The organism is Trueperella bernardiae (assembly GCF_030246965.1).
Classification (GTDB): domain Bacteria; phylum Actinomycetota; class Actinomycetes; order Actinomycetales; family Actinomycetaceae; genus Trueperella; species Trueperella bernardiae.
The window spans coordinates 570,990-800,440 of sequence record NZ_CP127099.1; the positions used below are offsets into that span (position 1 = coordinate 570,990).

The following is a 229,451-nucleotide window of genomic DNA, read 5'->3' on the forward strand; positions in this document are numbered from 1 at the left end:
TCGCGCAGCGCGCGCTGGAGGTGGACCACGCCCAGATACTGGCCCGTGGGGGTCTCTGTGGGCGGGCGCACGATGAAGCACATGCTGGCGATCGCCGGGGCCAGGTCCTCCCGGCGGGCCGCGGCGAGCAGCATAGAGATCGGGGCGTCGGGGGAGAGAATCATCGGCTCGGTGGTCATGAGGCCACCGGCCGTGCGCTCCCCGTAGGACATGAGGCGGCGCACGTCCTGGGCCTCGTCGGGCTCCATCTTCGACAGGAGGATCTCCGCCTGCGCGGGCGGGAGCTCGTTGATGAGGTCGGCTGCGTCGTCCGGCTCCATCTCCTCCAAGACGTTGGCCGCGCGCTCCACCTCAAGCGCACTCATGACCGTCACCCGGTCCGCGTCCGACATCTCCTCCAGCACGTCCGCCAGCAGGTCATCGTGCATGTGGCGCGAGACCGCGATGATGCGATCATCCGGGAGGTCGGACAGGAGGTCGGCAATATCGGGGGCCTTCAGCTCGTTGATCTGGGCCAGTAGCGCCGTGGCGGCCTGGTTGGCCACGCGCGTGCGCAGGCCCGTGACCGACGTGACGGGCACGATCTTCGTGTTTCCGGCCTCCGGCCCGCCGCGCGCCATCCGCACGTACAATGAGGTGAGCCGCCATTCGCGGTTCCCCTCCTGCTCGATTGCCACGTCCTCCACGACGGCCCGCCCTGAGCCGTCGTTGAACTGGACCTCGCGGTCCAGAATCTCGCCGAGCACCATGGTCTCCGACGGGCGCTTCTCAAAGCGCCGGATGTTGAGCAGGCCGGTGGTGATGACCTGGCCATTGGCGATCGCCGTCACGCGCGTGAGCGGCATGAAGACGCGCCGCTTGCCGGTTACGTCCACCACCAGCCCCACCGCAGACGGCTGGCCGCGCAGGCGGAAAACCACGACCACGTCGTGTACCTTGCCCACCCGGTCACCGATCGGGTCGTAGACGGGTGTGCCTGCTAAGCGTCCAATAAAAACTCGTGTTCTGCTTCCTGACATCTGTGTCCTTTCCCGACGGTGCGGGCTGCTTACTGCTGGAGGTGGGCCATCCACGCCTCCACCGCGTCGGCCGTGCGCGGGATGTCCTCCGAGAGGCGGATCGCCCCGTCCTCCGTGACCAGGATGTCGTCCTCAATCCGCACACCGATCCCGCGGAATCGTTCGGGGACCTTGAGGTCATCCTCACGGAAGTACAGGCCCGGTTCGATCGTGAAGATCATCCCCGGCTCCAGGTAAGAATCCTGGTAGAGCTCGCGCTTGGCCTGCGCGCAGTCATGCACGTCGAGCCCCAGGTGGTGGGACGTGCCGTGCGGCATCCACCGGCGGTGATACTGGGCCTCGGGGGAGAGGGACTCCTCCGCCGACACCGGCAACATCCCCCACCGCTCCAGGTGCTTGGCGATAACCTCCATGGCGGCCGCGTGGATGTCCTTGAACTGCACCTTGTCTTGGGCCACCTCAAGCGCGCGCTCGCAGGCCTCCAGCACGGCGTCGTACACCTCACGCTGGGCCTCAGTGAACTTTCCGTCGATGGGCAGGGTGCGCGTGATGTCGGCCGTGTAGAGCGAATCGACCTCCGCGCCGGCGTCGATAAGGATGAGCTCCCCGTCGCGCAAGCGCCCGTCATTCGTGATCCAGTGCAGTGTGTTGGCGTGATTACCGGCCGCGGCGATCGTGTCGTATCCCAGGCCGTTGCCCTCCTCGCGGGCCTTGGCTTGGAAGGCGCCCTCGATCACGCGCTCGCCGCGCCAGTGATTGATCGCGCGCGGCATTGCGCGGATCATCTCCTCAAAGCCGGATTTGGTGACATCGATGGCCTTGCGGATCTCCGCCACCTCGTAGGCGTCCTTCGTCAGGCGGATCTCCGAGGCGGCCTCGGCCAGGCGCGCGTCCGCCTGCTCCGCGCCCTCGGTCAACCCGTTTTGCTGGCGCAACTCGGCCACGAGGGCCTCCACCGCCGGATCGGACTGCGGGACCACGCGGATCTGTACCGCGCCCAGGTCCTTCGAGATCGCGTCCTTCATCTCATCAATATGGGCCACCTTCAACCCCGTGGCCGTGGACATCTCCTGCGCGCTCAGCCGCGGCCCCACCCAGAACTCGCCATGGCGGGAATCGGCGTAGAACTCCTCCGAGGAGCGCGGGGCGCGCGGGTGGAAGTAGAGGACCGCCTCATGGCCGCCCTCCACCGGGTTGAGCACGAGCACCGCACCCGGCTCGTCCTCCCCGCCCAGGCCGGTGAGGTGAGAAAACGCCGAGTGGGCGCGGAAGCGGTAGTCCGTGTCATTCGAGCGGACCTTCAGATCGCCCGCCGGGAACACGAGTCGCTCGCCCGGAAATAGCTCCGAGAGCCGCTTGTGGCGCGACGGGGTGTAATCAGCGACCTCCATGCGGGCCGGACCGGCGGGCCGCGCGCCCCAATCCTGGCCGATGAACTCGCGAAACGCCTGGCTCTGGGGGCGCTGCGTGCGGTTGTGTGCCTTTTCTTCGTTGGTCTGTTCACTCATATTTCTAGTATCCCACGTGCATCCGACAAACTTGAACCGGGGTTGCTCTTAGCGTGAAGGAAATTTAGCGTGGAGCCATGATCGACTTGCACACCCATTCCGCGCGCTCAGACGGCACGCAGAGCCCCACCGAGCTCATGAATTCCGCCCGCGACGCCGGCCTGACCTGCGTGGGCCTCACCGACCACGACACGATCTCTGGCTGGGACGAAGCCGGCCGTGCCGTTGCGAGAACCGGCGTCAGCCTGGTGCGTGGCATGGAGGTCACCTCCCAGTTTCACGACGACGGCGGGCGGGTCAGCGTCCACATGCTCGCCTACCTCTTTGACCCCTCGGCCCCTAAGCTCTCAGCACACCGCCAGCAGCTGCAGGAAAGACGGGCGGATCGGGCCCGGCAGATTGTCGACCGCCTCGCCCAGGACTTCAACCTGACGTGGGACGCGGTGGCGGACGTGGCCGGCGAGGGCGCCGTTGTCGGAAGACCCCACATTGCCGACGCACTCATCGCAGCCGGGGTGGTGGCGAGCCGCGAGGAGGCGTTCGCGCAGCTCCTGCACCCGCGCGGGAAGTATTACGTGCCGAACTACTCGCCGGACGTCTTCGACGTCATTTCGTGGATCAACGCCGCCGGCGGCCGGGCCGTCTTCGCCCACCCGATGGCCGCCACGCGCGGCAAGACCGTGCCGCTCGAGGCCCTGGACGAGATGGCGGAGGCCGGACTTTTCGGCGTCGAGGTCGATCACCGGGATAACCCCCTCGAGCGGCGGGAGGAGCTGCGCCAGCGAGCGCGATCACTCGAGCTTTTCCAGTTTGGCTCCAGCGATTACCATGGAGCAGGAAAACCGAACCGCTTGGGTGAGCACACCACGGATTCGGACACGCTCGCCGCCCTGGAAGAGGGCGCTTTCCTGGAGGTTATACGCCCGTGAATTTTGATGGGGCGCTGTTCGCGTCCGCCTTCGCCACGCTGCTGGTGATTATTGACCCGCCTGGCAACGTACCCGTGTTCATGGCGCTCACGCGCACCCTGAACAAGGCGGGGCGGAAGAAAGTGGCATTCCAGGCGAACTTCATCGCCCTCGCCCTGTTGCTCCTGTTCGGCTTCTTCGGCTTCTTCCTCTTCGGCTACATGGGCATCTCGCCCGAGGCCCTGCAGATCTCGGGCGGCCTGCTCCTCCTTCTCGTGGCGCTCCAGCTGCTGACGGGCAAGGAGGAGGACCCGGGCTCGGCCGGCGGCACGATCGCGGTGGCCATGGTGCCGCTCGGCACCCCGCTACTGGCGGGCCCGGGTTCGATCGTGGCGTTCATGCTGCTCATGCGCGATTCGGCCGGCGATCCGTGGGCTCAAGCCACCGTGATTGGAGCGGCCGTGACGGTGCTACTGATTTCTTGGATCTCGATGCACTTCGCCGGGGCGATTATGCGCCTGCTCGGCGAGGCCGGCGTCATGCTACTCACCAGGCTCTCGGGCATGCTGCTGGCCGCGATCGCCACCCAGCTCATCATCGCTGGCGTGCTCGGCGTCATTCGGCCACTGACCAGCTAACGCGCGTAAAAGGAAGGTGTCCCTGCAAGAAAGCGGGGACACCTTCCTTTTACGCGCCTTATGCGCGAAGCTTGTGCTTAGGCCTCGGGCGCCTTACGCACCCGACGCCGGCGCGGCTTATCGGTACGCGGCTTATCCGTGCGAGGCTGCTCGGAGGACTCGGACGCCCCGGAGGAGACACGGGTGCGGGTGCGCTTGCGGCCCGAGCGGCCGGCCTCACCCCTACCACGGCCCCCGCGGCCCTTATTACCGCGGCCGCCACGCCCGCGACCGCGCGGGCCCCGGCCGGTCTCGCCCAGGTCCTCGATCTCCTCGGCGTCCAGGCCGGCGCGCGTGCGCTGGGAGCGCGGCAGGCGGCCGGTGACCTCGGGGTCGATGTCGAGGTCGGTGTAGAGGTGGTCGGACGTGTGGTACGTCTCCACAGGCTCGGGGTAGCCGAGGTTCAAGATCTTGTTGATGACCGACCAGCGCGGGGTGTCCTCCCAATCCACGAAGGTCACGGCCGTACCGGCCTGCCCGGCGCGGCCCGTGCGGCCAATCCGGTGCAGGTAGGTCTTCTCGTCCTCCGGGCACTGGTAGTTAATGACGTGGGTGACGTCGTCGACGTCGATACCGCGCGCCGCGACATCGGTGGCAACCAGCACGTCGATCTTGCCGTTGCGGAAGGCACGCATCGCCTGCTCGCGGGCGCCCTGGCCGAGGTCGCCGTGGAGGGCGCCGGTGGCAAAGCCGCGCGACTCGAGCTCGTCGGCAAGGCGCGCGGCGGCGCGCTTGGTCCGCGTGAAGATGATGGTCAGGCCACGCCCGCGGGCCTGAAGGATGCGGGCCAGAACCTCGCTCTTGTTCAGCGCGTGGCAGCGGTAGACGACCTGCTTGACCTGTTTGACGGTGGCCGAGTCGTCGTCGGGATTCTGTGCCCGAATATGGGTGGGCTTGGACATGTAGCGGCGGGCCATCGTGATGACCGGGCCGGGCATGGTAGCCGAGAACAGCATCGTGTGGCGGTTCGGCGGGGTGGAGGAAAGGATCGCCTCGACGTCCTCGAGGAAGCCCAGGTCGAGCATCTCGTCGGCTTCGTCGAGCACCACGGTATGAGCGTGGGAAAGATCGAGCGTGCGGTGCTTGCCCAGGTCGATGATGCGCCCGGGGGTGCCCACCACGATCTCCGCGCCGCGGGCGAGTTCCTTGACCTGCGGCTCGTAGGCCTTGCCGCCGTAGACCTCAACCACGCGCACGGAGCGCTTCGCGGCGATGTCGCGAAGGTCGCCCGCCACCTGCTTGGCCAGCTCGCGCGTGGGGACGACGACGAGGCCCTGCGGCTTGCCGGGCGCGCGCAGTTTCTCCCAGCCTTCCTCGCCCGGGCCGATGACCTTCTCCACCATCGGGATGCCGAAGCCGAGGGTCTTGCCCGTGCCTGTCTTGGCCTGGCCGATGATGTCCGAGCCCTTGAGCGCCACCGGGAGGGTCAGCGCCTGAATGGGGAAGGGGTGCGTAATGCCCTTCTCGGCCAGGGCCTCGACGATGTCATCCGAGACGCCGAAGTCGGCAAAGCTCTTCGTCTCTAGCTCGAGCTCAGAGCCGGAGGCCTGGATGTCAGCTTTTGGTTCGTTCGCCGGGCGCACGGATGCCCCGGAGGTATTCACAATTCCAGAATGCACAGTATTCACTTTCGACATGGGGGCGCCGTGTGCGCCCGGGCAGCCGATCGTGAAAATTCTTTTGAACAAACGTGACGACCGGTCAACCAAGATTGATTCTACCGCGTGGGGCGCGCCCGCCCGGTGAGGGGTGGCGCGCTACACATTAAAAGCCGAAGCCGACGCGGCGGGCTTCCGCCTCCTTGCACTGCACGTAACCGAGGGCGTCGGTGGGAACGACGACGTTGCCCTCCTTATCCGTAAACGAGAGGACGGCCCCGGCGGCGAGCGCCTGCTCCACGCGCTCGGAGACCTCGTGTGCGGTCAGGTCGACGTCGAGGCTCAGTTCGCGGGCGACGTTGCGGATGCCAATGCTGATTTCCATGATTCCTCCAAGGCTTGATCTGGCAGTATCGTACCCTGCCGGGGTGGGCGGGAAGATTTCGTGCGGCGCAATTCGGCTGTGGCCGAAAAAATTGTCGGAGGTGGTCGTTAAGCTCGTGAGCATGAACAAGACATGGGATGAGAACCAGGCCGCGGTGCTGGAATTGCGGGCGCCGTGCACGGCGTCGGTGATCGGTGCGCCCGGCACGGGGAAGAGCGCGCTCGTGGTGGAGCTGGCGGCGCGGATCATGCGGGAGGATCCGGGGGCGCGCGTGGCGCTGCTTTCACCAGATCGGCGGGCGGCCTCCGATCTGCGCAACAGGATCTCGGTGGAGCTGGGCTACCTGCCGGGGACGCTGCAGGTGCAGTCGCTCACGGCGTTCGCGTTCGGGATCGTCTCCACGTACGCCCAGTTCATGGGGCGGCGCGAACCCGAACTGATCTCGGGCCCGGCGCAGGATTCGCTCATTAAGGAGCGCTTCGAGCTTGCCCTTGAGCTGGGGGAGGCCGGGATAGACGAGGAGGTGGCGCAGCTGCCGGCCTACCGCGCTGAGTTCCGTGATCTGCTCACGCGCGCCGCGGAGCTGGAGCTGTCACCTGCCGATCTGGTGGACCTCGCCCGGCGTTATGATGAGCCGATTTGGGAGGCCGGTGCCACGGTGATCAAGGATTATGACCTGGCACTCGCCACCCAGTCCGCGCTGGGGCACGCCAACCCTGACCTGGTGGACCACGCGCGGGTCATCACCCAGGCCGCCGCGATGCTGCGCGGCTGGGAGGCGGCAACCCCCAGAGGGCAAGGCGGCCTCGACATCGCCAAGCCGCGCTGGGACTGGGCGATTGTGGATGACGTGCAGAACGCCACCCTCGCCCTGCGGACGCTCCTCCTTGCTCTGCAGGAGGACGGTACGTCGGTGGTGACGTTCGGCGATCCGGACGTGGCCGTCCAGGGTTTCCGCGGGGGCATTGCCCACCTCCCGGCGCTGCTGTGCAAGCCGGCGGCGGGCGGGGGAATCGGCGCGTCGCAGATGGTCCTCGGCACCGGCTATCGGTGCGATGGTCAGGTTCGCGTTCTCCTGGATAAGGTGATCAGCGGCATCCACACGGCGGGAGTGAGTGGCCATCGCCGGCACGCCAATGCGGCGGAGGATGGGTCCACCGTCCGGGCCCTCACCTTCCCTCACGGCGATGAGGAGCTTGCCTTCGTGGCCACGGAGCTTCGCCGGCGCCACCTTGAGGAGCAGGTGCCGTACGCGAATATGGCGGTGATCAGCAGGTCGACGTCGTCGCACGGCAGCATCCGCCGCACGCTCCTCTACTACGGTGTGCCGGTTCAGACCATCGTCAATGATCAGCCGCTGCGGGAACAGCGGGCAGTGGCATCGATCATCGAGCTACTGGAGATTGCGCTCTCTGATGGCCCGGTGGAGGGCGAACGGATCGAGGCGATGCTCACCGGCCTGCTCTTCGGCATCGATCCGCTGCGCCTGCGAGCCCTCATGAGGGAGATGCGCGGCTGGGAGCTGGCGGCCAAAGGGCGGCGCACGAAAGCCGAGCTTTGGCAGGACATCGTGGCGGGCGGAGAGGTGTCAGCCAAGATCCCGGAGTTCGCACGCGTTACGGAGGTACTGTCCTCCATCCGGCAGGCCGCAGCCGCCGGTGGCCTTGGAGAAGAGGTGCTCTGGGCGGCGTGGGACGGGGTCGGTGTCGCCGAATCCTGGCGCGAGCAGGCGAGGGCGGGAGGCCCAGCGGGCGACATCGCTGATCAGGATCTTGACTCGGTCATCTCCCTGTTCCGCATCGCCCAGCGCCAGGCGGATCGGGACGTCACAAACGCCACTATCCACGCGCTCCTTGAGCTGCTCGAGAACCAGGACCTGCCCGAAGACTCGATCGCGCGCATGGGCGGGGGTGCTGACGAGGTCGCGCTCGTGTCGCCGTCGGCCACGGTGGGACGCGAATGGGATGTCGTGGCGATCGTGGGCGTCAATGACGGCGCGTGGCCCAACACGCGCCTGCGCAACCCGCTGACAAAGGTGCCCAAGCTGGTCAACATCGTGGTCGGCTCCGCGATGGCAGGGCAGGACATCGAGCCGAGCCAGCTGGTCAGCGAGGTGATTGATGATGAGCTGCGCATGCTCGCCCAGGCGGTCAGTCGCGCGCGGCGCGAGGTGCTGATCACCGCCCAGGAAAACGACGAGGCGCGGCCATCCCGGTTCTTGACCTGGCTGTTTCCGGAGCTTGAGCGCGGGAAGGCAAGCCCGGCAACGCTCGATGAGGCGGGCCTCGTGGGCAAGTTGCGCCAGGCCTTGCGGAGCGGGGATGGGCATCTTGAACGGGAAGCCGCCGTTCTACTCGAGGAGCTCGCGGCGGCGGGCGTGCGCGGTGCCGACCGGTCGACATGGGTCGATGAGCTGGCACTCTCCACTGAGGAGCCGGTGATCGCGGGGGATTCGGCGCTGTCGCCGTCACGCGTGGAGGGCCTATTGAAATGCCCGCTGTCGGCCTTCCTCGATCGTTCGAATGCCACGTCGGAGGAGTCGGGAATCTCTGCCGAGATCGGGACTCTCATTCATGGGCTCGCCGAGGATTTCCCAGCCGGGCCGCGCGAGGCGATCGAACAGGCGTGTGCGGAGAGGATCTCCGCGATCGAGTTTCCGGACGGGCTCGAGGGGGTTCTGCTCCGCGACCGCGTGAACGCCATGGCGCGTAACCTTGGCGATTATCTCGAAAACAGCGCACCGTACGTCCTCCTGGAGCAGGAGGCGTGCGCCAGCCTCGACGGAAAAGACCACACGATCAATGTCAGCGCGCGCATCGATCGACTCGAGGCTGTCGGCTTTGGGGTGGGGGTGGTTGATTTCAAGACTGGCAAGCAGCCGATCACTGTGAAAGAGACCGGCAGCAACCCGCAGTTGCTGCTCTACCAGTGGCTCCTGAACGCCCACGGCATCAAGGGCTACGCCACGTCTGAGGGGGCGCGGCTCGTCTATGTAGGGACAGGCGAGGGCAAAGTAGTGGTACGCGAGCAGGGTCCGCTTGAGGCCGAGGACCTTGACCAGGTAGCCGAGATGATTCGGCAAGCGGACCTCGCCCAACGCGGCCCCGACTATGCCGCTCTACCCGGCTCACATTGCCGGAACTGCCGTTACGTTTCCTCGTGTCCGGCCATGGGGCCAGGAAGGATTTTCTCATGATCCCTTACGAAGACTTCGCCAAGACGCTCGCGTTTGCCCCCACCGCCGAGCAGGAGGCCGTGATCCGGAGCGAGGACCGCGCCATCGCCGTCATCGCGGGGGCCGGATCGGGCAAGACAGCCACGATGTCGCAGCGGATCGCCTGGCACGTGGTCAACGGGAACGTGCGCCCGGACGAGGTGCTGGGGCTCACCTTTACCACGAAGGCGGCAGGTGAGCTCGCCGAACGAGTCGAGAGCCAGTTGCGCGAGGCGGCGGCGAAGGGGCTCCTGCCCGGCCTCGTTGAACCTCAGGAAGAATCTGGTGAGGACGATCGGTCGGACGCGATTCATCGCGCCCTGGCGCGGCCGACCATCGCCACATATAACTCCTTCGCCTCTGAGATCGCCTCGGCGTATTCCATGCTCATCGGGGAGGACCCGCGCGCCCGGCTCATCACGGACGCGGAGCGCTTCCAGATCATGGGACGTATCGTCAACGGCATCGACATAGTCGACCCACGATACGCGGTCCTTCGGGCATCGGCGGTCTCGACCATCATTAGTCGCGCTCTGCACCTCGTCGATGAGATGGTGGGCAACGAAGTCGATGCAGGCGAGTTCCGCGCCTACCTCGAGCGCGAGCTGAGCGCTGTCTACCAGCTCCACGGCGTCACCGGCAAGCGCGGGACGGGCACGGAGGCCTCGCGCGCCGAACAGAGCAAGCTCACGGGGATGATCGCCGGGATGAACTATCGCGTGGCTCTCAGCTACCTCGTCGAGGAGTACGTGGCGTATAAGAGGGACAACTCCCTCATCGAGTTTGCCGATCAAATCGTTCGCGCCCGCAAGATCCTGTCCTCCGTCCCCGAGGTCCGCCAGGAGCTCAGCAAGCGCTACAAGCTCGTCTTGCTTGACGAATATCAGGACACGTCTGCGAGCCAGGCGGAGTTCATCGAGGCGGCGTTCACGGACTCGTGGTCGGTGTGTGCTGTGGGAGACCCGAATCAGGCCATCTACTCCTGGCGCGGCGCGTCCTCGGCAGCGCTGTCCGACTTCATGGACAGGTTCGGTGTGGCACGGAACCTCACCCTGTCCACGGCCTTCCGCAACGGGCGCAGGATCCTCGACGTGGCCAACGCCCTGACCGAGGGCAAGCTCAGCTACGCGAAGCTCACTGTCAAAACACTCCAGCCGCATGCAAAATCGCAAGATGGCCGGGTGGTCCACGTGCATCGCGCCTTCCGCTATGACTCTTACAGGGATATGGCCGACTACTTCAAGGAGGCCTTCGACCAGGCTCAAGCCGAGGCGGCAAGGGCGATCGGGGAAGGCCGAGATCCTGGACGGGCTCCCACCGCGGCGATCCTGTGCCGGGCCCGGTCCTACATGGATCACGCGATCGCGGCGCTGGAAGAAGCCGGCGTGCCCTATGAGATGGTGGGCGGCCAGATGCTGATCGAAAGGCAGGAGATCCGCCTCGTGCGGTGCGTTCTGGGCCTGAGCGTGAACCCGGCGCGCAACGATCTCCTCGTCCCACTTCTGACCTACTTCGCGATCGGTGCGAGGGACATCGCGGCGCTTTCGGCGCTCGCGGGCCGCCTTGCCCGAACCACTCGCCAAGAGTTGAGCGAGCAGGTGGGTGACGGGCTTGACGTCCCGACCAACCTGGTGGAGGCTTTGGCGGCGTTACCGGATGGCCCAGTGGCCGGAATGAGCGAGGAGGGCTACCGCCGCCTCGTTCACCTTGCTCGCCTGCTCGAGCGGGCGCGGAACAGCAGGCACTTGGCCATCCCGGAGGCGATTTCCGCCGCAATCGACCTGCTCGATCTGCGCGCCCATGCCAAGGCCCGCAGGACGGGCGGTGCCCCGGTGACCGCCGCATTCGCCAGCTTCATTGGCTTGGGTGCGGATTACGCGAAGAGCATTCCCGGTTCGCGTCTGGAGAGCTTCGTCGAGTGGGTGGACATGGTCGAGGCCCACGAGCGCTTGGGCGAGGACGAATCGGGTGGGGACGTCCCCGTTTTCGGCGAATGGGAGATCGAGCCAGAGTCGGGCGTCGTCCAACTGCTCACCGTCCACGCCGCAAAGGGGCTCGAGTGGGACCTCGTTGGCATTCCGGACATGAAGGTGGATGGCTTCGACGAAAAGACGAGCGAAAAGCTCTGGCAAGAATCGCGCGACGGGTTGCCCTACGCCCTGCGCCAGGATCGCGAACACCTGCCCGATCTGTCCATCGCTGACATCGTGGGCAAGAGCGGCGTGGTCACGCCGCTGAACAAGGTGGGCCTCCTTGAGGAGGTCCACGCCTACCGCCAAACGGCCTTTACCCAACACCATGTGGCTGAGAGCCGCCGTCTCGCCTACGTGGCAGTCACCCGCCCACGCAGCCTGCTCATCCTGTCCTCGTATGATCTCACCGGCCCGGAGCAGGCGGAGGCGGCCCTGAAGAAGCTCGCACGGAGTGTTGGCCATGAGGACGCGGCCGAGGCGCAGATGCCCCAAAACACGTTCATCACGGATGTCGAGCCGTTCACCGAGGCAGATCCGGACAACGATCCGGTGCTGACTGGGGTTGATCTCGAATTCATTGCGTTGGCAGCGACCCAGATAAGCGTGGTTCCGGACGCCAAGGTGTGGCCGGCGGACGTCGATCGTCGCCTCGAACGTGGGCCCGTTCCCGTCGTCACTGCCGATCGCGCCGTGGTCGAGCAGTGGAGGAGGGAAGCGGAGGTGATCATGGCGGAGCGGGAGGCGCCACCGCAAGCTCGGGGGCTCGCGCGCGACTACCTCACGGCGTCCGACGTCGTGGCGCTCGCCCAGGACCAGGACGCCTTCCTGGACGAGCAGTACCGACCGATCCCACGCCGCCCCTCACGCGCAGCACGCACCGGCGTGCTCGTCCACGCGGCCATCGCCCACTCTTTCGACGCCGCCTCTACGATGGACATCGACGCCGTGGCCGACCCGGACGAGATGCCGATCGATGTCGTGCCCCTGGACGATGAGCGGATCGCCGAGCTGATCGCGCGCTTCGGGGGCTCGCGCTACGCCTCGTGTCCGGCGCTCGCGATCGAGGAGGGGATCGACGTGCGGGTGGGGGACTACCCGGTGCGCTGCGTGATAGACGCGGTGCTTGACACCTCGGGCGTGCCCGGCCTGCCCCCGGTCACGATCGTCGATTGGAAGACGGGCCGCAGGCCCAGCGCCCAGCAGGTCGCCTCCCGCCAGTTCCAGCTCGGGCTCTACCGCCTGGCGTGGTCGCGCGCCACGGGAACCGCGATGGAGGATATCGCGGCGTGCTTCTACTACCTCGGCGATGATGACCCGGAGCGGCGTGAGCTTCACGCCGGCAACATGAGCGAGGAGCAGATCGCGGACTACCTCCGCACCCACCTGCCCCCGGCAGAACGGTCGGAGAGGAGGGGCTAGTCAAAGGAGCTGGTAGTGAAGCCGGCGCCGTCGGCCGCCTCTGCCTCCACCTCGGTGGCGCGACTGACGGCCCAGGTGGGCCCGGTGGCCAGCTCGGGGTCGGCCTCTACCTCGGCGGCGAGCTCGTCCATCATGGTGCGGGCCTCGTCTACGATCTGGTGCTGGCCGCTGCGCGAGCCGAAGAGCATCCAGCGTGCGAGTGCCAGCTCGGACAGGAGCACGGCGCGGTTGAAGAAGTGCTCGTCGACGGGCTGGCCGATCGCGTTCTCGTAGGAGGTGAGCACCGCCTCGAACAGCTCCTCGTCCAGGCCCGAGACGAGGGTGGAGAAGTCGAGCGCCGGGTCGCCCACGTGTGCCGAGCCAAATCCGAGCACGCAGGAGATTGAGCAGTCGGACCACATGAACTGGTCCGGGCCCACGTCCCCGTGCACTACCCGCGGCTCGAAGTCCCACAGGTCGGTGGCTTCGAGCGCGTTTTCCCACCGGCGGCGAAGCACGGGCGGGAGGGGCGAGGCGGCGTCGGCGTCGTGAAGGTCGGACAGGAGACGGCGCCGCGTGGTCTGCGCGTCGTAGGAGGGCAGGCCCGCCGATTCGACTGTCTCGCGGGGGAGGAGGTGGATGGCGGCGAGCGCGCGGCCGAGTTCGTGGGCGGCGTCGGTATCGAGCTCGTCGAAGTCGCGCTCGCGGCCCATGGGTGCGACGTAGACGACGGCGTGCCCGTCCTTGACCTGGGCGAAGCCCGCGGGGCGGACAACGTCGAAGGGGAGAAGACCCTGGCGGAGCGCCTCGAGCAGGGCGGGAGCGATGGCGGCCTCCGCCTCAATCATGGCGCCTGCCATGGGGTGGAGGGGGTGCTTGACGATCCAGCGCCGGCCGCGCGAGTCGATGACGCCGCCGAATTGGAAGTCGGAGGTGCGCGTGTACGGGCCGCGCACGCCGACCGCGTCGAGGCCGTCGATAGCGGCCACGGCCAACGCTGCGAGCTTGAAGGGGGTCTTATTCACCCCTCCACGGTAACGATTTTTAGCGCAACGCGCGTGGCGTACACGCCCTGACGGAACTGTCTGGCCCCACAGGCGCCCGTATATCACAGTCGCGAAATCCCGTGCGCAAGTTATCCACAGCTGTGGGAAAGATATTCACGACGCGCGGCGGCATCGTAGCGTGGCGTTGTGAAGACAAAGTGGGGAGCCGGGAACGCATGGCTCGATGCGCGCGTGCGCGAGATGGTGCGCGCCTCGCGTATTGATCCGCAGCTCCAGCCGGCAGAGCTTGAGGCCCTGATTGATGACGCGCTCGCCGAATACGAGGAGCTGACGGTCGCGGGTGTGGTGGAACCGGTGGCCGACGTGGTGGAGGTGCGCCGCCAGCTGCGCGACGATATCGGTGGATTCGGCCCGCTCCAATCCCTCATTGATGACCCGACGATCGAGGAGATCTGGATCAACGAACCGGGCCGTGTCTTCTTTGCACGCGACGGGGTGAGCCAGCTGTCCACGATCTTGCTCGAGGAGCGCCAGGTCAAGGACCTCGTAGAGAGGATGCTGCGCGCCTCGGGGCGCCGGCTCGACTTGTCCCAACCGTTCGTCGACGCCGCCCTCCACACCGGCGAGCGCCTCCACGTGGCGATTCCAGACATCACGCGCAAGCACTGGGCGGTCAACATCCGCAAGTACATCGTGCGCCCGCGCAGGTTGCGCGACCTGGCAGAGCTTGGGACGCTGACGGTTCAGGCGGCGGAGTTCCTGGATGCGGCGATTGACTGCGGGATGAACGTCATCGTCTCGGGAGCAACGCAGGCGGGCAAGACCACGTTCCTGCGCGCCCTGCTCGGCGCTATCCCTGCCCACCAGCGCGTCATCACGGCGGAGGAGGTCTTCGAGCTCAACCTCGCCCACCGCGACGTGGTGGCCCTACAGACCCGCCCGGCTAACATCGAAGACCGGGGCGAGATCACGCTGCGGCGGCTCGTACGCGAATCCTTGCGCATGAGGCCCGACCGGATCGTTATTGGCGAGGTGCGCCAGGCTGAGGCCTTCGACATGCTCATCGCCCTCAACTCCGGCATCCCCGGCGCCTGCACAATCCACGCCAACTCGGCGCGCGACGCCGTGGCCAAACTTAGCGTCCTGCCCCTGCTGGCGGGTGAAAACGTCACGTCGGACTTCGTCATCCCCACGGTTGCCCACACGATCGACCTCCTCGTCCACCTGCACCGCGACCGGGATGGCAAGCGCCGCGTGCGCGAGATCGTGGGCCTGACCGGGCGCACGGAAGGCAGCGTGATCGAGACGAGCGACCTGTTCGTGGACCGCGGCCTCGGGCTCGAACGCGGCGCGGGATACGTGGCCCGCCCGGAGATCTTCGACGAGCACGGCTACGACCTGCGCCAGCTGCTAGGAGGTGGACGATGGGCTTCGTTATAGGAATGGTCATGGGCCTTGGTGTCTTCCTCGCCGCCAGCGCTTTCCGCCAGCCGCGCCCCCTCACCGTGCCGGCGGGCCTGTGGCCGGCGCTGTGGCCCGCGCTCGCGGCCGGAGTGGGGAGCTTCCTGCTCGCCTCGGCGGTCTCGAGCTCGCTCGTCGTCTCGATTCCGATCGCGGTGATGTGTGCGGCCGTGCCCGGCGTGTGGCGGGGAGCGCGCGAGCGCCGGCGTCGTGAAGAGCTTCGGGAGGTCTGGCCAGAGGTGATCGACGACATCGTGGCGAGCGTGCGCGTGGGCCTGCCCGTGGGTGAATCGCTCGCGATGCTGGCCGTGCGCGGGCCGGAGATCATGCGCCCTCCGTTTACCCAATTTGCCCAGCACCTGCGCGCGGACGGTCGCCTCGACCCGGCCCTCGACGAGCTGAAGGAGGTGCTGGCGGACCCGATGACGGACCGGATCCTCGAGTCGCTGCGCCTCGCACACGATCTTGGCGGGCGCGACCTGTCCGCCGCCCTGGCCAGCCTGGCCTCGCTCGTGCGCGAGGAGAACCGCGCCCGTGGAGAGCTTCTAGCCCGCCAGTCGTGGACGGTCAACGGGGCGCGGCTGGCCGCCGTTGCGCCCTGGATCATGCTTCTTCTCTTTTCCACCCGCCCCGGCGCGATCGACGCGTTCACCACGCCCGTGGGCGTTTTCATCCTCGTGGCCGGCTTCGTGGCCACCGTGCTTGCCTACTGGCTCATGCTCAGGCTCGGCCGCCTGCCCGAGGAGGAACGGATCTTCGCGGGGGTGAGCCATGCTTAGCGCGTTCGCGGGTTCGGCCCTGGTGGCCGGCGTCCTCCTCGTGGGAATCGCGGTCTTGTACCGCCCCACCCAGCTGGCCGACCGGGTCCTTCCCTACGTCGCCACCCGCACCCGGCGCCCCTCCCGGCGCCGCGCCGCCATCGTTGCGAGCTTCCTCGACGCCGTCGGGTCAACCACCTCCTCGGTCGAGCGCCGCGTCAACATGCTCGGCGCTATGACCGTGGGGGACTTCCGGGTGCGTCAGTTCCAGTGGGCATCGGTAGGTTTCGCAGCCGGGTGCCTGCTCGCTTTCGCGCTCGTGGTCCGCGGCGTCCCGCTGGCCGCCGCGATCGTCGGAGTCGCCTGCTTCACGGCCGCCGGCGTGCTCGGGGCGGACTGGGCGCTGAGCCGCCAGGTCGACCAGCGCAGCCGCGCCTACACCGCCCAGCTGCCCGACGTGGTGGAGATCCTCGCGCTCGCAGTTGCCTCGGGCGAATCCATCCGGGTGGCGATCGAGCGCGTGTGTCTCATTGGCACGGGCGAGATGGTCGATGAGCTGCGGCGCACGATGAGTGAGGTCCACGCCGGCCAGTCCCTGCCGGCGGCGCTGACCGACATGGGCAACAGGTCCGCCAACCGCAACGTTGCCCGGTTCGCGGAGGCGATCGTCTCCTCCCTCGAGCAGGGCAGCGGCCTGGCTGGCTCCCTCCACTCCCAGGCGCGCGACGCCCGCGACGCCGCCCGGCGCGAGCTGCTCGAGGCCGGAGGCAAGGCCGAGATCGCGATGATGATCCCGGTGGTGTTCATCATCATGCCACTCACGGTGGTCTTCACCGTCTTCCCTGCCCTCTACGCCCTGAGTTTCACCTAAGTCCGCAACAACATAAGGAGCGCCCTATGAAGATTCGACACTTTGTTCGCCAGGCAGTGTGGCCCAGCGACCGCCGCGAGGAGGCGGGTGACGTGCCTGGCTGGGTGATGATCACCCTCATGACGGCAGCCCTCGTGGTCCTCATCTGGGCGGTGGCCGGCCCGGCGCTGACCGACCTGTTTAACAATGCGATCGAGCGCGTCCTCAACATCTGAGGCGGGCAACGCCACGGTCGGCTTCGTGGCCTCCGTGGGGCTGCTCCTCATGGTGGTCTACACCATCATCGCAGCGGGCCTTGGCTGGTACGTCCACGCCATCGCCACCGACGCGGCGATGGAAGGTGCACGCGTGGGGGCCGCGGCGAACTCGACCGAGGTGGCCGAAGCCCGCACCCGCGACCTCATCACCGGAGCGCTCAGTCCCGCCTACGCCGGCGGCATCGCCGCCACCGCGATGCCGGACGGGATCGAGGTGGTGGTGACGGCGCCGGTGCCCGGGGCCGGCTTCCTGGGAGAGCACGTGATCGAGGTGAGGGCCCATGTGGCGCGCGAATAAGCCCCGCGGCGAGGACGGCAACGCCATCGTCGAGTTCGTGGGCGTCATGGTGGTCATCGTGGTGCCCGCCCTCGCGCTTCTCACGGGCCTTGCCACGACGACGACCGTCCAGCTCGCCCTCGAGGATGCCGCCCGCCAGTCTGCGCGCGCCTACGTGCGGGCCGAATCGGTGTACTCGGGAGAGGCACGCGGGCGGGAAGCTGCGAGTAAGGCCTGGACGGACCGGGGGATGGACGAGCAACTCGACCTCAACTTCGCCTGCAGCGCGAGCCCGTGCCTCAGCCCCGGCGCCACCGTCACGGCCCGGGCCTCGGCCACGGTCACCGTGCCCATCGTCGGCGCGATCACGCTCACGGGCGAGCAGGCGATGGTGGTTGACCAGTACCGGGTGGTACGGCCATGACGTCCCGCAAACTCTGCCAGCCCCGCGAGCGCGCCGAAGACGGCAACCTCATCGTGCTCGGCCTGGGCGTGTGGGTGGTTGTCATCTCGCTCATCCTCATCCTGGCCTCGGTCATCCACGTCTACGGTGTGCGCCGCGACATGCTCAATGCCGCCGACTCCCTCGCCCTCGAGCTCGCCCAGGACATCTCGGATGCCACCTACTATTCGGGCCCCGCCCTCAGCCTCACGCCCGCCCCGCCGGCGTCCGGCGCGCTGACCGTGGACGGGCGCGAGGTGAGATTTCGAACGCGGGTGGCGGACGACGCCGTCGTTGTGGAGCTGACCGGGCGGGCGCGGATCCCGTTCATGCCGCAGTTTGCGAGCGCCGTGGACGAAGTCGAACTCACGGTCACCTCCACGGCTCGGCTGCGGCAAATGCCGTAGACTTGGCGCCGTGGCCATTGATTATCAGCAAGAACTCGACAGACTGCGCCGGACTTTTGACCAGATTGAGGCGGTCAGCGACGTGCCCGCGCTCAAGAACACGATCGCGGAGCTGACGGAGAAGTCCACGGCGCCCGACCTGTGGGACGATCCCGACGCCGCGCAGGCTGTTACTTCCAAACTCTCGCACGCCCAGTCGCGCCTGGAGCGCGTGGAGAAGATGGGGGAGCGGGTCGTGGACGCGGAGACCCTGTACGAGATGGCGGTGGAGGAATCCGAGTCGGACCTCGAATCGGGCAAGGAACTCTACGCTGAGCTTGAGGCCGAGATCGCGAAGATCTCCAAGGACCTGTCGGACATGGAGATCAAGACGTTGCTGAGCGGGGAGTATGACGATCGCGACGCGGTCATCACCATCCGCTCCGGTGCGGGCGGCGTGGACGCGGCGGACTTCGCCCAGATGCTGCAGCGCATGTACCTGCGCTGGGCCGAGCGTCACGGCTACAAGTCGAAGGTGATGGACACCTCGTATGCCGAAGAGGCGGGGATCAAGTCCACCACGTTCGAGGTCAACGCCCCCTACGCCTACGGCACGCTGTCGGTGGAGGCGGGAACGCACCGGCTGGTGCGCATTTCGCCGTTCGACAACCAGGGCAGGCGCCAGACCTCGTTCGCGGCGGTGGAGGTCATCCCGCTCATCGAGACCACCGATTCGATCGAGATCCCGGAATCGGAGCTCAGGGTGGACGTGTTCCGCTCCTCGGGCCCGGGCGGGCAGTCCGTGAACACCACGGATTCAGCCGTGCGCATGACCCACATTCCCACCGGTATCACGGTCTCGATGCAGGACGAAAAGTCGCAGATCCAAAACCGCGCCGCGGCCTTGCGCGTGCTCCAGTCCAAGCTGCTACAAAGGCGCCACGAGGAGGAGCAAGCGAAGAAGAAGGAGCTGGCGGGCGACGTCAAGGCCTCCTGGGGTGACCAAATGCGCTCCTACGTGCTGCACCCGTACCAGATGGTCAAAGACCTGCGCACGGGCCACGAGGTGGGCAACACAGACGCGGTGTTCGACGGCGACCTCGACGGCTTTATCGACGCCGGGATCCGCTGGCGCCAGGCGGGGGAGGCGGAGTAATCCTCGCCACGTCGGCGCGCCTTCCCGGGTCGCAAAAGCCCGGCTCCTAAGCTAGTGACGACCATGACTGCAAGGATTTGGCGCCATTTATGATCACATTTGAAAACGTCACGAAGGTTTATCAGCGAGGCGCGGCTCCCGCGCTCGACTCCGTTAGCCTCAACATCGACCGCGGCGAGTTCGTCTTCCTGGTCGGTGCCTCGGGCTCGGGAAAGTCGACGATGCTGGCTCTTATCCTGGCCGAGGAGCGCCCCACGGAGGGCAAAGTTCACGTGCTCGGCAAGGACCTGTCGGGAGTGTCCTCACGGCGGGTGCCGTTCCTGCGCCGCCAGATCGGCACGGTCTTCCAGGACTTTCGCCTGCTAAAGGATAAGAACGTGTTCGACAACGTGGCGCTCGCGATGCAGGTGATCGGCAAACCGCGCCACGCCATCCTTAAGGAGGTCCCGCAGGTTTTGGAGCTGGTGGGCCTGGATGGCAAGGAGAAGCGGCGCATGCACGAGTTGTCGGGTGGAGAGAAGCAGCGCGTGGCGATTGCGCGCGCGATGGTCAACCGCCCCGAGCTCCTGCTGGCCGACGAGCCGACCGGCAACCTTGACCACAAGACGGCGCTGGGCATCATGCGCCTCCTTGACCGCATTAACCGCCAGGGCACCACGGTGGTCATGGCCACCCACGATCAGGCGATCGTTAACCAGTTGCGCAAGCGCGTGATCGAGTTGGTTGACGGCGAGGTTGTGCGCGATCAGGATCGCGGCGTTTACGGGGGGAGCCAGGCATGAGGCTACGGTTTATCTTTTCTCAGGTTTTCAAGGGGCTGCGCGCGAACTTCGCCCTGTCGGCGTCGGTGACGCTTGTGACCTTCGTGTCCCTCCTCTTCGTCGGCTCGGCCGTGCTGCTGCAGGATCAGATCGAGTCCGCGAAGACCGCCTGGTATGACCGGGTGGAGGTCTCGGCCTTCCTGTGTGCTCCGGACCAGAACACGGCCCAGTGCGCGGGCGGCGAGGTCACGCAGGACCAGATCGACGCGATTAACGATTTCCTTCATTCGCCCGAGATGGCCGACTACGTGGACGAGGTCTACTTCGAGACGAAGGAAGAGGCCTACAAGAACTTCCGCGAGTACCTCAAGGACAGTGTGTGGGTGGACACGGTTGACCCTGAGCAGATGCAGGCGTCCTTCCGTGTCAAGCTCGTCGATCCGCAGGAGTACGACGTCGTCCGCGAGTCTCTCGAGGGGCGCCCCGGTGTCGACGCCGTCATCGACCAGCGCGAGCAGCTCGAGCCGCTGTTCAAGATGCTCAACCGTTTCACACTCATTGCCGGTTCGCTAGCGGGCGTCATGATCGTCACCGCGTTGCTTCTCATCCCGTCCACTATCCGCCTGTCGGCCATGTTCCGCCGCAACGAAACCGAGATTATGCGATTCGTTGGCGCCTCGAACAGTTTCATCCAGGCGCCCTTCGTGCTCGAGGGCATGCTGGCCTCGCTCGTGGGCTCGCTTGCCGCGGTGGCGGCGCTGTGGGCGGCAGTGGAGTACTTCATTCAGGATTGGTTCGCCGGCTCGTGGCTACGGATCATCACGGGCCACGATGTGCTACTCATCGCCCCGTGGCTCATCCTCGGCGCGATCGTGGTCTCCGGTTTCGCCTCGTTCTTGGCTCTGCGCCGCTACACTCGGGTCTAGGGAGGAAACATGCGTAAACTCGCCTCAGCTGTGGCCGCCGCCGCGCTGACCGCGTCAGCCCTGCTGGTCGTGCCCGCGTTCGGCGACGAGCGCAGCGACCTGGTGGACCAGCAGCAGGAGCAGAAGGCCGAAAAGGAGCGCCTGCAGTCCGAGCTGGAGGGCATCGACGTCAACCTTCAGGAGGCCTACCTCAAGCTGGAGGAGACCCGCGGGAAGATCCCGGCCGCGGAGGAGGCCGTGCAAACCGCCGAGGTCGAGCTCGCCGCCGCCGTGCGCGTGCTGGAAGCGAACTCCGCGCTACTGGATGCCGCCCAGGGGGAGCTTGCGCAGATCAAGGACCAGATCAAGGAAAACGAGGCGAACGCGGAGGCCACGCGCAAGTCGCTGGGGGAGCTGGCCCGCGCTACCTATCGTGGCGACACGATGCCCTCCACGATGGAGATGCTCGTCGGCTCTGCCACCGCCGAGGATTTCGCCAATGCGTACCGCGCGCAGTCAGCCGTGAGCCGCTCCCAGACGGCGTCGCTCGCGCAGTTCCAGCAGAAGGCCGCGCAGGAAAAGAATCGTGAGTCCCGCCAGAACGCGGTGGAGGACCAGATCGAGGAGCTGAAGGCCAAGTCCGAGGAGCTGGTTGATAGGCAGACCTCGAAGAAGGTCGAAGCTGATGCGCGCAAAGCCGAGCTCGTGGACCTGGAGTCGAGCCTGGTGGCTCAGTCGGCTGACTATGAGGAGAAGAAGTCCAACTACCAGGCCTCGCTCGCCACGCTCGAGACCCAGAGCGAGCAGACCGCCCAGCGCATCGCGCAGATCGACGCGGAGAATAAGCGTAAGCTTGAAGAAGAGCGCGCCAAGGCGCAGGCCCAGGCTCAGGGGAACGGTTCCTCGCAGCAGGCGCCGTCCGCCCCGAATAACTCCGGACAGGCTTCGGGTAGCTGGATCAAGCCACCGGTTCCCGCCCCCGTCTACGTCACCTCGCCGTTCGGCATGCGCGTCTACCCGTTCGGTGGCACGTGGATGCACAACGGCGTGGACCTGCGTTCCCGGTGTGGCGAGGCACAGACCGCGCCCGCCGACGGCGTCGTCTCGGCTGTCATCCCGGCCGCCGGTAACGGCACGCACGGCAACCAGATCTACATCAACCACGGCGTGGTGGGAGGCAACTCCTACGTGACGGTCACCAACCACCTCTCGGCGTTCAACGTCCGGGTGGGGCAGAGCGTGAACCAGGGCGACGTGATCGGGTGGACGGGTCAGACCGGCCTGGTCACCGCGTGCCACGTTCACTTCGAGGTGTGGAAGAACGGTACGGTTGTTGACCCGATGAACTTCGCATCCTTTACCCGCCGCTGGGCCTAATCTTGCGAACGCCCGTTTCTCGGCGTTAAGCTATATGGTCACGTCAAGGGAGGGATGAGCGATGCCAAAGGCCTGGAAGAAGGACAGCGGCAAGCTGACCCCTGCCCAAAAGGCGAAGGAGGCCGCGGACGCGAAGCAGGTGGTGGCGCGCAACAAGAAGGCCCACCACGACTATTTCATTGACAAGACCTACGAAGCCGGGCTTGTGCTCGCGGGCACGGAGGTCAAGGCGTTGCGCGCCGGGCGAGCCTCCCTCATGGAAGCGTGGATCGACTTCGATCGGCGCGGCGAGGCCTGGCTGGTCGGGGCAAATATCCCCGCGTGGTCGACGGGCGGTTGGACCAACCATGCGCCCACCCAGAAGCGCAAGCTCCTCCTGCACAAGGACGAGCTGCGTGCGCTCGCCGTTAAGGTCAAGGAAAAGGGCACCACGGTGGTGCCGCTCGAGCTGTACTTCATCCGTGGCCGCGCGAAGGTGGAGATCGGCCTCGCCCGCGGTAAGCAGGAGTGGGACAAGCGTGAGACGCTGCGCCGCAAGCAAGATCAGCGTGAGGCCGAGCGGGCCGTGTCGGAGGCGCGCAAGCGGGCGCGTTAGGCGTGAGCCCGGGAACGGCGTCGTGGGTGCCCGAGGAACTGGCGCTGATGGCGCACGCCCGCGAACGACGTCGTTGGGTCACCTTTCGGCAAGGCGTGGCACAAACGTGCAGGTTGGCTTTGCGGTAGTCGGCGGCCGGTGATCCATGATTGTCTTAGGGCATGAGTGCATGGCTGATTGATATGGACGGCGTCCTTGTTCATGAGGGGATCGCGCTGGACGGCGCGAAAGAGTTCCTGAACCGGCTCGAGGAGCGGGACATCCCGCACCTGATCTTGACGAACAATTCGATTTTCACCCCGCGTGACCTGTCGGCGCGGTTGGCGACGTCGGGCCTGCAGGTGCCCCCGGAACGGATCTGGACCTCGGCCCTGGCCACCGCGAAGTTCCTGGCGAATCAGACCGATAATCGGCGCGCGTTCGTGGTGGGCGAGGCGGGGCTGACCACGGCGCTGTACGAAGAGGGCTTCGTCATGACGTCGGTGGACCCGGAGTTCGTAGTGCTGGGGGAGACCCGCACGTACTCGTTCGAGATGATCACCACCGCGATCCGGCTCATCCAAAGGGGCGTGCGCTTCATCGCCACGAACCCCGACCCCACGGGCCCCTCCGCCGACGGCGACCTGCCCGCCACCGGCGCCGTTGCCGCGATGATCGAGAAGGCAACCGGGCGCAGCGCGTTCTTCGTGGGCAAACCGAACCCGATCATGCTGCGCAACGGCCTGAACAAGATCGGGGCGCACTCAGAGGAGACGTCGATCGTGGGCGACCGGATGGACACCGACATTCAGGCGGGCGTGGAGACGGGGCTGTGCACGCACCTTGTGCTCACCGGCTCCACCAAGCGGGAGGACATCATCAAGTTCCCCTATCGTCCCAACCACGTTCACGCGTCGATCAAGGATGTCATCGACTACATTTAGGGCGCGCCGAGCCGGGTGATGGGCACTGCTCCAGGCAGCGCCGGGGCGACGGCGGGCGCAGGCGCCGCCTAGCTTGCCCCGCCGACCCGGTAGCGCTCGGCGAGCGGGAAGTGGGCTGTGACCTGCTCGGCCGCCGGGTCGAGTGTGACCTTGCCGCCGTAGGGCACGATGAGCTGCGGGCGCGTGTGCCCGAACGGGACGTTGAGGCACACGAGCAGGTCCTTGCGGTAACGGCCCACCTGTGTCAGGAGATATTCGACGTAAGCGTCGTGGCGCGCCTCCAGCACGTCGGGGGTGGTGGGCGCGTCCCGGTCGTCGACCACGGGCCGGGCGAACATGAGGCCCGCCGCAGCCTCGAGGTAGCCGCGCTCGCCGAGTGCGCGGATCCAGTCGCCCACGATATCCGCGGGCGTCACCCGCTCGGAGTTTTCGAAGATGAGGATCGCGCCTTCGAGATCGTCCACCTCTGGCAGGCGGCCGGCGAGCCCGAGCTCGTCAATGACCTCCAGGCACCCGCCCCACGTGTGCCCGCGCACGGCGTCGTCGCTACCGATGAACTCGATCCGGCGGGCCGGGCCGCGCGGGGAATCCTCGATGAGGGCCTCGGGGCTGGACCAGTCGTAGCCGTGGTCCTGGGAATCGGTGGTGGTGGGCAGGACGGTGTCACCGCGGCCAAAAAGCGCGGCGCGCAGGGTGATGAGGTGCTCGGCGTCGACCAGCGTGCCTGGCCCGAAGTGCACCTGGGTGGCGCCGCCGTAATAGCCGCCCACGCCGTGCGACCATAGCCAGTTAAGGATGTTCGTGTTGTCCGAGTAGCCGAAGAACGGCTTGGGGTCGGCCTGGGCGAGCGCCGGGTCAAGGTGGCGGATGACGCGGATCTCGTCATTGCCGCCCACGGTGGTGAGGATCGCGCGGATGTCGGGGTCGGCGAACGCGGCATTGACGTCCGCGGCGCGCTCCTCCGGCGTCGCCCCCATTTTCCGCGTGGTGGGGTACTCCACGACGACGACGTCGAGCAGCCGCTCCACGCGCGCAACTGCCTGCGCGTGAATGTCCGGGAAGTAGGCCGGCGCCGCCCAGGCGGGGGAGAGCAGGGCGACCCTGTCGCCGGGTTCGATCGTGGTGGGCGTGGTAATCGTCATGGTGACAGTCTAGTGGTCCGGCTGGGTGCGGCGGGGTGTGAGCCGAGGTGGTTGAGCCGGGAGGGACAGGGGTAGACGCGGCGTCGGCGTCGTTGTAGAATGGGCGAACGCCTTCGGGCGTAGTTGGTTGACAACTGAATAAGGGGATGATCGGTTTCGACGGCGATGACTGCCGAAGGGAAGCGGGTAGAGGATGCAGAGTCATCTCTTTAACGACTCTCTGCAAACAATAACTGCCAACAAGCAGAAGTCCGACTTCGCCCTCGCTGCCTAAGCGCGAGCGCACTTAAGGAAGTCCGTCAGCCTCACGGTGCTTTCACGTGAGAATTCTGGCGTCGTTTTTGAAAGCCACTGGGTCGGCACTGGGTTACCGGGTGCTGGCCGACACTAGGTAACTATGCTCGTCAGCAACTTGTCTGCGTGAGTGCTGGAGCTGAAAACAACGCAAAGCAGACTGCACCCGGAGAAGTCTTGGGTTTTGCATCGTCGGACGGGAGTTCAATTCTCCCCATCTCCACATGGCACCCCGCCGGATCGTTGATCTGGCGGGGTTTTCGTTGCTGTGGTGCGGAAAAGTGCCCGTTTTGTTTTGTGGTCTTTTTGGTCTGGTATGGTGTTTTTTGGCCCCCTAGGGTGCAGATAGGGTTACTCTCTCCAACACAGCAAGGGTGCAGATGTGGCTAGATCAATCTTTGGTACAATCCAGAAAACCGCGTCGGGTCGATGGCGCGGACGGCTTTGCCAGCTCAATCCCGTCGACAGCGATCGCTTCGGGTTCTGCAGCGATGAGGTTCTGAATCTCTGCTTGTCGTGCAAGATAGGCTGCTGACTTTTGCGGCTCTTGCTGTTCTTGCTTTTTCTTACGTCGTCCGAAAAGGCCCATGTCTCTCCTGGTGGCTGAATTGAGTTGTCGTGTGTCAGGATCCGCATTCGCTACAGTTCACTTCCTTGTTCCGACCCGCTGTGGATCGCTTCGCGCGTTCTGTTGCGTTCAAGCTAAGCGGCGAAGGCGAACCTCGGGTGAATTCCTGTCGCAGGGCGCGATTATCTCCCATCGACTCCCGCGGCCTCCTCTAAAATGGCCAACGAAGGGGGTGCCTTGTTCTGGGTATTGATCGTATCGGCAGTCATTTTCGCTGCCTTCGGCCTGATCTTCGCCGGGCTCTTTCTACGTGCGCGCAGGTGGAAGCAGGTAGTCCTCCCGGTGATCCGCAACATCGAAGAGGTCTCTAGCGACGGTCAGAAGGTGTGGCGGCCTGTTTTCCGCATTGTCGACGACGACAAGGCACACGTCGCCAACGCGGATTTCCGACGACGGCCGAAGATCGAAGTCGGCGACGAGGTGGCGTTACGTTACAACCCGGCAAACCCGACGAAGGTCTCCGCGGCAAGCGTCGGCGGTTATGGTGTTGCTGCGCTGGTTTTCTTGATCGTCGCCGCGGTCGTAGGTATGCTGGCGTTCCTGATCTAGGTTGATTCGGTTGGTGATTTAGGCGCGCCACCCTGCCGAGGCGTCAACAACGTGCGGGCAAGCCCATCGAGGGCGATTTCCTAGAGTTCGTGGGCGGGCTTCTCCACCCGTGCGATGAACCTTCGGAGGTTGTCAGGGGTAGCGTTCTTGCCGTCCATTCAGCCGAAGGTGAGGCGCTGCGTGACCTTGATACCACAGTTGCCGAGGATGTGCCGCGCGATGCGGGAGATCGGGTTCGCCGGGTGGAGGCGCGCATACCAGGCGGGCGCGTGGCTGGTGGCGATCAGCGTTGTGCTACGCCCGGTGAGCAACCATTGTGAACGAGTTTCCCGAAAGATAGCGGTAGGCATTGCCTGGTGTCAGAACTCGATCGAACCAGCCTTTGAGCAGTGAGGGTTCGCCCGCCCACCAGACGGGAAATGCGAGTGCCGCTTGATCGCACCTTTGCAGGAGCTCCTGCCGCGTCTTAGTGCAGGCTTCTTCATGCATGCGTTGTCGGTAACCGAAACGAAGCGCCGGATCGAACTCTTCGGACGCCAGATCAATGACTTCGACCTCATGCCCTGCGCGGTGGGTTGCCTCCGCGCTCGACATCACCACCGGCGGGATCAGCAAGGTCATCGACAAGCTCGTCACGAAAGGTTACGTGGAGCGAGTGCCGGGTAGCGCCGACCGGCGCGTCAACGTCTTGTCAGTCACCGACCGGGGGCGCCGGGCTCACGATGAGGCGCGTCAGATCGTCGACGACGTCGTCCACCAGGTCCTCTCGTCCACATTCACTGCCGAGGAGCAGGAGAAGCTAGACACTGCGCTCACCCGGCTACTTGAAGTGTTACGGCAGTAGTATCCGAGCCTAACGCCCTGACGGAAGGGGTGTGAGCACGGACCAGTACCCCTGGCAGACTGTGAAAAATGGTGGCAGGAAACACACGGTTTCACTAGTGTGGGCGTGTACACACACTAGGCAAGATCTAAGCAAAGGAGCTTTGGACGCCTTATGCGTATGAAAAATCGTATTGCCGCAGCGGCTGTTCTCGCCTTAACGCTGAGTGTGGGGAGCATACCCGCCCTCGCTGACACCTCCCAGAAGGATCTCCCGGCGAGCGCGGACACCACGTTGCAAGCGTGGGCGTCGGAGAAGACGCAGTCGAACGTCGGCAAGCCTTACATCGGCACGTTGCACCCGACCAGCGGGGGAATATCCAGTCCCGACCAGCCCTACGGCCTGTTCGGTGAGGGCTTCGTCTCCGCCGACACCTCGGACTACACCGACGCGAAGATGGGCATGATCTCCTTCGACCTGAGCTCTCTCACCGCGGCACCGGAGGAGGCGACGCTCCAGCTGACGTACATTGGGCACGTCGTGAACAACCTGCAGGGTACGGAGCAGGCGCAGGTCGGCGTCGCGCTGGTTGACACCGACACCTGCACCAACGGCGCCGCCAGTTGCGACACCGGCGTGTCGACGTGGGCAACCCGCCCGGATTTCACTCTCACCACCGACGACGTCGCCTTCGCCGCCGACTTCCCGGTCGCCGCAGCCGACCGCTACACCTCGGACAGTATGACGATCGCGGCGGACAAGCGCAGGGCGGTGACGATCGACGTCACGGCGATGGTGCGCGCGGCTTATGAGGCCGGCGATCGTCAGCTGACCTTCGTGCTGGGGGAGACGAAGGGCATGGAGATGCGCTTCGCTTCCACCGAAGGCGTCAGCGCGCTGGGTGGGCTGACGGCGGCGGACGCGCCGACCCTGAGTGTCACTTCGGAGTTCGAGCCGGAGGCACCCGAGCCTCAGGCGCCCGAGGGCCCGCGCGCCTGGGATGAGCAGGTGGCGGCGATGGCCGGTGACGACGTCCTGTGGTACAGCCAGCCCGCGTCGGCAACCCCGATGGGCTCGGTCGGCACGGGCAACCCGCTCCGGGCGGGCGGCAAGGACGACCGCTGGCAACGCACCACCCTCCCGATCGGCAACGGTAAGGTCGGCGGAACGGTCTGGGGCGAGGTCGGCACCGAAAGGATCACCTTCAACGAGGAGACCCTGTGGACGGGTGGCCCCGCCGAGGGGCACACCTACACGGGCGGCAACGAGGTCAGCCGCGGACGCTACGGCGCGGCGCTACGCGAACTCAACCGTGAGCTCGACGGCGGTGCGGCAACTGTGGCCAACACCAACAGCCTGATCGGCGGATTCGACGCCGCCCTGCAGGGGTCCTTCCAGAACTGGGGCGACCTCACGATCACCTCGGACATCCCCGAGGACGCCCCGGTCTTCCTCTTCCAACGCTCCCTCGACCTGACGACTGGTGTGGCAAACGTCCACTTCCACTACGACGGCACCGACTACATGCGCGACTACTTCGTCTCCAACCCTGATGACGTGATGGTCGCCCACTTGACGTCTGTGGGCAAGGATGCGCTTAATTTCGACGTGGCCCTCCCGCTCAATAGCGGCTGGAGCAAGTCGGGCGCGCAGGTCGTGATCGACGGCGACACTCTTACCTCCTCGGGCGCTCTCGGCAACAATGGGCTACTCTACAACGCGAAGATCCGGGCCGTTGTTGAGGGCGAGGGTGCCACGGTCGCGGCGTCCGATGCAGGCGACGCGCTGACCATTGCCAACGCCAGCGAGGTCACGCTGTACTTGGCTGCCGGCACCGACTACCAGGCGAGCTACCCCGCGTACCGCACCGGCGAGACCGCACAGCAGCTCGACACGCGCCTGGCCGACGTCGTGAACGCGGCCGCCGCCAAGGGTTACGACGCCGTCCGGGCGGCTCACGTCGCTGACCACGAGGCGCTCTACGGGAAGGTCAAGCTGAACCTCGGCCAGGCGGCCACCTTCGGCGAGGGCGCCAAGCCTACCGACGAGCTCCTCAACGCCTACAAGCAGGGCACGGCGAGCGAGGCCGACCAGCGTACGCTCGAGACCCTGGTCTACAACTACGGGCGTTACCTCACGGTGGCCTCGTCGCGCGAGGACAGCCAGTTGCCCTCCAACCTGCAGGGCATCTGGTCCTCCACAGCCGATGACAACGCCCACGGCCGCACCCCCTGGGGCGCCGACTTCCACCTCAACGTCAACCTGCAAATGAACTATTGGCCCACATACTCCTCCAGCCTGGAGCAATCAGCCCTGCCGCTCATTGACTACGTGGAGGGCCTGGTGGAACCGGGCCGCGTGACGGCGCACGTGTACGCGGGCGCTCAGACGCAGGCCGGAACAAAGATCGGCGAGGGTGCCGGCTTTATGGCCCATACCGAGAACACGGCCTATGGCTGGACCACTCCGGGTGCGGCGTTCTCCTGGGGCTGGAGCCCGGCGGCGGTGCCGTGGATCCTGCAAAACGTCTACGAGTACTACGAGTACACGGGCGATGAGGCGATCCTCGCCGACCGCATCTATCCACTGCTGAAGGAAGAGGCCAACTTCTACGTCAACTACATGCTCAAGAAAGGCAACACTGACGCCGCCGACGGCGAAGCCCGCCTGACCACTGGCGTGGCCTACTCGCCGGAGCACGGACCGCTTGGCACCGATGGCAACACCTACGAAAGCTCGCTGGTGTGGCAGCTGTTGCAGGACGCCCAGGAGTCCGCGGCGGTGCTCGGCGTCGACTCTGACCTGGCGAGTGCGGACGGCCAGTGCTCGGTGGACAACTGGCGCAAGGACGATTCCGGCGCGTTTGTGGCGGACGCCAACCGCTCGTGGTCGTGTGCGCAGAGCCTACTCAAGCCGATTGAGGTGGGCGACGACGGGCAGATCAAGGAGTGGTTCTTCGAGGGCGGCCTCGGCAAGGACAAGGCCGGCAACGCGATCGCGGGCTACCAGGCGGGCCATCGCCACCTGTCCCACATGCTCGGGCTGTTCCCGGGCGACCTCATCACGGTCGATAACGCCACCTTCATGGACGCGGCGAAGACCTCGCTCAACCAGCGCGGCGACGACGCGACCGGCTGGGGCGTGGGCCAGCGCATCAACTCTTGGGCGCGCACCGGCGATGGTGACCGCGCCTACCTGCTCATTACCAAGCAGCTTAAGGGCGCGATGTATCCCAACCTGTTCGACGCGCACCCGCCGTTCCAGATTGACGGTAACTTCGGCAACACTTCGGGTATCAACGAGATGCTCGCTCAGTCGAACTCGACCTTCGAGGCGGATGGGGTGGCCTACCACAACTACATCCACCTGCTGCCGGCGCTGCCGAAGGCGTGGGCCGAAGGTAGCGTGTCGGGCCTGAAGGCTCGCGGCAACTTCGACCTCGACTTCTCCTGGACCGGGGGCAAGGTGACAACCGCGACGGTGACCTCCAACAACGGTGGCGATGCCGTGCTGTTCTTCGACGGGGCGGACCAGTTCAACTCCGTGGTGATTTACGGGCATTCGGGTTCGGGGGAGCGGCTGGCGCTGACCAAGATCGACGCCAACCACGTCTCCTTCCCTACCGAGGCGGGCCACATGTACGCGCTCTCTACGCAGGGCGTCACCGAGCCGGGGCCTGACCCCGAGCCGGGCCCTGGGCCGGTTCAGTGTGATGTGATGGATCGTCCGGCCGCCCCGTCGCGTGCGACGGGCGTGTTGGGCGATGCGACTGGCGATAAGCTGGCTGACCTGTGGTCGGTTGACGAGTCCGGCGCGATTCACTTCTACGCCAACGATGGTAAGGGTGGCTTCTACCATAAGGGTATTGTGGGGTGTGCTGAGCAGCCGATCACGGCACTGACGGCTATCCGGGATCTCGACGGCGACGCCCGCGCTGACCTCCTTGTCCGCTACGACAACGGGGACCTGTACTACTTCCACTCCGAGGGCGATGGGTTCCTGAGCAAGGGTGTGAAGGCCGGTCACGGTTGGAACGGGATGGACAACATTGTCTATGCCGGCAAGCTGGGCTCCTCGAGTGCGGATTATGTGGTGGCGCGTCATGTGGCAACCGGTGATCTGTACCGCTACCAGGTGGGACCGAACGGCCTGTTCGGTGGGACCAAGATTGGTCACGGCTGGTCGAATATGACCTCGATTCTGGCTCCGGGCCAGTTCGTGGGTAGCTCCTACAGCGATCTGGTGGCGATTGCGGCTGATGGTTCGATGTATGCCTACGCCGGTGCCGCCGACGGTGGTGTGTATGGTGCGGGCAAGATCGGTCACGGCTGGGATTCCTTCGTCCAGGCCACCATCCCCGGTGATGTGGATGGGGACGGCAGGCTTGACCTGGTCGGTATTCGCGAGGATGGGAAGATGTTTGCCTACAAGAACCAGGCCAATGGCTGGTGGGGCGCTGCCCGCCAGGTCGGTCATGGCTGGCAGGCGATGATCGCCATTAGCTAGACACGGTGGGTGGTAGCCTAGGCTGCCACCCACCGGCACGCCGGCCTATCAGTGCGGGCCCCGGAATCTCCGGGGCCGCACCCATGTCTGGCGGCCAGCCCGACACAACTCGTGAATATACCGGCTACCGATTCCTATACGCCCCTGGCACACCTCTGGTTCACGAGTTCCGCCGACCGCTATCTGTGGAGTGTGCCGATGGCTTCCCCAGCGTCGTTGTAGACCGACATCTCGTCGCCGTCCACGGTCGCACTCGACACGTCTGCGAGCCACGTGTCCACGCCCTCGCAGTACTTGAGCGTGGCGAATACCTCGGTGAACTGGATCTTATCCGCCGCCGCGCTCCAGTGGCCGCCCATGTCGTTGCAGCCGTCGCTACCGGAGAGGGTGCCGTCGTCAGCCAACTCGAGGTAGACGGCCTCGTTCTCGGCGTCCGTCCACGTGCCGACTGCCGAGGCGCCGCCTTGCGTCGAACAGCCCGCCATCAGCAGTGCCGCGCCGATGATGAATCCCAGCCTGCGTCCTCGCCTCATCGTGATCTCCTTCCGTCAAGCTACCCGAATACTACCCGCCGATTGTCTCACGCTTGAGTTCCCGGAGTGTTAGAGCCCCAGCACCGCCTTCGCGATGAGGAAGTAGACGATCAGGCCGCTGGCGTCCACGAACGTGGAGATGAACGGGTTGGAGAACACGGCCGGATCCACGCCCAGCTTTTTGGCGATCATGGGCATGACGCCGCCGATGCTCGCCGCGATCGTACAGATGCCAAGGAGCGTGAGCCCGATCGTGATGCCGATCGATACCCCGAAGATCGCGCCCGTGATGAGGGCCCCGAGCGTGCCGAGTAGCGCGCCGAGCGTGAGCCCTACGGAGAATTCGCGGCCGAGCACCCGCACCAGGTCCGAGTTGCCGACGTCGCCGAGCGCGATCGCGCGCGTCACCGTGGTGGCCGCCTGGTTGCCTGTGTTGCCGCCCGTGCCGATCAATAGCGGCACGAACAGGGCCAGGGCCGTGACTTGCGCGAGCGTTGCCTCGAAGAGGGAGAGCACGTGGACCGTGAGCGTGGCGCCGATCGCCAGGACGAGCAGCCACACGATGCGCGAACGCACGAGTGAACGCACCGGCGTGGAAAAATAGGGCCGCCCGAGGGGCTCCACACCGCCGGAGAGGGCCGTGTCTTCGGTCTCGGCGTGCTCGATGACGCGGCCGGCGTCGTCAACTGTGAGAATACCGAGCAGGCGCCCCTCCCGGTCAACGATCGGCATGGCGAGCAGGCGAAGCTCGATGCACAGGCGCGCGGTTTCCTCCGCGGAGGCGTAGGCGCTCGCGGGGTGGACGGTGGACATGAGGTCGCCGATCTTGTCCTCCGCCTTCGCGCCCAACAGCTGACGCAGGCCGACGACGCCGACCACGCGCCGCGCGTCGTCAACCACCGGGATCGTGTAGACCGTTTCGGCGTCTTCGAGGTGATTCTGGATCCGCGCGAGGGTCTCGCCTGCGGTGTATGTTTCGCGGGTGGAGACGACGTGCGGAGACATGCGCCGGCCGATCGAATCCTTCGGGTAGCCGAGCAGGTTGGTGGTGTGGCGGCGCTTCTCGCCGGAGAGGCCCTGGAGGAGGCGGGTGGAGAGGTTGGCGGGGAGCTCGTCGAGGAGGAGGGCGCGGTCGTCGGGGTCAAGGCCGTCGAAGATCTCCACGACTTCCTTGTTTTGCAATCCCTTGATGAGGTCGGACTGCTGGCGCGGTCTCAGGATGTCGAAGACGGCGGTCGCGCGATCCTTGGGCAGGAGCCGGTAGAAGATGGGCTGCTGGTCTTCGGGAAGGCGCTCGAGGATGTCGGCGGTCTGGGCGGGGCTGGCGGGGGAGATGTGTGCGATGACTTTGGCGAACTCGCCGGTGGAGAGCTCGGGCTGGATGGTCTCAAGGACGGTGGTGACATCAACGTGACGGGTCATGGTGATTCCTAACTGTGGGCCAACATTGGCTCAATTCACCACGCCCTCTGGTGCCATAAGCGCGCAATTTAGGCGCGCATGGGCAGGCGGCCGCCTGGCAGGGAGGGCGTGGTCTTCCATCGGTGACGAGAACTGTCACTGTTCACGGGTCCTCACCTCACTTTCAGCGGTCGGCAATAGGCGCCCTCCAGTGTAGTCACTATTGTGGCGCCTTGCTATCGCGCAGGTCGCACCTCACAGCGTTGGCTCACGACGCCGAAGCCCCAGTCGCGTCCGCGGTGCGGGCTTCGCTGTCAGCCATGAACGTCGAAACTTGTCGGAGGCCGCCCGTAGACTGGTGGGAAAGCTGATCAAGTGGAGGAATCATGGAATACAGGCGGATGGGCGAATCCGGACTGACGGTCTCGGTGCTCGGTTACGGAGCGAACAACCTGGGCCGGGCGGGGACGATGAGCGAGGACGCGAAGGGTGCGGCCGCCGTCGTGAACGCGGCACTGGACGCCGGGATCACGTATTTTGATTCGGCCAATGTCTATGGAAAGCGGACGGGTCTGTCCGAGGAGCTGCTGGGTAAGGCGCTTGGCACGCGGCGCGATGAGGCCGTGATCGCCACGAAGTTCGGCATGCGGCTGAAGGAAGATGTGCCGCACAGTGCGCGCGGCTCGCGCCGCTACATGCTCGCCCGGCTGGAGGATTCGCTGCGCCGGCTCGGTACCGACTACATCGACCTGTATTACTACCATTCGCCCGACTCGCTCACGCCCCTGGAAGAGACCGTGGACGCGCTGGAGGGGGCGGTGGACGCGGGTAAGATCCGTTACTACGCCGTGTCCAACATGGCCGGCTGGCAGACGGCGGCCACCGCGGAGCTCGCTAGCCGCGGCAAGCTCGTGGCCACCCAGAACCACTACAACCTCATAGACCGGCGCGCCGAGCAGGAGATCCTGCCCGCGGCCCGCTACTACGGCCTGGGCGTGGTGCCCTACTTCCCTCTGGCAGCCGGGCTGCTGACGGGCAAGTACACCGACAGCGCGCCCGAGGGTGGGCGGCTAAAGGCGGGCGACCCCAAGCTCGAGGCGGCTGACATGGACCAGCTGCGCCGCTTCCGCGGTTTTTGCGACGAGCGGGGGCTGGCCCAGGCCGACGTCGCTATTGCGTGGCTTGCTCACCAGGAGCCGGTGGCCTCCATCATCGCCGGGGCCACCAAGCCCGAGCAGATCGAGTCGAACGCGAAGGCCGTGAGCCTCACGCTGTCTGACGCGGACCTGGCGGCCCTCGACCAGATCTTCCCGCCGGCCACCAAGGTGGCGCTGTTTTAGGCCGAACGCGCAAAGGGCGCGGAAACGCGCCAGTTTGTGGTTCCTTTCATGGCGAGGAATGAGGGGAAGAGCGCGCCGGTGAACTATGATGAACGGTGGTGTGTGCCATGGGCACACGTGTAGCTATAAATGGACGTATCGTCCCTAACTCGAGTGGAGTACTGTGAAGCAGATCGTAGAGAACATCAGCGAGACCCGCGCCAAGCTGAGCGTGGAGGTCCCTGCCGAGGAATTTGACGCGGATTACGACAAGGCCGCCAAGGAGCTGTCCAAGCAGGTGTCGATCCCCGGCTTCCGTGCGGGTAAGGCGCCGCGCCGCGTGGTCGAGTCCAAGATTGGCCGCGGCTACATCATCGAGCAGGCCATCAACGACAACCTGGACAAGTACTACCAGGTCGCCGTCAAGGAGACCGGAATCGTCCCGATGTCGCGCCCCGAGGTGGAGATCAACGAGGTCCCGGAGATGAAGGGCAAGGATGACACGTCGGCCCTGAAGTTCACGGTTGAGGTGGACATCCGCCCGGAGATCTGGATGCCGAACCCGGCCGACTTCACGGTGGAGGTCCCGGCGGTTGAGGTCACGGACGCGGACGTGGAGGCCGAGCTCGAGGCCCTGCGCGAGCGCTTCGCTACCCTCACCACGGTCGACCGCCCGGCCGCTGAGGGCGACTACGTCAACATCGACCTCGTGGCCAAGATCGGCGAGGAGGAGGTGGACGACGTCGCTGGCGTGTCCTACCGCATCGGTGACGGCAACATGCTCGAGGGCCAGGACGCGGCGCTCACCGGCGCCACCGCCGACTCCACGGTCGAGTTCACCGCCAAGCTTGCTGGCGGCGACCACGAGGGCGAAGAGGCCGAGGTGACTATCACGGTTCACTCGGTCAAGGAGTCCGTGCTTCCCGACGCCGACGACGACTTCGCGCAGATTGCCTCCGAGTTTGACACGATCGCCGAGCTCAAGGATTCGTTGCGTGAGACCGCGCAGAAGACCAAGGCCGACTCCCAGCTTTCGGGCGCCTACCAGGCTCTGGTTGACCAGCTTATCGAGGCCTCCGACTTCCCACTGCCCGAGGGCACGATCGAGGAGGAGATCGCCAACCACCTGCGCAGCGAGGGTAAGGAGGAAGGCGACCCGCACGGCGAAGAGGTCCGCGGTGAGATCGAGGAGTCGCTGCGCTCCCAGCTCCTGCTCGACACGTACGCCCAGGCGTTCAAGGTCAATGTGGGCCAGGAAGAGCTGGTTGAGTTCCTGGTGACCCAGGCCCAGATGTACGGCATGGACCCGAACCAGTTCATCCAGGCCGCCGTCTCCACCGGCCAGCTCAACGCCTTCGCTGGCGAGCTCGCCCGTAACAAGGCGATCATGGCTGCCCTGCGCCTCGCCCAGGTCAAGGACGCGAACGGCAACGCGGTGGACGTGGACGCGATCCTTGGCGATCGCCCGGAGAACGAGGTGGTCCCCGAGTTCACTGCCAAGCCCGCCAAGAAGGCCCCGGCCAAGGCTGCGAAGGCCGAAAAGGCTGACAAGGCTGAGAAGAAGGCCAAGAAGGCGGAAGCTCCGGCGGCTGAGAACGCTGGCGCGTTCGATCCGGCCGAGCACAAGGTGGACGAGGTCCTGGCCTACGTTGAGGGCGCGGATGATGCCGAAAAGGCCCGCGTGCTCGAAGCCGAGAAGAACGGCAAGGCTCGCAAGACCCTCATCTCTAAGCTCGAGGCTTAAGCCAAACGTGGGGGCGGGAGCGGCGGTGGCTGCTCCCGCCCCTTCCTATGTGCCAACAGCGAAAAGTCGGTGCTTCGGGAATGGCCGGGCGCGGGGGAGTCGTTAGGATCGATTGAGAAAAACGCGCCGCCACGGGCGCGCAGTACTACATCCGCCCATGGGGCGAAGGAGGGGCGTCATGCCACAATCAGGTGGGGCAGGCCAAGGCCTAGCGCTTGGAGATTCGATTTTTAATCGGCTCCTAAAGGAAAGGATCATCTGGCTGGGTGATCAGGTGACGGACGAGCTTGCGAACATGATTTCCGCCCAGCTCCTGCTGCTGGCCGCCGAGGATCCGGATAAGGACATCTACCTCTACATCAACTCGCCGGGCGGCTCCGTCACGGCGGGCATGGCGATCTTTGACACGATGCAGTACATCAAGCCCGATGTGGCGACCGTGGGCATGGGCCTGGCGGCGTCGATGGGCCAGTTCCTGCTGACGGCGGGGGCGAAGGGCAAGCGCTACATCACCCCGCACACTCGCGTCCTCATGCACCAGCCGCTTGGCGGCGTGCAGGGCACGGCCACCGAGATCCGCATCAACGCTGACCTCATTCTCCAGATGAAGGAAGAGCTCTCGGCGCTGAACGCGAAGCACACCGGCAAGTCGGTGGAGCAGATCCTCGAGGATTCTGACCGGGATCGCTGGTTCACCGCCCAGGAGGCACTCGAGTACGGGTTCGTTGACCACATTATCGAAAGCTCGTCGGCCGTGGTTGGCGGCGGTGGCGTGGACCGCGGGGCCTCTACCGAGTCGGATAACTAAGGAGCGCATGATGCACGGACTTTCCCTTTCTTCCCAGCTCGCTGGGGGCACGGCACCGCAGATGCCGTCCAATCGCTATGTCCTGCCCAGCTTTGAGGAGCGCACGCCCTATGGATACAAGCGCCAGGACCCGTACGCGAAGCTGTTCGAGGATCGCATCATCTTCCTCGGCGTGCAGGTGGATGACGCCTCGGCTGACGATGTCATGGCCCAGCTCCTCGTCCTGGAGTCCCAGGATCCGGAGTCGCCGATCACGATGTACATCAATTCCCCGGGCGGCTCGTTCACGGCACTGACCGCGATCTACGACACGATGCAGTACGTCAAGCCCGAAATCCAGACGGTGTGCCTGGGCCAGGCGGCCTCCGCCGCAGCCGTTCTGCTGGCCGGCGGATCGCCGGGCCGCCGCCTCGCGCTGCCGAACGCCCGCGTGCTCATCCACGAGCCGGCGATGCAAGGCGCCCAGGGCCAGGCCTCGGACATCGCGATCATTGCCGAGGAGATGGACCGCATGAACCAGTGGCTGATCGATACCCTCGCCCGCCACACGGGCCAGGATGCGGCCACGATCGAGAAGGACATCTCACGCGACAAGATCCTCACGGCCGAGCAGGCTAAGGATTACGGCATCGTTGATCAGGTGCTGGTCTCCCGCAAGGTCACGCGCCAGGACGGCTAGGCGGGCCGATCGTTACGGACGGGGGTGGTGCACTGCGCCGCCCCCGTCAATTCATGGCGCGCCACACTGGAGATGTGGGCCTTTTTAGTGTGGAATTGAGGGGATAGAGGAAAGAGGTTGCACGATGACTCGTACCGCAGACGCGGCCGACATGCTCAAGTGTTCGTTTTGCCAAAAGAGCCAGCGCCAGGTCCGTAAGCTGATCACGGGCTCGGGCGTCTATATCTGCAACGAGTGCATTGAGCTGTGCAATGAGATCATCGCCGAGGAGTTCGGCAATTCGGAGGAGGACGCCCAGCAACAGGCGGACCTGCCCACCCCGCGCGAGATTTATGACTTCCTCAACGAGTACGTGATCGGCCAGGATGCGGCCAAGCGCACGCTTGCCGTCGCCGTCTACAACCATTACAAGCGCATCCGCTCCCTGTCCTCCGTGCCGGAGTCGAAGAAGGATGACCACGTCGAGATCGGCAAGTCCAACATTCTTCTTATTGGCCCCACGGGCACGGGCAAGACGTATCTGGCGCAGACTCTGGCGAAGATCCTCAACGTGCCCTTCGCGATTGCCGACGCCACGGCGTTGACCGAGGCGGGGTACGTGGGTGAGGACGTGGAGAACATCCTGCTCAAGCTCATCCAGGCCGCCGACGGCGACGTGGCGCGTGCCGAGCAGGGCATCATTTACATTGACGAGATCGATAAGATTTCGCGCAAGTCGGAAAACCCCTCGATCACCCGCGACGTGTCCGGGGAGGGCGTGCAGCAGGCGTTGCTGAAGATCATTGAGGGCACGGTGGCGGCGGTGCCGCCGCAGGGCGGGCGCAAGCACCCCCAGCAGGAGTTCATCGAGATCGACACGTCGAACGTACTGTTCATCGTGGCGGGCGCGTTCGCCGGTATGGAGGACATCGTCTCCTCGCGCACGGGCAAGCGCGGCATCGGCTTTGGCTCAGCGCTGCATGAGGCGGAGGAGGCCGGGGCGCTGCTGCGCCAGACCACGCCGGAGGACCTGCACAAGTTTGGCCTCATCCCCGAGCTTGTGGGCCGGCTTCCGGTGCTCGCCACGGTCAACGACCTGACGGTGGCCGACCTCGTCCAGATCCTCACCACCCCGCGCAACGCGCTGGTCAAGCAGTACCAGAAGATGTTCGAGCTCGACGGGGTCAAGCTCGAGTTTACGGACGACGCCGTGGCGAAGATCGCGGCCGAGGCGATCGAACGCGGAACGGGTGCGCGCGGCCTTCGCTCCATCATGGAGAACATCCTGCGCGAGCTCATGTTTGATATCCCTTCGCGCGACGACGTGGAGAAGGTCCTCATCGACTCCGACGTGGTGGACGGCACGGGGGAGGCCCTGGTGGTCACTAGCCGGAAGAACAGGACAGCGTAGGGCCTGGAGACGAAGGAGTAGCCATGGATATCCCGGAACAGCTGGGCGTCTACCGCAAGACGATCGACAACCTTGACGCCGCGCTCGTCCATATCCTCGCCGAACGGTTCCGGTGCACGCAGCAGGTGGGCCTGCTCAAGGCCGAGCACAACCTGCCGCCTTCGGACACGGAGCGGGAAAAGCGCCAAGTGGAGCGCCTGCGGCGACTGGCCGAGGAGGCGGACCTCGATCCGGTGTTCGCCGAGAAATTCCTCAAGTTCATCGTGGCCGAGGTCATCCGCCACCACGAGCGGATCGCGGCCGAAAAGAAGGATGCCTAAGAAACTTCCACGCTGCGAAATAGACGGCGGCGGGCTTGTCAGCCCGCCGCCGCTTCAGTTCCCTGGGGTTCTACTTGGTGTAGATCTCCGCGATCGCCGCGTCAAAATCGCGAATGACCGCGGTGCGCTTGACCTTGAGCGACGGGGTTAGGTAGCCGTTTTCCACCGTGAAGTCGCCGGGCAGGATCTTGAACTTGCGGATCGATTCGGCGCGCGAGACGTGTTCGTTCGTGCGCTTGACCGCGCGGTCGATCGCGGCGACAACCTGCGGGTCGTTGATCGCCTCGGTCACCGACATCGCCGGAAGGCCACGGTTGGACAGCCACTGCGGCAGCGCCTCGGCGTCGAGGGTGACGAGGGCGGCGATGAACGGCTTTTGGTCGCCGACCACCACCACCTGGGAGATGAGCGGGTGGGAACGCAGGCGGTCTTCCAGTTCAGCCGGGGCCACGTTTTTGCCCCCCGCGGTGACGATCAGCTCCTTCTTGCGCCCGGTCACCCACACGAACTCTTCCTCGTCCACGCGCCCGATGTCGCCCGTGCGGAACCAGCCGTCCTCCGTGAAGGCCGCGGCGGTGGCCTCAGGGTTGTTGTGGTAGCTCTTGAAGATGTGGTCGCCCTTGACGAGGATCTCCCCGTCTTCTGCCGCCTTAACGTAGCAGCCCGGGTAGGCCGGGCCCACTGAACCGAGGCGGGACTTGTTCACGCGGTTGACCGTGGTGGGGGCGGCCGTTTCGGACAGCCCGTAGCCCTCGAGCACCTGGATGCCGGCGCCCGTGAAGAAGGCCGCCAGCCGGTTGCCGAGCGGGGCGCCGCCGGAGATCGCGTACTTGACCTTACCGCCCATGATCTCGCGCAGCTTGGAGTAGACGAGCTTGTCGAAGAAACGCTGCTGGGCCTTGAGCTGGGCCGACGGGCCGTCCGGGGTCTCGAGTGCACGGGCGTAGGCGATTGCTACCTTCGCCGCGGTGCGGAACATCTTAAGCTTGACGCCCTTGCCCGCCTTCGCGTCTGCTGCGTTGTAGATCTTTTCAAAGACGCGCGGCACGGCGAGCACGTAGGTGGGCTTGAAAGACTGCATGTCCGCCACCAGGTTGCGCGTGTCCGGGCTGTAGCCGATCTCGGTGCCCGCGTAGAGCGCGAGCACGTTGATGAAGCGGGCGAAGACGTGCGCCATCGGAAGGAAGAGGAGGGTGCGGGAACCCTTGCGGGCCACGATGTCCATTAGGCCCTCGTCCACCGGGCCGTTGATGACCACGTGCAGAAGGTTGCGGTGGGTGAGCACCACACCCTTCGGCCGGCCCGTGGTGCCCGACGTGTAAATGATCGTCCACACATCATCGGCCGCCTGTGTGTCGATGCGGCGGTCGATCTCGTCGTCGTCGTGAAGAGAGCCCAGTGCGGAGATGCGGCCCTGGGCGTCGTCGGCCATGACAAAGATCTTCTCCAGTATGTCCCCGCCCAGCAGCGGGCTCATCATGGTCTCCATCGCCTGGTTCTCGACGACGGCGAACCGGCAGCCGGCGTCGTTAATGATCCACTCGGCCTGGTCGAGCACGGAGGTTTCGTAGATCGGCACGGCGTAGCCGCCCGCGAACTGGATCGCCAAATCAAACAGGGACCACTGGTCGGAGGTGTGCGACATGATTGCCACGCGATCGCCGGGCTTCAGGCCGAGGGCGATGAAGCCGCGCGCAAGGGCCCGAATCTCGTCGTAGAACTGCGACCAGGCCACCCCGATCCACTGGTTGCCCATCGTGGACTTGCGGTAGAAGGCCGTCTTCTTCGGCATCTCCAGTGCACGACGCCGAATCAGCGCGGGCACGGTCATCTGGTCCGTGACTTCCATCTTACCGGGGACGAACGACACGCCCTCTTCTTCGATGTATTCGCTCACCGAATCTCCTTCGTCTTGACGCTAAAGCTACGGTACCGTAACCGAAATACAAAGTGACGGATATCAGGCTTACCCAGCCATGATATCCGCCACTAGGGTCGTGTTAGGCGACAAATTCGAAGGAGGTCACCTCCGGTTCAGCCACGTCGGCCTCGATGATGGTCAGATCGCCTTTCACATGCGCGGCTGCGACCAGCTCGGCGCGCACCAGTTCCACCGACTCGGCCGTGCCCGCAGGGATCTGGAGCGTGACGGCGGCGAATGCCGTGCGCTGGGAAACCTTCTGCTCGGACTTAACCTTGCGCAGCGCGGCGAGCGCGGAACCTGCCAGGCCTACGAGCTCCGGATTGCCCTCGGCCGCGAGCGCCTCGGGTGTGGGCCAGGAGGCGCGATGGACAGAACCCTCGCGGTACCAGGACCACACCTCTTCCGTGGCGTAGGGCAGTACCGGGGCCAGCAGGCGCAGGAACGTGTCGACCGTCAAATTGAGCGCCACACGCGCCGAACGCACCCGGTTGGCCTGCTCGGCATCCGCGTAGGCGCCGTCGCGATCGTAGGCGCGATCCTTCACGAGCTCCAGGTAGTCATCGCAGAACGTCCAGAAGCAGGTCTCGGTCAGCTCCAGGGCCCGCGTGTGGTCGTAGGACTCGAGCGCGGCGGTGGCCCGCTCGACGACGCCGGAAACCATCGCCAGCATCGCGCGGTCGAGCGGCTCGATGACGGCGGAAAGGTCGAGGTCAACGGTGCCCTCGCCGCCCATGCCAAGCGCGAACTTCGAGGCATTGAGGACCTTCATTGCCAGGCGGCGGCCGATCTTCATCTGCTGCTCGTCGAACGCCGCGTCGGTGCCGAGGCGGGCGGAGGCCGCCCAGTAGCGCACCGCGTCCGAGCCGTGCGACTCCAGTAGGCCCATCGGGGTGACCACATTGCCCTTCGACTTCGACATCTTCTTCCGGTCCGGATCGAGGATCCAGCCCGAGATCGCCGCGTGCTTCCACGGCAGGCCGCCGAACTCAAGGTGGGCGCGCACCACCGTGGAAAACAGCCACGTGCGGATGATGTCCTGGCCCTGCGGGCGCAGGTCCATCGGGTAGACCTGGCTAAACAGCTTCTCGTCCGTCAGCCAGCCGCCCGCCACTTGCGGCGACATCGAGGAGGTGGCCCACGTGTCCATGATGTCCACCTCGCCCACGAAGCCGCCCGGCTCCCCGCGCTGGGACTCGTCGAATCCTGGGGGAGTGTCCGACGACGGGTCGACCGGGAGCATGTCCTCGGTGGGAAGCAGAACCGAATCATAGTCGACGTCGCCCGCCTCGCTTACCCGGTACCACACGGGAAGCGGCACGCCGAAGAAACGTTGGCGGGAAATTAGCCAGTCGGTGTTGAGGCCCTCCACCCAGTTGTTGTAGCGCACCTTCATGAAGTCGGGGTGGAAGTGCAGCTGCTCGCCGCGCTCGAGCAGGTTCTCGCGCAGCTCCTTGCCGTTCGCATCCTCGTAGGACCGGCCGCCGTTGCGGATATACCACTGGCGGGAGGGGACAATCTCTAGCGGTTTGTCGCCCTTCTCGAAGAAGTTCGTCATGCGGGTGGTGGGCTTGGGCTCGCCGATCATCTCGCCCGTCTCGGCAAGCTTCTCCACCAAAACTTTGCGGGCGGTGAATGTGGTGGCGCCCGCCATCGCCGCGAAGACCTCGCGGCCCTGGCCCGTGGTGATCCACCCCGGGGTCTCGCGCACGAGCCGCCCGTCCTTGCCGAGCACCGTGCGCATCGGCAGGCCCAGCTCGCGCCACCACTGCACGTCGGTCAGGTCGCCGAACGTACAGCACATGACGATGCCCGAACCCTTGTCAATCTCCGCCATCGGGTGGGGCAGGATCGGCACCTCCACACCGAAAACCGGGGTGGTCGCCGTCTTGCCAAACAAGTGCTGGTAGCGCTCGTCGTCGGGATGGGCGATGATGGCCACGCACGCGGGCAACAGCTCGGGGCGGGTGGTCTCGATCGTCACGTCCCCGTCCGGCGTATGGAACTGCAACGAATGGTAGGCGCCAGGGTACTCGCGCGCCTCCAGCTCTGCCTGGGCCACCGCGGTTTGGAACGTGACGTCCCACAGGCCCGGTGCCTGCGCCTGGTAGGCCTCCCCGCGCTGGACGTTGCGGATGAAGGCGGCCTGCGCCACCTTCTGGGCCTTCATGCCGATCGTCTGGTAGTTCTGCTTCCAATCCACCGACAGGCCCAGGTAACGCCACAGCGCCTCGAACTGCTTCTCGTCATCCTCGGTCAGCTTCCAGCACAGCTCAATGAAGTTGCGCCGCGAGATCGGCTTCTGGTCCGCGTACTTGATCGACTTGCCGTCCCCGCCGTCGTGCGGGGGCACGAAGCCCTCCTCGTACGGCAACGACGGATCGCAACGCACGCCGTAATAGTTCTGTACGCGGCGCTCGGTGGGCAGGCCGTTGTCGTCCCAGCCCATCGGGTAGAACACGTTCATGCCGCGCATGCGCTTGTAGCGGGCGAGCACGTCCGTGTGCGTGTAAGAAAAGACGTGACCCACGTGCAGCGAGCCCGATACCGTGGGCGGCGGGGTGTCGATCGAGTAGACCGCCTCCCGGGTGGTCTCCGTGTCAAAGGAGTACGTGCCCTCCTCGTCCCAGGCCTTGCCCCAACGGCTTTCGAGGCCGTCCAAGCTCGCCTTGGCCGGCACGTGGGCGGATGTGCGCAGTGTTTCAGTCATGTCCACATTCTTTCACGATCGACAAGGCCCGGTCACGTTCGGCGGTGTGAGGTTAGGCGGCGGGAACGCTATAGTTCGGGCATGACTTCACTGCAGGCCGTGGCCGTGCCCGGTATCCCGACTCTCACCAGCGGCGACGACGTCGCCGCCGTCATCGCGCCCCACCTGGCGGCGCTGACGTGGCCTGATGCCTCCGTTGGCCTGCGCGGGGACGACATCGTGGTGATCGCCGGCAAGATCGTGGCCAAAGCCCAGGGACGCTGGCACCGGGCGGGCGAGGATCCCGACGGCTTCCGCACCCGCGCCGGCATCCCCGATCAGCTCGGGCTCAAGGCGCCGGTCGACGTCAAGCGCGAGGCGGGCCAGATCCGTCGCGGGCTCGCCGCGCGCTTCGGTGGGCGCCCGGGCGTCATCATCTCCGGCTCGGGCAGGAGCTGCGAGCCGGGCAGGGGCGTGCTCGATATCGCCCTCGCCGCCGCCGGCATCGACGCGAAGCGACAAGGTGGGGAGGCAGTCATCGACGCCGTGGCCGCGGCCGCAGGGGTGATGATCGCGCCGGACTGCCCGGTCGTCGTCGTGCGCGGGGTGGCCGACGTGCTGACGTGGGAGGACTAGCCGGAAAAGTCCGGGGCGCTAGGCCTGGCCGAGCTCGCGGTCGCGGGCGATGGCGGCGTTGACGGCGTCAATGACGGCCGGGGTAAAGCCCGAGGCCTCCATGGCGATCAGGCCCGCGATCGTGGTGCCGCCCGGGGAGGTGACCTGGTCGCGCAACTCGGAGGGCGTGTGCGTGCCGAGCTGGTCGAGCACGAGGTGCGCCGAGCCGAGCACCGCCTGGGCCGCGATCCGCCGCGCCTCATCCAGGCGCATGCCCGCCGCGAGAGCGCCGCGGGCGAGGGCGTCGATGTAGGTGTACGTCCAGGCCGGCGAGCACCCGGCGATGGCGGAGAACGCGGCGAAGTCCTTCTCGGCGATGCGGACGGTGAGGCCCACGGCGGCGAAGATCTTCTCGACCTGGGCTAGCTGGGCCTCGCTCACGCCCTCGCCCGCACACAGCGCGCTCATCCCGGCACCGATCTGGCTGTTAACATTCGGCATCACGCGGACGATGGGGGAGCCGGCCGGGGCGTGGGCGGCGAGCGTGTCCAGGCTCAGGCCCGCGGCCACCGACACAATGACCTTGCCCGCGGGCTCGCCCAGCTCGGCCAGGACGCCGGGGACCATGTGGGGCTTGACGGCGAGGATCACCGTGTCGGCGCCCTCGTAGACCTCGCGCGCAGTGGCAGCGAAACACGCCCCGGTCTCGGCGGCCTGAGCGCGCCCCGCCTTCGCGTTCGCGCGGGTGAAAATCACATTTTCTGCTTCGACGACGCCGGCGGTGAGCACCCCGCGCAAAATCGCCCCGCCCATGTTGCCAGTTCCAATAAATCCGAGCATAAAAACCTCCCGTTCCTCCCTCGCAGATTACTACGGATAGCCGTCGCCGGCAGGGCACCGACCTACGGGTTGACACCGGTGAGAATCGGCGGGATTAATCTGTATGTTATGAATCTTCTCAACGGCTGGGTTGTGCTCGGTATCGCCGCCCTCGCCATCATCCTTGGTGGGCTTGGTTTCGCCCTCATCTCCCGCCCCGGAACCGGCGCGGTTCGCGCGGTTGGGCGGGCGGCCACGGTCGTCGTCGTGCAACTGTGCGTCCTTGTCACGTTCGCTGCCGCCATCAACTACCAGTTCGGCTTCTTCCGCAACGTGTCGGAGGTAGCGGGGTTCGTCAGCGGCCAGTCCGCCAAGGGCAAGGTAGAGCCCGTGGCGCCCGAGCCGAGCGCCACCGAACCCACGACCGACCCGCGCTACGTGCTGTCCTGGCAGGATTCCTCCGACCCGGGGATGGTCGCCGCGGAGATGACGGGCCCCGAATCGGCGGTCACCGCTGAGATGCGCGCCTGGGTGCCGCGCGGCTACCCGGAGCCCGGCGTAAAATACAACGTCATGCTCCTCCTGCCCGGCACGCCCGGCAATGCCTCGGCCATCGCGCCCGCGATCGGCGCCCCCGAAGAACTGCAGCGGGCCATTGACGCCGGCGAGATCGCGCCCACTCTCCTCATCACCTCGGATATGAATTTCGGGGGCAGGGTCGCTACCTGCGCGGACGTCGCCGGCGGGGACAAGGCGGAGACATGGTACGCAAGGGACCTGCCCGCCGCGATCCGGGCCAACTTCAATGTCACCGACGACGCGAACGGCTGGAGCGTGGTCGGGCCGTCGATGGGTGCGTATTGCGCCGCGAGGATGGGGATCCTTCACCCGGAGGTGTATGGGAGCGCCGTGTGGCTGCACGGGATCGATCGCCCGCTGCCGGATTCCTTCCCCACCACGCTCGGGGTGGTCGACAGCCAGCGCTTGTCCGAACTCATCAAGGACGTGCCCCGGCAGGGCAACCTCATGTTCGTCTCCTCCACCGAGGATCCCGGTACCGCCGAGGACGCCCAAGCCGTGGTCGACGCCGCGCCCGACCCGTCCAAGATCTACCACCACGCCCTCACACGCGGCGGGCACGGCTGGGCCGTGTGGGTGACCGAGTTTCCCGACGTCGTGGCCTGGCTGGCAAGCGTTCAGCACGGAACAAAGTAAGGAGAATGCTGTGTGGGGACCCGGAACGCCCTTTGGGCTCACCAGTCTCAAACTGCTGGCCGTGGTGATCGCGGTGGGGCTCGCGTGCCTCGTCTACCTCCTGTGGCGGCTGAACCGGAGTGAGCGGCCGCGGCGCCGGGCCAGGGTGCTCGACGCCGTGCTCTACACCGGCGCAACCGTGCTGCCGGTGCTGGCCCTCTTCATGCTGGGCAACCGGCTCGGCGGCTTCTACACCTCGTTCGCCGAGCTCGCGGACCAGATCGGGCAGCTTGCGGGGTAGGTGAGTCGAGGCCGGCCGAGCCAACTCCAACTGCCAGCCGGCGAGGCACCCATGCGCGGTAGGCTGGAGGTGAGGGAAGGAGCTCACATGACAACAGCGCTGGTGACGGGAGCCTCGTCGGGAATTGGAGCCGCGGCCGTGCGCGCGTTCGCCAAGGACGGGGTGCGTGTCATTGCTACCGCGCGCCGCGAGGACCGGCTGCGCACCCTGGCCGAGGAGACCGGCTGCGAGTACCTGGTGGCGGACCTGCTGGCCGACGGCGTGGACGTGATCGGGCGCTACCTGGCCGCCCACGGCCCGGTGGACGTGCTTATCAACAATGCTGGGGGAGCGCTCGGCACCGATCCGGTGGCCGAGGGCAATCTCGACGAGTGGCAGCGCATGTACGAGCTCAACGTGCTGGCGAGCCTCAAGGTCACCCAGCTGGTGCTGCCCCACATGAAGGAAAACGGCGGCACCCTGCTGTACATCACCTCCACCGCCGCGCACGGCACCTACCCGGGCGGCGCGGGGTACACCGCCGCCAAGCACGCCGAGCGCATGATCCCGGCTACCTTGCGTCTGGAGCTGGTGGGCAAGCCGGTCCGGATCATCGAGATCGCGCCCGGCATGGTCCACACCGAGGAGTTCTCCCTCAATCGCTACCACGGCGACCAGGCCGCCGCCGACAAGGTGTACGAGGGCGTGGACAAGCCGTTGACCGCGGAGGATGTGGCTGAGGCGATTCGCTGGTCGGTCAGCCTCCCGGCGCACGTCAACGTCGATTCCATGATCATCCGCCCACTCGCGCAGGCCTCGAATACGGTGGTCGCGCGCTCGTAGGGCAGTTGTCGCCGTCGTCGGCCGCACCGCCCGAACGCGGCCAAGATCACGTCCGCCCCTCAAGCGTGACATGGCGCCCTGCGGGGGCTCGCGGATATTATTGGTCGTGGCTTTGATCCGGCTATCACCGGGGAGCTTCCGGAAGAACGGCCGCTGGCTAAGCTGCCCGATTGGCGCAGCTGGCCGAGTGGCTCAGTAGAACCGGACGGGTGGACCCGTCATCGTCTCCAATAAGCGGCGTAGCGTGGCTACGCAAGCGAGGTGGTACCGCGGCGCAAGTCGCCCTCGCCGATAACTTCCAGAAGAACTGGGGCGCGTCGGCGGACGCGGCCCACGTGAGGAGAGAAATGACCAGCCGAAAGTACCCCCTGCATCGCGACGGCGACGCCGTGGCCTCCCCGAATTTCCCGCAGCTTGAGGAAGACATCCTCGCCTACTGGGAGAAGGATGACACGTTCCAGGCCTCGATCGATCAGCGTACGGGGGACGAATTCGTCTTCTATGATGGCCCGCCGTTCGCCAACGGCCTGCCGCACTATGGCCACCTCCTCACGGGCTACGTCAAGGACGTCATCGCCCGCTACCAGACCCAGCAGGGTAAGCGCGTGGACCGCGAGTTCGGCTGGGACACCCACGGGCTACCCGCCGAACTGGAGGCGGAGAAGGTGCTCGGGATCGAGGACAAGTCCGAGATCGAGACGATGGGCATCGAGAAGTTCAATGACGCCTGCCGCACCTCGGTGCTGACCTACACCAAGGAGTGGAAGGAGTACGTCACCCGCCAGGCGCGCTGGGTGGACTTCGACAACGGTTACAAGACGCTCGACCCCACGTTCATGGAGTCGGTGATCTGGTCGTTTAAGACGCTGTGGGACAAGGGCTTGGTCTACGAGGGTTACCGCGTGCTGCCGTACTGCTGGAATGACCAGACCCCGCTGTCGAACCATGAGCTGAAGATGGACGACGACGTCTACCAGGACCGCCAGGATCAGACGGTGACGGTGGGCTTGCGCCTCGAGTCGGGCGAGCTGGCCCTCATTTGGACGACGACGCCGTGGACCCTCCCGTCCAACCTGGCGATCGCGGTGGGCCCGCAGATCGACTACGTGACCGTGCGTCCCGCGGATGGCCCGCTGGCTGGCCAGGACGTGCTGCTGGCAAAGGCGCGCCTTCGAGCCTATGCCAAGGAGCTGGGCGAGGATCCGCAGGTGGTGGCCGAGTACAAGGGCTCCGACCTGCAGGGCAAGAAGTACTACCCGATCTTCGACTACTACACGCGCGAGGATGAGAAGCCGGGCCCGAACGCCTGGCAGATCCGCACCGCTGAGTACGTCTCCACTGAGGACGGTACGGGCCTGGTTCACATCGCCCCCTACGGTGAGGACGACATGTTCGTGCTCGCTGAGGCGGACATCAAGGTGATCGAGACCGTAGACACGGCGGGCAAGTTCTTCCCCAACATCACGGACTACGCCGGGGTCAATGTGTTCGAGGCCAACCGCCCGATCATGAATGACCTGCGCGACGGCACGGGCTCCCAGGAGCGCATCCCGGCCGAGCGCCGCTCGGTGCTGGTGCGCGAGCAGTCCTACGTGCACTCCTACCCGCACTGCTGGCGCTGCCGCAAGCCCCTCATCTACAAGCCCGTGACCTCCTGGTTCGTTGCCGTCACCCAGTTTCGCGACCGCATGGTGGAGCTCAACCAGCAGATCACGTGGCAGCCGGAGCACATCAAGGACGGAATCTTCGGCAACTGGCTGGCCGGCGCCCGCGACTGGTCGATCTCCCGCAACCGCTACTGGGGCACCCCGATCCCGGTGTGGAAGTCGGATGATCCGGCCTACCCGCGCATCGACGTCTACGGATCATTCGCCGAGCTCGAAGCCGACTTTGACCGCCTGCCGGTGGGCCCGGACGGGGAGCCGAACCTGCACCGGCCCTACATTGACGAGCTGACCCGCCCCAACCCGGACGACCCGACGGGCAAGTCCACGATGCGCCGCATCCCGGACATCCTCGACGTCTGGTTCGATTCGGGTTCGATGCCGTATGCCCAGAAACATTACCCGTTCGAAAATCAGGACTGGTTCGAGTCCCACTTCCCGGGCGACTTCATCGTCGAATACATCGGCCAGACCCGCGGCTGGTTCTACGTCATGCATGTGCTGTCTACGGCCCTGTTCGACCGCCCGGCCTTCACCTCCTGCATCTCGCACGGCATCGTGCTGGGCAACGACGGGCGCAAGGCCTCCAAGTCGCTACGCAACTACCCGGACCCGATGGAGATGTACGACCAGTACGGTTCGGACGCCGTGCGCTGGATGCTCATGAGCTCCCCGGTGCTGCGCGGCGGCAACCTGGTGGTCAACGAGGAGAGCATCCGTGAGGCGATGCGCCACGTCATCCTCCCGCTGTGGAACACGTGGTACTTCTTCGCTCTCTACGCGGGCACGTGCAACAAGGGCGAGGGCTACGTGGCGTCGCCGATCGACGTCGACGACGCCGAGGCGCTCGCGAGCCTGGACGTCATGGACCGCTACCTCCTTTCGCGTACGAAGCTGCTGGCCGACGCCGTCAAGACCGACCTCGACGGGCTGGACATCCCGGCGGCAACGCAGGAGGTGCGCGGGTTCATTGACCTGCTGACGAATTGGTACGTGCGCACGTCCCGCGACCGCTTCTGGAACGAGGACGAGGGCGCCTTCGATACGCTCTACACCGCGCTTGAGACTCTCATGCGGGTCTCGGCCCCACTCCTGCCGCTGGTGGCGGAGGAGATTTGGCGCGGGCTGACGGGCGGGCGTTCGGTCCACATGACCGACTGGCCCACGTGGCCCGAGCACGTCGTCGATGCGGATCTGGTGAAGGTCATGGACGAGGTGCGCGACGTCGTCTCGCACGCCCACTCGCTACGCAAGGCCCACTCGCTGCGCGTGCGCCAGCCGCTGCGCTCCCTGACCGTGGTCACCGGCCTGGACCTGGCCCCGTTCGCCTCGCTCATCGCCTCCGAGGTCAACGTCAAGGAGGTCAAGATCCAGACGGCGGAGGAGTCCGGGCTGGAGGTGCGCAAGGAGCTGACGGTGCTGCCGCGCGAGCTGGAACCCGCCGTGCGTCGTCACACGTCTGCCCTGTTCAAGGCGGCGCGCGAGGGCGCGTGGGAGCTGGAGGGTGACCGCGCCCGCATGCTCATCGACCCGGTCATTGTGCTCGAGCCCGGCCAGTTTGAGGCGACCACGGCCGTGGAGGCGGCCGAGGGCTCGGTGGCCGAGGTGCTGGATTCGGGCGCGTTCGTCGTGCTCGACACGGTGCTTGATCCGGATCTGGAGGCGGAGGGCTACGCGCGCGACGTCGTGCGCGCGGTCCAGGACCAGCGCAAGGCCGACGGCTTGCACGTGGCTGACCGCATCCGCCTCACCCTGCGCGTTCCTGATGAGCGGGTGGCCGCGGTCGAGGCCAACCTCGACATGATCACCGCCGAGACCCTGGCCCTCGAGGCGAGCGTGTCCGGCGGCGCCGACACCATCGATGTGAACGTGGAGAAGCTATGAGCGAATCGCGTTTCGACGAGGGCCCGGACCCGCTGACCGGTCAGGAGGCGGGCGACGAGCTCGACGCCGACCTCGAGGCTGTCCTGCGCTCGCGGCTGGTGGTGGGCCCGGACCCGTCCGTGCTCGACGACGTCGTGGCCGCCCCCGCACCCGACCCCACCGAGCAGCTGGCCGACCAGGTAGAGCTGGAGCGCCAGGTCGCGGAGATCTACGCCCAGATCGTGGCCCGCGCCCCGGAGCACAAGGTACAGCCTTCGATCCAGCGCGTGGCCGACTGCCTGGACATGATGGGTAACCCGCAGCGGTCCTTCCGCGCGGTCCACATCACCGGCACGAACGGCAAGACGTCCACGGCCCGCATGATCGAGTCGCTCCTGCGCGAGCGCGGGCTTCGCACGGGCCGCTTCACCTCCCCGCACCTGAACTCGGTGCGTGAGCGCATCAGCATCGACGGCCAGGCCATTTCGCCCGCCGCTTTCATTCAGGCGTGGGAGGACGTGGCCCCGTTCGTGGCGTGGGTGGATGAGAAGTCCGCCGCTGAGGGCGGCCCGCGGATGTCGTTCTTCGAGGTGTTCACGGTGATGGCATATGCCGCGTTCGCGGACGCGCCGGTCGACGTCGCCGTCGTCGAGGTGGGCATGGGTGGCAAGTGGGACGCCACGAACGTCATCGACGCGGAGGTGGCCGTGCTCATGACGGTCGCCCGCGACCACGAAAAATGGCTCGGCTACGAACTGACCGACATCGCCACTGAGAAGCTTGGCATCCTCAAGCCGGGCGCCACCCTCATCAGCGCCCGCCAGGACCCCGAGGTACTTGACCTCGTTCACGACGCCGTCCGGGCCAATCGCGCCGAGTACGTCCAGTACGGCCAGAACCTGCAGGTGCTTGACCGGGAGAGCGCGGTGGGCGGGCAGATCATCACGGTTCGCACTCCGGCCGGTGTGTATGAGGACGTGCCGCTCGCAATGTTTGGCGACTACCAGGCCAGCAACGCGGCCATGGCGATCGCGGCGGCCGAGGCCCTGTTCGGCGGGGGAGCGTGGAGCGGGGACGTGGTGGAGCACGCGCTCATGGCCACGCACTCGCCGGGGCGCATGGAGGTGGTGCGCAAGTCGCCGCTCGTGCTGGTCGACGCCGCACACAACCCCGCTGGCGTGGAGGCGACAGTGGGGGCGCTCGAGGAGAACTTCCCCGGCACGCGCGTCCTCGTGTTCGCCGCGATGGCGGACAAGGACGTGGAGGGCATCCTGTCGGTTGCTGAGCCGCACTTCTCCTCGGTGGTGGTGACCGCGCTGGATTCGGAGCGGGCGATGCCGATCGACGAGACCGCCGAGCTTGCGCGCGAGGTCTTCGGCGAGGACCGCGTGGCCGTGGAACCGAACCTGGACACGGCGATCGTGTACGCCGCCGACGTGGCCGAAAGCGCCGACGTCGAGGAGCTCACCACCCCGCACGTGGTGGTCATGGGATCGATCGTGCTGGCCGCCAATGCGCGCGCGGTCATGGGCCGGCCGAAGGTGGATGGCTCCTAGGAATGCGCCGGCCGTCCGTATACGATGGGAGGAAACGGACGGCCCTGGGAGGGAAAATGCGCCTGACGAAACTGCAGGTCAAGAACTGGAGGAATTTCCACGAGATTGACTTCCGCCTGGGGCAGCGCCTCATTATCGTCGGTGCGAACGCCACCGGCAAGTCAAACCTCCTGGATGTCTTCCGCTTCCTGCGTGACATCGCAAGCCCCCAGGGCGGCCTGAGCTCCGCGATTGAGAACCGTGGCGGTTTGAGTACGATCCGCAATCTCAACGCGCGCAACTTCAATAACGGGCACGTTGAAATCCTCGTGGTCATGGATGACGGCGGCGAGGAATGGACCTACAATCTTGCGATCAGCCGGGAGTCCTCGGGCCTGCGCCGGCCGACCGTTGCGAAGGAAGTGGTGACGCGAGCGGGCGAGACTATCCTTTCGCGCCCCAACGCGGCCGACAACGCCGATCCGGTCCTGCTCACTCAGACCCACCTGGAGCAGATCGCGAGCAACACGAAGTTCCGGGACGTGGCGAGGTTCTTCGAAGGGATTCGCTACTCGCATCCCTCCCCGCAGAGCATTCGTCACTCCAGTCCCACCCGGACATCGAGTGACGCCGTGGGGAACGGGCTCATTGCGGAGATCAACGCCACGCAGGAGCGCACTCGGCTGGCTCGCCTGAAGCGCATCCAAGCGGCGCTTCAGACGGCGGTGCCGAACTTTGAATCGCTGAAGCTGGAGATCGACAAGGCCGGGCACCCACACCTGGTCGCGGCCTTCAAGAACTGGCGAAAGAATCCGGCGAACCAGCTCGAAACTGAGTTTTCCGACGGCACGTTGCGGCTCATCGCACTACTCTGGGCAGTGCTTTCCCAGCCTCGATCCGAGGGGATCTTGCTGCTGGAGGAGCCCGAGATCTCGCTTAACCGTGAGATCATTCAGCAACTCCCGTCGATGATCGCCTCCGTCCAGCGTGGCAAGGACATGCAGGTGGTCATGACCTCTCACTCGCCCGACCTGCTCGACGATGAGGGCGTTGCCAGCGAGGAGATCTTGGTACTCACGCGCGGAGACGAGAACACGCAGGCTAGTCTGCTATCGGAGTGTTCGCCGGAGTCAGATTTCGTCGATACCGGAGTGCTGAAGTCCGAGGCCATCTCCAATCTCATCAACCCTCGCATCGGTACCGGTCTTGTCCAAGCGATGCAGTGATGGCCGCGCGTGTCTACCTTGTGTGTGAGGGGAGGAGTGACCTTGCCTTCCTTGCGCGTCTTGTGGAGTATGTGGGAGCGGAGGTGTGTGGCGATTTCATTCAAAATGGCGTTGCAAATCTTGACAAGAAGATCAGTGCGTACTGTGAAGCGGCGTCGGTACCAGACGGGGCGTTTGGTTGGTCGTACGTGACTCGGACGGAAAGTGCCCGGTTGATCTTCGGCAGGCTTTGCTCGGTGGTTCCTGCCCAAGCAGCTTTCTCCTCAGAATCGCCGACCCCATGATCGAGGAGTGGATGCTGGCCGACCATGAGGGCGCCGCTTCTTTCTTTAGAGTGCCGACTAATGAGGTGCGCAATGCGCAGCGAAGTGTGCGCCCCAAGAAGGAGCTTTTAAGGGCCGTCGCTCGTTTCGGAACGAAGACGATGAAACAGCGCCTGGTGAGAGACGGCCATCGGCCTGGCCCGGAATTCGAGTCGGTATATGGTGAGTTCTCTCAGGTGTGGGACATCGACAATGCGATGAAGAATTCCGAGAGTTTACGCCGGGCGCACGATGCCCTGTGCCGCGCACTTTTGCTGTCCTAGCCCCGTTTTTCGCACGCAATGGTGAGGGCGCGACTATCATAGGAGCATGACTGAACAAACACTGATCCTTGTCAAGCCTGACGGCGTGGAGCGTGGTCTCACTGGCGAGATCCTGCGCCGTATCGAAGCGAAGGGCTACCGCATCGTGCGGATGCGCATGCTCACCGCCACTGATGATCTGCTGGCCCGCCACTACCACGAGCACACGGAAAAGTCTTTCTACGCGGGCATGACCGCCTACATGAAGTCCGGCCCCATCGTCGCGGCCGTCATTGAGGGCGATCGTGTGATCGAGGGCGTCCGCTCCCTGTCCGGTGCCACCGAGCCGACTGCGGCCGCGCCCGGCACGATCCGTGGCGACCTCGGGCGTGATTGGGGCGACGGCGAGATCCGCAACCTCATCCATTCCTCTGACGGTGCGGAGTCGGCCGCCCATGAGATCTCCGTCTGGTTCGACTAGGTCTCGTAGCGCGTTCGCTTTGGTCGCTGGACTCGCCCTCCTGGGCGGGTGCTCCAGCGACCCGATGAGTGAGGTCACGTATAACCTTGCGCCCTCGGCCACTTACTCGGAGGACGAGGTGCGCGAGGCGGCGGACGTCGTCGTTGATCACTGGACGGCGTTGTCAGAGGTGCTGGAGGATTTCGGGTCGGTGACGTACACGGGCGAGCTCGACTCCGATTATTGGGCGAGCCAGTACGACGGAGATGAGGCCATCGTGCTCACAGTCGACTTCATCACGAATGACAAGGCTCCCGAGATGGGGCTGAACGGCGACGATACGTATACGGATTACAAGGAGATCCTTGTGCGTAATGATGGCGGCCCCTGGAGGGTTGTTGACGGTGGATACGGCTGACCATATCCCGGCTGAGGGTGAACCCGAGCCGCGCGGATGGCATGTGTTCACCCACGTGACGCTCATTGCGCTGGCGGTGTGGGTTTCCTGCGCCACCGCTCTGTGGCTCGCCATCACCCTGCCGGGCCGCGAATGGGACTCCGTCCGCCTCGGCTGGTGGATCACGGATCCGCTGAAGATCGTCGTGGTCATCGGGGCGGCCCCGCTGCTCGCGTGCCTGGGCGCGCTGGCCGCCTGGAGGTGGCGGACGTGGGGGATCGGGCTGGCGATGTTAGCCTGGGTGTTCGCCCTGCCCCTTGCGGGGATCACATGGCTGGGCATCGCACCTTCGATGCTCACCTTCGCTTACCTCGACAGCTGGTGTTTCGATCCGGCGGACTGCCGGGAGGGCTGGCAGAGCGACGTCGGCGAGTACGAGTCCCTCTCGCCTTTCACCATGCGCCGCCGGCCAATCCCCGAATCCGAGCTTGTCACCGTGCCGGAGGTCGAGGCCACCCCGGAGGCCACCGCCTCACCGTCGCCTGAGCCTTGGTCCCTGCCGACCGTGGCGGCCAGGTGGGACGTGGGGGAGGTGGAGGCCTTCGATGTCGACCCCGAGCACGCGGTCGTCGTCGTGGACAAGGCCGGCCCCGCTAACCGCAACGTCTTCGTCGAGCGTATGGGTCAGGAGTGGGTCTATGTTGCGGAGTTGCCATCGACGGGCGCGGTAGAGGACGTCGAGGTAGCCGCGGGCCGGATCGAGGTGACGTTCATGCGCACGGATGGGAGCCGCGAGCGCGCCGTATCCATCGACGGCGGGATCACGTGGAGCGCGGATAGCTGAAAATTTGCTCGTCCACGATAAACTGGGCGCGTGCACCTGAAAACCTTGACCTTGCGTGGCTTTAAGTCTTTCGCCACGACCACCACCATGAGCTTCGAGCCGGGTATTAACTGTGTGGTGGGCCCGAATGGGTCGGGTAAGTCGAATGTGGTGGATGCGCTCGCGTGGGTGATGGGCGAGCAGGGTGCGAAGAATCTGCGCGGCGGGAACATGGCCGACGTGATCTTCGCTGGAACCGCGAAGCGCCCCGCGCTGGGCCGCGCCGAGGTCACGCTCACGATCGACAACACCGACGGCGCGTTGCCCATTGAGTTTTCCGAGGTCACGATCTCGCGCACCCTGTTCCGCACGGGTGGTTCGGAGTATGCGATCAACGGCACGGCCTGCCGCTTGCTCGATATCCAGGAGCTGCTGTCGGACACGGGCATGGGCAAGGAGATGCACGTCATCATCGGGCAGGGCAAGCTTGACGAGGTGCTGACGGCCACGCCTGAGGACCGCCGCGGTTTCATCGAGGAGGCCGCCGGCGTGCTCAAGCATCGGCGCCGGAAGGAAAAGGCGCTGCGGAAGCTAGAGTCGATGCAGGGCAATCTCACGCGCATTGAGGACCTTGCCGGGGAGTTGCGCCGCCAGCTCGGCCCGCTCGCCCGCCAGGCGGCCACGGCCCGGCGCGCCCAGGTCATCCAGGCTGAGGCGTTCGACGCGCGGGCTCGCATTCTTGCCGACGACGTCGCCCAGGCCCAGGCGCGCCTGCAGGCTCAGTCGGTGAATGAGAAGAAGCTCCAGGAATCCGCGGCCGAGTTGGCCGCGCGCGTGGCGAGGGCGGCGAACGAGGTGTCCGAGCTCCAGGCGGCGGCGGATGCGGCCAGCCCGCAGATCGCGGCGCTGACGGAGAACTGGCAGCGGCTCGGCTCGCTCGTGGAGCGCTTCCGCGGGCTGGCGAACCTTGCCACCGAGCGCGAGCGTTCCCTGCTTCAGACCGGCCCGTCGGCGCATCGCGGGGAGGCCCCGGAGCGTATCTGGCAGCGGGCGGAGGAGGCCCGGGTCGAGGAGGAGAGCCTGGGTAAGGAGGTCCGCGCTGCCGAGGACGCGCTGCGTGAGGTAATCTCTCGGCGGGAGGGCGCCGAATTGCGCGAGCGTGAGCTGGACCAGGAGCTTGCCACCGTCAACCGCTCTGTGGCCGATCGCCGCGAGCTGGCAGCCCGGTTGAATGGCAAGATTGCCACGGCGAGTTCGCGCATCGAGTCGCTTGCCGCTGAAAAGGAGCGCGTGGCCGCCGCGATGGCGGAGGCCGGCAAGCGCGCGGATGCCGCCGAGCAGCAGGTCATCGAGCTTGAGGAGCAGGCGGTGGCTCACACCGACGGCGACGACACGCTCTCTATCGCCCACGAAGAGGCGGCGCGCGTGCGCCAGGGTGCGCATGATGCGGTCGAGGAGGCCCGTCAGGCCGTGGCCGCCGCGCAGTCCTCGGTGGTGGAGTGGCGCACGAAGGCCGACACCCTCGAACTCTCGCTCGCCCCCGAGGACGCCACCGCCTGGCTCTTGGACGAGCACCGCACGGGCGTGGTGGGCCTGGTGCGGGATGCGGTGAAGATCGCCGGAGGCTGGGAGGCCGCCGCCGAGGCCGCGCTGTCGGGCGTTGCAACGGGGGCGATCGTGCGCGACGTCGACGCCGCCGTCGACGCCCTGCGGGCCGCCCGCGAGGCCGACGCCGGCCACCTCGAGCTCCTCATCGAGTCCGGTGCGCGATCCGATCGCGACGACGCCGCCCGCGCGGCGCTCGCACAGACTAATCTTGCCGCCGACCAGGCGCGGCTGGCCTCCGACGTCGTGGAGGGAGAGGGCGGCTCGGCCGTGGCTCTGCGCGCGCTAGTGACCGGCACGGTGCTCGCGGTCGACCTCGCCGCCGCCAAACAGCTCCTCGACGCCGGCGCGCCGGCGGTGGCGACCATGGCTGGCGACGTCCTGTCCGGCACCCACGCCTGGGGCGGGCAGGTGCAGGCGGCCGCGATCCTCGCGCGCCAGGCTGCTTACGACGACGCCCGGGCCCAGACCACCGCCGCCACCGAGGCCCTCGCGCGGGCCGAGGAGGAGCTGGCCCGCGCTCACGCAGCCGCCGCGGTCGCCGATGAGGACTTTGACCAGATCGCCGCCCAGCTCGGCGCCCGCGATTCGCACCTGGCGGCTGTCAGCGCCCAGCTCGGGGTGCTGCGCCAATCGCTGTCGGCTGCTCACCAGGAGATCGAGCGTAACGAGGAACGTGTGCGCCGGATTGACCACGATCTTGAACGGCACATCGACGAACTTGCCGACCTGCGTGAGCAGCAGGGCCAGCTCGAGGACGCCCCGGAGGACCTGGCCAAGCACGCGGCCGAGCTGTCAGCCGAGCGGGACGCGGCACACAAGCTCACCGTGGCGGCGCGTTCGGACGAGACGGAGGCCCGGCTGAGGCTCCGCACCCGCGAGGAGCGCCTGCGCGCGATCGCCGGCAAGTCGGAGGCGCTCCAGGCGCAGGCCCGCTCGGTCGAGGCCCGCATCGCCCAGGAGGAGCGCGCGGCAGCCCGGCGCCAGGAGGCGGCCGGGGTGGCGGAACAGGTGGCGAAGGACGCCACGGCCGCGCTCGTCGTCGCGCAAGAATACCTTGCGGCCCTCAGCGCTGAGCGCGAGGAGGCCGAGGGCATGCGCGCCACACGCGAGGGCGAACTCTCCGCGGCACGCACTAGCCTCGAGCGGCTGCGCCAGGAACAGCGCGAACTCGACGACCTGGGCCACCGCCACGAACTCGCGCTCGCCGAACAGCGCCTCAAGTACGAGCAGCTCGCGGCGAAGGCGATCGATGACCTGGGCATGTCAGCTGACACGCTCGTGGCCGAGTTCGGCCCCCACCTCATGATCACCTTGCCGCAGGCGGAGGGCGAGAAGCCGAAGCCGGAGCAGCCGTTCGTGCGCGAGGAACAGGAAAAACGCCTGATCAAGGCCGAACGCGACCTGGCACGCCTGGGCAAGATCAACCCCCTCGCCCTCGAAGAGCACGCCGCGCTCGAGGAACGCCAGCGCTACCTCACTGAGCAGCTTGAGGACCTGCGCCAGTCGCGGGCGGACCTGCTGGGGATCGTGCGCGACATCGACCAGCGCGTGAACGAGGTGATGACCAGCGCGCTTTCGGACGTGGCCCGCGAATTCGAGACGACCTTCGCCAGCCTCTTCCCGGGCGGGAAGGGACAGCTGGTGCTCACCGACCCCGACGATGTGCTTGCTACCGGCGTCGACATCGAGGCCCGCCCGCCGGGCAAGCGGGTCAAGCGGCTCTCGCTCCTGTCGGGTGGGGAGCGCTCGCTGACGGCCGTGGCGTTCCTCATCGCGATCTTCAAGGCGCGTCCCTCGCCGTTCTACGTCATGGACGAGGTGGAGGCCGCGCTCGACGACACGAATCTCTCCCGCCTCCTTGGGCTGTTCGAGGAGCTGCAGGACAACTCGCAGCTGCTCATCATCACCCACCAAAAGCGCACCATGGAGATCGCCGACGCTCTTTACGGTGTGGCCATGCGCGAAGACGGCGTTACCAGCGTCATCTCCCAGCGGGTCAAGGACCTCGCCGGAAGCTAACGACGCACGGGCGGCGGGCAGGTACGGACCCTGGTCCCGGCTGCCAGCAGGGACCGTGACCCAATTGTGATGGAAACGCCCACGGCGAAGCGTGCTATTTGGGTGGGGCTGGTCTAGAACTAAAGGGTGATGACCATTCTGATGAGTGCAGCTGTTGTGGGGACCGTCGGCGGCGGCGCCTACTATTTAGCGCGCGGACGCAAGACCGCCGAAGGGCGCGAATGGGTCGAGGAATCGGTCAGGGCGTGGCGCTCGAATGAGTTGGACGGGGACAGGTTCGTGGTTCACATGAAGGACACACACCTGTCGGATATGTTTGCCACCTTCGGCGGCGATCAGCGCGATCCCTACTACTCCCCGGACGGCATTGAGGAAAAGTTCTCCCGCGCGTTCGGCTCCTCGGCCCCGCGTAAAGTCCTTGACGCCACCGAGCTTGCCGTCATCAAGGCGCTCGAGGCTGCCGGGGACGTCAAGCAGGACTACTCGGAGCGCGCTTCCCACAAGGCGCCGGCCCAGTCCACGCGCGCGCAGAAGGTGTGGGCGGCGTGCTCGGCGGGTGCTGGCACGGTGGCACAGGTGGCCAAGCAGGGTGCGCGAGGCTCTGCTCGGCTCGGCAGGGCGCTGTATCGCGGTGCGCGTCGGATCCCGGGCGCCGTGCGTCGTCGTCGGTGATCACGCCCGAAGGAGGCTCCGATAACATCGGGCATAACGGAAATAAGGACATCATGACCGCTATCACCGACGATATTGCGCGTCGCATCAACGACGCCGCCGCCCAGATGACCGACGAGCTTGTGGAGTGGCGCCGTGACTTCCACCGCTACCCCGAGCTTGGCTTCCAGGAGTACCGCACCACCGTGATCATCCTGGAGCGCCTCACCGATTGGGGCTACGAGGTGCTCTACGGCCCCGACGTGTGCGAGGCCGACGAGCGCATGGGCCTGCCCGGTCCCGACGCCGACGCCGCGGCCTTCCAGCGCGCGCTCGACGAGGGCGCCGCCCCCGCGTGGCTGGAGAGGATCAAGGACCAGTTCACGGGCGCGGTGGCGATCATGCGCAACGGGGAGGGGCCCACGGTCGGCATGCGTTTCGACATCGACGCCCTGCCCATCCACGAGGCCGACGACGACGATTTCGAGCCGGCCGCCAAGGGCTTCCGCTCCGAGCATGAGGGCACTATGCATGCCTGCGGCCACGACGCCCACATCACCATCGGTCTGGGCACCGCCAAGCTACTGGCCGAGATGAAGGATTCGTGGTCCGGCACGCTAAAGATCATCTTCCAGCCCGCGGAGGAGGGCGTGCGAGGGGCGAAGTCGATCGTGGCCAAGGGCCACCTTGACGACGTCGACTTCATGCTCGCCCAGCACGTGGATGAGAAGTCCCAGGACGGGGACATCTGCTCCGGAGCGGGCGGCGCGCTCGCGACCACGAAGATGGACGTGAACTTCTTCGGCCGCTCGGCTCACGCCTCGGGCGCGCCCGAGGAGGGGCGCAACGTGGTGCCGGCCGTGGCTACCGCGATCCTCAACCTGTACGCGATCTCCCGCCACTCGCACGGGCCCAGCCGGGTCAACGTGGGCAAGGTGATCATCGACGGTGGGCGCAACATCATCGCCGACAAGGCGCACCTGGAGATTGAGGTGCGGGGCGATACCACCGAGACCAACGAGTACATGGAAAAGCGGGCCAGGGCGGTGATCAAGGCGGCGGCCGCGATGTACGAGCTCGAGTATGAGATCGTGCGGATGGGGGAGTCGATCTCGCTCGATTCCGACCGCGAGCTCATGGAGCGCATCGACGCCGTCGCAGCGGAGCTGGGCCTGAAGGCGCACCAGCCGAACTGGATGGAGGCCTCCGGATCGGAGGACTACGCCTTCATGATGGATCGGGTCCAGGCCAACGGCGGCAAGGCCACCTTCATCCGCATGCTCACCGCTTCGCCCGCCGGCGCGCATAACCGTAAGTTCTGCGTGGAGGAAAAGGTGTTACCGGCCGGGGTTCGGATCTTCACCGGCGCCGCGATCGACCTCATGCCGCGCGGCGAGTAAAGTATTTTGGACGGTTTCGGCGAGATCTTCTTTATATGGGGACATCGCGCCGGAACCGTCCAAGGTTTTTCAATGGGCCTGGTGGCGCGGTCCGCCGAGCGAGTCACTCTTTGGAATATCGCCCGATGTAGGCGAGACTAGAGCCGTGGATACTCAACAGATCATCATTCTTATCCTTGGCATTCTTGCTATTCTCGCCCTTGGCACGGCGCTGGTTGTGCGCCAGCGCAGGTCTTCGTCGAAGGAGCTGCCCTGGGAGCAGCGCCCCGAGCTCGAGCAGCAGGCGCTGGCCGAGGCTGAGCCCGACGTCGAGGCGCCGGTAGCGCCGCAGGTTCCGGCCGAACCTGGGCCGGCCGAGCCCGAGGTCCCTGCGGAGCCCGCGGTCCCCGAGGTCGAGGTCCCGGCCGTCGAGGTTCCTGAATCGGTGGGCTCGCGCATGGAGCGCCTGCGCGGGCGCCTTGCCGCCTCGGGCGCGCTCGGGCGCGCGCTCCTGTCGATCCTGTCGCGCGGCGACCTGTCCGAGGCGGACTGGGAGGAGTTCGAGGACACGCTCCTCATGGCCGACCTCGGCCTGGACGCCACCACCGAGCTCATGGACACCCTGCGCACGCAGACCAAGGTGCGCGGTACCACCGACGTGGAGGAGGTGCGCGTGATCCTGCGCGAGGAGTTGCTCGCGCTCGTCGGCCCGGACATGGACCGTTCCCTTAACCTTGAGCCCGTCGTCGCCGACGACGCCCGCCACCCGGCTTCGATCCTCATGGTCGGGGTCAACGGCACGGGCAAGACGACCACCACCGGCAAGCTGGCCCGCCTCCTCGTGGCCGACGGCAAGAGCGTGGTGCTCGGCGCTGCTGACACGTTCCGCGCGGCTGCCGCCGACCAGCTTGCCACGTGGGGTGAGCGCGTTGGCGTCGACGTCGTGCGATCCGACCGTGAGGGTGCAGACCCGGCGTCGGTGGCCTTCGAGGCCGTCAAGGTCGGGCGCGAGTCCGGGGCCGACGTCGTGATCGTCGACACCGCCGGCCGCCTGCAGAACAAGGCGGGCCTCATGGACGAGCTGGGCAAGATCCGACGCGTCATGGAAAAGGGCGCCCCGCTACGCGAGGTGCTGTTGGTGCTGGACGCGACAACGGGCCAGAACGGCATGACACAGGCGAAGGTGTTCGCGGAGGTCGCCGGGATCACCGGCATCGTGCTCACCAAGCTGGACGGCACAGCCAAGGGTGGGATCGTGGTCTCGGTCCAGCGCGAGCTTGGCGTGCCGGTGAAGTTCGTCGGTCTGGGGGAGGGCGCCGACGATCTGGCACCCTTCAACCCGGAGGATTTCGTCGATTCCCTCCTCGCCTAATCTCCTGCCCCAAGCGCGCCACCTGGCCGGCGGCGCGCTTGGGGTAGACTTTTGCTCGTTCTATTAGTTCGTTTGAGGTCTGCATGTTTAATTCGCTTTCTGATCGGATCACCGGTTCGCTTCGCAACCTGCGCAAGGCAGGGCGCCTGTCGGAGAAGGACGTCGAAGCGGTCATCGGCGACATTCGCCGCGCGCTGCTGGATGCGGACGTGGCCCTGCCCGTCGTGCGGCAGTTCACCGCCGCGGTCCGTGAGAAGGCGGTGGGTGCGGTGGCGAGCCAGGCGCTCAACCCCGCCCAGCAGGTGGTCAAGATCGTCAACGAGGAGCTCATCGAGGTGCTCGGCGGTCAAACCCGCGAGCTGAACTGGGCCCCCAAGCCGCCCACGGTCATCATGCTCGCCGGCCTCCAGGGTGCGGGCAAGACCACCCTGGCCGGCAAGCTCGGCCGCTGGCTGCGCGAGAACGGCCACCGCCCGCTCCTCGTGGCCTCGGACCTGCAGCGCCCCAACGCCGTCAACCAGCTCCAGGTGGTCGGCGAGCAGGCCGGTGTCCACGTCTTCGCCCCCGAGCCGGGCAACGGCATCGGCGACCCGGTCGAGGTGGCCCGCAACTCGGTTCGTTACGCGAAGGAAAATACGTTCGACGTGGTGGTGGTCGACACGGCCGGCCGCCTCGGTGTGGACGAAGAGATGATGGCCCAGGCGCGCGACATCCGTGATGCCGTCAACCCTGATGAGATCCTGTTCGTGCTGGACGCGATGGTCGGCCAGGACGCGGTCAATACCTCCCTCGCCTTCCGTGACGGGGTGGGCTTCACCGGTGTGGTCCTTTCCAAGCTCGACGGCGACGCCCGCGGCGGCGCCGCGCTGTCCGTGCGCGGGGTGACCGGCCAGCCGGTCCTGTTCGCCTCCACGGGCGAGAAGCTGGACGCCTTCGAACGCTTCCACCCGGACCGTATGGCCTCCCGCATCCTTGACATGGGTGACCTGCTCACCCTCATCGAACAGGCCGAGCGCACGTGGAGCGAGCAGCAGGCCGAGGACCTGGCCTCGAAGATGGCCGGCGGCGACTTCACGCTTGACGACTTCCTCGAGCAGCTCAACCAGATCCGCAAGATGGGCTCGATGAAGAAGCTCATGGGCATGTTGCCCGGCATGGGCCAGTACCGCGAGGCGCTCGAGGAGTTCGACGAGCGGGAGATCGACCGCCAGGAGGCGATCATCAAGTCGATGACCCCGGCCGAGCGCGCCGACACCCGCATCCTCAACGGCTCGCGTCGCCTGCGCATCGCCAACGGCTCGGGCACCACGGTCACGGAAGTCAACCAGCTCGTGGACCGCTTCGAGCAGGCGAAGAAGGTCATGACCAGCATGTCGCGCGGCGGGATGCCGAACATCCCGGGCATGCCGAACATGCCGGGCATGGGCGGTGGCTACACGAAGCGGCAGAACAAGAAGAAGCGCAACACCTCCGGTTCGAAGAAGGGCCGCTCGGGCAACCCGGCCAAGCGCCGCCAGCAGGAACTCGCCGCCCAGCGTGAGGCCGAGGCGAAGAAGGGCAGCGCGTTCGGCGGCCCGCAGGCCAAGCCCGAGGTCGACATGGAGGAGCTGGCGCGCTTCCTCAAGTAGGCGGGGAGGAATCATGACCGTTCATCTTCGCGGTACCCTCCGTGGGACCGACGCGAGCCAAGCCTGGATCGACGGCGGCCGCCTCGCCTTTTCGCCCCCGCGCTCCGGTGGGGGAGAGGAGATTGCGGGCTTCGCTTACCCTGGCCTCCTCGACGTCCACACCCACCCCGGCATGCGCCGCACGCCCGAGCCGCTCCCGGTGGCTGAGATGCGCCGTCGCCTGCAGGTGCTGGCCCGGCACGGGATCACCACTGTTCGCGACGCCGGGGGCCAGCACGATGCGAAGGTCGCGTGGGAGCCGGGGCTGGCCCGCGTCATGCATTCGGGCCAGCACATTGCGCGCTTCAAGCGTTACGAACGCCACCTCGCTGTCGACGTCGAACCCGCAGGCCTCCCCGCCGAGGCCGTGCGCCAGTTCGAGCGCGGGGATGGTTGGATCAAGATCGTAGGCGACTGGATCGACCGCGAGGTCGGCGACACCACGCCGCTGTGGCCGTGCAGGGCGCTGATCGACGCTGTGGCCGCCGTTCACGACGCCGGGGGCAAGGTCACCGCCCACACCTTCGCCACCGAGACGGTGGATGACCTGCTGGAGGCGGGCGTGGACGGGATCGAGCACGGCACGGGTATGACCCGTGACCACCTGCTGGAGGCCGCCGCGCGGGGGATCCTCATCACCCCCACGGTTCACCAGATCCGCCGCTTCCCCGAGTTCGCGGCCAAAGGCGCGAAGTTCCCCACCTACGTGGAACGCATGCTGGGGATGGACGCGAGGCGCCGCGAGCACCTGGCCCTCATGGTCGAGACAGACACGCACTTCCTCATGGGCTCCGACACGGCGGAGAACGTGGCGGAGGTCAACCTGGTCGACGAACTCATCGACGCGGTCGAGGACGGGATGCCGGCCGACCTCGTCATGGCGGCCGCCACCTTTGATGGGCGAGCCAAGATCGGCTTCGACGTGTGGGCGGAAGGGGAGCCGGCCGACGTCGTCGTGTACCGGGAAGACCCGGAAGTCAACATCGAGACGCTACGCGAGCCGCTGGCCGTGTTCGCCTCAGGGGTGCGCGTCATCTAGGCCGCGCCGGCCCGTCAGGTCGGCGGGCTAGGACCAGTACTCGTCGCCGAGCGGGATGAAGCCCTCGGGGATATCCTCATACGAGGCCTCGTCCTCGATCGGTTCGACGTGGATGACGATGTCGGTGTTGTCGAGCCGGGCCTGGATCGCGCGCTCGACCTCCATCGCGAGGTCGTGGCCCTGCTTGACCGTCCACAGCCCCGGCACCTGGAGGTCGACGTTGATGAAGCGCTCGCGGCCGGACTGGCGGGTCTGCAGACCGTGGAAGCTGATCGAGCCCGGCTGGCTGAAGCTTCGCAGGACCTCGACGATGGCCGCGTTTTCGTCGTCGGGAAGTGTGACGTCCATGAGGCCGGAGAGCGAGGTGCGCAGGAGCGAGAGGCCCGTCCACACGATGTTGATGGCGACGGCGATCGCGATGAGGGGATCGAGGATGGACCAGCCGGTTGCCAGGACGAGGAGAAGGCCGACGATGACGCCGGCGGAGGTGATGAGGTCGGTGAGCAGGTGGCGCCCATCGGCCTCGAGCGTGATCGAGCGCTTCTTACGGCCCACGCGAATGAGGTACATGCCGGCGGCGCCGTTGATGAGGGCGGCGATGGCGGAGATGACCAGGCCAATCCCGAGGCTCTCCACGGGCTTGGAGTGAGCGAGGCGCATGATCGCGGCGAAGATGATGAGCGCGGCCGCGCCGAAGATCATGGCGCCCTCGATGGCGGTGGAGAAGTACTCGGCCTTCGAGCGCCCGAAGGTGTAGCGCGAGCTGGCGGGCTTGGCGGCCAGCATGAGCGAAATGAGGGCGATGACCGCCGCGACGAGGTTGACCACTGACTCCATCGCGTCCGACAGGAGGGAGACAGAGCCGGTGGCGAGGTAGGCTCCCGCTTTGAGCGCGATGGTCACGATAGCGACGCCGATCGAGAGCCACGCGTACGGCGCGAGGTTCTCCCTGTGGCGGGTGTCTTGGGTCATGACTCCATTGTCGTTCCTGCCAGCGGCGATGGGAACTAACAGTTGAGGGACCTTTCGCACACTTCGCTACAATGAAACGCCGTGTTTAGGGCTCCTGAAAACCCGGCACGTGACCACTACCACCGAGCGGAAAGCGAGCAGGGAGTGCAAAAAGTGGGCAAAGTCTGGCATCATGGTTCGTTGTACTCAGGCATCACCGGGTCCCTCTCACCCTGGCGGCGTCTCAGTCCGGGTAAAAACCAGACGCATGATTTCCCACGTTTCCGGTTGGAACCCACCAAACATGAACTAGGAGTGACCGCTAAAGTGGCAGTCAAGATTCGTTTGAAGCGTATGGGCAAGATCCGTGAGGCCCACTACCGCGTCGTCGTCGTCGATTCTCGCAAGAAGCGTGACGGCCGCGTCATTGAGGAGATCGGTTACTACAACCCGAACACCGAGCCGTCGGTGATCGACATCAACTCGGAGCGTGCTCGTTACTGGATCTCGGTCGGCGCCCAGCCGTCGGAGCCGGTGCTGGCTCAGCTGAAGATCACGGGTGATTGGCAGGCAGCCAAGGGTCTCGAGGGTGGCTCCACCCTGAAGACCGCCGAGGTTGTGGACATCGCCGCGCAGCGCGAGGAGGCCACCAAGGCCGTCCAGGCCGAGGCCGAGAAGCGCCGCGCCGACAAGGCGAAGGCTCGCGAGGAGGCCGAGGCGGCCGCCGCAGCGGAGGCTGCACAGGCTGAGGCCGAGGCTGACGTGGCTCCGGCAGAGGCTGAGGAAGCGTAATGCTTGCTGACGCCTTGGAACACCTCGTTCGCGGAATCGTGGACAATCCGGACGACGTCGAGGTCACCTCGCGCAACAACCGCCGCGGTGAGCTCCTCGAAGTCCGAGTCAATCCCGAGGACCTCGGGCGTGTGATCGGCCGCAACGGCCGCACGGCCAAGGCGTTGCGCTCCGTGATCGGCGCGCTTGCAACGCAGGGCCCGGTACGCGTTGACGTGATCGAAACCGATCTGTGATAACTTCCGTGAAGGACCCGCCAGGTGTGGCGGGTCCTTTGCTATCCAGGCAAGATTGAAGGAAGAGAAAAAGGGGGAGTCATGCAGTTGACGGTGGCGATCATTGGTGCCGCGAACGGCCTCAAGGGTGACGTGAAGTTGGACGTGCGCACGGACGATCCGGAGCGGCGGCTCGCCGTGGGCACCACGCTGGAGACCGACCCGGCCGACATGGGCCCGGTGACGATCACAGCGCGGCGCGAATACAAGGGCACCCAGTACGTGCGCTTCGCCGAGTACGCCGACCGCACGGGCGCCGAGTCGCTGCGCGGGGTGAAGCTGGTCATCGAGTCGGATGAGGACGAGGCGGAAGAAGATGCCTGGTTCCCGCACGAGCTCAAGGGCCTGGAGGTGCTCGACCCGGAGGGCTACGAGCTCGGCATCGTGGTCGGGCTCGAGCCGATGCCCGCTCAGGACCTGCTGGTGGTGCGCGAGCCGGACGGGATCATCACCCGGGTGCCCTTCGTCAAGGAGATCGTCACCGAGGTGGACCTCGAGGATAACTGCGTGATCATCGACGCCCCTCCCGGGCTCTTCTCGCCCGACGAGCTCGTGATCTCCGAGGAGACCGAGGGGCGGTAGGCGTGCGCTTTGACATCATCTCGGTCTTCCCCGAGTTCTTCTCCGTGCTCGACCTGTCGCTTGTCGGCAAGGCGCGCAGCCGCGGCCTTATCGATATCGCCGCACACGACTTGCGCACCTGGACCGCCGACGTCCACCGCACCGTGGACGATTCGCCGTTCGGCGGGGGCGCCGGCATGGTGATGAAGCCGGACGTGTGGGGCAAGGCGATCGACGACGTCGTGGGCCCCGGCCGTGCCGTACTTGCGATCCCGACGCCCTCGGGCGCGATGCTCACGCAGCAGGCGTGCTGGGAGCTGGCGGAGGCTGACCAAATCGTCATCGCGTGCGGACGGTACGAGGGGATCGACGCCCGGGTGGCCGAACATTACCGTGCGGCGGGCATGGAGGTGGTCGAGTATTCGCTCGGCGACTACGTACTCAACGGGGGAGAGGTGGCCGCGATTGCGTTGGTCGAGGCCGTCTCGCGGCTCGTGCCGGGGATGGTGGGCAACCCCGAGTCGCTGCGCGAGGAATCGCACGGGGTGGCCGGCCTGCTCGAGTACCCGGTCTACACCCGGCCCACCTCCTTCCGCGGCCTGGACGTGCCCGAGGTCCTCACCTCCGGCGACCACGGGAAGGTGGCTCGCTGGCGGCGCGACCGCGCCCTCGAGCGCACGGCCGCCCGGCGCCCGGACATGATCGCCGTGCTCGACGTGGCTGGCTTGGGCAAGAGGGATCGCGCGACCTTGACCCGGCTCGGCTGGGTGGTCGGGGAGGGCCTGCAGCGCGTAGTCGTGAACGAGGCTGGGCCGGTGGAGGCGGGAGAGGTCGCTGCCCTTGCCGGCCGGCTCTTCCCGCACGCCTGCCCGCCCGGCATGGCCGACGCCGACATCGCGGCCTTCGTGGCCGAAAACCTGAGCTCGGAGCGGTTCGCGAACTACGTCGCCGACCCGCGCTACCTCGTGCTCGTGGCCCGCGTGGGTGGCAAGCTCGCCGGCTACGCGATGGCCTTCTTCCCGGCGAGCGCACAGGACCAGGCCGAGGCGATCGAGGCGGGGGCGCCGGTCGACGTCGTGCTGGAGGACACCCCGCGTGAGGGCGAGCTCGTGTACCTGTCCAAGCTCTACGTCGATACGCCGTGGCGCGGCACGGGCGTGTTCGACATCCTCATGCGCGAGGCCCTGGCCGAGGTGGCGCGGCGGGCCGAGGGTGGCGAGCCGTACGTCTGGCTAGGGACGAACACCGCCAACAAACGTGCCATCCGGGCCTACAAGCGGGCCGGCTTCAGGGTTGTGGGCGCGCGCGAATTCGTTGTGGGTGAGCAGATCAACAAGGATGTCACTTTGGCGATCCGGGCGCGTGTGCCACAATTGTAGGGCTTGTATGGGATTCGCGGCCTGCCGCAGGGGGCACGATCCGGCTGCAAGTTCTTTCCGACGAACGGGCGAAAGCCCGGAAAGCACTCTGACCTGCGCGCAGGGTGGTTGAGAAGATAATGAACATTATCGACAAGATTAACGAAGCATCGCTGACCGAGCGCCCCGACTTCCGCGCGGGTGACACGGTCAAGGTCAACGTGAAGGTTGTGGAAGGCCAGCGTCACCGTATCCAGGTCTTCCAGGGCGTTGTCATCGACCGCAAGGGCGGCAACGGCATTGGTGCGACCTTCACGGTCCGCAAGGTGTCCTTCGGTGTTGGCGTGGAGCGTCGCTTCCCGCTGCACTCCCCGAACGTTGACTCAATCGAGGTGGTCAGCCGTGGCCGCGTTCGCCGCGCCAAGCTGTACTACCTGCGCGATCGTCACGGCAAGGCCGCGAAGATCCGCGAGATGCGTGCAGACGCCTAAGGGTGTCGCAAGCTGGAAGCACCCGCGAGGGTGCTTCTTTTTTATCCACAGCCCGAACGCTGTCGGCGAAGTCACGTGGAGACACCCCGGCTCGGCGGCGAACGTGCCCGGCCGGTGACGTAGTGTAGTGGTCAGTAGGAGGAGCGCGATGGAGGAACTTGACCAGGCGGACGCGATGCCGCCGTCGTACCCGCCCGAGCACCGTGCTGAACCGAGTCGGAGCGAGAAGGGCGAAGTGGGCGCCAAGAAGCGCCTGGGATCCACCGTGCTCGAATTTGCCACGATCATCGCGGTAGCTCTCCTCATCTCGGTCATCATCAAGACCTTCTTCGCGCAGGCCTTCGCCATCCCGTCTGAGTCGATGGAGAACACGCTTATTCCGGGGGATCGGATCCTGGTCAACAAGCTGGCGGACTCGGAGGAAGACCTCCACCGGGGTGACGTGGTCGTGTTCGTGGACCCGGGCAACTGGCTGTCCGACTCGGCGAAGCCGCACTATTCTGGGGTGCAGAAGGTGCTCATCAGTGTGGGCGAACTCGTGGGCGTGGTCCCACAGAACGTGGGCGACCATCTGGTCAAGCGCATCATTGGCCTGCCCGGCGATCACGTGGAGTGCTGTCATGACGGCCTCATCACGGTCAACGGCGAGCCGATTACGGAGACGTACATCAAGCCCGGATCCTCGCCGTCGGACACGGAGTTCGACGTGGTGGTTCCTGATGGGCACGTGTGGCTCATGGGCGATAACCGCGACCGCTCGAAGGATTCGCGCTACCACCAGCAAGCCACCGGCTTTGGTTTCGTGCCGATCTCGAACATCGAGGGGCGAGCGTGGCTGACCATGTATCCGCTCGACCGGATGGGTAAGATCCCCTCGGCCAGAGAGGTGTTCGCAGGCGTTGATAGTCCCTGATCGCGAGGTCGAGCTCGCCCTGTTGCGCGAGGTGAGCGAGCGCGGCGGTCGCTACGTGGCGGGGGTTGACGAGGTGGGGCGCGGGGCGCTCGCCGGGCCGGCCACGGTGGGCATCGCGGTCGTCTCCCTGGGTACTCCCGATGACTTCCCCGCGGGACTGCGCGATTCGAAGCTCATGACGCCGATAGCGCGGACCCGCGCAGTGGGCCAGGTCCGTGAGTGGGTGGAAGCCGCGGCGGTGGGGCACGCGGGCGCCGACGTCGTCAACCAGTGGGGGATCATCGGCGCGCTGCGGTATGCCGCCGGGGAGGCGCTCGCCCAGCTGGATCTGCCGATTTCGGCGGTGATCTTGGACGGCACGCACGACTGGTGGTCGCCGTCGGAGTTGCCGATCGGGCCGCAACTTCCGCCCTATCCTGTGCACATGGAGGTCAAGGGCGACGCGCGCTGCGCGGTGGTGGCCGCGGCGAGCGTGCTCGCGAAGGTGGAGCGCGATAAGATCATGACCCGGCTCGGCGCGCAGTATCCGGGCTACGATTGGGAGCGAAACAAGGGATACTCCTCGCCGGCCCACATCGCGGGCCTGGGAGCGCTCGGCGCGAGCGAGCACCACCGAACGAGCTGGAAACTACCTGGATTGGAGCAGGGACGATGAGCGAACTGGAGAACTACGAAGCGGACGCCGAACTCGCGCTCTACCGCGAGTACCGGGACGTGGCGAGCCTGTTCCAGTTTGTGGTGGAGACCGAGCGGCGCTTCTATTTGGCCAACGACGTCGATGTCAAGGTTCGCGCCTCGGCCGCCGGTGACGTCTTTTTCGAGGTGACGCTCACGGACGCGTGGGTGTGGGACATCTTCCGCCCCTCGAGGTTCATCCGCGGCGCGCGGATCGTAACCTTTAAGGACGTCAACGTGGAGGAGCTGAACAAGCCCGATCTCTCGCGCGGGCTCGACTTCGAATAGCGTTATTTCGCGAAAAAACATTATCCACATTTTCCCTTGCGGGAGCTTTACCCACATTTGGGGCTTTTGCGAAATCAGGCGCCGGCGATTCCTGCTGAAATCGTCCTATGACGAACAATGAATTAGGCGCGTGGGGCGAGAACCTCGCGGCAACATATCTGACGCAACAGGGCTGGACGATCCTCGCCCGCAACTGGCGTACGCGCGGGGGCGAGATCGACATCGTGGGCTTCGACCCGCAACGTAACGCGATCGTGGCGGTTGAGGTCAAGACACGGCGTACTCACCGGGCGGGCACGCCCGCAGAGGCGGTGACCGCGCTCAAGGTCAATCGGATCAAAGGGCTGCTGTTGCAGTGGCTCCTTGACCACCGCTCGTTCGGCACGCAGATTGGCGTGGACGTGGTGACGGTGGATCTGGCCGGCGATAGGCATGAGCTGACCCACCTCAAGGGGGTGGAGTCATGAAAGCGATCGCAGGAACGGTGGGGCGGGCCAACACCCTGTCGGTGGTGGGCGTGCAGGCGGTGCCAATCCTCGTGGAGGCCGTCCAGCTCAACGGGTTGCCGAGCTTCCACATCGTGGGGCTTCCCGACGCGGCGGTCAATGAGGCGCGCGAACGCCTGCGGGCCGGCTTTCACGCCATCGGGATCACGTGGCCCAATCGGCGCCTCACGGTCAACCTATCGCCGGCCGACGTCATGAAATCGGGTACCGGCTTTGACCTGTCGATCGCGGTGGCGATCCTCGGCTCGATCGGGTTCGGTTTCGGGCGCGAGGCGGTTGTCATGGGCGAACTCGGCCTGGACGGCTCGGTGCGGCCGGTGCGCGGGGTCCTGCCCGCCCTGCTCGCGGCTAAGGACGCGCAGGTGGCGATCGTGCCCCAGGCCAACCAGGACGAGGCGATGCTCGTGGACGGGCTGGAGGTCATCGGCGTGCACCACCTGGCCCAGGTGGCCGAGATGTGCGGGGTGCCCGGTGTCGTCGCCCCGCCCCCAACCCAGCTCAGTGCCGAGGTGCTTGACGTGCCGGAGGCGATGGCGGACGTGGCTGACGTATGCGGGCAGGAGGAGGCGATCCTCGCCCTCCAGGTGGCGGCCGCGGGCGGGCATCACATGCTCATGGTCGGCCCGCCCGGGGTGGGTAAGTCGATGCTCGCCCGCCGCATGCCCGGCATCCTCCCGGACCTCAGCCAGGCTGACGCGCTGGAGGTGGCGGCGATCGCCTCCCTCACGGGCGAGCGGGTCACGTCCCTGCCCGTCCATCCGCCTTTCGCCGCGCCCCACCACACGGCCACCACGGTGGCTTTGGTGGGCGGGGGATCGCGGATGCCGCGGCCGGGTGCGATCACAGCCGCGCACCGCGGCGTGCTCTTCATGGACGAGTTTCCCGAGTTTGCCCCGCGAGCGATCCAGTCCCTGCGCCAGCCGCTCGAGGAGGGGTGGATTGACGTGGCGCGGGCGAAGGCGAGCGTGCGCTTCCCGGCACGCTTCCAGCTCATTGCGGCGGCCAACCCCTGCAGGTGCGGGCGCAGGCTCGACCCGGGCTCGGCGTGCACGTGCACTTCGCGCGACATCCGGCTGTATGAGGCCTCGCTAGGCGGCCCGGTGCGCGACCGTATCGACATCCACGTTACCCTGCGTCGCCCGTCGAAGGCAGACCTGCGCCGGGGCGGAAGCGCCTCGAGCGCGCAGCTGAAGAGCGCCGTGGCCGAGGCCCGGGAGCGGCAGGCCTTCCGCCTGGCCGGCCTCGAACTCGAGCGTAACGCCGACGTGCCCGGCTCCTGGCTGCGGCGCAACACCCCGCTCCAGGGCGTGACACTGGCCCGGATCGACAAGGGCCTGGCCTCGGGCCTGCTCTCGCTGCGCGGGTATGACAGGATTTTGCGCCTCGCCTGGTCGATTGCCGACCTCGCCGGGCACGGCAGGCCCACCGACGACGACGTGGCGGCGGCCTTCATGTTGAGCGGAAGGATGGACTCGTGAACGATTTGCAGGCGCGCATCGAATGGTCGCGCATGACCGAGGGAGCTGACCCCATCGCCCATACCCTCATCGAGAACCTCGGCCCGGCCGGGGCACTCGAGGCTATCCGCGACGGGGAGTTCGAGCCGGGCATGCGCGCGCAGATCGAGCGCTGGCGCCACCGGCTTGCCCACCAAGAGCCGTTCCACATGCGGGCGCTGGAGATGACCGGGGTGAGCGTGATCGGGCCGGAGGACTCGCGGTGGCCGAGCCAACTGAACGACCTGGGCGCCGACGCGCCGCTCCTACTGTGGGTCAAGGGTAATCCAACGGCGCTGGAGGCGCGGGCAGTGGCGATCGTCGGCTCACGCGCGGCCACCTCCACCGGCCTGCGCACGGCCCGCGACTTCGCCTTCGAGATCTCCGAGGAGGCCACCGTGGTCTCCGGCGGGGCCTTCGGCATCGATGCCGCCGCCCACCAGGGTGCCCTGATCGCCGGCCGTCCCACCCTTATTGTCAGCGCGGGCGGCGCGGACCGGGTCTACCCCCGCTCCCACGAATCGCTCTTCGCTAAGACCCTGGAGGCGGGCGGCGCGATCGTGTCCGAATCCCCGCTGGGGGCCGCCCCGCAGCGCTTCCGTTTCCTGGCCCGCAACCGCATCATCGCGGCGCTGGGCCAGGCCACCGTAGTGGTCGAGGCGCCCGTGCGCTCCGGTGCTCTGTCAACCGCGCGCCACGCGCTCGCGATCGGCCGGCCGGTCGGCGCTGTCCCCGGCCCAATCGATTCCGTGCAGAGCCAGGGCTGCATCGAGTTGCTTCGCAACGGCGCCACTGCGATCGGCAGTGTGAGCCACCTGCGCGAGCTCATGGGGCCAATCGGGGTCCAAGAGCCACTGGCCGCCGACTTCTTCTCCGGCGGGGTGGACGACGGCTTCGACATGCGCGAGCAGCGCGCCTTCGATGCCGTGCCCCTCGTCCGCGGTAAGGGCGCGGCGTCGATCGCGGCGACAGCGGGCATGGCCCTGCCCGAGACCCTGGCGGCGCTCGGCCGGCTGGTACTTGCCGGGCGTGTGGAAGAGCGCGACGGGCGCTACCGGCGCACTAAGGTGAAGTCATGAGCATCGAGACGATTCTGGACGACTACGTGCGCGAGCTGGGTGTGCGGCGCGGGCTGTCCGAGCACACCGTGGCCGCCTATGCCGCCGAGGCACGCTCCTTCCTCGACTTCCTCGGCACCAGTTCGGACGACGTGGCGGGAGCGTTGCGCTTCGTGGAGCTTGCCGACCTGCGCTCCTGGCTTGCCTCCCTCCAGCAGGAGGGCCACTCGAGGGCCTCGATGGCCCGCCACTCGGCGGCGATCCGTAGCTTCACCCGGTGGTTGTACAAGAACGGGCACATCGACTCCGACGCGGGCCAGCGGCTCACCTCCCCGAAGGCGGAGAACAAGCTACCCCAGGTGCTGAGTCATGCCCAGGCCAAGCGCCTGCTCGATATCGCCGCGGATCGCGCGGCGGAGGACGGCGAGCTCACGGTGCGGGACTGGGCGATGGTCGAGCTGCTCTACGCCTCCGGGATCCGTGTCAGCGAGCTCGTGGGCCTCGACGTGTCCAGCATCCAGCCCGACATGACGCTGCGGGTGGTGGGTAAGGGAGATAAGGAGCGCATCGTCCCCTTCGGTAGGCCCGCCCGCGAGGCGCTGTCGGAATGGCTGGCGCTACGCCCCCAGTTCCTCAAGGGGCCGACGCCAGCGGTGTTCGTGGGCAAGGCAGGACGCAGGATCGACCCGCGCATGGTACGTACGGTCCTCGACCGGCTCACCGACCTTGCGGACCTGCCGCACATCGGGCCTCACGCCCTGCGGCACTCGGCGGCCACCCACCTGCTCGACGGCGGATCGGACCTGCGCAACGTCCAAGAGATCCTCGGCCACTCCTCGCTCGGCACAACCCAGCGCTATACCCATGTGAGCGCCGAGCGCCTGCGCGCCGCCTTCGGCCAGGCCCACCCGCGCGCCTAACAGAAGGGGTGCGTACACGGCGGGCGCACCCGCCCCGGGAGCGCCCGCAATCTACCGCCGCGCCTCAAGTTCGCCTGATGCGCTCACGGCAGGTGGGCGTGCTACTCGACGAGCATGATCGGACCCCATAGAAGCGATAGCGGGTCGAGGTAGTCGCTCGTTGCGCGCTTGGCTCCCCAGTGCAGGCACGAGGAGGGCGCGCAGTGTTCGCCGGTCACGTGCCCGATGAGCTGGCCGCGCGTGACCGTGTCCCCGCGTGTGACTGCAGGGGAGAGGGGCTCATAGGTGGTGCGGATCCCGTCGGCGTGCCCGATCGACACTAGGTCGCGGTCATTGAGCTTGCCTGCGTAGATGACGCGGCCGCTCGCCGCCGCATACACGGGTTGGCCGGCGGCGATCGCCAGGTCCACGCCCCGGTGCCCAGCGTCCCAGTTGTTTGGCCCGGGCGCAAACGGCCGGAGCACCGGCACCTCGGCGCCCGAGGGCCAGGCATACTCGACCGTGGGCGCCGAGCCGGCCAAGCCCACCGAGCCAGCCAAGCTGTCCGCGTCTACCGTGCCGGCCAAGCCCACCGAGTCAGCCGAGAGTGCCGAGTTCGCCGAGGGCGCCACACTCTCCGAGAGCTCAGCAGGCGCAGGGCCTGAGGGTAGGGTGAGGGCGGCAACGCCGCCGAGGGAGACGAGAGCGAGTGCAACAAGAAACTTCTTCATGCCACCAGGCTCTCAAAATCGCCGAAAGCCCCACGCCGATAATGTGCCCGATGTGGTCGGGCCACCCGGCAGGGAATCTGTGGAGAAACACGCTCTTCCCAATTCAGGGACTCGTCCCGATTGGGGCGGCCGACGAAACTCGTGAAAATACCGGCTAACGATCGCTACCGCCGCCAGGGCGGCACCAGATTCACGAGTTGTGTCGGAGCGACCGGCAAGCTTGCGCCACGGCGTGGTTGGCGCTACTTGGAGTCCTTGCGTCGGGAAAACTTGCGCAGGTTGGTCACGTGCTCGCGGCGCAGGATGCGCCGCGAATCGGCTAGCAGGTTCATCTGCCGCACGGGCAGGATCCAGTTAAAGCGGCGGGCGGCGAGCCCGAAGATGAGGCACAGGAGGATCGCTAGGCCCATCCCCACCTCGTACATGTCGTGCTGCTGGAAGATCACCATGATCCCGGCGGCGGCGATGGAGATGGTGGCGTAGAGGGGGTTGGAGCCGAAGATAGCGGGGGTCTGGCGCACGAGCGCGTCGCGCATCACGCCGCCGGCGGTGGCGGTGATGACCCCGAGGAAGATCGAGGGGATCGGGGCGAGCCCGGCGGAGATGCCCTTCGCGGCGCCGGTGGCGGACCAGCAGCCAAGAGCGAGGACGTCGGCGAGGGTGAGACCGCGTCGCGCCCACGGCCCATCCAGCGGCACGAGGTAGGCAAAGGCGGAGGCGCCGATCGCGCCGGCGAGGTACCACGGGTCGGTCAGCGCCACGGGGAAGCCCACGCCAAGCAGGGAGTCGCGGATCATGCCACCGCCGAGCGCGGTCAGGATGCCGAGGGTGAGGTAGCCGATGATGTCGTATTCGAGCTTGCGGGCAAGGGATGCGCCGATGACCCCGTAGGCGATGACGCCCGCGACGTCCACGATACGGAAGAGAACCTCAGGATCCATGCCGCACCTCCCTGCAAGAAATGACCATCCGATTCATTGTGCCCCGCGGGGACGCCAAATGTCAGCCCGGCATGGCCCGGGTGCGATGTAGGCAACGCCACCGCGCGCGCCAAGTTTTAGTGTTGGAGAACTGTGCGGGCCCTGGATAAACTAGGAAGGCTGTCGAAAGACAGACTACGCGTGCTCGCTCGCCGCAAGGCCTTCCGCGCATCGGTCCGATGGAGCGTGGAATGGGGCACCAGGGCCTGCCACAGGGTGTGGTGGGCAAAGAACCGTAAAACCAAGCGCGGCACACCCGCGCTGTGAGAAAGGACGACCATGGCAGTCGTTTCCATGCGCCAGCTGCTTGAAGCCGGCGTCCACTTCGGGCACCAGACCCGTCGCTGGAACCCCAAGATGAAGCGTTTCATCCTCAACGATCGTAACGGCATCTACATCATTGATCTTCGTAAGACGGTTGACGACATCAACCGCACCTACGAGTTCGTCAAGGAGACCGTGGCCCACGGCGGCAACATCCTCTTCGTTGGCACCAAGCGTCAGGCCCAGCGCCCGATCCGCGAGCAGGCGGAGCGCGTGGGTATGCCCTACGTCAACGAGCGTTGGCTGGGCGGCATGCTGACCAACTTCTCCACCGTTAACGCCCGTATCCAGCGCCTCAAGGAGCTGGAGATCGTTGACTTCGACGACGTGGCCGGCTCTGGTCGCACGAAGAAGGAACTGCTCATGATGCGTCGTGAGAAGGAGAAGCTGGAGCGCACGCTCGGCGGTATCCGCGACATGGGCAAGGTTCCCTCGGCCATCTGGATCGTTGACACGAACAAGGAGCACCTGGCGGTCGCTGAGGCCCACAAGCTCAACATGTCCGTCTGTGCGATCCTCGACACGAACTGTGATCCCGACGACGTCGACTACGGCATCCCGGGGAACGACGACGCGATCCGCTCCATCGATATCCTGACCCGCGTGATCGCCGACGCAGTCGCTGAGGGCCTGGTGGCCCGTGGCGGTGGCGCTAAGGATGAGGACCCCATGCCCGAGTGGGAGCGCGAGCTCCTCGAGGGTGACGAGGCTGAGGCTCCGGCCGAGGCTGAAGCAGCCCCCGCCGAGGCCCCGGCCGCTGAGGCCCCGGCTGAGACCGACAACGCCTAAGGAAGATCAACATGGCAATTACCGTTGCAGATATCAAGGCTCTTCGTGAGAAGACCGGCGCTGGCATGATGGATGTCAAGAAGGCGCTGACCGAGGCTGAGGGCGATACCGCCAAGGCTGAGGAGATCCTTCGCCTCAAGGGCCTGAAGGTCGCCGCCAAGCGTGAGGGCCGCACGGCCTCGAACGGCCTGGTCCTGTCCCACATCGGCACGAACGACGAGGGCCAATTCGGCCTCATCGTCGAGGTCAACGCTGAGACGGACTTCGTGGCGAAGAACGAGAAGTTCATCGCTTTCGCCGAGGGCATCCTCGCCGCCGCCGTCGAGGCTGGTGCCAAGACCACCGATGAGGTCCTGGCCGCCGCTCACCCGGAGGGCACTGTCAAGGACGCCGTGGACAACATGATCGGCATCATCGGCGAGAAGCTGGGCGTGGGTGCGGTTGAGTACCTCGCTGGCGAGCACGTCGAGGCCTACATGCACAAGACGGCTGTTGACCTGCCGGCCCAGGTGGCCGTCATCGTCGCCACCGATGCCGCGGGCAAGGAGATCGCCCACGACGTCGCCGTCCACGTGGCCGCCATGTCCCCGGCCTACCTCGCTGAGGGCGACGTGCCGGAGGAGGAGCTCGAGAACGAGCGCCGCATCGCCACCGAGCTGACGATCGCCGAGGGCAAGCCGGAGCAGGCTGTTCCGAAGATCGTCGAAGGCCGCCTTAAGGGCTACTTCAAGCAGGTCTGCCTGCTTGACCAGCCCTACGCTCGCGATCCGAAGCACTCGGTGGGCGAGGTTGCCAAGGCCGCCGGCGCCACGATCACGGGCTTTAAGCGCGTGCGCGTTGGCCAGGAGTAAGGGCTAGTTCACTGGTGTGGGGTGCGAGGTAATCGCACCCCACACTGGCTTAAGTCGAGTATTTGCTCGCAGATGAAAAGCCGTGCCCCGGGCGCGGCTGCGCGCGACCCGCGCGATAATGAGGGTTTGATGAAGGGGAGAACGACGTTGAGTATTGTTGTGGCCTACAAGTACGCGCCTAATCCGCAAGATGCCAAGGTGCTTGCCGACGGCACGGTTGACTGGACGCGCGCGAAGGCCGCCGTGTCGGAGTCGGATCCGGTGGCGATGGAGATGGGCCGGCGGGTCGCTGATGCCGCGGGCACGCAGCTCGTGGGTATTTCGGTGGGCTCTGCCCAGGTTGCCTCCCCGATGGCGCGCAAGAACGCCATGTCGCGCGGCTTTGACCGCGGGCTGATACTTGCCGACGACGCCGTCTCGGCCTGGTCTGCCACCCAGGTCGGCGCCGCCCTGGCCCAGTTGGTGAGCAAGGTGGGTGACGTCTCGCTGGTGCTCACGGCCGATTCTTCGGTGGATGAGGCGGCTGGAGTCACGCCCGCGCTCATCGCGGGGTACCTTGGCTGGCCGGCGATTCTCGACGTGGCGAAGGTGGAGGTCGACGGCGATGCTTTCGTTCTCACCCAGCGGATCAAGGGCGGCAGCCGCACGCTGCGCCTGACCGGCCCGGCCGTCGTCGCCACCACCTCGGATGCAACCACCCCGGCCGTGCCGTCGATGAAGGACATCCTCGCGGCCGGCAAGAAGCCCGTGGAGGTGCTGACGGCCGCGGACGTGGAGAGCGCGGGTGCCCCGCTCGAGGTGGTGGGCCGCAAGCGCCCGGACAAGCGCGTGCGCCAGGGCAAGATGTTTGGTACGGCCGCCGAGCTTGTGGCGGCCCTGCGTGAGGACGGGGTGCTGTAAATGACTACCTGGATTGTGACCACCGTTTCTGAGATTTCTACGCTCGTTGAGCTGGCCCAGGGGGAGAAGGTCGGCGTCGTCGTCGGCGATGCCCCGGTGGGCGGGGTGGACCGCGTGATCCGGATCGAGACGGGCGACGCCCCGGCCGAGGCGCTGGCCCCGGCGGTCGTGGCCGCGGTGGACGCGCAGGCGGGCGACCTCATTCTCGTGGTGAACAACCCCGCAGGCCGCTCGTTGGCGGGTGCGCTGTGCGCCGCGAAGGGCGCGCCACTGCTGCGCAACGTGAGCGAGCTGTCGACCACCTCCGCCACGGTCAGCCGCTTCGGCGGCATGGTCGAGGAGACCGTGGAGTTCGCCGGCCCGGCCGTGGTCCTCGTCAGCGAGGGCGAGGCGGTGCCGGGCGAGGTTGCGGGAGAAACCGTGGCTGGCGAGGGCTACACGGTGAGCGTGGCCAGTGAAGACATCCACGAGGGCGCGCAGGTGAACTTGGGCGCGGCCACCCGCATCGTGGGGGTCGGGCGCGGATTCGTGGCCGAGGAGGACCTGGCGCTCGCACGCGAGCTCGCGGACGCGCTGGGCGCCGAGGTCGGGTGCACCCGCCCGCTCGTTGAAGGCCACGGTTGGTTCGAGCGCGATTCGTATCTTGGGGTCTCGGGCCACTCGGTCTCCCCGGACCTTTACATCCCGGTGGGGATCTCCGGCCAGATCCACCACACGGCCGGCATCGGCGGCGCGCAGACGATCGTGGTCATCAACAATGACGAGACGGCCGCGATTTTCGAGCTGGCCGACTACGGGATCGTCGGCAACTTGTACGAGGTGTTGCCGAAGATGATCGAGGCGCTCAAGGCGTAGGGGAGGGGCCGACATGGAGGATTTCGACGTCATCGTTGTGGGCGCGGGGGTGGCCGGAACCGTGGCCGCCACGGCGCTCGCCCGCGAGGGGCGCGAGGTGCTGCTGGTCGAGCGCGGCACCGAGCCGGGGGCCAAGAACCTTTCCGGCGGCGTGTTCTACAGCCGCGTGATGGAGGAGATCTTCCCCGGCTTCGCCCAGGAGGCCCCCGTGGAGCGCGTCATCACGCGCAACACGCTGAGCTTCTTGAACGCCACCTCGGCGGTCAATATTGACTACTGGGACCAGCGCCTTGCCGAGCCCGTCAATGCCGTCAGCGTGCTGCGCGCCCACCTCGACCCGTGGCTTGCGCAGCAGGCCGAGGAGGCCGGCGTCAGCCTTATTAGCGGCGTCAAGGTCGATAGGCTGATGCGCGGCGACACGCATTTTTGCGGCATCGAGGCCGCGGGCGAGGAGATGACGGCGAAGGTGGTCATCGCCGCCGACGGCGTCAACTCCTTCCTCGCCCAGGGCGCCGGCGTGCGTCCGAAGCAGCCCACGAAGAACCTGGGACTCGGCATCAAGTCCGTTATCCAGATCGGCGAGGATGCCGTTCGGGAGCGCTTCAACCTCGTAGGCAACGAAGGCGCCTCCTACGCGATCGTGGGGGATGCCACGATGGGCGTGCCGGGCGGCGGCTTCATGTACACCAACAGGGACTCGGTCTCGATGGGCGTGGTCCTCATGCTCGAGCGGCTGACCGACTCGGGTCTGGCCTCCACCGACATCCATGACCACCTGCTGGCCCACCCGTTCCTTGCGCCCTTCCTCGAGGGCGGGGAGCTGCTCGAGTACGGTTGCCACCTCGTGGCCGAGGGCGGGCAGGCGATGCAGGAGGGGATCGTTCACGATGGCCTGGTCCTCATCGGCGACGCCGCCGGCTTCACCCTCAACACGGGCCTGACCGTGCGCGGCATGGACCTGGCGGCCGGATCGGCGCTGGCCGCCGCGAAGGCGGTCCACGCGGCCATCGAGGCGGGCGATTACTCGCGCCTGGCCCTGCAGGCCTACGTGGATGAATACGAGGCGAGCTTCGTGGGCAAGGACATGCACACCTACCGCCACGCCCCCGAATTTCTCGGCAATGATCAGCTGATGTTCGGGCCGGCGGGCGAGCTGCTGGCGGACGTCTTCTACGGCGCCTACCACCACGATCTCAGTCCGCGCCGGCACCTGGCGAAGGTGGCCCTTGACGCGTTCAAGGGCTCGGGGATCCGCGTGGGTGACCTGGTCAAGACCGGCTATCGTGCGCTGCGAGCGCTTTAGGAGGCAGGGATGTCTTTCAATCCGGGCGGCGTGAACGAGCGCCTCGCCAAGAACGTCTACCACACGGGCGAGAGCCACATCGTCATCGACCAGGAGCTTGTGCGTTCCACGGGCACGGCCAAGCGGATCATCGCGGTCTGCCCGGCGCACGTGTATCGCGAGGAGGCCGACGGTACGATCTCGGCCGAGTTCGCCGCGTGCCTGGAGTGCGGGGCGTGCCTCGCAGTCGCCACCCCCGGGGCCCTGAGCTGGGTTTACCCCGAGGGCGGGATGGGGATCGAGTACCGCGAGGGCTGAGCCCCTACGCCTTGATTTCCGCCGTGCCCTTGCGCCAGAAGATGACGGCCAGGGCGAGGGCGATGAGCAGGATGAAGGTCACCAGCGCGTAGGCGATGTAGATCGCGTTGTACCACGCCGTGTCGCCGCTACCAGCGTGCTGGCCCTGGAAGAAGACCGCGGTGATCATTGCGATGCCGATTGCGGTGGCGATGCGCTGACCGGTCTGAACGATGCCGCCGGCGGTGCCGCCGTGCTCGGCGGGCACGTCGAGCATGGACAGGGTCTGGTTGGTCGAGCCGATCGCGCCCTGGCCGAAGCCGAGCACGCTGACGGGGACCATGAGCCACCAGAAGGGCAGGCCCTTCCCGATCGCCCAGATCACGCCCATCATGCCGAGCACACCGATCACCATGAGGGCGAGCGAGATGGCCTGCACGGCCCGGCCCTTGAGGAGGACCCGCTTGCCGGCCCACACTGCCGCATAGGCGGAGACCAACGCGTTGGGTAGCGTGACCAGGCCGACCTCGAGTGCTGAGACGTCAAGCCCGCGCTGGAGGAAGAGGGCCAGGACTACGAAGATCGACGTCATGCCAAGGAACTGGAAGACGGTAATCGCCGTGGCCCAGGAGAACGTGGAGATGCCAAACAGCTCGAGGTTAACCATCGGCTCGCGCCCGATCTTCTTGTAGTACGACTCCCAGGCCACCCAGGCCGCGAGCAGGAGGACACCGGCGGGAAGGAGCGCCCAGGCGAACGCCCAGCCGGTGGACATGAAGGGCAGCATGATGCCGACCACGGCCAGCGCAAGGAGGACCATGCCGAGGAAGTCGAGGTCGATCTTCGGGCGCTCGTAGAAGCGGCCCTCCTCTTCTTGCATCTCGATGTACTCGCTGCGGGCCTCGGCGCGGTGCGGGCCCACGTGGCGGCGCTCCTTGCCGAACGGGAGCCAAAGGAAGGCCAGGATGAGGCCGATGATGCCGATGGGGAAGTTGATGATGAATGACCAGCGCCAGCCGGCCGCTTCGCCCAGGATCCCCACGAGTGCGCCGGACATGAGCGGGCCGGCGGCCACAGACATCGACACGACCAGGCCGAACATGGCGAAGGCCTTCGCGCGGGCTTGGCCCACGAAGTAACGCTGGATGAGGCCCGTGGTCTGGGGTGAGAGGATGCCCGCGCCGGCGCCCTGGAGGACGCGCATGAAGTTGAGCATCGTGGCGTCGGTGGCCAGGCCCACGAGCAGCGAGGACAGGGTGAAGAGCGAAAATCCTGCCACGAAGGCCGAGGAGCGGCCGAACATGTCACCGAGGCGGCCGGCGGGCACCAGGATGATGCCGACGGCGAGCGCGTAGCCCGACAGCACCCACTGGAGCTGGGAGTCGGAGGCGCTCATGGCGTGGCCGATCGAGGTGAGGATGTTGTTGACGGAGGAGACCTGCAACAGGGTCATCATGAGTGGGACGAGGAGAACGAAGAGGAGTTTGTTGCGGTCGTAGACCCGATCTGATCCGGGAACGCGGATGTGGCGGGGGTTTGAATCGGGTTGGTTCGGTTGCCTGCTGACGTTTTCTGCCATCGATTCCTCACAAACAAAAATGGCGCACTAAGCACCGCTGTTTTGATCGTAGTGAGGAAGGTCCCGGGTGGTCAGTTGCGTGGGTCACCGGCGAGGAGTGGTGCGCGACACCGACTACACTGTCTGTCATGGAAAGCGTGCGCATCGATCAGTGGCTGTGGGCCGTGCGGCAAACGAAGACCCGTTCGGCGGCCACCGCCGCGTGCCGGGCCGGCCACGTGCGGGTCAACGACGAGCCGGTCAAGGCGGCCACGAAGGTGAAGGTGGGTGACGTCGTGCGCTACCGCGTGCAGGGCTGGGACCGGATCCTCGAGGTCAAGCAGCTGCTCCTCAAGCGCGTGGGCGCGCCCGTGGCCCGGGAAGCCTACAAGGACCTGACCCTGCCCCGGCCCAAGGTCTGCGTGCCGATCGCCACGCGCGAGCCCGGCGCCGGGCGGCCCACCAAGCGCGAGCGTCGCGAACTGGACCGGCTGTTTGGGCGGGATTCGAACTACGGGCGAATGCGGTAAACTGGTCATCACCCGACGAAAGGTTCATCCATGTCTGACTCGCAAAGGCGACGCCGTGTCCTGCTTAAACTTTCCGGAGAGGTCTTCGGAGGAGGGGAGGTTGGACTCGACACCTCGGTCTTGACGCGAGTGGCGGGGGAGATCGCCGCGGCGGTGAACGACGGGGTGCAGGTCGGCGTCGTTGTCGGTGGCGGAAACTTCTTCCGCGGGGCTGAACTGCAGGAGGCGGGGATGGACCGCGCGCGTGCCGACTACATGGGCATGCTCGGCACGGTCATCAACGCCGTGGCTCTCCAGGACTTTCTTGAAAGCGCAGGCGTTCCCTCCCGCGTGCAGACCGCGATCACGATGGCGCAGGTCGCGGAGGCCTACATCCCGCTGCGAGCGATCCGCCACCTGGAGAAGGGGCGCGTGGTGATCTTCGGGGCCGGCGCCGGCATGCCCTACTTCTCTACCGACACCGTTTCGGCCCAGCGCGCCCTCGAACTGCGTTGCGACGAACTACTCGTGGGCAAGAACGGAGTGGACGGCGTTTACAGCGCGGACCCGCGCACGGATCCGGAGGCCGTCAAGCTCGATTACCTCACCTACGACGACGCGCTTCGCAAGGGCCTGCGTGTGGTTGACGCGGCCGCATTCTCGCTGTGTCAAGATAATGGAATGACAATGCGCGTCTTTGGCATGGTGGAACCTGGAAACGTCACCCGTGCTCTGCGCGGCGAAAATATCGGAACACTCGTAACAAAGAACTGAGGACACCATGATTGAAGATGCACTGCTCGAAGGCGAAGAGATGATGGAGAAGGCTCTGGGCGCCCTGCGTAACGAGTTTTCCAAGATCCGCTCCGGGCGCGCGAACCCCGAACTGTTCACCTCCCTCATCGTCGACTACTATGGCTCGCCCACGCAGATGCAGCAGATCGCCTCGGTGACCGTGCCCGAGGCGCGCACGGTCATCATCACCCCCTACGATCGCACTGCGATGAAGGACATCGAGAAGGCGATTCGCGACGCCGACCTGGGCGTCAACCCCACCGACGACGGGCAGGTGCTGCGCATCAACCTGCCGGCCCTCACCGAGGAGCGCCGCAAGGAGTACGTCAAGCTCGCCCGCACGAAGGCCGAGGAGTCGAAGATTTCGGTGCGCTCCGCGCGTCGTAAGGCCAAGGACGTCCTGGAGAAGATCAAGAAGGACGGCGAGGCCGGAGAGGACGAGGTCGAGCGCGCAGAGAAGGAGCTCGAGGCCCTGACCAAGCGCTTCACCGACCAGGTGGACGCGCTGCTCGAGGGCAAAGAGAAAGACCTCATGGAGATCTGATGCCCTCAGATCAGCCGCAAGCCGCGATTTTCTCGCGGCTTGCTCCGCGTCCACCCAAGCCACCCGAGGAGTCCCATTCTCGGGCCGGCCGCAACCTCAAGGCGGCCATCCCCACTGCGCTCATCCTGCTCGCCCTCGTGGCGGCGTCGATCTTCATCCGCATCGAGGTCTTCGCGGGCCTGGTAGTGGTGGCGCTCGGGATCGCGCAGTGGGAGATGGCGGGCGCCCTGCTCGCGCGCAATTTCAAGATCCCGCTCCTCGTTCTGATCGCGGGCCAGACAGCGATGGCGGTGGGCACCTGGTTCTACGGGATTCAGGCCGCGCTCATCATCTACATGGTGACCTGCGTCCTAGCGTTGCTGGTCAACGGGTATGCGCGCGCCGCGGGCGTGACGGACGCGCTCGCGGGCTGCTTCTCGCTGGGCTGGATCGGGCTCATGGGCAGCTTCGCGGTGGCGATGGCGACGATGCCGCACGGGGCTTGGGTGATTACGGCCTTCATCCTGTTGCCGGTGGCGAACGACACGGGTGGCTGGCTGGCTGGCGTCCTGTTTGGCAAGCACCCGATCTCGCCGTCGATCTCGCCGAAGAAGTCCTGGGAGGGCTTTGCCGGCTCGGTGATCGCCTGCTTCCTCGTGGCTTGGTTCTTCGTGGGGTCCATGGTGGGCCTTTCCTGGCCGTGGGTGGTTCTGTTCGCGCTCGTCACCCCCGTCATGTCCACCGCCGGGGACTTCTCCGAGTCGCTGCTCAAGCGCGACCTCGCGATCAAGGACATGGGCTCGATCTTCCCCGGCCACGGCGGCATGCTTGACCGGATTGACTCCATCCTTTTTTGTGCCCCTGCGTGCTACCTCATGTTTGCCGGTGGCCTGGGGTTGCTATAGTGCAGGCACGATGATGAACGTTCAGCCCAAGCAAGTTAAGCCTCGCGTGGAGAGCGGCGAGCGCCCCACGCTCACCTTCCAGCAAAAGCGGCGCGGCAAGCCTCCGCGTCATCTGGCCGACCTCGATCGCGAGCAGCGCCGCGCCCTCGTGGCCGACATGGGCCTGCCGGCCTTCCGTGCCGACCAGGTTTCGCGTCACTACTTCGACCACCGCACGGCTGCCCCGGCGCAGATGACAGACCTGCCCCAAGGTCAGCGCGAGGAGATCGTGTCCCAGCTCCTGCCGCCCTTGGTGAAGAAGGTCTCCGAGCAGTATGCCGATGGTGGGCGCACCCTCAAGGTTTTGTGGAAGCTGTTTGACGACGCGGTGGTGGAGTCGGTCCTCATGGGCTACCCGGATCGGGCTACGCTGTGTCTGTCCTCCCAGGCCGGTTGCGGCATGGCTTGTCCGTTTTGCGCTACGGGCCAGGCGGGCCTGACCCGCAACCTGTCCACGGCCGAGATCGTGGAGCAGCTGCGCCTCAACATGGCGCTCGCCGAGTCGGGCGCGCTCGGCGAGTCTGTGAAGGTGACGAACGTGGTGTTCATGGGCATGGGTGAGCCGATGGCGAACTACCCGGCCGTGCGGGCGGCGTTGCATCGGATGATCGACCCGTCCCCGGAGGGCTTCGGCATGGCGGCCCGCCACGTGACGGTCTCCACGGTGGGCCTGGTGCCGGCGATCCTCAAGCTGGCCGAGGAGGGGCTACAGGTGACGCTCGCGGTCTCACTCCACGCTCCCGACGACGGCCTGCGCGATGACCTCATTCCGATCAACTCGCGCTACAAGGTGGGTGAGCTGCTGGACGCCGCGCGGCACTATTTCGTGCGCACGGGCCGGCGCGTTTCGATTGAGTATGCCCTCATCAAGGACATGAACGATCATCAGTGGCGGGCGGAGCTGCTGGCGGCTGAGCTCAATGCGCGCGGGCGCGGCTGGGCGCACGTCAACCCCATTCCGCTCAACCCCACGCCGGGAAGCATCTGGACGGCGTCGACGGATCGGGCGACACGCACGTTCGTCCAGACCTTGATCGATGCCGGGATTTCGACAACGATTAGGGACACGCGCGGTTCGGATATCGACGGTGCGTGCGGGCAGCTCGCCGCGGAGGTCGTGGACCGGGACAACGTGGCGCGTCGCGCGAAGCAGGCCCAGGAAGCGGTGGAGGCGCGCCTGGCTGAGCACCGTGCCGAGCCTGTCGATTTGGCTGATCAACTCGCTGTGATGGAACAGGGGAGAAAATGACGGATACATTCAAGCGGGTCGGCGGCCTCAACAACGGCTACAACCCGACCCAGGTCGATGAGTTCCTTGAGCAGGCCAAGCTGGCCTACGCCGGGGACGAGTCGATTGACATTGACGAGGTGGCCGTGCGCGGCGTCGCGTTCGACTGGGTGCGCAAGGGTTACACGCCCGCGCTGGTCGACGCCGCCCTCGATCGCCTCGAGTCGGCGTTCGTTCAGCGTCGCCGGGCCAAGGTCATGGAGGCCGAGGGGGAGGAGGCGTGGCTCGCCGCCACCTACAAGCAGGCCCAGGCCCTCTACCCGCGCTTGCTCCGTCCGGCCGGGGAGCGCTTCGCCGACGCCGATGGGCGTGGTTATAAGAAGGCGGACGTCGATGCGCTGCTCGAGCGCCTGTCAGAGTACTTTGCGGGCAAGGCGGAGCTGACGTCGGCCGAGGTGCGCGGGGCCACCTTCGGCTCGGCCCGCGGTGCCGATGCCTACCGCGAGTCCGTGGTTGACGTCTTCTTGGACCACGCCGTCTCCGTCCTGCTGGCGGTGGAGTGATGCGCGACGTCGTCCTGCTCGGATCCACTGGCTCGATCGGAACCCAGGCCCTCGACGTCATCGCCACCCACCCGGGCCGTTTCCGCGTGCGCGGGCTGGGCGCTGGCGGCGCCAACATTGAGCTGCTCGCCCGCCAGGCGTTTGACCACGACGTCGATCGGGTGGCAATCGCCGCCGACCGCGCCGGCGAATTCGCCGAGGCATGGAAGGCCGTGGCGGGCGACGCGCCCGCGCCGGAGGTGGCGTGCGGCGAGGAGGCGATGGTGGAGCTGGCCGGCTTCCTGTCCGGCACGGCGGAGGATTCGGGCGTGGTGCTCAACGGCATCACCGGCTCGATCGGGCTGCGCCCCACGCTCGCCGCGCTGCGATCGGGCGTCACGCTGGCGCTGGCGAACAAGGAGTCGCTGGTGATCGGCGGCGGGCTGATTAAGGACGCGATGTCGTGGCCGGGCCAGATCGTACCGGTCGATTCGGAGCATTCGGCGCTCGCGCAGGCCCTGCGTTCGGGCCGCCACGAAAAGGGGCTGACCAGCCCGGTGGTGACCGGCAAGAGCGAGGTACGCCGGCTGGTGCTGACCGCCTCGGGCGGCCCGTTCCGCGCCCGCACCCGCGCCGAGCTTGAGGACGTGACGCCCGCGCAGGCGCTCAACCATCCCACGTGGGCGATGGGCCCCGTGGTGACGATCAACTCCTCGACCCTCATCAACAAGGGCCTCGAGCTTATCGAGGCGGCCCTGCTGTTCGACGTGGCACCGGCGGACATTACGGTGGTAGTCCACCCGCAGTCGATTATTCACTCGATGGTGGAGTTCATCGACGGTTCCACGATCGCCCAGGCCTCCCCGCCTGACATGCGCCTGCCGATCGGGCTCGGCCTGTCCTGGCCCGCGCGCCTGGAGGACGTGGCGCGCCCGTGCGCGTGGGATGTGCCGGCCGCCTGGACGTTTGAGCCCTACGACGCCGATGTCTTCCCAGCGATCGACCTGGCCCGTTCCGCCGTGGCGGCCTCCGCCCTCCACCCGGCGGTGCTGAACGCGGCGAACGAGGTGTGCGTGGACGCCTTCCTTGCCTCCCAGATCGGTTACCTCGACATTGTGGACACCGTGGCGGCCGTGCTTGATTCCTTCGATGGGACCGGCGAGGTCTCGCTTGCCGGCGTGCTTGCGGCCGACGCCTGGGCGCGCCGCGCCGCGCGAGAGCGGCTGGGCTGATGGCCGCCCTCGGTATCGCGTTCCTCATTCTTGGCCTGCTGGCCTCGGTGGCGATCCACGAGCTGGGCCACCTGCTGCCCGCCAAGCGCTTTGGGGTCAAGGTCTCGCAGTACTTCATCGGCTTTGGCCCCACCCTGTGGTCGACCACCCGGGGCGGCACCGAGTACGGCATCAAGGCGATCCCGCTCGGTGGCTTCGTGCGGATCGCGGGCATGTTGGCCCCGGCCAGGCCGGGCACCCCCGTGGAGAAGAACGGCCAGATCACGGTGGCCGAGGAGGCGCGCCAGGCCTCGGTCGCCGAACTCGGGCCGGGGGAGGAGCACCAGGCCTTCTGGCGCCTCACCGCGCCGAAGAAGCTCGCCGTCATGTTCGGCGGGCCGTTGACCAACCTGGTGCTCGCCGCCCTCCTCATCGCCGGGGTCGTCTCCGGCATCGGGATCTCCCAGCCGACCACCGCGGTGGGGGCGATCATGCCGTGCGTCGGGCAGGCCGAGGCCGACCAGTGCGAGGGCAAGGAGCCAAGCCCGGCCGCGCTGTCCGGGCTGGAGGTTGGCGACGTCATCGTCGAATGGGGCCGGCGCGAGGTGGCCACGTGGCCCGAGCTCTCCGCCGCGATCGCCCAGGGCGGCACCGGGCAGGTGACGGTCCGGGTGTTGCGTGGGGGCGAGCCGGCCGACGTCGTTATCACACCCGTGCCGGTGGAGCAGACCAAGCAGAACGAAGTGGGCGAGGCCGAGGTGCGGGAGGTGCCGTATGCCGGCATCGCGCCGGCCTTCGAGCGCCAGCGCCAGCCGTTCACGCGCGCGGCGGACGTGACCGCCACCATCGCCGCAGGGACTGCCAAGGTGGTCCTCACCCTGCCCGCCCAGCTGTGGCACATGGCCACGAACCTGGTGACGGGTGGGGAGCGCGACCAGACCGGGGTTGTGGGAATCGTGGGCGTGGCGGACATCGCCGGTAACATCACCTCCTCGAACGCGGTGAACTACACGGCGGCGGACCGGGTGGCGGACCTGACGATGCTGCTGGCGGGGCTCAACATGTCGCTGTTCGTGTTCAATATGATCCCGCTGCTGCCACTGGACGGCGGGCACATCCTCGGCGCGATCCTCGAAGGCACCCGGCGCACGATCGCCAAGGCACGCGGCAAGGCTGATCCCGGGCCGTTCGATACCGCCCGCCTCCTGCCGCTGAGCAACGCCGTGTTCTTCGCGCTGATCGCGATGACGATCCTGCTGATCGTGGCCGATATCGTGAGCCCGGTCGTCTAGCGTGCCTTCGGTAGGGAATCTTTGCGGGAAGTGAGATAATCGTGTTCGTGAATACACCAGTTTCTCTTGGAATGCCGTCCGTCAAAGAGGCGCCCGCCGTGCTGCGGCGGCGCAAGAAAACCCGCCAGATCAAGGTGGGTGACGTGCTCGTGGGAGGCGACGCGCCCGTGACGGTGCAGTCGATGACCACCACGAAGACCCACGACATCGGCGCCACCCTCCAGCAGATCGCGGAGCTGACGGCCGCCGGATGCGACATCGTGCGCGTGGCCTGCCCCACCGACAAGGACGCCGACGCTCTGAAGATCATTGCTCAGCAGGCCACGATCCCCGTGGTGGCCGACATCCACTTCCAGCCGCGCTACGTGTTCGCCGCGATCGATGCGGGCATGGGCGTGCGCGTGAACCCGGGCAACATCAAGAAGTTTGACGACCGCATCCCGGAGATCGCGGCCGCCGCGAACGCGAACGGCACCGCGATGCGCATCGGCATCAACGCCGGATCGCTCGACCCGCGCCTGCTGAAGAAGTACGGCAAGGCCACCCCGGAGGCCCTCGTGGAGTCCGCAGTCAACGAGGCGCGCCTGTTCGAGGAGGCCGGCTTCCACGACTTCGCGATCTCGGTCAAGCATCACGATCCGGTGACGATGGTCCGCGCCTACGAGCTGCTCTCGGAGGCGGGGGACTGGCCGCTGCACTTGGGCGTGACCGAGGCCGGCCCGCAGTTCCAGGGCACGATCAAGTCGGCCGTGGCTTTCGGCGCCCTGCTCTCCCAGGGGATTGGCGACACGATCCGCGTGTCCCTGTCCGCCCCGCCGGTGGAAGAGGTGAAGGTGGGCGAGGAGATTCTGCGTTCGCTCAACCTGCGCCCGCGCAAGCTCGAGATCGTCTCCTGCCCCTCGTGTGGGCGCGCGCAGGTGGACGTGTATGAGCTGGCCAATAACGTCTCCGAAGGCCTGAAAGACATCACGTTCCCGCTGCGCGTGGCCGTCATGGGCTGCGTGGTCAACGGCCCGGGCGAGGCGCGCGAGGCGGACCTCGGTGTCGCGTCCGGCAACGGCAAAGGCCAGATCTTCGTGCGCGGCAAGGTGGTGGACACGGTGCCGGAGGCGGATATCGTGGAGACCCTCATCGCGCGCGCCCGGATTGTGGCCGAGGAGCTGGGGCTTGCCGAGGATCCGGACTCGCATGTCGAAGTGATCGTCTAGTGCGCTGGTTGCGCAGGCCCGGGCGGCTACGCCGGCTGGGACCGGCCGACCGGCAGGCGGCCATCGACCTCCTCGCCACTGACCCCGTCGCCACCATCCTGGCCCGCGTCCCGATCGAGGAGGGATGGCCGCGTCCCAGCCACGCGCTTGGTCTTTTCGACGACGCCGGTGTACTCACGGCCGTCGCCTGGAACGGCGCGAACCTGGTCCCCTTTGGTTTCGACGACGACGGCCTGGACCTGCTCGCCGGCCATGTCCTGTCCACCCGCCGCATCTTCTCCTCGCTGGTGGGTCCGCGCGAGCAGGTGATGCCCCTGTGGGAGCGGATCGAATCCGGGGTGGGCGTGGCGCGTGAGGTGCGCGAGAGTCAGCTGTCGATGGTATACGCCGGGCGTGAGAGCGTGGCGCCCGATCCCGAGGTGCGCCCGGCGCGCATCGGCGAGGGCGCGATCGTGTTGCCGGCGTCGGTGGCGATGTTCACCGAGGAGGTCGGCTACGATCCCCTCACCTACGGCTCGGGGTATTCGCACCGGGTGCACGGGCTCGTGCGGGCGGGCCACACCTTCGTGCGGCTCGGGCGGGGCACGGATGGGCGCGAGCGCGTGGAGTTCAAGGCCGACATCGGGGCGCTGGCCGGGGGAGTGGCGCAGATCCAGGGCGTGTGGACCGCGCCCGACCTGCGCGGGCAGGGGATTGCCACCGCCGCGATGGTGCAGGTGGCGCGGCTGGTTCAGGCCACGATCGCGCCCACGGTCTCCCTCTACGTCAACGACTACAACCTGCCCGCCGTACGTGTGTACGAGAAGGCGGGATTTAAGACCGTGGGGGAGTACTCGACGATCTTGCTGTGAGACGGGCGGTGCGGGAGCTGCGCGCGGAGAGTCGGGCATTCGGGCGTAGAGGTGAGCGACGGCGTCGTGCGCTCGGTACACATGGTGGCCGAATACGGAATTGTCGGCCGGGGCATATACACTTGGCTTTGTGCTGAAAATGTCTCATCTTTTTGTTAAGACCCTCCGCGAGAATCCGGCCGACGCCGAGGTCGATTCCCACAAGCTACTGGTGCGCGCAGGCTACATCCGCCGCGTGGCGCCGGGCATCTACACCTGGCTGCCGCTCGGCCTGCGGGTGCTGCGCAAGGTTGAGCAGATTATCCGTGAAGAGCTGGACGCCGCGGGCGCTCAGGAGATGCTCTTCCCGGGCCTGCTCCCGCGCGAGCCGTACGAGGCCACGAACCGCTGGGAGGAGTACGGCGCGAACCTGTTCCGACTCAAGGACCGCCGCGAGAACGACTACCTGCTGGCGCCCACGCATGAGGAGATGTTCACCCTCGCGGTGAAGGACCAGTGCAGCTCGTACAAGGACCTGCCGCTGAACCTGTACCAGTTCCAGACCAAGTACCGCGATGAGGCCCGCCCGCGCGCCGGCCTGCTGCGCACGCGTGAATTCGTGATGAAGGACGCCTACTCCTTTGATGTGGATGACGCGGGCCTGGATGTCTCCTACCAGATCATGCGCGATGCTTACGAGCGCACGTTCACCCGGCTTGGCCTGCCCTACGTCATCTGCGCGGCCACGTCGGGCGCGATGGGCGGCTCGCGCTCGGAGGAGTTCCTCTCGCCCATCGAGGTGGGCGAGGACACGTTCGTGGTCTCCGACGGCGGGTATGCCGCCAACACAGAGGCCGTGACCACCGCGCCGCTACCGGAGCTGGACTTCGCGGGCGTGCCCGAGCAGGAGGTCGTGGCCACCCCGGACTGCAAGACCATCGAGGCGCTGGTGGACCTGGCGAACGACGTCATGCCGCGTGAGGACCGGCCCTGGCAGGCCTCGGACACGCTAAAGAACGTGGTCGTGGTGGCTACCCACCCCACCGGGGAGCGCGAGCTCGTGGTCATCGGTATGCCGGGTGACCGCGAGGCGGACCTCAAGCGCATCGAAGCGAACATGGCGCCTGCCGAGATCGAGATGGCCACGGCCGATGACCTGGCCTCCCACCCCGAGCTCGTGCCCGGCTACATCGGCCCCAGCCGGATCGGACCCAACTCGCCCGACCGCGTGGTGGGCGAAGACGGGGAGATCTCCGGCTCCGTGCGCTACTTCCTTGACCCGCACGTGGCCCGCGGATCGTCCTGGATCACGGGCGCAGACGCCGAACAGCGCCACGCCTTCAACGTGGTCTACGGCCGCGACTTCGAGGCGGACGGCTTCGTGGAGGCGGTGGAGGTACGCGACGGCGACCAGGCCCCCGACGGGTCTGGACCGCTGCGCATCGAGCGCGGCATGGAGATCGGCCATATCTTCCAGCTGGGCCGCAAGTACGCCGAGGCGCTCGATCTGACGGTGCTCGACCAGAACGGCAAGTCCGTGGTGGTGACCATGGGCTCCTACGGCATCGGCGTCTCGCGCGCGGTCGCCGCCCTCGCCGAGCTCAACCACGACGACGCCGGCCTCATCTGGCCTGCCCACGTCGCCCCTGCCGTGGTACACGTGCTGGCCACCGGCAAGGACGCGGAGATCTTCGAGGCAGCCTCCGCCATTGCCGCCGAGCTGGACGCGGCCGGCGTGGAGGTCATCTACGACGACCGCCAGAAGGTCTCGGCCGGCGTGAAGTTCGCGGACTTCGAGCTCATCGGCGTGCCCTACGGCGTGGTCGTCGGGCGCGGCCTGAAGGACGGAAAGGTCGAGCTGCGCGATCGGCGCAGCGGCGAGCGGCGCGAGGTGGCGCTCGCGGACGCGGTGGCCGAGGTCACCGCGATGATCGGCTAGCCTTCCGCATTCGCGAATTCGATCCCGGGCAGCGCCTCGATGAGAGGCGCGTCCGGGGTCTTCGCCATGTGGCACACGAAGCTGGCGATCGCCTGCTTGCCAGCCGGGTCAGCCTGGGTGGCGGAGAAGGCCAGTTGGTCGATGAGCAGGTTGAAGGCGTCCTCCACGTAGGGCCCTTCGGGTTCGGGTGCGATGACCGGGCGGTCGTCGGGTGCGCCTGAGGCGAGCTGGGCGTCGAGCAGGTCGGTCAGCTCGTCGATGCGGGCCAGTTCGGCGTCGCGCTGGCCGGCCGGGATGGTGGCGGCGTGCCACTCGAGCCACTGGCGTGCCGTTTCGATGTTGGCTACTGACACCCCGGAGTTGAGGGAGCGGGCCAGGTCGGACAGTTCGTACTCGCCGCACTGGTCGGCATCGGTGGCGCCCAGCGTGAGGGCGGAGATCCCCACCGAGGTGGCGATCGGTCCGAGCGAAGAATCGAGGGCGGCGCGGGAAAGCTCGAGGAGCTCGGCGTGGGTGTCGCTGCCGGCCACGTAGGGTTCGACAGGATTGGTGTAACCCTCGGGGGCGCCGTCGGGCCACGGCACCCACACACCGCCGAGGGCCTCGGCCCAGTGCGCGGCGACGTCGGCGAACGCCGGGTCGTCGCTGATGACGGTTGCGCGCGCGGCGAGCATCTGGCGCTCGACCTCGGCGTCCGAGGCGGGGGCGGGGGAGACGTCGCGGTCCAGGTGCGCGCCCATGACCACCATGACGAGCGCGAACAGCGCGATCCCGAGTAACAGTGTGCCGATAAATGCCAGCGTGGAACCTTGCCGATGTGCCATAACTTTATCCTGCCACACGGCGCGGGTAGAATTTCACGCATGTCAAAGGTAACTGAAATCGTTGATCTCATCCGGCCCGCCATCGAGGGCCGGGGGCTCTTCCTGGAGGACGTGAAGCTCACGCGCGCCGGCAAGCACTCGGTGTTGCGCGTGACCATCGATCTGCCGTCCGGCCCGGGGAACGTGGATTCGGAGCAGCTGGCTGATGCCACGCGGGCCGTTTCCGCCACGCTTGATGAGGCCGATCCGATTTCGGGGGCCTACACGCTGGAGGTCTCCACGCCCGGAGCCGAGCGCAAGCTGAACGACGCCCGCCACTTTTCGCGCGCCCAGGGGCGCCTGGCCAACGTGGTGCTCACGAGTGGGGATGCGCTCACCGGCCGGGTTGAGGACATCGAAGGTGATAACGTAACACTTGCTCTGGATGGCGAACAGCGCGTGATCGCGCTGGAGCAGATCGCCAAGGCTCACGTACAGATCGAGTTTTAGGAGGAACCATGGACATCTCAATGAATGAGCTCAAGATCGTTGAAAGCGAGCTCGGGGTTGACCTGGATATCCTGCTCGGCGCGATCGAGGAGGCCCTCCTTCACGCCTACAACCGCGCGCCCGGCGCGATCCGCGGCGCGCGCATCGAGCTCAATCGCTCCACGGGCGTGGTGACGGTGTGGGCGCCGGAGGAGGACGAGGAGGGCAACGTCATCGGCGAGTTTGACGACACGCCGAACGACTTCGGCCGGATTGCCACTTCCACCGCTCGCTCGATCATTGCCCAGCGCCTGCGTGACGCCGAATCGGCCCGCATCCTGGGCGATTTCAAGGGCAAGCAGGGCAAGATCGTAGCCGGCACGGTGGACACCACGGCCGGCCCGGGCGAATCACGCGACCTGTTCGTGGAGCTGGGCGACAACCGCGGCCTGCTGCGGGCTGAGGAGCAGGTACCCACCGAGCGTTTTAAGCACGGGGACCTCATCCGCGCCCTCATCCTTGACATCAACGTCGGCCCGCGCGGGGCGTCGATCCGCCTGTCGCGCTCGCACCCGGATTTCGTCCGCGAGCTGTTCGCCACCGAGGTCCCGGAGATCGAGTCCGGGGTGGTGGAGATCGTGGCGCTCGCGCGCGAGGCGGGCCACCGCTCGAAGGTGGCCGTGTGGTCGAATGACCCGACTGTCGCGGCCAAGGGCGCGTGCATCGGCCCGAACGGGCAGCGCGTGCGAGCGGTGACCCAGGAGCTGCAGGGGGAGAAGATCGACATCGTCGATTACGACGACGACATCGCGCTTTTCATCGCCGCTGCCCTGTCGCCGGCCAGCGCCATCCGGGTAGATGTGCTCAATCGTGACACGCGTCAGGCGCGGGCGATCGTGCCCGACGATCAGGCCTCGCTCGCGATCGGCAAGGAGGCGCAGAACGTGCGCCTGGCCGCGAAGCTGACCGGGTGGTCGATCGACATCCGCAAGGCGTCCGAGGATAAGCGTTCGGCTCAAGAGTTGAGCTAACTCACCCGGGCCGGCCGTGCCCAGTACTTCGCGGGTGGGATAGACTAGCTTAGGTATGTCATCACACTCTCGTTCCGTATCCATGCGCACATGCGTCGGTTGCCGAGGTGTTGTACATTCCCACGAACTTCTTCGTATCGCGCTGAAGGATGGGGCGGCTGTCCCCGATCCTGATCGCGCGGCGGGAGGGCGCGGGGCGTGGGTCCATCCCACGCCCGAATGTGTCGAGTTGGCGTTGCGTAAACGTGCGCTGAATCGTGCTTTTCGGTGCGAGGTCAGTGACGAGGCGATGCACCTCTTGGCTCGAGAAATGACCGATGGGCGCAAGCCCAAGAGATGAAAGCGGGTAGAAAGCCGATGGGCACCCGATGAGTACCCAGCGATGAGCTGTCTGCAAGAGGTCTGACGCCGGAGCGCGCGGACCAAAGAATAAGGAGAACTGTGGCAAAGGTCCGCGTACATGAACTCGCCAAGGAAATCGGCGTGACGTCCAAGAGGCTCTTGGAAGTGCTGAAGGAAAGTGGCGAATTTGTAACCTCGGCGTCCTCGAGTATCGAGGCACCTGTCGTGCGTAAGGCACGCGAATATTTTGACAAGCATCCTGAGGATGTGAAGAAGCCCTCGGGTAAGGGCGCAAAGAAAGCGCCCGCCAAGGCCCAGGCCGCCCCCGCGGCTTCGGCTATCAGCGACAAGCAGGAGGCTCAGCCTGCCGCGAAGTCGGCCCCGACTCCGGCCGCGATGGCCTCCAAGCCGTCCGATAAGCCCGCCCCGGGCCCGCGCGTCGCTGACGAAAACAAGGATGCGGCGCAGGAGGCGCCCGAGGCGAAGGCAGCCGAACCGAAGGCCACCCCGGCCTCGGCCAACAAGCGTACGATCGCCACCCCGGGTGAGGCCGCTCGCTCGGCCCAGGCTGCGCGCGATGCGGCCCCGCCGCGCCCGCAGCCGCGCCGTGGCGGTCCGCGTCCGGGTAACTCGCCGTTTGCGTCCAAGCAGGGGATGGGGCGCCCGCGTCCGGGTAACTCGCCGTTCGCGCCGAAGCAGGGCATGCGTTCGGATTCGGCGAAGAAGACTCCGAAGCCGGCGGGCGGTCCGCGCCCGTCGCCGAACATGATGCCGGAGCACATCAAGACTGACGCGAACCGTAGCCGCGGCCGCGGCAGGCCGGCCACCACCGGTGGTAACACCTTCGGCACGTCGAACAACCAGCGCGGGGGCGGCTTCGTCCGCTCCGGCGGTAAGGCGCGTGGCGGTTCCACGGCCGGAGCGTTTGGTAAGCGCAACGGCGGTAGCCGTCGCAAGTCGAAGCGGATGAAGCGCCAGGAGTGGGAGGAGCAGCCAAATCCGATGGTCGCCGGCATTTCGGTGCCGCGCGGCAACGGGCAGACTGTGCGCGTGCGCGCGGGCTCCTCGCTGGCTGACTTCGCTGAGCGTATCGACGCCGATCCGGCGGCGCTGGTGACAGTCCTGTTCCGCATGGGCGAGATGGCCACCGCCAACCAGTCGCTTGATGAGGATACGTTCCAGCTGCTGGGTGCCGAGCTCGGCTACGACATCAAGATTATGAGCCCGGAGGATGAGGATCGCGAGATCCTCGAGGCCTTCGATATTGATCTGGAAGCCGAGCGCGAGGAGACCGATCCGGAGGATCTGCTTCCTCGCCCGCCGGTGGTCACGGTCATGGGTCACGTCGATCACGGTAAGACCAAGCTGCTCGACGCGATCCGCAATGAGGACGTGGCGCTGGGCGAGGCTGGTGGCATCACCCAGAACATCGGCGCTTACCAGACGCACGTGGATGTGGAGGGCGAACGCCGCTCGATCACCTTCATCGATACCCCGGGTCACGAGGCGTTCACGCAGATGCGTGCCCGCGGTGCGGACGTCACCGACGTCGCCATCCTCGTGGTGGCCGCGAACGACGGCGTCATGCCGCAGACCGTGGAGGCGATCAACCACGTGCAGGCGGCTGACGTGCCGATCGTGGTGGCCGTCAACAAGATCGACGTCGACGGCGCGAACCCGGCGAAGGTCCGCGCACAGCTGACCGAGTACGGCCTGGTGGCGGAAGATTACGGCGGCGACGTGCCGTTCGTGGACATCTCGGCCAAGCAGCGCATCAACATCGGCGAGCTGTTGTCCACCGTGGTCGCCACCTCGGACATCCTCGTGGAGCCGAAGGCGGACCCGGACAAGGCCGCGCGCGGTGTGGCGATCGAGGCGAAGCTCGACCAGGGCCGCGGCTCAGTCATCACCGCCCTCATTCAGGACGGCACGCTCCACATTGGCGATTCGATCGTGGTGGGCACGGCCTACGGCCGCGTGCGCGCGATGATTGACGAGCACGGTAACAACGTGGACGAGGCCGGACCGTCGCGCCCCGTCCAGGTGCTGGGCCTGACCTCGGTGCCGGGTGCTGGCGACCAGCTCATTGTTGCCGACGACGACCGCACCGCCCGCCAGATCGCCGAGCGCCGCGAGGCGGCCAAGCGCGCCGCCACGCTGGCCAAGCGCCGCAAGCGCATCTCGCTCGAGGACCTCACGGCCGCGATCGAGGAGGGCAAGGTTGAGACCCTCAACCTCATCATCAAGGGTGACTCCTCCGGTTCGGTTGAGGCCCTCGAGGCCAGCCTCCTCGAGATCGAGGTGGGCCAGGGCGAGGTCGAGTTGCAGGTCATCCACCGCGGCGTGGGTGCTGTCACCCAGTCGGACGTGGACCTGGCGACCGTGGATAACGCGGTCATCATCGGCTTCAACGTCCGCCCCGCCGAGCGGGTGCAGGAGCTGGCCGACCAGGAAGGCGTGGAGATGAAGTTCTACAACGTCATCTACTCCGCGATCGACGAGGTCGAGGCCGCGCTCAAGGGCAAGCTCAAGCCGATCTACGAAGAGGTCGAGGTGGGCACCGCGGAGATCCGCCAGGTGTTCCGCTCGGGCAAGTTCGGCAACATCGCGGGCTCGATCGTGCGCAGCGGCACGATCAACCGTGGCCACAAGGCGCGCCTGGTGCGCGATGGCGTGGTTGTTGCTCCGGAGCTGACGATCGAGTCCCTGCGCCGCGAGAAGGATGACGTGACGGTGGTTCGTGAGGGATACGAGTGTGGTATCACGCTCGGCTTCAACGACATCGCCGAGGGCGACATCATCGAGACGTGGGAGATGCGCGAAAAGCCGCGCGACTAAGTGGCACGCGGGGCGCCGGGGAGGCGCCCCGCGGCATTCGCGCCCGCATGCGGGCGCCTGACGCAAAGGAGAACCATGGCCAATACACGTGTTGATCGGGTAGCGGATCAGATTCACCAGATCGTTGCCCGGCTTATCGATACCAAGTTGAAGGACCCGCGCCTGGGAATGGTGACGGTGACCGACGTGCGCGTGACGGGGGACCTCCAGCATGCCTCCGTGTTTTACACGGTGATGGGATCGGAGGAGGAGCGCCGTCAGTCGGGCCACGCGCTCGAGTCGGCGAAGGGGATGATCCGTTCGGCGGTGGGCAAGCAGCTCGGCCTGCGCTTGACCCCGTCGATCGAGTTCCTGCTCGATTCCCTCCCCGAATCGTCCCGCGCGATGGAGGACCTGCTCGCGGCTGCCCGCCAGCGCGATGATGACATCCGCAAGCGCGCCGAGGGCGCCGTGCCCGCGGGCGGGGAGAACCCCTACCGCAGCCAGTTCGAGGACGCCGAGGGCGAGGAGTAGTGCCGAAGGGGCGGGAGCGGAACCGCCAGCGGGCCATCGCCCGCCAGGCGCGCCCGAAGCCCTGGGGCGAGTTGCCGCGCGGCGAGGCGCCGTGTGAGGGGCTGCTGCTGATCGACAAGGATCGCGGCGTGACCTCGCACGATGTGGTCGGCGCGCTGCGCCGCCTGGGCGCCACCCGGCAGGTGGGCCACGCCGGCACGCTTGACCCGATGGCTACCGGCCTGCTCATCGTGGCCACCGGCCGGCTGACGAAGCTCATCCAGTACCTCGTGGGCGCGGACAAGACCTACGAGGCGCGCATCCGGCTCGGGGTCGGATCAAGTACCGACGACGCCGAGGGCGAGCTGACGCCGGCCGAACCGCCGGTGGCCTCGGACGCGGCGATCGACGCGGCGCTGGCCGCCCTCACGGGCGACATCATGCAGGTGCCCTCCACGGTCTCCGCGATCAAGGTGGATGGCAAGCGCGCCCATGATTTGGCGCGTGAGGGGGAGAGCGTCGAGCTCGCCGCCCGCCCCATCCGCATCGAGCGCTTCGAGCGCACCGGCCTGGTCGAGCGCAGTCAGATCCAGCTCGGCGGGCGGAATGTGGCGGTTGCCGACTTCGACGTCGTCGTCACCGCATCGAGCGGAACGTACGTGCGGGCGCTTGCCCGCGACGTCGGCGAGGCGCTCGGAACCCGCGCGCACTTAACCTCCCTGCGCCGCACGCAGATCGGGCCCTGGCACGTCGACGACGCGCGGACGGTCGCCCAGCTGCGTGACCTGGCAAGCATAGGGGCGCAGTTGCCCGCGGCCTCGATGGCGCAAGTGTGCCGGCAGGTCTTCCCCGTCATGGCGATCGACGACGCCGAGGCCCGCGCCCTGCGCAACGGTCTGTTCATCGACAAGCGGACGGCCTCCACGGAGGGAACGCGCGGCGAGCCCTGGCCTGCTGCCACGTTCGTGGGCGACGAGCCGGCGGCGCTGGTCTCGCCCCGCTCGGGCAAGCTCAAGCCGGATCTGCAGCTCACGCTATGATCGCGGCCATCATCATCGCGGTGGTCGCGGCGGGGATCATTGCCAGGCTCGCCGTCCTCAACAGTCGCCTGACCTCAGAATTGGAGCGTGCGCGCGTGGAAGTCACGCGGTATGAGAGCCAGCCGGCGGTGGTCGCCCACGAGATCCGCACGCCGCTGTCGCTCATCGAGGCCTCGGCCGAGCTCCTCATGGGGGAGAGCCCCGGCCCGCTGAACGAGACCCAGGCTAGCTTCGTGTCCACGATCTTCGATAATGCCACCCAGGCGATCGGAATCGCGGAGAACTCGCTCGTCCAGCGCCGGCTTAAGGACGGGGCGGCGCTACGGCTCGACCTGGTGGATATCCGCGACGTCGTGGGGGATGCCGCCCAGTCCCTGCGCCGCACCACTGACATCCCGATCCTGGTGGACGTGCGTGGTGGGATCCTGCCGCTGTATGCCGACGAGCAGCTCATCCGCCAGCTCGTGTGGAACCTCGTCAACAACGCCATCCGCCACTCGGAGGGCGAGGACGGGGTGCGCGTGCGGGTGAACCAGGCGGAGGACGGGGGAGCCCTGCTCGAGGTCACCGACCACGGTAACGGGATGGACAGCGCGGATCTGGAACGCTTTTTCACCCCGTTCGCCACCGGATCGAGCCGCCGGCCGGGTTCGGGCATTGGTATGCTCGTCTCACAGGAAAATGTGGCGGCACACGGCGGAAAGATCATGGTTGATACCCGCCCCGACGTCGGCACCACGATCGTGGTGCTCCTGCCGCTGGGCAATCCGGGAGGTGAATGATGCCGCGCGTCCTTGTGGTGGACGACGAGCCGCAGATGCTCGCCATCGTCACCTTCGCCCTCGAATCCAAAGGATTTACGTGCCTAACGGCGGCCAGCGCCGCCGAGGCGTGGCAACTGCTGTCCACTTCCCACTTTCACCTTGCGGTCCTCGACATCATGCTCCCGCACGGTTCGGGGCTCGACCTGACCGCGCGCATCCGCTCCCAGGTCGGTGACCTGCCGATCATCTTGCTCACCGCCCGCTCGGACGTGGAGGACCGCATCAGAGGCCTGGAGGCCGGCGCGGACGACTACATCACCAAGCCGTTTTCGCCCCAGGAGTTGGCGCTGCGCGCCCAGGCCCTCTTGCGGCGCAGCTACCCGGATGAGGTGCGCGAGTCCATCGGCGAGCTGGTGGTGGACGCGGACCGGCTCGAGGCCACGTGGCGCGGGCGTCGCCTCAACATCTCCGCCACCGAGGTCCGCCTCCTCACCACCCTCATTCGCCACGCCGGCGCCGTGGTCACCCACCGTCAGCTCCTCAACGAGGCGTGGGGCGCCCCCGACCACCACGGCGGGCGCGAGATGCTCAAAACCGCGATCTACCGCACGCGTAAGACGCTGGAGAAGTCCGGGGTCGGCGTCGTGATCCGCTCGCACCGCGGGGAGGGCTACTCGGTCCAGGAGCAAGCCTCGGCCCAAGAGTAACGGGCCGGTTACCAAGTGTAACTTTGCCTTCCGGCGCTGTTACTGGCCCCCTTTTAGCATCGACGTATCGGCGCAACGATGCGCTCATGCGAAAGGGACAATCATGGCACAGACATCACGCGGGCTCGGTGTGCTCTTAGCACCGCCGGCCGCGCCCCGGCTCCCCGAAGAGAAGATTGACAAGACCTATAAGCGCATGCGCTGGCAGGTCTTCATGGGCATCTTCATCGGGTATGCAGCCTTCTACCTCATCCGCAACAACGTCTCCTTGGTCTCGGGCCTGCTCAAGGAATATGACCTGATGAACACGGTCGGGATTGGCATTGTGGCCAACGCCGTTCTCTTCTCCTACGGCCTGTCGAAGTTCTTCATGGCGATGCTCTCAGATCGAGCTAACGCCCGCTACTTCATGCCGATCGGCCTGGCCCTGTCGGCCATCATCAACATCGTCATCTCCTTCGTGCCCTCGATCGTGGGGTCGGTGGGGATCTTCGCCACCGTCATGTTCATCAACGGCTGGGCGCAGGGCATGGGCTGGCCGCCGTCGGGCCGCATCCTCGTGCATTGGTTCTCCACCTCCGAGCGCGGCTGGATGACGTCGCTGTGGAACACCGCTCACAACGTCGGCGCCGGTGGCCTGGGCCTGCTGGCCGTGTGGGCGCTGGACCAGTTCCAGACCTCCGATTCGGACTGGACGCCTGCGTTCCTCGTCCCCGGCATCGTGGCGCTCGTCATCGCCGTGCTCATCTTCTTCATGCTGCGCGATCGGCCGGAGGCGGTGGGCCTGCCCCCGATCGAGGAGTACCGTAACGACCCGGCGAAGGTGGAGAGCAAGGAGAAGAACCTGCCGTGGAAGACGATGCTGTTCAAGCACGTCCTCACCAACCGCGTGGTGGTGCTGCTCGCCATCGCCAACGTGTTCGTCTACACACTGCGCTACGGCGTGCTGTCCTGGATCCCGGTCTACCTCACCGACGTCATCCATGGCGCGAACATCAAGACCGGCATCATCGGGTTTGCGATCTACGAGCTGGCGGGCATTGTCGGCACGATCCTGTGCGGCTGGATCTCGGACAAGGTGTTCAAGGGCTGGCGTTCGGGCGCAGGCATGCTGTTCATCGCCGGCGTGGGTATCGCGCTCGTGGCCTACTGGCAGCTGCCGGCCACCGCCCCGATCTGGATCTTCTACGTGCTCATCGCCATTATCGGTGGCCTCATTTACGGCCCCGTCATGCTCATCGGCCTGCAGGCCATTGACCTCTCGCCGCGCGAGGTGGCGGGCACCGCGGCGGGCTTCACCGGCATGTTCGGTTATCTGCTCGGCGCAACGCTCGCCTCGACCGGCGTCGGCATCCTCATTGACCGCTTCGGCTGGAACGTCACGTACGCCACGCTGACCGCCATCGTGGTCCTCGCCTTCGTCCTCATGATGATCGTGGGTAAGGATGAGAGGAAGATGATGGAGGCTCGCGAGGAACTCATACGCCTGGAGACTCAGGGCAACGAGTAATCGGCGAGTGCGGGATGGCGCATAGAAGGAAGTAGCGCGACTATGCTCTCTTCTATGCGTCATTCCCGTTGGTTCCACCGCCATGCCTGGCTCGTGGTGGCGCCGCTGATCGCGGTGGGAATCATCGGGGCGCTCCTCACACGTCAGACGGAGCCGGACCTGACCATCCTGTGCTCGAACAAGGCCGAGGCGTGCGAGGCGGTGGCGCACTCCTTCGAGGCGGCTCAGGGGGTGAATGCGCTGGTGGTGCGCGTGCCGACGTCGCAGGCCCTCGCCCACATCTCCTCGCCCAACGCGCGCGGCGAGTTCGACGTGTGGATGGGCGGCCCAGCCGAGGCCTACACCCAGGCCGCCGCCGACGGTCTGCTGCGCCCGCTTGCGAGCGAGCCGGCCAACTCGATCCCGGGGCGCTGGAAGGATCCCGGCCGGCGCTGGTTTGGGATTTACGGCGGCGTACTCAGCCTGTGCGTGGCCAACGACGCCGTGGCGCCAGTTTCGTGGGACGCCCTCATCGACCCGGCCTACGCCGATGCGATCGCGATGCCGCACCCGTCGACGTCGGGAACGGCGGCCACGATCTTGTGGAGCCAGGTCGAGCGGCTTGGCTCGGAGGACGGGGCACGGGCCTACTATCGGGCGCTGGAGAAGAATGTGGGCACCTACACCACGTCGGGCACGTTCCCCGCGCCGATCGTGGCCGGCGGGCGGCTTCCCCTGGCTCTCACCTTTGACTCCTACTGTCTGGCGGAGCGGAACGCTGGCAAGGCGGTCCACCCGGTCTACTTCGCCGACGGTGTCGGTTTCGAGATCGGCTCGGTGGGGGTGCTGGCCGGGACCACGCGCCCCGAGCTGGCCGAGGCCTTTGTCGGCTACGCCATCGCCGATGAGGGGCAGATGGTGAGTGCGGCGGCTTCCACGCAGTATCCGACGTCGGCGGCGCTCGCTGGTAACCTGAGCACCACGCTCGATGCCGTGGCGGTGCCGATCTTCGGGGAGGACATCGAGCGGGCGGGCGCCCACCGCTCCGAGCTCATCGCGACGTGGGAGCGTGACCGGCTGGGCGATTCGCCCTACCTGGAGGCGTTGCCGCGCAGCCTGGTCGTGGCGCTGGCCGCCGGGCTCGTCTCCGCGCTGGCGGGCATGGCCCTGGCGCTCGGCTACCGCTTCGGCCGCTTCCGCGTGCTCACTGCCATGCTGGCCGTCACGCCCTTCCTTCTGCCGCCGGCCACGTGGGCGCTGGCCCTGACCTACCCTCCCTTCGGCCTGGACGTGGACGGTACGGGCGTGGTGATCCTCGCCAGCGCGATCTCCTCGGTGCCGATCGGCTTTGCTGTGTCGCTCCTGGCCCTGGCGGCCGTGGGTGATCGCCATCTCATCGAGGCCAGGGCACTCGGTCTGCCGCGCTCCGCGATCGCCGCCAGGCTGGTGGCGCCGCAAGCGGCCCGGGGCGTTCTCATGGCCACGGCCGTGGCCGGCCTGCTCACCCTCACCGACCCCACGCTCACCCTTGTCTTTGGTGGCACGCGGCGGTATTTCGCCTCCGAGATCCTCATCGGCATGTCGACCAACCGGCCCGGTGCCATGCCCGCGGCCCTCGCTATTTCGTGTGCGATCGCGGCGCTCGTTTCGCTCCCGCTCAGCCGGGCGCTGACGGCGCGGATCCGCAGTGTCGACCCCGCCTCACCCAGCCCGCCGGCCCCGCAGCCCTGGGCTGGCCTGCTGTTCGCGCTCGCAGTTCCCCTGGTGGCGCTCGCCTGGATCGTGGCGGCCAACGCGAGGCGCTCTGCCTCCCTGTCCGTCACGACGACCGTGGCCATCCTCCTCGTCGTCGTGACCGTCGCCCTCATCCTCGCCGGCCTTATCGTCATGGCCGTGCCCGTGCGCCGCGCACACCTGCTCGTCTATCCCTCGCTCGTGCTCGTCCTTAGTGCGCAGACCACCGGCGGGGTGTTCGTCAGTGCCCTGCACAGCGACTGGATGGAGCTGGCCGGCGCGAAGCTGGTGCCGCCGATCGTGGGCGTCGATTCGCTCTACCAGGGCTTCCTCGGGGTGGTGTTGGCCTACCTGCTGCTGGTGCTGCCGCTGGCGGTGCTGGCGATGGTGATCGTCCGCCTCGACATCCGGCCCTTCGTTGCTGCCATGCGTGACGCGGGGGCCTACCGCTTGCGCCTGGCCGGCGAGCTTCTCCCGATCGTGTGGCCCACCCTCACGATCGCGGTCGCGCTGCTGACGGGCCTGGTCCTCACGCGCAGCGCGCCGGCCATCTTTATCGACGTCGGGGGCAGACTTGCCCTGACCCCTCTGGCCGTCCAAAGTCAGGTCGCCGCCGCCGCAGACGGGCAAGCGTTCGGCCTGAGCATCATCATGAGCATGCTGGTGATCTCCCTGCTGGCGGTGGCCGGCGTGCTGTGGATCGAAGTGAGGAGGAAGCGATGGCGCTCGTCGTCGACCGTGTGAGCGCGGGGATCGTGCAGGACGTGTCGTTGCGGGTGGAACCCGGGCAGGTCCTTTCGATCGTCGGGCCATCCGGGTGCGGCAAGTCCACCCTGGTCCACGCCATCTCGGGGGCCATCCGGGCTTCGGGGCGCATCAGCTTCGGCCGTGACCTGGACTCTCTGCCCATGCACAGGCGCTCCACGGGCACGGTCTTCCAAGACTCCGTGCTCTTTCCCGGCCGCGACGTGTGGGACAACGTCGCCTTCGGGCTCGACGACACCGGCCTTGTCCCCTCCCAGCGCGAGGACCTGGTCAACCTCACGCTCGCCCAACTCAACATCCTGGGCCTGGCACACGTGGGCGTGGAGCACCTGTCGGGCGGGCAGACCCAGCGCGTGGCCCTCGCCCGCACCCTCGTTCGCCGACCGCGAATCCTCCTCCTCGACGAGCCGCTCGTCCACGTCGATCCCTCCCTGCGCGCCTCGATCCAATCCACGATTATCGAGCAGGTGCGGCGCAACAAGATCGCCGCCATCTACGTCACCCACGACGTGGAGGAGGCATGCCGGCTTGGAGATACCATGGCGATCATGGATCGCGGGCGCATCGTCCAGTGCGCAAGGCCGGCCGAGCTCTACCGTCAGCCCGCCACCGCATTCTGCGCGCGCGTCATGGGCATCCCCAACATCCTGAGCGCCAAGATCAGCCGGGCCAGCGAGGGCGTGGCACACGTGGAGTTTGGGCGAGTCTGGCTGGGGCTGCCCACCGTCCAGCAACTCGTACCGGGCCGGGCCGACGTCGTCGTGCCGCCGGAGACCCTTGCGCTCACCGAACCGGAACAGGGGATGGTGACCGGCCGGGTCATGCGTGCCATCTTCGCGCGCACGCACATGGAGTACGAGGTGGAGACGCCGCTCGGCACCCTCGTGGTGACCGAGCCGGAAACCATGCGGACGCGAGAGGTGGGGCAAGAGCTCGGCGTGGTCTTCACGTACGGCTGGTTCGTGGAAGCGCAATCCTGACGTCAGTTCGCTTAGGGGTATCTGCCAGATCTCCCCTGGTGCAGTGGCGTGCGCCATGATGTCATAATGGGGGCCATGCCTACATTATTGCTCATCATTCTTATCATCGGATTCCTGCTCCTGGCCTTCATGGGGTGGGTCATCGTCACCTACAACCGATTCGTGGCGTTGCGGGAGAACGTTCGCAACGCAATGGGGCAGATCGCCACCCAGATCGAATCCCGCTGGGATGCCCTGACTTCGGTGATCGCCGCCGCCAAACAGTACTCGGAGCACGAGGCCGAGACCCTTCTGGCCGTGACGAAGGAGCGCGCGCCCCTGCGCCCCACCTCCACCCCGGCCGACGTGGCGGCGGACGACCAGGCATTCGGCTCGATGCTCGGCCGCTTCAACGCGCTCGCGGAAGCCTACCCGCAGCTGCGCGCGTCGGAGACCTACCAGTCCGCGATGGGCGAAGTGACGCGCTTTGAGGACAACGTGCGCCACTCGCGCATGTTCTACAACGACGCGGTGACCAAACTCAACCGCTACCGCGGCCAGTTCCCCTCGATGATCGTCGGCGCGCTGTTCGGCTTCAAGCAGGAGGCCTACTTCGAAAACACGGCCACGAAGAACGAGATGCCGGGCTGGTCATGAAACGCCTCGTCTTCGCCTTTGCACTTGTCCTGATCCCGGCGCTCTTCGCCCCGATCCCGGCACAGGCGACCGAGATTTCAAGCATCGACATCGTGGCCGAGTTGCAATCGGACGGGTCGATGCGCGTGACCGACACCCGCACGTTCACGGCGCAGGACGGCACCGAGCACTACATTTCGCTCGGCAACCTCGCCGATTCGAAGGTCTCGGACTTCTCCGTGGTGCTCGATGGCAAGTTGCTGACCGACGTGGGCGAGTGGGACGTGGACCGCAGCCTGGAGGAGAAAGCCGGCCAGTCGGGCGTCGTGACCCTCGACGACGGCTACGAGCTCGCCTTCGGCTTTGGCACGTACGGCACCCACACCGCCGTCATGACGTACACGGTGACGAACGTGGTCAAGAACCTCACCGACGGCGCCCAGGCCGTGTACTGGGAGTTCATCCCCTACAACATGACGTACAGTGAGTCGATCTCGATCTCACTGACGAACGCGATCGGCATGACCTACACGCAGGAAAACTCGCGCGTGTGGGGGTTCGGCTACGAGGGCCGCACGGCGATCACAGCTAGCGCGCTAACGGCCAGCTCCTCCGGGCCGATCGACTCCTCGGACCACATGGTCATGCTCGCGATCTTCCCCGAGGGGCCCTTCGCCACCACCTCGCAGCTCGACCACACCGCCGAGTCCCTCGAGGCGAAGGCGAAGGAGGGCTCGGACTTTTCCGATCGCGGCGACGATTCCGAGGGCGACTTTTTGGTCACGGGAGAATCGTCATCGACGGGCAAGTTGCTGTCGATCCCCATCCCCGCGCTTCTCACCATCGCGTTCGTTGCGATCGGGCTCGATGTGGCCAGGAGGTCGAAGAACTCGACGAAGCACGGCTTCGCGGGCCGGGTGGAAAAGGACGAGTACTGGCGCGACATCCCCTACGACGGCCGACTGGAGGACCTCGTGGCCCTCTATGGCTCTCCGTTGCCCGGACTCGCCACCGCGCTCTTCCTCACCTGGGTGGGGCAGGGGGCCGTGCGTGAGACGACGATGGAGCGGGGCCGCTTCTTCAAGCGCGACGAGCCGGCCTTCATTATCCAGCGCGAGCCCGTGATCCAAGGGCCCACCGAGCAATGGCTGTGGTCCATAATGATGGCAGCTGCCGGCGAGGACGGGATCTTGCAGGCCAGCGAGATCGAGCGATACACGCGCAGGAATGTCTCTACCATGAAGCGGTGGCGGGAAGAAGCGCTCGATCAGTCACGCCTGGAGATGATCCACCAGGGCCTCATGGTCAAGACGAAGAAGAGAGTGCTGGGCGTGTTCCCCACCACCAAGTACGACGCGACCGACCGCGGCAAGGAGCTCGCCCGCCGCGTCGTCATGCTGCGCAACTACCTGACGGACTTCTCCTTGCTCGCCGAACGCGGCGCCTCCCAGGTGCTGCTGTGGGACCAGTACATGGTGTGGGCCGGCTACCTCGGGATCGCGCAGGAGGTCCAGGAGCAGTTCAAGATCGTGGACCCGGACTACGCGACACAGTCCAGCTTCACCCCGAACTCGGTGTCCATGGCCTCCTCGATCTCCTCCTCGCTCAGCTCCGCGTACAACGACGCCACCTCCTCGTCCTCGGGCGGGGGCGGCTTCTCCTCCTCCGGCGGCGGTGGCGGTTCGTTCGGTGGGGGATCCGGCGGCGGCATCCGTTAGGATGAACCTATGAGTGAACAATGTGGATGCGGTGGCAAGGGCCACGAAGGACACGGCCACGGCCGTGGCGGCTGCGGGTGCGGCGGCCACGGGCACGGGCAGGGCCGTGGCGGCTGCGGTTGCGGTGGCAAGGGTAAGCACCACGGCGTGCGCACGGCTAACACCCCCGCGGGCGCCCCAGACGATCGTTCCGAGGGCCGGATGCAGCTCGGATTGCGCGGGCAGTGAAGGTGTTTCACTCGGCCGAGGATTACGACCTCGGCCCCTCGGTTGTGACCATCGGTATCTTCGACGGCGTCCACCGCGGACACCACGAGATTCTCGCCCAGACCGTGGAGCAGGCTAGCGAGCGCGGCGTTGCCTCCGTGGCGCTCACTTTTGACCCCCACCCCAGCCACGTCCACCGTCCCGACGTCGACCTCCCGCTCATCTCAACCCTCGAGGACCGTCTCAATATGCTGGAGGCGGCAGGCCTGGACGGCGTCGTCGTGCAAAAGTACGACCTCGACTACGCCGAGACGACCCCTAAGGCCTTCGTGGACGAGGAGCTGATCGGGAAGCTGAAGGCGGTGGCCGTCGTCGTCGGCGAGGACGTGCGCTTCGGCAAGGGCAACGCCGGGGACGGGCAGTTCCTGGTCGAGTACGGCGAGGGCCGGATCGACGTGACGCTCATCGACGACCTGGGCGGGCCGTCCGGCAGGCGCTATTCCTCCACGTGGGTGCGCGAGTTGCTCGAGGCGGGCAACGTGCGTAAGGCCGCGAAGATCCTCGGCCGGCCACACCGGCTGCGCGGGATCGTCCAGCACGGCTTCAAGCGCGGGCGCGAGCTCGGATTCCCCACGGCGAACCTGCCCGGCTCGGGCGTGGGGGAGGTGCCGCGTGACGGCGTCTACGCTGGCTGGGTGGTGCGGCAGGTGAAGGGATCGACGGCGACAGTCCACCTTCCCGCCGCGATCTCGATCGGCACGAACCCCCAGTTCGACGGCGAGGAGCGCACGGTGGAGGCCCATGTGCTCGGGCGCGCCGACCTGAACTTGTACGGGGAGGAGATCGCGATCGACTTCGTAGATTACGTGCGCCCAATGATGAAGATGGACTCGGTGGAACAGCTGCAGGCCCAGATGGATGACGATCTGCGCAAGAGCGCGGAGATCCTCGGCGTGCCGGTCTCGCACAGGGTGGACCCGAAGGACGTCACGGCCCGCTAACTGACAGAGGCGCATATCACCCATGCGGCCACGGAGGCGTGATTGCGCGCCGTGCTAGACTAGCTAAGCCGTTCGATCGGCCGCGGAGCGTCATCGCTTGGGAGAACATGCCCCAGGCTCCGCGCAACGAGTAGAAGGAGAATCGTATGGCTCTGTCCAAGGAGCGTAAGGACGACATCATTAAGGAATACGCGACTCATGAGGGCGATACCGGCTCTCCCGAAGTGCAGATCGCTCTGCTCTCGGCTCGTATTTCTGAACTCACGGAGCACTTCCGCACCCACAAGCACGATCACCATTCGCGCCGCGGCCTGATGCTCCTCATCGGTAAGCGCAAGCGTCTTCTGACGTATCTTCAGAACGAAGACATCGAGCGCTACCGTTCGCTGATTAAGCGTCTCGGCCTGCGCCGCTAGACGCCCGATCGGCTCGCTCCCCATGGAGCGGGCCGATTGTTCGTCTCACCGCCTGGTGGGCGAACGTAGAAGAAGTTATCCCCGTCGGTCCTCGGTTGTGGTTGCCGCTCACGAAAGCGTCAATGACAATCGATGACCGCGGGCAGATGAAAAGGAGATCCATGGAGGGTCCAGACGTGAAGTTCGCCGAAGCCGTTATTGACAACGGCTCGTTCGGCACCCGTACCGTTCGTTTCGAGACCGGCCTGCTTGCCCGCCAGGCTGCCGGCTCGGCACTTGCTTACCTCGACGGCGAGACGACCATCCTGTCCGCCACCGCCGTCTCCTCTCAGCCGAGGGAACAGTTCGATTTCTTCCCGCTGACCGTTGATGTCGAAGAGCGCCAGTACGCGGCCGGCCGCATCCCCGGCTCGTTCTTCCGCCGCGAGGGCCGCCCGTCCACCGACGCGATCCTGGCCTGCCGCCTCATCGACCGCCCGCTGCGCCCGGCGTTCGCCAAGGGCCTGCGTAACGAGGTTCAGATCGTGGCCACCGTGCTCACGGTTCACCCGGATGACGCCTACGACGTCGTCGCCATGAACGCCGCCTCGATGTCCACCCAGATTTCCGGCCTGCCGTTCTCGGGCCCGATTGGTGCCGTGCGCTTGGCCCTCATCGACGGCCAGTGGGTGGCCTTCCCGCGCTACTCCGAGCTTCCGGATGCCACGTTCATCATGGTGGTGGCCGGCCGTATTGTTGGCGACGACATCGCCGTTATGATGGTCGAGGCCGAGGCTGGCGATGAGGCGCTGGACAACGTGGCCAAGGGCGGCACGAAGCCCACCGAGACCTCGGTTGCCGAGGGCCTCGAGGCCGCCAAGCCCTTCATCCGCACCCTGTGCGAGGCGCAGCTCAAGCTCGCCGAGCAGGTGGAGAAGGAAGAGCTTGACCTGCCGCGCTTCCTGCCGTACGAGGACGAGGAGTTCGAGGCTGTTGGCCAGCAGATCAACGGCCGCTTCGAGGCCCTGTGGGGCATCGTGGACAAGCACGAGCGCGACGACGCCCTCAACGAGCTGACCGAGACCATCGTCTCCGAGCTGTCCGACCGCTTCGAGGACCGCGAGCAGGCCCTCACCCTGGCTGTGAACCAGCACTGGAAGGAGGAGATGCGCTACCGCGTCCTCACCGAAGGCGTGCGTATGGACGGGCGTGCCCCGGCACAGATCCGCACCATCACGGCCGAGACCGAGGTGCTTCCGCGCGTTCACGGCTCGGCCCTGTTCCAGCGTGGCGAGACCCAGATCCTGGGCGTGACCACCCTCAACATGCTCAAGATGGAGCAGCAGCTGGACAACCTCTCGCCGGTCACGGCCAAGCGCTACATGCACCACTACAATTTCCCGCCGTACTCGACCGGTGAGACGGGCCGCGTGGGCTCGCCCAAGCGCCGCGAGATCGGCCACGGCATGCTCGCCGAGCGCGCCCTGGTCCCGGTCCTGCCCGCGCGCGAGGACTTCCCCTACGCGATCCGCCAGGTTTCTGAGGCTCTCGGCTCCAACGGTTCGACGTCGATGGGCTCGGTTTGTGCCTCCACCCTGTCGCTCCTCAACGCGGGTGTGCCGCTCAAGGCTCCGGTTGCCGGTATCGCCATGGGCCTGATCTCCGGCGTGGTTGAGGGCGAGCAGCGCTACGTTGCGCTTACCGACATCCTCGGCGCCGAGGACGCGCTTGGCGACATGGACTTCAAGGTGGCTGGCACGCGTGACATGGTGACGGCCCTCCAGCTTGACACCAAGCTGGACGGCATCCCGGCCGCGGTCCTCGCCCAGGCGCTCACCCAGGCTCACGAGGCCCGCCTCGCGATCCTCGACCTCATCGAGGAAGCCGCCCCGGCCCCGGACGAGATGGCGGAGACCGCCCCGCGCATCATTTCCATCAAGATCCCGGTGGACAAGATCGGCGAGGTCATCGGCCCGAAGGGCAAGATGATCAACCAGATCCAGGAGGACACGGGAGCGGAGATCTCGATCGAGGACGACGGCACGGTCTACATCGGCGCGAACGACGGCCCGTCGGCCGAGGCCGCCCGCCAGACCATCAGCGCGATCGCCGATCCGCAGATGCCGGAAGTGGGCGAGCGTTTCGTGGGCACGGTGGTCAAGACCACCACCTTCGGTGCGTTCATCTCGCTGGCCCCGGGCAAGGACGGCCTCCTGCACATCTCGCAGGTCCGCCGACTGGTCGGTGGCAAGCGCATCGACGCCGTGGAGGACGTGCTCAACGTTGGCGACAAGGTCGAGGTCGAGCTGGCCGAGATCGATCAGCGTGGCAAGCTCTCGCTCCACGCGGTCCTCACCGACGAGCAGCTGGCCGCTGAGGCCGAGCAGAGCGCGAAGGAAGAAGAGGATCGCCCGCGTCGCCGTAACCGCCGCGAGGATGGCGAGAAGCGTGGCGGCGAGCGTCGTCGCCGTCGCACTCGCACCCGCGAAGAAAGCGACTCGGAGGAGTCCGCTGACGAGTAATCGGTAGATGGGTGAGGGGCCGGTCCGCAGGGGCTGGCCCCTCGCCCTTATCTCTCCAGGGTCTACGAAGACTGCGACAACTTCCAAAACGCGGCTGAGACGAGACCGAGCCAGGCGGGGGAAGGTGTTCCATTGGGGTTGGTGTAGGCGTCGGTGCCGGGTGCCCAGTAGGTCCACCGGTCATCCCGGAGGACCGCGGTGGCGTGGCTGAGAACGGGATAATCGTCGCTCAGCACGCCGAAGAGTCGATAGATTGGCTCGTATTCGTCATCGCGGGGAACCTCGCGCTCGAGCAGACGATACATCGTTCCGCCAGAGTTGACATGAATCGTGAGGTAGTTGTGCACTGCGACGATGGACACTCTACCTTCTGGCAGGTCCACTTTGGGTGCACGCAAGCCTTCGGCCAAGGCAGAACAGGCGCGGCGAGTGAACTCGGCCCACGGGCCATCTGGCTCGTCGATCCATCGACCGTCGCGAACTGAATATCGGCCCAGGATGTTATCTTCGACCCACGGCGTATGCAGGGTTGCGACAGATATATCGCCGTTGTCGTTTAAGCAGATGTCGGGTTCGAGGCGGCTGCCGCCAGCGCCATCGAGGCGGTCCCAGACTTGGAAATAGAACAGGATGTCCGGGTCGAACCACTGGATGGATGTGCTTGCGTCGGCGAACGTGGTGACGAGGGCTCCGGCGCGCGGCCGACCCTGCGGGGTCTGGGGAAGCGTGGGCCAGGGAATAAAATGTGCGTGCATGCGTAATCCTCAGTAGATGCTTTCGTTACGGATTGTAAATCTGTGACCAGAGAGCTCACCAACGCGTGGGCAAGCCCGTTGCGACAGGTGGTGTGGTTGAGACGAAAAAAGTAAGATGGGCTATCTTATGGCGCTACAACTACCACTGGATCTTCCGGGCACTCTCGCATTCGACGACGACGGCATCCCCACCCAGCGCACCCTCCTCCCCAGCGGCATCCGCGTGCTTACCCAGCACGTGCCGGGGCAGAAGTCGGTGGCGCTCGGTTTCTTGGTAGGAGCCGGGTCGCGCGACGAGGCCCGGGACGCTGAAGGATCCACACACTTCCTTGAGCACTTGCTCTTCAAGGGCACGCACACAAGGTCGGCCGCGGAGATCTCGGCCCTGGGCGACGCGCTGGGCGGTACGATGAACGCCGCCACGGCCCGCCTGTATACCTGCTACTACGGCCACGTCTTCGCCGGCGACCTGCCTGAATTGCTGAATCTCCTCGTGGACATGTTCTGCAACTCGCGCCTCGACCGATCCGACATGGAGCTCGAGCGCGGCGTCATCCTCGAGGAGCTCGCCGCTGCCGACGACGACGTGTCCGACGTCGCGTCCGATGCCATCCTGGAGCTCGTCATGGGCACCCACCCGCTGGCGCGGCCGATCGGTGGAACGTTCGAGACGGTGGAGGCGCTCGACCATGAGCACATGGTGGGCCACTACCGGGACAACTACCATGCCGGAGAGCTCATCGTGACCGCCGCGGGGGAGGTGGACCACGATCGGCTTGTTGCCCTGCTGACCAAGGAGCTGCGCGAGGCGGGGTGGGACCTGGCCGAGCGGGCGCCGGAACCGCGCCGCCGCGGAGCGGACATTCGGTATACGGCCGGGGGTGAGGGCTTCGCGGAGCGCCCAGGGCGCCAGTCCTCCGTGGTGGTCGGATACCCCGGGCTGCCGCTCCTGGACGAGCGGGAGGAGATCCTCACTGCGCTCGAGACGATCCTGGGCGGCGGCCAGTCCTCGCGGCTCTTCCAGGAAGTGCGCGAGCGGCGCGGGCTGGCCTATGCCACCTATGCCTGGCAGGCCGGCTACCTTGAGGGTGGCCTGGTTGCGATGGAGGCGCTGTGCTCGCCCTCCCACACGCAGGCGGTGGCAGAGATCATGACCGAGTGCCTGCATGACATCGCGGACAGCGGTGTGAGCGAGCGCGAGGTCGATATCGCCTTCCGCCAACGCCGGGCCCGCCTCGTCTTTTCCGCGGAGAGCAACTCGTTTCGGCGCTCCCGGCTCGGCACGTCCGAACTGTTCGGGCGTCTGCGTTCGCTCGACGAAGTACTTGCCCAGGCGCGCGCCGTCACTGCGGAGCAGATCCAGGAGCTGGCCCGCGATATCGCCCGCTCGCCGAGATCGCTCATGATTGTCGGACCCGGGTCTTAGACTTGGGGGAGAGGAGGATAAGATGAAGGTTGCAGTTGTTGGCGCCGCAGGGCGCATGGGTAGGTCAGTGTGCGAGGCTGTCGAAGGGGCCGGCCACGATCTCGTGGCGCGCCTGGACGCGGGCGATCCGATCACGGCCGAATCGCTGGCGGGGGCGGACGTCGTCGTTGAATTTACGGTGCCGAGCGCTACGGACGCGAACGTGCACGCGATCCTCGATGCGGGATCGCACGTGGTGGTGGGCACCACGGGGTGGACGGAGGAGCGCCTAGAGGCGGTGCGCGAACACGCGGTGCGTGTGGGGAAGAACGCGATCATTGCGCCCAATTACGCGCTGTCGGCGGTGTTGGCTATGTCGTTTGCGGAGAAGGCGGCGGCAATGTTCGAGTCGGTAGAGGTGATCGAGCTGCACCACCCGGACAAGGTGGATGCGCCGTCGGGCACGGCCACCACCAGCGCGCAGCGCATTGGGGCTGTGCGCAAGGAGGCGGGGCTGGCAAGTCCGGATGCCACGCAATCCGATCCGCTCGGCACCCGCGGCGGGCAGATCGACGGGGTGCATGTTCACGCCGTCCGCCTGCGCGGCCTGTACGCCCATGAGGAGATCTTGCTGGGTAACCCGGGCGAGCAGCTGACGATCCGCCAGGATTCGTTCGGGCGAGAGTCCTTCATGCCCGGCGTGCTGCTCGCGGTGCGCGAGGTGGCGGGCCGCCCGGGGCTGACGTACGGCCTTGAGTCGCTGTTGAATCTATGAACTACGGCGGGCTCGAACGTTTCGTTGACTCGGGCTCGTTCGCGCGGGGCCTCGTGTATGCCCTGCGCGGTCAATCGTCCGTCACGTCGGCAAGTGATGAGGACATCGAGGCGATCTCTAGCGGCTCGAACGGGGAGATCTACACCGAATGGATCGAATACGAGCTGGAGGGGGAGGAATTCGTCCATTTCTCCGGCCGGTGTACCTGCCCGGTGGGGTACAACTGTAAGCACTGCGTGAGCGCCACGCTCACGGCGCTTAAGCTCGTGCCGCCGTCGCTCATGACCGCCTCGCAGGTGAGCCGTCCTCGCACTGACGCGAACTCGGGCTGGCGCAGGGCGCTGACCAACATGCTGGGTCTCGAAGCCACGGGGCAAGATCCCATCGCGCTCGGGTTTACCTTCACGGCGCCGCGTGTTCCTATGTCGAGCCTTCCCATATGGAAGCAGCAGACCACCGGCAGGCTCGAGATGCATTCGATGCGGAAGGGCAAGCGGGACACGTGGATCAAGACGGGCATTTCGCTGTCCAACCTCCGGGAGGGGATCGGGCGCGAATTTGATCCGCGCCAGGTGCGGGCGGTGCGCGACTTCCTCATGGCGTGTGAGCTGGGCTCGGGCGGCCTGTTCGGGATGCGCGAGCCGCTGTCAATGACGATGCTGCACTCTCCGCTCCTTGGGTACTACCTCAAGGGCTGCATCGACGCTGGTGTTGAACTCGTCGACACGGTGACGAAGCTGCCGATTATTATCGAGCCGGAGCCGGCCGTTCCCACGATTAATCTGACGGACACGGGCGATTTCATCGACGTCACGGCGGCGCTCAACCATCCAAGCGATCCGAAGGACTTCCTACTTATCGGCAAGCCGAGCCAACTGGTGTTTTGGGATGACGGCAAGCTCCACATGGCCTTCCTCGAGCCGGTGGCAAGCGAGGAATGGAGTTACCTGCGCCGCAAGGACGTCCGCGTCCCCACCTCCGAACAGGATGACTTCGAGCGGGATTTCCTCCCGGCGTTGCGCGTGACTGGGATGATCAAGACGGACGGGTACGAGCTGCCCTTGCCGCCCGAGCCGGTTTTGCGCCTCACCCTCACCTCCTCGGGCGAGCGGTTGCCCGTGGTGACCGCGAACTGGGAGTGGGCCTACCAGGACAAGCGTGGGCACGTGATCAGCACCTATCCGCTGTGGAGTCCGCCCGGGCCCGGGCGGAACGCGGAGGCCGAGCAGGCGATTCGGAGCGAGGCGAGCGACGTGGTGGCGCGGGTGTGCCCGGCGATGATGGGCGAGCGGCTGGGCTGGATCAAACTCCGGGGCGAGCAGCTCCTGGCCCTGGATGAGCTGGCCAGCGAACTGGCCGCGATCGGCGTGGAGGTCGTCCAGGATACCCCCACGTTCCGCCGGGCCGAGGATGTTCAGGTAGACCTGGACGTGGACGAATCGCGTGACTGGCTGGACCTGCGGATGCGGGTGCTCGTGGATGGGCAGCCGGTCGAGCTACGCGAGCTGCTGGGCGCGCTGGCCGTGGGGCAACGCTTCACCTATGTGGGCGGCTCGTACGTGGACCTCGACAGCCCGGATCTTGCAAGGTTGCGCGCGCTCATAGAGGAGGCGCGTCTGCTGGGCGACGCTCGGCGCTCGGAGCTGCGAGTGCCGAAGATCCGGCAGTCCTGGTGGCAAGACCTGCTCGACCTGGGGATCGTGAATGCTTCCGCGAACCGCTGGCTGGAGGCAGTGCGCAATGCCCCCGAACCGGAGCCGGCCACCGTGCCAGATACGCTGAATGCCACACTGCGCCCCTACCAGGAGGTGGGCTTTGGCTGGCTGAGCCAGCTGCGTGACGCGGGGCTGGGCGGCGTGCTGGCCGACGACATGGGCCTGGGCAAGACAGTCCAGGTCCTGGCGATGATTTTGCGTGACCGCGAGCGTAACCCCGGCTCGCCGTGGCTGGTGGTGGCTCCCACCTCGGTGGTGGGCAACTGGGTGAGTGAGGCCGAGCGCTTCGCACCGACGCTGAAGGTGGTGGGCATCGATTCGACCGAACGTATTCGGGGCACCCGCCTGGCCGATGAGGTGAGCGGCGCGGACGTCGTGGTGACTTCCTACACCCTCATGCGGCTGGAGGCGGACGATTACCGGGCGCTTGGGATCACGGGCCTGGTGCTGGACGAGGCGCAGAACGTGAAGAACGCCAAGTCGAAGGGGTTTGCGGTGGCGGCAAGCCTGGGGGCGGCCACGGTCTTCGCCGTGACGGGCACGCCGATCGAGAACAACTTGGGGGAGCTGTGGGCGATGTTCTCCCTCACCGCCCCGGGCCTGCTGGGCTCGGCGGAAAAGTTCAATGATGCCTACCGCAAGCCGATCGAGAAGGCCGCCTCCAGCCCGGACGGCGGGGGCGAGGAGCTCATGGCGACGCTGCGCCGGCGCATCGGCCCGTTCCTTCTGCGGCGCACGAAGCAGTCCGTGAGCCTGGACCTGCCGCCCAAGCAGGAGCAGGTGTTGCGCGTGGAGCTCAAGGGATCCCACCGGCGAATGTATGATGTGCAGTTGGAAAAGGAGCGCCAGCGGGTGCTCGGGCTGTCGGAGGAGGACCGGATCGAGATCCTGTCGTCGCTGACGCGCCTGCGCCAGCTGGCGATCGACCCGCGCCTGGCGGACGGGGACTCGGCCGCGCCGGCCTCCAAGCTGGATGAGCTGCTTCCCCTGCTGGAGAGCCTGGTGGCCGAGCATCACTCGGCACTGGTGTTTTCCCAGTTCACGCGCTTCCTCAAACTGGTGGCCGAGCGGCTGGATGAGGCGGGGATCCCCTACCTGTACCTGGACGGGTCCACGCGCGGGCGCCCGGGCCTCATCAAACGTTTCGCCGCGGGGGAGGCGCCGGTCTTCCTTATCTCGCTCAAGGCGGGCGGCACGGGGCTAAACCTCACGATGGCGGACTACGCGATCCTCACCGACCCGTGGTGGAACCCAGCGGCCGAGGAACAGGCCGTGGACCGCGCGCACCGCATCGGCCAGACCCGCCCAGTCCACGTCTACCGTCTGGTGGCGGAGGGCACGATCGAGGAAAAGGTGGTGGACCTCCAGGATCAAAAGCGCCGGCTGCTCGGGGTGCTGAGCGAGGACGGCGCGGCGGACGGCAAGCTGTCCGCCGCCGAGCTGCGGGCCCTGCTCGACTAGCGCACTAGTCGGCGTCTCGTTCGAGGGTGGTCCACCACAGGTGCTCGCGGATTTCCTCCCCGTCCACCTCTGCGTGCCGGCGCAGGGGGCGCGGGGCGAAGCCGGAGGCGTCTAGGAAGTGGGTGAACTGGTCATGGCCGGCGATCGCCCATGTGTGGAGCTCGGTGGCATCCGTGCAGATGTCTGTGATGGCGGCGAGCAGGCGGGCATCGTGGCCGGCGCTTGCCATGCGCAACGGCACGGAGAAGTTCGTGATCTCATAGGCGACCCGCGGCCGCCCGCTTTCGGCGTCGCGCCCGGATTCGTCGTCGCCCTTGAGGATAACGGCGGGGGAGGGGGCGACAGCGGCGAAGCCCTCCACCTCGTCTCCGGCTACGGCCACGAGCACGTGGTGACGATCGGAGGGCAGGTCCTCGATCGTGGCCTGCCAAGCGGCGGCAAGCGAGCCGATCTCGAGCTGTGCGCCGACCATGGGGCCAGCACGGTGGTCGAGGCCGGCTGAGATTGCCTCCAACATGGCCTCGCGCTGGACCTGGGCGATGGCGAGCGCGTCGGAGGGTCGGGCGGGGCGCACGGATTTCACAACGTTCACCCCGCCATTGTGTCAGGGAAACGTCCAGATGACGAAAGCTGAGCCGGAATGGGGGAGCGCCGTATAGGGTAGTGCCATGAATACTCCTTCGCGTTCCTTCGGTTCCGTCTCCGTCGCCATGGTCACGCCGTTTCACCCGGACGGCTCGATTGACATCGACAGCGCGTGCAAGGTGGCGTGCAAGCTGGTTGACGACGGGTGCGACGCCCTCGTCCTGTCCGGTACCACGGGCGAATCGCCCACCACCCACCAGCCGGAGAAGAACGAGCTGGTGCGCGAGGTCAAGGTTGCGGTTGCGGGCCGGGCGATGATCGTGGCGGGAGCGGGCTCGAACGACACGGCACACGCCGTGCGCATCGCGAAGGGCGCCCAGGAATCGGGCGCGGACGGCCTGCTCGTCGTCTCCCCTTACTACAACCGTCCCTCTCAGGACGGGGTCTACCAGCACATCGTGGCGGTGGCCGAGGCCACCGACCTGCCTGTCATGGTCTATGACATTCCCGGCCGCACCGGCGTGGCGATCTCGGATGCCACGCTCGACCGTCTGGCGGAGCACCCGCAGATCAAGGCGGTCAAGGACGCCACCGGCAACGTGCCCCAGGGTTTTGAGCGCATCACCCGCACGGGCCTCGAGTACTACTCGGGCGACGACTCGCTCAACTTCGCCTGGCTCGCCCACGGAGCCTCCGGCGTGGTGTCGGTGGCCGGCCACCTCATCGCCTCCGGGCTCCGTGCGCTCGTCACCGAAGTCGATGCCGGGGATCTGCCGGCCGCGCGTGCCGAGTTCTCCAAGCAGTCCACCATCATCGACGCGATCATGGGCGGGGGCCAGGGGGCCGTCATGGCCAAGGAGGCCCTCAAGATGATCGGCGTGCTGGACTCGGCCACCGTGCGCCTGCCGCTCGTGGGTGCCTCCGATGCCGAGCTTGCCAATCTCCGCACTGCCCTGCGCGCCGAGGGCTTCATCGAGTAGCCGGCCGCCAACCAGAAGCGGCAGGTCGGGCAGCCTACCCGGCCCCGTGCAAACCGGGTGCTCGGACCGCAAGCCGGGTGGACGGCGTCGTGACGCAGCGCGTCGCCACCTGTGAAAGCAAGCCGCGCCCAAACATGCGACAATGGTGGGGTGACTAAGACGAAGCTTCCCCCATCCATTAAGAACGGCACCCTCCGCATCGTCCCGCTGGGCGGGATTGGCGAGATCGGGCGCAACATGACCGTCTTCGAGATTGACGGGCGCATGATCGTGGTCGACTGTGGCGTGCTCTTCCCCGAAGAGTCCCAGCCGGGCGTGGACCTGATCCTGCCGGATTTCGACTACATCAAGGATCGCCTCCACCAGATCGACGCGATCATCCTCACCCACGGACACGAGGATCACATCGGCGGCGTGCCCTACCTGCTGCGCCTGCGCGAGGACATCCCGATTATCGGCTCGCAGCTGACCATCGCACTGGTCGAGGCCAAGCTGGCTGAGCACCGCATCAAGCCCTACACGCATGTGGTCGAGGAGGGTGACATCGAAAACCTCGGCAACTTCGAGTGCGAGTTCATCGCGGTCAACCACTCGATCCCGGACGCGCTGGCCGTGTTTATCCGCACGAACGCGGGCACGGTCCTTCACACGGGCGACTTCAAGATGGACCAGCTGCCGCTCGATGGGCGGATCACCGACCTGCGTTCCTTCGCCCGCGTTGGCGAGGAGGGCGTGGACCTGTTCATGTGCGACTCCACGAACGCCGAGGTCCCCGGCTTCGTGCCGTCGGAGGCGAACATCGGCCCGGTCATCGAGTCCGTGTTCGCCCAGGCGCGCGGCAAGATCGTGGTGGCTTCCTTCTCCTCGCACGTCCACCGCGTTCAGCAGGTGCTCGACGCCGCCTACAAGTACGAGCGCAAGGTGTGCTTCGTGGGGCGCTCGATGGTGCGCAACATGGGGATCGCCGAGGAGCTGGGCTACCTGTCCGTCCCCGAGGACACGCTGATCGACCTCAAGCACGCCGATTCGCTTCCCGACGACGAGATCGTCTACATGTCCACCGGATCCCAGGGTGAGCCGATGGCCGTGCTCTCGCGCATCGCCTCCGGAAACCACAAGTCGATCACGGTGGGCCCGAGCGACACGGTCATCTTCGCCTCCTCGCTCATCCCGGGCAACGAGAACTCGGTGTTCCGCCTCATCAACGGCCTGACCAAGCTGGGAGCGAAGGTGGTCCACCAGGGCAATGCGAAAGTGCACGTGTCCGGGCACGCTGCCGAGGGCGAGCTGCTGTACTGCTACAACATCCTCGAGCCCGAGTACGCCATGCCGGTCCACGGTGAGGTCCGCCACCTCGTGGCCAACGGCGCCATCGCGGTCAAGACGGGCGTGCCGGCGGAGAACGTGATCCTGGCCGAGGACGGCTCGGTGATCGACATGATCGACGGGCACTGCTCGATCGTGGGCGAAGTGCCGTGCGGGTACGTGTACGTGGACGGCTCCTCGGTGGGCGAGATCGGGGAGGCCGAGCTGACTGACCGCCGCACGCTGGGCGAGGAAGGCTTCATCGCGATCTTCGCCGTCATTGACGCCCAGGAGCGCAAGGTCCTCACTGGCCCGCACATCCAGGCGCGCGGCATGGCCGAGGACGATTCGGTGTTCGAGGAGATCCTGCCCGACGTGCGCACGGCGCTCGACGAGTCGATCGCGAACGCGTCGGCCACCACCTACCAGATGCAGCAGGCGATGCGCCGCGTGGTGGGACGGTGGGTGGCTCGCAAGTTGCGCCGCAAGCCGATGATCATCCCCACCGTCATCGAAGCCTAGTTCACGCGGTTCTCCACCGGCTCGCCCTTCTCCAAGTGGGCGATCTGCCGGTGGAGAAGCGCCTCCAGGCGCGGCCACAGCGCGTCCGAGTACCCGCCCACGTGCGGGGTGAAGAACACGTTCGGGTGCGTGTAGAGCGGGTGCCCCTCCGGCAGTGGCTCGGGGTTGACGACGTCGAACGCGATCCGCAGCCGGTCCGCGTGGCGCACTAGCGCGTCGGTGTCGGCCACCGCCCCGCGCGCCATGTTGACCAGCAGGGCGCCGTCCTTCATCGAGGCGAGGAACGCCTCGTCCACCATGTTATTCGTGGAGGCCGCGCCGGGGACGATGACGATGACGATGTCCATCTGGGGCAGCAGGCCCGGCAGGTCCTCGGGGCCGTAGATCGTGCCGAGCTCGTCCTCGCGGCGCGACGACGCCGCCCGGACCAGCTCCACCTCGAACGGCTCCAGGCGCGAGGCGATCGCCTTGCCCACCCCGCCGTAGCCGATGAGGAGGACCTTCTTGTCGGCCAGGCCGGGAGCGAAGAAGAGGTCCCAGTGGCCGGCGTCCTGGGAGCGCACGGCCCGCTGGAGCTGGCGCTGCATGACGAGCAGCAGGCCGAGCGTGAGCTCCGCGGTGGCGGTCTCATGAACCGTGGCGGCGTTCGCCAGCGGGATGTCGCCCACGTGGCCAATCACCTGGTCAAAACCGATCGACGTGGTCTGAATGAGGGAGGCGTCCATCCCCTCAAGGAAGCGGAAGTCGGGCTTGTACGTGACGAACGGGGTGAGGACCATGTCGATGTGGCGCTGCGGCGCGGGGCTCTTGATATTCCACTCGACAATCTCCACCTCCCCGGGGTAGCTCTCCACGAGGGCGCGGAACTCGGGCTGGGGGATGCTCACAGAGACAGTCATGGCTTCGAGTCTAGTCAATCCGATCACGGGGGTGGCAACAAGTCACATTTACGCCACGTTTGCGCGCGCCTGTGGGCACCGCTCGGGTAGGGCCGTTAGGCTCAAGATGATTCATGCACGAAAGAGGGGACATGGCTCGGACGAATAAGCCCGTCAATTCACGGCAACCCAAGCCCGCGGAAGAGGCGCAGCGCAGCTACGAGGGGCTTGCCTTCATCATGCTCGCGCTCGCGATCATCGTGGCGCTTCGCGAGTGGTTCTCCCTGTCTGGCCTGCTCGGCGACATCATCCATCACGCCACAGCCGGCGTGGTCGGCGCGTTGTCCATCTTCGTGCCCATCATGCTGATCGGCGTCGCGGTCAAGCTCTTCCGCCGATCGGTGGGCAACACGAACCGGCGCTTCGTCATCGGCCTTGCCCTGCTCACTATCTCGATCACGGGTATTCTTCACGTGTCGATGGGCCAGCCGGCGATCTCGGATGGATTTGGAGGCCTGGAGAGCGCGGGCGGCATCGTCGGCCTGGTCTCCGGCGGGCTACTCGCCCTGCTCGTGTCGGTCTGGGGTGCCGTCCCGCTCCTCGTGTTGCTCGGCGTGTACGCCATGCTGTTCTCGCTCAACACCTCGGTGCGCGACATCATCGATTGGGTCAAGGGCCGCCGCGAGGCTCGCCTGGACCGTGCCGACGACGACGCCCCCACCGTCGCCCTGACCGAGCCGGTGCGTTCGCGCGTGCGGCGAGGAAAGAAGCCGGCCGCCGAGGTCGAGGCGACGAAGGTGGCCACCATCGAATCCGCCGCCGACGATGCCTCGGAGGCAGAGACCGTCGTGGCCGCTGAGGGCAGTGCCCCCGAGCCCGAGCCCGAGCCCACGCCGTCGCGCCCGGCCCGGAAGATAGTGAAGAAGGCCCCGAAGCCCGAGCCGCTGCCGCCGCGCGTCGAGCAGTTAGAGCTATCGTCCAACATCACCTACACCCTGCCGGCCGCCGACCTGCTGCTCGAGGGCCCTCCGGGTGTGGAACGCTCCGCCGCGAACGACACGGTGGTCGAGGCCCTCACCCGTGTCTTCAGCGAGTTCTCCGTGGACGCCGAGGTGGTCGGCTTCTCGCGCGGCCCCACGGTCACCCAGTATGAGGTGGAGCTCGGCCCGGGCGTCAAGGTCGATCGCATCACCTCGCTGTCGAAGAATATCGCCTATGCGGTGGCGTCGGCGGACGTTCGCATCCTGTCGCCGATCCCCGGCAAGTCCGCTATCGGCATCGAGATCCCGAATACGGACCGGGAGACCGTCATGGTGGGCGACGTGCTGCGCAGCCCTGTGGCCCGCAAGCAGACCCACCCGCTCGTCGTCGCCGTGGGCAAGAACGTGGGCGGGCAGTTCGTGGTCGCGAACTTAGCCAAGATGCCGCACCTGCTGGTGGCGGGCGCCACGGGTGCCGGTAAGTCGTCGTTCATCAACTCGATGATCACCTCGATCATGATGCGCGCCACCCCGGAGGAGGTGCGCATGATCCTCGTGGACCCCAAGCGCGTGGAGCTCACGATCTACGCCGGTATCCCGCACCTCATCACCCCGATCATCACCAACCCCAAGAAGGCCGCCGAGGCCCTCGAGTGGGTGGTGCGGGAGATGGACCAGCGCTACGACGACCTGTCCCACTACGGTTTTAAGCACATCGACGACTTCAACGACGCCGTCCGCTCCGGCAAAGTCACCGCGCCCCCGGGCTCCGAGCGCAAGCTACAGCCCTACCCCTACCTGCTGGTGGTGGTTGACGAGCTGGCGGACATGATGATGGTGGCCCCGCGCGACGTGGAGGCCTCGATTCAGCGCATCACCCAGCTCGCGCGCGCCGCGGGCATCCACCTGGTGCTGGCCACCCAGCGCCCGTCGGTGGACGTGGTGACGGGCCTGATCAAGGCGAACATCCCCTCGCGCCTGGCGTTCATGACGTCCTCGCTCGCTGACTCCCGCGTGATCCTCGACTCCTCGGGCGCCGAGAAGCTTATCGGCATGGGTGACGCGCTCTTCATGCCGTCGGGCGCGTCGAAACCGATGCGCGTGCAGGGCGCGTGGGTCACGGAGGACGAGATCGCGGCCGTGGTCAAGCACGTCAAGGTCCAGATGCAGCCGGTCTACCGCGAGGACGTGATCCCCAAGGCTGAAAAGCGCGTGATCGACGAGGAGATCGGTGACGACCTCGACATCCTTCTCCAGGCCGCCGAGCTCGTGGTCACCACCCAGTTCGGCTCGACCTCCATGCTCCAGCGCAAGCTCCGCATCGGCTTTGCCAAGGCGGGCCGCATGATGGACCTGCTCGAGGCCCGCGAGGTGGTCGGCCCCTCGGAGGGCTCGAAGGCACGCGAGGTGCTCGCCACCCCCGAACAGCTGCCCACTGTGCTCGCGATGATCCGCGGCGAGGACGTCTCCCTTCACGATCCCGAGGGCGAGGACCGTTACGCCGACGCCGACTTCGGCGACGCCGACGTGGCCCGCGAACCCGACGCCGAATCCCGCCCGTATGCCAACGGGGAGGCGGGTGCGGGCGTGGACCTGGACGAGGACGGGGCGAGCGAGGACGTGCCAGCCGACCGCACGGTCGTCCTCAACAACGACCGCTACGCCACCGACCCACTCGCCTACGAGCCGGAAGAGGATGACCCGGACGAGGACGCCTGGCAGCTCACCGGCCGCGACTAGCTACTCGCGTGAGCTGGTGGCCGTGGCCCCCGTGGCCTCGGGCGGAGCGGTGCGCTCGGGCCCGGAGGTTTCCATAACGGGGTAGGTCACTTCGGCCCGCCCAGCGATCTCCTGGGCCGACAGGCGCAGGTCCTCGGGATATTCGCCGAGCGTGAGAGGCAGGAGCGGGTGTAGCTTTTCGCCGGCGCGCCGGTCCTGGGTGACGGCCATCCAGTCGAAGTCGACGACGGCCGCCCCGTCGTCGTTTGCCTCGATCGTGGCGGTGGTGATGAGGCCCGTGGTGACGCGGTAGCCGTGGTTTTCCACCGTCTGGCCCGAGATCTGGTTGCCCATCGAGTAGACCACCCACATGCCGTCCCCGGTGGGGCCGCCCGGGAGTTTGGCGAGCGGTTCGGGGACGTGAGAGTGGTTGCCGAAGACGAGGTCGACCTCGCCGGAGTCGGCCAGGAGCTGGGCGATATCGACCTGTTCGGCGATGGGTTCGGAGACGTACTCGGTTCCCCAGTGCATGGAGACGATGACGATGTCAGCCCCGAGCTCGCGCGCCCGCTTAGCGTCCTCCACCACCGTCTCGACGGGGGAGCCGAGCTCACCCACCACGTTCCACGAATAGGGGTGATCGTCCGGGATCGGGATGCCGTTGGTGAGCGTGGTGGCCGAGATGTGGGCAATCTTCACCGTGTGGTTGACGCCCTCGACCGTGTAGAACTGAATCTGCTCGGCCTCGTCCTGGGTTCGGGCCGCGCCGGCCCAGCCCATCCCCGCGCCGGACAGCGCCTCGATCGTGGTCTCCACCCCGCCAAAGCCGCGGTCCATCGTGTGGTTGGTGGCGAACGCACAACCGTCGAAGCCGATCTCGGCAAGTGACGCCGCCAGGTCGTAAGGCGCGCCGAAGTTGGGGTAGTTCGAGGGCATCTGATCCGGGCCGACGATCGGGATCTCAAGCGCGCAGATCGCCACGTCCGAGTTCGCGATGTAATCCTTGATCGGGGCGTAGTACGGGGTGTAGTCGTAGGTCTCCCCGGCGATCCGGGCCGCCTCGTTGACCGACAGGTGCAAAAGGATGTCCCCGCCCGAACTGACCGTGAAGTACTCCGGGTCCGCGGTCGGCGTCGGGCTCGGCGTCGGGGTGGGCATGGCCGGAGCGTTGGACGTGGACGGGCCAGACGGCGTCGTGGGCGAGGAGGCGGAGCCTGTTGAGTCGCTACACGCGCCGAGGGCGAGCACGATCGTCAGTGCGGCGAGTGTGACGGGCTTTTTCAACGCGGCCTCCAGTGAGCTTTATTTAACGTGGACATGATCTACAGTAGAGGAGTGGAAGAGAAACGTCAGGTACCTTTGGTCAACATCGCAAACGCATTGACGGTACTCCGGCTCGTGCTGGTGCCCGTCTTCATCTGGGCGTTTCTTGACCCCACGCCTGCTCGCAGCTGGCTGTCCTGGGCGATCTTCGCACTCGCCGCCTTCACCGACAAGCTCGACGGGCACCTGGCCCGCAGCCGCGGCCTGATCACGAACTTCGGCAAGCTCGCCGACTCGATCGCGGACAAGTTCCTGATCATCTCCGCCCTCGTCATGCTTTCGGCGCACGGGATCCTGTGGTGGTGGGTGACGATCGTGTTCATCGTGCGTGAGGCCGGCATCACCATCATGCGCATGGTGGTGGTGAAGAAGAAGGTGATGTCCGCGGGCCGCGGCGGCAAGATCAAGATGATGGCACAGTCGGTGGGCGCGGGTATGCTCATCATCCCGTGGTACTCGTTCCTCCCCTCCGCACTCGCCACCGCGATCATGTGGATGTCCTACGGGCTCATCGCGATCGCGCTCTTCTTCGCGCTGACCTCGGCGGTCGAATACATCCGGGAGGCGCGCAACATTGGCGAGGACTGACGCCGTCACCCACCTCCCCGCCCTCATCGCCTCGCTGACGGAGCGGGGGAGGACCATCGCGGTGGCCGAATCCTTGACCGGCGGGCGCGTGGCGTCGGCCATCGTCTCCGTGCCGGGGGCCTCGGCGTGCTTCCAGGGCGGCGTCGTCGCCTATGCGAGCGAAGCGAAAGCTGTCATCCTCGGGGTGAGCCGGGCGCGGCTGGAGGAGACGGGACCGGTGGACGGCGTCGTCGCCGAGCAGATGGCTGCGGGCGTGGCCAAACTTTTCGACGCCGACTACGCCGTGGCCACCACGGGCGTCGCCGGGCCTGGAAGCGCGGACGGGCACGAGGCCGGGACCGTGTGGATCGGCATTCGCACGCCGCAGGGCACGACGTCGGAGCTGTTTCACTTCGCGGGAAACCGCGATGAGGTGCGCAACGCCGCCGTTTTGGAAGCCCTGGGGATAATCGAACGCGCAAGTGCAAAGTAGCGGTAAACTCCAACGAGCCTCTCAGGGAACTTTCAGCTTCGAATGGGAATATCTTCTCAAGACGCGAAGTTAGCCATGAGTGAAGGCTACTAGCAGAATGAGAGTAGACATGATGAATGAAGCCACCCGCACTGAGACCGTCCTGTTCCGCCGCGAACTGGGGGATGTCCTGCGGGATTACCGCCAGCGTCAGGGGCGCACCCTGCGCGAGGTGTCGTCAGGCGCGCGAGTCTCCCTCGGTTACCTGTCGGAAGTTGAGCGTGGGCAGAAGGAAGCATCTTCGGAGCTGCTGCACTCGATCTGCCGCGCGTTGAATGTCCCCATGAGCCACGTGCTGCGCCTCGTTGCTGACCGCATCGACGTGGCCGAGGGCCGCACCCCGCCGATGGTGCGCAAGATGCAGGCGGCGCGCGCGGCCGGGGTTCGCATCCCGGATACTGCCGAGGCCCTCCTCGCCGGTGAGCTCGCGCCCACTCGATGAGGCACTCCGAATTTTGGGAGGTTGTTGAGCGGGCGTTTCCGAATGTGCGTGGCCTCGCCCTCGCACATGACCTCGTGATCCCGGAACTGGGGTCGCGGCCGGCGGCGGAGGCGATCGCGGACACCGATCCGCAGGAGGTGTGGCACGCCTTGCGCGTGGCGATGGACCTGCCGGAGTCCTACGAATACCTGCATAGGAAAAGCAAATAGCAATGAGAGGGGCGATCCTGCGGGGTCGCCCCTTTTGTTGTGCGCGACACGCGGGGGAGCTTGCCATCTCGAACGAATGTTCGGCTAAAGTTATCCACGGCAACTCGTTTCGCACACCTAACCCCAATTTCAGGGGGTGCAGAAAAAGAATGTCGGAGGTCGGGCATATCGTTGCTGGTATGGCGCTCGGGGAGGGCGCACACCAAAAAAGACCTGTTCTATCAACCGGCCCACACGGCCCCAATACGTGAGGAAAAACATGGCAAAGAAGGAAACCGCCGATCGCGAAAAGGCACTGGCAACCGCGCTCGGGCAGATCGATCGTCAATTTGGTAAGGGATCGGCAATGCGCCTCGGGGACGCGCCGGAGGTGCGCGTGAAGGTGATCCCCACCGGCTCGCTCGCACTCGATGTCGCACTCGGCATCGGCGGCCTCCCGCGGGGTCGAATCGTTGAGATCTACGGCCCGGAGTCCTCGGGTAAAACCACCGTGGCCCTGCACGCGGTTGCCTCCGCGCAGGCGGCTGGCGGTATTGCCGCCTTTATCGACGCCGAACACGCGTTAGATCCGGAATATGCCAAGAAGCTCGGCGTGGATACGGACGCGCTCATCGTCTCCCAGCCCGATACGGGCGAACAGGCGCTTGAGATCGCGGACATGCTGATCCGTTCAGGTGCGCTGGACATCATCGTCGTTGACTCGGTGGCGGCGCTCGTGCCGAAGGCCGAGATTGAGGGCGACATGGGCGATTCGCACGTCGGCCTCCAGGCCCGGCTCATGTCCCAGGCGCTACGTAAGCTTACGGGCGCTCTGTCCGCCTCGGGCACCACCGCGATCTTCATCAACCAACTGCGTGAGAAGATCGGCGTCTTCTACGGCAACCCGGAAACCACCACGGGCGGGCGCGCCCTCAAGTTCTACTCCTCGGTGCGCCTGGACGTGCGCCGCATTGAGACCTTGAAGGAAGGCTCGATGCCGGTGGGCAACCGCACGCGCGTGAAGGTGGTGAAGAACAAGATGGCCCCGCCATTCAAGCAGGCCGAGTTCGACATCCTCTACGGCCAGGGCATCTCGAAGGAGGGCGGCATCATCGACATGGCGGTGGATGCCGGCGTCATCCGCAAGTCCGGTTCCTGGTACACCTATGAGGGTGACCAGTTGGGCCAGGGCAAGGAGAAGGTGCGCCAGTTTCTCAAGGACAATCCGGAGATATCCGAGGAGATCGAGGTTAAGGTCAAGGCCCAGCTCGGGGTGGGCGAAGGCGCGGCCACCGAGGAGGAGATGGCTGAGGTTGATGAGTAGTGGTCGACTACTCTGAGGACCCCCGCCCGCGGCGCCGGCGCGACTTCGTGGAGCGCCGGGCTGCGCGGGCGGCGGCCCGCAACGAAGAGGACTGGCACGTCTACGCCCGCAACCTGTGCTACCGGCTGCTCGCGGCGCAGGAGCGCTCGCGCCGGCAGCTCCGTGATGCGATGGAACGCAACCTCGTGCCCGATGAGATCGCGCAGGCAACGCTCCAGGCGTTCGTGGACGCGGGACTTGTGGATGACGAGCGCTTTGCGTACATGTACGTGCGTTCGAAGTTCGAGGGGAAGGTGACCACACGGCGCGTGCTTGCCCAGGAACTGCGCGCCAAGGGCGTGGAGGGTGAGCTGGCCCAGCGGGCGCTGGAGCAGATAACGGTGGAGGATGAGCTGGCGGCGGCCATCGCGTTTGCTCGCAAGAAGGCGGCATCGATGGCTGGCCTGGAGGAAGAGAAGAAGCGCCGGCGCCTCTATGGCGCGCTCGGCCGGCGCGGGTTTAGCCCGGAACACATTCGGCAGGCGATGGAGGCGGCTCTCGGTTAGGTGCGCCATCTCGCAGATGTGGGAGGTGGGGCCGCGGACGTTTGCCAGTAGACTGGCGGGGATGACTGAGCTGAAGACTTACGCGGTGCGCACCCTCGGGTGCCAGATGAACGTCCACGATTCCGAGCGCCTGGCCGGCCTCCTCGACGCGGCCGGGTATGTGCCCGTGTCCGAGGTGCCCGACAAGGCGGCGCGCGCCACCGACGCGGGGGACGAGGGCGCGGATGTACTGGTGATCAACACGTGCTCCGTGCGCGAGAACGCGGCCACCAAGCTGTTCGGCAACCTCGGCCAGCTCGCGGCCGTCAAGCGTCAGCGCCCCGGCATGCAGATCGCCGTGGGCGGGTGCCTAGCCCAGCAGCTGCGTGGCGGGATCGTGGAGAAGGCGCCGTGGGTTGACGTCGTCCTGGGCACCCACAACCTTGACGTGCTGCCCGCGTTGCTCGAGCGCGCCCGGCACAATGATGAGGCGGCGGTGGAGATTGAGGAGTCGCTCAAGGTTTTCCCCTCCACCCTGCCCACGCATCGCGAGTCGGTTTACGCTGCGTGGGTCTCCATCTCGGTGGGCTGTAACAACACGTGCACGTTTTGCATCGTGCCGCACCTGCGCGGCAAGGAACGGGACCGGCGGCCGGGGGAGGTCCTGTCCGAAGTCGAGGCCGTGGTGGCTGAGGGTGCCATCGAGGTGACCCTGCTCGGCCAGAACGTCAATTCATATGGCGTTGGTTTTGGTGACCGCGGCGCGTTCGCCAAGTTGCTGCGGGCCACGGGTGAGATCGAGGGCCTGGAGCGCGTGCGCTTCACCTCACCGCACCCGGCCGCCTTCACTGACGATGTGATCGCCGCGATGGCTAAGACCCCGAACGTCATGCCCTCCCTTCACATGCCCCTGCAGTCCGGCTCGGATCGGATCCTGCGGGCCATGCGCCGTTCGTACCGTTCCGAGCGCTTCCTTGGGATCCTGGACCGCGTGCGGGCGAAGATCCCGAACGCCGCGATCACCACCGATATCATCGTGGGCTTCCCCGGAGAGACCGAGGAGGACTTCCAGGCCACGCTCGACGTGGTGGAGGCCTCGCGCTTCAGCTCGGCCTTTACCTTCATCTATTCGCCGCGCCCGGGCACCCCGGCGGCCGACATGGCCGACCAGGTGCCGGAGGAGGTGGCGAAGGACCGGCTCAACAGGCTGGTCGCCCTCCAGGAGCGCATCAGCGCCGAGGACGCGAAGGCGCTCGAAGGCACCACGGTGGAGGTCCTCATCTCCGAGGGTGAGGGTCGCAAGGATGGGGCGACCGAGCGCGTGACGGGCCGCGCCGAGGACAACCGCCTGGTCCACGTGGCCCTGCCGGAGGGTCTGCTGGAATCGGAGCGCCCGCGCCCGGGCGACTGCGTGCGGGCCACCGTCACGTATGGTGCTCCCCACCACCTGCTGGCCGACTCGGCCCTCGAGGGCGGCACGTTCTCGATTCGCCGCACGCGCGCCGGGGATGCCTGGGAGCGCGGAGTCAAGCGCCGCGCCGAGCTGGCCAATGAGGCCGCGGGCATCGCGCCCGTCAGACTTGGACTGCCGACCATCCGCCCGCGATCGTGATCATCGCGGTGGTGGGGTCCACGGCGGCAGGCAAGAGCGCGCTCTCGCTCGAGCTAGCCGAGTTGCTGGGTGGGCCCGGCGAGGTGGAGATCATCTCGGCTGACGCCATGCAGCTCTACCGCGGCATGGACATCGGCACCGCCAAGCTACCCGTAGAAGAGCGGCGCGGTATCGCACACCACCAGCTCGACGTGCTCGACGTGACCGACGTGGCGTCCGTTGCCGGCTACCAGCGCCACGCGCGGGCCGAACTCGAGGCGATCCTGGGCCGGGGCAAGATCCCGATGGTGGTGGGCGGCTCGGGCCTGTACGTCTCCGGCCTGCTCGATGAGCTCGACTTCCCGGGCACCGACCCAAAGATCCGCGCCGAGCTCGAGCGCGTCCATGCCGAGAGCGGCCTGAGCCCGCTCATCGAGGAGTTGCGCGACCTCGACCCGGTGAGCGCGCAGACCATCAACCTGAAAAACCCGCGGCGAGTCATCCGCGCGCTTGAGGTGGTGCGCCTGACGGGCCGGTCTTACACCCCCGTCTTTCCGCGCCACACCAGCCATTACGACGACGTCGTCATGCTCGGGGTCCGGCGCGAGCGCGAGGTGCTGAACGAGGCGATCGGGCAGCGGGCGGCGAAAATGTTCGCTGGCGGGCTGCTCGAGGAGACTCGCGCCCTGCTTGAGTGTGGGCTACGCGAGGGGGAGACGGCACGCAAGGCTACGGGGTATGCGGAGGCCATCGCCGTCATCGACGGCGAGATGGGCGTGGACGAGGCGGTCGAGTCGGTCGCTCAGGCTACCCGGCGCCTGGCCAAGAAGCAGCGCACGTGGTTCGGGCGCGACCCGCGCATCACGTGGATCGACGTGGAAGGCGATCTGAGCGAGGTGGCGCGAGCCGCCTACGGCGCGCTCGGGCGCACCTCGAGCACCCGGTAGCCCTTCTGTGATCGCAGCTTCGACGTGGCAAACCCCTGCTCGGTGAGCCAGGAGGCGAGGGAGTCGGCGCCGAGGTTGCGCTGGACCACGAGGTAGGCCACCCCGGTGGGGGCGAGGCGTACGAGCCAGGTGGTGAGCAGCTCGTGGAGGGCCTCCTTGCCGATCCGGATCGGCGGGTTAGACCACAGCAGGTCGATGTGCGCGGTGGCGTTGTCGGGCCCTTCGGCCACGCGGACGTTGGCAAGGCCGGCGTCGTCGGCATTCTTGGCGGTGAGCGCGCGGGCGCGCTCGTTGACGTCGATGCCGATCACGGTGGAAGCCGGGTAGTGGCGGGCGAGGGCGAGGGTGAGCGGGCCCCAGCCGCAGCCGAGGTCGACGATGGTGGAGCCGGCGGGTAGTTCGGGCAAAGGCGTCTTGTGGAGGAGGACCGCGGTGCCCTTATCCAGGCCCTGTGGTGAAAAAATCCCGGCGGTGGTGCTCACGCGGTAGTCTTCACCCAGAAGGCGGACGTCGATCTGGCGCACCGCCGAATCAGAGGTGGGATGGGAAGAAAAGTAGTGCTCGCTCACGGCCTAACGATACCGCGGCGGCGGCGCGTTTCCCATTTTTTCCCCGCTGATAGACAATAGAGGAAAGACGAGGAGAGACTCATTAACAGCAACTTCACATCCCGCGAGGGCACGGCGCTTCAGGAAGACCCGGCCTACGGGGGCCACTGGGCGGGCGATTCGCTGGATCGCGAGGAGCGCTCCTCGTTGCGGCGCGTGGAGGGGCTGTCCACCGAACTGACCGACGTTACCGAGGTTGAATACCGCCAGTTGCGCCTCGAGCGCGTGGTCCTCATCGGCGTGGTGGATGATGACATGAAGGCCGGCGAGGAGTCGTTGCGCGAGCTCGCGGCGCTGGCCACGACGGCGGGTTCCCAGGTTCTCGACGGCGCTCTCCAGCGCCGCCCGCACCCCGACCCGGCCACCTACTTCGGCTCGGGTAAGGCCCGCGAGCTGGCCGAGCTTGTGGCGGCCACGGGCGCGGACACGGTCATCGCGGACTCCGAGCTGAGCCCGTCCCAGCGCCGCGCCCTGGAGGACATCGTCAAGGTCAAGGTCGTCGACCGCACGGCCCTCATCCTCGACATCTTCGCCCAGCACGCCAAGTCGCGCGAGGGCAAGGCCCAGGTGGAGCTCGCCCAGCTCGAATACTTGCTACCGCGCCTGCGCGGCTGGGGAGAATCGATGTCCCGGCAGGCCGGCGGCCGCGTTGCCAGTGGCGAGGGCATCGGCTCTCGCGGCCCGGGTGAGACGAAGATCGAGCTCGACCGCCGGCGCATCCACCGGCGCATGGCCAAGCTGCGCAAGGACATCGCCCACATGGGCAACGCGCGCCAGACCAAGCGTGCCGCCCGGCGCAAGAATCGCACGCCGTCGGTCGTGGTCGTGGGATATACGAACGCGGGCAAGTCCTCGCTCATGAACGTGCTGACGGACGCCGGGGTGCTCGTGGAGAACGCACTGTTCGCCACGCTCGACCCCACGGTGCGGCGGGCGCTCACGCGCGACGGGCGCGAGTACACGCTGACCGACACAGTGGGTTTTGTGCGCAACCTGCCCACCCAGCTCGTCGAGGCGTTCCGCTCCACGCTGGAGGAGGCCGCCGACGCCGACGTGCTGCTTCACGTGGTCGACGCCGCTCACGACGACCCGGTGGCCCAGGTCGACGCCGTCCACGAGGTGCTTGCCGACGTCGACGGCGCGCTTGACGTGCCCGAGCTCATCGTGCTGTCCAAGGTCGATATTGCTGACCCGGTGACCGTGGCAACCTTGCGGAGCCGGTTCCCGGACGCGATGGTCGTCTCGGCGGTAACAGGGGAGGGCATCGAGGAGCTGCGCACCCGCATCGAGGAGCTGCTGCCGCACCCGCAGGTGGCGGTCGACGTCGTCATCCCGTACGACCGGGGTGACCTCGTCAGCCGCATCCACGAGGACGGGGAGATCCTGCACGAATCCCACGAGGAGGCCGGCACGCATATGGTGGCGCGGGTCAACCCGGACGTGGCCGCGGCGGTAGAGGCCCTGGGCGGGCAGGCGTGAGCGAGGCGACACCGCGCGAGGTGCTCGCCCACCTCGTGGCAGGAATCGGCGGCAAGCCGCGCGAGGGCCAGGAACGGATGGTCGACGCCGTCTACGAGGCGCTGACGGAGGAATCCCACCTCATGGTGGAGGCGGGCACGGGCACGGGCAAGTCGTTTGGATACCTCGTGCCGGCGATGGCGTGGTCGGCAGCCACAGGCAAGCGCGCCACGATCTCCACGGCCACCTTGCCGCTCCAGCGCCAGATCATCACGCAGGACGCGCCGGCGGTGGCCGACGCGATCCGGGAGACGATGGGCTCGCACGTGGAAGTCGCGTTGCTTAAGGGGTGGAACAACTACGCCTGCCTGCGCAAGGCCGATGGCGGGTTTCCCGAGGAAGACGCGCTGCTTTCGCGCGCCGAGGGTGAGGTGGGGGCGACCGCCACAGGCGAGGAGGTGGTGCGCGCCCGCGAGTGGGCCCTCGCCACCGATACCGGCGACCGCGACGACCTGGTCCCCGGCGTGTCCGACCGGGCATGGAACCAGATCTCCATCCAAAAGCGCGAGTGTATCGGCGAGCACTGCTCGCTGCGCCACGAGTGCTTCCCGCGCATGGCCCGCGCGCAGGCGGAGGAGGCCGACATCGTGGTAACAAACCACGCCCTCCTCGGCATCCAGGCCGCCGGCACGCCCGTGCTGCCCGAGTCGGACGCCTACATCGTGGACGAGGCCCACGACCTGGTCGACCGCGTAACCGGCCAGCTCACGCGCTCGCTCACCGGCTACGAGCTGCGTAGCATCGCGCGAATGCTGCGCCAGGCTGGGCTCGACGACGAGGGGTTGGGCGACGTCGCCGACGAGCTGGCCGACGCGCTCGGCGCCGTCAACGAGGGTCGGCTCATCCGGATCGGCGACGCGCTTTCCGATACGATCGCGCGCATCATGGGCAAAGCGCAGACCGCGGGCGGCGAAGTCGCCTCGCTCTCGAGCTCGAACGAGGAGGCGAACGCCACCAAGAACGTTCTGCGCTCTCGGCTGACGGAGCTGGTGAACCTGTGTGCTGACCTGATCTCGGGGGCGGTGAGTGAAGGGCGGCTCGTGGCGTGGGTCAGTGAGTACAACGACAACCGCGCGCTCTACCTGGCCCCGCTCGACGTGTCGGGCGCGATCGCCTCGGGCCTGTTCGAGGACACACCGGTGGTGCTGACCTCGGCCACGCTACAACTGGGTGGGAGCTTCGACGCGATGGCCGGCCGGGTGGGCTTCACCTTCCCCAGCCAGGGGGAGTGGAGCGGGCTCGACGTCGGCACGCCATTCGACGAGCGGCGCCAGGGCATCCTTTACGTGGCCAAGCACCTGTCCGCCCCCGGCCGGGAGGGCTACGGGGATGAGCACCTGCAGGAGATCGTGGACCTCATCGAGGCCTCGCGGGGCGGGGCGTTGTGCCTGTTCACCTCGCGTGCCGGTGCGACCCGGGCAGCCGAGTACGTGCGCGAGCGGATCGACCTTCCGGTGGCATGCCAGGGGGATGACCAGCTGCCGACTCTGCTCGAACAGTTCGCGGCCGACCCGAGCGCGAGCCTGTTCGGCACGCTCTCGCTGTGGCAGGGCGTGGACGTACCCGGGCCCACGTGCCGGCTGGTCGTCATCGATCGCATCCCGTTCCCGCGCCCGGACGACCCGCTCATTCAGGCGCGCACCCAGGCCGCAGGCGAGTCAGGGCGGAATCCGTTCATGACCGTCTCTGCCACGCACGCGGCGCTCCTGCTTGCCCAAGGGGCCGGCCGGCTGCTGCGCCGGATCGACGACCGGGGCGTGGTGGCCGTGCTGGACTCGCGCCTGCGTAAGGCGCGCTACTCGGGCTTTCTATTGGCGTCGTTGCCGGACATGTGGCGCACGACCGACCGGGCCGTGGTGCTCACAGCGCTGGAGCGGCTGGCTACAGGGCTCGAAGAACGGTAACGACCTTGCCTAGGATCTGGGCCTCGTCGCCCGGGATGGGCGCGTAATTCGAATTGCGGGGCAGGAGCCACACGTGCCCGTCCTTGCGCGAGAGGGTCTTGACCGTGGCCTCCCCATCGATCATCGCGGCCACGATCTCCCCGTTCTCGGCCACGGGCTGGCGGCGCACCACCACCCAGTCCCCGTCACAGATCGCGGCGTCGATCATCGAATCGCCTGAGACCAAGAGCATGAACAGATCCCCGTCTCCCGTGAGTTGGCGGGGGAGCGGGAACACGTCCTCCACGTGCTGCTCGGCCAGGATCGGGCCGCCGGCCGCGATGCGGCCGACCGCCGGGACGTTGACGGGGGCGTTGATGGCGATATCGGTATCGTTGAGCCGGTAGACGGCGGTGCCCTCCACATGGAAGCTGGTGGGGATTGCGGGGATTTGCAGCTCGAAGCCGGCGATTTCGAGGCCGCGCTCTGTGACCTCAATCGTGCGGGGGCGGCGTGGATCGCGCGCGAGGTACCCTTCGCGCTCGAGCAGATCTAGCTGGTACTTGACCGAGGACGAGGACTTGAGGCCAACGCTTAGGCCGATTTCGCGCACGGTGGGAGGGAAGCCCCGTTCGGCGATCGCCGAACAGATAGCGCGCAGGATAGCGAGTTGGCGATCCGAGATGCTCATGGCTCCCCCTCACGGCTCCAGAAAAAGTTGTCGGAGCGGCCTGATTGACTTTCTCCTACAGGTTATCGGGTGAGCAAAGCGAGTTCAAACATCTGTTCTAATGTGTGTCGAACACAGGTTCTAGACACCGTGGAGCTCCTCCGGTAAGATTCAAACAGATGTTCGACGAACGTATGTTCGAGGAGGAGACATGACTGCACTTCGAAGCGATGCCACCATTGAGGTCCGGCCTGCGTCGCGGCCCACGTTGCGCGCGGTGCGCGCCGGCGAGCGCAAGGTGGCCGTGCGGCCCGATCGCTCAGCTCGAATCCTGCGTGCTGTTCCCACGCCCGGTTCTGCCGATACTGCGCCGGCCCGGCGGGTGGTAGCTTCGCGGCCCGTGGAGCGCGTGGCCACGGTACCCGTGGTTGCTCGGGCGCAGCGGGCGGGCGCGGCGCGCGCGGTTCGGGGCGCGGCGCCTGCACGATCGGTGGCACAGCAGCGTTCCAGGATGAACGCTCGCCAGCGCAATGTGCTCGCGGGGCTCGCCGTTGCGGCGGTCGCAATTTTCGCCTTCGCCCTGGCCATCTTCCTCTACGCCGCCCTCGGCGTCGGCCCCCAGGCAGGCGCGGTCACCACGGTGATGGCGGGGGACTCGCTGTGGTCGATCGCCAGTGCCATGGGAAGCGGCCTGCCCACTGAGCAGGTGGTGCGTGACATCATGTCGCTCAACGCGCTCGATGGTACGCACATCGAAGCCGGCGCCCAGCTGCTCCTGCCGGCGTACTGATCGAGGGCCGGCGCATGGTTGGGGTCATCGCGCGGGCAGCGGTGGATCAGCGCGGACATGGGGCGCTGTCTTGCCGATCCTTCAGTGCGGGCGGTAGCTTTATGACCATGTTCTGTCCCTTTTGTCACTATGAAGATTCGCGCGTGATCGACACGCGCACCTCTGACGACGGCCAACTCATCCGCCGGCGCCGTGAATGCCCGCAGTGCTGGCGCCGATTCTCCACCACGGAGACAGCGACCCTCATGGTGACCAAGCGCTCGGGTGCCACCGAGCCCTTCTCACGGGACAAGGTGATCAAGGGCGTTGGGAGGGCCTGCCAGGGCAGGCCCGTGACGTCCGACCAGCTCGCGGTCCTCGCCCAAAAGGTGGAGGAGGCGATCCGCGCCTCCGGCGTTGCCCAAATCGACTCACAGGACGTGGGCCTGGCGATCCTCGAGCCCCTGCGCGATCTCGACAAGGTGGCCTACCTGCGCTTTGCCTCCGTCTATTCCAACTTCGAATCGCTCGAGGACTTCGAGCAGGCGATCGCCGCGCTGAAGAACTAGCCGTACCTGCTCGTCGTGATCGCTCGCCGCGGGCGGAGGCTCGCACGGGTGAGACGGTCTCCTACTTGTCTACTCGTCAGCGGGTGAGGTCTCGCCGTCCGTGGCCGCCTTAGGCGCCTCGGTTGCCTCGTGCTTCTCAGGCGCGTTGCTCGCCCCAGGCTCCTCGGTCGTCTGGGGTTCTTCGGGCGCGCTACCAGTCATCCGCGCGGCCCGCTCCTTGACGGAGGCCACGTACTCGTCGAGGCGCTCGGCGCGCTTCGCGGTGGCCTCCGAGACGCGCTCGCGCCACTGGCCGGAGACCAGCTCGAGGTTCGCCAGCCGCTCGGTCACGTTCTTGCGCATGACCTTGCCCAGCTGGGAGCGGGGCAGCTCGTCGAAGATGGCGATCGACTTGGGCATGGCGTAGTGGGAGAGCTTGTCTTCCGTCCACGCCCGCACCGCCTCCAGGTCCACCGTGGCCCCGGGCTCGAGCACGAGCGCGGCCACCACGGACTCGGAGAACGTGTCTGTGGGCATGCCCACCACGGCCACGTCCACCACACCCGGCATGTCGCGCACGGCGGACTCCACCTCGGAGGGGTAGACGTTGAAGCCAGAGTTGATGATCATTTCCTTGCGCCGGTCGGCCATGACGAGGAAGCCGTCATCCCAGCGCCCCAGGTCTCCCGTGTACAGCCACCCGTCCTTGAGGGTATTCTTGGTCTCCTCGGGGTTTTTGTAGTAGCCCTGGAAGACCTGCGGCCCGCGCACGGCAAGCTCGCCGATTTCCCCGTCGGCAACCTCCACCGAGCGGTTTTCGGGGTCGACGATCCTCACCTCGGTGGATGGGAAGGGCAGGCCGAGGGTGGAGGGGCGGCGTCGTTCGGTGAGGGGCGAGCCGGCGATGACGGGGGAGGCCTCGGTCATGCCGTAGCCCTCGATCATCAACCCCGACTTTTCCTCCCAACGCCGGGCGAGCTCCGGGTCGAGCGCCATCGCGCCGCACACCGAATACCGGATGGTCGAAAGGTCTGCGACCTTGCCGGCGTCGATTGCGTCGAGCATCTTCGTAAACATGGGCGGCACGCCGCCGAAAAAGGTGAGCGGGTGGCGCTTGTGGGCAGCGAAGAGGATGTCGACGTCGAAGGAGGGAGTCATCACCTGTGTGGCGGCGAGGCCCACGCAGGTGAGCATGGATAGCTGCAGGCCGAACGCGTGGAAGAAGGGCAGCACGGCGCCCACGGTCTCTTCGCCATAGACCAGGTCGGACAGCCACAGTTCGATCTGCTTGGTGTTCGACAGGAGGGAGCGGTGGCTGAGCGCCACGGCCTTCGGGGTGCCCGTGGTGCCGCCCGTCATGAGGAGGGCGGCGACGTCATCGAGCGCGGGGCCCTCCGCCCGGCTGAGGTCGAGCGGGGCGTTGTGCTTGACTTGGTTGTCCCACGAGTGCACCCCGTCCGGCACCCGCCCGCGTAGCTTGTTGCGTTGGGCCTTCGCGGCCTTGAGTGGCATTTTGAGCAGGAACTGGGACTTGGCGGGCAGGGCCTTGGTGAGGTTGACGGCCAGGTAGGTGCGGTCCTTGAAATCGCCGCCTGCCAGCAGTTTTTCCAGTGTCTGCTCCCAGCCGATCACCACGGTCGATCCCACCAGGTCGATCTGGGCGTCGATCTGAGAGGGTGGGGCGAGTGGGTTGTGCTCGGCCACGGTCACCCCGAGGAACTGGGCAGCGTAGAAGGACACGTAGTGCTGGGGGCAGTTGGGCAGGATCACCGAGATGACATCGCCCTTGCGCACGCCGCACATCGTGAGCACCTGGGCGGCCCGGCGCACCTCGTCAAAGACCTCGGCGTAGGTGAACTCGCGAGCGAGGAAGTCGATGGCCACCCGGTCGGGAAAATCGCGCGTGGCGTCGACAAGCAGCTGGTCGATCGTGGTCGAGACAGGCTCGATCGTGGTCGCCACGCCATCGGCGTAGTACGAGTGCGCGAGTGTCATGTGGTCCATAGGGGCTCCTTCCCACTTAGGGATAAGAGTACCGCGTGGAGGCACCCGGAGAGGTGCGCAAGCCTATTCTCGGGTCAGCAGGCGCAGGCGGATGTGGGCCTTGGCCTCCTGCAGACGCTCGAGGATAACCTCCGGGACCTCGGCCGCGGTGTCGGTGACCATGTAGCCGTACTCGCCCTGGGTGGCCAAGGACTGGAAGGTGACGTTGACGCCCTCGTCGGCGAACAGGCGGTTGACGTCTGCCAGGGCGCCTGGCGTGTTCCAGTGGTACCAGGCCACGCGGTGGAGGGATTCGGCGGCGGGGGCCGTGGCGATGTTGGGCGTGTTGACCGACAGTTCGGTGGAGCCCTTGCGCCAGTAGTTGAGGAGCTTGGCGCTAACGAAGCTGCCGATCGACTCTTGGGCCTCGAGGGTGGAGCCGCCGATGTGCGGGGTGAGGATGACGTTGTCGAAGCCGATGAGCACGGAGGAGAACGGGTCACCGTTCTTCAGGGGCTCGCTAGGGAAGACGTCCACTGCGGCGCCGGCCACTTGGCCGGACAGGAGGGCCTCGCGCAGGGCGTCAAGATCCATGACGTGCCCGCGGGCGAGGTTGAGCAGGATGACCCCGTGCTTGAGCTTTGCAAACATCTCCGCGTCGAAGTAGCCCGTGTTGGCGGGGCGGCCATCGATGTGGAGGGAGACGACGTCGGCGGTGGCGAGCAGCTCGTCGAGTGAGACCCGGGTGGCGTTGCCGAGGGCCAGGCGCTCGGCGATGTCGTGGAAGATGACCTTCATGCCCAGGGCCTCGGCCACCACGGACAGTTGGGAACCGATCGAGCCGTAGCCGATGATGCCGAGCGTCTTGCCGCGCACCTCGTGGGCGCCCTCGGCGGTCTTTTGCCACACGCCCTTGTGGAGGGCGGCGTTCTTTTGCGGGATGCGGCGCACGAGTGCAATGAGCTCGCCGATCGCCATCTCCACCACGGAGCGCGTGTTGGAGTAGGGGGCGTTGAAGACGGCCACCCCGTGGTCGGAGGCGGCCTCGAGGTCGATCTGGTTGGTGCCGATGCAGTAGGCGCCGATCGCGGTCAGCTGCGGGCAGGCTTCGATGACGTCGCGGGTGATGTTGGTCTTGGAGCGTATACCAACCATGTCGAAGCCCTGGAGGCGGGCGATGAGTTCGTCGGTGTCCAGGGAGCCGGGTACGCGTTCCACCTCGATCCCGTACTGTCCGAAGACCTCGTTTGCGACCTCGTGTGGGTTTTCAAGAAGCAGGACCCGTGCCACCGTCTACTCTTTCGCTAGAAACCAGTTGGGCGTGGGCCGCGCGTCAGGACGTCGAGTCGCCTGGTGGGGCGAGTCATTGCGACGTACAGGTCACCCGGCCCGTCCGCAAGGATGGCCTCAGGTTCCACCAGCACGACGACGTCGTACTCCAGCCCCTTCGACATCCCCGCGGTCAACACATGTATTCTCGCCGAAATATCGAAACCGTGCCGGTCCAACGTCCAGTCTTTGAGACGCGGGGAGGATTTGAGGAGCTCCCCGGCGCGCTCGTGGTCCGCTTTCGCGACGACGACGCCGATCGACCCGCGCCCAGCGCCGAAGTCGGCGTCGAGCTCGGCGCATGCCTTGGCAACCAGCTCGATCAGCTGGTCATCCCCACCCTTGTGGTAGGCGAGGGAGCCCTCCAAGTCGCGCGCGGCGCGCATGAAGCCCACGGGGTGGCCGTGAGCGCCCATGACTTCGGCGGCCTTGGTGAGGACGGTGGCGGGCGTGCGGTAGGAAATGGTGAGCCTTTCAACCCGGTGGTATTGGGCGAGCGGGCCGAGTGCGCTGGCCCAGCCGCCCTCGGGAGCGCCGGTCGGGCGCTGGTCCAGGTCTCCCACGATCGTCATGGAGCGCGAGGGATTGCGTCGCTCGATCATTCGCCACTGCATGGGGGACAGCTCTTGGGCCTCGTCGATCACCACGTGTCCGTACGTCCACGTGCGGTCGTTCATCGCGCGCTCGGCGAGCGTGACCCCGGAGTCGGAGTCGGCTACCCTTCGCGTCATTATGTCGGAATTGACGATACCGCCGCCGAGGCCCATGGCGGACATGGTGGAGCTGACGTATTCGCCCAGCTGGCGCTCCTCGGCCTCCTTGGCGGTCTTGGCGTGGCGCTCGGTGTCGGAGGCGAAGGCGCCCAGGTGCTCGGACAATTCGTCGAGGATGGGGATGTCGGCCGGGGTTAGGCCGCTGCCGCGTTCGCGGCGTAGGGCGGCGCGCTCGGCCGGGCTCAGCTGCGGGGCCACCCGCTCGAGGAGCTCGGGGAAATGGTAGAGGCGCTCGAGTAGGGTGACCGAGGAGGAGGGCAGCCAGCGAAGGTTGATCTCGCGCCGGGCATCGATCGACTCGGCGACGTCGGAAATGAGCCAGTCCGAGTCCTCCACGGTGGTCTCCAGCGCTGCGGCGAGCTGTTCGGCGAGGGCCGTGACGAGGCGGCGGGCGTAGACCTCGCGCGCCTGGTTGTGTGGCTTGCCCGAGCGGCGGGCGCGACGCTGGGCGTCCTCGACCATGTCCGGGGTGAGCGTGAGCGTCTTGCCGTCCACCTTGAAGGACACGGGCGCGGGAAGCGGCTTTTGCACGATCTGTCGCACCGCCCGTTTGGCGATGTCTGCCCATACCGCCCGGCCCTTGATCTCGGCCACCTCCACCGGCTCGCTCGCCGTGGGGCTGATCCCGGGCAGCAGCTCGTCGATGGTGGTGGACACGACGTCGGACTCGCCGAGCGAGGGCAACACCTGGTCGATGTAGCGCAGGAAGAGCGGGGAGGGGCCGATGATGAGCACACCGGAGCGGGCCAGGCGCTCGCGGTGGGTGTAGAGCAGGTAGGCGGCCCGGTGGAGGGCCACGGCCGTCTTGCCCGTGCCCGGCCCGCCCTGGACGACGAGGACGCCCGCGTCCTCGGAGCGGATCACCCGGTCCTGTTCGGCCTGGATGGTGCCCACGATGTCGCCCATCTTCCCATCGCGCGCCTGGGCCATGGCGGCCATGAGCGCGCCCTCGCCCGTGAGGTTGAGGTCGGAGGAGGTGGCCTTATCGAGCAGCTCGTCCTCCACCCCGGTCACGTCCCGCATACGGGTCTGGATGTGGCGGCGGCGCACCACGGTGCCCGGCTGGGCAGCGGTGGCCTGGTAGAAGGGCTCGGATTGCGGGGCCCGCCAGTCGGTGAGAAGGATGCGCTGATCCTCGTCGCGCAACGTCATGCGCCCGATGTGGGTCACCGCCCCGTCGTTGTGGTCGAGGCGCCCCATGACGAGGCGGTTCTCCAAGTTGCGCAGGCGCAGCAGGTTGTCCTCGTAGTGCGTGGCGAAGGAGTCGCGCTCGGAGACGGCGCCCGGGGTGCCGCGCCCGCCGGCCGCCCGCACCCGGGTGAGCTGGTCGCGGTAGTACTCGCGCTGGCGGTCGAGCGCCGCGTAAGCGACGTCAACAAACTCCTGCTCCTCGGCAATGGCACGTTCGATGGCGGATGTGTGCAATGGTGACCCCCAAACTTTTTAAGGCTTCAATTATCCTCCTTTTTGCCGGCGGATGCACGTTCGGCCGTGAGCAAAGCCGACGCGCGGAATATTTCACGGCGGCGGACACGTTGTGAGAATGTAGAACGAGGAGGATTGAACGTGGCACATTTCTACACACTTGAGCCGGGCACGGATGACCTGCGTGTCAGCACGCTCGTGCTCAACCTGGTCGACCCGCTGGTAGATGCCGGCAACACGGCCCACGCCATCGACGCGACCATCAAGACCCTCGACGCCGAACGGATCGGCACCTTCGACCCGGACCCGCTGTTTGACTACCGCGCCCAGCGCCCCATCGTCAGCTATTCCGATGGCCACATTGTGGGGATGACCATGCCGGGCATCGAGCTCATGCTCGTCACCGACGTCCACGGCGAATCTTTCCTCTACCTCGGCGGCGCCGAGCCCGATTTCCGGTGGAACGCCCTGGCGGAGGACGTTCTGGAGATCGTGGAGCACTTCGGGGTTCAGACCGTCTACTCCTTCGCCGCGATGCCCGCGCCCGTGCCGCACACTCGCCCGGTGGACATGCTTATTCGCACCACCGAATCGGCGGGGAAGCACCCGGTGGTGGAGGGCTTCGCCGAGCACTTTGCCGAACTATCCGACATCTTCGAGCACGCCGCCGCCCAGCGCTCGGTTCCCGTGATCAACATCCGGGTGCGCGTGCCGTTCTACCTGGTGCGCGGGGAGAGCCCGTTCTTCGCGGGCGCGCTCGCGGCGATCAAGATGCTGGCGGCCCGCGGTGGTCCCACCTTCCCGCTCGGTGACCTGGAGCAGCTGGAGGATTCCCAGCGCGCGGCCATCGAACAGATGCGCACGGAGGGCTCCGAGTTTGACGAGCTCGTCGCTTCACTGGAGAAGGACTACGACTCCTCCGACATCGGCTTCGTCACGAACGAGGAATCGGCGCCCGTCATCCCGTCCTCGGATGAGATCGGCCAGGCCGTGGAGCAGTTCCTCGCCTCGCAGGAGACCTCGCCGCTCGACCGCGTGCACAAGACCAAGACCGAGCGCGGCTTCACCTCGGACCTGCGCCGGATCGGCAAGGGCTTCCGCGTGGGGCTCGGCCGGCGTTCGCGCGACGACGACGATCCTGAGGCACCTAAAGGCGAATAGTTAGCTCTGCGCTGCCTGGGCCTGCGGCGGCCATCCCACATCGGCGTCGTGGAGAAGGGTGGCCCCCACGGCCGACTCCTCCAGGCGCGCCTGGCCCACGACCACCGTGGGTAGCGGCAGGCGACGCACGGCGCGCGAGATGGTCTCGAGCGGGAGCGGCGCCTGGGAGGCGAGCAGGATGACGTTGCCGAAGCGGTGGCCCTTGACGATGGCGGGGTCGGCGATCGCGGCGATGTGAGCGAAGCTGGCCCGCAACGCGCGCACCTCCCGGTAGACCGGGGCCAGGCCCGCCTCGCCGGCGATGTTGAGTGCGTACAGCCCGCCGTCGGCGAGCAGGCGTGCGGCGTGAGCGTGGGCCTCCACGGTGGTGAGGTAGCGGGGGATGCGGCCGGAGGCGAAGGTGTCGCGCACGATGAGGTTCCACGAGCCCTGGTTCGTTTCGAGCGTGACGCGGGCGTCCTCGGCGCGGATGCGCAGGCGCGGCGCGGAGGGCAGGTCGATCCACTCGCGCACCAGCGTGGCGAGCTCGGGGTCGATCTCGATGGCCAGCTGGCGCGAGCCGGGCCGTTCGGCGTCGATCGCCCGTGCCAGCGCGCACCCGGCCCCGCCCAGATGTAGGGCGCGTACGGGGCCCTCGATCATCGCGTCGAGCGCGATTCGGATGTGCTGCATGTACTCGAACTCGAGGTGGGCGGGATCCTTCGGGTCGATCGCGGAGGACTCCACGCCGTCCACGTACAAGGTGAGCAGACCGTCGAGCTCCACGAGATCCACGGTGGACATGGCGGTCTGGACGCGCGTGATTCCTGCATTCGATTTGCGGGCCATGGCCACAGTCTAGACTCAAGAGGAAAGGAAAGGAGGGCACCATGTCCCGGGCACCGCGTTCGCGTAACGCCAAGCGAGACTGGGGGAGTGACGATTCACGCACCCCCATCTTGCACGTGGACATGGATGCCTTCTTCGTCTCCGTGGAGCTGCTGACCAAGCCGGAGCTGGTGGGCAAGCCGGTGGCAGTGGGCGGGCTGGATCGCGGCGTCATTTCCGCCGCCTCATACGAAGCCCGCCGCTACGGGGTGAACTCGGCGATGCCGGTGGCCCGCGCGAAACGCCTGTGCCCGAACCTCATCATCCTGCCCCACTCGAAGGGCCTGTACGGCGAAGTCTCGGCCCGCATCATGGCGATCTTCCACGAGTTCACCCCGCGGGTCGAGCCGCTGTCGGTGGACGAGGCCTTCCTCGACGTGGCCGGCGCCCGGAAGATCTTCGGCTCGCCGGTGGCCATCGCCACCGAGATCCGTCGCCGCATCTACGCCCAAGAGCGCCTCACCGCCTCCATCGGGGTTGCCGCCACCAAGCACGTGGCCAAAATCGCCTCGGCCCAGGCCAAACCCGACGGCCTCCTCCTCATTCCCTACGACCAAACCGTGCCTTTCCTCCACGGCCTGCCTGTCGGCGCGCTGTGGGGCGTGGGAGACAAGACCCGCGAAAAGCTCGACCGCAAGGGCATCTACACCGTGGCCGACCTCGCCGCCCTCGGCGAGCACCGCCTGCGCGGCCTGCTCGGGGAGGCGGCCGGCTCCCAGCTCTACACGCTCGCGATGGGCCACGATCCGCGCGCCGTCACCCCGCACCGCAAGGAAAAGTCGATCAGCCGCGAGCAGACCTACTTCGAACCCCTCACTGCGCGCGCCGAGGGAGAGCGGGCCCTGCTCGAGCTGTCCCACGACGTCGCCCGCAGGCTCCGCGCCGCCGGCTTCGTATCTTGGACGATCGGGATCAAGCTGCGCTCCGCGGCGGACTTTTCCACGATCTCCCGCACGGTCACCCTCGGGGCTCCCACCGCGCTCGCCGCTGAGATCTTCGACGCCGCGCGCCGCCTCTTCGACTCGGCTGGCGTGCCTGATGGCGGGATCCGTCTGCTCGGGGTGCGGGCCGAGAACCTCGCGGGGATCGAGGAGGGGATCCAGCTTTCGATCGGCGACGACGGCCGGCGCGGGCGGGCCGAGGCGGCGATGGACCAGGTCCGCTCCCGGTTTGGGGCCGGGGTGCTCGGGCCGGCGTCGTTGGTGGAACGGGCCGGAGAGGGCGGCGGTTATCCGCGCGGCGAAAGCGCCGAGCGTCCGGGTCAGGGCATTTGATAGAATGTGCGGACCGACCAAGGGAGAAACCATGGCTCTTTCCGACTACGAACGCAGGATGCTCGAGCAGCTCGAGGCGCAGTTGACCGACGACGATCCGCATCTCGCGCAATCCTTGAAGTCCGAGGAAAGGGGCGCGGTTCAGACCAGCTTCTCGCCCAAGCACCTGGTGATTGGCCTCATCGTGGCCGTGCTGGGCCTGCTCGTGGTGCTCGGTGGCGTGGCGAGCGAAGTGGTGATCGTGGGCGTGGCGGGCGTGGTCGTCGTGTTCGGTGGCCTGTGGTACCTGTCGGCGGGGATGACGAAGGTCAGCGCGCCGGCGGCGCCGCGCAAGCAGGCTGGCCAGTCGGACTTCATGGAGAGGCAGCGCGAGCAGTGGCGTAAGCGTCAGGAAGGCTAGCCCTCCACTTTCCACCACATGCGGCTTCGGCCGCATTTTCTTTGCCCGCGCTCGCCCGAAATATGTGAGTTGTCGGATATTGGGCCCGCCCGCGGGCCTGTCCGCCGGCCCGTTGTGAGAAAATCCCTCCACCCGATCTTTCATTGATAATTCCGGAAAAGATCGTGAAATTGGCGCGTCTAATGCTTGCCAGGGGAGCAAAGTGGGGTAAAGTGGTGGCAACGGGAAAAAGGGGGTGTAGATGTTCCTTGGCACGTACGAACCACGTTTGGACGACAAGGGTCGTCTGATCCTCCCTGCGAAGTTTCGTGACCAGCTTCAGGGCGGCCTCGTGATGACGCGCGGGCAGGAGCACTGCCTGTACATCTTTCCCATGTCGGAGTTCGAAAGCATTCTGGACAACCTGCGCCAGGCGCCCATGACCTCGAAGGATGCACGCACCTACACCCGCGTCTTCCTCTCCGGGGCCAACGATCAGATTCCTGACAAGCAGGGCCGGGTCACCATCCCGGCCTCGCTGCGTCAATACGCCGACCTCGGCCGTGAGGTAGCCGTGATCGGATCTGGTACGCGCGTCGAGGTGTGGGACCTGGCCAAGTGGAATTCGTACCTCGAATCGAACGAATCCGAGTTTGCGGATCGGGAGGACGAGCTCATCCCCGGGCTCTTCTAACGGCCGGTCCTCCACCGGTGTCCTGCGGCAATTCCCCAGCTTCAGGCCAGCGGTGGAGGGCCACAACAAGAAAGGAGCGGCCGTGGCAGACGCTTCGAACAACGCACTGCACGTGCCGGTCCTTGCCCGCACCTGCCTTGATCTGCTGGCGCCCGCGCTGGAGAGCGGCGTACTCATCGACTGTACGCTCGGCATGGGCGGGCACTCCGAGGCGTTCCTCACCGATTTCCCGAACATCCGCGTGGTCGGCATCGACCGCGACCCGGCGGCCATCCGGCTCGCCTCCGAGCGCCTAGCGCGTTTCGGCGAGCGCTTCACCGCCGTTCACACCACGTACGACGACGTCGACCAGGTCGCCGCCCGCTTCGGCGAGGGCGGGAAGGTCGAGGCGATCCTCATGGACCTGGGCGTGTCCTCCCTCCAGCTGGACGAGGAGGAGCGCGGGTTTTCCTACGCCGCTGACGCCCCGCTCGACATGCGGATGGACACCACCAGCCCGCGCACGGCCGCAGACATCCTGGCAACCGAACCCAAGGCCGAGATCGCGCGGATCCTGCGCGTGTACGGCGAGGAGAAGTTCGCCGGCCGGATCGCGGAGGCGGTGGTTCGTCGTCGTGACAAGGAGCCGCTGACCCGCACGGGCGAGCTGGTGGAGATTGTGCGCGAGTCGATCCCGGCCCCGGCACGACGCACGGGCGGCAACCCCGCCAAGCGCACTTTCCAGGCCCTGCGGATCGCCGTCAATGGCGAGCTCGATTCGTTGCGACTGGCCGTGCCCCGCGCGATCGAGTCGCTCAAGGTGGGCGGGCGGCTCGCGGTGGAGTCCTACCAGTCACTGGAGGACCGCATCGTCAAGGACGCCTTCGCCGCGGGTACCAGGTCCACCACCCCGGCCGGCCTTCCGCTCGAACTTGAGGGCCATGGACCCTATCTCAAGGCGCTCACCCGTGGTGCGATCAAAGCCACCGAGGCGGAGATCGCCGCCAACCCCCGAAGTGCCTCCGTGCGCCTGCGCGCCGTGGAGCGCATCGCACCCACCCCATCCCACCTGTCCAACCCCGACCACCGGAGAGATCACCTATGAGCATCGCTGTCGATCGCCAGCGCGCATGGAACGCGCCCACCTCCCGTCCCGTTATCGAGATGCCGGGGCTGTCTGTGGTGCCCACTCCCGCGCCCGCGCGCGGCTTCTGGGGGGCGGTGCTCATGTGTGCGCTGCTGCTCATCGGCTCTTTCAGCGTCGCATTTCACCTCAACACGCGGATGGTGCAGGGTGCATACGAGATCAAAAACATTAGTGTGGAACTGAATGAAGCCGCGGCGCGCGAGGCGACCTTGAAGAAGGACGTCATCGCCGTTGCGACTCCGCAACAGCTACGTGCGCGCGCGGAGGGACTCGGCCTGGTTCCCGCCACCAACGCGCTGCACGTCGACCTTGAAACCGGGGTGATCACCGCTCCGGCCCAGGACTAGGGGATGAGATGGCACAAGACCAATCGGTTGCTTCGGCGATTCGCGCCGGCATCCGGCGAGGTCTGGGAACCGGGAAGGGGCCCGATACCGCTGCGCGGAAGACGACCAACCGCCGGATGCGGGCAACCGCTCTGGTGGTCATGGTCCTCGCCGCGATCCTGGGGCTTCGCCTCTTCTATCTCCAGGTGATCCAGGCGGGCGCGCTGTCGGAAACTGCACGCGAATTCCGCTGGCGTACCTACCCCCTCGAAGCCAAGCGCGGCGACATCGTGGACGCCAATGGCGCCGTGCTCGCCACCTCCGTTGAGCGCTACAACGTGCGCGCCGACCAGACCGAGATCGCCGAGTTCGTCACGCGCGACGACGACGGCAACGTCACAGGCTCGGGCGCGGCGGCCGCGGCCAAGATCCTCGCGCCCCTGCTCGACGCCGACCCGGCCGAGCTGGGCGGCCTGTTGCTGGGCGGGGAGAAGAAGTCGAAGTGGCAGCTCATCGCCTCTGACATCTCCCCGGACGAGTGGCGGGAGATTAACGCGCTCGGCATCCGCGGGATCTACCCCGAGCGCTTCATGCAGCGCCAGTACCCGGGCGGTACCACGGCCGGCACGATCCTGGGCTACCTGGGTGAGACCGAAGAATCGAGCAACCCGATCGGGCGGGCCGGCATCGAGCAGCAGTATGACGACCTCCTCTCCGGCACCGAGGGCATGATCCAATACGAGGTGGCGGCCGGCGGCGCCGTCTTCCCCAACTCCGAGCGCCGCGAGACCCCCGCCGTCGACGGCGGCTCGGTCCACCTCACGATCGACGCCGACCTGCAAAAGGCCACCGAGGACGCCCTCAACGAGGTGGTGACAGGCCAGAGCGCTGAGTGGGGCGCCGCCGTCGTCATCGAAGTGGGCACCGGGAGAGTGCTGGCCCTGGCCGATTCGCGATCGCCGGACCCGGCGAACCTGTCTGCCTCCGATCCGAAAGACTGGAACTCGCGGGCGGTCTCGGCGGTGGTCGAGCCCGGATCCACCGGCAAGCTGGTGACGTACTCTGCCGCGATCAACGAGGGCACGGTCACCCCGCTCGACATGTTCACGGTGGCGAGCCGGCTGGAGATGCCGAACGGTGAGGTCATCAAGGACAACGACGAGCACCCCACCGAGCGCCTCACGGTGGCCGGCACGCTGGCGAAGTCCTACAACACGGGCCTGGTCCAGATCGGCGACACGATCGAGGACTCGGTGCGCTACCAGTACATGATGGACTTCGGCCTCGGCGCGCGCACCGGCATCGAGCTGCCGGGCGAGAGCTCCGGCGTCGTCTACCCGTATGAAAACTGGGCCGGACGCACCCACTACACCACGATGTTTGGCCAGGCGTGGAGCGCCACCACGCTCCAGCTGGGCCAGATGATGAGCGTCATTGCCAATAAGGGCGTCTACATCCCGTTGCATCTGGTGGATGGTGTGGAAAGCGTGGACGGTGATTACACGCCCACGGCGGTCGGCGAATCGCGCCAGGTCATCACCGAGCAGTCCGCCCACACGATGCTCGAGATGATGCAGGCGGTCACCGACCCGCACTCCACCGGCTGGCGGGCGCGCGTGGAGGGCTACAACGTGGCGGGCAAGACGGGCACGGCGCAGGTGCCGGATGCTTCGGGCGCGCTCACCAAGCGAGCCGGAACGTTCGTGGGGACGATCCCGGCCGAGGACCCGAAGATCATCTTCGCCTCCATCATCTACAACGCCGCGGGCGCGGGCTACGGTGGCGACACCGCCGCGGCCGTCTTCAGCGGCACCGCCGAGTTCGCCATGCGCCAGATGAAGGTGGCCCCGTCCCAGGTGCCGCTCGTGCGCCTGCCGTGGACCGAGGCGGAACTGATCGAATCCCAGCAGTCGCAGCAGTAGGGAAAAATGATGCCTCCATCGCTCACTGAGCTCGCCGACCTCGCCGAGCTTTTGCACATCGCCCCCGCGGTCGGATCGGTCACGGGGGTGTGCGCCGACAACCGTCAGGTCCGCCCGGGTGACCTCTTCGTGGCAGTCCGTGGCGCCACTGTGCACGCCGCCCGCTTTGCGCGCGCCGCTGTCGATGCGGGTGCCGCCGCGGTGCTCACCGACGCCGAGGGCGCGGAGATTGCGGGCGACGTCGGTGTGCCCGTGCTCGTTGTGGCCGACCCGGCGCGCGTGGCCGGGCTCGTGGCCTCCTTCTGCTTCGGCCGCCCGGACGAGCGGCTCACCACCTTCGCCGTGACCGGCACGAACGGCAAGACCTCCACGGCCTACATGATCGAGGACGCGCTCGCCCGCCTGGGCCGCACCACTGGCCTCATCGGCACGGTCGAGGTGCGGATCGCGGGGGAGGCGATGCCGGCGCAGCTGACCACGCCCCAGCCGGTGGACCTCCAACGCATGCTGGCCGACCTCGTGGCCCGTGGGGGCACCGACCTCGTCATGGAGACCTCCTCCCACGCCCTCGCCCAGGGCCGCACGAACCCCATCCGCTTCGACGTGGCGGGCTTTACGAACCTCACCCAGGACCACCTCGACTACCACAAGACTTTCGAGGAGTACTTCCAGGCCAAGGCGCTGCTCTTCGACGAGGAGCACTCGACGCGCGGCGTCATCATGGTCGACGACGAGTGGGGGCGCCGGCTCTTTCGCGAGGTATCGGGGCGCAGGCCGGGCGCGGTTGTCTCCCTCTCCGTTCGGGGTAACGACGCCGACTGGCAGGGCACCTCGGCGTTCGAGACGGGCGTGCAGACGATCAGCCTGACCGGCCCGCTCGGAAGCTTGGAGACGCTCACCCGCTTGCCTGGCGACTTTAACGTGGCCAACGCCGCGCTGGCCGCCGTCATGGTGATGGAATCGGGGGTGGCCCCGCAGGAACTGGCGGCAGCCCTCGGCGAGCGCGGGATCAGCCCGGCGATCCCGGGTCGCATGGAGCTGGTGGGGGAGCGTCCCTACACCGTGGTGGACTTCGCGCACAACACCGACGCCCTGGTCAAGGCGATGACGTCGCTGCGCGCCGCGCGTGGCGGGCGCCTCGTCGTCGTGACGGGATCGGCGGGTGATCGGGATCGGGGCAAGCGCCCGATGATGGCTGCTGCCGTGGCCGAGCACGCCGACTACCTGATTATCACCGACGACGACCCGCACACCGAGGACCCGGCTCGAATCCGGGCTGAGATGATCGAGGGGATTCCGGCGGGCTTTGACTACGCCGAGATCGGCGACCGTGAGCGGGCCATCACCTCGGCGGTCATGGGCGCGGGGGAGGATGACACTATCCTTATTGCAGGGCGCGGGCACGAGACGGTTCAGGACGTCGCGGGCCGCGCCATCGACATCGATGACCGCGTGGTGGCACGCACGGCGCTGAGGCTCAGGGAGGGCGAATGATTCCGATCTCGATCGAACAGGCGGCGGCGGACGCCGGTGGCCGCATCGAGGCGCCGGCCACCGGCGAGGTGGTGGCGGTTGTCTCCGACACGCGTCAGATCCGCGGCGGGGAGCTTTTCGTGGCGATCGCAGGCGAGCGCGTGGACGGCTCCACGCTGGCGGGCCAGGCCATTGAGGCCGGGGCCAGCGCCGTCATGACCGCCGGCCGCGAGGTGGCCCTCGCCTCCGGGGCGCCGGCCAATCGCCTCATCGTGGTCGACGACGTGCTCGCGGCCCTCGGCCGTCTGGCCCGCGAAAGCCTGCGTCGGGCGCGCGAGGCGAACCCGCGCCTGCAGGTGGTGGCTGTGACCGGCTCGGTGGGCAAGACCACCACGAAAGACCTACTCGCCGCGTTGCTGGCGATCCGCGGGCCGATCATCGCCCCGCCCGGCTCCTTCAATAACGAGCTCGGCCTGCCGCTCACCGTCCTGCGCGCCGGCGCCGATACCGCCACCCTCGTCCTCGAGATGGGCGCCGACCACATGGGCAACATCGACTACCTGACCTCGATCGCGCCGCCCGACGTGGGCGTGGTCCTCATCGTGGCCCGCGCGCACCTGGGCCACTTCGGTGGGATCGAGAACGTGGCCAAGGCCAAGTCGGAGATGGTGACAGGCGTGCGCGAGGGCGGCACCGTCATCCTCAATGCCCTTGACGAGCGAGTGCGGGCCATGGCCAAGCTCACCGATCGCGACCTGCTCTTCTTCGGCGACCCGGCCCTTCCCGGCGTTCATGCCGAGGACGTGAGCGTTAACGACGCCGGTCGGGCCACCTTCGTGCTCGTCACCTCCACCGGCCGTGCGCCGGTGACGTTGGCGCTCGTGGGCGAGCACCACGTGTCCAACGCACTGGCCGCCGCAACCGTGGCCGACTACTACGGGATTGGCGTGGAGGAGGTCGCGCGCGTGCTGAGCGAGACGGGCGCGGCTAGCCCGCACCGCATGTCTGTCTCCGAGCGCGGCGGCATCCTCATCATCGACGATTCGTACAATGCCAACCCCGATTCCATGCGGGCCGGGCTCGACGCCCTCGAGCGGCTTGGGGAGGGCCGGCGCAAGGTCGCAATCCTTGGCGCCATGCTCGAGCTCGGTGCGGACGCGGATGCCGAGCACGAGGCGATCGGGCACTATGCCGCCGCCCGCGGGGTCGACGTCGTGATCGGCGTCGGCGAAGAAACACGGCCCCTGACGCACGCCGCGGCCGCGGCCGGGCTCGCCACACAGACCGCCTCATCTGAAACAGCGCTCGACGTGGCTACCACGATCCTGGCCAAAGGTGACGTAGTCTTGCTAAAAGGTTCGAACGGTTCGGGCGTGTGGCGCGTGGCTGACGCGCTGGTGAGAGAGGACTAAATGCTCGCAATTCTCATCTCGGTGGCGGCATCGCTGCTCGTGGCGCTGCTCGGCACGCCGGTGCTTGTGCGTTTCTTGCGGAAACGCTCCTATGGCCAGTTCATCCGCGAGGACGGACCGACCACGCACCTCGTTAAGCGTGGTACGCCCACGATGGGCGGCATCGTCATCATCTTCGCCACAATCGTTGGCTACACGATGGCGAACATCGCCACCGGGCGCGGCCCGAACGCCTCGGGCGTCTTGCTGCTCGGCCTCATGGTGGGCATGGGCCTCATTGGCTTCTTCGACGATTTTGCCAAGATCCGCAACGAACGCTCGCTCGGCCTGACCCCGATCGCGAAGATCATCGGGCAGGCGGTGGTGGGCATTTCGTTCGCCGCGGCAGTGTTGCAGTTCCGCAACGATTACAACCGCACGCCCGGAAGCACCCGGATCTCTTTCGTGCGCGACACGAACATTAATCTTGCCCACTTCGGGATCGTGGTGGGTCTGATCCTCTTTATCATCTGGGCCAACTTCCTCATCACGGCCTGGTCGAACGCGGTCAACCTCACCGACGGCCTGGACGGCCTTGCCTCTGGCGCATCCGCGATCGCGTTCGCCGGGTACGCCTTCGTCACGATCTGGCAGTCCTACCAGACGTGCTCGTCAGTGGTGAACCCCGCCCCGGGCTGCTACGACGTGCGCGACCCGCGCGACCTGGCGATCGTGGCCGCCGCGATTGTGGGCGCGTGCCTGGGCTTCCTGTGGCACAACACCTCCCCGGCCGCGATCTTCATGGGGGACACCGGTTCGCTCGCGCTCGGCGGCGCGTTCGCCGGGCTCACCATCCTCACCCGCACCGAGATCCTCGGCGTCATGCTGGGCGGCCTGTTCGTCATCATCGTCATGTCGGACGTCATCCAGATCGGTGTGTTTAAGGCCACGGGCAAGCGCGTGTTCCGGATGGCGCCGCTGCACCACCACTTCGAGCTCAAGGGCTGGAAGGAAGTGACGATCGTGGTGCGCTTCTGGCTCATCCAGGCTCTCATGGCGGCCGCCGGTATTGGCCTGTTCTACGCAGAATGGTTGGCGCGGCAATGACGCGTTCGATTCCCGGCGCGGCGCAGTTTTCCTCCATGCGCGTGGCGGTGCTCGGCCTGGGGATTTCCGGCCGGGCCTCCCTTGACGCGCTCGCGCGGCACACGCAGGCCGTGCTGTCGGCGTGGGACGCGAATCCGTCGGCCCGCGAACCCTACGCCCACCTGGACGGTGGCTCGGAGGCGGATCCGGCCGCCCTGCTTGAGGCGCTGCTCTCCTGGGGCCCGGACCTAGTGATTATCGCCCCGGGCTTCCGGCAGGTCGGCCCCGAGTGGCAGGCGCTACGCGCAGCCGGCGTGCCCGTGTGGTCCGAGATCGAGCTTGCCTGGCACCTGCGTGCCGCGCACGACGGCGTCTTCGCGCCTTGGCTCTGCATCACCGGCACAAACGGCAAGACGACCACCGTGACCATGACCGAGGCAATCCTCCGAGCGGGCGGGCGCCGGGCGCTCGCCGTCGGAAACGTCGGCACCCCGGCCGTGACGGCCGTGAGCGAGACGAGTGAGGACGCGCCGGAGGTCTTCGCCTTCGAGCTGTCCTCCTTCCAGCTGGCCGCCACCTACTCAATGGAGCCGGCCGCGGCCGTGTGCCTCAACATCGCCGACGACCACCTCGAGTGGCACGGCACTTTCGCCGACTACCGGGATGCGAAGGCCCGGATTTACACCAACACGCACGCGGCGTGCCTCTACCCGGTGGGGGATGAGACGGTGCAGGCGATGGTGGATGGCGCCGATGTAGTGGAGGGAGCCCGTGCGATCGGGCTGTCGATGGGAGTGCCGTCCGTGGGCCAGCTGGGTTTCGTGGACGAGCACGCCGTGGACCGCGCCTTCATTCCCCGCCGCCACACGCACGCCGAGGTGCTTTTCGATGTTGCCGACATCGCTCACCTCGCCCCCGAGGGCACGGCGTTGCCCGTGCACATCGCCAAGGACGCACTGGCCGCCGCGGCACTCGCGCGCGCGGTCGGGGTGGAGCCGGAGGCGGTGCGCCAGGGGCTACGAGAGTTCACGGGCGGCCACCACCGCATCGAGACCGTGGCCCACGTGGGCGGCGTGCGCTACGTCGATGACTCGAAGGCCACCAACGCCCATGCCGCCGAGGCCTCCCTGCGCGCGCTCGAAAACGCCGTGTGGATCGTGGGCGGGCTGGCCAAGGGTGCCCGCTTCGAGGCGCTCGTGGCGAAGGTGGCCGCGAACCTGCGCGCCGTCGTCGTGATCGGGCGTGATCAGGAGCCGTGGCGCTCGGCGCTTGCCGGCCTCGAGGTACCGGTCCACTACGTGGCCGAGGATGCTGACGCGCCGATGGATGACGCGGTCGGGGCGGCCACCGACCTTGCCCAGCCGGGCGACACGGTCATTTTGGCGCCGGCCTGCGCCTCCCAGGATCAGTTCGCCTCCTACGCCGAGCGCGGGGAGAAGTTCGCTGCGGCGGCGGCGAGGCTGGGCGGTGACGATGACGAGCATTGATAGTCCGGCGCTCTCGGAGCGCGAGCTCACCCGCCGCGATGACATTCAGCGGGCGCTCGTGGTGGTCGTCGCTTCCACGTTCCTCCTCACGATCTTTGGCGTGGTCATGGTGTATTCGGCCACGGCCCCTAGCTCGATCCGGGCGGTGGACGCCAACCCGGACCTCACGCTATTTTCTGTGGCGACCCGCCAGGCGCTCACCACCCTCATCGGGATCGTGGGCCTCATCGTCATGGCGCTCATCCCGTACCAGGTGACCAGGCGCTTCGTGCACCTCTTCCTTGCCATCGGTTGCCTGCTCCAGATTGGCGTGCTCGCCCAGGGTGGGGGCGTGGCCGGCAACAACAACTGGCTTTCGCTCGGCCCGATCACGGTCCAGCCCTCGGAGTTCATCAAGCTCGCGCTCGTTTTGTGGCTCGCCCACATGCTCGCCCGCCTTCAGCTGAAGGAAGTCGAGGACCTGCGCACGCTGTGGATCCCAGCCCTCGGCTTCCTCGTTGCGGTGGGCCTGGTGCTCGCTGGCGGAGACGTGGGAACGGGCCTCATCTATATTCTCATCGCCGGCGGCCTGTTCTTCCTCGCGGGCCTGCGGCTCAAGCATTTGGGGATCGTGGCGTTCTTCGGCGGCTTGGGCGTGGGTGCCATGGTGGCGGCCAACCCCTCGCGTCTGCGCCGCATCGGCGAGTTCGTCTCTGACCTGTTTACCCTGCCCGACACCCACCTGCCCAAGCAGTCCGACTTCGCCCAGTTCGCCTTCGGCACGGGCGGGCTGACGGGCGCCGGGATCGGCGCGGGCAAGGAGAAGTGGCGCGACCTGTCCGAGGCCCACACCGACTTCATCTTCGCGGTCATCGGCGAGGAGCTTGGCCTGCTCGGCACGGTGACCGTCATCGTCCTCTTCCTCGCGCTTGGCTGGAGCCTGGTGGAGATCTGCCGCAAGCACCCCAACAGGTACGCCCAGCTCATGACCGCGGGTGCGGCGCTGTGGCTGTGCGGGCAGGCGCTGGCCAACATGTACGTGGTCACCGGCCTCGCTCCCGTGTTCGGCGTGCCGCTGCCCTTCATCTCCATGGGCGGATCGTCCATGCTCGCCACGCTGGCGATGGTGGGGTGCGTCATGTCCGCCGCACTGGCCGTGCCGGGGGTTCGGGAGAGCTGGCGGGTTCGCGGTAGGCTTGTGCAACGAATCCGGACCGTAGTGAGGAGCAATCGATAATGGCAATCATACTTGCGGGAGGGGGAACGGCCGGCCACGTCAACCCTCTGTTGGCCACGGCCAACGCCATTACGGAGGAATACCCGGGCACGCAGGTAGTGGCGGTGGGCACCGCCGCCGGACTTGAGACCACCCTGGTTCCTGCGGCCGACGTTCGGCTAGAGACCATCCCGCGGGTGCCGTTGCCGCGCAAGCCCTCCCTGGATGTGGTGCGCTTTCCCATGAATTTCCGTGGTGCGATCGCGGCGGCGGGGGAGATCCTTGAGCGCCACGACGCCGAGGTGGTCATTGGTTTCGGTGGCTACGTGTCCACCCCGGTCTACCTCGCGGCACGCAAGCGCAAGATCCCGGTGATTGTGCATGAGGGCAACGCCCGCCCGGGCATAGCGAACAAGCTTGGAGCGCGCTTCGCGGCCACGGTGGCCCTCACTTTCCCCTCCACTCCGCTGCGCGCTGCGAAGGGCATCACGGTGAGCGTGGGCCTTCCCCTCAAGCGTGCGATCGAACAGCTCTCGGCGCGCCCGGGTGGGAGGAAGAGCCTGCGTGAGGAGGCCGCCGCGCGCTTCGGGCTCGACCCGGCGTCGCCGATCATGCTGGTCACGGGCGGTTCGTCCGGTGCCCTCCACATGAACGAGGTGTTCGCCCAGGCCGCCGCCGACATCCGGGCCGCCGGTGTCCAGGTCCTCCACATCACGGGCAAGGACAAGGACGACGCCGTCCGCGCGGCCGCGCCCGACCCGGGCTACGTTGTTCTCGACTACCTGTCCGACATGGAGAGCGCCTACGCGGTGGCGGACCTGGCGGTCTCCCGTTCGGGGGCGGGCATGGTGGCGGAGCTGTCTGCGCTCGGCATCCCGGCCGTTTTCGTGCCGCTGCCGGTGGGCAATGGCGAGCAGGCCCTCAACGCGCGCGACGTGGTGAGCGCCGGGGGAGCGATTCTCATCGAGAACAAGGCGCTGACGGCCGAGAAGGTGCGCTCCGCGATCCTTCCCCTCTTCGAGGGCGATCAGCTGGAGACGATGGCCGAGCGCTCCAAGGGCGTCTCGCCGCTAAACGCGGCCAGCCGCCTGGCCAGTATCGCGATGCGCCTGGCGGAGGAGCGATGATGTACCACCTCATTGGAGCGGGCGGCGCGGGCATGAGCGTTGTGGGTGAGCTGTTGCTCGAGCGCGGCGAGGCCGTCACCGGCTCTGACCGGCAGGATTCGGCGAACTTGCAGCGGTTGAAGGCTGCGGGCGCCACGGTTTTTGTGGGCCATGACGCGGCGCACGTGGATCCGGCTGCCACCGTGGTGGTCTCCACCGCGATCAAGGCCGACAACCCCGAGCTGATGGTTGCCACCGAACGCGGCCAGGAGATCATCCACCGTAGCCAGGCCCTCGCCATCGCGGCGGCGGACAAAGACTTCGTGGCGGTGGCCGGGGCACACGGGAAGACGACGACGTCGGGTATGCTCGCGGTCGCTCTCGCATCCCTGGGGCGCGATCCCTCCCGCGCGATCGGGGGACGCCTGGCCGGCGGTGCTTCCGGCGCGCACCTGGGCACGGGCAAGATGTTCATTGCGGAGGCTGACGAATCGGACGGCTCCTTCCTCAATTACCGCCCGCGCGTGGCGCTGGTGACGAACGTGGAGCCTGACCACCTCGACCACTACGGTTCGAAGGAGGCCTTCTTCGAGGCCTTCGTGGAGTTTGCCCGCCGGATCGAGTTTGGCGGCCTGATCGTGTGCTGTGCGGACAGTGAGGACGCGCTTGAGCTGGGGGAGCGTGCGCGCTCCGAGGGGATCCGCGTGTGGACATACGGGCGCGGGGACGGGCTGGAGAACCACGCCCGGATCGAGGACACGGGTGATGGGGCACGGGTGAGCTTCCGCGGCAAGCCGATCGACCTGGCGCTGTCCGTTCCGGGCCAGCACAACGTTTTGAACGCCACCGGCGCGTTGCTGGTGGGCATCGAGCTGGGCGAGGATCCGGCGCAGATGGCCGCGGCCCTTGCTACCTTCCACGGCACCGGGCGGCGCTTCGAGCTGCGCGGCGAGGTCGCGAGCCGTCGCGTCATCGATGACTACGCCCACCACCCCACGGAGGTGCGCGCCACGCTCGAGACTGCTCGCCAGCAGAGCGCCGCGGGCGTGCGGGTGCTCTTCCAGCCCCACCTGTACTCGCGCACGCAGATCTTCGCCACGCAGTTTGCCGAGGCGCTCGCGCTGGCGGACTCGGTGGTCCTCACCTCGGTGTACGCCGCGCGCGAGGTGCCGGAGGATGGCGCGGAGTCGAATGTCATCACCGACCAGCTGCCGGGTGCGGAGCTGGTGCCTGATCGCGTTGAGGCCGCGCGCCGGATTGCCGAGCTGTCGGCGCCTGGAGACATCATCATCACGATGGGCGCCGGCGACGTGACCGAGCTAGCCGACGTCGTACTCGAGGCGCTATGAGGGCTCCCCGGCAACCGAAGAAGCCGCGCAAGCTCACCGGTCCCACCGATCGTGACGGCGGGGGTGAGCTGCGCCGGCCGCGTCCGAGCGCTGAGGACTACATCCCCACGGCACCGATGGTGCCGCTCGACGACGAGTGGGACGCCGACGAGTGGGAGGCCGAGGATTGGGCAAGCGGCGACTGGGACAGCGCGGAGGCGGGGGACTCCGCCGCCTCTGAGGATCCCGAGGCTGAAGACCTCGAGCCCGTGGAGATGCGACGGGAGCGAGGCCGTGCGGAGGACCCCGGCGCGCTCGCGCGCCCCGGGGCGTTCAGCCGCCTCATGCAGTCGGCCCGGGCAGCCGGGGGTGAGCTTCGCGGCCGTCTGGCGTCGAGGCGCGCGGACGAGGGGGAGCTGGATGCCCGGCGCGTGGAGCGCAAGCGTGAGGCGCGGCGGGTGCGCCTGCGGCGGGCTGGGCTCGGCGCAGGCGTCGTCGGCCTTCTCGCCCTGCTCGCCTGGATCGTGCTCGCCTCCCCGCTCCTGCGCTACCAGTACTCAACAGACCAGATCTCGGGATACGCAGAAACCTCGATCGTCAACCGAACGCAGCTCGAACAGCTCGTGGCTGCACACGACGGTCAGAACCTCGTGCTTCTCGACGCCGAGGCCCTCGCCGGAGATATCCGGGACATCCCGGAGGTCGCCTCGGCCACGGTGACCAAGGACTACCGCCACGCGCTGAGCATCGAGATCACCGAGTCGGTGCCGGTGGCATGCCTGGGGCCGAAGGATTCGTGTAGCGCCGTGACGGCGGACGGGACGAAGCTCACGGTGCCGCCCGAGGTTGCGGCCGGACTGCCGCGCATCGGGGCGAGCGACGGGCTGGACCCGGCCGAGGCCATCTCGGACGGGCTCGAGGTCTTGAGCGCGCTCGATCAGGCCGTGCTCGCGCAGGTGACCGAGGTGTCGGTGGCCAAGGGCAACCTGGTTACGCTCAACCTTACCGAGGGGCGCCAGGTCTACTGGGGTAGACTCGAGCGCGGGGAGTTCAAGGCCCAGGTGCTGGCCGTTCTGCTCACCCAGCAGGCGAGCTTCTTCGACGTGTCCGTGCCGGACGCGCCTGTGAGCCGATGAATCTCGCAACACACCGGCGAGGTCATTGAATTTGCCTTCCGAGATCTCTACCTTTTTCGCGAGGTTGGAGACAGAAAACTTCAAGTAGAACTTGAAGTTCGGAAGGAAGATACATGTACGCTCTGAACAACTCTGCAAGCATCAAGGTTGTCGGGGTCGGCGGAGGCGGCGTCAACGCTGTCGATCGCATGATCCAGGACGGCCTTGCCGGCGTCGATTTCATCGCCGTCAACACCGACAGCCAGTCCCTGGCCAAGTCCGAGGCCGAAACCAAGATTGATATCGGCCGCGACGTGTCGAACGGCCTGGGTGCCGGCGCTGACCCCACGGTGGGAAAGCGCGCTGCCGAGGAGAACCTCGACGTCGTCGTCTCCACCCTTGAGGGCGCGGATATGGTCTTCGTCACCGCCGGCGAGGGCGGCGGAACCGGCACCGGCGCCGCTCCCGTCATCGCGCGTGCCGCCCGCGAGCAGGGCGCGCTCACCGTGGGCGTGGTCACCCGCCCGTTCTCCTTTGAGGGCCTCCAGCGCTCCCGCAACGCTAACGACGGCATCCGAGAGCTTCGCGACGCCGTCGACACCCTGATCGTCATCCCCAACGATCGCCTGCTTGAGGTGACCGAGGAGGACCTGTCGATCATCGAGGCCTACCGCCTGGCGGACGAGGTGCTCCAAAACGGCGTGAAGGGCATCTCCGACCTCATCACCATGCCGGGCGTGGTCAACGTCGATTTTGCGGACGTGAAGACCATCATGAAGGACGCCGGCACCGCGATCATGGGCATCGGCACCGCCAATGGCCCGGACCGCGCGCTGCGCGCCACCGAGAACGCAATCTCCTCCCCACTGCTGGAGGCCCGTATCGACGGCGCTCACGGCGTGCTTCTCGCCTTCACCTCCTCTACCGACCTGGGCCTGCGCGAGCAGTCCGAGGCGGCGCAGATGGTCAAGGAGGCCGTGGACCCGAACGCGAACATCATCATCGGCATCATCGTGGACGAGTCGCTGGGCGACGACGTGCGCGTGACCGTGATCGCCGCTGGTTTCGACGAGGCCGACGACGTGCTACTCGACACCCCGGCCGCCCCGGCGGCTCCCGTTCAGCAGGCCGTCACGTCCGCCCCGGCTGTCCCGACCGTGCCGCCCGCCACCGAGGAGCGCACCCCGGGCCAGGCCTACCAGCAGGAGGAGCCGGTGCAGACGGCCCACCGCCCGGCGGTCAGCGGCACCCCGCTTGAGGTGCCCGTGGTTGAGGAGCCGAAGCGCCAGCGCCCGGACCTCGACATCCCGCCCTTCCTGTTCGGCGACGAATAGTTTCTTCCTCCAACCTATTCCCCGGCGCGCGAATGTGCGCCGGGGATTCTTTGGCAAAATGAGAGGGTGTCTTCTTCCATGATTGACTGGTTCGAGGGCCCGCTGCCGCCTGGCGTGAGGGCCGGTTTCACCACGGTTCACGGCGGGTCGTCGACGGGCGAGTACGCCTCGCTCAACTTGGGAATACACGTGGGGGACAACCCGGTTCATGTCCACGCCAACCGCCTGGCACTGGGCCATTACATCGGCCAGGAGATCACGTGGATGGACCAGGTCCACGGGTCCCGCATCGTCGACGCCCTCGACGCGCGGTTGCGCTTCGGTTGGCTCGAGGTGGGTGAGGCCGACGCGATCGCCCTTGGCAAGGGGCAGGTGGGCGCCGTCATGGTGGCCGACTGCGTGCCGCTCATCCTCGTCGAGGAAAGCGGACAACGCGGCGCCGTGGTGCACGTGGGGCGCGCGGGGCTCGACCTCGGCGTCGGCCCGTCCGCAGTTGCCGACCTCGAGGGGGAGGTCATCGCGATCCTCGGCCCGTCGATCTGCGGGCGCTGCTACGAGGTCTCGGAGGAACTGGCCGAGGAGGTCGGTGGGAGGTGGCCGGAAAGTCTCGCCACGACGTCGTCGGGAACACCCTCGCTCGACATCCCCGCGGGCCTGGAGGCCCAGCTGCGCGCGTGCGGTGTACGCCAGATTTACCGCTCGGACGTGTGCACGTACGAATCCGCCGACCATTTTTCACACCGCCGCGCCACGCACGCCGGAACCCAGACGGGCCGCTTCGCCGGTGTGCTTCAGATCTTGCGACACGCCCGTGACGCTCACGGAAATCCCGGTTTTCTCTAATAGTTTAGAGTCAGCCAATGCGAGAGAGGTGCACCCATGGGTCTGTTTGACAAGATTGCAGCGAAGGCCATGCCGGAGGACGAGTACGACGACGTCGATTACGACGAGTACGAAGACTACCCGGAGGATGAGGACTACGAAAGCGTGAGCCCGATCCGCCCGGTCTCCCAGGCTCCCGAAGTAGCGCGCATCGTCACCGTGTGGGTCTCTAGCTTCCGCGACGCCGCCGATTTCGCGCTCGAGTTCCGCAACGGTCTGCCGGTGGTGCTCAACCTGTCCGAGGCCGCCGATGACGAGCGCAAGCGCATCGTGGACTTCGCCTACGGCCTCACCTTCGGCCTCGAGGGCTCCTTCAACTCCATCTCCGAGGACGTCTTCCTTCTGACCCCGAAGTCGGTCAAGATCGACTCCTACGGCACTGAAGCCCCGCGCGCCTTCTCCTGATGACGATCTTTGGGCTAGTCCTGTTCTGGGCGTGCCAGCTCTACATCCTCGTCCTCATCGGGCGTGTTGTGCTGGATTTCGTCCAGATTCTCTCGCGGGATTGGTATCCCTCGGGAGCGTTGGTGGTCCTCGCCAACCTTATCTACAAGCTGACTGACCCTCCGCTGAAGCTCCTGGCGAAGTTCATTCCCCCGCTCAACCTCGGCGGGGTCAGCCTCGACCTGGGCTTCATCGTGCTGTTCATTGCTGTCCAGGTGATCCAGCGCTTCGCCTACCTGCTCTAGGATCCGCGCGGTAGCGAGAGTGGGACGTGGGCTTTCGCTCGGGTGCTAGGGCCGAAAACTGTGACGTGTTAAACGGTTGAGGCGCGCGGGTAGTCGATTAATCGTTATGTATAAGGGGCGCAGGTCTAGTAGTCTAAGCCGAGACGAGGGTTTATACCGCGGGTATGCCCTCCGCAACAATTCTTTATTGATCACGAGGTGAAGAACATGGCTCAGCTAACCGAGCACGATGTCGTCAATATGCGCTTCAATGAACCCCAGCGCGCCGAGGATGGCTTCGATAAGGATCAGGTCGATTTCTTCCTCGACGAGGTCGCCGAAACGATCGCGGCCCTGACGAAGGAGAAGGCTGAGCTCGAGGCCCAGCTGCAGACAGCGAAGGCTCGCATCACGGAGCTCGAGAACCAGCTTGGCCTTGCCACCCCGCAGTCCGATCAGGCCGCGCCGTCGGACGCCACCTCCACCGCCCAGTTCGCCCAGGTTGACCAGCCGGTGAACGAGGTCACGGACGCCACCTCGATGCTCGCTCTGGCCCAGCGTCTTCACGACGAGCACGTGGCTAACGGCAAGGCCGAGGAGGAGCGCATCATCTCCGAGGCGAACGCCGAGCGCACCCGCATCATCACCGAAGCGGAGGACATTCACAACCGCACGCTCACCAAGCTGGAGGAGGAGCGCTCCCTGCTCGAGCGCAAGATCTCCGAGCTGCGTGAGTTCGAGCGTGACTACCGCACGCGCCTGCGCAGCTACCTCGAGTCGCTGCTGCAGAACGTTGAGATGCAGGGTAACCAGTAACTCGTTTTTCGGGGGAGGAGGGCGCGGCTGTGTCCTCCTCTTCTTGTTTGTGAGATGAAGAAATCCCTTCCCTTTATTCTTGGCCTTCTCACCATTGCGATCGACCAGCTGGTCAAGCAGTGGGCACTCGGCGCACTCGGCGGCGGGGAACGCATTGAGCTCCTCGGCTCCTTCCTGTCGCTGCGCCTCGTGTTCAATTCAGGAGCCGCGTTCTCGCTTGGCAACTCGATGACGTGGGTGATCACGGCGATCGCCGCGGTGGTGAGCGTGGGCCTGCCCGTGGTCATCGCGCGCTCGGCGCAGGTGCCGGCGATCATCCTCGGCTTTGTCTGGGGCGGCGCCGTGGGCAACTTGATCGACCGGCTCTTCCGGGAGCCAGGATTCCCCAGCGGGCACGTGGTGGACATGATCGATTACAACGGCTACTTCGTGGGCAACGTGGCCGACATCGCGCTGGTGGTGGGCGTGGTGGCCCTCCTCGCCTACGAATTCGGACGCACCCCGGAGAAAACCCAGTGAACACCTACCTTGTTCCCGACGGGCTGGCCGGCGGCCGCGTCGATGCCACCCTTGCCACGATGACCGGGCTCTCGCGGGCCAAGTGCGCAGAGCTCGTGGTGCGCGGGGACGTGTTGCTCGACGGTGCCCGCCCTAAGAACTCGACCAAGGTGGGCCCGGGTAGTGTGCTCGAGGTGGAACTGCCGGTTGAGGAGCCGCTCGTGCGCGAGACGCCGGTGGCGGGCATGGACGTGATCTTCGAGGACGAGGACATCATCGTAGTGGACAAGCCCGCGGGGGTGGCCGCCCATGCCTCCCAGAACTTCGAGGGGCCCGACGTGCTGGGCGCACTGCTCGCCTCGGGGGTGCGGCTGACGACGTCGGGCCCACAAGAGCGCCAGGGGATCGTGCACCGGCTGGACGTAGGCACGTCGGGGGCCATGGTGGTGGCCAAGTCCGAGCGGGCCTATTCGGGGCTCAAGCACGCGTTCCGGGAGCGGACGGTCACGAAGGTTTACCACGCGCTCATCCAAGGCCACCCCGATCCCATGTCGGGCACGGTGGAGGCGCCGATCGGGCGCGACATGCGCCATCAGTGGAAGATGGGCGTGCGCGCGGACGGCAAGCATGCGATCACGCACTACGACGTGATCGAGGCGATGCCCGGGGCCTCGCTCGTGGAGGTTCACCTGGAGACGGGGCGCACGCACCAGATCCGCGTGCACATGTCCGCCATCAAGCACCCGTGCCTGGGCGATGTCATGTACGGCGCGGATCCGGTGCAGGCCGAGCGGCTCGGGTTGGAGCGGCAGTGGCTGCACGCCGTCAAGCTCGGCTTCGAGCATCCAACCACAGGGCATTACATCGAGTTCGAGTCGCCGTACGCGGAGGATCTGGCCCGGGCGCTCACGACCGTGCGTGAGGGATACGGCCTGCCGTGAGGGTCTGGCAGGTGACCACCCGCGAGGAGCTCGAGCGCTGCTTCGCGATCCGGATGGCCGTGTTCGTCGACGAGCAGCACGTGGAGGCGGCCAACGAGATCGACGCGCTCGATTTCGCTCCGCCCACCCGCCACGTCCTGGCTGAGGTGGGCGGGCATGACGCCGGCACTGCCCGGCTCTTGATCGACGAGGCCGGGCACGTGCACGTGGGCCGCGTGGCGGTCCATTCTTGGGCCCGCGGCACCGGGGTGGGCCGTGCGCTGATGAACGCGATGCACGAGCTGGCGCTTGATGTGGCGGGTGACGACGTTCGCGTGGAGCTGTCGGCCCAGGAGAGCGCGATGGGTTTCTACGCAAGCCTGGGCTACGGCGTCGTGAACCGGGAGCGCTACCTGGACGAGGGGATCTGGCGCCAGGACATGGTCCTCACACTGCGACGCGCCGAGGCCCAGTAGAATTGCGGGCGGCGGTGCGGTTAGGTGGGATCACATCGGGCTCCGAGAACTTTGCCGGAGGCCCTCGCTAGACTGAATCCCATGGCTAAGAACTTCGCGCACCTTCACGTCCACACCGATTACTCGCTGCTCGATGGAGCGGCGAAGATCGGGCGCCTAGTCAAGGAAGTGGCGGCGCTTGGCCAGCCTGCCGTGGCGATTACCGACCACGGGAATCTGCACGGCGCCTACGAACTGTACAAGGCGGCAAACGGCGCGGGGATCAAGCCAATCATCGGGCTGGAGGCTTACATGACGCCGGGCACCTCCCGCCACGATAAGACACGCGTATTTTGGGGCACGGAAGCCCAGCGGAAGGACGACGTGTCGGCGCGTGGCTCCTACACGCACATGACGCTGCTGGCGGAGACCACGGAGGGCATGCACAACCTGTTCCGCATGCAGTCCCTCGCCTCGATCGAGGGCACGCTCGGCAAGGCTGCGCGCATCGATAGGGAGCTGCTGGAGAAATACCATCACGGGCTCATCGGCACGGCGGGATGCCCGTCGGGGGAGATCCAGACCAGGCTGAGGCTGGGCCAGTTTGACGAGGCGCTGAAGGCTGCGGGCGAGTTCCAGGACATCTTCGGCAAGGAGAACTTCTACTTCGAGCTCATGGACCACGGCCTGGATATCGAACGCCGGGTTAAGGACGATCTGCTGGCGATCGCGCGCCAGATCGGGGCGCCCCTACTGGCCACGAACGATTCGCACTACGTCACCCAGGATCAGTCCACGGTGCAGGACGCGATGCTCGCCCTGAACTCGGGCTCCACGCTCATGGATCCGGACCGCTTCCGCTTCGAGGGTACGGGCTACTACATCCGTAGCTCGGAGGACATGTGGAATTCTTTCGGCCACCTCGAGGGCGCGTGCGAGAACACGCTGGAGATCGTGGAGCGCTGCAACGTCCACTTCGACACCACGGCCGACGGCGTGAACTACATGCCCAAGTTCCCGGTGCCGAGCGGGGAAGATGAGAAGTCGTGGTTCGTGCGGGAGGTCAATGACGGGCTGCACCGCCGCTACGGGGATGTCATCCCGGATGACGTGCGCAAGCGCGCGGACTACGAAATGGACGTCATCTTGCAGATGGACTTCCCCGGCTACTTCCTGGTGGTCTCGGATTACATCCGCTGGGCGCGGCGGCACGGGATCCGCGTGGGCCCGGGGCGCGGATCGGGTGCGGGATCGATGGTGGCCTACGCACTCGAAATCACCCAGCTCGATCCGATCAAGCACGATCTGCTCTTTGAGAGGTTCTTGAACCCGGAGCGCATCTCCATGCCCGATCTCGATATCGACTTCGACGATAGCCGGCGGGACGAGGTGATCGAGTACGTGGAGGACAAGTACGGCAAGGACAAGGTCTCCCAGGTGGTCACGTTCGGCACGATCAAGGCCAAGCAGTCGCTCAAGGATGCCTCTCGCGTGCTCGGCTACCCGTTCGAGATGGGCGATCGGCTCACCAAGGCGATGCCGCCGTCGGTGATGGGCAAGGACATCCCGGTCAATGACTTGTTCAACAAGGATCACCCGCGGTATGCGGAGGCGGGGGAGATCCGCGAACTGATTGACAACGATCCGGACTGCAAGAAGGTCTATGACCTGGCCTGTGGCCTGGAGGGAATGACTAGGCAGACGGGCATGCACGCCTGCGCCGTCATCATGTCCTCCAAGCCCCTGACCGATGTCATTCCGGTCATGATGCGCCAGCAGGACGGCGCGATCCTCACCCAGTTCGAATACCCTGAGTGCGAGGAACTGGGCCTGATCAAGATGGACTTCCTCGGCCTGTCGAACCTCACGGTGATCGAGGCGGCCCTGGCAAACATCCGGGTCAACGGAAAGGATGCCCCGGATATTGACGCGATCCCGCTGGATGATCCGAAGACGTACGAGCTGCTGGCTCGCGGCGACACGCTCGGCATTTTCCAGCTCGATGGCGCCGGCATGCGCACGCTGCTTCGCCAGATGAAGATGGACAGCTTCGCCGACATCTCGGCCGTCTCCGCCCTCTACCGCCCGGGCCCGATGGGCGCGAACTCGCACACGAACTACGCCCTGCGCAAGAACGGGCTGCAGGAAAAGACGCCGATCCACCCGGAGCTGGAGGAGGCCCTCGAAGACATCCTGGGCGTTACCCACGGCCTCATCGTGTTCCAGGAGCAGGTGATGCGTATCGCCCAGAAGCTGGCGGGCTTCACGCTGGGCCAGGCAGATATTTTGCGTAAGGCGATGGGCAAGAAGAAGGCCGAGGTGCTCCAGCAGCAGTTCGCCAGCTTCTCCCAAGGTATGCGGGACAACGGGTTCTCTCAGGAGTCGATCGACACCCTGTGGGACATCCTGCTGCCCTTCTCCTCCTACGCCTTCAACAAGTCGCATTCGGAGGCCTATGCGCTGGTGTCCTACCAGACGGCCTACCTCAAGTCCCATTTCCCGGCCGAATTCATGGCGGCCCTGCTCACCTCGAAGATGTCGGATAAGACGAAGGTGGCCACCTATCTCGCTGAATGCCGGCGCATGGGCATCAAGGTGCAGGTGCCGGACGTCAACAGTTCGCTGGCCGACTACACGGCGGTCGGCGATGAGATCCGCGTGGGCCTGCGGGCCGTACGCAACGTGGGCGCGAACGTAGTGGACGGCATCATCAAGGCGCGCGAGGAGAAGGGGCCCTTCACCTCGTTCCAGGACTTCCTGGACAAGATCCCGCTGTCGGCCTGCAACAAGCGCTCGATCGAGTGCCTGATCAAGGCGGGTGGCTTTGACTCGCTGGGGGAGTGCCGCCGCGCGCTCGTGGCGATCGTGGAGGAGGCGATCGATGCGGTCATCCCGGTCAAGCGCAACGAGGCGGCCGGCCAGTTCGATCTCTTCGGAGACCTGGGGGTTGGCGGTAGCGACGGGTTCGACGTGGCGATCCCTGACATCCCCGAATGGGACAAGCGCGAAAAGCTCAACTTCGAGCGGGAGATGCTCGGCCTGTATGTCTCGGACCACCCGCTATCGGGCATGGAGAACTTCCTCAACCGCGCCGCGGACACCACGGTGGTTGACCTGCTCGAATCAGACAACGTGCGTGACGGGCAGATGGTGACGATCGCGGGCCTCATATCCGCCGTTCAAACGAAGATCACGAAGAAGTCGGGCAAGGCGTGGGCGATCGCCACGATCGAGGACCGCACCGGCCCGATCGACGTCAACTTCTTCCCGGCCACCTATCAGCAGGTGTCTTCGATCCTGATCCCGGACGCGGTAGTCATCGTAGAGGCCCGGGCCCAGATCGAAGATGAGGGGCCGGTCAAGCTGTCTGCCAGGACGATGACCTTGCCGCCGGCGGGCGAAATCGAGCTGGACCACCCGATCGACATCAAGATCGACGAGCGGGCGTGTAGCGCGGTGAAAATGGATCAGCTGGCGGAGATCCTTGCCCGCTATCCGGGCCAGTCGCCGGTGCGTCTACACGTGTGGTGTGCCGCGCCGAACAAGACCGTGGTGGCCGAGGTTGCGAGCAACTTCTGGGTCTCCCCGGAGCCGTCGCTCTACACGGAGCTCAAGGTGCTACTCGGGCGGGACTGCGTGGTGTAGTTAGCCTTCGATCACCTTGGCGCGGTAGCCGCCGGCCTCGACCACGTCGCCAGCGGCGAGCTTGTGGGCGCGGCGGGTCTCCACCTGTCCGTTGACTGCAACCTCGCCGGCGGCGATGAGTTCGCTGGCGTGCCCGCCGGTTTCGGCAAGGTTGGCGAGCTTGAGGAACTGGCTGAGCTTAATCGGCAGGCGTACGGGTATTTCTTCCATGACTCTATTGTCTCACGGGCACGGCCCGAAGCCGGCCAGGGCTACGCCGCGGTGGGCGTGTTGCGGGTGCGCCGCCACACGAGGGCGAGGGCGGCGACGAGGAGGGCGAGCAGGGCCCAGGGCGAGCCCGTGGCCGCGCGGAAGGCGGCGGACCACACGGCCCAGCCGATCGTGGTGTAGATGAGGGCCCAGGCGATCGCGCCCGGGATGCTCGCAATGGAGTAGCGCAGCCAGGGCATGGCGATGACCCCGGCGGAGAGCTGGATGAGAGTCTGGAGGCCTACCGTGACGAAGGAGAACGGGATCATCGGCCACCCGCGCCGGCGAAGTGCCGCGATCGCGTTCTGGGTGGAATCGGCGTGGATGCGGTTGTACATCCGCACGCGCCAGCCGCCGTGCGGCCGGCCCCGCTTCATGATGAAGGACCCCATGTAGCGGCCGAGCCAGTAGATCGCCTGCGAGCGGGAAAACGCGCCGAAAAGGAAAAAGAGGTACACGAAAGCCACCGGCCCGCTCCGGACGAATTCGGCGATCGCGTCAATAAGTCCCACCAGGCCTACACTACGCGACACTCAGGGAAAAAGGAAAGTGTTAGCTGGCAGCGTCTTCCGCGCAATTAGCGCATAGGCCATAGATTTCGATGTCATGCGAAATGTCGGTGAAGCCGTGTTCCTTAGCGACACCCTTGGTTAGGTCCTCGAGCTGGGGGATGAAAAGCTCAACCGTGCGCCCGCAGCTGCGGCACAGGAGGTGATGGTGGTGGCCGTCGTCCTTGCAGTGGCGGAAGAGCTGGACGTCGGTGCCTTCCTGGCGTAGCACGTCCACGCTTCCCTGCTCGGCGAGTGCCTGAAGGTTGCGGTAGACGGTGGCCAGCCCCACCTTCTCGCCGCGTTCGAGCAACAGCTCATGGATGCGCTGGGCGGGCAGGAATTCTTCCGTCTCTTCCAGCAAGGTGGCGATCGCGTTGCGCTGCCTAGTCATTCTCATGGGGAACCTCCGCCTCTATCCTAGCGTAGCGGCGCGGTGTCGCAGTCAACGTTGACCTTGACGTCGGGAGCGTGGTGGGGGTGCGGGTGGCGGTGCACATCGCGCTTGAGGGCCCGCATGACGAGGGGGCGCAACGCGACGACGATCGCGTACAGGCCCACCGCGAGCACGACGATGGTGGCGCCGGGGGACCAGGGCTTGACGTAGGTGATGACGAGGCCGGCGACTGCCACGACCACCCCAATGGCCATAGCGGCCCGCATCGTGGTTTTGAACGAGCGGGAGAGCGTCTGGGCGATCGCCACCGGGATCACCATGAGTGCCGAGACGAGGAGCGCTCCCACGATCCGCATGGCCAGGGCCACGGTGAGAGCCGCCGTGACGGAGATGAGGATCGACAGCAGGCCGGTGGGCAGGCCCGACGCGCGAGCGAACTCCTCGTCGTGGCACAACGCGAAGAGCGCGGGGCGCAACCCGATCCCGACGGCGAGGATGACGATGGTCAGTCCGATCGTGAGGTAGGTGTCGGTCCTGGTGACGGTGGAGATGGAGCCGAAGAGGTAGGCGTTGAGGTTCGACGTCGTGCCCCCGGCGATGCCGATAAGGAGCACGCCGCCGGCGATGCCGCCGTAGAAGAGCATGGCGAGGGCGACGTCGCCCGAGGCGTGGCCGTGGGTGCGCATCCACTCGATGAGGAGGACGCCGACCACCGAGGCGATGATCGCGACGGGGACGGCCCAGGCATCTTTGTCGATGGCGCCGGCGGCGCTGGCCGCGAGCCAGCCGAGGGCCACACCGGTGAGAGCCACGTGGCCGATCCCGTCCCCGAGTAGGGTGAGGCGTCGCTGGACGAGGTAGGTGCCGACCACCGGGGCGGCGAGCCCCACCAGGACCGCGACGATGAGGGCGCGCTGCATGAAGGTGGAGGAGAGCATGTCGACAATCACAGAGGGCCTCCAAGCCAGGGGGATCGGTAGTGCGGGGCGTTGTCGCCGTGCTCGTGGACGTGGTCGTGCCCGGGCAGGGCGTGGTGGCCAGAGCCGTGGAGGTCAGCGATGTCGGTGGTGTGCTCGAGTACACGGCCGGCGTCGAGGATGAGCGCCTCGTCCACCAGCTCGCGGTATTCGTGGACCTCGTGCAAGACGAGGATGATCGTCTTGCCCTTGGCCTTCTCAGCCGCGAGCGTGGCGAGGATGGTTTCGCGCGAAGAGCTGTCGACGCCGGCAAAGGGCTCGTCGAGGATGAGCAGGTCCGGGTCGCGGACGAGGGCGCGGGCGGTGAGGATGCGCTGCTGTTGGCCGCCGGAGAAGGTCTGCACAGACTCGTTCGCGCGATCGGCCAGCCCGACTGTTTCGAGCGCGGCCATCGCGGCTTCCCGTCCGCCGCGCCGGGGGCGCAGGAGATTGCCGTAGACAAGGCCGCCCATGACGGTCTCGAGCGCGGTAGCGGGAACGCCGGAGGTCGCCGTCGTGCGCTGGGGAGCAAATCCGATGCGGGCCCAGTCCACCTTGCGGCGCGCGGTGAGGTCCGTGCCGAACAGCGTGATCGTGCCCGCAGACGTGGGGATGGCCCCGACAAGCGCACGCACAAGCGTGGACTTGCCGGAGCCATTCGCACCAAGCACGGCGAGGGTGCGGCCCTGGGCCAGCTCGAAGTCGATCCCTAACAGGATGTGGGCCGATCCGAGCTGGACGTGCAGGCCACTCGCAGTAACTGCGAGCGTCATTAGCACCCCATGGACGTGCGCAGCAGTTCGATGTCGTGCTTCATCACGTCGAGGTAATCCATGTTCGGGTCACGCTGGGTGGCGGCCGGGTCGAGGACGTCGGCCGTGAGGTTGAGGTCGTCGCCGATCGCCTTCGCGGTCTTCGTCTCGCCATCCGAGGTGGCGAAGACCGTGTCAATCTGGTGCTCGGTCACGAGCTCCTGGATCTCGCGGATGCGGGCCGGCGAGGGCTCAATCTCCGGGTCGAAACCGGCGATGCCGATCTGGTTGAGCCCGGCCTCAAGCGCGAGGTAAGAGAAGGCCTTGTGCGACACGAGGAAGGAATCCGTGCGGCACTGCGTAGCGTCGATCCCCTCGAGCTCGTCCAACAGGCCCTGCAGGTCGGCCTTGACGGCCTCGGCGTTCGCCTCGTAGGTGGCCTTGTTCGCCTCGTCCAGGTTGATGAGCTGCTGGGCGATCGTGTCCGCGGCGAGCATCATGCGGGCCGGATCGGTCCAGAAGTGCGGATCGTGCGTGCCGTGGTCGTGGCCGTCGCCGTCCTCGTGGTCATGGTCGTGATCGTGACCTTCGGCCTCGGCGTCGTGGTCATGGTCGTGATCGTGATCTTCGGCCTCGGCGTCGTGATCGTGGCCCTCGTGCGGGTCGGTGCCGAGCTCGGCGAAGGGCAGGAGGTTGACCGAATCGCCGATGTTGACGGCCGAGACGTCGGAGGCATCGATCGCGTCGTCGATGGCGGGGGAGAGCTTGGCGATGTAGAGCACGAGGTCGGCGTCCGACAGCTCGGAGACCTCCTTGGGGGACAGCTCGACGCCGTGGGCGTCGGCCCCGGGCGGGGTGAGGTCGGTGACAGCTACGTGCTCGCCGCCGATGCGCTCGGCCAGGTAGGTCAGCGGGTAGAAGGAGGTGGTGACCTTGAGGGCCGAGGAGTCGGCGCTATCGGTGCTGCCGGCATCGGGCGCGGAGGAACAGGCACTCAGCGCGAGGGCGCTGGCGAAGAACACTGAAGCAGTTTTTAACATCTTCATGGGAACTATTATCGGAGTATTTGAGAATGACAGTCAATCTCCGGTGATGCCTTCCACATGGGGCGAGGCCGTGGAAAGGGGGCGTTCACCATAGAATAAAAGTGGACCTTCGTCTGGCCACCGGGTTTCCGGTGACCCGCAGCAGCCAGCTGCGGGGTGGTATTCCGCACCATCCAGGTGCGGCAAAGAAAGGAGCGAAACAGTGGCCAAGCAGGCACCTTCGCGTCTCGATCAAGCAATTTCCCTCGCCAAGCGGCGCGGCTTCGTCTTCCCCTCGGGTGAAATCTATGGCGGCACGCGCTCCGCGTGGGATTACGGGCCGCTCGGCGTCGAGCTCAAGGAAAACATCAAGCGCCAGTGGTGGAAGCGGAACGTGCAGGGGCGCGCCGACGTCGTCGGCCTGGATTCCTCCATCATTCTGCCGCGCCAGGTCTGGCACGCGTCCGGGCACGTGGACACGTTCTCGGACCCGCTGGTGGAGTGCCTCGAGTGCCACAAGCGCCTGCGTGAGGACGAGCTCATCGAGCAGTACGCCGCCAAGAACGGCGTGGACGAGGCGGACGTGACGATGGCGGACGTGGCCTGCCCCAACTGTGGCAACCGCGGCAAGTGGACTGAACCGCGCGCGTTTTCCGGCATGCTCAAGACCTTCCTCGGGCCGGTCGACGACGAGGCGGGGTTGCACTACCTGCGCCCGGAGACCGCCCAGGGCATTTTTGTTAATTTCGCCAACGTCATGACGTCGGCGCGCGTGAAGCCCCCGTTCGGCATCGCCCAGACGGGCAAGTCCTTCCGCAACGAGATCACGCCGGGCAACTTCATCTTCCGCACCCGCGAGTTCGAGCAGATGGAGATCGAGTTCTTCGTCAAGCCGGGCGAGGACGAGGAATGGCACCAGGCGTGGATTGATGAGCGCCTGGCCTTCTACACCGACCTCGGCATTGATCCGGACAACCTGCGCCTCTACGAGCACCCGCAGGAGAAGCTCTCGCATTACTCCAAGCGGACGGTGGACATCGAGTACCGCTTCGGCTTCCCGAACTCCGAGTTCGGCGAGCTCGAGGGGATTGCGAACCGTACGGACTTCGACCTCTCGGCCCACTCGGAGGCCTCGGGCAAGAAACTGGAGTACTTCGACCAGCAGTCCGGCGAGCGCTACACGCCGTACGTCATCGAGCCGTCGGCGGGCTTGACCCGCTCGCTTATGGCCTTCCTCGTGGAGGCCTACGCGGAGGACGAGGCGCCCAACACGAAGGGCGGCGTGGATAAGCGCGTTGTACTCAAGCTCGACCCGCGCCTGGCCCCCGTCAAGGTGGCCGTGCTTCCGCTCTCGCGTAAGGAGGAGCTGACGTCGGTGGCGAAAGACCTCGCGGCTGACCTGCGCAAGTACTGGAACATCGAGTACGACGACGCCGGGGCCGTGGGCCGCCGCTACCGCCGCCAGGACGAGATCGGCACGCCGTACTGCGTGACGATCGACTTCGACTCCCTGGATGACAAGGCGGTGACGATCCGCGACCGCGACACGATGGAGCAGGTCCGCATCCCAATGGATGAGGTCAAGTCCTTCCTGTCTGAGAAGCTGGCGGGCTGTTAGTGGGTAGCTCTCACGACGGGGTGGGCCACGTGCACTCGCACGCGGCCCACCTTTCCATGGGCCCGCAGCAGCGCCGGAAGGTACGGCTGATCCTTGCGGCGATCGTGGTGCCGCTCGCGGTGGCCACCCTCGTTGGCCTGGTGTGGTTGTGGCCGCGGGGTGAGACCCCGGTGGGTTCGGTGGAGCTCAACTATTCCGGTTCGTCGACTGCGATCGGCACGGTCACGTCGATCGGCGCAATGGACGAGGTGGGCCAGTACCCGGTCACGATGGTGGTGGACGGGGTGGAGGTGCCGGTCCACGTGCCGTTCGAGGTGGTGGGCAACGGGCTGGACGTGGGCGATAAGATAAAGGCCCTGTTCAATCCCGGCGCGGTGGAGTTTGGCTCTCCCTATATCTTTGTGGACTTCGTGCGCGACGTGCCGTTGTCGGCGCTGGTGGCGCTTTACGTCATCGTCGTGGTGGCGGTGGCCCGCTGGAAGGGGCTCGCGGCGCTGTTAGGCCTGACCGCCTCGCTCGCGGTGGTGGGCACCTTCATGTTGCCGGCTCTCATGGTGGGTACTGCCCCGCTGGCCGTCATCGTGGTGGGAGCATCGGCGATGATGTTCGCCTCCATTTACTTCGCCCACGGTGTCTCGATCCGTACCACGACGGCGGTGCTTGGCACCTTTGCCGGCCTGCTCATTACGGGTGTTCTGGCGGCGGTGTCGGTGCGGGCGAATAACCTCACGGGCACGCTGTCGGACGACGCGATTTCGCTGGCCGGGCAGCTGACCTACCTCAACATGAGCGACATCCTGCTGTGCGGGATCATCCTGGCTGGCCTGGGCGCGCTTAACGACGTGACGATCACGCAGGTCTCCACCGTGTGGGAGTTGCAGGCGGCGAACGCGGCGGCGAGCCGTGCGAAGGTGTTCAGCCAGGCGATGGTGATCGGCCGCGACCACATTGCCTCCACTGTCTACACCCTCGCCTTCGCCTACGTGGGCACCTCGCTGCCGCTCCTCATGAGCGCGGCGCTGGTCAACCGCGGGGTGCTCGACCTGTTCACGGTGGGCCAGATCGCTGAGGAGATCGTCCGTACGCTCGTTGCCTCGATCGGCCTGGTGCTCGCCATCCCGATGACCACGGCGATCGCCACCCTGCTTGCGCCCATTGCGCCCTCGCGGAAGGCGGACGCATGAGCTTCCCGTCCGCGTCCGCTCGCCTCACGACGCCGCAGCGCGGCGTCCCTGCCGTGCGCATCGGCTCCCTCGGGCTCGGCACCCCGCTCATGCTCGCCCCGATGGCGGGCGTGACCAACCCGCCCTTCCGCCAGCTGTGCCGGCAGTTTGGCGAGCAGGCCCTGGCCGACGTCGCCGGCGATTCGGGCGCGGCCGGGCCGGACGGCGTCGTGAATCCTGATCACGCGGAGGGAACGTTTGCGCCGGCGGGGCTGTACGTGTGCGAGATGATCACGTCGCGGGCGCTGGTGGAGCGCACGCCCGAGACGATGCGGATGATCCAGCCCGACATGGGCGACCCGGTGCGCTCAATCCAGATTTACGGCGTGGGCCCAGCGGCGGTGGGGGAGTCGGTGCGGCTGGTGGTCGGGAACGGGTACGCCGACCACATCGACCTCAACTTCGGCTGCCCTGTGCCCAAGGTGACCCGCAAGGGCGGCGGCTCTGCGCTGCCGTGGAAGCACGACCTGTTCGAGGCGATCGTGAGCGAGGCCGTGCGCGCGGCCGACGAGGCCTCGGGCGGGCGCGTGCCGGTCACGGCCAAGTTCCGTATCGGTATCGACGACGACCACGAGACCTTCCGCGACGTGGCCCGGATCTGCGAGGATGCCGGGATCGCGGCCCTCACCCTGCACGCCCGCACCACCGCCCAGCACTATGCGGGTACGGCCCGTTGGGAGGTCATTGGCGATCTGGTGCGCGAATCGTCCCTGCCGGTCTTCGGCAACGGCGACGTGTTTGAGGCCGAGGATGCGGCAGCGATGATGGAGCTAACGGGAGCGGTCGGAGCCGTGGTGGGGCGCGGATGCCAGGGCCGGCCCTGGCTGTTCTACGACCTCGTGGCCGCTATGCATGGCTCGGATCGGCGTATGCGGCCGAACCTGGCTCGTGTGTGCGAGATCATCATGCGCCACGCCGAGTTCGCGGTGGAGCACTTTGGGGATGAGCGCCGGGCGATGCGCGAGATGCGCAAGCACGTGGGCTGGTATATGCGCGGCTTCGCCGTGGGCGGGCAGCTGCGGCGCGACCTGGGGCTGGTGGAGACGCTGGAGGACCTGCGCGCCCGCCTCGGCCAGCTCGACCTTGACCAGCCTTACCCGGAGGCGGCCAGCGGGCCGCGCGGCCGGGCCGGCGGGGAAAAGCAGCCACACCTGCCCGAATTCTGGCTCGACTCCCACGAGCTTACCGCCGAGCAGAAGGCGCGCCTGCACGAGGCCGAGCTCGGGATCTCGGGCGGCTGACGCCCGCTGTGAGGCCCGCGCTCAATTCGGGGGCAGCGCTCAATTCGGGGGCAACCCTAGCGCCGCAGCCAGGCGGCTTCCCCGGGTGGGATCACAAGGTTGGTGCCCTCCTCGGGGAGTTCGATGAGGGAGGAGACGAGCACTCGGCCGTCGTTGGGCACCAGGTAGGGGTAGGGGCCGAAGTTGAGTAGCATGCTCACCTTGTCGGTGACGAGCCAGATGAAGCCGTCGGCCGCCTTGTCGGTGGAGATGAGGATCGAGGAGTGATGGAGCGAGAGCGAGTTGCGCAGGCGCAGCGCGTGGCGCACTGACGGCGAGCGGCCCGGGATGTTCTGCTCGAAGTGGAGGAAGCCGGGGAAGAAGCACGAGGCGAGGAGGATCGCGCCCTCGCTCAGGTTTCCGGCGCGGTTTTCGAGCGCGTCGAAGGAGCAGTTCCAGGAGGGGATCGCGCCGGCGATTTCGAAGAATTGCAGGATGTTGGCGACCTCGCCGGGGAAGGTGTCCGGGGTGAAGGCGTGTGGGGTGGCGATCTGGAAGCGCACCACGTCGAAGAAATCTTCGAGGGCGTGGGTGCTGGCCTCGGCAAAGGAGGTGGAGCGCACGTTGGCGGACACGATCGCGTCCTGGTGGGATTCGACGTAGGCGAGGAGTTCGCGGGTGTCCCAGCCGGCGTGGATGTGCGCGCCGGAGTCGGTGAGCTCTTCGGGGTCGGTGAGGTCGATCGTGCCGAGTTCTACGCCGTAGGCGCCGTGGTCGAACCATTGGTTAAGGATGGCATAGCGTTCCGCGGCGAGTGCGGGGGCGCGGGCGACGACGTCGGCGCCGACGTGCGGCAAGAGGCGGACACCCCGCCGCGAGGCTGCGCGGGTGACCTTCTCGATGTAGTCCGGTTCGGCGTCGGCAATCAGGGCGGGCAGGGACATGACGTTCATGCCGAAGCGCGCGCATTCGGAGATGAGCCCGAGGGCGACGTTGGTGGTGTGGACTTCCTGAGGGGTGGCCTGGTACCACAGGTGATGTCGCGCCCAGGGGCCGGGAACGCGCGGCGCGCGGTACAGCGGCGAGGCCGTTGGAGAACCCTGGTTGGATGCAATCACGTGTTCCATTGTGCCACAGCGGGTAAGGTGAGGGCGTGAGTTATTCTTCTATCGATACCCAGCGCTGGGCGCACGAACCCTCGAAGAATCCGTCCCGCACCGACTTCGAGCGCGATCGGGCCCGGGTGCTGCATTCCTCGGCGCTGCGGCGGCTGGGTGCGAAGACCCAGGTGCTCGGCCCTGAGTCAGACGACTTCATCCGCACCCGCCTCACCCATTCTCTCGAGGTGGCCCAGGTGGGGCGGAGCCTGGCGAAGAACCTCGGCGCGGACCAGGACCTGGTGGAGGCCGCCTGCCTGTGCCACGACATCGGCCACCCGCCCTTCGGCCACAACGGCGAGCACACGCTCAACGACATCTGCGCCGGCATCGGCGGTTTCGAGGGCAACGCCCAGACCTTGCGCGTCATTACGCGGCTCGAGCCGAAGCGTTTTCACGACGACGACCGCCCGGCCGGCCTTAACCTCACGCGCGCCACGATCGACGCCACGATCAAGTACCCCTGGCCGCTCTTCGGCGGGCCCGCTGGGAGCCTGAGCCCCAAGTTCGGCTACTACGCCGACGACGAGCCCGTGTTCGCGTGGGTGCGCGGGGGCGAGGAGGGCCGGTGTGCCGAGGCGCAGATGATGGACCTGTCCGACGACATCGCCTACTCCGTCCACGACATCGAGGATGCGATCGTGCGCGGTAAGCTCGACCCTTCGGCGTTGCAGGCGGACCGGACGCGGCAGGTCGACGACGTCGTCGCCGCAACCACCCTGTGGTACGGCACGGCGATTCCGGCTGACGAGCTGGTGGCCGCCTCCCAACGCTTGTTTGCCATGAAATCCTGGCCCGCGAGCTACGAGGGCACGCTACGCGACCTGGCCCGCCTCAAGGATCTTACCTCGGATTTGATCGGGCGCTTCGTGTCGGCTGTGTGTAGCGTGAGCCTGGAGGCGAGCGGCGGGGAGCCGATCTACCGCCACGCTGCGGGCCTCACCGTGCCGCGCGAGACCCTGGCCGAGATCACGTTCCTCAAGGGCCTGGCCGTCCACTACGTCATGGCCCCGCGCGAGTTCGAACCGGTCTACTACGAGCAGCGCACCTTGCTCATGGACCTCGTGGACGCGATCACGGAAAATCCGCAGGAACGCCTCGAGCGGCAGTTCCTCGACCAGTGGTGCGAGGCGGCGGGGGAGGACGCGAAGCTGCGGGTGGTCGTCGACCAGATTGCCTCCCTCACCGACCAGTCGGCCCGCCTGTGGCACGCCCGGTTCTGCGGGATGCTGAGGAATTAGTTATCCACCGGGCGCGCTCGCGGGGGCGAAACCCGCGAGCCGGGGCACTCGGGCGCGCAGGGGCGGTCGCTTGCCGCTAAGATGGGGGCGTGGCTGGGCTGATCAAACGGGAGAGTATCGATGAGGTGCGCTATCGCGCGCGCATCGAGGACGTGGTCGGCCAGTATGTGACGCTCAAGAGCGCCGGGGTGGGCTCGATGAAGGGGCTGTGCCCGTTCCATGACGAAAAGACGCCCTCGTTTAACGTGCGCCCGCACGTGGGCCGTTGGCACTGCTTCGGGTGCGGCGAGGGCGGGGACGCGATCTCGTTCATCGAGAAGATCGAACACATTTCGTTTGTGGAGGCTGTCGAGCACCTCGCGGAGAAGTTTGGGGTGGCCCTGCAATATGAGGAGGGCGCACCGGTTCAGCGCGGTCCGCGCGACGTGACGCGGGCCCGGCTCATCGACGCCCACCGCGTGGCCGAGGACTTCTATGTCAAGCAGCTCCACACGCCCGAGGGCGCGCAGGCGCGCGAGCTGCTCGAGGGGCGCGGCTTTGACGCGGAGGCGATCGCGTACTTCCGCGTGGGCTACTCGCCCAATTCGTGGGACGCGATGCTGTCCGAGCTGCGTCGCAAGGGCTTTACGGAAAAGGAGATCGCGGCGTCGGGACTGGTCACGGCTGGAAGCCGCGGGCACTACGACCGCTTCCGCAACCGGGTGATGTGGCCGATCCACTCGATCACGGGCGAGCCAATCGGGTTCGGCGCCCGCAAGCTGGGGGACGAGGAGGGGCCCAAGTACCTCAACACCCCCGAAACGATGATCTACAAGAAGTCCCAGGTGCTCTACGGGCTGGACCTGGCGAAGAAGGACGTTGCGAAGGACCGGCGGATCGTGGTGGTCGAGGGGTATACGGACGTCATGGCCGCCCACCTCGCCGGCGTTCCGCACGCTGTGGCCACCTGCGGCACGGCCTTTGGCGAGGAGCACGTGAAGATCGTGCGCCGGTTGCTGGGGGACTCGGCGAATCCGGCCGCGGGCGTCATCCTGTCCTCGGGCCGGGCGTTCGGTGGGGAGGTCATCTTCACCTTCGACGGCGACGAGGCGGGCCAGAAAGCGGCGCTACGCGCCTTCCACGAAGACCAGAGCTTCGGTGCGCAAACCTTCGTGGCCGTCTCCCCGAACGGGCTCGACCCGTGCGATTACCGCCTTGCCTACGGGGACGAAGCCCTGCGGTACATGATCGACGCGCGCGAGCCGCTCTTCGCCTTCGTGTTGCGCTCGCTACTTGCCGGCCTGCCGCTCAATACCGCCGAGGGCCGCACGGCCGGACTGCGCACTACCGCGCCCGTGGTCGCCTCGATCCGGGACAGGGTGTTGCGTGCGGAGTACGTGCGGGAGCTCGCCGGCTACCTGGGGATGGACGAGCGGATCGTAGCTCAGGGTGTGCGTTCTGCGCCGCATGCGCCGGTGCCCGAATACGAGGAGGTGCTCCCGCCGATGCCGAGCGCGCTCCCCCCGCGCCACCGGATCCGCGACCCGCTCGAGCGGATCGAGCGCCAGGCCCTCGAGGTCATGCTGCAACTGCCCGGGCTCGCCCGCGCAGCCAACGCCCAGGAGCTCCCCGCGCGCACTTTCACCGTCCCCACCCACCAGGCGGTTCACGACGCGATCCGGGCGGCAGGCGGCGTCTTTATCTACGACGAACGCCTAGCCCAGCTACGCGAGCAGGGCGATGCGGCACCCGAGGAGCGGGCGGCCGCGTGGTACGTGGACCAGGTGATGGAGCACGCGGACGGCGTCGTCGCCCAGGCGGTCACCCAGCTGTCCGTGGAACCGCTACCCGAGGCGGGGGATCAGTGGCCGTACGTGCGAGGGATCATGATGTCGCTCATCCGGCAGGGCATTACGCGGCAGATCGCGGAGGTGCGCGGCCAGATGCGCAGAACCGCCCCCGATTCCCCCGATCAGGACGTGCTGTTCGCGCGCCTGATCGAACTGGAGAATCAGAGGCGGGCCTTCGACGAAACCGACACCTAGGCGGTTAGCGCTCCTCGTAGTTCTTGGCGAGGGCCTCGACCTTGGCCACAAGCTCGCTGACGTCGGCGCCCTGGCCGGCACGCATGCCGAGCAGGAACAGGGTCATCGGCGCGCCGGGGCGGGAGGGGCCGTGCGCGATCGTGCTCACCAGGTCGAGCAGCTCGTCGCGGTGGGTGTTGATGAGGGCGGGGTCGGCGTCGACCTCGGTGGCGACGGCGTCGAGCCACTTGCCCATGATCGCCATCTTGGTTGCTTCATCAGTCATGACTGATCCTTTCTTTCGTTTTCTTCTCGCGGTGCTTGTCATGGATAAAGGAGACGAGGACGGCCAGGAGGTAGAGCCCGATGAGCACGAACGCCTGGATTGTCATCGGCCAGGGGGAGGGTAGCGGGTTGGCGATCGCGGCGAAGACAAAGCAGAGCACCACGGCCCAGCGCCAGTGCCGTAGCATCGGCTTCCACCCGAGGATTCCAAGAAAGTTGAGCGCCACCAGCACCTCCGGTGCCAGGAAGGACAGGCCGAAGGCCATGACCAGACGCATGTAGAACGTCACGTACGTGGTGGCCCGGAGCAGACTGGCGGAGTTTTCGGGGTTGAAGCTGGTGAGGATATCCACCGCAAGGGGCGCCATCCGCATGCCGGAGACGACGCCCGCGGCGAACAGAATGACGCCCGCGAACCCGAAGGCGAGCACGTGGATCTTCTCGCGGCGCTTGAGGCCGGGGGAAATGAAGGCGAAGATCTGGTAGACCCACCACGGGCTCGTGATGATCGTGCCAATCCAGATCGACACCTTCAGCTTCAGGTCAAAGGCCGCGCCGATCGTGTCGAAGTTGAGCAGGGCCTGCTGCTTCGTGATTTCGGCGAGCGGCGCCGTGATGTAGTCCATGACCGGCCCGTACAGGTACCAGCCGGCAATCGAACCGATCCCGATGCCGAGCAGTGCCCACATGAGCCGTTTGCGCAGCTCGCGCAGGTGTTCGCGGATCGGCATGATCCCTTCGGGATTCTTGCGTCTACGGGCGCTCACTGATTTTGCTGGCTATCCGCCTGGCCCTCAAGGCCCGTGGGGAAGGGCGGGTTCTGCGGGTAGGGCTGCTGGGGTAGCGCCTGGCCGGGGATCTGCTCGCCGGGCGCGTAACCGTCCTGCTGCGGTGCCTGGCCGGGCTGCGGTGCCTGACCAGGCTGGGGGTAGGGCGGCTGGCCGGGCTGCTGGTACTGCTGGCCCTGATACGGTTGCTGGCCCTGGTAGGGCTGCTGGTAGGGCTGGCCCTGCGGCGGGATCTGCTTCGGCTCGTCGTCTTGCAGCTCGCGCAGTTCCTTCTTCATCACCTTGGCCGACTGGCCGAGCGAGCGCGCGATGTCAGGCAGCTTCGCGGTTCCGAAAATGATGAGCAAGACGATGACGAGGATGAGGATGTGGGTCGGCTTCATAGAGCTTCCTTTCCGATGACCAGGGACACCAGTGTAGCGAATGGTCTTTAGTTCTTTTTCTGATTGAGCGAGTTGGTTTGCTGCATCCACGCTTGCATTTCTTCGTGGACGGCTTCGCGGATCATCTGGCGAGGGTCGAGGTCGCGCATGTCGAAGGCGGACAGGTCAAGGTCGGATAGCCCCGCCGACTTTAGGTCCGCCGAGGTCTCCTCGCGCACCCGCGCCGAGAAGCCCTTGGCCGCGTCGATGGCTTTGCGCAGGCCGCGCAGGGCGCTGATGATCGCCTCGGGCCCGAGCACGATCACGGCCACCACGAGGATGATGAGGAACTCCCCTCCAGAGATCCCGAAAAACTCCATGCCCCGATCCTATCGTCTCGTTCGGCGATTGTCCGGGTCGGCGTGGGCGCGGGGGACGGCGTCGTTGTAGAGTGAGCCAGTAACATCAGGAGGTAGGATGACGACGCCGTGGCAGGACTCGCTACCAGAGCGCAAGATGCGTTCGGTGCAGCTCGCAACAGCCTTGTATTCGTTAGCGCGCTTCTATGTGGAGGCGCCGAATCACGACGTGGTGGGCCGGTTTTCGGACCCAGCGATGGCGCAGACGTGGCCACTTCGCGACCCGCAATCGCTAGTGGCGCTGGCTCAGATAGGGAAGGCCGGCGAGAGCGTCTACGTGCTCAACGCCGAGTTCAACTCGCTGATTGGGCCGTCGGGTTCTTTGCGGATGGCGGAGTCGGAGTTCACGGGCGAGGACCCGCTGCCGCTCGTGCAGGAGCTTGCCGAGCAGTACCGTGCGGCGGGGTATGCCTCGCAGAAGACCGAGAGCTATCCGCGTGACCACGTGGCCGTGGAACTGGCCTTCCTCGCCCACCTCGTGATCGGCTCGGCCGATGGCGAGAAGGACGCGGAAATTCGTCGGTTCCGCGGCGAGCACCTCGACAGGTTTGTTCCCGAGCTCCTCGAGGAGCTCGAGGCACAGGCGACGACCGCGACGTACCGCGGCGTCGTCGCCCTGACCCGCGCCGCTCTGGCCGGCGTGGAGGAGCTGACGGGTGCCGATGGCTGACAACGTCGGCGCGTTGCTGCGTTGGCTGCACGCCCACGACCTGCCCAAGGAGGTCGTGGTGGTGTGCGAGCACACGGTGGCGCCCAAGCTGGGGCGGGGCCGCCAGCTGGTGGTGTGGGACGGGTGCCTGAAGGATTCCTCAATTGGAGTGCCGGCCCAGTTGCTGGCGCTGGGGATTGCGAAGGTCAGCGTACTGCCCTGCCCGGTCGACCCGGCGGGCGTGGGCGCGCAAGTGGCGAGGTGGCAGTCGCTGACACCGGGGTTCGTGGGCGAGGCAGAGGTTAAGCGGGCGATCTGGCCCGGACCCGAACCTTTGCACCTTGGGAAGATCGCGATGCCGCGGCGCGTGCTGCTGGGCCTCGGCCTGCGCGACGCCCAACCGATCCCCCTCAAGGCAGACGACACCACGCGCACACTCGCCGCGATCGAGCTACTCACCGAACGCGGGCAGATCGGCAGGGGAGAAGGACTCCAGGCACAGCTGGGCGGCGTGCGGCTGGGGGTGACCGGATGCACGGCGTGTGGCGTGTGCGTGCAGGCGTGCCCCACGGGCGCCCTCGAACTGCGTCACCGCGCGGGTGGATCCGAGCTGTGGCAGCACTCCGAACTGTGCCGGGGTGAGCAGCAGTGCGTGAGCCTGTGCCCGGTGCACGCCGTGTGGGTGCAGGGCCCGATGCGGCTCGGCGACCTGCTCGACGAACCCGAACGCCGGCTCGCCGCAGTAGCCAGCGCACGCTGCGCCCGGTGCGGGGCCGCCCACCCGGCCGAGGAAGGCGAGCTGTGCCAAGTGTGCGCCTACCGAGCGGCCAACCCTTTCGGCTCGATGATGCCGCCGGGTCATGCGGTTCCCGGGCAGGCGGCTCCCGGGCAGGCGGGGAGGCTCGGGCCTGCATAGCCGGAGTCGCCGGTGCCGGGGTGACCGGCGGAAATGTCGTTTTGGCGGTGGCCGCTGGTACACTTACGGGGCAAGCCCCCATAGCTCAGATGGTTAGAGCAGGGAACTCATAATTCTTTGGTCCCGGGTTCAAGTCCTGGTGGGGGCACCAGTGTGCCGGGCGGACGTTGTCGTGGCATGCAAGGCGAAGCGCGGCGTCGAGCCGGGTATGCCCGGTACCCACGTCTGCCTGTGGATAACGAAAGCACGGCCGTCGGCCCCGGGGATAAGTTGGCTTCATGAAGAAGCGAATTTTTGCGATGGCTATGACTGCCGCCGTGCTGGCCAGCGGGCTGGCCGGGTGTACCACCAAGGAGACGGCGCCGGCCGAAACAACTTCCACTGGCACCTCCACTGGCACTGCCACCGCCGAGCCCTCTAGCACCTACACGATCCCGCCGCGCCCGGCGATAGAGGCACCGGCGGAGCCGGAGTTGACCGGCGTCGATGTCAACAACGCGTATGAGCTCGCTAAGTTTTACCTTGAGCTCTACCCCTATGTGAAGGCAACAGGCGACACAGAGCTGTGGGAGAAGTACGCACTTCCCGAGTGCGAGTTTTGTCAGGCTGTTGTGAATGACGCTAAAGCCGACAACGAGACCGGTGCCTGGATGGATTTCCCCTACGAGATTCTTGGTGAAGCTGGCTTCACTGCTCAGGGAGAATTTGATTACCGTATCGACCTGCTTATCGATCGGCGGTTGGTTAAGTACTACGGCACAGATGGACTCGAAGAGACAGAACCTGGCCAACACACAGTGGTTGTTGGTGTAAAGAACGTCGATGGTCAGTTGCTCGTACGTTATTTCGATCGACTGAAGCCTGAGCTCTTCGGGAAGGTTGACCTGTGAAGGCCGCAATTGTCATGGCCGTTCTCATGGCAGTTTCGGGCGGTAATGGTTCATCGGGCAACTGGAATGCCGAATCCAACGGGAACACCGTTGACATTACTTGGGGCTACGGGGTCGAGTTTGTCAACCCGCCTGGTGGGTCGTCGTTGGGCGTGCCGGCCACCGGCGTCGGGCACGGCTCCGGCGTTGACACGAGCAAGCTGCAGGCGCTAACGGTGGACGAGATGTGCGACCAGGGATACTGGTCGAATACGGGGGCGTCGTACTTTGAGTCGGGGCGGATGTCGGGCCCCCTGGCGGAGTACTGCCTGTATCGCACGCCGAAGGAGCCGGGCGAGGCGGGGGAGTCTGATGCGGCGGCGCCGGCCCCGCAGATGACCGTGGCTGACCTGGGCTATTACATTCAGGCCAACGCGCAGACGATTATCGATGGCGGCGTTATGTCCTTGCAGCCGGCGTCGGGCCAGGTGGTCATCAACAAGCCGGTTTACTTTGCCTCGTCGGCGGCGCACTACACGACGTCGGTGACCGTGCTGGGCACGCAGGTGGAGCTGGCGTTCACGCCGTCGTCGTATGAGTGGCTGCCGGGCGATGAGTCCAGCTTCGTGACCTCCGACCCGGGCGGGACGTACCCGGACGGCGGCGTCACCTACACCTACACCCAGCCGGGCGCGTATACGCCGAGCGTGCGCGTGGGGTGGGAGGTGCTGATCCGCGTGGCGGGCTCGCCGGGATGGTACCCGGTTCCCGGCCAGGCGCTCACCGCCGTGACCTCCGAGCCGCTCACGGCCGTGGAGGCAGAGGCGGTGCTCACGGCGAATCGCTAGCCGCGGCGTCTCTCCAGTAGGCTGGGCACAAACCCCAGCGGAAGGAAGCCGATGTCGAACGACGAGCGATCCGAAGACCAAACCCAGGAGCCCACGAACAAATACGGGCTCAGTGACGAGGACATGGCCACGCTCATGCGCGCCCGCAAGCGCTATTTTGCGCTCGCGATCGTGGGCGGGATCGTCCTCGCGGTCATGGGGTATTTCGCCGCGCAGAACATCAGCGGCGGCGCGGCAGCGTGGGAGGCCATGAATGTTTGGCCGCTCTAAGCTACCCCGCTACCTAGCGGATGAGAACGGCATGCCGGCAGCCGCCACGCCCGTCGAGCCGGAAGTCGAGGGCACGTGGATCGGCGGTTGGGACGGCTACCTCGGCGTGATCCCGGCCGAGGGGGAGCGGGCCACCTTCGTGTGGTCGGACTTCGAAACCGGCACTTGGGATGATGACACGAACACGCTCACCCTCACCTTCGTCGACCCCCGCACGCCGCCCCTGTCCTTCCTCATTCCGCGCGAGGCCGACGGGCTCGCCATCATGATGATCCGCGAACGCATCGACCGCTCGATCGTCTTCACACAGGTCGCCGAGCTGCCGAGCGGCGCCGTGGCACGCGGTCAGGTGCGGCGCAACCCGGACGACTCGCTTTTCACTCAGATCATCGTCGACTCCGACATCACCGAGGCTGACCGTCTCGCCCTCGACGTGTTCGACACCGAGCTGCGCGAGGCCGTCGGCATCGACTAGCGCCCGCGATTCCTGGGCGTGCCGCGGCCGCTCCGGCGTCGTGCCAACGACGCCGGCCCACCCGCCTAGCCTGCGCTTGTGCAGAAACACACAATGCTCGAAAACGGCCCTTTCGGATTTCACTTTCGCAGGTGGTTGTGGTTAAAGTATTCACGTTGCTTTCCCGCGTAGCTCAATGGCAGAGCATTCGACTGTTAATCGAAGGGTTGTTGGTTCGAGTCCAACCGCGGGAGCCATACAAAACCCCGGAATCTCAACGAAAAGTGAGAAACCGGGGTTCTTTCTTTCCCCGCCGTGGAATAGGCGTGGAATAAGAAAACACGTGTGCCGCCTTTAGTGACGCCCGGCTCGCCCTCGTGCTCGCCCTCGACGCCGCCGGCGGCTGCCACCCAGCCGTCCCCTCGCGCGCCGGGCGAAAGTGAGACAATACGTCCATGACGTACCGAGACATCCGTGTAGTTGGCGACCCCGTCCTGCGCACCGCGTGCGAACCGATCCGGGAGGTCACCCCTGGCATCAAGCAGCTGGTGGAGGACCTGCTGGAGAATGTGAACGAGGACGGCCGCGCTGGCCTGGCCGCGAACCAGATCGGCGTGTCCTTCCGCGCCTTCTCCTGGAACATCGAGGGCGAGCTGGGGTACATCCTTAACCCGACGATCGTGAAGCTGTCCGAGGAGATCCAGGACGGTGACGAGGGCTGCCTTTCCGTCCCCGACCTGTGGTTCCACGCCAAGCGTGCCATGTACGCCCGGGCGGAAGGCACGGACCTGGATGGGAAGAAAGTGGTGGTGGAGGGCCGCGAGATCTGGGCGCGCCTCATCCAGCACGAGATCGACCACCTCGACGGCCACCTTTTCATCGACCGGCTCGAGCGCCACCTGCGCCGTGAGGCCTTCCGCAAGCTCAGGGAAATGCAATGAGAAGAGCCCTTGTGCTCGCGGGCGCGTCCGGTTTCATCGGTTCGCGCCTGGTGGATGCCGCCGTCGCGAGCGGGTATGAGGTGCGCCAACTGTTGCGCACGCCGGGCCGTCAAGCTCCAGCCGGCGTCACGCAGTTTACGTGGGACCCGGCGGCCGGCACGATCGATGACGCCGCCCTCGCCGGTGCCTACGGCATCATCTGCCTCAACGGTGCGGGACTGCTCTCGCGCCCGTGGACCGATTCGTACAAGCGGGCGCTGTGGGAATCGCGGCTGGGTTCGGTCGAGACCCTGGTGAGTGCCATGGGCTCCCACCGGCCGCAGGTCTTCCTCGCCGGTTCGGCGATCGGATACTACGGCCCGGACCGCGGGGATGAGGTCCTCACGGAGAGCTCGGCGGCCGGGTCGGGTTTCCTCGCGGAGCTGTGCGAGGCCTGGGAGGCGGCGTCGTCGGCGGCGGAAAACCTGGGCGTGCGGACGGTACAGTTGCGCACAGGCCTGGTCATGGGCGCGGACGGCGGCATGCTCGGGATCCTGCAACATCTGTACCGGGCGGGCATGGGCGCGCGGCTGGGGGATGGCTCGGCGTGGATGTCGGCCATCGCCCGCGACGACTACGTCCGCGCGCTCCTTTTCCTCCTTACCCGCGACGTGTCCGGGCCAGTCAACATGGTCGGGCCCGAGCCGGTCCGTAACGCGCACTGGCACGAGGCTCTCGCCCGCCACTTCCACCGGCCGGGCTTCCTTTCAGTCCCGACGCCGGCGCTCCGGCTTGCGGGGGAGATGGCGCGCGAGGCGGTGCTCGCTTCCCAGCGCGTCTACCCTCAGGAGCTCACCGACCACGGCTTTACCTTCCTCGCGCCAACCATTGAGGAGATCTTCGCCCGCGAGCTTCCACTGGAGTGACTTTCGCCCGGTCGTGTGGCATCCTTGAACTAACGAACCTCGCTTGCGTGTCAAGGGGAATTTCACCCAAGCAGGAGGTTACGGTGAACAACAAAGCCACACGTGGCGTCATATTTATTCATTCAGTGACACCGGCTGTTCAACCTCACGTTGAATGGGCGGTCACAAGCGTGCTTGGATACCCTGTGCATTTCGAGTGGACCAAGCAGCCGGCTCTGCCCAACATGAACCGCGGCGAGGTGTCGTGGGCGGGGGAGTCCGGCACGGGCGCGCAGCTCGCTTCGGCCCTTGGCGGCTGGGAGCACCTGCGCTTTGAGGTGACCGAGGAGCCGACGTCGGTCAGCGACGGCGGCCGATGGTCCTGCACGCCCGGACTCGGCATCTTCTACGCTCAGACCGACCTGCTCGGCAACGTCGTCGTCCCTGAGAACCGCATCCGCGCGGCGATCGAGGACTCGAACGGCGACGCCGACGAGCTGCGCCGCCTCCTCGACGTCGCCCTCGGTCAGGCCTGGGACGACGAGCTTGAAGTCTTCCGTTACGCCGGCGCGGGCGCTCCCGTGCGCTGGCTGCACCGGGTCGGTTAGGCCCGCCGCCCCTGCCGTGGGCCTGCTCCGGCTTTACTTGAAAAGGTTGGCCAGGTCCTCCATGGCGGCGGCGAGGTCCTCGGCGTCGTCGGCCGCGTCCTCCTGCGCGTTTTCGACGACGCCGTCCGCGCCCGCACCACCGCCGGCCTCGGTTTCGTCCGGCTCGGCTCCGCCCGCAAGCCCGACCTCCTCGGCGTAATCGGCCGGCAAGTCCGTCAGCACGTGAGCCAGCAGGTCGTCGAGCGTCGTGGCGGCGCAGATGTCGGCGTCGTTAATCTGGACCTTCGCCAGCTTCTCGAGCCCGGCGGCAAGCGCCCAAATGGAGACCTGGTCGAGTTCGAGGTCCTCGGAAAGGCGCGCGCCCGGGGCGATCTCAGATGTTGGGATTTCGGGGGCGACGTCGGCCAACACCACGCGGGCGCGTGCGAGCGCAAGGTCTTCGCGGGACACCATGTTCACTCCTTGGATGAAGCCGACAGCCGATCGGTAACAGAATCAGCTAGGCTAAGAGTATGGCATTTCTAGATCTCATGCGTAGGTTCGTCAACGCGTCCCACGAGGACGAGGAACCGGGCATCATTGCCGAAGCGCTCGAATTGCGCGACAAACTGGCGGAGGATCCCAACGATGTGGTTTCGTTCGACGAGCTCGCAGACCTCATCAAGGGCTTCGCGGTCTCCGAAGAACCCGCCGATCCGCTCACGGGCGACTCGAGCGAGGCGGACCCGGAGTTGGTGCTCTGGGCACTAAGCGAGGAGATCGGCTCGGATTCGCGGGCCTGGTACCCGCTCATTCAGCTCGCCCGGCTCTCCGGTCCCGAGGACCCGGAGGCGGCCCAGCGTTACCTTGAGACGGCGGCGGACCGGGAAGAAACCGGAATCGCGCTCGCTGAAGGCATCAAGCTCCTACGCGAAACCGGCCAGAACGAGGCGGCGATCCAGCTCGGACTCGGCCGTTGGAAGCCCGCCGAGCAGGTGCTGGGCGTGGCCGAGGAACTCGTGAGCGCGGCGCTCGCAGCCAACAAGATCGATGAGGCCCGCTCTTACGTCCGGATTCTCAAAGAATCGGGCCAGGTCGGCGAACTCGTGGACGATCTGGAAATCGCGATTGCAACGAGGAAGGCGAAAAATGGCGACGTACGTTGAACTTCACCCGCAAGACCCACAGCCCCGGCTCGTGGCGAAGGTGGTTGACCGGCTCCGGCGCGGCGAGGTGATCGCCCTGCCCACCGACTCGGGGTACGCGATCGCCTGCACCCTGGCCAACAAGGAGGGCCTCGACCGCATCCGTACAATCCGCCAGGTCGGCTCCAAGCACCACTTCACGCTGCTGTGCGCGAACTTCGCCCAGCTGGGGCACTTCGTCATCATTGACAACGTTTTCTTCCGGCTGGTCAAGTCGCTCACGCCCGGCCCGTATACCTTCATCCTCAAGGGCACGAAGGACGTGCCGCGCATGACGTTGAACCCGAAGAAGCACACGGTGGGCGTGCGCATCCCAGACCACCGGATCGTCCAGGCGATCCTGTCCGAACTCGGTGAACCGCTGCTGTCCTCCACCCTCATCGTGCCGGGCGAGGAGGAGCCCCTCGAGGAGGGCTGGGTGGTCGATGACCGCCTGGGCAACGCGGTCGACGTCGTGGTGGACGGCCCGGTCGGCCGCGGCCCCACTACAGTGGTGGACCTGTCCAGCGGTGAAGCCGTCATCGCGCGCGAAGGCGCCGGCGACCTGTCGATGTTTGACGTCTCATGATCAAAGCCGTTCTCTTCGACCTCGACGGAACGCTGACCGACTCCGCGCCCGTCGTCACCTCCACCCTCGCCGCCACAATGAAGGCGCTCGCTGGCGTCGACCTCCCGCTCGAGGCGTTCCGCAAGTACCTCGGCCCGCCGCTCAAGGCCAGCTTCGGCGACCTCGGCGTGCCCGCCGACCAGGTTCAGGACTACATCGACGAATACCGGCGCCGCTACTCGGCCGTAGGCAACGACGTCGACCTCTTCGCCGGCACGCGCGAACTACTCGAGCGCCTTCACGACGACGGCTTTGCGCTCGGCCTTGCCACCTCCAAGTTCCAGCGCAGCGCCCGTGGCGTGTGCGAGCACCTCGGCATCGCCCACCTCTTCACCGCGGTGTGCGGGGATACCACCGAAAAGAACCTCTTCGGCAAGGCCGAGGTGGTCCAATCCGCGCTCAACGAGCTACGCGCCAAGGGCGTCCTCGCCGCCGGTGCCGGGCAGCTCACGGGCTCGGCCGAAGTGCCAGCGAGCTCGCCCACGTCGGGCCCGTGGCGCGACGACGTCATCATGGTGGGCGACCGCATCTACGACATCGAGGGCGCGGGCGTCCACGGCGTGCGGACCATCCTGGTCGAATGGGCCGACTCGTGGCCCGAGGAGCGCGAGCTCGCCTGGGCCACGGTCTCCACCCCGCACGAGCTACGCGAACTACTCCTCGATACCCGGGCGAACGGCTTCTAGGCCGCCCTACTCCTCCGGCCCGCTGAACTGCGACTGGTACAGATCGTAGTAGGCGCCGTGGTGCGCGAGCAGTTCATCGTGTGTGCCCTGCTCCACCACGTCGCCGTCAACCATGACGATGATGAGGTCGGCGTCGCGAATTGTGGATAGACGGTGGGCGATGACGAACGACGTGCGCCCCTCGCGCAGCTCGCCCATGGCGCGCTGGACCAGCATCTCTGTGCGGGTGTCCACCGACGATGTGGCCTCGTCAAGGATGAGCACGGCCGGGTCGGAAAGATAGGCGCGGGCGATCGTGATGAGCTGCTTCTCGCCAGCGGAGATGTTGCCGCCCTCGTCGTCGATGATCGTGTCATAGCCCTCAGGTAGCTGGCGCACCAGGCGGTCCACGCCCGTGGCCTTCGCCGCCGCGACGACCTCGTCGTGGGTGGCGCCCTCCTTGCCAAACGCGATGTTTTCCTCAATCGTGCCCTCGAACAGCCACGTGTCCTGCAATACCATGCCGATTTGGGAGCGCAGCGAATCCTTGGAAAAGTCGCGGGTGGACACGCCGTCGAGCGCGATCCGGCCCCCGTTGATTTCATAGAAGCGCATGAGCAGGTTGACCAGCGTGGTCTTGCCCGCGCCCGTGGGACCCACGATCGCCACCTGATCCCCGCGATGCACGTCCAGCGACAGGCCGTTGATCACTGGGATGCCCTCCTCGTAGGAGAACTCCACGCTCTCGAACGTGATGTGGCCATGGAATTTGTCAGCAGGAATGAGGTCGTGGAAATCGACGGCGGCGTCATGGTCCATCTCCTCGCTGTCGAGGAAGTCGAAGATGCGCTCGCCCGAGGCGGCACCCGACTGCAGCATCGCCGTCATGGACGCGAGCGTAGAGACCGGCTGACTGAGCTGGCGGCTGTACTGGATGAACGCCTGCAGGCCGCCGATCGTTAGCTGGCCGTTGATCACCTGGAACCCGCCCCACACCGCGATGATGACAAAGCCGAGGTTGGACACGAAACCCATGATCGGCTGGGAGAGTTGGGAAAGAAACTGGCCCTTGTAGCCCGCCTCGTACAGGCCGTGGTTGGCCTTGTCGAAGATGCGCTCGAAGTCGTCCTGGAGGCCGTAGGCGCTCACCACGTCGAAGCCCGTGAAGGATTCCTCCACGATGGCCGATACCTCGCCCGTCTTCGCCCACTGGGCGCGGAACTCTGGCCGGGCCTTCTTGAGGATGACGAGCAGAGCGACGACGCCAAGCGGCATGACGAACAGGGCGGCCACGGTCAGCCGCGGCGAAACCCAAATCATCATCGCCACGATGCCGATCAGCAGGTAGACCGACTGGATCACCTGGTTGAGGGTCTGCATGAGGGTTTGGGTGATGTTGTCGATGTCGTTCGTGACGCGGGAGAGGAGGTCGCCGCGCTGCTGCTTATCCAGCCATGACAGGGATAGCGCGTCGATCTTGGCCTGTGCGTCGTGGCGGAGCTTGTAGCCCAGGTCCTGGACCGTGTAGCGGATAATGTAGCCCGCGGCGAAGTTCGTGATGCCTGAGACCGCGTACAGCCCGACGACGAAAAGCAACACCCGCGCAAGCTTGGAAAAGTCCACGCCGCTTCCGGAGATGCCATCGACGACCACGTTCGTGGCGTCGCCCAAGAACTTCGGCGCGAGCACGCTGCCGCCCGCCGCGAACAACATGAGGACGGCGATGCCGAACACGCGCAGCCGCTCGGTCCGCAGCATGCGGAGCAGGCGCTTCAGCGCTCCCTTCGTGTCGCGAGTCTCGGTCGAATACGGGTTCGCCCCGTGAGGTCCGCCCCTCATCGTGCCTCCTCCGCGGTCAGCTGCGACGCGACGATCTCTTGGTACGTTTCGCAGGAATCAAGTAGCTCATGGTGGGTGCCCACTCCGACGATGTGGCCGTGGTCGAGCACGTGGATGTGGGTGGCCTGGCGGATGGTCGACACGCGCTGGGCAATGATGAACACCGCAACGTCACCAATGAAGGCGCGCAAGCCGCGCCGCAGCCGCGCGTCGGTCTGGTAGTCGAGCGCTGAGAAGGAATCGTCGAAGATCAGCAGGTCAGCCTGCCGGCGGCCCTGTGCGTCCGGCAGGCACCGGTAGATCGCACGAGCGATCGTCAGGCGCTGGCGCTGGCCGCCGGAGAAGTTTTTACCGCCCGATTCGACACTGGACTCAATCCCGCCCTCCAGCTCGCTCACAAAGTCCCACGCCTGAGCCGCGCGCAGGGCAAGGACCACCCGGTCGGCGTCGTAGGGCGCGTGCTCGTCGGGCGAACCGGCCACATTCGTGGCGATTGTGCCGGAGAAAAGGAAGGCATGCTGGGGGACGAGCGCGATGCGGGCGCGCAACTCCTGCGGGTCGACGTCGGTAACAGACACGCCGCCGGCACGGACCTCGCCCGAAGTGGCGTCAATGAGCCGGGGGAGGAGCTTGATGATCGAGGACTTGCCCGAACCGGTGGAGCCGATCAGCGCCACCTGTGTGCCGGGGGCGAAGGTCATCGAGATGTCGGAGAGGACCGGCTCCTCGGCGCCGGGGTAGCGCAGACCGGCGTGGTCAAGTTCGAACGTGAGCGGGCCCTCGGGCAACGCCACGGGATCGGCCGGGGCCTGGATAGCGGGCACGACGTCGAAGATCTGCTGGAGACGCTTGGCCGAGACCTCGCCGCGCGGGAACAGCATGACCATCATGCCCGACAACATCACCGACATCATGATCATCATAAGGTAGGAGATATAGGCGGTCAGCGCGCCGACCTGCATGGCGCCCTGCGAAATGAGGTGGGCGGCGAACCAGACCACGGCCGCGGACGAGATGCCGATGATGATTGACGCCGCCGGCATGAGGAACGCCCACAGCACACCGATCTCCAGCCAGATCTTACGAAGCTTGTGGTTGGCGTCGTCGAACTTGGCACGGATCGTATCCTGACGGACGAAGGCGCGGATCACGCGCACGCCCGTCAACTGCTCACGCAACAAGGTGTTGATCCGGTCGATGCGTTCCTGCTGGACCGTGTAGCGCGGCGCGAGCGCCCGCATAACGAAGAAAATGAGCAGGCCAAGTAGCGGCACGATGACCACGAGCAGAAGGGAAAGCCGGGCATTTTGTTGGATCGCCATGAACACGCCGCCAAAGCCCATGAGCGGGGACATGATCATGACAGTGAAGGTGAGGAGCACGACGTTTTGCACCTGTGTCACGTCGTTCGACACGCGGGTGATGAGCGTGGGCGCGCCAAACTTGTGCTGGTCGGTGGCGGAATACGACTGCACGTGGCGGAACGCCCGCCCGCGCAGCTCCCGACCAAGCTCCATGGCGGTGCGCGCGCCTAGGTAGATCGCTCCGGCCATTGAGATGATCTGCACGATAGCGATCGCGAGCATCACCCCGCCCACGCGCCAAATGAGGGCCTGATCGTTGCCCAAAATGCCGTCGTCAATAATCTGCGCGTTCAAGGCGGGCAGGACGAGGCTGAGGAGGATCTGCACTACTTGCAGCAGAAAAATAAAGAAGAACGCCGCCTTCTTTCGCTTGAGAAACTCCCAGCTGATGTGGATTAGAGTCACAGCTCTCCTTAGCTCGTACCGTCCATGTCAGACTACAACCACGGTCCGACAACTTTGCTGGATTAATAAATCCAACTGTGCCACACAAAAAATGGTGCCCCGCGGCGATTAACCGCGAGGCACCGGGGAAATCAGGGCTTAGACAGCCGGCTCGTTCGCCACCGGCTGACCGTCGTCGCCGGCCTCCGGATCAAGGAGCTGGTACTTGTCGATCGCCGCCTGGACCGTGGAACGGTCGACCTCGCCACGGTCGGCCAACGCCTGGAGGGCGCGTACCACCATGGACGCGGAGTCGATGCGGAAGTGACGACGCGCGGCGGCGCGGGTATCGGCGATGCCGAAGCCGTTCGCGCCGAGTGTGTAGTAGGCCTCCGGGACCCACGGGCGGATCGAATCCTGGACTTGCTTCTCCCAATCCGAGGTGGCGATGATCGGACCGTACTCGCCCTCAAGCTTGCGGGTGACGTAGGCCTTCTTAGGTTCCTCGGTGGGGTGCAGGTAGTTGTACTCGTCGACCGCGAGGCCGTCGCGGCGAAGCTCGTACCACGACGTGATCGACCACACGGACGCGGCCACGCCCCAGTCGTCGCGCAGCATCTGGCGGGCCTCACGCGCCCACGGCACACCCACGCCGGAGGCGAAGAGCTGGACCTTCGGGCCCTCGCCTTCGGCCTCGTCAAGCTTGTACATGCCCTTGACGATGCCCTCAACGTCCACGTTCTCCGGCTCGGCCGGCTGGTGGATCGGCTCGTTGTAGATCGTGATGTAGTACATGACGTTCTGGTCGCGCCCATCCGAGCCGTCGCCATACATGCGCACTAGGCCATCACGGAAGATGTGGCTGACCTCGTAGGCGTAGGCCGGGTCGTACTGGATGACAGCCGGGTTCGTCGAAGCGATCACGTGGCTGTGGCCGTCCATGTGCTGCAGGCCCTCGCCCGTCAGCGTGGTGCGGCCGGCGGTGGCGCCCATGATGAAGCCGCGCGTGAGCTGATCGGCGGCGTGCCAGAACTGGTCGCCCGTGCGCTGGAAACCGAACATCGAGTAGAAGATGTAGATCGGAACCATCGGCAGACCGTGGGTGGCGTACGAGGTGCCCACCGCGGTGAACGCCGCGTTCGAGCCAGCCTCCGTGATGCCCGTGTGCATGATCTGGCCCTGCTGGGACTCCTTGTAGTTGAGCAGCAGGTCCGAATCGACCGCGGTGTAGTTCTGGCCGAGGACGTTGAAGATCTTCGCCGAGGGGAAGATAGCGTCCAGGCCGAAGGTGCGGGCTTCGTCGGGGATGATCGGCACGAAGCGGTAGCCGAAGTCCTTGTCTCGCAGCAGGTCCTTGAGCAGGCGGACGAAGGCCATCGTGGTGGCCACCTTCTGCTTGCCCGAACCACCCTTGAGGATGCCCCAATGCTTCTCAGCCGGCAGGGTCACGCCCTGCTCCACCACGCGGCGTTCGGGCAGGTAGCCGCCGAGCTTGCGGCGTTGTTCGTGCATGTACTCCAGAGCCGGGTTCTTCGGCGACGGCTTGAAGTACGGCGCCACGAACGGATCGTCAAGCTGGTCGTCGGCAATATCCAGCTCGAGCGTGTCGCGCAGGAGCTTGAGGTCATCAGAGTTGAGCTTCTTCATCTGATGCGTGGAGTTACGACCGGCGAAGTTCGAGCCGAGCGCGTAGCCCTTGATCGTGTGGGCGAGGATGACCGTGGGCTGGCCCTTGTGCTCGGCGGCAGCCTTGTAAGCCGCGTACACCTTGCGGTAGTCGTGGCCGCCGCGCTTGAGCGCCCAAATCTTCTCATCCGACCAGTCGGCCACCATCGCCTTGGTGCGCGGATCGCGGCCAAAGAAGTGCTCGCGCACGTAGGCGCCGTCGTTGGCCTTGAATGTCTGGTAGTCGCCGTCGAGCGTCTCGTTCATGATGTTGACGAGCGCGCGGTCCTTATCCGCGGTCAGCAGCTCGTCCCACTCGCGGCCCCAGATCACCTTGATGACGTTCCAGCCCGCGCCCTTGAACTGGGCCTCGAGCTCCTGGATGATCTTGCCATTGCCGCGCACCGGGCCGTCGAGGCGCTGAAGGTTGCAGTTGATGACGAACGTGAGGTTGTCAAGGTTCTGGCCGGCGGCCAGGTGGAGCACGCCGCGGGACTCGACCTCGTCCATCTCGCCGTCGCCCATGAACGCCCACACGTGCTGCTGGCTCGTGTCCTTCAGCCCACGCTCGTGCAGGTAGCGGTTGTACCAGGCCTGGTAGATCGCGGAGATCGGGCCAAGGCCGAGCGAGACGGTGGGGAACTCCCAAAAGTCCGGCATCTGGCGTGGGTGCGGGTAGGACGGCAGGCCGCGGCCGCCCGAACGTCGTGAAGCCTGCTGGCGGAACGAATCGAGGTCCTTCTCCGTGAGGCGGCCCTCGAGGAAGGCGCGCGCGTAGTTACCGGGGGAGGAGTGGCCCTGGAAGAGCACCTGGTCGCCACCGCCCGGGGCGTTCTTGCCGCGGAAGAAGTGGTTGAAGCCCACCTCGTACAGGGTGGCCTGAGCGGCGTAGGAGGAAATGTGGCCGCCGACAGCGATGTCCGGATCCTGCTGCCGGGTCACCATGACGGCCGCGTTCCAGCGGGTCCAGCGGCGGATCTCCTTTTCCAGCGACTCGTCACCGGGGTAGTACGGCTCGTCGTCGATACCGATCGTGTTGACGTACGGGGTCACAATGTTTGGCGGGAGGGAGATGCCCTTGCGGCGGGCGTGGTTCTCCATCGCGGTCAGCAGGTAACGGGTGCGCGGCCCACCCTGGGATTCGATCAGTCCATCGACCGAGTCGATCCATTCTTGGGTTTCTTCGGGGTTGATGTCCGGAACCTGGCTGAGCAAGCCGTTAATGAGAGGCCTCAGGGGCTGTTGACTCACGATTACTCCTCTGTACGATCGATTGCGTCATGCGATACCTCAAGGGTACCGGTTTAGGCCTTAAGACCCCACTAGTTAACGGAAGACAGAACTGGGTGACTGCTCACACGCGCCAGGTGGTAAGACGCGGCCACGGTTTAAAGCTGTACTTTCGCCGTCGGCACCTTAGAATGTGACTATTGTTTCAGGGAAGGCGGTAACAGTGTCCGGTCTATCCGGTAAGGAGTTGGGATTCCGGTTGGGGCAACTGATCCAGGAATTCGGCTACGACGACGACGTCGACATGGCTCTTCGCGCCAGCATCGTCCAGGTTACGGGCGAACAGCTTGAGGATGAGGACTACCGCGGGAGCGTGGATGGCGTGATCCTGTGGTGGCGTGCGGACGACGGTGATGTTGACGACCTGACTGACCTTTTCGTTGACTGCACGGGCGGGATTGTCGACGACGACGCGCCCATCTGGCTCCTCGTGCCCGATCAGCGGGCCGATCTGAGCGTGCCGATGGAGGATGTGAATGACGCCGCGGGCACGGCCGGACTTTCGGTGACGACCACGCGCCACCTCGATTCTGGGTGGAACGCGTTCCAGGTGGCGCACGGCCGTACCTTCTAGGGGGATTTCCCAACTGGGTGCTTGCCGGTTACACTAACCTGCGGACCCTTAGCTCAGTTGGTAGAGCAACGCGTTTACACCGCGTGTGTCATCGGTTCGAGCCCGGTAGGGTCCACGCTTACAAAAAACGCCCTTCTTGCACGTGCATGGAGGGCGTTTTTGCTGGTCACAGCGTTGCGGTGTATATCCTTGCAGTTTCTTGTTTGCAATTTGCAGGCGGCGGGTAGTTTTGTCGGAGCCACCCTCTACAGTTGTCTTCCAACACGCACACTGTTGAAGAGACAAGGAAGTCTGCCCGTGAAACGCACACAGGATTCGCGGCTGATCCGCGCCCTCGGCCTACTCTTGGCCATGGCGGTGGGACTGCCGGTATTTGTTGGCTTTGCCACGCCCGCTGTTGCAGCGACGTCGAACGTGACCGTTGCCGGCACGTTCCAAGATGCCCTCGGCTGCCCAAAGAACTGGGATGAGGCCTGTGGCGCCACCTCACTGAAGGATCCGGATGGGGATCGGATCTGGACAGCCGATCTGACGATCCCGGCGGGGGAGCACGCCTTCAAGGTGACCATCAACAACTCGTGGGACGGCGTCTACGGGATGGATGGCCATAAGGACGGCAACTATCCATTGGTCCTGGACGATGCGCGGACGCTGCGCTTCTCGTTCGACGACGTCAATAAGAAGGTCTTCGTCTCCGACCCGGGCCTGCCGGGGGAGTACGCCGATTCTGACGCGTCGCTGATTGCCGCGCCCTACAGGGACCCGGCGGCCGACCGCAACATGTACTTCCTGCTGACCGACCGCTTCAACAACGGCAATCCGGATAATGATCGGTGTATCGCCACGGGTCACGCCGGTGCCGACGGCGCTTTACCGGTCGACTGCACGAAGACAGACCGGATGGAGACCGGTTTCGACCCGGCCGACCGTGCCTTCTTCCACGGCGGCGACATCAAGGGCATCCACGACAAGCTCGACTACATCAAGGGTCTGGGCCAGAACGCGATTTGGCTAACCCCGTCATTCGTCAACCGCCCCGTGCAGGGCACGGGCGCGGATGCGTCGGCGGGCTACCACGGCTACTGGGTTACGGACTTCACGCAGATCGACCCCCACTTCGGCACGAATCAGGAGCTGAAGGACCTCATCGCGGCGGCTCATGAGAAGGGGATGAAGGTCTACTTCGACATCATCGCCAACCACACGGCGGACGTCATCTATTACGAAGGCCATGAGGGGCAGAACCCTCCTTATATCTATAAGAAGGACACCCCGTACAAGGACGCGAGCGGCGCGGCGTTCGACCCGGCCGACTACGCGACGTCGGACACGTTCCCGGTGATGGACGCCGCCACGTCGTTCCCGTACAAGCCCCTCATCCCGGATGGCATGGAGAGCGCGAAGTACCCACAGTGGCTCAACGATCCGACGCTCTACCATAACCGCGGGCATGATTCGTCGTGGCCGGCGGGTGAACCGGCCACCTACATGGACTTCGGCGATCTTGACGACCTCATGACCGAGCACAAGACCGTGCGTGACGGCATGATCGACATCTACAAGGCATGGGTGGACTTCGGTGTGGACGGTTTCCGCATCGACACGGTCAAGCACGTCAACTTCGAGTTTTGGCAGGAGTTCACCGACGTCATCCGCGACTACGCGGCCAAGCAAGGGAACGACGACTTCTTCATGTTCGGCGAGGTCTACGACGCCCAGACCCACCTGCTCGCCCCCTACCTGCGTGACACCCGCATGAATGCGGTGCTCGACTTCGCCTTCCAGTCCTGGGCGGAGGGCTACGCGGGTGGCGGCTCGGCCAAGGCGCTCGCCTCGGCTTTCGCGGCTGATTCCTACTACACCACCCCACACTCGTCGGCGGCCGCGATGCCCACCTTCCTGGGCAACCACGACAAGGGTCGCATCGGCTGGCTCCTACGTGGTAGCTCCGACCCGATGGGCCGCACCAAGCTCGCCCACACGCTGATGTACCTCACGCGCGGCCAGCCCGTGCTCTACTACGGCGACGAGCAGGGCCTGGTGGGCGACGGCGCGGACAAGGGCGCTCGCGAATCCCTGTTCGCCACGCAGACCGCCGAATACCAGAACTACAAGCTGCTCGACGGCACGCCCGCGGGTTCGCAGGACCGCTTCGGCGAGACGGAGATGAGCACGCACATCGCCGCGCTCGCTAACCTGCGTAGCGAGCACAAGGCGCTGGGCACCGGCTCGCAGACCACTCTCCACTACGACGACGGCCAGGGCGTCTTCGCCTTCGCCCGCGTGGATCGCCAGGAGAAAGTCGAATACCTCGTGGCCATCAACAACTCCGACTCTGCGAAGGAGGCCACGTTTGCCACCCTCACCCCGGGTGCAACCTACTCGCCGCTGTACGGGACGCAGGATTCGGTCACTGCCACGGATACCGTGAGCCTCACGGTGCCGGCGCTGTCGGCGGTCGTGTTCAAGGCGAACACGCAGGTGGCTGACGCAGGACAGAGCCAGACGATCGCGGTGTCGACCGGGGCTCCCGAAAACGGGCTTACCTCGGTGACCGCGGATATCGCCGACCACCGCTGGGCGGAGACCTCCTTCTCCTACCGGCCGGTGGGGACCGAAGAATACGCGCCGCTCGGTGTGGCCGAGGGTGACCAGCCGCGTGTCTTTGCCGATCTCGGACTTCCGGCGGGCACGCTCGTCGAGGTGCGCGCGGTCTCGGTTGACGCGGACGGCAGCAAGGTGGCCGGCTCCGGCCTTCTGGTCGTCGGTACCGACCTGGGTTCTGCCGCGCCCGCACCGGCGGGAATCGGCGCGAACGACGTCGTCCTCCCTGGCACGCACCAGCAGGCCATGGGGTGCGGCGGAAACTGGGACCCTGCGTGCGTGGACGCGCGCCTCACCCTCGACGAGGCCTCGGGGCTCTACATGGGCACGTGGAAGCTGCCCAAGGGCTCATACCAGTACAAGGTGGCGATCGGCGGATCGTGGGACGTGGACTACGGAGCAGGAGGCGTGCCTAAGGGGCAGAACGTCGCCTACACCCTTGATGAGGAGACGGACGTCACCTTCTTCTACAACCCCGTCAGCCACAAGTTCTTCAACACCGCCACGGATCCGATCGTGACGCTCCCGGGCAACTTCAATGCCACGCTCGGCTGTCAGCCGTCTGGCGATTTCGGCGCGGATTGGAACCCGGCGTGCTTGGCCACGCTCATGTTCCCGAACGGGGATGGCACCTATACCTTCTCCACGTCTAAGATCGCGCAGGGGGACTACCAGGTGAAGGTCGCTCATGGGCGAGGATGGGCAGAGAACTACGGTCCTGGCGGCACCCCCAATAGCGCTGATAATTATCACTTCACCGTCGGCGCGAACAAGCTCATCACCTTTACTTACCGCATCTCGGACCACGTCTTGGAGATTTCGGAAGGTGACGTCCCGGTCGCGGGCCAGGGCGAGCGCACGGCTTACTGGGTGGATGAGTCCACTTTCGCCTGGCCGGGCGCGCTCACCGGCGGGCGCACCGACCTCACGTTCGAACTGTGGGGCGGCACAGGTGCGCTGTCCGTGGCGAATGGGGCGGTGGCCGGAGATGGCGCGACCAAGCTGGCGAAGATGACACACTCGAGCTCGGGACTGTCCTCGGAGCAGCTGAAGAATCGCGGGCATCTGCGCGGGTATGAGACGCTGACGGTCGCCATGGAGCGCTCCGCGGTTGAGGAGGCCCTGCGAGGCAACCTTGCGATCCTCGCCAAGGACGCCAGTGGGACGCCGGTCGCCTTCACAGGGTTGCAGATTCCGGGCGTACTCGACGCTCTCTACGCCTCCGCGGCGCGTGAGGCTGGCGGGCTCGGTGTGCACTTCAACGACGGCGTTCCTACCCTCAAACTGTGGGCTCCCACGGCAAAGTCGGTCGCGCTGCAGCTCTTCGACTCTGAGGACGCGACGGGCGATCCGGCGTCGTTGCCGATGGAGCATCAGGCGGATGGCACGTGGACGATCACGGGCGAAAGTGCCTGGAAGAACCGCGCCTACCGCTACGACGTGGAGGTCTTTGTGCCCTCGACCAACCAGGTTGAGCACAACGTGGTGACCGACCCGTATTCGGTGGGCCTGACGGTGGACTCGACACACTCGGTGCTCGTTGACCTGTCGGATCCGGACTATATGCCAACGCTTTGGCAAACCAGCGAAGCGCCCGTCATCACGAATGACTCGGCGCGAAGCATCTACGAGTTGCACGTGCGCGACTTCTCGATCGGGGACACGACCGTCCCAGAGAAGCTCCGGGGAACCTACGAGGCGTTCGCCCTCGAGGACTCCGCCGGTGTCAAGCAGCTGCGCGAGCTGGCGGCGGCGGGCATGAACATGGTTCACATCCTGCCCACTTTCGACATCGCCACGATTCCCGAAAAGCGCGCCGAACAGAAGGTGGCGTCAGTGCCGGATGCCGGGGCGGCGTCGTCGGAACAGCAGGCGGCGGTCATGGCTGTGGCCGATGAGGACGGGTTCAACTGGGGTTACGACCCCTACCACTACATGACCCCGGAGGGCTCGTACGCGGCGGAGGAGAACCAGTCGGGTGCGAACCGCACGATGGCCTACCGTGAGATGGTCGGCGCCCTTCACTCGATGGGCTACCAGGTGATCCTCGATCAGGTGTTCAACCACACGGCCCAGTCTGGCCAGGGCGAGAAGTCGGTGCTCGACAAGGTGGTGCCGGGTTACTACCACCGCCTGAACGCGGACGGCACGGTGGCAAATTCCACCTGCTGTGAGAACCTCGCCACCGAGAACGCGATGGCAGAACAGCTCATGGTTGACTCGGTGGTCACGCTCGCGCGCGACTACAAGATTGACGCGTTCCGCTTCGACCTCATGGGACATCACTCGCGGGCGAACATGGAGGCCATCCAGGCCGGGCTTGCGCAGCTGACGCCGGAGAAGGACGGGGTTGACGGCAAGAACATCTACATGTACGGCGAGGGCTGGAACTTCGGCGACGACGTTCAGAACAACAAGCGCTTCGAGCAGGCCACGCAGGGGCAGCTGGACGGGACCGGGATCGGCTCGTTCAACGACCGGCTGCGCGACGCCGTGCATGGTGGAAGCGGGTTCGATTCGAACAAGTCGCAAGGCCAGGGCTTTGGCAACGGCCAATACACGGACCCGAACGCGCTCAATTCGGCGAGCGACGATCAGCTGGCAAGCCTGAGGCATAACCAGGACCTCATCCGTCTTGGCATGGCGGGCAACCTCAAGGACTTCACGTTCGTCACCAGCTCGGGCGAGGAGAAGCGCGGCGATCAGTTGGACTACAACGGGCAGAAGGCAGGTTACGCCATCTCGCCGGAGGAGAACGTCAACTACGTCGACGCGCATGACAACGAGACGCTCTTTGACACGAACATGTGGAAGCTACCGGCCGATTCGACCATGGATACGCGCGTGCGGATGAATACCGTCTCGCTCGCGACGGTCACATTCGGCCAGTCCCCGTCCTTCTGGCACGCGGGCACTGACCTGCTGCGCTCAAAGTCGATGGATCGCAACTCCTACAACTCGGGAGACTACTTCAACGCAATCGACTGGACCGGCCAGAAGCACAACTTCGGTGTGGGTCTTCCTCCGGCTCGGGACAACGACGTGCAGTGGAATGCCATGAAGCCGTTCCTGGAGAATACTGCGAACGTGGCCTCCCCGCAGGAGCTCGCCAAGGCGCATGCCCAGGCGCTCGAGCTGCTTCGCCTGCGGCACGCTCACCCGCTCTTGACGCTCGGCTCTGCTGAACTCGTCAAGGAGAAGGTGACCTTCCCGGGTGCGGGCAAGGATCAGCAGGCGGGCCTCATCCTCATGCGCGTGGACGACACGGTCGGCGCCGACGTCGATCCGGACTCGGACGGCCTGCTCGTGGCGATCAACGCTTCTCCGGTGGAGTTGAGCCAGGGCATCGACGAGATGAAGGGCCTGACGCTCTCGCTCTCGCCCGTTCTCACCGACGGCCAGGATGATGATCCGGTCCTTCAGGGTACGACGTGGGATTCCGAGACAGGTACGGTGACGATTCCCGCCCGCTCGGCAGTGGTGCTCGTCCAGGAGAAGGCCGCACCTGAGCCGAAGGAAGTGACTCCGGAGGTGCCAGTTCTCGATATGGCGACCGGTGTTGTGACGATCCCGTCCGTTACGGGCGTGGATTACAAGGTTGGTGAGGACGTTGTCCAGGATTCGGTGAACGTGGAGCCGGGTCAGACGATCACGGTGACTGCTGTGGCCAAGGAGGGTTATGTCCTGGCCGAGGGCGCTCCGGCTTCGTGGGAGTTCTCGATGCCGGCGTTGCCGACGCAGGTCACTCCGGAGGATCCGGCTTTTGATCAGGACTCTGGTGTCATCACGATCCCGACCGTTGAGGGTGTGGTTTACAAGGTCGGTGATCGGGAGGTCACCGGAACTGTTGAGGTGAAGCCTGGTCAGACCGTGACGGTAACTGCCGTAGCTGCGGATGGCTATGTCCTCGCAGCGGACGCTGAGACCTCGTGGGAGTTTGAGTTGGAGCGCCCGGCCCAGCCTGAGGTGAAGGTCGAGTATTCCGAGTGGAAGGACACGACTCCTAACATCGAGGATCGCACCTTCAATCAGGAGCGGACGGTGACCACCACGGAGTTCGTGTGGGATGCTGACAAGCTCGAGTGGGTCGTCGGTGACCGGGTTGTGACCACTGAGTCTCGTACGCGCCCGATGACGCAGGAGGAGATTGCTGAGCTGGTGCCTTCTCAGTGTCAGGTGATGGATCGTCCGGTTACGCCGTCGCGTGCGACGGGCGTGTTGGGTGATGCGACTGGCGATAAGCTGGCTGATCTGTGGTCGGTGGATGAGGCCGGCGCGGTGCATTTCTACGCTAATGATGGCAAGGGCGGCTTCTACCACAAGGGCATTGTGATGTGCGGCCAGAACCAGATCGTTGATATTGCCGCGATGGGTGATGTCAACGGTGATCGTCGGGCGGATGTGCTGGTCAAGTACGCTGACGGTTCCCTGTTCTACTACTACTCGCAGGGCGACGGCTTCCTGGTGGAGGGTATGCAGGCTGGCCATGGCTGGGATGGCATGGATAATGTCGTCTTCGCAGGCAAGCTGGGCTCCTCGAGTGCGGATTATGTGGTGGCGCGTCATGTGGCAACCGGTGATCTGTACCGGTACCAGGTGGGAGTGAACGGCCTGTTTGGTGGGACCAAGATTGGTCACGGCTGGTCGAATATGACCACGATCTTGGCTCCGGGCCAGTTCGTGGGTAGCTCCTACAGCGATTTGGTGGCGATTGCGGCTGATGGTTCGATGTATGCCTACGCTGGGGCTGCCGATGGTGGTGTGTATGGCGCGGGCAAGATCGGTCACGGCTGGGATTCCTTCGTCCAGGCCACGGTTCCTGGTGATGTGGATGGGGACGGCAGGCTTGACCTGGTCGGTATTCGCGAGGATGGGAAGATGTTTGCCTACAAGAACCAGGCCAACGGCTGGTGGGGCGCTGCCCGCCAGGTCGGTCATGGCTGGCAGGCGATGGTCGCCATCAGCTAGGCATGAGCACTCCTGGCTAGTTAGCTGGCTGACAAGCTGACACCAGTCAGCGGTGGGCCCCGGAAGAACTGCTCTTCCGGGGCCCACCCCATGCCCGTCGACTATGGCTGGTGGGACTCCAGGTCGAGGTAATGCTATGCGCTAAGCTTTCCAGACTTAACGGATAGAGTAAGCATCTCATTGTGAGGGGTTAGGGTAACGCTGAGCGTGTCCGCCAACTCTCCGACTGCACGCCAAGTCTCCTCCTCATTGCACATCAGAAGGCTTCCTTGCGAAAAAGTAATCGTCCAGATCATCCATTCGTCCTCACAATGGCGATCAATGCTGCACTGGATATCAGTCTCAAGTCTCCCATTCGTTGCATCAAGCGCAAAGCCAACATCAATGATCTTGCCTTCGATATCAACATCTACCGTGAGGAGAGGGGACTCATCGAAATAGCCAGTCTGTGGAAATAGAGCTTCTCCTGGGGCCTTCCACCCAAACCCACTACCATCTGCCCAGCAGTACGCTGTAAGCGTTCTAGTATCCAGCCGATTCATCACCAAATCACCACAGTCATAATAGTGCTATTGTGAAGACTCAATCGAGCTTCCCAGACCCCATAACGCACATATGCAGTACCATTGTTGGTTTTCTTCAGTGTTCCGTGCCTTGCTATCGTTTCGACGTTAATCTTCCGTTCGGCCGCTCTTCGTGTTGCCTCTCGAGTGACTGAGAAGCCTCGATTACCAGGCACAGCGAAGGCTAATCGCTGCCCTGCGCTCACACCACCGTCACCAAAGCACACTCTGCTTATACAGTTTTGCGGTAGGATCGGACGACCTTCACCGATGAACCTAGGAAAGCCATCAGGATCGGCATCCTGAGGTGTCGACGTCAGTGAGCTAACGGGTGTCACACCTTCAGCAGGTCGTCTCGGATGCCCAAGGTTACCAGCGAGGGGAGCGTAAAATGATACTGTCAATCCTGTTGTAGCCAATGTGGTCATTATAGCTTTCAAAGTCAACACCTTCTCTCGGATAATTCCGGCGATGTGTCGCACATTGTTCGAGAAACCTTAAGACAACCCCAAGGGTGTGTCAAGCCTCACACTAGAAATGAGCGTAGGTGATGTCAGCGCTTTACAACAGGTTCCGAACCCGAGCCCGGAGGACAACATGGTTGACGAGATACGGACACAATTCGACGTGGAGTGTCCTTGGTTTTTAGTGAAGTGTCCCAGGTTTTGTTCCGTTTGAGTAGATGGGAAAATCTGGAATATGCCAAGAAAATTTGACCAGGATGCCAAGGACCGCGTGGTCCGTCTCGTGGAAGATCGCATCTTGGCGGAAAATATGTCGATGCAAGCCGCATGCCAGGCAGTAGCCCCAAAGCTGGGGGTTTCATGGCACACGGCTCGCCAATGGACCCAGCAGGCCCGCCGTGCGGGAAACATCCCAGAACCTGTGCCTGAAGACTTGGCCGCCGAAAACGCGAGGCTACGCCGTGAAAATCAAGAGCTACGCGACACTAATGAGCTGTTGAAGGCTGCCTCGGCTTTTTTCGCGTCGGAACTCGACCCGAAACGTCGGAAATGATCCGGTTCATCGATAAATACCGGAATCGTTTCTCTGTCGAGTTCATTTGTAAGACGTTGAAGAATAACCGGGCTGGTGGGTTTATCACCTCGCGTGGTTATCGCCAGTCCAAGGCCCGTGGATTAAGTGCTCGTCGCCTTCGCGATGCTGTGCTGATCGACCGAATTAGAACTGTTCATCGGGATAATTACGGCGTCTACGGCGTGCGGAAAATGTGGCATGCTCTCCGCCGCGACGGAATTGATATCGGGCGTGAACAAACCGCCCGGCTGATGCGCTTGGCCGGTGTTTCTGGCAAAGGCAAAGGCGGATCACCTATCACAACCCGAAAAGCTAACGTGCCTGATCTGCGCCCGGACTTAGTCGAGCGTGAATTCAAAGCTCAGGGCCCGAATAAACTGTGGGTGGCCGACATTACGTATGTGCGCACGAAGAAAGGCTTTGTGTACGCCGCGTTTGTCACCGACGTTTACTCTCGACGGATCGTTGGGTGGGCGTTATCAGATTCCATGCGCACCGAAGCACTGCCGTTGCAAGCTCTTAACCAGGCGATCGTGTGTGCTGAGGAAACAACAGGTCTCATTCACCATTCGGATCACGGATCGCAGTACGTCAGCGTGGTCTACAACGAGCGACTTACCCAACACGGCATTACAGCTTCCACCGGAACTGTCGGTGACTCCTACGACAATGCTCTTGCTGAAAACGTCAACGGATCCTACAAGAACGAGCTGATCCATACCCGCAGGTGGAATGACGTTGTCGAGGTAGAAATCGCGACGTTCGAGTGGGTGTCATGGTGGAACGAGACAAGGCTTCACCAAAGCTTGGGATACCGAACCCCGGTCGAGGTGGAAACCGAATTTTGGAAGCAGAACCCGCCCCAAGCAAAAATAGAAATCAAGGCAAATGCCTAGGAACAAAACCCAGGGCACTTCAGAGACACGCCATGCTGAACTACACGAATACAGACCTCGAACTGCTCTACATGCTCGCTGATGGTTGCGACGGCGAGGACGCCGATCCCGGCGCTGCGCAGGAACTGCGCGACCTGGAAGCCGAGGGCCACAGCCTTCCCTGGGCCGTGCTGTAGCACTAGCGCTGTAACAGCACTTCTACAGCAGCAAAGCCGCTGTTCAAACACACAACTGCAAGACAATTCACGCTCACACATAAGGAGAAACGCATATGTCCAACCCATTCAACTCTGGCACCATCGTCGGCAACGCAGCCCGCGCACCGAAGCTGTTTGAGCACGCAAATGGCGGTGCGACCGTCAAACTCAGCGTGTACGCACGCAATACGTTCAAGAACAAGGACACTGGCAAGGTCGAGAGTGAGATCGCGGAACTCACCGGTTACGTCGCTGACGCTAACAACCTTGGTGTGTTCGGCTGCATCAATGCTGGCGATCGCGTTGCGGTGTCGTACTCGCTCAAGACGGATGTCTACACCGATAAGGATGGTGTGAAGCACTACCCCCTGGTCGCGCGCATCGACACCGTGCAGTTGATCGACAGCAAGGCTGAATCCGAGGCCCGTGCTGCACGCCGTGAAAACGATGCTGACACTGCAGCCAACAGCACTGAAGAAGTACCGTTCTAGCAAACACAGCCACCCCGCAGGGAAACCTGCGGGGTTATTTTTCGCCTCTACTAGACTGACAACGCAGTACCTACACATAAAGGAAATGAATTATGGCACGTCCAGTGACCGTGTCGCCGCTGGAATATTTCCCACACTGGCCCGATCGAAAAGGCGCGCATGTTGCGCGTGTACTCGAAGACCCACACGTCGAAGCGGTGCGTTTGGCTATTGTGCGACTCTACGCCGAGCGCGAAGCACATGGTCTGTCGTGGCGCCAGCTCGACGAACTCACCAGTGTCAATTACGCGACGCTGCGCAAGATGGTGACAGGGGAGCAGTGGCCGCGCGCCGAGCACATCGCTGCTTGTGAACTCAGCCTTGGTATTCAACTGTGGCCGACGCTTGAGGTCGTGCGCCAGAGCCTTGCGAAGTACCGGCGCTAAGACCCATACCCATATAGCGCCAAAACACCCTGTAGCAGGACGCTACAGGGTGTTTTTTCTCTTGCGAGACATAGTACTACTGAGCAGCCACGAGCTCCCCAGACGGCGCTGTGGCTGGGTCTGCAGCCTCTACAGCACCCTCTACATCACCCTCAGCCGGAGCTTCAGCATCAGCGTCTGCGGGAGCATCCGCAGCAGGTGCGTTCTGCTCACCGGGCTGGGTTGCACCGGTGTCCTTCTGAGAAGAACCCTTCTCCAGCTCGGAGCTGAGCTTGCCGAGGTCAGTGTTCTGCGCAGCCTCGGTCTTGGTCAGCGGCGCGCACTCGTTGGTGAGGTACGCGATACCTCCAATGATGCCGGCTAGACCTGCCAAGGCAGCGCCAGCCTGCAGTACACCGCCGTACTGACCCCACGCACGAGCCAGCTCGGGGTTGTAGATACCCAACTGCTGCTGGATCTGTGTGTTGAGCTGCTCGACACCTGGGATCTTCACCTGCGTCAACAGCATCAGAGGCACGCTCAGTGCTGCCGGGATCGCTGCCATGCCGGAGCCGTACAGGCACTTGGTCAGTGCATCAGCGTGGCCCTCGACCTTGGTCAGACGCGCCTTGATGTCGTCGAGATCTGCCTGCATGTCGGCCAGCTGCTTCTCGATCTGAGTGATCTTCTCCAGGATGGAGGTGATCTTCTCCTGGTCAGCAGCGTTCTGTTCCTTGATCTGCTCCTTGAGCTTTACGATCAGTTCACGGTTCTCGCGAACTTCCTTGACGAGCGTGTTGTACTCATCCCGGCACGGAGAATCCTTCTTTTCGAGCGCGTCGATGCGGTTACGCAGGTCAGACAGGTCAATCGTCTTCCAAACAGTCTTGCCACCATCCACGTCCGAGCGGTAGATCTCGTAGAGACCCTTCTCTTCGTTCCACTTGATATCGGTGACATAAGTGTCGAAGACGTTGAAGGTCACAGACTTACCGTCAGGGGTGGTGATCGTCACCGTGTGTTTCGGCGTGCCCGCGTCCTTCTCAGTGACCTTAACCTGCTCCAACGGTACAGTCTTGTCCTTGCCGTCGATGGTAATGACGAGGTTGCCCTTACCGTCAGTCTTGACGTTGGTAACGGAGCCGCTGCGCGGGTCAATGTTGCCCGGTACCTTGTCACCGTTCTCACGGATGAGCGTGTAAGTGCCGTCGCCGTTCTTGACGACCTCCTTGATGGTGGAGTTCTCCAGCTTGGTCACGCGCTCTTCGAGCTTGGTGACACGCTCGTCGAGACCCTTGACGTCATTTTTGAGCTGGTCGATCTCGTTCTGAAGCGCTTCGTCCTTGACCTTGAGATCATCGATGCCGTCCTGGGCCTTCTTGAGATCGTCCTTGACCTTCTTCAGCTCGTCTGGAGAGACGGTCTCCTTCTTATCCAGCTCAGCGAGCTTGTCCCGGATGTCCTTCAGCTCAATAGGCCACTTCGTGCCGTCCGAGCGCGTGACTACGTAGTTGCCGTCCTTGTCCTTCTCGACATTGGTGACGTGGAGATCAGGTTTTGGCTGTGGTTCCACGTAGAAACGGTAAGAACGAGCTAATCCATACCCGCAAGTGCGAAGACGTTATCGAGGTAGAAATCGCCACGTTCGAGTGGGTGTCATGGTGGAACCAGACCCGGATCCACCAAGCCCTTGACTACCGCACCCCGGTCGAGGATGAGAACGACTACTGGCACAGCGCCAGCACATCAGAGGAAATGAAAACCAGGGCAAATGCTAGGAACAAAACTCGGGACACTTCAGTGGGCAGAACTTGTGAATATACCGGCTACCGATTGCTATAGGGACCTGGTCGGGCTCTGGTTCACGAGCTGTGTCGGGGGTAGCTGGTGCCGGGTGGGCCTTGGGCCGGCGGGCCGGGTTATAGGCGCATGGGAGGGCGCCAACCCGACACCCTCAAGTGGGAAGAGCTCCTTTAGTGCGATGTGCCTGGGCCCGGGAGTAACCGCGCGCCAACCAGCATCCCGAGCGCGGCAAGCGCAATCGCCCCCGCGAGCATCCCGAACACAAAGGCGGCCGACCTGCCGTGCCCCTGTTCGTCGCTGACCTGGAGCGCGTTGATGGAGGCGGTGGAGAACGTGGTCAGCCCGCCGCAAAAGCCGGCGCCGAGCATCGCGTACCAGGTGGCGGAACCAGCCAGCGCGTCTTCCCGCACGAAGAGGGAAGCGAGCAAGCCCAAGAGGAAGGAGCCGACAAAGTTGACGGTCACGGTTCCCCACGGGTGGGGGAGCGCCTTGTCGATGAGGTAGCGGGCGCCGGCACCGATCCCACCCCCGAGCGCGACGGCGAAGAACATTGCTCACCCCGCCTCAGACGTGTGGCTCGTGGTTCGACGCTCAGCGCCAACCCGACCGGCCTTAAGCCCCAGCCAGGCGGCGCCGACGCCGAGCACCACGGAGCCTACGGCATAGGCCAGCCCCCAGGCAGCGTTGTCCTGCAAGAGTTCGACTGTATCCACGGCCAGTGCGCTGTAGGTGGTGAAGCCGCCGAGCATCCCGGTGCCCACGAAGAGCCGGGCCTGCCCGCTCACCATCGAGGAGACCACGCCTAACGCAAAGGCGCCGGCCACGTTGATGGCGAGGATGACGAGCACGGGGTAGGTGGCCCCGTTGGAGAGGAAAAACCTGAGGGCCGCGCCGATCGCGCCGCCGAGTCCAACGAGTATGACATTCACGGCTCCAGCCTAAACCTTGCTCCGGTAGTGTTGAACTCATGAGCACTGTGATGGACATCGTATCCGTGATGAACGAGCACTTCCCGCCCGCCCTCGCAGAGGACTGGGATCGTGTGGGGCTCGTGGTGGGAGACCCGGCAGACGAGGTCACGAAGGTGGGCTTCGCGGTGGACCCGTGCGGTGCGGTGGTGGACGAGGCGATTGAGCGCGGGGCCCAGATGCTCATCACGCATCACCCGCTCTACCTGCGCGGGACGTCGTCGGTGGCGACGGACACCGCGAAGGGTGCCTGGGTGCACAAGCTCATCCGCAACGGCGTGGCCCTCTTCGCCGCTCACACGAACGCCGACTCGGCGGCCAACGGCTCGGCCGTGGCGCTGGCCGAGCTCCTCGGGCTGTGCGATACCCGCCCGATCGAGCCGAATGCCGAACACCCGGAGCTGGGCCTGGGCCGCGTGGGCGAGCTCGAGCTGACGATGAGCGTGCGCGAACTGGCCCTCCGCCTCCAGGTGCTCCTACCCGAGACCCCGGCGGGCATCACGATCGGGGGAGATCCCGAGCGGATCGTCAAGACCGTGGCGGTTTCTCCGGGCTCGGGCGATTCCTTCCTTTCGGCGGCGAACCGAGCGGGCGCGGACGTCTACATCACCGCCGACCTACGCCACCACCCCGCCACCGACCACCTCTGGGCCGGCGGCTGCGCCCTCATCGGCGCCACGCATTTCGCCAGCGAGTGGCCGGTGCTGCCCAAGATGCGCGACGCCGTGGCCGCGGCCGGCGTCGACACCTACATTTCCACCCTCATCACCGACCCTTGGATTGAGAGGCTCTGATGGCACGCGCACCCCGCTCCGACCAGCTCCAATTGCTCGACGTCGCCCAGCTCGACGCCCAGCTTGCCCGCCTCAAGGCCGAGGGGGAGCGCCACCCGCTACGCGCGGAGGTCGGCGAGCAGATGAACCTCGTGGCGGCCAAGGGCCGGGAGCTCATGGAGGCGCGGGCCGAACTCGACACCGCGCAGGCCCAGCTGGAGGAGGCCGAGCGCCGCACGCGCGAGCTCGCCGGCATCGTCGCCGAGAAGCAGGGCCGGCTGAACGCGGGCACGGGCATGGACTCGCGCCAACTGCTTACCCTCGAAAGCGAGATCGATGCCAATCAGGCCTTCCTGGACGAGGCCAGCGATGCGGAGTTCGTGGCCTTGGAGCGGGTGGAGGCGGCGGAGTCGGCGATCGCCGACATCGAGGCCCAGCAGGCGGTGTTGAACGAGCGGATCGTCACCGGGCGCGCCGCGCTGGAGGACGCTATCGCGATGCTTGAGCGGGACGCTGCGGACGTGCGCCGGGAGCGCGACGCTCTTTATGAGCCGCTGGCCGCCGAGCTCAAGGACGCCTACGAGCGTGCCCAGCGCAGCGGCGGGCTGACCGTCATCGCCCTGCACCGCAACGGCGAGACCTCGGGCGGCGTGCAGATTTCACCGATCGAGGTCAACCAGATCAAGAACTCCGACCCCGACCAGATCCACATCTCCGACGACTACCAGTGCATCGTCGTCCTGCTTGACGCCTAGCCGCGTCCCGACGGCCTCGCACTACTCCTCGGTGACGAGCGTGAGCTTGGCTGGCCCGCGCCCGGCCGGGGTGAGCTCGACCCCGCTCACGTGCCCGTCCTGCACGAGCACCTGGGCGAATTCGGCCAGCTCCAGAGGCGTGCTGGGAGCGTTGGCCTCGCGCACAAGGTACCCGGCGAGCAGCCCGCGGTAGTGCTTGGCCCAGTGTGAGACGACCGAGCGTTTTCCGTTCCTCAGCCGCACGGCCCCGACCGTCACGTGGCGCTCTGGCGCGGGCGACCACACCATGTACTCGCCCGATCGCGCGTCAACCACCAGCTCGTCCTCCGGCAGCACCGCCTGCTCGCGCAATGCCTGCCGCCACAGCGCCTGCACCGAGAAGTCGGGCAGCTTCGTGTTCATCGACAGCCGGTAGGCGGGGATGAGATCCTCGGGGCTGAGCACCCCGAACGCGCCGGAAAAGATGCGCACCATCCGTGCGCTGCGCTCCCGTTCGGCGTCGGTGAGCGTATCGAAGCCTGCCGCCGCGTACAGCACCCCGGTGTACACCTGCCACGCCGGAGCGCACGGGCGTCTGTAGAAGTCGATCTGCGCCCGAATCTCCGGCTCGAGCGAGGCGCCCACTTTGAGCACGCTGAGTGCATCCGGCGCCCCCGACACCCGTTGCAACGCGTCGATCACACGCTCGCGCACGGGGTTGAGCTGCGGCGCGGTGAGCGAGGCGAGGTCGAGGGCGGGGCCGGTGGCCGGCGTCGTCTTCCCGGCAGACGGAGGCAGGGCAATGAGCATGTTTCATGTATAACCCGCCCGGCGGTATAATCCAAAGCGCAGTTGGCCGGGCGGCCGCGTGGGCGCATGCCCCCGAGGAACGTCCGGGCTCCACGGGAAACGGTGGTGGATAACGTCCACTCGGAGTGATCCGCAGGCTAGTGCCACAGAAAGCAAACCGCCGCCCACGGGCGGTAAGGGTGAAAGGGTGAGGTAAGAGCTCACCGCGTTTCAGGTGACTGGAACGGCAGGGTAAACCCCACCGGGAGCAAGACCGAGCAGCGCGCTGTGAGATCCCGCTCGCGCGCGGGTTGGTTGCTTGAGCCCACCGGCAACGATGGGCCTAGATAGATGGCCGCCGCCTTTTGGCACAGAACCCGGCGTATAGGCCAGCTGCACGTGTGGCCCGCTCCGGCGGGCCACACTCTTAGCCGTAGCCTTCACGACGCCGTCGTTCGGCTTCCAGCCGCGAGCCTAGTCTTCGCCGAGCTCCTGCTTGGCGAAGAGCGCCGCGCCGACGATGCCGGCCGTGTTGAGCAGGTCGGCGGGGACGATCGGCGCGTTCGTGGTGATGTGGTGGAGGAACTCGGCGTGCTTCTTGGAGATGCCGCCGCCCACAATGAAAAGGTCGGGGGAGAAGAGCATCTCGTAGTGGCCAAACACCGTGTTGAGCCGCGCGCCCCACTCCTCGAAGCTCAGCCCCTCACGCTCGTAGACCGCGGAGGAGGCGAAGTGCTCGGCCTCCATGCCGTTGGGCAGGAGAAGGTGGCCGAACTCGGTGTTGGGCACCAGAGTGCCCTGGGACACGAGCGCCGAGCCAATGCCGGTGCCGAGGGTGAGCATGATGACCGTGCCCTTATTGCCCCGGGCGGCGCCAAAGTGGACCTCGGCGTAACCGGCAGCGTCGGCGTCGTTCATCACGGCCACCGGGCGCTGGATATTCTCCGCAATGAGGCGGGCCGGGAAGGTGCCCGCCCACTTCTTCGACAGGTTGGCGATGAAGGGGATCTGCCCGCGCACGATCGGCGCGGGGAAGGACAGACCCACCGGGACCTCGCCCGGCAGGTTGAACTTTGCCACGATCTCGCCGATGATCGCGGCGATCTCGGCCGGCTCGGCGTTTTCGGGCGTGGGGATGCGCACGCGCTTATCCATGAACTGGCCGGTCTTGAGGTCAACCGGCGCGCCCTTGATGCCCGATCCGCCCACGTCGACTCCGATGGCGACCTTGCGAAACTTCTTCTTCATCTCTTTCCTCCGAAGGTAGGGGCGCCCGTCGTCGTCGGCGCCGGGGACTTAGGCGGGGATCGCCGGGGTGGTTTGCCCCATGGAGGGCAGGGTGAGGATCTCGGCGCCGGTCTCGGTCACCACGATCGTGTGCTCGAACTGGGCGCTGCGCCCGCGGTCCTTGGTGAGGACGGTCCAGTCGTCGTCCCACTGGAACCAGTCGATCTGGCCAAGGGTGAGCATGGGTTCGATGGTGAAAACCATGCCCGGCTCGATCACCTCGTTGTGGCGCGGGGCGGCGTCGTAGTGGGGGACGATGAGGCCGGAGTGGAAGGCCTCGCCCACGCCGTGCCCGGTGAAGTCCTCCACCACGCCGTAGTCGAAGCGCTTGGCGTAGGACTCAATCACGCGGCCGATCACGTTGATCTCCCGTCCGGGCTTGACGGCCTTGATGCCGCGCATCATCGAGGTGTAGGTGCGCTCGCACAGGAGGCGCGATTCTTCGTCCACCTCGCCCACGTAGAACATGGCGTTCGTATCCCCGTGCACGCCGTCCTTGTAGGCGGTGACATCGAGGTTGATGATGTCGCCCTCCTCGAGCGGGCGTGAATCGGGGATGCCGTGGCAGATGACCTCGTTGATCGAGGTGCAGATTGACTTGGGGAAGCCCATGTAGCCCAGGCAGGAGGGGTAGGCGCCCTGGGAGACCATGTAGTCGTGGGCGATGGCGTCCAGCTCGTCAGTGGTGATCCCGGGCTTGATGGCGGCGCCGGCGAGGTAGAGGGCGTCGGCGGCGATCGTGCCGGCGGCGCGGATCTTCTCGATGGTCTCGGCAGACTTGATCTCGGGGGCGGTGACCACTTCGGGGCCGTCGTGGAACATGTATTCGGGCCGCTCAATGTACTCGGGCACGTGCCGCATGGGCGACAGGGTGCCGGGCGTGAGGGTTCCTAGGGGAGCGCGATCTGCTTGCATAATATTAAGCTTAGTCCTATGTGAGGCGGGCTCAAATCCCGCCGCCGGGGGAGGGAGCACGCATGGCTTTTTGGTTTAACGTAGCAACGGGCGAGGTAGCCGAATCGGAGGCGCCGTCGTTCCCGGCTGCCGAGCGCATGGGCCCTTACGCCACGCGGCTGGAGGCGGAGAGCGCGCTCCTCCTCTCCGAGCAGCGCAACGCGGAGGCGGACGCCCCCGAGCCGGAGGATGACTATGACGCGGCTGAGCGCGAGTGGAAGGAAAACTGGTGAATCCCCAATCCGAATACGTCTTGCGCGAGGTTGACGACCACGACGTGCGCTTCATTCGCCTGTGGTTTACCGACATCACAGGCACGCTCAAATCCGTGGCGATCGCGCCCGCCGAGCTCGAGGCCGCGTTCGAGGGCGGCATCTCCTTCGACGGCTCGGCGGTCCAGGGCCTCACACGCGGGCACGAGTCCGACATGGTGATGCGCCCAGACCCGTCCACCTTCCAGCTCCTGTCCTGGGGCGAGGACGATTCGCCCTCGGCGCGCATGTTCTGTTCGATCTACACTCCCGACGGCGAACCGGCCCGTTCCGACCCACGCGCGGTGCTCGAGCGTGCCCTCGAGCGCGCCGCGAACATGGGCTTTTCGTTCTACGCCCAGCCCGAGTGCGAATTCTACCTTTTCCACCCGACGACGGACGAGCACGCCGCCCCCGTCCCCATCGACAACGGGTCCTACTTTGACCACGTCACGCGGTCGATCGCGCAGTCCTTCCGCTCGCGTGCCGTCAAGACCTTGGAGGACATGGGGATCACGGTGGAGTTCTCCCACCACGAGATCGGCCCGGGCCAAAACGAGATCGACCTGCGCCGCAGCGACGCCCTCACCATGGCCGACCAGATCATGACCCTGCGCGTGGTAGTGGAACAGGTGGCGATCTCCCAGGGCGTGATGGCCTCCTTCATGCCCAAACCGCTCATCGACGCGGCCGGCTCGGCCATGCACACCCACTTCTCCCTTTTCGAGGGCAACAAGAACGCTTTCTACGACCCGCTCGCCACCTTCCACCTTTCGCCCACCGGGCGCAAATTCGTGGCCGGCCTGCTCCGCCACGCCCCACAGATCACCGCGATCACCAACCAGCACGTCAACTCCTACAAGCGGCTGTGGGCCGGGTACGAGGCACCAAACTACGTCTCCTGGGGCAACTCCCACACGTCGCTCGTGCGCATCCCGGCACTCGACCAGGGCGACCCCGAATCGGCCCGCGTCGAATACCGCGCCCTCGACTCGGCCGCGAACCCCTACCTCGCCTTCGCCGTCATCCTCAACGCGGGCCTGGCCGGCATCGAGGGCGACTACGAGCTGCCCGAGGACCTCGATGTGGACGTTTCCGAACTGACCGACCTCGAAAGGCGCGCCATGGGGCTACGCGCCCTGCCGGCGTCGTTATCGGATGCCCTGAAGGAGATGCGCGAGTCCGAGCTCGTGGCCGACACGCTCGGGGAAGACGCGTTCGCCTACTTCCTGCGCAACAAGCGCCACGAGTGGGAAGCCTACCGCCACCAGGTCACGCCGTTTGAGCGGCGTGCGTTCATGACGTCGAACTGATGTGGGAGGCGGCTAAGCTTCGCAGGGCGGGCTTCTCCCCGCCCGACCGCGCCGCGCGCCTGCTGGAAAGCCCCGCGCTCGCGGGTACGGACGCCGACTGGTTGCTCGCCCACGCCGCCGGTACCGCCGATCCCAACCAGGCCCTCCTCGGCTATCTGCGCCTCACCGAAGCCGCGCAAGAGGCCGGGCCCGAGGCTCGGCGCGCGCTGACCGACGCCTGCCAGGCGGCGCCCGCGCGCCTGTTCGCCATCCTCGGCATGTCCACCACCCTCACCGAGCACCTCATCTCCCACCCCACTAACGTCCACATCCTCTCCGACGCCAAGATCGCCGAAGCCGGGCTCTACACGACGCTCGAAGGGGAGAGGGCCTCCGCGCTCGCGGCCGTGCGCTCGTTTTCTCCCGGGCCGGGTGAACCCCCGCGCGCCGACCTGGCCGAGCTTGGGGAGGCCGGCGCGATCGAGGCGCTGCGCCTGCACTACTGGTATCGACTCACCCAGATCGCGGCGCTCGACCTCACGGCCGGCCCGGCCCCCGATCACGTGGAGGCGGTGGCCCGCGCGCTGTCGGACGTCGTGGGTGGAGCGCTCGAGGCAGCACTGGCCGTGGGCCGCGCGGTCTACGGACCCGAGGCGGACGACGTCGCCCTGGCCATTATCGCCATGGGCAAGACGGGCGGGCGCGAGGTCAACTACATCTCCGACGTCGACGTGATTTACGTGGCAGGCTCCCGTTCCGGCGACGACGAGGCCGACCTCCCGGCCGCCACCAAGCTCGCCGAATACATCTCCCACGCCGTGGCCGCCCCGGGCCGCACGCCCGCGATCTTGCAGATCGACACGGCACTGCGCCCGGAGGGCAAGGCAGGCCCGCTCGTGCGCACCCTCGATTCTCACGTGGCCTACTACGAAAAGTGGGCCGAAAACTGGGAGTTCCAGGCCCTGCTCAAGGCCCGGCCCGTGGCCGGCGACCGGGAGCTCGGGGAGCGCTACGTCGCAGCCCTCACCCCACTCGTGTGGAACGCCGCGGGCCGGGACGGCTTCGTGGAGGAGACGCGCGCGATGCGCCGCCGAGTGGAGAGCCTGGTTCCCGCGAAGGACGCCGAGCGGCAGATCAAGCTGGGGCGCGGGGGCCTGCGCGATATCGAGTTCACCGTCCAGCTCCTCCAACTCGTCCACGGCCGCACCGACCCGTCCGTCCGCCAGCGCTCCACCCTCGAGGCCCTCGCCGCCCTGCGGGACGCTGGCTACATCGGCCGCACCGCCGCCGCCACCATGGACGCCGACTACCGGCTCCTGCGTGCCCTCGAGCACCGGGTCCAGCTCCACCGGATCCGCCGCTCGCACGTGCTACCCACCGCCGACGCCGACCTGCGCCGGATCGCCCGATCCCTCCGCATCCCCGGCCTCGACACCGCCGAGGAACTGGGGGAGATGTGGGCGCGCGTGCGCAAAGAGGTGCGGGCCCTGCACCTGGAGATCTACTACCGGCCCATGCTGCCGGCCACCGCCAAGCTTTCCGCCGACAACGCTGCCCTCGAGCCCGAGGCCGCCCAGGCGCGGCTGGCCGCGATCGGCTACGGTGACCCGCGCTCGGCCTACGCCAACGCGCTCGCCCTCACCTCCGGCTTCAACCGCACGGCCGCGATCGCCCGGCACATCATGCCCGTCATGCTCGAGTGGTTCACGCAGGGCCCCGAACCCGACCGAGGGCTCGCCGCCTTCCGCGACGTGTCAGAAAAGCTGGGCTCGACCCCCTGGTACATGCGCCTCCTGCGCGACTCGAAGGTGGTGGGCGAACGCCTCGCACGGCTACTGTCCACCTCGCGCTACGTGGCCAACGAGCTCCCCTCGCAGGCCGAGGCCATCGCCTGGCTGGAGGCCGACGAGCTCGCCCCGCTCGGGCCGGCCGAGCTCACCGCCCAACTCGATTCCGTGCTTAACCGGCGCACCGACCCGCGTGAGATCGCGATCGCGGGCCGGGCGCTCCGGCGTCGTGAACTCTTGCGCACCGCGATGGCTGACACGCTTCGCCTTGGCACGGACTCGCGCCAAGCGATCACGGACGCGGGCCAGGTGGCGGTGGAGGCCTCGCTGCGTGGGGCGCGAATCGCGGCCAGCGCGCCCGACTCGCTCCAGTTCGCCGTCATCGCCATGGGCCGCTTCGGAGGCGGGGAGCTGGGCTACATCTCGGACGCCGACCTCCTGTTCGTCTTCGACCACGGCCCCGAGCTTGCCGAGCAGGAGGCGAGCGCGGCGGCGAACGAAGTGGCCCGCCACCTCATCGCCCTGCTCTCCACACCCGCGCCCGAGCCGGGCTTCCCCGCCGACGCCGATCTGCGCCCCGAGGGCAAGAATGGCCCGCTCGCCCGCTCGCTCGACTCCTACCGCGCCTACTACGATCAGTGGGTGCAGACCTGGGAGCGCCAGGCCCTGCTGCGGGCGCGGTTCGTGGCCGGCGACGGCGTCGGGGCACGCTTCATTTCACTCATCAACCCGCTGCGCTACCCTAGCTCAGGGTTGGCGGACGCCGAGGTGCGTGACATTCGGCGAATGAAGGCGCGCGTGGAGTCCGAGCGCATCCCGCGCGGCGTGGACAAGACCCGGCACTTGAAACTCGGCCCGGGCGGGCTCGCCAACGTCGAGTGGGCCGCCCAGATCCTCCAGCTGCGCCATGCGGGCCGCATCCCGGCGCTGCGCACTACCGGCACGCTCTCCGCCCTTGACGCGGCCAGCGAAAGCGGCCTCATCAGCGCCGATGGCGCTGGTAAGCTGATCGAGGCCTGGTCGTTTGCCTCGGCGCTGAGGGACGCGAACGTGCTCGCCTCCGGGCGCACGCGTGGCGCCAAGCTGGACCTGCTCCCGCACGGGGCACGCGAACTGGCCCTCACTGCCGCTCTGCTCGGGCGCGAGGGGGAGCTGCACGCCATCGAGGAAGACTACCTGCGCGCCGCGCGTCGGGCCCGAGCTGTTGTGGAACGCATCGTCTACGAGGAGTAACTGTGGAACTCATTCTTGTCCGTCACGGTCAGACCTACATGAACGCCAAGCACACGATCGACACGGTCATACCCGGCGCTGCGCTCACCGAGGCGGGTTGGACCCAGGCCAACGACGTCGTCGCCACGCTCGCCGCCCTCGAACCAGGCGCGATTTGGGCCTCGAACCTCACGCGCACGCAACAAACCGCTACCCCGCTCGCCACCCGCTTGGGGCTCGACATCCAGGTCCACGACGGCCTGCGCGAGATCGGTGCCGGATCGTATGAGGGCGGCGACACCGAGGACGACTACGACGGCTACACGAGCACGATCTTTCGCTGGATCAACGGCGAACTCGACCTGCCCATGGGCGAGGACACGGCCGTGACCGGGCGTAGCGTCCTCGAGCGGGTCGACGACGCCGTCCGGGTCATCGAAGCCGCCGGGCACGAACGCGCGGTCGCCTTCGCCCACGGGGGAGTCATTGCCTACTGGGTGGGCGCCCGCGCGCGCAACGCCCAGCGCGACCGCAACGCCTTCGTGCCGCTGACCAACACGGGCATCGCCCGCCTCACCGGCAGCCTCGACGAGGGCTACACCCTCAACTC

At 66.3% G+C, this 229,451-nt stretch carries 212 protein-coding genes, 3 tRNA genes and 2 other RNA genes (2 of these 217 cut by a window edge); 166 read left to right on the forward strand and 51 right to left on the reverse strand.

Going from position 1 to position 229,451, the window contains the following annotated elements; genetic code table 11:
• A protein-coding gene (locus tag QPC17_RS02645; protein WP_062613930.1) for a magnesium transporter MgtE N-terminal domain-containing protein crosses the window boundary here: on the reverse strand, positions 1-1,019 show its 5' portion. The gene continues 289 nt to the left of window position 1, outside the view; only the first 1,019 of its 1,308 coding nucleotides appear in the window; its start codon is at positions 1,017-1,019; its stop codon lies off the left edge, out of view.
• Positions 1,020-1,048: 29 nt separating this feature from the next.
• Positions 1,049-2,527, reverse strand: coding sequence for an aminopeptidase P family protein (locus tag QPC17_RS02650; protein WP_285347436.1), 1,479 nt, complete (start codon positions 2,525-2,527; stop codon positions 1,049-1,051).
• A gap of 77 nt (positions 2,528-2,604) precedes the next feature.
• On the opposite strand from QPC17_RS02650, the gene QPC17_RS02655 reads away from it, so the two are divergent.
• Complete coding sequence (locus QPC17_RS02655) at positions 2,605-3,456, forward strand: PHP domain-containing protein (protein ID WP_062613932.1); 852 nt, start codon at positions 2,605-2,607, stop codon at positions 3,454-3,456.
• Entirely contained in the window at positions 3,453-4,073 is a 621-nt protein-coding gene (locus QPC17_RS02660; protein WP_062613933.1) for a MarC family protein, read from the forward strand. The genes QPC17_RS02655 and QPC17_RS02660 overlap by 4 nt, the downstream gene beginning before the upstream one ends.
• Before the next feature lie 77 nt (positions 4,074-4,150).
• Here the strand turns inward: QPC17_RS02660 and QPC17_RS02665 are convergent, their stop codons facing one another.
• Positions 4,151-5,749, reverse strand: a complete 1,599-nt coding sequence (locus QPC17_RS02665) for a DEAD/DEAH box helicase (protein ID WP_101923503.1) — start codon at positions 5,747-5,749, stop codon at positions 4,151-4,153.
• Between the two features lie 127 nt (positions 5,750-5,876).
• Complete coding sequence (locus tag QPC17_RS02670) at positions 5,877-6,095, reverse strand: DUF3107 domain-containing protein (protein WP_285347437.1); 219 nt, start codon at positions 6,093-6,095, stop codon at positions 5,877-5,879.
• A gap of 121 nt (positions 6,096-6,216) precedes the next feature.
• Between QPC17_RS02670 and QPC17_RS02675 the strand changes: the two genes are divergently transcribed.
• Together QPC17_RS02675 and QPC17_RS02680 are read left to right on the forward strand one after the other, a co-directional pair.
• Positions 6,217-9,291 carry a UrvD/REP family ATP-dependent DNA helicase gene (locus QPC17_RS02675; RefSeq protein ID WP_148132133.1) on the forward strand — a complete coding sequence of 1,025 codons (3,075 nt, stop codon included), beginning with the start codon at positions 6,217-6,219 and terminating at the stop codon, positions 9,289-9,291.
• Positions 9,288-12,701, forward strand: a complete 3,414-nt coding sequence (locus tag QPC17_RS02680; protein WP_285347438.1) for an ATP-dependent helicase — start codon at positions 9,288-9,290, stop codon at positions 12,699-12,701. Before QPC17_RS02675 ends, QPC17_RS02680 begins: the two co-directional genes overlap by 4 nt.
• On the opposite strand, the gene QPC17_RS02685 is transcribed toward QPC17_RS02680, so the two are convergent.
• The gene (locus tag QPC17_RS02685) at positions 12,698-13,705 is read right to left on the reverse strand and encodes a phosphotransferase (protein ID WP_062613938.1); all 1,008 of its coding nucleotides are present in this window, start codon (positions 13,703-13,705) and stop codon (positions 12,698-12,700) included. The genes QPC17_RS02680 and QPC17_RS02685 overlap by 4 nt on opposite strands.
• A gap of 222 nt (positions 13,706-13,927) precedes the next feature.
• Between QPC17_RS02685 and QPC17_RS02690 the strand changes: the two genes are divergently transcribed.
• The 13 genes from QPC17_RS02690 to QPC17_RS02750 all read left to right on the forward strand — a co-directional run bounded on the left by QPC17_RS02690 (position 13,928) and on the right by QPC17_RS02750 (position 23,856).
• Entirely contained in the window at positions 13,928-15,127 is a 1,200-nt protein-coding gene (locus QPC17_RS02690) for a TadA family conjugal transfer-associated ATPase (protein ID WP_070445021.1), read from the forward strand.
• A gap of 8 nt (positions 15,128-15,135) precedes the next feature.
• Positions 15,136-15,927: a type II secretion system F family protein gene (locus QPC17_RS02695; RefSeq protein WP_285347439.1), complete on the forward strand. Its 792-nt coding sequence runs from the start codon at positions 15,136-15,138 to the stop codon at positions 15,925-15,927.
• Positions 15,920-16,777 carry a type II secretion system F family protein gene (locus QPC17_RS02700; protein WP_068538463.1) on the forward strand — a complete coding sequence of 286 codons (858 nt, stop codon included), beginning with the start codon at positions 15,920-15,922 and terminating at the stop codon, positions 16,775-16,777. Before QPC17_RS02695 ends, QPC17_RS02700 begins: the two co-directional genes overlap by 8 nt.
• A 26-nt stretch (positions 16,778-16,803) precedes the next feature.
• Positions 16,804-16,992: a hypothetical protein gene (locus QPC17_RS02705; RefSeq protein WP_062613941.1), complete on the forward strand. Its 189-nt coding sequence runs from the start codon at positions 16,804-16,806 to the stop codon at positions 16,990-16,992.
• Complete coding sequence (locus QPC17_RS02710; RefSeq protein ID WP_068538462.1) at positions 16,964-17,332, forward strand: TadE/TadG family type IV pilus assembly protein; 369 nt, start codon at positions 16,964-16,966, stop codon at positions 17,330-17,332. Before QPC17_RS02705 ends, QPC17_RS02710 begins: the two co-directional genes overlap by 29 nt.
• Complete coding sequence (locus tag QPC17_RS02715; protein WP_062613943.1) at positions 17,316-17,735, forward strand: hypothetical protein; 420 nt, start codon at positions 17,316-17,318, stop codon at positions 17,733-17,735. Before QPC17_RS02710 ends, QPC17_RS02715 begins: the two co-directional genes overlap by 17 nt.
• On the forward strand, positions 17,732-18,160 hold the full coding sequence (locus QPC17_RS02720; RefSeq protein WP_062613944.1) for a hypothetical protein: 429 nt from the start codon (positions 17,732-17,734) through the stop codon (positions 18,158-18,160). Before QPC17_RS02715 ends, QPC17_RS02720 begins: the two co-directional genes overlap by 4 nt.
• Before the next feature lie 10 nt (positions 18,161-18,170).
• The gene (gene prfB, locus QPC17_RS02725) at positions 18,171-19,295 is read left to right on the forward strand and encodes a peptide chain release factor 2 (RefSeq protein WP_062613945.1); all 1,125 of its coding nucleotides are present in this window, start codon (positions 18,171-18,173) and stop codon (positions 19,293-19,295) included.
• A gap of 89 nt (positions 19,296-19,384) precedes the next feature.
• Positions 19,385-20,077, forward strand: coding sequence for a cell division ATP-binding protein FtsE (gene ftsE, locus QPC17_RS02730; RefSeq protein ID WP_062613946.1), 693 nt, complete (start codon positions 19,385-19,387; stop codon positions 20,075-20,077).
• Complete coding sequence (gene ftsX / locus QPC17_RS02735; RefSeq protein WP_062613947.1) at positions 20,074-20,982, forward strand: permease-like cell division protein FtsX; 909 nt, start codon at positions 20,074-20,076, stop codon at positions 20,980-20,982. Before ftsE ends, ftsX begins: the two co-directional genes overlap by 4 nt.
• Before the next feature lie 9 nt (positions 20,983-20,991).
• Entirely contained in the window at positions 20,992-22,338 is a 1,347-nt protein-coding gene (locus QPC17_RS02740) for a murein hydrolase activator EnvC family protein (RefSeq protein WP_285347440.1), read from the forward strand.
• Positions 22,339-22,399: 61 nt separating this feature from the next.
• Positions 22,400-22,933, forward strand: a complete 534-nt coding sequence (smpB, locus tag QPC17_RS02745) for an SsrA-binding protein SmpB (RefSeq protein WP_062613949.1) — start codon at positions 22,400-22,402, stop codon at positions 22,931-22,933.
• Positions 22,934-23,094: 161 nt separating this feature from the next.
• Positions 23,095-23,856, forward strand: a complete 762-nt coding sequence (locus QPC17_RS02750; RefSeq protein ID WP_062613950.1) for an HAD-IIA family hydrolase — start codon at positions 23,095-23,097, stop codon at positions 23,854-23,856.
• 68 nt (positions 23,857-23,924) lie between these two features.
• Here the strand turns inward: QPC17_RS02750 and QPC17_RS02755 are convergent, their stop codons facing one another.
• Positions 23,925-24,998 carry a S66 family peptidase gene (locus QPC17_RS02755; protein WP_285347441.1) on the reverse strand — a complete coding sequence of 358 codons (1,074 nt, stop codon included), beginning with the start codon at positions 24,996-24,998 and terminating at the stop codon, positions 23,925-23,927.
• A gap of 142 nt (positions 24,999-25,140) precedes the next feature.
• Here QPC17_RS02755 and ssrA point away from each other — a divergent pair.
• Positions 25,141-25,518, forward strand: a transfer-messenger RNA (tmRNA) gene (gene ssrA, locus QPC17_RS02760).
• Between the two features lie 165 nt (positions 25,519-25,683).
• Here the strand turns inward: ssrA and QPC17_RS02765 are convergent.
• On the reverse strand, positions 25,684-25,881 hold the full coding sequence (locus tag QPC17_RS02765; RefSeq protein WP_148132132.1) for a hypothetical protein: 198 nt from the start codon (positions 25,879-25,881) through the stop codon (positions 25,684-25,686).
• Positions 25,882-26,097: 216 nt separating this feature from the next.
• Between QPC17_RS02765 and QPC17_RS02770 the strand changes: the two genes are divergently transcribed.
• The gene (locus tag QPC17_RS02770) at positions 26,098-26,469 is read left to right on the forward strand and encodes a DUF3592 domain-containing protein (RefSeq protein ID WP_285347442.1); all 372 of its coding nucleotides are present in this window, start codon (positions 26,098-26,100) and stop codon (positions 26,467-26,469) included.
• A 158-nt stretch (positions 26,470-26,627) separates the two neighbouring features.
• Here QPC17_RS02770 and QPC17_RS02775 read toward each other — a convergent pair whose 3' ends face one another.
• Positions 26,628-26,819, reverse strand: a complete 192-nt coding sequence (locus tag QPC17_RS02775) for a hypothetical protein (RefSeq protein WP_251769438.1) — start codon at positions 26,817-26,819, stop codon at positions 26,628-26,630.
• Positions 26,764-27,090, reverse strand: a complete 327-nt coding sequence (locus tag QPC17_RS09605) for an NAD(P)H-dependent oxidoreductase (protein ID WP_082661212.1) — start codon at positions 27,088-27,090, stop codon at positions 26,764-26,766. The genes QPC17_RS02775 and QPC17_RS09605 overlap by 56 nt, the downstream gene beginning before the upstream one ends.
• On the opposite strand from QPC17_RS09605, the gene QPC17_RS02780 reads away from it, so the two are divergent.
• Both QPC17_RS02780 and QPC17_RS02785 read left to right on the forward strand, forming a co-directional pair.
• Positions 27,014-27,313: a MarR family winged helix-turn-helix transcriptional regulator gene (locus QPC17_RS02780; protein WP_062613953.1), complete on the forward strand. Its 300-nt coding sequence runs from the start codon at positions 27,014-27,016 to the stop codon at positions 27,311-27,313. The two genes, QPC17_RS09605 and QPC17_RS02780, sit on opposite strands and share 77 nt — an antisense overlap.
• 159 nt (positions 27,314-27,472) lie before the next feature.
• Positions 27,473-31,798 carry a glycosyl hydrolase family 95 catalytic domain-containing protein gene (locus QPC17_RS02785; protein ID WP_285347443.1) on the forward strand — a complete coding sequence of 1,442 codons (4,326 nt, stop codon included), beginning with the start codon at positions 27,473-27,475 and terminating at the stop codon, positions 31,796-31,798.
• Positions 31,799-31,977: 179 nt separating this feature from the next.
• Here QPC17_RS02785 and QPC17_RS02790 read toward each other — a convergent pair whose 3' ends face one another.
• Entirely contained in the window at positions 31,978-32,331 is a 354-nt protein-coding gene (locus QPC17_RS02790) for an META domain-containing protein (protein WP_062611962.1), read from the reverse strand.
• A gap of 69 nt (positions 32,332-32,400) precedes the next feature.
• Positions 32,401-33,753 (reverse strand): magnesium transporter, encoded by a 1,353-nt coding sequence (mgtE, locus tag QPC17_RS02795; protein ID WP_285347444.1) that lies wholly within the window; start codon positions 33,751-33,753, stop codon positions 32,401-32,403.
• A gap of 365 nt (positions 33,754-34,118) precedes the next feature.
• Between mgtE and QPC17_RS02800 the strand changes: the two genes are divergently transcribed.
• From QPC17_RS02800 to QPC17_RS02825, 6 genes are all read left to right on the forward strand, one after another.
• Complete coding sequence (locus QPC17_RS02800) at positions 34,119-35,072, forward strand: aldo/keto reductase (RefSeq protein WP_285347445.1); 954 nt, start codon at positions 34,119-34,121, stop codon at positions 35,070-35,072.
• A gap of 163 nt (positions 35,073-35,235) precedes the next feature.
• Entirely contained in the window at positions 35,236-36,795 is a 1,560-nt protein-coding gene (gene tig, locus QPC17_RS02805; RefSeq protein WP_068538453.1) for a trigger factor, read from the forward strand.
• Between the two features lie 157 nt (positions 36,796-36,952).
• The gene (locus tag QPC17_RS02810) at positions 36,953-37,603 is read left to right on the forward strand and encodes an ATP-dependent Clp protease proteolytic subunit (protein ID WP_371258050.1); all 651 of its coding nucleotides are present in this window, start codon (positions 36,953-36,955) and stop codon (positions 37,601-37,603) included.
• A 7-nt stretch (positions 37,604-37,610) separates the two neighbouring features.
• Positions 37,611-38,282, forward strand: coding sequence for an ATP-dependent Clp protease proteolytic subunit (locus QPC17_RS02815; protein ID WP_062611970.1), 672 nt, complete (start codon positions 37,611-37,613; stop codon positions 38,280-38,282).
• Positions 38,283-38,406: 124 nt separating this feature from the next.
• A complete protein-coding gene (gene clpX, locus QPC17_RS02820; protein WP_068538452.1) occupies positions 38,407-39,672 on the forward strand; it encodes an ATP-dependent Clp protease ATP-binding subunit ClpX in 1,266 nt (421 codons plus the stop codon).
• A 23-nt stretch (positions 39,673-39,695) separates the two neighbouring features.
• Positions 39,696-39,992, forward strand: coding sequence for a chorismate mutase (locus tag QPC17_RS02825; protein ID WP_062611972.1), 297 nt, complete (start codon positions 39,696-39,698; stop codon positions 39,990-39,992).
• Positions 39,993-40,062: 70 nt separating this feature from the next.
• Here the strand turns inward: QPC17_RS02825 and QPC17_RS02830 are convergent, their stop codons facing one another.
• Both QPC17_RS02830 and valS read right to left on the reverse strand, forming a co-directional pair.
• Positions 40,063-41,889 carry an AMP-dependent synthetase/ligase gene (locus QPC17_RS02830; RefSeq protein ID WP_070445458.1) on the reverse strand — a complete coding sequence of 609 codons (1,827 nt, stop codon included), beginning with the start codon at positions 41,887-41,889 and terminating at the stop codon, positions 40,063-40,065.
• 103 nt (positions 41,890-41,992) lie between these two features.
• Positions 41,993-44,623: a valine--tRNA ligase gene (valS, locus tag QPC17_RS02835; protein WP_062611975.1), complete on the reverse strand. Its 2,631-nt coding sequence runs from the start codon at positions 44,621-44,623 to the stop codon at positions 41,993-41,995.
• Between the two features lie 81 nt (positions 44,624-44,704).
• On the opposite strand from valS, the gene QPC17_RS02840 reads away from it, so the two are divergent.
• Positions 44,705-45,238, forward strand: coding sequence for a coenzyme F420-0:L-glutamate ligase (locus QPC17_RS02840; protein ID WP_062611978.1), 534 nt, complete (start codon positions 44,705-44,707; stop codon positions 45,236-45,238).
• 18 nt (positions 45,239-45,256) lie between these two features.
• Here QPC17_RS02840 and proC read toward each other — a convergent pair whose 3' ends face one another.
• Positions 45,257-46,057, reverse strand: a complete 801-nt coding sequence (gene proC / locus QPC17_RS02845; RefSeq protein ID WP_276786696.1) for a pyrroline-5-carboxylate reductase — start codon at positions 46,055-46,057, stop codon at positions 45,257-45,259.
• Positions 46,058-46,165: 108 nt separating this feature from the next.
• Here proC and QPC17_RS02850 point away from each other — a divergent pair, with 108 nt between their 5' ends.
• From QPC17_RS02850 to QPC17_RS02925, 16 genes are all read left to right on the forward strand, one after another.
• Positions 46,166-47,251 (forward strand): alpha/beta hydrolase, encoded by a 1,086-nt coding sequence (locus tag QPC17_RS02850; RefSeq protein WP_285347446.1) that lies wholly within the window; start codon positions 46,166-46,168, stop codon positions 47,249-47,251.
• A 10-nt stretch (positions 47,252-47,261) separates the two neighbouring features.
• Positions 47,262-47,531, forward strand: a complete 270-nt coding sequence (locus tag QPC17_RS02855; RefSeq protein ID WP_062611981.1) for a hypothetical protein — start codon at positions 47,262-47,264, stop codon at positions 47,529-47,531.
• A gap of 87 nt (positions 47,532-47,618) precedes the next feature.
• Positions 47,619-48,353, forward strand: coding sequence for an SDR family NAD(P)-dependent oxidoreductase (locus tag QPC17_RS02860; RefSeq protein ID WP_236698622.1), 735 nt, complete (start codon positions 47,619-47,621; stop codon positions 48,351-48,353).
• 347 nt (positions 48,354-48,700) lie between these two features.
• Complete coding sequence (gene ileS, locus QPC17_RS02865) at positions 48,701-51,901, forward strand: isoleucine--tRNA ligase (RefSeq protein WP_101923397.1); 3,201 nt, start codon at positions 48,701-48,703, stop codon at positions 51,899-51,901.
• Positions 51,898-53,436, forward strand: coding sequence for a bifunctional folylpolyglutamate synthase/dihydrofolate synthase (locus tag QPC17_RS02870; protein ID WP_070448275.1), 1,539 nt, complete (start codon positions 51,898-51,900; stop codon positions 53,434-53,436). Before ileS ends, QPC17_RS02870 begins: the two co-directional genes overlap by 4 nt.
• 56 nt (positions 53,437-53,492) lie before the next feature.
• On the forward strand, positions 53,493-54,641 hold the full coding sequence (locus QPC17_RS02875) for an AAA family ATPase (RefSeq protein ID WP_062611988.1): 1,149 nt from the start codon (positions 53,493-53,495) through the stop codon (positions 54,639-54,641).
• A gap of 280 nt (positions 54,642-54,921) precedes the next feature.
• Positions 54,922-55,227 (forward strand): hypothetical protein, encoded by a 306-nt coding sequence (locus QPC17_RS02880; protein WP_143601954.1) that lies wholly within the window; start codon positions 54,922-54,924, stop codon positions 55,225-55,227.
• Between the two features lie 46 nt (positions 55,228-55,273).
• On the forward strand, positions 55,274-55,687 hold the full coding sequence (gene ndk / locus QPC17_RS02885) for a nucleoside-diphosphate kinase (protein ID WP_062611992.1): 414 nt from the start codon (positions 55,274-55,276) through the stop codon (positions 55,685-55,687).
• Between the two features lie 19 nt (positions 55,688-55,706).
• On the forward strand, positions 55,707-56,084 hold the full coding sequence (locus QPC17_RS02890; RefSeq protein WP_148132190.1) for a hypothetical protein: 378 nt from the start codon (positions 55,707-55,709) through the stop codon (positions 56,082-56,084).
• Positions 56,041-56,907 carry a hypothetical protein gene (locus QPC17_RS02895; RefSeq protein WP_168160819.1) on the forward strand — a complete coding sequence of 289 codons (867 nt, stop codon included), beginning with the start codon at positions 56,041-56,043 and terminating at the stop codon, positions 56,905-56,907. Before QPC17_RS02890 ends, QPC17_RS02895 begins: the two co-directional genes overlap by 44 nt.
• Before the next feature lie 30 nt (positions 56,908-56,937).
• Positions 56,938-60,513: a chromosome segregation protein SMC gene (gene smc / locus QPC17_RS02900; protein WP_276786688.1), complete on the forward strand. Its 3,576-nt coding sequence runs from the start codon at positions 56,938-56,940 to the stop codon at positions 60,511-60,513.
• A 126-nt stretch (positions 60,514-60,639) separates the two neighbouring features.
• The gene (locus QPC17_RS02905) at positions 60,640-61,185 is read left to right on the forward strand and encodes a hypothetical protein (RefSeq protein WP_285347447.1); all 546 of its coding nucleotides are present in this window, start codon (positions 60,640-60,642) and stop codon (positions 61,183-61,185) included.
• A gap of 53 nt (positions 61,186-61,238) precedes the next feature.
• A complete protein-coding gene (locus QPC17_RS02910) occupies positions 61,239-62,564 on the forward strand; it encodes an amidohydrolase (RefSeq protein WP_068538530.1) in 1,326 nt (441 codons plus the stop codon).
• 145 nt (positions 62,565-62,709) lie between these two features.
• Positions 62,710-63,915 carry a signal recognition particle-docking protein FtsY gene (gene ftsY / locus QPC17_RS02915; protein ID WP_068538441.1) on the forward strand — a complete coding sequence of 402 codons (1,206 nt, stop codon included), beginning with the start codon at positions 62,710-62,712 and terminating at the stop codon, positions 63,913-63,915.
• Between the two features lie 83 nt (positions 63,916-63,998).
• Positions 63,999-65,543 carry a signal recognition particle protein gene (ffh, locus tag QPC17_RS02920; protein ID WP_062612004.1) on the forward strand — a complete coding sequence of 515 codons (1,545 nt, stop codon included), beginning with the start codon at positions 63,999-64,001 and terminating at the stop codon, positions 65,541-65,543.
• 13 nt (positions 65,544-65,556) lie between these two features.
• Complete coding sequence (locus QPC17_RS02925; RefSeq protein WP_062612005.1) at positions 65,557-66,621, forward strand: amidohydrolase family protein; 1,065 nt, start codon at positions 65,557-65,559, stop codon at positions 66,619-66,621.
• 27 nt (positions 66,622-66,648) lie between these two features.
• Here the strand turns inward: QPC17_RS02925 and QPC17_RS02930 are convergent, their stop codons facing one another.
• The gene (locus QPC17_RS02930) at positions 66,649-67,593 is read right to left on the reverse strand and encodes a cation diffusion facilitator family transporter (RefSeq protein WP_062612006.1); all 945 of its coding nucleotides are present in this window, start codon (positions 67,591-67,593) and stop codon (positions 66,649-66,651) included.
• A 306-nt stretch (positions 67,594-67,899) separates the two neighbouring features.
• Between QPC17_RS02930 and rpsP the strand changes: the two genes are divergently transcribed.
• From rpsP to QPC17_RS02990, 12 genes are all read left to right on the forward strand, one after another.
• Positions 67,900-68,364, forward strand: coding sequence for a 30S ribosomal protein S16 (gene rpsP, locus QPC17_RS02935; protein ID WP_068538439.1), 465 nt, complete (start codon positions 67,900-67,902; stop codon positions 68,362-68,364).
• Positions 68,364-68,600 (forward strand): RNA-binding protein, encoded by a 237-nt coding sequence (locus tag QPC17_RS02940; protein ID WP_062612013.1) that lies wholly within the window; start codon positions 68,364-68,366, stop codon positions 68,598-68,600. The genes rpsP and QPC17_RS02940 overlap by 1 nt, the downstream gene beginning before the upstream one ends.
• A gap of 81 nt (positions 68,601-68,681) precedes the next feature.
• A complete protein-coding gene (rimM, locus tag QPC17_RS02945; RefSeq protein WP_062612018.1) occupies positions 68,682-69,221 on the forward strand; it encodes a ribosome maturation factor RimM in 540 nt (179 codons plus the stop codon).
• Positions 69,222-69,223: 2 nt separating this feature from the next.
• A complete protein-coding gene (trmD, locus tag QPC17_RS02950; RefSeq protein ID WP_285347448.1) occupies positions 69,224-70,579 on the forward strand; it encodes a tRNA (guanosine(37)-N1)-methyltransferase TrmD in 1,356 nt (451 codons plus the stop codon).
• 119 nt (positions 70,580-70,698) lie between these two features.
• The gene (gene rplS, locus QPC17_RS02955) at positions 70,699-71,049 is read left to right on the forward strand and encodes a 50S ribosomal protein L19 (RefSeq protein WP_068538437.1); all 351 of its coding nucleotides are present in this window, start codon (positions 70,699-70,701) and stop codon (positions 71,047-71,049) included.
• Between the two features lie 148 nt (positions 71,050-71,197).
• A complete protein-coding gene (gene lepB / locus QPC17_RS02960) occupies positions 71,198-71,962 on the forward strand; it encodes a signal peptidase I (RefSeq protein WP_062612023.1) in 765 nt (254 codons plus the stop codon).
• A complete protein-coding gene (gene rnhB, locus QPC17_RS02965) occupies positions 71,949-72,617 on the forward strand; it encodes a ribonuclease HII (RefSeq protein WP_068538436.1) in 669 nt (222 codons plus the stop codon). Before lepB ends, rnhB begins: the two co-directional genes overlap by 14 nt.
• Positions 72,614-72,925, forward strand: coding sequence for a DUF2469 domain-containing protein (locus tag QPC17_RS02970; RefSeq protein ID WP_068538435.1), 312 nt, complete (start codon positions 72,614-72,616; stop codon positions 72,923-72,925). Before rnhB ends, QPC17_RS02970 begins: the two co-directional genes overlap by 4 nt.
• Before the next feature lie 107 nt (positions 72,926-73,032).
• Positions 73,033-73,392 carry a YraN family protein gene (locus QPC17_RS02975; protein ID WP_068538434.1) on the forward strand — a complete coding sequence of 120 codons (360 nt, stop codon included), beginning with the start codon at positions 73,033-73,035 and terminating at the stop codon, positions 73,390-73,392.
• Positions 73,389-74,909 carry a YifB family Mg chelatase-like AAA ATPase gene (locus QPC17_RS02980; RefSeq protein ID WP_285347449.1) on the forward strand — a complete coding sequence of 507 codons (1,521 nt, stop codon included), beginning with the start codon at positions 73,389-73,391 and terminating at the stop codon, positions 74,907-74,909. The genes QPC17_RS02975 and QPC17_RS02980 overlap by 4 nt, the downstream gene beginning before the upstream one ends.
• Positions 74,906-76,006, forward strand: a complete 1,101-nt coding sequence (gene dprA / locus QPC17_RS02985; RefSeq protein WP_083297711.1) for a DNA-processing protein DprA — start codon at positions 74,906-74,908, stop codon at positions 76,004-76,006. The genes QPC17_RS02980 and dprA overlap by 4 nt, the downstream gene beginning before the upstream one ends.
• Positions 76,003-76,905 carry a tyrosine recombinase XerC gene (locus tag QPC17_RS02990; RefSeq protein ID WP_062612037.1) on the forward strand — a complete coding sequence of 301 codons (903 nt, stop codon included), beginning with the start codon at positions 76,003-76,005 and terminating at the stop codon, positions 76,903-76,905. Before dprA ends, QPC17_RS02990 begins: the two co-directional genes overlap by 4 nt.
• Before the next feature lie 101 nt (positions 76,906-77,006).
• Here QPC17_RS02990 and QPC17_RS02995 read toward each other — a convergent pair whose 3' ends face one another.
• Positions 77,007-77,615 carry a M23 family metallopeptidase gene (locus tag QPC17_RS02995; RefSeq protein WP_062612042.1) on the reverse strand — a complete coding sequence of 203 codons (609 nt, stop codon included), beginning with the start codon at positions 77,613-77,615 and terminating at the stop codon, positions 77,007-77,009.
• 242 nt (positions 77,616-77,857) lie between these two features.
• A complete protein-coding gene (locus QPC17_RS03000; protein ID WP_062612043.1) occupies positions 77,858-78,556 on the reverse strand; it encodes a trimeric intracellular cation channel family protein in 699 nt (232 codons plus the stop codon).
• Positions 78,557-78,874: 318 nt separating this feature from the next.
• On the opposite strand from QPC17_RS03000, the gene rpsB reads away from it, so the two are divergent.
• The 6 genes from rpsB to QPC17_RS03030 all read left to right on the forward strand — a co-directional run bounded on the left by rpsB (position 78,875) and on the right by QPC17_RS03030 (position 83,914).
• A complete protein-coding gene (gene rpsB, locus QPC17_RS03005; protein WP_285347450.1) occupies positions 78,875-79,708 on the forward strand; it encodes a 30S ribosomal protein S2 in 834 nt (277 codons plus the stop codon).
• Between the two features lie 11 nt (positions 79,709-79,719).
• The gene (gene tsf, locus QPC17_RS03010; protein WP_062612047.1) at positions 79,720-80,559 is read left to right on the forward strand and encodes a translation elongation factor Ts; all 840 of its coding nucleotides are present in this window, start codon (positions 79,720-79,722) and stop codon (positions 80,557-80,559) included.
• 147 nt (positions 80,560-80,706) lie between these two features.
• Positions 80,707-81,459, forward strand: coding sequence for an electron transfer flavoprotein subunit beta/FixA family protein (locus tag QPC17_RS03015; RefSeq protein ID WP_068538527.1), 753 nt, complete (start codon positions 80,707-80,709; stop codon positions 81,457-81,459).
• Positions 81,460-82,314 carry an electron transfer flavoprotein subunit alpha/FixB family protein gene (locus QPC17_RS03020; protein WP_062612048.1) on the forward strand — a complete coding sequence of 285 codons (855 nt, stop codon included), beginning with the start codon at positions 81,460-81,462 and terminating at the stop codon, positions 82,312-82,314. It abuts the gene before it with no gap.
• A 13-nt stretch (positions 82,315-82,327) separates the two neighbouring features.
• Entirely contained in the window at positions 82,328-83,617 is a 1,290-nt protein-coding gene (locus tag QPC17_RS03025) for an FAD-dependent oxidoreductase (RefSeq protein ID WP_068538429.1), read from the forward strand.
• Between the two features lie 9 nt (positions 83,618-83,626).
• Entirely contained in the window at positions 83,627-83,914 is a 288-nt protein-coding gene (locus QPC17_RS03030; RefSeq protein WP_062612050.1) for a ferredoxin family protein, read from the forward strand.
• 4 nt (positions 83,915-83,918) lie between these two features.
• On the opposite strand, the gene QPC17_RS03035 is transcribed toward QPC17_RS03030, so the two are convergent.
• Positions 83,919-85,472, reverse strand: coding sequence for an MFS transporter (locus QPC17_RS03035; RefSeq protein ID WP_068538428.1), 1,554 nt, complete (start codon positions 85,470-85,472; stop codon positions 83,919-83,921).
• A 128-nt stretch (positions 85,473-85,600) separates the two neighbouring features.
• Here QPC17_RS03035 and QPC17_RS03040 point away from each other — a divergent pair, with 128 nt between their 5' ends.
• The 11 genes from QPC17_RS03040 (at position 85,601) to QPC17_RS03090 (ending at position 96,472) form a co-directional block, all read left to right on the forward strand.
• Positions 85,601-85,981 carry an RNA-binding S4 domain-containing protein gene (locus tag QPC17_RS03040; protein ID WP_285347451.1) on the forward strand — a complete coding sequence of 127 codons (381 nt, stop codon included), beginning with the start codon at positions 85,601-85,603 and terminating at the stop codon, positions 85,979-85,981.
• 30 nt (positions 85,982-86,011) lie between these two features.
• Entirely contained in the window at positions 86,012-86,734 is a 723-nt protein-coding gene (gene pyrH / locus QPC17_RS03045) for a UMP kinase (RefSeq protein WP_068538427.1), read from the forward strand.
• A 7-nt stretch (positions 86,735-86,741) separates the two neighbouring features.
• Positions 86,742-87,299: a ribosome recycling factor gene (gene frr, locus QPC17_RS03050; RefSeq protein ID WP_062612059.1), complete on the forward strand. Its 558-nt coding sequence runs from the start codon at positions 86,742-86,744 to the stop codon at positions 87,297-87,299.
• Positions 87,299-88,183 (forward strand): phosphatidate cytidylyltransferase, encoded by an 885-nt coding sequence (locus QPC17_RS03055; protein WP_062612061.1) that lies wholly within the window; start codon positions 87,299-87,301, stop codon positions 88,181-88,183. The genes frr and QPC17_RS03055 overlap by 1 nt, the downstream gene beginning before the upstream one ends.
• Positions 88,184-88,193: 10 nt before the next feature.
• Positions 88,194-89,471, forward strand: a complete 1,278-nt coding sequence (gene rlmN / locus QPC17_RS03060; protein ID WP_062612063.1) for a dual-specificity RNA methyltransferase RlmN — start codon at positions 88,194-88,196, stop codon at positions 89,469-89,471.
• Positions 89,468-90,013 (forward strand): cell division protein DivIVA, encoded by a 546-nt coding sequence (locus tag QPC17_RS03065; protein WP_062612065.1) that lies wholly within the window; start codon positions 89,468-89,470, stop codon positions 90,011-90,013. Before rlmN ends, QPC17_RS03065 begins: the two co-directional genes overlap by 4 nt.
• On the forward strand, positions 90,013-91,224 hold the full coding sequence (gene dxr / locus QPC17_RS03070; protein ID WP_285347452.1) for a 1-deoxy-D-xylulose-5-phosphate reductoisomerase: 1,212 nt from the start codon (positions 90,013-90,015) through the stop codon (positions 91,222-91,224). Before QPC17_RS03065 ends, dxr begins: the two co-directional genes overlap by 1 nt.
• Positions 91,224-92,495, forward strand: coding sequence for a M50 family metallopeptidase (locus tag QPC17_RS03075; protein WP_285347453.1), 1,272 nt, complete (start codon positions 91,224-91,226; stop codon positions 92,493-92,495). The genes dxr and QPC17_RS03075 overlap by 1 nt, the downstream gene beginning before the upstream one ends.
• Positions 92,496-92,566: 71 nt before the next feature.
• Complete coding sequence (ispG, locus tag QPC17_RS03080; RefSeq protein WP_068538424.1) at positions 92,567-93,703, forward strand: flavodoxin-dependent (E)-4-hydroxy-3-methylbut-2-enyl-diphosphate synthase; 1,137 nt, start codon at positions 92,567-92,569, stop codon at positions 93,701-93,703.
• Entirely contained in the window at positions 93,703-94,554 is an 852-nt protein-coding gene (locus QPC17_RS03085) for a GNAT family N-acetyltransferase (protein WP_062612074.1), read from the forward strand. The genes ispG and QPC17_RS03085 overlap by 1 nt, the downstream gene beginning before the upstream one ends.
• A gap of 139 nt (positions 94,555-94,693) precedes the next feature.
• A complete protein-coding gene (locus QPC17_RS03090) occupies positions 94,694-96,472 on the forward strand; it encodes a proline--tRNA ligase (protein WP_068538423.1) in 1,779 nt (592 codons plus the stop codon).
• On the opposite strand, the gene QPC17_RS03095 is transcribed toward QPC17_RS03090, so the two are convergent.
• The gene (locus QPC17_RS03095; RefSeq protein ID WP_068538422.1) at positions 96,469-97,296 is read right to left on the reverse strand and encodes a hypothetical protein; all 828 of its coding nucleotides are present in this window, start codon (positions 97,294-97,296) and stop codon (positions 96,469-96,471) included. The two genes, QPC17_RS03090 and QPC17_RS03095, sit on opposite strands and share 4 nt — an antisense overlap.
• Before the next feature lie 39 nt (positions 97,297-97,335).
• Between QPC17_RS03095 and rimP the strand changes: the two genes are divergently transcribed.
• From rimP to QPC17_RS03175, 17 genes are all read left to right on the forward strand, one after another.
• Positions 97,336-97,785, forward strand: a complete 450-nt coding sequence (gene rimP / locus QPC17_RS03100) for a ribosome maturation factor RimP (protein WP_062612080.1) — start codon at positions 97,336-97,338, stop codon at positions 97,783-97,785.
• A gap of 8 nt (positions 97,786-97,793) precedes the next feature.
• Positions 97,794-98,795, forward strand: a complete 1,002-nt coding sequence (gene nusA, locus QPC17_RS03105; RefSeq protein WP_062612082.1) for a transcription termination factor NusA — start codon at positions 97,794-97,796, stop codon at positions 98,793-98,795.
• Between the two features lie 82 nt (positions 98,796-98,877).
• Positions 98,878-99,135, forward strand: coding sequence for a YlxR family protein (locus QPC17_RS09610; RefSeq protein ID WP_210382941.1), 258 nt, complete (start codon positions 98,878-98,880; stop codon positions 99,133-99,135).
• Between the two features lie 101 nt (positions 99,136-99,236).
• Complete coding sequence (infB, locus tag QPC17_RS03110) at positions 99,237-101,975, forward strand: translation initiation factor IF-2 (protein WP_285347454.1); 2,739 nt, start codon at positions 99,237-99,239, stop codon at positions 101,973-101,975.
• 75 nt (positions 101,976-102,050) lie between these two features.
• Positions 102,051-102,488 carry a 30S ribosome-binding factor RbfA gene (rbfA, locus tag QPC17_RS03115; protein ID WP_062612087.1) on the forward strand — a complete coding sequence of 146 codons (438 nt, stop codon included), beginning with the start codon at positions 102,051-102,053 and terminating at the stop codon, positions 102,486-102,488.
• A complete protein-coding gene (truB, locus tag QPC17_RS03120) occupies positions 102,488-103,507 on the forward strand; it encodes a tRNA pseudouridine(55) synthase TruB (protein WP_285347455.1) in 1,020 nt (339 codons plus the stop codon). Before rbfA ends, truB begins: the two co-directional genes overlap by 1 nt.
• Positions 103,504-104,289, forward strand: a complete 786-nt coding sequence (locus QPC17_RS03125; protein ID WP_285347456.1) for a sensor histidine kinase — start codon at positions 103,504-103,506, stop codon at positions 104,287-104,289. The genes truB and QPC17_RS03125 overlap by 4 nt, the downstream gene beginning before the upstream one ends.
• Positions 104,286-104,978, forward strand: coding sequence for a response regulator transcription factor (locus QPC17_RS03130; protein WP_068538419.1), 693 nt, complete (start codon positions 104,286-104,288; stop codon positions 104,976-104,978). Before QPC17_RS03125 ends, QPC17_RS03130 begins: the two co-directional genes overlap by 4 nt.
• 103 nt (positions 104,979-105,081) lie before the next feature.
• The gene (locus QPC17_RS03135; protein WP_068538418.1) at positions 105,082-106,488 is read left to right on the forward strand and encodes an MFS transporter; all 1,407 of its coding nucleotides are present in this window, start codon (positions 105,082-105,084) and stop codon (positions 106,486-106,488) included.
• A 54-nt stretch (positions 106,489-106,542) separates the two neighbouring features.
• On the forward strand, positions 106,543-108,945 hold the full coding sequence (locus QPC17_RS03140) for an extracellular solute-binding protein (RefSeq protein WP_070448282.1): 2,403 nt from the start codon (positions 106,543-106,545) through the stop codon (positions 108,943-108,945).
• Positions 108,921-109,946: an ABC transporter ATP-binding protein gene (locus tag QPC17_RS03145; RefSeq protein WP_285347457.1), complete on the forward strand. Its 1,026-nt coding sequence runs from the start codon at positions 108,921-108,923 to the stop codon at positions 109,944-109,946. Before QPC17_RS03140 ends, QPC17_RS03145 begins: the two co-directional genes overlap by 25 nt.
• Before the next feature lie 75 nt (positions 109,947-110,021).
• Positions 110,022-110,582, forward strand: coding sequence for a LemA family protein (locus QPC17_RS03150; protein ID WP_068538525.1), 561 nt, complete (start codon positions 110,022-110,024; stop codon positions 110,580-110,582).
• The gene (locus QPC17_RS03155; protein WP_101923409.1) at positions 110,579-112,279 is read left to right on the forward strand and encodes a DUF2207 family protein; all 1,701 of its coding nucleotides are present in this window, start codon (positions 110,579-110,581) and stop codon (positions 112,277-112,279) included. The genes QPC17_RS03150 and QPC17_RS03155 overlap by 4 nt, the downstream gene beginning before the upstream one ends.
• Positions 112,280-112,288: 9 nt before the next feature.
• The gene (locus QPC17_RS03160; RefSeq protein ID WP_083200509.1) at positions 112,289-112,507 is read left to right on the forward strand and encodes a hypothetical protein; all 219 of its coding nucleotides are present in this window, start codon (positions 112,289-112,291) and stop codon (positions 112,505-112,507) included.
• Positions 112,504-113,487: a bifunctional riboflavin kinase/FAD synthetase gene (locus QPC17_RS03165; protein ID WP_068538415.1), complete on the forward strand. Its 984-nt coding sequence runs from the start codon at positions 112,504-112,506 to the stop codon at positions 113,485-113,487. Before QPC17_RS03160 ends, QPC17_RS03165 begins: the two co-directional genes overlap by 4 nt.
• Before the next feature lie 146 nt (positions 113,488-113,633).
• Complete coding sequence (gene rpsO, locus QPC17_RS03170) at positions 113,634-113,903, forward strand: 30S ribosomal protein S15 (RefSeq protein WP_062612106.1); 270 nt, start codon at positions 113,634-113,636, stop codon at positions 113,901-113,903.
• 161 nt (positions 113,904-114,064) lie between these two features.
• The gene (locus tag QPC17_RS03175; protein ID WP_285347458.1) at positions 114,065-116,404 is read left to right on the forward strand and encodes a polyribonucleotide nucleotidyltransferase; all 2,340 of its coding nucleotides are present in this window, start codon (positions 114,065-114,067) and stop codon (positions 116,402-116,404) included.
• A 62-nt stretch (positions 116,405-116,466) separates the two neighbouring features.
• Here QPC17_RS03175 and QPC17_RS03180 read toward each other — a convergent pair whose 3' ends face one another.
• Positions 116,467-117,159 (reverse strand): hypothetical protein, encoded by a 693-nt coding sequence (locus tag QPC17_RS03180; RefSeq protein WP_062612111.1) that lies wholly within the window; start codon positions 117,157-117,159, stop codon positions 116,467-116,469.
• A gap of 127 nt (positions 117,160-117,286) precedes the next feature.
• Here QPC17_RS03180 and QPC17_RS03185 point away from each other — a divergent pair, with 127 nt between their 5' ends.
• The 3 genes from QPC17_RS03185 to QPC17_RS03195 are packed head-to-tail and all read left to right on the forward strand — an operon-like array spanning position 117,287 to position 122,515.
• Positions 117,287-118,585 carry a M16 family metallopeptidase gene (locus QPC17_RS03185; RefSeq protein ID WP_082661080.1) on the forward strand — a complete coding sequence of 433 codons (1,299 nt, stop codon included), beginning with the start codon at positions 117,287-117,289 and terminating at the stop codon, positions 118,583-118,585.
• A 22-nt stretch (positions 118,586-118,607) separates the two neighbouring features.
• A complete protein-coding gene (dapB, locus tag QPC17_RS03190) occupies positions 118,608-119,339 on the forward strand; it encodes a 4-hydroxy-tetrahydrodipicolinate reductase (protein WP_068538414.1) in 732 nt (243 codons plus the stop codon).
• The gene (locus QPC17_RS03195; protein WP_070448284.1) at positions 119,336-122,515 is read left to right on the forward strand and encodes an SNF2-related protein; all 3,180 of its coding nucleotides are present in this window, start codon (positions 119,336-119,338) and stop codon (positions 122,513-122,515) included. The genes dapB and QPC17_RS03195 overlap by 4 nt, the downstream gene beginning before the upstream one ends.
• Before the next feature lie 4 nt (positions 122,516-122,519).
• On the opposite strand, the gene QPC17_RS03200 is transcribed toward QPC17_RS03195, so the two are convergent.
• Positions 122,520-123,107 carry a GNAT family N-acetyltransferase gene (locus tag QPC17_RS03200; protein WP_068538412.1) on the reverse strand — a complete coding sequence of 196 codons (588 nt, stop codon included), beginning with the start codon at positions 123,105-123,107 and terminating at the stop codon, positions 122,520-122,522.
• A 76-nt stretch (positions 123,108-123,183) separates the two neighbouring features.
• Here QPC17_RS03200 and dapA point away from each other — a divergent pair, with 76 nt between their 5' ends.
• Positions 123,184-124,080 (forward strand): 4-hydroxy-tetrahydrodipicolinate synthase, encoded by an 897-nt coding sequence (dapA, locus tag QPC17_RS03205; protein ID WP_068538411.1) that lies wholly within the window; start codon positions 123,184-123,186, stop codon positions 124,078-124,080.
• 237 nt (positions 124,081-124,317) lie between these two features.
• Positions 124,318-125,907, forward strand: a complete 1,590-nt coding sequence (locus QPC17_RS03210; RefSeq protein ID WP_236698636.1) for a ribonuclease J — start codon at positions 124,318-124,320, stop codon at positions 125,905-125,907.
• Here the strand turns inward: QPC17_RS03210 and QPC17_RS03215 are convergent.
• A complete protein-coding gene (locus tag QPC17_RS03215; protein ID WP_062612124.1) occupies positions 125,904-126,806 on the reverse strand; it encodes a 2-hydroxyacid dehydrogenase in 903 nt (300 codons plus the stop codon). The two genes, QPC17_RS03210 and QPC17_RS03215, sit on opposite strands and share 4 nt — an antisense overlap.
• Positions 126,807-126,937: 131 nt before the next feature.
• On the opposite strand from QPC17_RS03215, the gene QPC17_RS03220 reads away from it, so the two are divergent.
• Positions 126,938-129,505, forward strand: coding sequence for an FtsK/SpoIIIE family DNA translocase (locus QPC17_RS03220; RefSeq protein ID WP_285347459.1), 2,568 nt, complete (start codon positions 126,938-126,940; stop codon positions 129,503-129,505).
• Here the strand turns inward: QPC17_RS03220 and QPC17_RS03225 are convergent, their stop codons facing one another.
• The gene (locus QPC17_RS03225) at positions 129,506-130,768 is read right to left on the reverse strand and encodes a CapA family protein (RefSeq protein ID WP_285347460.1); all 1,263 of its coding nucleotides are present in this window, start codon (positions 130,766-130,768) and stop codon (positions 129,506-129,508) included.
• A 51-nt stretch (positions 130,769-130,819) separates the two neighbouring features.
• Here QPC17_RS03225 and pgsA point away from each other — a divergent pair, with 51 nt between their 5' ends.
• From pgsA to miaA, 8 genes are all read left to right on the forward strand, one after another.
• Complete coding sequence (gene pgsA, locus QPC17_RS03230; RefSeq protein WP_236698624.1) at positions 130,820-131,395, forward strand: CDP-diacylglycerol--glycerol-3-phosphate 3-phosphatidyltransferase; 576 nt, start codon at positions 130,820-130,822, stop codon at positions 131,393-131,395.
• Positions 131,382-131,867: a CinA family protein gene (locus QPC17_RS03235; protein WP_070445404.1), complete on the forward strand. Its 486-nt coding sequence runs from the start codon at positions 131,382-131,384 to the stop codon at positions 131,865-131,867. Before pgsA ends, QPC17_RS03235 begins: the two co-directional genes overlap by 14 nt.
• 109 nt (positions 131,868-131,976) lie before the next feature.
• Positions 131,977-132,348: a helix-turn-helix domain-containing protein gene (locus QPC17_RS03240; protein ID WP_276786553.1), complete on the forward strand. Its 372-nt coding sequence runs from the start codon at positions 131,977-131,979 to the stop codon at positions 132,346-132,348.
• Positions 132,345-132,557, forward strand: a complete 213-nt coding sequence (locus QPC17_RS03245) for a DUF3046 domain-containing protein (protein WP_070445401.1) — start codon at positions 132,345-132,347, stop codon at positions 132,555-132,557. The genes QPC17_RS03240 and QPC17_RS03245 overlap by 4 nt, the downstream gene beginning before the upstream one ends.
• Positions 132,558-132,816: 259 nt before the next feature.
• Entirely contained in the window at positions 132,817-133,860 is a 1,044-nt protein-coding gene (gene recA, locus QPC17_RS03250; protein ID WP_062612136.1) for a recombinase RecA, read from the forward strand.
• Positions 133,860-134,405, forward strand: a complete 546-nt coding sequence (locus tag QPC17_RS03255; protein ID WP_083200508.1) for a regulatory protein RecX — start codon at positions 133,860-133,862, stop codon at positions 134,403-134,405. The genes recA and QPC17_RS03255 overlap by 1 nt, the downstream gene beginning before the upstream one ends.
• A 61-nt stretch (positions 134,406-134,466) precedes the next feature.
• Positions 134,467-135,996 (forward strand): tRNA (N6-isopentenyl adenosine(37)-C2)-methylthiotransferase MiaB, encoded by a 1,530-nt coding sequence (gene miaB / locus QPC17_RS03260; RefSeq protein WP_143601944.1) that lies wholly within the window; start codon positions 134,467-134,469, stop codon positions 135,994-135,996.
• Complete coding sequence (gene miaA, locus QPC17_RS03265) at positions 135,993-136,922, forward strand: tRNA (adenosine(37)-N6)-dimethylallyltransferase MiaA (RefSeq protein WP_068538405.1); 930 nt, start codon at positions 135,993-135,995, stop codon at positions 136,920-136,922. The genes miaB and miaA overlap by 4 nt, the downstream gene beginning before the upstream one ends.
• Here miaA and QPC17_RS03270 read toward each other — a convergent pair.
• Positions 136,886-137,491, reverse strand: a complete 606-nt coding sequence (locus QPC17_RS03270) for a class I SAM-dependent methyltransferase (RefSeq protein ID WP_062612143.1) — start codon at positions 137,489-137,491, stop codon at positions 136,886-136,888. The two genes, miaA and QPC17_RS03270, sit on opposite strands and share 37 nt — an antisense overlap.
• Positions 137,492-137,572: 81 nt before the next feature.
• Between QPC17_RS03270 and hflX the strand changes: the two genes are divergently transcribed.
• Entirely contained in the window at positions 137,573-139,009 is a 1,437-nt protein-coding gene (hflX, locus tag QPC17_RS03275; RefSeq protein ID WP_083200507.1) for a GTPase HflX, read from the forward strand.
• Positions 139,006-140,952 carry an ATP-dependent DNA helicase gene (locus QPC17_RS03280; RefSeq protein WP_285347461.1) on the forward strand — a complete coding sequence of 649 codons (1,947 nt, stop codon included), beginning with the start codon at positions 139,006-139,008 and terminating at the stop codon, positions 140,950-140,952. Before hflX ends, QPC17_RS03280 begins: the two co-directional genes overlap by 4 nt.
• On the opposite strand, the gene lexA is transcribed toward QPC17_RS03280, so the two are convergent.
• On the reverse strand, positions 140,930-141,622 hold the full coding sequence (lexA, locus tag QPC17_RS03285; RefSeq protein ID WP_068538404.1) for a transcriptional repressor LexA: 693 nt from the start codon (positions 141,620-141,622) through the stop codon (positions 140,930-140,932). The genes QPC17_RS03280 and lexA overlap by 23 nt on opposite strands.
• Positions 141,623-141,812: 190 nt before the next feature.
• Between lexA and QPC17_RS03290 the strand changes: the two genes are divergently transcribed.
• Positions 141,813-142,391 carry a LysM peptidoglycan-binding domain-containing protein gene (locus QPC17_RS03290; RefSeq protein WP_082661053.1) on the forward strand — a complete coding sequence of 193 codons (579 nt, stop codon included), beginning with the start codon at positions 141,813-141,815 and terminating at the stop codon, positions 142,389-142,391.
• A 107-nt stretch (positions 142,392-142,498) separates the two neighbouring features.
• Positions 142,499-142,939 (forward strand): transcriptional regulator NrdR, encoded by a 441-nt coding sequence (gene nrdR / locus QPC17_RS03295; RefSeq protein WP_068538523.1) that lies wholly within the window; start codon positions 142,499-142,501, stop codon positions 142,937-142,939.
• Positions 142,940-143,008: 69 nt separating this feature from the next.
• On the opposite strand, the gene QPC17_RS03300 is transcribed toward nrdR, so the two are convergent.
• From QPC17_RS03300 to QPC17_RS03310, 3 genes are all read right to left on the reverse strand, one after another.
• Positions 143,009-144,922 carry an AMP-binding protein gene (locus QPC17_RS03300; RefSeq protein ID WP_285347462.1) on the reverse strand — a complete coding sequence of 638 codons (1,914 nt, stop codon included), beginning with the start codon at positions 144,920-144,922 and terminating at the stop codon, positions 143,009-143,011.
• Between the two features lie 63 nt (positions 144,923-144,985).
• Complete coding sequence (serA, locus tag QPC17_RS03305) at positions 144,986-146,191, reverse strand: phosphoglycerate dehydrogenase (RefSeq protein ID WP_062612153.1); 1,206 nt, start codon at positions 146,189-146,191, stop codon at positions 144,986-144,988.
• A gap of 14 nt (positions 146,192-146,205) precedes the next feature.
• Positions 146,206-148,428 carry a HelD family protein gene (locus QPC17_RS03310; protein ID WP_068538400.1) on the reverse strand — a complete coding sequence of 741 codons (2,223 nt, stop codon included), beginning with the start codon at positions 148,426-148,428 and terminating at the stop codon, positions 146,206-146,208.
• A gap of 141 nt (positions 148,429-148,569) precedes the next feature.
• Between QPC17_RS03310 and QPC17_RS03315 the strand changes: the two genes are divergently transcribed.
• Complete coding sequence (locus QPC17_RS03315; protein ID WP_070445393.1) at positions 148,570-149,589, forward strand: PAC2 family protein; 1,020 nt, start codon at positions 148,570-148,572, stop codon at positions 149,587-149,589.
• Here QPC17_RS03315 and QPC17_RS03320 read toward each other — a convergent pair whose 3' ends face one another.
• Entirely contained in the window at positions 149,590-150,417 is an 828-nt protein-coding gene (locus QPC17_RS03320; RefSeq protein WP_068538398.1) for a spermidine synthase, read from the reverse strand.
• A gap of 41 nt (positions 150,418-150,458) precedes the next feature.
• On the opposite strand from QPC17_RS03320, the gene dinB reads away from it, so the two are divergent.
• The 23 genes from dinB to dnaE all read left to right on the forward strand — a co-directional run bounded on the left by dinB (position 150,459) and on the right by dnaE (position 175,576).
• Positions 150,459-151,730, forward strand: coding sequence for a DNA polymerase IV (gene dinB / locus QPC17_RS03325; RefSeq protein ID WP_068538397.1), 1,272 nt, complete (start codon positions 150,459-150,461; stop codon positions 151,728-151,730).
• Between the two features lie 31 nt (positions 151,731-151,761).
• Positions 151,762-152,130 carry a DUF3040 domain-containing protein gene (locus QPC17_RS03330; RefSeq protein WP_062612163.1) on the forward strand — a complete coding sequence of 123 codons (369 nt, stop codon included), beginning with the start codon at positions 151,762-151,764 and terminating at the stop codon, positions 152,128-152,130.
• 241 nt (positions 152,131-152,371) lie between these two features.
• Entirely contained in the window at positions 152,372-152,803 is a 432-nt protein-coding gene (gene mraZ, locus QPC17_RS03335) for a division/cell wall cluster transcriptional repressor MraZ (RefSeq protein ID WP_062612165.1), read from the forward strand.
• Between the two features lie 82 nt (positions 152,804-152,885).
• Complete coding sequence (rsmH, locus tag QPC17_RS03340; RefSeq protein WP_101923417.1) at positions 152,886-153,887, forward strand: 16S rRNA (cytosine(1402)-N(4))-methyltransferase RsmH; 1,002 nt, start codon at positions 152,886-152,888, stop codon at positions 153,885-153,887.
• Positions 153,884-154,276, forward strand: a complete 393-nt coding sequence (gene ftsL, locus QPC17_RS03345) for a cell division protein FtsL (protein ID WP_062612169.1) — start codon at positions 153,884-153,886, stop codon at positions 154,274-154,276. Before rsmH ends, ftsL begins: the two co-directional genes overlap by 4 nt.
• Before the next feature lie 8 nt (positions 154,277-154,284).
• The gene (locus QPC17_RS03350; protein WP_062612171.1) at positions 154,285-156,177 is read left to right on the forward strand and encodes a peptidoglycan D,D-transpeptidase FtsI family protein; all 1,893 of its coding nucleotides are present in this window, start codon (positions 154,285-154,287) and stop codon (positions 156,175-156,177) included.
• 6 nt (positions 156,178-156,183) lie between these two features.
• Positions 156,184-157,671, forward strand: coding sequence for a UDP-N-acetylmuramoyl-L-alanyl-D-glutamate--2,6-diaminopimelate ligase (locus QPC17_RS03355; protein WP_285347463.1), 1,488 nt, complete (start codon positions 156,184-156,186; stop codon positions 157,669-157,671).
• A complete protein-coding gene (locus tag QPC17_RS03360; protein WP_070445381.1) occupies positions 157,668-159,062 on the forward strand; it encodes a UDP-N-acetylmuramoyl-tripeptide--D-alanyl-D-alanine ligase in 1,395 nt (464 codons plus the stop codon). Before QPC17_RS03355 ends, QPC17_RS03360 begins: the two co-directional genes overlap by 4 nt.
• Positions 159,063-160,148 carry a phospho-N-acetylmuramoyl-pentapeptide-transferase gene (mraY, locus tag QPC17_RS03365; RefSeq protein WP_062612175.1) on the forward strand — a complete coding sequence of 362 codons (1,086 nt, stop codon included), beginning with the start codon at positions 159,063-159,065 and terminating at the stop codon, positions 160,146-160,148. It begins immediately after the preceding gene.
• On the forward strand, positions 160,145-161,614 hold the full coding sequence (murD, locus tag QPC17_RS03370; RefSeq protein ID WP_210382942.1) for a UDP-N-acetylmuramoyl-L-alanine--D-glutamate ligase: 1,470 nt from the start codon (positions 160,145-160,147) through the stop codon (positions 161,612-161,614). The genes mraY and murD overlap by 4 nt, the downstream gene beginning before the upstream one ends.
• On the forward strand, positions 161,601-162,830 hold the full coding sequence (locus QPC17_RS03375) for an FtsW/RodA/SpoVE family cell cycle protein (protein ID WP_062612179.1): 1,230 nt from the start codon (positions 161,601-161,603) through the stop codon (positions 162,828-162,830). Before murD ends, QPC17_RS03375 begins: the two co-directional genes overlap by 14 nt.
• Positions 162,830-163,936, forward strand: coding sequence for an undecaprenyldiphospho-muramoylpentapeptide beta-N-acetylglucosaminyltransferase (murG, locus tag QPC17_RS03380; protein WP_285347464.1), 1,107 nt, complete (start codon positions 162,830-162,832; stop codon positions 163,934-163,936). Before QPC17_RS03375 ends, murG begins: the two co-directional genes overlap by 1 nt.
• Entirely contained in the window at positions 163,933-165,264 is a 1,332-nt protein-coding gene (gene murC, locus QPC17_RS03385; RefSeq protein WP_062612183.1) for a UDP-N-acetylmuramate--L-alanine ligase, read from the forward strand. The genes murG and murC overlap by 4 nt, the downstream gene beginning before the upstream one ends.
• The gene (locus tag QPC17_RS03390; RefSeq protein ID WP_285347465.1) at positions 165,261-166,379 is read left to right on the forward strand and encodes a cell division protein FtsQ/DivIB; all 1,119 of its coding nucleotides are present in this window, start codon (positions 165,261-165,263) and stop codon (positions 166,377-166,379) included. Before murC ends, QPC17_RS03390 begins: the two co-directional genes overlap by 4 nt.
• 113 nt (positions 166,380-166,492) lie before the next feature.
• Positions 166,493-167,692: a cell division protein FtsZ gene (gene ftsZ, locus QPC17_RS03395; protein WP_285321241.1), complete on the forward strand. Its 1,200-nt coding sequence runs from the start codon at positions 166,493-166,495 to the stop codon at positions 167,690-167,692.
• A 66-nt stretch (positions 167,693-167,758) separates the two neighbouring features.
• Entirely contained in the window at positions 167,759-168,535 is a 777-nt protein-coding gene (locus tag QPC17_RS03400) for a purine nucleoside phosphorylase YfiH/LACC1 family protein (protein ID WP_143601938.1), read from the forward strand.
• A 36-nt stretch (positions 168,536-168,571) separates the two neighbouring features.
• Positions 168,572-168,979 carry a cell division protein SepF gene (locus tag QPC17_RS03405; protein ID WP_062612191.1) on the forward strand — a complete coding sequence of 136 codons (408 nt, stop codon included), beginning with the start codon at positions 168,572-168,574 and terminating at the stop codon, positions 168,977-168,979.
• Complete coding sequence (locus QPC17_RS03410) at positions 168,979-169,263, forward strand: YggT family protein (RefSeq protein WP_070445370.1); 285 nt, start codon at positions 168,979-168,981, stop codon at positions 169,261-169,263. The genes QPC17_RS03405 and QPC17_RS03410 overlap by 1 nt, the downstream gene beginning before the upstream one ends.
• A 207-nt stretch (positions 169,264-169,470) precedes the next feature.
• Positions 169,471-170,058, forward strand: coding sequence for a DivIVA domain-containing protein (locus QPC17_RS03415; RefSeq protein WP_062612681.1), 588 nt, complete (start codon positions 169,471-169,473; stop codon positions 170,056-170,058).
• A gap of 54 nt (positions 170,059-170,112) precedes the next feature.
• Positions 170,113-170,577, forward strand: coding sequence for a signal peptidase II (gene lspA, locus QPC17_RS03420; RefSeq protein WP_062612195.1), 465 nt, complete (start codon positions 170,113-170,115; stop codon positions 170,575-170,577).
• Positions 170,578-170,636: 59 nt separating this feature from the next.
• The gene (locus QPC17_RS03425; protein ID WP_432049311.1) at positions 170,637-171,497 is read left to right on the forward strand and encodes an RluA family pseudouridine synthase; all 861 of its coding nucleotides are present in this window, start codon (positions 170,637-170,639) and stop codon (positions 171,495-171,497) included.
• Positions 171,494-171,952 (forward strand): GNAT family N-acetyltransferase, encoded by a 459-nt coding sequence (locus QPC17_RS03430; RefSeq protein WP_285347467.1) that lies wholly within the window; start codon positions 171,494-171,496, stop codon positions 171,950-171,952. Before QPC17_RS03425 ends, QPC17_RS03430 begins: the two co-directional genes overlap by 4 nt.
• 81 nt (positions 171,953-172,033) lie before the next feature.
• Positions 172,034-175,576, forward strand: coding sequence for a DNA polymerase III subunit alpha (gene dnaE, locus QPC17_RS03435; protein WP_068538388.1), 3,543 nt, complete (start codon positions 172,034-172,036; stop codon positions 175,574-175,576).
• Here the strand turns inward: dnaE and QPC17_RS03440 are convergent, their stop codons facing one another.
• The 6 genes from QPC17_RS03440 to QPC17_RS03465 are packed head-to-tail and all read right to left on the reverse strand — an operon-like array spanning position 175,577 to position 179,524.
• On the reverse strand, positions 175,577-175,786 hold the full coding sequence (locus QPC17_RS03440; protein WP_068538387.1) for an RNA-binding S4 domain-containing protein: 210 nt from the start codon (positions 175,784-175,786) through the stop codon (positions 175,577-175,579).
• Positions 175,787-175,827: 41 nt separating this feature from the next.
• Positions 175,828-176,358: a DedA family protein gene (locus QPC17_RS03445; RefSeq protein WP_083200503.1), complete on the reverse strand. Its 531-nt coding sequence runs from the start codon at positions 176,356-176,358 to the stop codon at positions 175,828-175,830.
• A 19-nt stretch (positions 176,359-176,377) separates the two neighbouring features.
• A complete protein-coding gene (locus QPC17_RS03450) occupies positions 176,378-176,773 on the reverse strand; it encodes a Fur family transcriptional regulator (RefSeq protein ID WP_062612205.1) in 396 nt (131 codons plus the stop codon).
• A 20-nt stretch (positions 176,774-176,793) separates the two neighbouring features.
• Positions 176,794-177,708, reverse strand: coding sequence for a metal ABC transporter permease (locus QPC17_RS03455; RefSeq protein ID WP_285347529.1), 915 nt, complete (start codon positions 177,706-177,708; stop codon positions 176,794-176,796).
• 8 nt (positions 177,709-177,716) lie between these two features.
• Positions 177,717-178,499, reverse strand: coding sequence for a metal ABC transporter ATP-binding protein (locus tag QPC17_RS03460; protein ID WP_070448295.1), 783 nt, complete (start codon positions 178,497-178,499; stop codon positions 177,717-177,719).
• Complete coding sequence (locus QPC17_RS03465) at positions 178,499-179,524, reverse strand: metal ABC transporter substrate-binding protein (RefSeq protein ID WP_083297715.1); 1,026 nt, start codon at positions 179,522-179,524, stop codon at positions 178,499-178,501. Before QPC17_RS03465 ends, QPC17_RS03460 begins: the two co-directional genes overlap by 1 nt.
• A 202-nt stretch (positions 179,525-179,726) precedes the next feature.
• Here QPC17_RS03465 and QPC17_RS03470 point away from each other — a divergent pair, with 202 nt between their 5' ends.
• From QPC17_RS03470 to dusB, 3 genes are read left to right on the forward strand one after another with little or no spacing between them, the layout of a single operon-like run.
• Positions 179,727-181,121, forward strand: a complete 1,395-nt coding sequence (locus QPC17_RS03470; RefSeq protein ID WP_068538384.1) for a glycine--tRNA ligase — start codon at positions 179,727-179,729, stop codon at positions 181,119-181,121.
• Positions 181,121-182,305: a YibE/F family protein gene (locus QPC17_RS03475; protein WP_236698625.1), complete on the forward strand. Its 1,185-nt coding sequence runs from the start codon at positions 181,121-181,123 to the stop codon at positions 182,303-182,305. Before QPC17_RS03470 ends, QPC17_RS03475 begins: the two co-directional genes overlap by 1 nt.
• Entirely contained in the window at positions 182,302-183,585 is a 1,284-nt protein-coding gene (gene dusB / locus QPC17_RS03480; RefSeq protein WP_180947703.1) for a tRNA dihydrouridine synthase DusB, read from the forward strand. Before QPC17_RS03475 ends, dusB begins: the two co-directional genes overlap by 4 nt.
• Positions 183,586-183,641: 56 nt before the next feature.
• Here dusB and QPC17_RS03485 read toward each other — a convergent pair whose 3' ends face one another.
• Positions 183,642-184,682, reverse strand: coding sequence for a hypothetical protein (locus tag QPC17_RS03485; RefSeq protein WP_145989839.1), 1,041 nt, complete (start codon positions 184,680-184,682; stop codon positions 183,642-183,644).
• Positions 184,683-184,717: 35 nt separating this feature from the next.
• Here QPC17_RS03485 and QPC17_RS03490 point away from each other — a divergent pair, with 35 nt between their 5' ends.
• Positions 184,718-185,962: a deoxyguanosinetriphosphate triphosphohydrolase gene (locus QPC17_RS03490; RefSeq protein ID WP_070445361.1), complete on the forward strand. Its 1,245-nt coding sequence runs from the start codon at positions 184,718-184,720 to the stop codon at positions 185,960-185,962.
• 89 nt (positions 185,963-186,051) lie between these two features.
• Positions 186,052-187,986 (forward strand): DNA primase, encoded by a 1,935-nt coding sequence (gene dnaG, locus QPC17_RS03495; RefSeq protein WP_062612219.1) that lies wholly within the window; start codon positions 186,052-186,054, stop codon positions 187,984-187,986.
• Between the two features lie 4 nt (positions 187,987-187,990).
• On the opposite strand, the gene QPC17_RS03500 is transcribed toward dnaG, so the two are convergent.
• The 4 genes from QPC17_RS03500 to QPC17_RS03515 are packed head-to-tail and all read right to left on the reverse strand — an operon-like array spanning position 187,991 to position 189,780.
• Positions 187,991-188,251 carry a DUF6457 domain-containing protein gene (locus tag QPC17_RS03500; protein ID WP_062612221.1) on the reverse strand — a complete coding sequence of 87 codons (261 nt, stop codon included), beginning with the start codon at positions 188,249-188,251 and terminating at the stop codon, positions 187,991-187,993.
• On the reverse strand, positions 188,244-188,981 hold the full coding sequence (tatC, locus tag QPC17_RS03505; protein WP_062612223.1) for a twin-arginine translocase subunit TatC: 738 nt from the start codon (positions 188,979-188,981) through the stop codon (positions 188,244-188,246). The genes QPC17_RS03500 and tatC overlap by 8 nt, the downstream gene beginning before the upstream one ends.
• 32 nt (positions 188,982-189,013) lie before the next feature.
• Entirely contained in the window at positions 189,014-189,421 is a 408-nt protein-coding gene (gene tatA, locus QPC17_RS09570; RefSeq protein ID WP_068538380.1) for a Sec-independent protein translocase subunit TatA, read from the reverse strand.
• A gap of 47 nt (positions 189,422-189,468) precedes the next feature.
• Complete coding sequence (locus QPC17_RS03515) at positions 189,469-189,780, reverse strand: twin-arginine translocase TatA/TatE family subunit (protein WP_068538379.1); 312 nt, start codon at positions 189,778-189,780, stop codon at positions 189,469-189,471.
• A 97-nt stretch (positions 189,781-189,877) separates the two neighbouring features.
• Between QPC17_RS03515 and QPC17_RS03520 the strand changes: the two genes are divergently transcribed.
• The 11 genes from QPC17_RS03520 (at position 189,878) to QPC17_RS03570 (ending at position 196,258) form a co-directional block, all read left to right on the forward strand.
• The gene (locus tag QPC17_RS03520) at positions 189,878-190,489 is read left to right on the forward strand and encodes a TorD/DmsD family molecular chaperone (RefSeq protein ID WP_285347468.1); all 612 of its coding nucleotides are present in this window, start codon (positions 189,878-189,880) and stop codon (positions 190,487-190,489) included.
• Entirely contained in the window at positions 190,482-191,384 is a 903-nt protein-coding gene (locus QPC17_RS03525; RefSeq protein ID WP_285347469.1) for a DUF362 domain-containing protein, read from the forward strand. Before QPC17_RS03520 ends, QPC17_RS03525 begins: the two co-directional genes overlap by 8 nt.
• Positions 191,385-191,458: 74 nt before the next feature.
• Positions 191,459-191,535 (forward strand) — tRNA-Ile (locus QPC17_RS03530).
• 127 nt (positions 191,536-191,662) lie between these two features.
• Positions 191,663-192,274 (forward strand): DUF6318 family protein, encoded by a 612-nt coding sequence (locus tag QPC17_RS03535; protein ID WP_285347470.1) that lies wholly within the window; start codon positions 191,663-191,665, stop codon positions 192,272-192,274.
• Complete coding sequence (locus tag QPC17_RS03540; RefSeq protein ID WP_285347471.1) at positions 192,271-193,101, forward strand: hypothetical protein; 831 nt, start codon at positions 192,271-192,273, stop codon at positions 193,099-193,101. Before QPC17_RS03535 ends, QPC17_RS03540 begins: the two co-directional genes overlap by 4 nt.
• Before the next feature lie 51 nt (positions 193,102-193,152).
• Positions 193,153-193,371: a hypothetical protein gene (locus QPC17_RS03545; RefSeq protein ID WP_062612231.1), complete on the forward strand. Its 219-nt coding sequence runs from the start codon at positions 193,153-193,155 to the stop codon at positions 193,369-193,371.
• Complete coding sequence (locus QPC17_RS03550) at positions 193,355-193,846, forward strand: hypothetical protein (protein ID WP_148132196.1); 492 nt, start codon at positions 193,355-193,357, stop codon at positions 193,844-193,846. Before QPC17_RS03545 ends, QPC17_RS03550 begins: the two co-directional genes overlap by 17 nt.
• A gap of 161 nt (positions 193,847-194,007) precedes the next feature.
• A tRNA-Asn gene (locus tag QPC17_RS03555) sits at positions 194,008-194,082 on the forward strand.
• 198 nt (positions 194,083-194,280) lie between these two features.
• Positions 194,281-194,766 carry a peptide deformylase gene (def, locus tag QPC17_RS03560; protein ID WP_285347472.1) on the forward strand — a complete coding sequence of 162 codons (486 nt, stop codon included), beginning with the start codon at positions 194,281-194,283 and terminating at the stop codon, positions 194,764-194,766.
• Positions 194,763-195,671 (forward strand): TIGR01777 family oxidoreductase, encoded by a 909-nt coding sequence (locus tag QPC17_RS03565; protein ID WP_068538374.1) that lies wholly within the window; start codon positions 194,763-194,765, stop codon positions 195,669-195,671. The genes def and QPC17_RS03565 overlap by 4 nt, the downstream gene beginning before the upstream one ends.
• A gap of 83 nt (positions 195,672-195,754) precedes the next feature.
• Complete coding sequence (locus QPC17_RS03570; protein ID WP_068538373.1) at positions 195,755-196,258, forward strand: DUF3145 domain-containing protein; 504 nt, start codon at positions 195,755-195,757, stop codon at positions 196,256-196,258.
• A gap of 33 nt (positions 196,259-196,291) precedes the next feature.
• Here QPC17_RS03570 and QPC17_RS03575 read toward each other — a convergent pair whose 3' ends face one another.
• A complete protein-coding gene (locus tag QPC17_RS03575; RefSeq protein WP_101923431.1) occupies positions 196,292-196,711 on the reverse strand; it encodes a phosphopantetheine-binding protein in 420 nt (139 codons plus the stop codon).
• A gap of 59 nt (positions 196,712-196,770) precedes the next feature.
• Here QPC17_RS03575 and QPC17_RS03580 point away from each other — a divergent pair, with 59 nt between their 5' ends.
• Genes QPC17_RS03580 through QPC17_RS03590 form a run of 3 tightly spaced genes read left to right on the forward strand, consistent with a single transcriptional unit; the run spans position 196,771 to position 198,735 of the window.
• Positions 196,771-197,403, forward strand: a complete 633-nt coding sequence (locus QPC17_RS03580; RefSeq protein ID WP_083200501.1) for a hypothetical protein — start codon at positions 196,771-196,773, stop codon at positions 197,401-197,403.
• Positions 197,387-198,010 (forward strand): L-threonylcarbamoyladenylate synthase, encoded by a 624-nt coding sequence (locus QPC17_RS03585; RefSeq protein WP_062612243.1) that lies wholly within the window; start codon positions 197,387-197,389, stop codon positions 198,008-198,010. Before QPC17_RS03580 ends, QPC17_RS03585 begins: the two co-directional genes overlap by 17 nt.
• Positions 198,007-198,735, forward strand: a complete 729-nt coding sequence (locus QPC17_RS03590; RefSeq protein WP_062612245.1) for an HAD hydrolase-like protein — start codon at positions 198,007-198,009, stop codon at positions 198,733-198,735. The genes QPC17_RS03585 and QPC17_RS03590 overlap by 4 nt, the downstream gene beginning before the upstream one ends.
• Positions 198,736-198,741: 6 nt before the next feature.
• Here QPC17_RS03590 and QPC17_RS03595 read toward each other — a convergent pair whose 3' ends face one another.
• From QPC17_RS03595 to aceE, 3 genes are all read right to left on the reverse strand, one after another.
• On the reverse strand, positions 198,742-200,553 hold the full coding sequence (locus tag QPC17_RS03595) for an ABC transporter ATP-binding protein (protein ID WP_285347473.1): 1,812 nt from the start codon (positions 200,551-200,553) through the stop codon (positions 198,742-198,744).
• The gene (locus tag QPC17_RS03600; RefSeq protein WP_082661057.1) at positions 200,550-202,322 is read right to left on the reverse strand and encodes an ABC transporter ATP-binding protein; all 1,773 of its coding nucleotides are present in this window, start codon (positions 202,320-202,322) and stop codon (positions 200,550-200,552) included. The genes QPC17_RS03595 and QPC17_RS03600 overlap by 4 nt, the downstream gene beginning before the upstream one ends.
• Before the next feature lie 138 nt (positions 202,323-202,460).
• Positions 202,461-205,217, reverse strand: a complete 2,757-nt coding sequence (aceE, locus tag QPC17_RS03605) for a pyruvate dehydrogenase (acetyl-transferring), homodimeric type (RefSeq protein WP_285347474.1) — start codon at positions 205,215-205,217, stop codon at positions 202,461-202,463.
• A 202-nt stretch (positions 205,218-205,419) separates the two neighbouring features.
• Here aceE and QPC17_RS03610 point away from each other — a divergent pair, with 202 nt between their 5' ends.
• From QPC17_RS03610 to QPC17_RS03620, 3 genes are all read left to right on the forward strand, one after another.
• Positions 205,420-205,830 carry a DUF3052 family protein gene (locus QPC17_RS03610; RefSeq protein ID WP_070448304.1) on the forward strand — a complete coding sequence of 137 codons (411 nt, stop codon included), beginning with the start codon at positions 205,420-205,422 and terminating at the stop codon, positions 205,828-205,830.
• Between the two features lie 42 nt (positions 205,831-205,872).
• A tRNA-Val gene (locus QPC17_RS03615) sits at positions 205,873-205,945 on the forward strand.
• 182 nt (positions 205,946-206,127) lie between these two features.
• Positions 206,128-213,402: an alpha-1,6-glucosidase domain-containing protein gene (locus tag QPC17_RS03620; protein ID WP_285347475.1), complete on the forward strand. Its 7,275-nt coding sequence runs from the start codon at positions 206,128-206,130 to the stop codon at positions 213,400-213,402.
• Positions 213,403-213,536: 134 nt separating this feature from the next.
• Here the strand turns inward: QPC17_RS03620 and QPC17_RS03625 are convergent, their stop codons facing one another.
• Positions 213,537-213,947, reverse strand: a complete 411-nt coding sequence (locus QPC17_RS03625; RefSeq protein ID WP_143601928.1) for a hypothetical protein — start codon at positions 213,945-213,947, stop codon at positions 213,537-213,539.
• Between the two features lie 717 nt (positions 213,948-214,664).
• On the opposite strand from QPC17_RS03625, the gene QPC17_RS03630 reads away from it, so the two are divergent.
• The 4 genes from QPC17_RS03630 (at position 214,665) to QPC17_RS03645 (ending at position 217,012) form a co-directional block, all read left to right on the forward strand.
• Positions 214,665-215,899, forward strand: a protein-coding gene (locus QPC17_RS03630; protein WP_210382983.1) for an IS3 family transposase whose coding sequence is annotated in 2 segments (ribosomal slippage) — positions 214,665-214,953 and positions 214,953-215,899 — 1,236 coding nt in all. Because the reading frame shifts where the segments join, the coding sequence is not laid out codon by codon here.
• A 32-nt stretch (positions 215,900-215,931) separates the two neighbouring features.
• A complete protein-coding gene (locus QPC17_RS03635; protein WP_285321587.1) occupies positions 215,932-216,075 on the forward strand; it encodes a hypothetical protein in 144 nt (47 codons plus the stop codon).
• Positions 216,076-216,170: 95 nt separating this feature from the next.
• Positions 216,171-216,587, forward strand: a complete 417-nt coding sequence (locus QPC17_RS03640; RefSeq protein ID WP_285347476.1) for a single-stranded DNA-binding protein — start codon at positions 216,171-216,173, stop codon at positions 216,585-216,587.
• Positions 216,588-216,679: 92 nt separating this feature from the next.
• Positions 216,680-217,012 carry a helix-turn-helix domain-containing protein gene (locus QPC17_RS03645; RefSeq protein ID WP_285321591.1) on the forward strand — a complete coding sequence of 111 codons (333 nt, stop codon included), beginning with the start codon at positions 216,680-216,682 and terminating at the stop codon, positions 217,010-217,012.
• 76 nt (positions 217,013-217,088) lie between these two features.
• Here the strand turns inward: QPC17_RS03645 and QPC17_RS03650 are convergent, their stop codons facing one another.
• Positions 217,089-218,564: a hypothetical protein gene (locus QPC17_RS03650; RefSeq protein WP_285347477.1), complete on the reverse strand. Its 1,476-nt coding sequence runs from the start codon at positions 218,562-218,564 to the stop codon at positions 217,089-217,091.
• Here QPC17_RS03650 and QPC17_RS03655 point away from each other — a divergent pair.
• Complete coding sequence (locus tag QPC17_RS03655) at positions 218,555-218,833, forward strand: IS3 family transposase (RefSeq protein WP_285347530.1); 279 nt, start codon at positions 218,555-218,557, stop codon at positions 218,831-218,833. The genes QPC17_RS03650 and QPC17_RS03655 overlap by 10 nt on opposite strands.
• Positions 218,834-218,964: 131 nt before the next feature.
• Here QPC17_RS03655 and QPC17_RS03660 read toward each other — a convergent pair whose 3' ends face one another.
• The gene (locus QPC17_RS03660) at positions 218,965-219,345 is read right to left on the reverse strand and encodes a fluoride efflux transporter FluC (RefSeq protein WP_068538366.1); all 381 of its coding nucleotides are present in this window, start codon (positions 219,343-219,345) and stop codon (positions 218,965-218,967) included.
• 3 nt (positions 219,346-219,348) lie between these two features.
• Positions 219,349-219,723 (reverse strand): fluoride efflux transporter FluC, encoded by a 375-nt coding sequence (locus QPC17_RS03665; protein ID WP_062612260.1) that lies wholly within the window; start codon positions 219,721-219,723, stop codon positions 219,349-219,351.
• A 38-nt stretch (positions 219,724-219,761) separates the two neighbouring features.
• On the opposite strand from QPC17_RS03665, the gene QPC17_RS03670 reads away from it, so the two are divergent.
• Entirely contained in the window at positions 219,762-220,556 is a 795-nt protein-coding gene (locus QPC17_RS03670; protein WP_062612262.1) for a Nif3-like dinuclear metal center hexameric protein, read from the forward strand.
• Entirely contained in the window at positions 220,556-221,290 is a 735-nt protein-coding gene (locus QPC17_RS03675; protein WP_285347478.1) for a zinc ribbon domain-containing protein, read from the forward strand. Before QPC17_RS03670 ends, QPC17_RS03675 begins: the two co-directional genes overlap by 1 nt.
• Positions 221,291-221,311: 21 nt before the next feature.
• On the opposite strand, the gene QPC17_RS03680 is transcribed toward QPC17_RS03675, so the two are convergent.
• Positions 221,312-222,079 carry a YaaA family protein gene (locus QPC17_RS03680; RefSeq protein WP_062612266.1) on the reverse strand — a complete coding sequence of 256 codons (768 nt, stop codon included), beginning with the start codon at positions 222,077-222,079 and terminating at the stop codon, positions 221,312-221,314.
• Positions 222,080-222,117: 38 nt separating this feature from the next.
• Here QPC17_RS03680 and rnpB point away from each other — a divergent pair.
• Positions 222,118-222,459, forward strand: an RNA gene (gene rnpB, locus QPC17_RS03685) — RNase P RNA component class A.
• Between the two features lie 73 nt (positions 222,460-222,532).
• On the opposite strand, the gene ppgK is transcribed toward rnpB, so the two are convergent.
• Entirely contained in the window at positions 222,533-223,306 is a 774-nt protein-coding gene (ppgK, locus tag QPC17_RS03690) for a polyphosphate--glucose phosphotransferase (RefSeq protein ID WP_062612268.1), read from the reverse strand.
• A 48-nt stretch (positions 223,307-223,354) separates the two neighbouring features.
• Positions 223,355-224,260: a type I methionyl aminopeptidase gene (gene map / locus QPC17_RS03695; RefSeq protein ID WP_082661061.1), complete on the reverse strand. Its 906-nt coding sequence runs from the start codon at positions 224,258-224,260 to the stop codon at positions 223,355-223,357.
• 62 nt (positions 224,261-224,322) lie between these two features.
• Between map and QPC17_RS03700 the strand changes: the two genes are divergently transcribed.
• The 4 genes in view from QPC17_RS03700 to QPC17_RS03715 are tightly spaced (at most 2 nt apart) and all read left to right on the forward strand, a layout consistent with a single transcriptional unit that may run on beyond the window.
• On the forward strand, positions 224,323-224,532 hold the full coding sequence (locus QPC17_RS03700; protein WP_062612271.1) for a hypothetical protein: 210 nt from the start codon (positions 224,323-224,325) through the stop codon (positions 224,530-224,532).
• Positions 224,529-225,863: a glutamine synthetase family protein gene (locus tag QPC17_RS03705; protein WP_062612273.1), complete on the forward strand. Its 1,335-nt coding sequence runs from the start codon at positions 224,529-224,531 to the stop codon at positions 225,861-225,863. The genes QPC17_RS03700 and QPC17_RS03705 overlap by 4 nt, the downstream gene beginning before the upstream one ends.
• Positions 225,863-228,862: a bifunctional [glutamine synthetase] adenylyltransferase/[glutamine synthetase]-adenylyl-L-tyrosine phosphorylase gene (locus QPC17_RS03710; RefSeq protein ID WP_062612275.1), complete on the forward strand. Its 3,000-nt coding sequence runs from the start codon at positions 225,863-225,865 to the stop codon at positions 228,860-228,862. Before QPC17_RS03705 ends, QPC17_RS03710 begins: the two co-directional genes overlap by 1 nt.
• A 2-nt stretch (positions 228,863-228,864) precedes the next feature.
• A protein-coding gene (locus QPC17_RS03715) for a histidine phosphatase family protein (RefSeq protein ID WP_062612277.1) crosses the window boundary here: on the forward strand, positions 228,865-229,451 show its 5' portion. It continues 22 nt past the right edge of the window; only the first 587 of its 609 coding nucleotides appear in the window; it begins with the start codon at positions 228,865-228,867; its stop codon lies off the right edge, out of view.

Excerpts from the sequence above, each read along its gene's own strand:
- QPC17_RS02975 (WP_068538434.1), top strand. The coding sequence starts at position 73,033 with ATGACGAACAATGAATTAGGCGCGTGGGGCGAGAACCTCGCGGCAACA.
- QPC17_RS02695 (WP_285347439.1), top strand. The coding sequence starts at position 15,136 with ATGGGCCTTGGTGTCTTCCTCGCCGCCAGCGCTTTCCGCCAGCCGCGC.
- rbfA (WP_062612087.1), top strand. The coding sequence starts at position 102,051 with ATGGCCAATACACGTGTTGATCGGGTAGCGGATCAGATTCACCAGATC.
- mgtE (WP_285347444.1), bottom strand. The coding sequence starts at position 33,753 with ATGACCCGTCACGTTGATGTCACCACCGTCCTTGAGACCATCCAGCCC.
- QPC17_RS02665 (WP_101923503.1), bottom strand. The coding sequence starts at position 5,749 with ATGTCGAAAGTGAATACTGTGCATTCTGGAATTGTGAATACCTCCGGG.
- QPC17_RS03405 (WP_062612191.1), top strand. The coding sequence starts at position 168,572 with ATGGGTCTGTTTGACAAGATTGCAGCGAAGGCCATGCCGGAGGACGAG.
- QPC17_RS03195 (WP_070448284.1), top strand. The coding sequence starts at position 119,336 with ATGAACTACGGCGGGCTCGAACGTTTCGTTGACTCGGGCTCGTTCGCG.
- smpB (WP_062613949.1), top strand. The coding sequence starts at position 22,400 with ATGCCAAAGGCCTGGAAGAAGGACAGCGGCAAGCTGACCCCTGCCCAA.
- rpsO (WP_062612106.1), top strand. The coding sequence starts at position 113,634 with ATGGCTCTGTCCAAGGAGCGTAAGGACGACATCATTAAGGAATACGCG.
- QPC17_RS03220 (WP_285347459.1), top strand. The coding sequence starts at position 126,938 with ATGGCTCGGACGAATAAGCCCGTCAATTCACGGCAACCCAAGCCCGCG.
- QPC17_RS03180 (WP_062612111.1), bottom strand. The coding sequence starts at position 117,159 with ATGCACGCACATTTTATTCCCTGGCCCACGCTTCCCCAGACCCCGCAG.
- dnaE (WP_068538388.1), top strand. The coding sequence starts at position 172,034 with ATGGCTAAGAACTTCGCGCACCTTCACGTCCACACCGATTACTCGCTG.
- tatA (WP_068538380.1), bottom strand. The coding sequence starts at position 189,421 with ATGAAGCCGACCCACATCCTCATCCTCGTCATCGTCTTGCTCATCATT.
- ndk (WP_062611992.1), top strand. The coding sequence starts at position 55,274 with ATGACTGAACAAACACTGATCCTTGTCAAGCCTGACGGCGTGGAGCGT.
- ftsX (WP_062613947.1), top strand. The coding sequence starts at position 20,074 with ATGAGGCTACGGTTTATCTTTTCTCAGGTTTTCAAGGGGCTGCGCGCG.
- QPC17_RS03680 (WP_062612266.1), bottom strand. The coding sequence starts at position 222,079 with ATGCTCATTGCCCTGCCTCCGTCTGCCGGGAAGACGACGCCGGCCACC.
- QPC17_RS02815 (WP_062611970.1), top strand. The coding sequence starts at position 37,611 with ATGATGCACGGACTTTCCCTTTCTTCCCAGCTCGCTGGGGGCACGGCA.
- QPC17_RS03215 (WP_062612124.1), bottom strand. The coding sequence starts at position 126,806 with ATGACTGTCTCTGTGAGCATCCCCCAGCCCGAGTTCCGCGCCCTCGTG.
- QPC17_RS03125 (WP_285347456.1), top strand. The coding sequence starts at position 103,504 with ATGATCGCGGCCATCATCATCGCGGTGGTCGCGGCGGGGATCATTGCC.
- nrdR (WP_068538523.1), top strand. The coding sequence starts at position 142,499 with ATGTTCTGTCCCTTTTGTCACTATGAAGATTCGCGCGTGATCGACACG.
- recA (WP_062612136.1), top strand. The coding sequence starts at position 132,817 with ATGGCAAAGAAGGAAACCGCCGATCGCGAAAAGGCACTGGCAACCGCG.
- QPC17_RS03425 (WP_432049311.1), top strand. The coding sequence starts at position 170,637 with ATGACCGGGCTCTCGCGGGCCAAGTGCGCAGAGCTCGTGGTGCGCGGG.
- QPC17_RS03320 (WP_068538398.1), bottom strand. The coding sequence starts at position 150,417 with ATGGCCCGCAAATCGAATGCAGGAATCACGCGCGTCCAGACCGCCATG.
- QPC17_RS03575 (WP_101923431.1), bottom strand. The coding sequence starts at position 196,711 with ATGGTGTCCCGCGAAGACCTTGCGCTCGCACGCGCCCGCGTGGTGTTG.
- QPC17_RS03390 (WP_285347465.1), top strand. The coding sequence starts at position 165,261 with ATGAGGGCTCCCCGGCAACCGAAGAAGCCGCGCAAGCTCACCGGTCCC.
- QPC17_RS02880 (WP_143601954.1), top strand. The coding sequence starts at position 54,922 with ATGATCGAGGAGTGGATGCTGGCCGACCATGAGGGCGCCGCTTCTTTC.
- ispG (WP_068538424.1), top strand. The coding sequence starts at position 92,567 with ATGCCGTCCGTCAAAGAGGCGCCCGCCGTGCTGCGGCGGCGCAAGAAA.
- QPC17_RS02910 (WP_068538530.1), top strand. The coding sequence starts at position 61,239 with ATGACCGCTATCACCGACGATATTGCGCGTCGCATCAACGACGCCGCC.
- QPC17_RS02690 (WP_070445021.1), top strand. The coding sequence starts at position 13,928 with ATGGTGCGCGCCTCGCGTATTGATCCGCAGCTCCAGCCGGCAGAGCTT.
- QPC17_RS02940 (WP_062612013.1), top strand. The coding sequence starts at position 68,364 with ATGCTTGCTGACGCCTTGGAACACCTCGTTCGCGGAATCGTGGACAAT.
- QPC17_RS03545 (WP_062612231.1), top strand. The coding sequence starts at position 193,153 with ATGTCGAACGACGAGCGATCCGAAGACCAAACCCAGGAGCCCACGAAC.
- murG (WP_285347464.1), top strand. The coding sequence starts at position 162,830 with ATGGCAATCATACTTGCGGGAGGGGGAACGGCCGGCCACGTCAACCCT.
- QPC17_RS02995 (WP_062612042.1), bottom strand. The coding sequence starts at position 77,615 with ATGAAGAAGTTTCTTGTTGCACTCGCTCTCGTCTCCCTCGGCGGCGTT.
- QPC17_RS02675 (WP_148132133.1), top strand. The coding sequence starts at position 6,217 with ATGAACAAGACATGGGATGAGAACCAGGCCGCGGTGCTGGAATTGCGG.
- QPC17_RS03585 (WP_062612243.1), top strand. The coding sequence starts at position 197,387 with ATGGCGACGTACGTTGAACTTCACCCGCAAGACCCACAGCCCCGGCTC.
- QPC17_RS03020 (WP_062612048.1), top strand. The coding sequence starts at position 81,460 with ATGACTACCTGGATTGTGACCACCGTTTCTGAGATTTCTACGCTCGTT.
- QPC17_RS03550 (WP_148132196.1), top strand. The coding sequence starts at position 193,355 with ATGTTTGGCCGCTCTAAGCTACCCCGCTACCTAGCGGATGAGAACGGC.
- QPC17_RS02860 (WP_236698622.1), top strand. The coding sequence starts at position 47,619 with ATGACAACAGCGCTGGTGACGGGAGCCTCGTCGGGAATTGGAGCCGCG.
- QPC17_RS02875 (WP_062611988.1), top strand. The coding sequence starts at position 53,493 with ATGCGCCTGACGAAACTGCAGGTCAAGAACTGGAGGAATTTCCACGAG.
- QPC17_RS03075 (WP_285347453.1), top strand. The coding sequence starts at position 91,224 with ATGGCCGCCCTCGGTATCGCGTTCCTCATTCTTGGCCTGCTGGCCTCG.
- QPC17_RS03330 (WP_062612163.1), top strand. The coding sequence starts at position 151,762 with ATGGCTCTTTCCGACTACGAACGCAGGATGCTCGAGCAGCTCGAGGCG.
- QPC17_RS03155 (WP_101923409.1), top strand. The coding sequence starts at position 110,579 with ATGAAACGCCTCGTCTTCGCCTTTGCACTTGTCCTGATCCCGGCGCTC.
- QPC17_RS03000 (WP_062612043.1), bottom strand. The coding sequence starts at position 78,556 with ATGGATCCTGAGGTTCTCTTCCGTATCGTGGACGTCGCGGGCGTCATC.
- QPC17_RS02990 (WP_062612037.1), top strand. The coding sequence starts at position 76,003 with ATGAGCATCGAGACGATTCTGGACGACTACGTGCGCGAGCTGGGTGTG.
- QPC17_RS03565 (WP_068538374.1), top strand. The coding sequence starts at position 194,763 with ATGAGAAGAGCCCTTGTGCTCGCGGGCGCGTCCGGTTTCATCGGTTCG.
- QPC17_RS03090 (WP_068538423.1), top strand. The coding sequence starts at position 94,694 with ATGTCTCATCTTTTTGTTAAGACCCTCCGCGAGAATCCGGCCGACGCC.
- miaB (WP_143601944.1), top strand. The coding sequence starts at position 134,467 with ATGACTGAGCTGAAGACTTACGCGGTGCGCACCCTCGGGTGCCAGATG.
- QPC17_RS02775 (WP_251769438.1), bottom strand. The coding sequence starts at position 26,819 with ATGCCTACCGCTATCTTTCGGGAAACTCGTTCACAATGGTTGCTCACC.
- QPC17_RS02825 (WP_062611972.1), top strand. The coding sequence starts at position 39,696 with ATGGATATCCCGGAACAGCTGGGCGTCTACCGCAAGACGATCGACAAC.
- valS (WP_062611975.1), bottom strand. The coding sequence starts at position 44,623 with ATGACTGAAACACTGCGCACATCCGCCCACGTGCCGGCCAAGGCGAGC.
- QPC17_RS03700 (WP_062612271.1), top strand. The coding sequence starts at position 224,323 with ATGGCTTTTTGGTTTAACGTAGCAACGGGCGAGGTAGCCGAATCGGAG.
- QPC17_RS03095 (WP_068538422.1), bottom strand. The coding sequence starts at position 97,296 with ATGGCACATCGGCAAGGTTCCACGCTGGCATTTATCGGCACACTGTTA.
- ffh (WP_062612004.1), top strand. The coding sequence starts at position 63,999 with ATGTTTAATTCGCTTTCTGATCGGATCACCGGTTCGCTTCGCAACCTG.
- QPC17_RS02780 (WP_062613953.1), top strand. The coding sequence starts at position 27,014 with ATGACTTCGACCTCATGCCCTGCGCGGTGGGTTGCCTCCGCGCTCGAC.
- QPC17_RS03520 (WP_285347468.1), top strand. The coding sequence starts at position 189,878 with ATGACGACGCCGTGGCAGGACTCGCTACCAGAGCGCAAGATGCGTTCG.
- QPC17_RS03185 (WP_082661080.1), top strand. The coding sequence starts at position 117,287 with ATGGCGCTACAACTACCACTGGATCTTCCGGGCACTCTCGCATTCGAC.
- QPC17_RS02670 (WP_285347437.1), bottom strand. The coding sequence starts at position 6,095 with ATGGAAATCAGCATTGGCATCCGCAACGTCGCCCGCGAACTGAGCCTC.
- dusB (WP_180947703.1), top strand. The coding sequence starts at position 182,302 with ATGAGCTTCCCGTCCGCGTCCGCTCGCCTCACGACGCCGCAGCGCGGC.
- QPC17_RS02680 (WP_285347438.1), top strand. The coding sequence starts at position 9,288 with ATGATCCCTTACGAAGACTTCGCCAAGACGCTCGCGTTTGCCCCCACC.
- ftsL (WP_062612169.1), top strand. The coding sequence starts at position 153,884 with ATGAGCATCGCTGTCGATCGCCAGCGCGCATGGAACGCGCCCACCTCC.
- ppgK (WP_062612268.1), bottom strand. The coding sequence starts at position 223,306 with ATGAAGAAGAAGTTTCGCAAGGTCGCCATCGGAGTCGACGTGGGCGGA.
- QPC17_RS03210 (WP_236698636.1), top strand. The coding sequence starts at position 124,318 with ATGACCGTCTTCGAGATTGACGGGCGCATGATCGTGGTCGACTGTGGC.
- QPC17_RS02790 (WP_062611962.1), bottom strand. The coding sequence starts at position 32,331 with ATGAGGCGAGGACGCAGGCTGGGATTCATCATCGGCGCGGCACTGCTG.
- QPC17_RS03030 (WP_062612050.1), top strand. The coding sequence starts at position 83,627 with ATGTCTTTCAATCCGGGCGGCGTGAACGAGCGCCTCGCCAAGAACGTC.
- tsf (WP_062612047.1), top strand. The coding sequence starts at position 79,720 with ATGGCAATTACCGTTGCAGATATCAAGGCTCTTCGTGAGAAGACCGGC.
- QPC17_RS03130 (WP_068538419.1), top strand. The coding sequence starts at position 104,286 with ATGATGCCGCGCGTCCTTGTGGTGGACGACGAGCCGCAGATGCTCGCC.
- QPC17_RS03660 (WP_068538366.1), bottom strand. The coding sequence starts at position 219,345 with ATGTTCTTCGCCGTCGCGCTCGGGGGTGGGATCGGTGCCGGCGCCCGC.
- QPC17_RS02765 (WP_148132132.1), bottom strand. The coding sequence starts at position 25,881 with ATGGGCCTTTTCGGACGACGTAAGAAAAAGCAAGAACAGCAAGAGCCG.
- dapB (WP_068538414.1), top strand. The coding sequence starts at position 118,608 with ATGAAGGTTGCAGTTGTTGGCGCCGCAGGGCGCATGGGTAGGTCAGTG.
- QPC17_RS02700 (WP_068538463.1), top strand. The coding sequence starts at position 15,920 with ATGCTTAGCGCGTTCGCGGGTTCGGCCCTGGTGGCCGGCGTCCTCCTC.
- ftsZ (WP_285321241.1), top strand. The coding sequence starts at position 166,493 with ATGTACGCTCTGAACAACTCTGCAAGCATCAAGGTTGTCGGGGTCGGC.
- QPC17_RS03450 (WP_062612205.1), bottom strand. The coding sequence starts at position 176,773 with ATGAGAATGACTAGGCAGCGCAACGCGATCGCCACCTTGCTGGAAGAG.
- ileS (WP_101923397.1), top strand. The coding sequence starts at position 48,701 with ATGACCAGCCGAAAGTACCCCCTGCATCGCGACGGCGACGCCGTGGCC.
- QPC17_RS02740 (WP_285347440.1), top strand. The coding sequence starts at position 20,992 with ATGCGTAAACTCGCCTCAGCTGTGGCCGCCGCCGCGCTGACCGCGTCA.
- QPC17_RS02810 (WP_371258050.1), top strand. The coding sequence starts at position 36,953 with ATGGGGCGAAGGAGGGGCGTCATGCCACAATCAGGTGGGGCAGGCCAA.
- QPC17_RS03590 (WP_062612245.1), top strand. The coding sequence starts at position 198,007 with ATGATCAAAGCCGTTCTCTTCGACCTCGACGGAACGCTGACCGACTCC.
- QPC17_RS03300 (WP_285347462.1), bottom strand. The coding sequence starts at position 144,922 with ATGGACCACATGACACTCGCGCACTCGTACTACGCCGATGGCGTGGCG.
- QPC17_RS03535 (WP_285347470.1), top strand. The coding sequence starts at position 191,663 with ATGAAGAAGCGAATTTTTGCGATGGCTATGACTGCCGCCGTGCTGGCC.
- QPC17_RS03025 (WP_068538429.1), top strand. The coding sequence starts at position 82,328 with ATGGAGGATTTCGACGTCATCGTTGTGGGCGCGGGGGTGGCCGGAACC.
- murD (WP_210382942.1), top strand. The coding sequence starts at position 160,145 with ATGACGCGTTCGATTCCCGGCGCGGCGCAGTTTTCCTCCATGCGCGTG.
- QPC17_RS03140 (WP_070448282.1), top strand. The coding sequence starts at position 106,543 with ATGCGTCATTCCCGTTGGTTCCACCGCCATGCCTGGCTCGTGGTGGCG.
- QPC17_RS02970 (WP_068538435.1), top strand. The coding sequence starts at position 72,614 with ATGAGCGAACTGGAGAACTACGAAGCGGACGCCGAACTCGCGCTCTAC.
- QPC17_RS03645 (WP_285321591.1), top strand. The coding sequence starts at position 216,680 with ATGGCACGTCCAGTGACCGTGTCGCCGCTGGAATATTTCCCACACTGG.
- rlmN (WP_062612063.1), top strand. The coding sequence starts at position 88,194 with ATGATGAACGTTCAGCCCAAGCAAGTTAAGCCTCGCGTGGAGAGCGGC.
- QPC17_RS03135 (WP_068538418.1), top strand. The coding sequence starts at position 105,082 with ATGGCACAGACATCACGCGGGCTCGGTGTGCTCTTAGCACCGCCGGCC.
- ftsE (WP_062613946.1), top strand. The coding sequence starts at position 19,385 with ATGATCACATTTGAAAACGTCACGAAGGTTTATCAGCGAGGCGCGGCT.
- lexA (WP_068538404.1), bottom strand. The coding sequence starts at position 141,622 with ATGAGCATCTCGGATCGCCAACTCGCTATCCTGCGCGCTATCTGTTCG.
- rplS (WP_068538437.1), top strand. The coding sequence starts at position 70,699 with ATGAACATTATCGACAAGATTAACGAAGCATCGCTGACCGAGCGCCCC.
- QPC17_RS02895 (WP_168160819.1), top strand. The coding sequence starts at position 56,041 with ATGATGGCGGCCCCTGGAGGGTTGTTGACGGTGGATACGGCTGACCAT.
- QPC17_RS03055 (WP_062612061.1), top strand. The coding sequence starts at position 87,299 with ATGCCCTCAGATCAGCCGCAAGCCGCGATTTTCTCGCGGCTTGCTCCG.
- proC (WP_276786696.1), bottom strand. The coding sequence starts at position 46,057 with ATGCTCGGATTTATTGGAACTGGCAACATGGGCGGGGCGATTTTGCGC.
- QPC17_RS03415 (WP_062612681.1), top strand. The coding sequence starts at position 169,471 with ATGGCTCAGCTAACCGAGCACGATGTCGTCAATATGCGCTTCAATGAA.
- QPC17_RS02705 (WP_062613941.1), top strand. The coding sequence starts at position 16,804 with ATGAAGATTCGACACTTTGTTCGCCAGGCAGTGTGGCCCAGCGACCGC.
- QPC17_RS03675 (WP_285347478.1), top strand. The coding sequence starts at position 220,556 with ATGGCACGCGCACCCCGCTCCGACCAGCTCCAATTGCTCGACGTCGCC.
- QPC17_RS03410 (WP_070445370.1), top strand. The coding sequence starts at position 168,979 with ATGACGATCTTTGGGCTAGTCCTGTTCTGGGCGTGCCAGCTCTACATC.
- QPC17_RS02655 (WP_062613932.1), top strand. The coding sequence starts at position 2,605 with ATGATCGACTTGCACACCCATTCCGCGCGCTCAGACGGCACGCAGAGC.
- frr (WP_062612059.1), top strand. The coding sequence starts at position 86,742 with ATGATTGAAGATGCACTGCTCGAAGGCGAAGAGATGATGGAGAAGGCT.
- rpsB (WP_285347450.1), top strand. The coding sequence starts at position 78,875 with ATGGCAGTCGTTTCCATGCGCCAGCTGCTTGAAGCCGGCGTCCACTTC.
- pyrH (WP_068538427.1), top strand. The coding sequence starts at position 86,012 with ATGTCTGACTCGCAAAGGCGACGCCGTGTCCTGCTTAAACTTTCCGGA.
- QPC17_RS03670 (WP_062612262.1), top strand. The coding sequence starts at position 219,762 with ATGAGCACTGTGATGGACATCGTATCCGTGATGAACGAGCACTTCCCG.
- QPC17_RS02925 (WP_062612005.1), top strand. The coding sequence starts at position 65,557 with ATGACCGTTCATCTTCGCGGTACCCTCCGTGGGACCGACGCGAGCCAA.
- murC (WP_062612183.1), top strand. The coding sequence starts at position 163,933 with ATGATGTACCACCTCATTGGAGCGGGCGGCGCGGGCATGAGCGTTGTG.
- QPC17_RS03350 (WP_062612171.1), top strand. The coding sequence starts at position 154,285 with ATGGCACAAGACCAATCGGTTGCTTCGGCGATTCGCGCCGGCATCCGG.
- QPC17_RS03465 (WP_083297715.1), bottom strand. The coding sequence starts at position 179,524 with ATGAAGATGTTAAAAACTGCTTCAGTGTTCTTCGCCAGCGCCCTCGCG.
- tatC (WP_062612223.1), bottom strand. The coding sequence starts at position 188,981 with ATGCCGATCCGCGAACACCTGCGCGAGCTGCGCAAACGGCTCATGTGG.
- QPC17_RS02850 (WP_285347446.1), top strand. The coding sequence starts at position 46,166 with ATGAATCTTCTCAACGGCTGGGTTGTGCTCGGTATCGCCGCCCTCGCC.
- QPC17_RS03500 (WP_062612221.1), bottom strand. The coding sequence starts at position 188,251 with ATGACTGATGAAGCAACCAAGATGGCGATCATGGGCAAGTGGCTCGAC.
- QPC17_RS09610 (WP_210382941.1), top strand. The coding sequence starts at position 98,878 with ATGCGCACATGCGTCGGTTGCCGAGGTGTTGTACATTCCCACGAACTT.
- QPC17_RS03240 (WP_276786553.1), top strand. The coding sequence starts at position 131,977 with ATGATGAATGAAGCCACCCGCACTGAGACCGTCCTGTTCCGCCGCGAA.
- QPC17_RS02650 (WP_285347436.1), bottom strand. The coding sequence starts at position 2,527 with ATGAGTGAACAGACCAACGAAGAAAAGGCACACAACCGCACGCAGCGC.
- QPC17_RS03460 (WP_070448295.1), bottom strand. The coding sequence starts at position 178,499 with ATGACGCTCGCAGTTACTGCGAGTGGCCTGCACGTCCAGCTCGGATCG.
- QPC17_RS02870 (WP_070448275.1), top strand. The coding sequence starts at position 51,898 with ATGAGCGAATCGCGTTTCGACGAGGGCCCGGACCCGCTGACCGGTCAG.
- mraZ (WP_062612165.1), top strand. The coding sequence starts at position 152,372 with ATGTTCCTTGGCACGTACGAACCACGTTTGGACGACAAGGGTCGTCTG.
- def (WP_285347472.1), top strand. The coding sequence starts at position 194,281 with ATGACGTACCGAGACATCCGTGTAGTTGGCGACCCCGTCCTGCGCACC.
- lepB (WP_062612023.1), top strand. The coding sequence starts at position 71,198 with ATGGAGGAACTTGACCAGGCGGACGCGATGCCGCCGTCGTACCCGCCC.
- QPC17_RS02720 (WP_062613944.1), top strand. The coding sequence starts at position 17,732 with ATGACGTCCCGCAAACTCTGCCAGCCCCGCGAGCGCGCCGAAGACGGC.
- clpX (WP_068538452.1), top strand. The coding sequence starts at position 38,407 with ATGACTCGTACCGCAGACGCGGCCGACATGCTCAAGTGTTCGTTTTGC.
- dinB (WP_068538397.1), top strand. The coding sequence starts at position 150,459 with ATGTCCCGGGCACCGCGTTCGCGTAACGCCAAGCGAGACTGGGGGAGT.
- QPC17_RS03375 (WP_062612179.1), top strand. The coding sequence starts at position 161,601 with ATGACGAGCATTGATAGTCCGGCGCTCTCGGAGCGCGAGCTCACCCGC.
- QPC17_RS03640 (WP_285347476.1), top strand. The coding sequence starts at position 216,171 with ATGTCCAACCCATTCAACTCTGGCACCATCGTCGGCAACGCAGCCCGC.
- QPC17_RS03040 (WP_285347451.1), top strand. The coding sequence starts at position 85,601 with ATGGAAAGCGTGCGCATCGATCAGTGGCTGTGGGCCGTGCGGCAAACG.
- QPC17_RS02930 (WP_062612006.1), bottom strand. The coding sequence starts at position 67,593 with ATGACCCAAGACACCCGCCACAGGGAGAACCTCGCGCCGTACGCGTGG.
- QPC17_RS03635 (WP_285321587.1), top strand. The coding sequence starts at position 215,932 with ATGCTGAACTACACGAATACAGACCTCGAACTGCTCTACATGCTCGCT.
- QPC17_RS02785 (WP_285347443.1), top strand. The coding sequence starts at position 27,473 with ATGAAAAATCGTATTGCCGCAGCGGCTGTTCTCGCCTTAACGCTGAGT.
- QPC17_RS03160 (WP_083200509.1), top strand. The coding sequence starts at position 112,289 with ATGAGTGAACAATGTGGATGCGGTGGCAAGGGCCACGAAGGACACGGC.
- QPC17_RS03145 (WP_285347457.1), top strand. The coding sequence starts at position 108,921 with ATGGCGCTCGTCGTCGACCGTGTGAGCGCGGGGATCGTGCAGGACGTG.
- QPC17_RS03525 (WP_285347469.1), top strand. The coding sequence starts at position 190,482 with ATGGCTGACAACGTCGGCGCGTTGCTGCGTTGGCTGCACGCCCACGAC.
- map (WP_082661061.1), bottom strand. The coding sequence starts at position 224,260 with ATGCAAGCAGATCGCGCTCCCCTAGGAACCCTCACGCCCGGCACCCTG.
- QPC17_RS03360 (WP_070445381.1), top strand. The coding sequence starts at position 157,668 with ATGATTCCGATCTCGATCGAACAGGCGGCGGCGGACGCCGGTGGCCGC.
- QPC17_RS02800 (WP_285347445.1), top strand. The coding sequence starts at position 34,119 with ATGGAATACAGGCGGATGGGCGAATCCGGACTGACGGTCTCGGTGCTC.
- QPC17_RS03355 (WP_285347463.1), top strand. The coding sequence starts at position 156,184 with ATGATGCCTCCATCGCTCACTGAGCTCGCCGACCTCGCCGAGCTTTTG.
- nusA (WP_062612082.1), top strand. The coding sequence starts at position 97,794 with ATGGACATCTCAATGAATGAGCTCAAGATCGTTGAAAGCGAGCTCGGG.
- dapA (WP_068538411.1), top strand. The coding sequence starts at position 123,184 with ATGAATACTCCTTCGCGTTCCTTCGGTTCCGTCTCCGTCGCCATGGTC.
- QPC17_RS09605 (WP_082661212.1), bottom strand. The coding sequence starts at position 27,090 with ATGACCTTGCTGATCCCGCCGGTGGTGATGTCGAGCGCGGAGGCAACC.
- QPC17_RS03175 (WP_285347458.1), top strand. The coding sequence starts at position 114,065 with ATGGAGGGTCCAGACGTGAAGTTCGCCGAAGCCGTTATTGACAACGGC.
- QPC17_RS03595 (WP_285347473.1), bottom strand. The coding sequence starts at position 200,553 with ATGAGGGGCGGACCTCACGGGGCGAACCCGTATTCGACCGAGACTCGC.
- QPC17_RS03065 (WP_062612065.1), top strand. The coding sequence starts at position 89,468 with ATGACGGATACATTCAAGCGGGTCGGCGGCCTCAACAACGGCTACAAC.
- QPC17_RS03035 (WP_068538428.1), bottom strand. The coding sequence starts at position 85,472 with ATGGCAGAAAACGTCAGCAGGCAACCGAACCAACCCGATTCAAACCCC.
- QPC17_RS02755 (WP_285347441.1), bottom strand. The coding sequence starts at position 24,998 with ATGACGATTACCACGCCCACCACGATCGAACCCGGCGACAGGGTCGCC.
- mraY (WP_062612175.1), top strand. The coding sequence starts at position 159,063 with ATGCTCGCAATTCTCATCTCGGTGGCGGCATCGCTGCTCGTGGCGCTG.
- rimP (WP_062612080.1), top strand. The coding sequence starts at position 97,336 with ATGTCAAAGGTAACTGAAATCGTTGATCTCATCCGGCCCGCCATCGAG.
- QPC17_RS02710 (WP_068538462.1), top strand. The coding sequence starts at position 16,964 with ATGCGATCGAGCGCGTCCTCAACATCTGAGGCGGGCAACGCCACGGTC.
- QPC17_RS02980 (WP_285347449.1), top strand. The coding sequence starts at position 73,389 with ATGAAAGCGATCGCAGGAACGGTGGGGCGGGCCAACACCCTGTCGGTG.
- QPC17_RS03515 (WP_068538379.1), bottom strand. The coding sequence starts at position 189,780 with ATGGAGTTTTTCGGGATCTCTGGAGGGGAGTTCCTCATCATCCTCGTG.
- QPC17_RS03440 (WP_068538387.1), bottom strand. The coding sequence starts at position 175,786 with ATGGAAGAAATACCCGTACGCCTGCCGATTAAGCTCAGCCAGTTCCTC.
- QPC17_RS02715 (WP_062613943.1), top strand. The coding sequence starts at position 17,316 with ATGTGGCGCGCGAATAAGCCCCGCGGCGAGGACGGCAACGCCATCGTC.
- QPC17_RS03580 (WP_083200501.1), top strand. The coding sequence starts at position 196,771 with ATGGCATTTCTAGATCTCATGCGTAGGTTCGTCAACGCGTCCCACGAG.
- lspA (WP_062612195.1), top strand. The coding sequence starts at position 170,113 with ATGAAGAAATCCCTTCCCTTTATTCTTGGCCTTCTCACCATTGCGATC.
- QPC17_RS03150 (WP_068538525.1), top strand. The coding sequence starts at position 110,022 with ATGCCTACATTATTGCTCATCATTCTTATCATCGGATTCCTGCTCCTG.
- QPC17_RS02840 (WP_062611978.1), top strand. The coding sequence starts at position 44,705 with ATGACTTCACTGCAGGCCGTGGCCGTGCCCGGTATCCCGACTCTCACC.
- QPC17_RS03245 (WP_070445401.1), top strand. The coding sequence starts at position 132,345 with ATGAGGCACTCCGAATTTTGGGAGGTTGTTGAGCGGGCGTTTCCGAAT.
- dxr (WP_285347452.1), top strand. The coding sequence starts at position 90,013 with ATGCGCGACGTCGTCCTGCTCGGATCCACTGGCTCGATCGGAACCCAG.
- QPC17_RS03710 (WP_062612275.1), top strand. The coding sequence starts at position 225,863 with ATGTGGGAGGCGGCTAAGCTTCGCAGGGCGGGCTTCTCCCCGCCCGAC.
- rimM (WP_062612018.1), top strand. The coding sequence starts at position 68,682 with ATGCAGTTGACGGTGGCGATCATTGGTGCCGCGAACGGCCTCAAGGGT.
- QPC17_RS02750 (WP_062613950.1), top strand. The coding sequence starts at position 23,095 with ATGAGTGCATGGCTGATTGATATGGACGGCGTCCTTGTTCATGAGGGG.
- QPC17_RS03290 (WP_082661053.1), top strand. The coding sequence starts at position 141,813 with ATGACTGCACTTCGAAGCGATGCCACCATTGAGGTCCGGCCTGCGTCG.
- QPC17_RS03455 (WP_285347529.1), bottom strand. The coding sequence starts at position 177,708 with ATGCTCTCCTCCACCTTCATGCAGCGCGCCCTCATCGTCGCGGTCCTG.